This window comes from Micromonospora phaseoli (genome assembly GCF_900109115.1).
In the GTDB taxonomy this organism is placed as follows: Bacteria; Actinomycetota; Actinomycetes; order Mycobacteriales; family Micromonosporaceae; genus Micromonospora; species Micromonospora phaseoli.
In genome coordinates this window covers 848,781-1,036,202 of sequence record NZ_FNYV01000001.1, presented here as the reverse complement: position 1 = coordinate 1,036,202, position 187,422 = coordinate 848,781, and the positions used below count along the sequence as shown (strand labels likewise).

The window sequence follows — 187,422 nt, the reverse complement described above, 5'->3', positions numbered from 1 at the left end:
TCACGTGTTACTCACCCGTTCGCCGCTCGAGTACCCCGAAGGGCCTTTCCGCTCGACTTGCATGTGTTAAGCACGCCGCCAGCGTTCGTCCTGAGCCAGGATCAAACTCTCCAACAAAAACTGTCGAAAAATCATCCCAGCAACAAAAAATGTTGCCAAAGGAAACCCCACACCAAACAGACCAAAGCCTGCCCAGCACAAGGCATCAAAACAATTGGCACTGGCTTATCAAGCACCCTGTTGAGTTCTCAAAGAACAACCACACACCATCAGGAAACCCACCCAAGCAGGCAACCCTCCGGGGCCCAACCCGCACCCACCTCGCAGCGGGCACTTTTACTACGTTACCGGATGGTTTCTAGCGTGTCAAACCGGCTTGTGCCACTTTGCCGCGCTTCATACCATTACTCCGGGCACCACGAAGTCGACCGACATTGCCGTTCGTTTCGTGATTTTGGCAGGCCAGCCGCTGCGGTCTCCCGCGAGCGCGCCTGGGGCCCCACCAGCGGCCAACCATACCCGGTCGGTTCCGCCTCGCCAAATCCGCCTCGCGGCGAACGTGGGGGCACCACCCGGTCTCGGCCTTGATGGGCGTACCCATCCGGCCTGAGAAGGTCGACCTACGCTCCGGCCTAAGGTCTTTCGACCTGTTTCGTCCGTTCCGCGCTGGCAGAGAGAAAGTTACGCGCCCAGCGGATGGGTCGTCAAATCCGCCGGGCGCGTCCCGCGTCACACCAACCGACCGAGGACTATCCGTCCAGTTCCACGCCGGCGAAGGAGCGCTTTCCGCGCCGCAGCACGAGGTAGCGCCCGTGCAGCAGATCCTCCGGATTCACCACGGCGTCCGCCTCGGTCACCCGCTGGTTGTTGACGTACGCGCCGCCCTCGGCGATCACCCGCCGGGCCTCCTTCATGCTCGGCACCAGACCCGACTCCCTGAGCAGGGCGGCGACCTCCGGGAGCTGGCCGAGACGGACCAGGCCGGCTTCGGTGAGGGCGGCGCGGAGCGTCACCGCGGACAGCTCCTCCAGCGAACCTCGACCGAAGAGTGCCTGGCTGGCGGCGACCACCTGGGCCATCTCGCGCTCACCGTGTACGAGGGTGGTCAACTCCTCGGCGAGAGCGCGCTGGGCCGCGCGCGAAGCCGGGCGCTCGGCGGTCTCCTTCTCCAGTGCCTCCAGCTCCTCCCGGGAACGGAAGCTGAAGTAGCGCAGGTAGCGGCCCACGTCTCGATCATCGGCGTTGATCCAGAACTGGTAGAAGGCGTACGGGCTGGTCATCTCGGGATCCAGCCAGATCGCGCCGCCCTCGGTCTTGCCGAACTTCGAGCCGTCGGACTTGGTCACCAGCGGCGTGGTGAACGCCTGCACCGGCCCGAGGCCACGGCGCCGGACGTAGTCGACGCCGGCGGTGATGTTGCCCCACTGGTCGGAGCCGCCGAACTGGAGCTGGCAGCCGTATCGACGGTGCAGCTCGAAGAAGTCGTGGGCCTGCAGCAGCTGGTAGCTGAACTCGGTGAAGCTGATGCCGCTCTCCAGCCGGGCCCGGACCACCTCCCGGGCCAGCATCCGGTTGACTGGGAAGTGCTTGCCGACGTCACGGAGGAACTCGACCACCGACATCTCGGCGGTCCACTCCAGGTTGTTGACCAGCTGGGCGGCGTTCTCCCCGGTGTACGAGACGAAGGGCGCCAGCTGGTCACGGATCCGTTGCACCCAGGTCGCCACGACCTCCGGCGGGTTCAGGGTCCGCTCCGCGCTCTCCTTCGGGTCACCGATCTGCCCCGTCGCCCCACCGACCAGCAGCAGCGGTCGGTGCCCGGCGAGTTGAAGGCGGCGAGCGGTGGTGACCTGCATCAGATGACCGACGTGCAGGCTCGGCGCGGTCGGGTCGAAGCCCACATAGAAGGCGGCGCCGGTGCCGTCGAGCAGCACGCGCAGCTCGTCGAGGTCGGTGGAGTCCTGGATCAGGCCGCGCCACCGCAGGTCGTCGGTGAGGGAGTCCCGCCCGGTCGGCGGGAGGTTGCTGTCGGTCACGGTCACCGATTCTCCCCCATGAGCCCGCTCCCGCCCTACCGGGTTGTCCTCGCCGTGCCCCGGCTAGGCTGGCAACCGCCAAGATCGAGGAGGCTGCCGTGGAGATGTCCACGATGTCGGGCGGTTTCTTCGCCCTGCTCGGGCTGAAGTTCGACGAGGCCAGCGGTGACCGGGTGACGATCCGCTGGGAGGTCCGCCCCGAACTGCATCAGCCCTACGGCATCCAGCACGGCGGGGTGTACTGCGCGGTGGTGGAGACAGCGGCCAGCGTGGGTGGAGGGCTGTGGCTGGGTGACCGCGGCCAGGTGGTCGGCGTGTCCAACCAGACCGACTTTCTGCGGGCGGTCCGTACCGGCGAACTCACCGCGGTCGGCACTCCGGTGCACCGGGGGCGCAGCCAACAGCTGTGGCAGGTGGAGATCACCGACGCGGAAGCCCGGCTGGTGGCCCGCGGTCAGGTCCGTCTCCAGAACCTCTATCCGAACGCCAGCTGACCACGCCGCAGATTCCGGGTGCCCTTCCACCGTGCGGCGCTGCCGTCCGGCTGGTGAACGGCGCTCCCCTGGTCGACATGGCGAGGTGCGCCAGCCGACGCAGCGGACGGTATGGGCCACCCGGGGGCGGCGGACAACCGAATGGCTTCCTCGCCCCGGCGGCATTGTTGGAATTCCGTCACTGCCCTGGCGTCGCCGACGGCAGTCTCGATAGCTTCCCGGGCGGACCATCCTGACCCACCCCTCAGCGAATCCCCGTCCTGCTAGCGAACGGATGTCCGTGAACTCAACGCACGATGCCGCCGACGAACCGATCGGCGTGGCCGTCGTCGGCGCCGGCTACTGGGGTCCGAATCTCGTCCGCAACTTCCAGGCCTCCGCCGACTTCCGACTGCGCTGGCTCTGCGACCTCGACGTGGGCCGCGCCGAGCGGGTACTCGGCGGCTACTCGACGGTCCAGGCCACCAATGATCTGGCCGCGGTCCTCGCCGACGAGACGGTGCGGGCGGTGGCCATCGCCACCCCGGCGGCCAGTCACCTCGAGGTGGCGATGTCGGCGCTGCGGGCCGGCAAGCACGTGCTGGTGGAGAAGCCGCTCGCGGCCAGTTCCACCCAGGGACGGGCGCTGGTCGCCGAGGCGGAGCACCGGGGTCTGTCGCTGATGTGCGACCACACCTACTGCTACACGCCGGCGGTGCTGCGCATCCGTGACCTGTTGCACCACGGTGAGCTGGGCGAACTGCAGTACCTCGACTCGGTACGGATCAATCTTGGGCTGGTGCAGCGCGACATAGACGTGATGTGGGACCTGGCCCCGCACGACCTGTCGATCCTCGACTTCGTCCTGCCGCCCGGCGTGGCTCCGGTCGCCGTGGCCGCCCACGGCGCGGACCGGATCGGCGCGGGGCGGGCCTGCGTCGCCTACCTGACGTTGCGCCTGAACACCGGCGCGATAGCGCACATCCACGTCAACTGGCTCTCGCCGGTGAAGATCCGTACCACCATCATCGGCGGCTCCAAGCGCACCCTGGTCTGGGACGACCTCAACCCCAGCCAGCGGCTCTCCATCTTCGATCGAGGGGTGGACGTGGCCTCGACGGAGGAGCTCGGCGACGAGCAGCGGCGGGACATGCTGGTGTCCTACCGCTCAGGGGACATGGTCGCGCCGGCGCTGACCGAACGGGAGGCGCTGCGGACCATGGTCGAGGAGTACGCCCGGTCCATCCGCAGCGGCACCCCGGCGCTCACCGACGGCCGGTCCGGGCTGCGGGTGATCGCGATCCTCGAGGCCGCCTCCCGAAGCCTCGCCGACGGCGGACGGCTGGTCGAGCTCAGCGAGTGGGCAGCGCAGTGACCGGACGCGATATGAGACCTCGCTTGGCACAGCCGCAGGGTGGCCTGGATTGGAGCGGAACACTGTCATGAGCGCGGTCGAAATCGCCGGGGCGCGCGCCCTGGTCACGGGCGGGGCGGGCACGATCGGCTCCCATGTCGTGGACGAGCTGGTCGCCGGCGGTGCCGCCGAGGTGGTTGTCCTCGACAACTTCGTCCGCGGGCGGCGGGACAACCTCGCCAAGGCCCTGCCGCACGGCACCGTGCGACTCGTCGAGGGCGACATCCGGGACGTCGCCCTCGTGCACGAGTTGACCCGGGACAAGGACCTGGTCTTCCATCTCGCCGCCATCCGGATCACCCAGTGTGCCGAGGAGCCCCGGCTCGCCAACGAGGTTCTGGTCGACGGCACGTTCAACGTGCTGGAGGCGGCGGCCGCGGCCAAGGTACGCAAGGTCGTCCTGTCGTCGTCGGCCTCGGTGTACGGCCTCGCCGACGACTTCCCGACCGACGAGTCGCACCACCCGTACCACAACGACACGTTCTACGGCGCGGCGAAGGCGTTCAACGAGGGCATGCTGCGCAGCTTCCACAGCATGTACGGGCTGGACTACGTCGCCCTGCGCTACTTCAACGTGTACGGCCCCCGGATGGACATCCACGGGCTCTACACCGAGGTGTTGATCCGCTGGATGGAGCGGATCGAGTCGGGTCAGCCTCCGCTGATCCTCGGCGACGGCCTGCAGACGATGGACTTCGTGCACGTCGCCGACATCGCCAGGGCCAATGTCCTGGCCGCCCGGGCCGACGTCACCGACGAGGTGTTCAACGTCGCCAGCGGCACCGAGACCAGCCTGCGGGAGTTGGCCCAGGCGCTCAGCGACGTGATGAAGTCCGACCTGGCGCCGGAGCACGGGCCGGCTCGCGCGGTCAACGGGGTGACGCGCCGCCTGGCGGACACCACCGCCGCCGCCACCCGGCTGGGATTCCGCGCCGAGATCGGCCTGCACGAGGGGCTGCAGGGCCTGGTCGACTGGTGGCGGGGCGAGAAGTGAGCGCGAGGAGTGAGCCGGGCCTGCGAGCCCCGCAGCCGCGAACAGACGACGACCCAGTGAGCGCGAGGAGTGAGCCGGGCCTGCGAGCCCCGCAGCCGCGAACGAAAGACGATTCAGTGACTCCGCGGATTCCGGTCATGATTCCTCGGCTCGGCGAGGAGGAGGCGCAGGCCGCCGCCGACGCGGTCCGGTCGGGCTGGGTGGCCCAGGGGCCGCGGGTGGCCCGCTTCGAGCAGGAGTTCGCCGCCCTGGTCGGCGCCGGACACGGGGTGGCCGTCAGTTCCTGTACCACCGCCCTGCACCTGGCTCTGGTGGTGCTCGACGTCGGCCCCGGCGACGAGGTGATCGTCCCGTCGTTCTCCTTCATCGCCACCGCGAACGCGGTGCGGTACGTCGGAGCGACCCCGGTTTTCGCAGATGTCGACCTCGGCACGGGGAACCTGACGGTGGACACTGTCGACGCGGTGCGTACCCCCAGGACCCGGGCGGTCATCGGCGTCCACCAGGGCGGTGTGCCGTTCGACGTCGCCGCGCTGCGCGAGGCGGCCGGTCGGTGGGGAGTGGCGCTGGTGGAGGACGCGGCCTGCGCTGCGGGCTCCACGGCGTACGGCCGGCCGGCCGGTGCCGGCGCCGCGCTCGCCGCCTGGTCGTTCCATCCCCGCAAGCTGCTCACCACCGGTGAGGGCGGGATGGTCACCACCGACGATCCGGCGTGGGCGGCCCGGCTGCGGCGGTTGCGGGAGCACGGCATGAACGTCTCCGCGGCCGAGCGGCACGCCAGTGCCCAGCCGGTGCTGGAGTCGTATCTGGAGACCGCCTTCAACTACCGGATGACGGACATCCAGGCGGCGGTCGGGTTGGTGCAGCTCGGTCGGCTCGCGGAGCTGGTCGCGCAGCGGCGGGCCCTGGCGGCGCGCTACCACGACCTGCTCGCCACGATCGAGGGTCTGGTGCCGGTCCGCGACCCGGAGTACGGCGAGACCAACTTCCAGTCGTTCTGGGTGCTGATCGATCCGGAGTACGGGGTCAGCCGCGACGAGGTGCTCGCGGAGTTGGCTGTGGCCGGGGTGTCGGCCCGGCGCGGCATCATGGCCGCCCACCTGGAGCCGGCGTACGCCGACCTGGCACCCGGGCCGCTGCCGGTGACCGAGCGGCTGACCCGTGACTCGCTGATCCTGCCGCTGCACCACGCGCTGACCGAGGACGACCAGGACCGCGTCGTCGGCGTACTGCGCAAGCTGGCGGGCTGATGCGCGAGCTGGTCATCGTCGGGGCGGGCGGGTTCGCGCGGGAGACCGCGGCGGCGGTACGGGCGATCAACGACGTCCGGCCGACGTGGCGGCTGCGCGGCTTCCTCGACGACGATCCGGCGCTGCGCGGCACCGAACGGGCCGGCCTGCCGATCCTCGGCGCGATCGACCGGCTGGCCGACCTGCCCGACGCGGCCGTGGTGGTCTGTGTCGGCAATCCGCGTGACTACGCGGCCCGGCAGCGGATCGTGCACCGGCTGGGGCTGCCCGCCGAGCGGTATCCGACGATCGTCCATCCGGCGGCCCACGTCGGCGCGGGCAGCTCACTCGGCCCTGGCACGGTACTGCTGGCCGGGGTGGTGCTGACCGCGGACGTCACGGTGGGCGCGCACGTGGCGGTGATGCCGCAGGTGGTCCTCACCCATGACGACCGGGTCGCCGATCATGTCACCCTCGCCTCCGGGGTGCGGCTCGGCGGCGGGGTTGCGCTGCGTACCGGTGCGTATCTCGGCGCGGCGGCGCTGATCCGTGAGTCCGTGACGGTCGGCGAGTGGTCCCTGGTCGGGATGGGTTCGGTGGTGTTGCGCGACGTGCCGTCGGGCGAGGTCTGGTTGGGCAGCCCGGCGCGCCGGCTGCGCGCCGCACGGCCGGGCCGACTGGCACCGCAGGCCGAGCCGGCCGTGGCGAGCCAGGCCGCGCCGGCCGTGGGGGAACTGACAGTGTCGAGGGTTGTGGGGAACTGACATGCCGAAGATTCCGCTCGTCGATCTCGCCGCCGCGCACCTTGAGGTGGCGGAGGAGGTGGAGTCCGGGTTCAAACGGATCGTCGCGGAAACCGCGTTCATCGGTGGGGCCGAGGTCGCCGCGTTCGAGCGGGAGTACGCCGCGTTCAGCGGTGTCCCGCACTGTGTCGGCGTCGCCAACGGCACCGATGCGCTCGAACTCGCCCTGCGCGCCGTCGGAGTCGGTCCGGGTGCCGAGGTGATCCTTCCGGCGAACACCTTCATCGCCACGGCCGAGGCGGTCGCCCGGGCCGGCGGACAGCCGGTTCTGGTCGACTGTGACCCGGGGTCCTACCTGATCGACGTCGACGCGGCGCTGGCCGCCGTCACACCGGCGACCCGGGCCGTGGTCCCGGTGCACCTGTACGGGCAGCTCGCCGACGTCGAGCGGCTGCGCGCCGGGTTGACCGGGCGGGACGTGGCGGTCGTCGAGGACGCGGCCCAGTGCCAGGGCGCGACCCGGCACGGCCACCAGGCCGGCACCGGTGGCATCGCCGCCACCAGCTTCTACCCGGGCAAGAACCTCGGCGCGTACGGCGACGCCGGTGCGGTGGTGAGCGCCGACGCCGATCTCGCCACCACGGTACGCACCCTGGGCAGTCACGGCGGTCTGACCCGGTACGCGCACGACATCGTCGGGATGAACAGCCGCCTCGACGGCCTCCAGGCGGTGGTGCTGCGGGCCAAGCTCGCCCGGCTCGCGGGCTGGAACGCGCGCCGCCGCGCGGCCGCGGCCCGCTACCACGAGCTGCTCGCGCCGTTGGACGTGGTCCGCCCGGTCACGCTGGACGGCAACGAGCACGTCTGGCACATCTACTGCGTCCGGGTTCCGGGTGACGGCACCCCGGCCCGCCGCGACGAGGTGCTGTCCCGGCTGAACGCGGCGGGGGTGGGCGCCGCCATCCACTACCCGGTTCCGGTGCACCGCACCGGCGCCTTCGCGCACCTCGGTCACCCGGCGGGCGCGTTCCCACACGCCGAGCGTGCCGCGACCGAACTGCTCTCGCTGCCGATCTACCCGCAGATCACCCCCGCACAGCAGGCTCACGTCGTCGAGACGCTGGCCACCGCGCTGTCCGGCTGAGCGACGAGGGCAAGGCCGGATCGTGTACGTGTCAGTGCGGAACCGACCCCACTCCGACGGAACGGGCAACCGGGGCGTAGGTCGCCGGGTCTCCAGCACCGTGCTCCTGCTGGGCGTCGTCAGCCTGCTGACCGACGTCTCCTCGGAGATGGTGGCCTCGATCCTGCCCCTCTACCTCACCGCCGTGGTCGGGCTCAGCCCGATCGCGTACGGCTTTCTGGACGGGATCTACCAGGGGGTCAGCGCGTTCGTCCGGCTCGCCGGCGGCTACGCCGGTGACCGGGGCGGGCAGCCGAAGTGGGTGGCGGTGCTCGGCTACGGGACCTCGGCGTTGAGCCGGATCGCGTTGCTGCCGGCCGCCGGCTTCGCCGCGATCACCGCGGTCATCACCGCCGACCGGCTCGGCAAGGGGCTACGCACCGCGCCCCGGGACGCGTTGATCGCCGAGGCATCCGAGCCGAGCATGCTCGGCCGCTCGTTCGGGGTGCACCGGGCGCTCGACACGTTCGGGGCGGCACTCGGACCGCTGGTCGCCTTCGCCCTGCTGGCCACCGTGCCGGGCAGCTACGACTCGGTCTTCGTGGTCTCGTTCGCCGTCGCCGTGCTGGGCCTGGCGGTGCTGGTCCTCTTCGTGCCCAACCTGCGTACCGCGAGCCGGGGTGCCCGGTTGGGTCTGCGGCGGGTGGCCGCCGAGGTCGGCGGCCGACGGTTGCGTCGCCCGCTGCTCGCGGCCGGTCTGCTCGGTCTGGTCACCGTCGGCGACGGCTTTCTCTACCTGGCGCTGCAGGACCGCGACGACTTCGCGGCCACCTGGTTCCCGCTGTTGTACGTCGGCACCAGCGTCGCCTACCTCGGGCTGGCCGTGCCGCTGGGCAGGCTCGCCGACCGCTTCGGACGGGGCCGCGTCCTGGTCGCCGGGCACGGCGCGCTGCTCGCCTGTTACCTGCTGGCGGCGTTGCCGTCGGGCGGCCTGAGCCTCACCCTCGCCGTGCTGCTCTGCCTCGGCGTCTACTACGCGGCCACCGACGGGGTGCTGCCCGCGCTGGTCAGCCGGCTGGTCTCGGCGCAGACCCGGGGCAGCGGCATCGCCGCCGCGCAGACCGTGGTGGTGCTCGCCCGGTTCGGCTCCTCGCTGCTGTTCGGCCTGCTCTGGAGCCTGCAGGGGCCGCAGTGGTCGCTGCTGCTGTTCGCGGGGCTGCTCGCCGTCGCGGTGCCGGTGGCCGCCCGGCTGTTGCGCGACGTCGAGCGGGACGAGGCCACGGCATGAGCGATGAGCAACGAGGTGGCGCGATGAGCCTGCGGGTCCGACTGGCGGTGCTCGGCACCGTCGCGCTGCTCGCGGTCGTCGGGGCCGCCGGCTACGTGTGGCGGGTACGGCACACCCAGGTCAGCGTTGAGGCGGCGGCCACACCGGTGGCCACCGGGGGCGCGCTCGAACCGTTACGCGGGCAACCGCACCTGGTGTTCCGCAGCACCGCCCTCGGCGCGCAGTACGGACGTGTCGCGGTGGTGCCGCTTAGCGCACCCGGCGGGCCCCGGACGTTCACCCCGGTCTCCTGCGAGCGGGTGTACGCCACCGCTGACCGTGCCGTCTGCCTCTCCGCCGAACGCGGCATCCTCACGACGTACTCCGCCCGGCTGCTCGACGCCGACTGGCGGCCGACCCAGGACCTGCCGCTGACCGGGGTACCGAGCCGCACCCGGCTGTCTGCCGACGGTTCGCTGGTCGCCACCACCAGCTTCGTCTCCGGTGACTCGTACGCAAACCCGGGCCAGTTCTCCACCCGCACCGTGGTCACCCGAGCCGGCGGTGCGGTGGTGGGCGACATCGAGCAGTTCAAACTCGTCGTCGACGGCCGGACGGTCACCGCGATCGACAAGAACCTGTGGGGCGTCACCTTCGCCGACGATGACCGCTTCTACGCCACCGCCGCCTCGGGTGGTCGGACCTGGCTGGTCGAGGGCAGCCTGGCTCGCCGGACGGTGACGGCGCTGCACTCCGACGTGGAGTGCCCGTCGCTGTCGCCGGACGGCACCCGGGTGGCCTTCAAGAAGCGCGGCGATCTGCCGCCGGGCCGCTGGCGGCTGGCGGTGTACGACCTGACGACCGGCGTCCAGACCCTGCTCAGCGAGGTCCGCAGCGTGGACGACCAGGTCGAGTGGCTCGATGACGACACGGTGCTGTACGGGCTGCCGCGAGCCGACGCGGCCTCGGCCTCCAGCGACGTCTGGGCCGTGCCGGCCGATGGCAGCGGGGAGCCGCGCCTGCTGGTGGCCGACGCCTGGTCGCCGGCGGTGGTGCGCTGAGGCGGTGGTGCCGGGCCTGCCCGGCGGGTCATGCCGGACAGGCCCGTGATCCCGGGAGGGCTCAGCGCTTGAGCGTGAAGGTGAAGTCGCCGGAGAGCCTGCCGCTCAGCCGGACTGCCGAAACGAGTTTCCCCTCCGTGATCAGTCTCTCGACCTCGGCCCGTGAAAGAGCGCAACCTTCAGCGATCAGTCGCACCGGCCGGACAGGGATCCGCGCCGCGAAGTAGACCGAGACGTCGATCACCTCGCGGTCCAGGTGATCCGATCCGCCGGTGTCCAGGTGCCAGGCGCCGTCCCAGTCGAGGGCGATGCGATTTCGGCGCCGCACGGCCGGGTCCTGGAGCAGCTCGGTTGTCAGGCCAGGGTCGTTGTCATGCAGCCGGTCCAGCAGATCGGGTCGTACGGAGCGGACGGTCGTTCGCTCCAGGACCGTGAGCTTTGCTGTTTCCCCGCAGGCGGTGCAGAGCGCGAGGAGCCAGGCGTCGATGAGTTTGTGGTTTGCGTTGACGCGAAATTTGCCGCTTGCCCGGAAACGCTCGGATGCGCACGCGTGGCAACGGCGGCGAACGAGCGGCAGGCAGGTGGGCACGACTATCCAGTTTTCGAGCACAGAAGTACACCGGTTTCAGTGAGAAGTCCGCAGCAAGAAGGAGCGCGGCGCACAGGCGCGACGCGCGACAAATCAGCGCTCGGGAGGTCTCACAGGGTGTACAACGGCTCGTCCTTCACTAGACGACCTGGTTCGGCAGCACGGTAATGGCGCACGGCGGCGCGGTGCCACTGGTTTCGAGCAACGCCCCGGACAGGGTCTAGTCCGGTGGCAGTGGCTTGCCGTCGCTCCACACGTTGCCCCGCCAGACGTTGCCCGGCGCCGAGCGGGCCCAGGACGTCGCCGGCCCGTACCCGCCGCACTTGCCGTTCTTGCCGCGCTGGAAGACGTTGCCGGTGACCACGATCCCGCTGACCTGCGTGCCGTAGTCCTTGTGCTCGTCGAAGCCGCCGTAGAAGCAGTACGACATCTGCGCGGAGGCGACGAAGAGGTTGTCCTGGATGGTGTAGTTCGTGTTGGGTCCGAAGTCGCCGAAGATGGACGCGTTGGCCGTGCAGCCGCCGCCGGCTGCGTTGTTGGGCTGGTCGCAGGAGAGGGTGTTGTGCACCAGCCGGATATCGCTGCCGCCGTTGGACAGGAAGGCGTTGAGGTGCCAGTCCCCGCCGTCGGGCAGGTGCTGGCTGTGCAGCCAGGAGTCCTGCACGTGGCAGTTGCGGTAGCAGTTGACGCTGGCCTGGCCGCCCCGGAGTTCGGAGCGCAGCACGGTGACGTTCTCGAAGCCGACGGCGGGTACCTGATCCTGCCCTCCGTCAATCTCGGCGTCCTCGATGCGCACCGAGTAGCTGCCGCCCTCCAGCCGGATGGCGCCGTCGACCCGACTGGATCTGATCACCACGTCCTTCGCCTTGATCAGCAGCGAGCAGCTGACGTGCCGCTTGTCGATCACGGTGCCGGCCTTGGTGATCGTGCAGGGCCCCGAGTACCGGGCGAGCTGGACGCCGGCGGGCACTCCGGTGTTGCCGGCCCCCGGGAAGCCCGTCAGGGCGGCGCTGGCCGACGATGCGGCGGCCGACGCCTTGGCGCTGGCCGTGACGCTGGCCGACGGGTTGGGGCGGGTACCGAGTCCGGCGCTGGCGCCGGGCGCCGGTGACGACGGCTCCGGCAACGACGCGCTCGGCACCGCCGGGTCGGGGGTTCCGCCGGTCGCGGCGGCCGGATCGGCGTCGCGGTCGGCCATCCGGGATGCCGCGACCGCGCCGCCGACGGCGATGGCGACCAGCGCGGTGAGGGCGGCGCCGAGCGCCACCGGTGCGCGTCGACGGTGACGCGGGGCGGCCGGGGGGCCACCGCGACTCGGTTCCGTTGGTTGCGGCACGTCTGGCCCGGCCGCTACGGGCGGCGGTCGGCGACGAAGGCGGCCAGGCTGCCGAGCGTCTCGAAGAGCTCGGTGGTCAGGTCACCGTCGTCGAGGGTGAACCCGAACCGCTCCTCCAGCGCCGCGACCAGTTCGACGACGGCCATCGAGTCCAGCTCCGGCAGGCTGTCCAGCAGCGGCGTCGACGCGTCCAGCGTGGCGGCCCGATCCTCGATGCCGAGCACCGAGACCACGACCTCCCGGACCTCGTCGAGGGTTTCCGCGTAGGTGACGTCCACAATCTCTCCTTGTTCTGCGGCGATCAGACCAGCACCTCGGCCGGAGCCGGGTGACTGAGGAAGGCGGTCGGGCTGGCGGTGAGGCCGTAGGCGCCGGCCTGGAACAGGACGATCAGGTCGCCGACGTCCGCCCTCGGCAACGTCACCGCGTCACCGAGCAGGTCCAGTGGGGTGCAGAGGCAACCGACGACGGTCACCGTCTCGGTCGGCTCGGCGTCGATCCGCTCGGCCACCGCGATCGGGTAGTTGCGGCGGATCGCCTGGCCGAAATTGCCGGAGGCGGCGAGTTGGTGGTGCAGCCCGCCGTCCACCACCAGGTACGTGCGTCCCCGGGAGATCTTGCGGTCGACCACCCGGGTGACGTAGACGCCGCACTCGCCGACGAGGTAGCGGCCGAGTTCGATGACGACCCGGGCGTCGGGCAGCGCCTGCCGGATCGGCCCGCGAACCAGGTCGGCGAGGTTCGTCCCGATGGTGTCGAGGTCCAACGGCTGGTCCCGGTCGGTGTACGGGATGCCGAAGCCGCCGCCCAGGTTGAGGTAGCGCACCGGCAGCGGGGACTCCTCGGCCAACCGGATCGACAGCTCGACGATGCGGCGCTGTGCCTCACAGATGCTGTCGGCGCGCAGGTTCTGTGAACCGGCGAAGACATGGAAGCCGAGGAGCTCGACGTCGGCGTTCGCCAGTTCCTTCAGCAACGCCGGTACCCGCTCGGAGTCCACCCCGAACTGTTGTGGCCCGCCACCGAGGCGCATGCCGGAACCCTTGACCGAGAAGTCCGGGTTGATCCGCACCGCGACCCGCGGCCGGATCCCGAGCAGCCGGCCCAGGGCGGTGACCCGGTCGGCCTCGTTCTCGGATTCCATCTCGATGGTCACGCCGGCCGCGATGGCCTGGCGAAGCTCCGCGTCGGTCTTGCCGGGGCCGGCGAAACTCACCCGGTCAGCCGGCATCGGGGTGTCGAGGGCGGTCCGCATCTCCAGGGCGGAGGCGACGTCGAAGGAGTCCACCAGCCCGGCGAGGTGCTGCACCACGGCGGGCATCGGGTTCGCCTTCACCGCATAGCTGAGCTGCACCTCGCTGGGCAGCACCGTGCGCAGGAGCTGCACCCGCCCGGTGAGCAGACCCCGGTCGTACGCGAAGAAGGGCGTGCCGCCGACGCGGTCGGCGAGGCGGTCGACCGGCACGCCGCCCACGGCGAGGCGGCCGGCGTCGCGGGCGAAGGCCGCGGCGGGGTGGTTGGTCACGAGGTCAACTCCTGGCGTAGCAGGTTGCGGTCGAACTTGCCGTTGGGCGATCGGGGCAGCGCGGGCCGCACCACGACCTCGCGGGGCAGCAGGTACGGAGGCAGCTCCCGTTTGAGGGCGGCGAGCAGCGTGGCCGGGTCGAGGTCGCCGCCCTCGGGTGGGCTCGCCACCAGCACCACCCGCTGGCCGAGCGACTGATCGGGCAGGCCGAGGGCCACCGCGTCCCCGACGAGGCCGCTGTCGTAGGCGACCTCCTCGATCTCGGTGGGGCTGACCCGGTACCCGGACGTTTTGATCATTTCGTCGGCCCGACCGACGAAGTAGAGGAACCCCTCCTCGTCACGCACGACGGTGTCGCCGGACCAGACCGCCGGTTCCGGCAGCAGCTCACCGGGCCGGCCGGGCACCGGGCGGAACCGCTGCGCGGTGCGGGCCGGATCGTTCCAGTAGCCGAGGGCCACCAGTGCCCCCCGGTGTACCAGCTCGCCCTGCTCCCCCGGTGCGCAGCAGGTGCCGTCGGGGCGGAGCACGAGAATCTCCGCGTTGGGGATCGCCCGGCCGATCGAGTCCGGCCTGCGGTCGACCTCGGACGGGTCGAGGTAGGTGGAACGGAACGCCTCGGTCAGCCCGTACATCAGGTACGGCAGGGCGGTCGGGAAGATCGCGCGCAGCCTGTCCAGGGTGGCCTTCGGCATCCGCCCACCGGTGCTGGCGAAGTACCGCAGGCCGGCTGTGGCATCCGCCGGCCAGCGCTGACCGGCCAGCTGCAACCACAGGGGCGGTACGCAGGTCAGCCCGGTGACGCGGTGTCGGGCGCAGAGCCGCACCACCTCCGCCGGCAGCAGGTAGTTCATCAGCACCACGTGGGCCCCGACGGTGAAGGCCGTGGTGAGCTGGCTGAACCCGGCGTCGAAGCTGAGCGGCAACGCCGCCAGGATCACGTCGTCGGCGGAGTTGTCCAGGTAGTGGCTGACACTCTCCGCCCCGGCGAGCAGGTTGCGGTGCGAGAGCACGACGCCCTTCGGCTTGCCGGTGCTGCCGGAGGTGTAGAGGATGGCCGCCACGTCGACGTCGACACCGGAGCGCTGCGGCGGGAGCGGATCGGCATCCCGCAGCGCCGCCCAGGTGGTGACCGCCGGCCGGCCGGCCGGCGGACTGCCCGCAGCACCGACCAGCACCACGTGCTCGACCGACTTGGCCTGCTCCAGCTCGTCGCGCAGCAGCGCGTACCGTTCCGGGGTGGTGACCAGCACCCGCACCGCGCAGTCGGCCAGGATGTGGCCGACCTGCCGGGGCCGCAGCAGCGGGTTGACCGGCACGAAGACGGCGCCGGCGGCGGCGGTCCCGAAGATCGCCTCGACCGCCTCGATCCGCTTCTCCGTCCAGACCGCCACCCGGTCGCCGTGCGTGACGCCGAGCCGGCCCAGGCCCGCGCCCACCGCGGCCACCCCCTGCCACAGCTGCGCGTAGCTGACCGTCTCCTGCTTGTAGGTCAGCGCCGGCGCGTCGCCGCGCCGGGTGGCCGCGTCGGCGACGAGCTGGTGAAGTGAAGTACGCATCTCGGGGGTTGGTCCCTCTCGTCGGGGCATCGGTCACCAGCTGAGGCAGACCAGCTCGCTGTAGAGGTAGTCGACGTCGTCGGGGTCGAGGCTGTCGCTGCGGAACATCTTGCGCCGGGTGTCGGGCAGCAGCACCGACAGCGGTGGGCGGTCACCGACCACCCGCAGTTCCGCCAGGGTCGCGAGCGCGCCGTGCCGCACCAGCAGGTGGCGGAGCACCATCCGGTGCATCCGGCGGAACAGGGCGGGGTTGCTGACGTACAGGATCGACGCGAACAGCGGCAACCGCTTGCGGCGGTCCCGACGGAACACCAGGTAGCACCGTTCGTCGCCGTCGACCAGCACGACGTGTCGGGCCGCCGGGGCCTGGGCGTGGTCCAGGTAGTGCGCCAGCTCGGGCCCGGTCAGGGTCCGCCGGATCACCTCCGGGTCGGCGCTGACCCGACGGCGGCCGGGCAGCGACGGCCAGGGCAGGTTCGGCGTCAGCGTGGTGGTGGTGTCCAGGAAACGGAATCCGTGCCGTTCGTTGATCGGCACCACGTTGCTGCTCGGCGAGAGGTCGGTGAAGTGGTAGCCGGGCTGGGCCAGCAGCGCCCGCAGCAGCTTGAGGCTGTGAAATCGAAACTCCGGCAGCACGCACCAGGCACCGAGGTTGCAGAAGCGCTCCGTACGCCCGGCCACCATCCGTTCGGAGTAGAAGGCGAGCAGCACGCCGACCACCTGCCCGTCGTCGGTGCGTAGCAGCATGCCGTGGTTCGGGGCGTCGACCTTCCACGGCACATCGGCCGCGCGTACCCAGGCCTGGACGGCGACTCGGCCGTTGAGGTGGCTATGGAGGAACTGTCCTGCCGCCCTCACCCACGACTCGGTGATGGGCTCAACCCGGACTCCCATTCAGGTCGTCCGGCCCGGAGCAGGATTCCGGTCCACCACCGCAGACTCCCTCGAACGTCCGACATGCACGGCCCCGACCTGCCGTGGCTGGTTCCGGCCGGACAGCCGGCCCGGCGGAGGGCTGCGCAGAAGATACCTCGCGTACGGGTGACCGGACCGCCGGTGCGCCGGATATCCGTCAGTCGTCGCCCGTAACCGGACCGGCCGGCCGGCCGTTTTCCGACGGACGCGGGATCAACCCGTCCCAACCGGGTCATGTTCTCGACCGTCCCGTCCTTGCCCGCTGCCCCGCCCGGCCCCGCCGGGACGACACACCGGTCCGGACCGCGCCCTCAGGCGCGCGGAGCCCGAACCGCGAGGAGTGCACCATGAAGCCCAGACATGGGAACCGCCGCAACCGCAGGCTCACCGTCGTCGGCGCCCTCGCGGTGCTGCTCGCGACGTCCGGGGCACTGGCGGTCAACTCGTACGCCGCGAGCCGCCAGCCGCCACCGCCGAGCGCGTCCACACCGGTGCCGACACCCATCCCGTCACCCCGTCCCACCTCGTCGCCGAGCCTCACTTCGGCGCCGAGCCCCACCTCACCCCCGAGCCCCACCCCGCCGCCGAGTGCCAGCCGGGGCTGCGCGTTGCCGGGCTATCCCACCGCCGCCTGCACGGGGGTGCCGGCCGGCTGGACACCCAAGGTGCGGCACCAGGGCGACCTGGTCATCACCCGGGCCGGCACCGTGCTGGCGGATCACCTGGTCACCGGGAGCATCCTGGTAAAGGCGGAGAACGTGGTCATCCGCCGCACGCGGCTGTACGGCACCGTCGACAACTTCGTCGGCGACCGCATCTACGGCCGGATGCTGATCGAGGACTCCGAGGTGGTCAATCCGCCCGGACAGCAGTACTCCACCAACCAGCTCTACGCGTTCGGGGTGGCCAACTACACCTGCCGCCGGTGCAAGGTGGTCAACCGGATGGAAGGCTGGCGGGTCGGGGCGAAGGTGTACGCCGGCGCCGGGCCGGTGACGATCGAGGACTCGTACGCCCGCCTGGCCGTGCCGCCCGGCATGTGTCGGAGTGTGGATCCGCACGGTGACGGTGTCCAGGGCTACGGCGGCCCGACCGTCGTGCTCCGGCACAACACCATCGACCAGCGCCTCGACGACTGTCCCACCGCGCCCATCTTCGTCCCGGACCAGGACAACGACGGCGGGACGATCCGCGACAACCTGCTGGCCGGCGGCAGCTACTCGCTGCGCGCCAGTGGCGGCTGGTTCCCGGCTATCACCGGCAACAAGATCGTGCACGACTCGTACGCCTACGGACCGGTCGACATCGACTGTCGGAAAGTCGGCACCTGGAGCGGAAACGCCACGGTCCGGTACGACTGGACCGCCGGCCGAGTACTAAGCGAGGTCAAACCCCTGGTCCGCTGCGGCTGACCGGGCGGCGGCGTTCGTGCACTCATCCACCCGGGCGGCAGCCGCAACACGACCGGGTGGGCGACCCACCACAGCGGTGGGTGCTGAGAGATCAGCCGTGGCGGTAATCTCGCCGCCATGCCCCGACTCCGAAGCCTTCTCGTGGACACGGATCAATCCTGGGGCGGACGCCGCCGTGCCAGACGCGCCCGCTGGCTGGCCGACACATTTCCCGACCTGGCCGACATGACCGTCGTCGACCTCGGCGGCAGGATCGACACCTGGCAGCACACTTCAGTACGGCCTGCCCACGTGCACGTCGTCAACCTGGAGACAGCGCCCGCCGACCTACCCGACTGGGCCGAAGTCGACCACGGCGACGCCTGCCAGTTGCCCGACCGGATCGCTGCCCGCCGCTACGACCTCGTGTTCAGCAACTCCGTGCTCGAACACGTGGGCGGCCACGAGCGACGCGAGAGGTTCGCCGAAGCGGTACACCAACTCGCCGACCGGCACTGGATTCAGACCCCGTACCGGCATTTTCCAATCGAGCCCCACTGGATCGCCCCCGGCATGCAGTACCTGCCGGTGTCGGCCCGCGCCCGCCTGGCCCGGCGGTGGCCCCTCGCGCACACCCGCCCCAGGACGCGGGACGAGGCGGTGCGGGAGGTGTTGTGGACGGATCTGGTGGACTACACCCAGATGCGGCTGCTGTTCCCCGCTTCGCGGATCCTGACCGAACGGCTGGCGGGGCTGCCGAAGTCGCTGATCGCCGTCGCCGGGGCCGTCGGAGGGCGGTGAACAGCCGACAGGGATGGGCCACGGACCGAGCCGGACCGAAACGGTCAAGCACTGCCCAGCACCGGCTCTACAGACCCAGCTGAGCTAACTGACGGCGACGCGACTCATGAGCTAACCGGCGCCGCGCGATCCGGACGTAGGCGTTGGGCAGGAAGGGTGCCATAGTGGCACCGACTCGCCGCCGTAACGTCATCGCCCGCCACTCCGGCAACTGCGAGGCGTCCGGGAATGTCTCCTTCGCGAAGTGCACAAAGTCGTCCACGTCGACGGTCTTGAGTCGGCCGCGGTCATAGGCGCGGCACACCTCTTCGAGCGCCTCTGCTGCCAGCGCACGCTTGGCAGCGTCATGCATCCGCCGGCCGTCCGGGAGCCGTCCACCTGGACCGTCGAAGAGGGTCTCGAAAACCAGGCGACGTTCGTGAAGGTCGAGCAGCTTTCCGTGCCCCGCGTTCTCGCTCATGCTGTTCGCGTGGTCCCGGTGCAACGCCTGGTCTGGTCCGTTGATCCGACCGACATCGGCCACCGCGGCCACCCGCAGCCACATCTCCATGTCCTGAGCGAACCTGAGCCGGAGGCTCAGCGGGCCGATCTCCTTCATCACGCTCGCCCGGACAACCGCCTCAGGCGTCGTGATGGCGTTGTAACCGCGGCGGCAACGCTCCCCGAGCCAGGCCGCCCCGTCCCAGACCGTCCAGCTCGCATCTCCACTCGTCGGGGCCGGCGGGTCGGCCGTAGCGAAATGCCGGGGATGTCCGTAGACGAGCCCCACCGACTGGAAACGGTCGAACAGCGCGACCGCGCGGGCCAGGGACCCGGGTGCGAGCAGATCGTCGGCGTCGAGCCGCACGATGAACTCACCGGACGCTACCGCGTAGCCGTCGTTGAACGCGACGACGTGGTTAGTGTTCGTTTTGTGTTGGATCAGGGTGATCCGCGAATCCGTCTCAGCGAACGCTCGCGCCACCGCGGCTGAGTCATCTGTCGATGCGTCGTCGACTACGATCACCTCAGGCTCGACACCCTGCTGCGAGAGAGTGCTGCCGATACTGTCCGGCAGGAACCGAGCGTAGTTGTAGCACGGGATGATGATCGATACTTTGGCCATCCGTCCAGGGGCGAGCTCCGGCACCGGATGACTCACGAATGCCTTCGCTGGCAGCAACTGCCGGGTCCGCCCGCGGCGTCGATCAGTTGCATTCACCGGCTCGGTCACGCTCGCTCCCTTACTGTCTGCATCGGTTCTGTCAGAACAACGGTTGCCGTTTCCTGCCGGGCGCCTCCTTGCGCCTGAGCTGGCTCCGGGACGGGCCCCGACCGTCGCCGGTCGAGTGCGCCGAACTTTCGGCGTAACCAGAGGCCCAGAACAAGCAGATAGGTAGCCGTGGCACCGAAGCCAGCGGCAGGCAGGGCCACGATCGGCTCTGGCAACACCCCGTAGACATACCACCCGACAAGCGCCGCTGGAACCGCGCCGAGCAGAGGCACGGTGAGACCAGACAGCATTGGTTCCCACAGCACGCCGGCCCGGCGAAGCGCGACGAGATAGGCGGGCAGCAGCACGATCAGGGAGACAACGGTCTGTGCCCAGCCGGCACCGGCAAGACCGTGTCGGCTGACGCCGACTGCCAGGGCCGGGAGCAGGGCGACCAACCACAGCACCTGTAGCACCAGCACCGACCTCGTCGCCCCCTCGGCGATCAGGTACGTTGCGAAAACGTCGAATACTATCCGCAACGCGCCAAAGAGCGCCAGGCCGGCCAACGCCGTCGACGCCGCCATCCACCGATCCCCGTAGACGACAGACACGACACCGGTCGCCAGCACAGCAAGCAACACGCCAATGAGCAGCGAAACCGCCCAGGTCAGTGCGACGGCGTTGGCGAGGACGCGAGAACGGTCGTGGCCTTTGCCCAGGTGCGAGAACCCCGGCAGGGCCACCGCCCGGATGGCCTGCCCCAAGGCACTCATCGGCCATGAGGAGATATTGAACGCCAGCACATAAAAACCGAGCATCAACGCGCCGGACAGCCTGCCCACCACCAGGTGGCCCGCATTCATGACGAGCCAGGACAACACGTTGGCGAGAGCGATTGGGGTACCGAAGCCCAACATGGCACGGGCAACGGCGGGCTCGAAGGCGAGGGTGGGTCGCATCCGGGTCAGCCCGTACTGCATGACGCAGACGACTGCCTGCGCGATAACCCGAGACAGGGCCAGCGCCATCGCACCAAGCCCGAGCCAGACGAAGCCCACGGTCACCAGCAGGCCCACCACCAGGCTGATGCCGTCGATCGCGAGCATCGCACGTTGCCGAAAGTCGCGCTGCAGGCGCGCGTACGGCACCACGGACAGTCCACTGATGAGCAATGTCATCGACATGACCTGAAGCACCGGTCGCGCCTCAACCGCGCCCATCGACGCCGACACTGGTCCGGCGGTCAGGATCATGCACATGGTGAGCAGACCACTGACGGCGAGTGCCACGATTGTCGCCGTCCCCGCCCTTTCCCGGATGCGGCCGTTTCGCACCAGGTCGGAACTGAGGCCCATCTCCGCGAGCGCAATTAGGATCGCCTGCACCGTGATCGCCACTGCGAATGCGCCGAACTCCTCGGGTGCGACAATTCGGGCAATCATAATACCGATAGCGAAATTGCCGAGCCGAATGAGAAGGTTGTTCAGCAGACTCCACGCCAGGGCCTTCTTGACCTTGGCCCCGATGCCTTCCGGCACCGGCATGACAGCCCCCGCTGCCATCAGGTGCCGCTTACGGGACGCCCGCGTCGGAAGCGTCCCGCGACCTGCCGCAACCACCTCGCCCGAAACCAGGCATAGTGCACCGAAGTCTCACACATTGCCATGAATCGCCGCGAGGCAGATTGTCTGGTCCGCAGCGCACCTTCGTAGATCTCGACCTGCCGTTTCGCCGCCTGCTCAAGACTGAAGTAGGTGGTAACCACCTCCCGGCCGAACTCGCCCAGCGCCCTCCGCCGCTCAGGTGCCGCGGCGAGGTCAGCCAGGATGCTGGCCAGTCGCGGAGCGCCGTCGGAGCCGTCGCCGATGCCGTACCAACCCTGACGAAGGAAAATGTCGAGGCTCTGCGGCGTCGCCAACTCCCAGAAACCCCGCTCGCCCTGCACCACGACAGGCTTGGCGAAAGCCAACGCGCGCAGCGCTGAGCCGCCCATGCCGAGCACGATGTCGGCAGCCGCGTAGGCAGCGCGTGGGTCGAACATCTGGCCAGCCAGAGTCACAGCCTGTCGACCGAGGATCGCGTTGGTCTGCACCGCGGCCCGCCGGATGCTCTCGCGAGACGGCCCGTCTCCGACAACGACCAGACGCACGTCAGGATGCTCTCCACCGATCATGCGCACGGCCGCTACCGCTGCGAGGATCCCCTCCTGCTTGAGTGACGGGACGAGGCGGGAAACCACCACCACGGCAATGTCGGAGTCTGCGATGTCGAGTTGCGCCCGCGCCGCCGTACTGTCCGCGGCAGGAGCGTTGGCCTTGGTGTCGACCGGTGGTTCGAGGAGGTCGACCGAACGCCTCCTCGGCCGCTCGCCCTCGGCGATCTCGGCGGTACCGACGATCAGTGGCAGGTGGGTGGGGAGATACTTGGAGACGCTCATGGACATGACGGTCCCCACCAGTGGAGTCGCCCGCCACAGGTGCGTTCCGTAGGCGGCATCCAGGATCGGCGCCGCCTCGTACGCGTGGACAAGATCCACACGACGGCACCGAACAGTGTCGGCCAATGCCCTCATATGCCTGATCGACAGCCGGGGCGAATCCCTGGATGGGGCCTGCACGAACTCCAGGTCGAGTTCGCGAACCATGTCCCGCAACTCGCCGTCGGGGCCATAGATTATTACCTCATGGCCCCGTTTAGACACGGCGGCACCAATTTCGATGGCGTTGATCTGACTGCCGCCGATCTCCATCGTGTACAGGCAGACGAGAACTCGCACTTAGCCCTCCGGCGAGAACACGATATCGACCCAGTAGTTGTGGCTGGACGTGGACGAAGGACGTAGGTCACCAGCACCATACCGGTAGGTGCCACCAGAATTCGGCACGGTCAACTGTCCGACAGTGAACTCGTCGGCCAGGCCATCGCCGGTCACCGCGTACTGTCCGACCGTCGTGTGGTAGGAGATCGTGTACTCGGTACCCGCACTCACCGGCACTACTTCGGGGAAGTACGCGGTCTGCCACCCCGACGCCGTCTCATTGTCGAACGTCACCGTGCCCAGCCGACTGCCCCCGGGCGACCAGAGCGACCCGGTGTGGATGCCGGTATTGCTCGGTCCCTTGTAGAACCGGACGCCGTAGACCTCACCGTCAACGCTCGGGGTGAACCGCATCCCAACCTCGACGGCGTCGTTGTCGTTCCAACTCGCGACCGACGGCACGTCGGTGGGGGCAAAGATCCCGTACGACCCCGGCGGCGGTGAACCGGGCTGCCCCACCGGGGGCAACTCCTCCTCGGTCAGGAAGAGCGGGTCCACCCAGTAGTTCGTCGACGCATGTGACTGGTTGGGGAAGCCACTGGAGCCGTATCGGAAGACGCCGTTGTCGCCGCCGGGAGCGACGAGCGGCCCGACCGTCAGAGCGCTGTCGAAGTACCCGTTGTCACCCGGATAGAAGCCGTTGGGCGCGAAGTAGGAGGCCACGTAGTCGGTGCCTGCCGCTACCTCAACCGGGGAGGCGAAGTAGGCGGTGCGCCAACCCACCGTGGTCGTACTCGGCAGGATGGCGGTGCGCAACGGCGTGCCAGCAGCGGACCAGAGCGTCACCGGGTGGTTTCCGGTGTTGCCCGCGCCTTGGTAGAAGCGGACGCCCACCACCCGGCCGTCGACCCGGGGCCGGAACGTCACACCCAACTCGACCGCCTCGGGATCGCTGTGCGCTGCGGTAGCCGGGACGTCGTCGGTGGCGAAAAGGGTATGCAGGTCGCTGTCGATCGTGGTGAAGAACGACCAGGTGACGCTGCCGGGCCGACCTTCGGTGTCCTCGGCCATGACGGTCGCGGTGTAGCTCGTCGCGGGATCCAGTGGCGTCGTCGGGTTGAAGGTCACCTTGTTCAGGCCGGCGTTGTACGCGGTGGTCCCGCTGACGACAGTGCTGCTGCTGTTGACGGTGAAGGAGATGCTGTCGGGGTCGAGGGTCTTGGAGAAGACGGCCGACAGGATGGCGTCCACCTCCACGTCACCGGAGCTGTCGGCCGGTGTGGTGGATGTGGCCGAAGGCGGAAGGTCCTCGCTGACCGCGAAGGTGACGTCCACGTAGTAGTTCGACGCGCCCCACGACTCACTCGGGAAGCCGCCCGAAGAGCCGTACCGGAACAGACCATTGCCGGCACCGGCGGCCGAGAGCGGCGCGACGAGCGGGCCGCTGGTCCAGTCGCGGGTGAAGAACCAGTCCTCGGAGGCGTAGTTGCCGGTGGGCGTGAAGTACGACGCCACGTAGCTCTGCTCCGCGCTGACCGGCACTGGCTCGGCGAAGGTGAGGGTCTGCCAGCCGGTGGCGGTCTCGCCCGCGAAGGTGCCGTCGGCCAGGAGTTGCCCGGAGGCGGTCCAGAGCCGACCAAGGTGGGTGCCGTTGTTGCCCTCCGCCTTGTAGAACCGCACACCCGTGACAAATCCGTCGGCCTGTGGCGTGAACCGCACGCCCAGCTCGACCGCGCCAGCGTCGTCCACCGCGGGATGCTTCGGCACCCGCTGACCGAACAAAGTGTTCGGACCGGTGAGCTGAAACTCCCGGGTCGCCGGGGTGCCGGTGTTCACGCTGTCGTCGATCGCGCGGACCCACACCACCTGCGTGGTCAGGCCGGCGGCATGGAAGCTGTACGACCAGGCGGTGGTGCCCGTCGCCGGGTGCCAGCTCGCCCCGTCGTTGGTGGAGACCTCCACTGCGGCGACCCGGCCGCCGACGTCGCTGGCGGTGCCGGTGATCGTCACCTCGGCGCCGCGGGCCACGGTCGCCCCCGCGGTGGGTGTGGAGATCGTCACGGTGGGCGCCGTGGTGTCCGTCGACGCCGTGGTCGCTTCCAGCGCGCTCATCCGGGTGGCCGGCTGCACGCCCATGTCGGCGAAGAGGTTGAGCACCGCCTGTTGCATCCGGCTGTCCGTCGGGGTGGCCTGCCCGTCGTGCATCTCGTCCAGTCCCCAGGTGTACTGGATGGTGCCGGCGCCGAAGACCAGTGCGCCGCTGTCCGCGCGGTACAGGGTCAGGTGGTGGGTGGTGACGCCCGGCGCGACCTGGTTGCCGAAGTCCTGCAGCCGCTGCGGCACCTCGCCGGTGGTGGTGGAGAGCCGGATCAGACCCGGCGGCCGGAAGCCGTTGTCCAGGTCCTCGTCGGACTCGTAGCCCACGGTGTGCGGCGCGAGGGCGGCGGACGTGCCGGCCGGCAGCGAGGTGAGATCGGTGTGGCGCCAGAGGCGGTACTTGCCCTCCTCGGCCCGCACGGTCAGCGCGAGGTCGCCGTCGTTGACCATGAACATGGTGCCCATCAGCTCGTTCTCCGGCCGGCCGCCGTTCGACGGCGGGCTGAACCGCGGGTCACGCCAGGTGCCGGTCCACTCGTCCGATGGGTCGATCTTCGCGTTGGCCCAGGTCTCCTTGTAGGTGACCAGGGTGCGGTACGCGGTGTCGGTGCCGTCCTTGCTGCTCTCGTACCGGGTCTTCCAGTACACCGAGTTGCCGCTGAAGAAGGCGAGATGGGTGCCGGCGTCGCGGGCCGCCTCGACGTTCTCCCGCTGGGCGTCTGACCAGTACTCGTCGTGCCCGACGGAGAGGAACACCTGATGGTTCTGGATCAGCTCACCGCGCCGGTCGCTGTCGATGTTGGTGGTGTAGCTGACGTCGTACCCGTTGCGCTCCAGGAACCGGATCATCGGGTACTCGGCGCCGAAGAGGAAGTCCCGTCGCTCGACGCTGTTGCGGGTGGCGAAGGGCCGGTTGTAGCTGACCTTGTACGCGCGGCCGACCGAGCCGCCGCCGGAGTAGAAGTCCGAGCCTCCGTACTTGTTGTAGGCGTGCCAGGTCGCGTCGGAGGTCTGGAAGAAGAGGTCCGAGGTGCTGCTGTCCTGCCGGACGACGAAGGTGATGTGGCTGTCCCCGCCGGTGTCGGGGCGCAGCAGCCGGGCAATGTGGACACCCGAGACCGCCGTCGACGGCACGGTCCAGGACGCGGAGACGGCCCAGTTGCCGCAGTCAAAGAGCGCGGTGGCGACGTCGGTGATGCACTCGGGCTGGTTCTGGGGCAACGACGCCGAGGGGCTGACCTCGGCGACCTTGCGGGCACCGTCACCGCCGTACCAGCCGAGCCGGTAGATCTCGACGATGTACGCCGCCGCATCGGTCTTGATCTTGAAATCGATCTGCTGGCCCACGTTGACGCTGATGTCGGTCGCGAAGCCCTGGATCGACGGGTCACCACTCCCGTCGATGTCCCACACCGAAGCGGGGGTCCCCGGCTTGCTGTTCTCACAGACGACCGGATTGACCATCGGGTTGCAGGGATCGGCGGAGGCGGCGGAGGGCAGCACGAAGGCACCCACCGTGGCTGCCACGACCAGCGCCACCGCGCCCGCCAACCGGCGTCGCGTCCGACGACCGGTCACTGTGGACACCAACGACGCGATACGACGGTCGCTCCACCGCCCCTGCTCTGTGTTCACGACGTTGCTCCCTCGGACGCATCCCCACACCGACCTGTACGCAACGCCGTCAGGCTGCTACCGTCGGCACTGATCAATCGACCGACCTCGACGGCCGACGACGGTCGGCACTGCTGGTGTGAAACAGTTTCGGCGGAGCCTAACGCCGCGCGGCCGGCCGGCACCCTGCGGCATCGGCCAGTTCTGCCGTACGACCGGTCAGGCTTTTTCACCGGGGGCTCGACTCGTTCGGTCATGGCCCCAGGCGACCTGGCCGGCGCGCCGTGCTCGACGGGCACCCCGGGCAGCCAGGAGGGTGATCGCGACGTAGCAGACGGCCGCCGGCGCCAACCACGGGGCACGGAGAACCACATCGGTCAGCCACGCGCGCCTGTTCGAACGGCGGACCCCGGGCAGCGCGTCGCGCAGGTCGGCATTGCCGGCGCGGACCCGCACCAGACGCCGGATCAGGTCCTCGGCGCGGATCGGCGCCTCCACCCGTACCGACGTCGAGGTCACGACGAGCCGTTCCCGCTCGGTGAAGAGGGAATCGAGGAAGAGGTCGTCGGCGGTCTCCGCGGGAAACTGCCCGAATCTCTCCCGCCCCGTCCGGGACAACGCGATCACCCCACGGCCGTACAGACCGCCGACGACGGCGGGCAGCCGGGAGTGGATGGCGTAGTAGGCGCGCACCGCCGGTGAGCGCCCGGACAGTTCCATCCGCCGGGCCGGCACGGCCGCCAACGCGCCGGAGCGGTCCAGCTCCCGGGTGAGCACGTCGAGGGCGCCCTCGTCGAGGAGCACGTCGGCGTCGAGGTAGACCCGCGGGAAGCTGTCGGCCACGGCGTCACCGACATTCAGGGCGGCCGCCTTCCCGGGCTCGGCCAGTTCGACGACGGTGACGCCGCGACGGCGGGCCACCGCCGCGGTCTCGTCCGAGCAGCCGTTCGGTACGACGATCACCTGCGCCGGATCCACCACGGCGGCGTTGCGCAGCACGCTGTCGAGGCAGCGGTCGAGGACCGTGGCCTCGTTGTGCGCGGCGATGACGATGCTGGTCAATCGAGTCCCTGAACGGTCGAGGTGCGGATGATGCGGGCAGGGTGGGTCAGTCGCCAGACCGCGCCGCTGAGCCCCACGAAGAGGGCGACGCTGATGGCGAAGGTCGTGTAGTAGAGCGAGTCAAAGGTCCCCCCGACGACCACGGCGACCACCTGGGCCGAGATGAGGGCCACGCAGAGGTGGCGATCCTCCTCCCGGGTCGCTCGACGGAACGCGATCACCGCGAGCGCGATGCTGACCACGTGCACGGCGAGCAGGGCGAGCACGCCGATGACACCGCCGGTCACCAGGGTGTAGAGCCACTGATTGTCCAGAATGGTGTCGCGCACCGGGTCGGCCAACAACGTCCGGGGCCCCCGACCCAACCACGGGCGCTGGTCGAAGAAGTGCCCCACCAGCTCGTAGTCGTTGGTCCGGCCCTCGATGCTCGGGTCGACCCCCACGTTCAGGAACATCGACTTGAGCGTGCCCAGCACCCCTGGCTTGAGGAACATGATCGCCATCACCGCGCCAGCGCCCAGGAACAGGAACGTGTACCGCAGCCGCCACGACCAGACGGGCAGCATCACGAGCAGGGCGAGCCCGAGCGCCACGATGCCGGTGCGGGAGATGGACATCGGATTGGCCACGGCCGCGAGCATCGCGCTCACGGCCGCCAACTGCCGGTGGCCCCGTCGCGGGGCGAACCGGGCCACGTGGATGGCGAAGGGCACCATCATCGCCATGACCGCGCTGTACTCGATGTAGTGGACCGTGGTGCCGGCCACCCGGAACTGGCCCTCGTCGCCGCGCTGCCCGAAGCCCGCCAGACCGCCCTTGACCTCCAGGCCCGGGATCACCAGGTGCGTCGAGACGTCGTACTTGAAGACGGCCTGGATGATGCCCACGATCGCCATGAACCCGGTACACCAGACGGCCACCTGGAGCACGCGGTTGAGCCGGTCCCAGTTGCGGATCCCGTCGGCGGCGATGAGCGCGACGCCCAGGAACTCGAGCAGTTGCAGCGTCGCGAAGTCCTGCGCGTTCGCCTCCTGGGTGGGCAGGCCACGCAGCAGGCCGGCCAGGTACGACATCAGATGCGCGATGAGGTAGATGCCGAGCACCCAGCGGATGGGCTGCGGCCCGACGAGCAGCAGCCTCGGATTGAGCCGGACCAGGCACCACCACGCGAAGAGCAGCAGCGCCAGCAGCAGCGCCGGGCGGCCGGCGTAGGTCAGGTTGGGCACGATCAGGGTGCCGGGCAGCACGTAGAGCAGGACGATGGTGATGCCGAGCAGTACCGACACGTCCAACCGGGAACGGGAACGGCGGATGCCGTACGTGCCCTGCGACAGGAGCATCGGCTCAAGGTCGACAGGGTGGTACTCGGTTGCCGTCACTGCCGGTCGGCGCCGCTCCTACGCGGCCAGTTGGCGGAGTGGGAGAGCGGCAGCACGACCGTCGCGTCGCCGTCGGCCGGCGCCGGTGCGGGTGCCGGTGCCGGTGCCGGACGACGCGGATCGGCGTCACCGCGCTGGGTGAGGTGTTCCCCGACGGAGTGCTCCCGTCGGACCGGCTGAGGTCCGGTCGTGCCGCCCGCCGGCTGGTTCGCGCCAGGTCCCGGCTGCGGCCGGACCTGGCGCGGCGTAGCCGCCCCCGTGGCCGGTGCCGGCGCCCGGCCCGCCGCCCCGATCACCTGGGTGGCCTCACCGTCGAAGGACGCGGCCGACGGACGCGTTGCGGTTGCGGGCTGGGCACCGGCCTCGTCAGGCGCCGCCGACCCGCTCGGGGCGCCGGCCCGTCGGCGGGCCCGCCGGCGCAGCAGCGCGTCCGCGGCGACCGTGACCCCCGCGGCGATCAACAGCCCGCCGCCGAGCGTCACCACCATTACCCGCATGATCTTCGAATTCTGTACCTCGACCTCGGTGCCGTCGTCGAGCGCAAGCGTGGTGATCAGGTCACTCTCCCCCACCTGCAACGAGCTCTGCCGTTCGGCGACCGCGTCCGCGATCAGCCGGAGCATCCGCTGGGCGGTGGCGGTGGCCTGCTCCGGGGAGCTGCCCACCGCCTCGATCTCGAAGAGCGGCACCCGGTCCATGACGACGGTGACGTTGTCGGAGAGGCCGTCCGCCACCATCTGCTTGAGCACGGCCTGTCGCGTCACGTCGATCATCGCGGCGTTGCCCAGGGCGATGTAGCCGAGGTCGAACCAGGGATTCTTGATCGGCTTCTGCCGACCGTCCGCCCCGGTGACGACCGGTGGCGGGATCAACTGGATGTGCGCCCTCGCGCTGTAGTCCGGCTTCACCACCTGGCTCGCCACACCGCCCAGCAGAACGACGACCAGCATGAGGGGCAGGGAGATATACCAACGCCGAAAGAGCAGCTTGGTCATGTCCCACAGGTCCACTAGATCCCCTTGCTGAAGTCCAGGTGAAGACGAGGGGCGTGCCGCAGCACGGAACGCCGGGACCAGCCGCGGACTCGATGCTACGGGGCCCAGGCAAGTGTCTCCGCGCCAGCAATACCTTGGCAAGAAAGAGCGAACACTCGGACGAAACTTAGATCTGGGGCGAGCAACACAATGCCGACTTATTGATCAATCAGTCGGCGGGTTGACAGATGGCACAGTACCAACGGGGGATGTCCCGAAGCCCCGATTCCACGATCGTGGCACCTGCGACCACGGTCCTCGCCGCCGACCCGATGACGGCACGACCGGCCCTCACTGCGGGCGGCGACCGACATGTCGCCGGAGGGGGCATCCATGACCGCAGGACGGCCGCGGGCAGACGCGCGCGCGGAAACCACCACCAGCCCGTCGGCGCGGCGGCCACACGTCGCCATCGCCGTCGTCAACCTGCCGGCCGAGCGGGACCGGCGGGTGATCCGGGAATGCCTCGCGCTGGAGAGTGCGGGGTACCGCGTCACCGTCATCTGCCCACGTGGCCGGGAGCGGCTCCGCCAGCTGCCCGGCAGCCGGGACACCACGATCCGCTCCTTTGCCCAACCCTTCGCCGGCACCGGGCTGCTCTCCTTCGCCGCGGAGTTCGCCTGGGCGTTCCTCTGCGTCGCCTGGCACCTCGCCGTGCTGGTCACCCGGCACCGGGTGGTGGCCGCGCAGGTCTGCAACCCGCCGGACGTCTTCTGGCCGCTGGCCCTGGCGATGCGGGCCACCGGCCGGAGCTGGATCTTCGACCACCACGATCTCAGCCCCGAGTTGTACGCCTGCAAGACCGCCGCACCACGGCCCACCGTCAGCCGGCTGCTCATCTGGTTCGAACGGCTCTCCATGCGGTTCGCCAACGAGGTGGTCGCCACCAACGAGTCCTACCGTCAGATCGCGCTCACCCGGGGCGGATGCAAGCCCGAACGGGTGACGATCGTGCGCAACGGCCCGGCCGCCGGCGAGATCTCCGCTCCGGCAGCGACAGAACCGGGCGGCGACAAGCAGATCGTCTACATCGGAGTGATCAACGAACAGGATCACGTGGACCGCGCCGTCCTGGCGGCCGAACGGCTCGTCGGCCTGCGGGGCCGGGACGGCTGGGAGATGGTCATCGCCGGGGACGGCGAGTGCCTGCCCGCACTGCGGGGCATGGTCGACGAGCGGGGGCTCGGCGATGTGGTCCGCTTCACCGGATGGCTCCAGGCCCCGGAGGTCGACGCGCTGCTGCGCGGCGCCACCCTCGGCATCCAGCCGGACATCTTCAGCGACATGACCAATTTGTCGACGATGGCCAAGACGGTGGAGTACCTGGCCCGAGGGCTGCCCGTGGTCGCGGTCGACCTGCTGGAGACCCGCCGCACGGCCGGTGCGGCCGGGCGGTACGTCGCCACCGGCACCGGGGACGAGTTCGGCAAGGCGCTGGACGAGCTGCTCGACGACGAGACCCAGTTGGCGCAGATGAGAGTGATCGCCCAGGAACGGTTCACCTCCGTGCTCGCCTGGGAACACCAGGCCGCCGCGTACCTGGGTGTCTGGCGCCGGCTGGTGCCCACCTCCCCCGACGGGTCGTCGTGATCGGCGCCACGAGGCGGGCGGGGCGTGCCTGGCTGGGGCGGCTGGGCCACGCTCGGGAGCTGCGGCGACGCACTCCCCCGTCGCCGCGGTACGACGCGAACCGCTCCGGTCCGGGCGTCATCTACTACCTCAGCCCCGACGACAACAAGCCCAGCGGCGGCATCCGCAACCTCTACCGCCACGTCGACCTGCTCAACTCCTCGGGGACTGCCGCCGCGGTGCTGCACTCCCGGCCGGGTTTCCGCGCCGACTGGTTCGCCAACGACACCCGGGTCACCGCCGCCGGGCAGATCACCGTCGGCCCGGCGGATCTCCTGGTGGTGCCCGAGTACTACGGTCCGGCGCTGCACCGGTTGCCCGCGCCCGCCCGGAAGCTGATCTTCAATCAGAACGCGTACCACACGTTCGCCGAGGTGCCGTTCGCCGGCACCTCGGCCGGCGCGCCCTATCGGGACTGTCCCGGCATCGAGGCGCTGCTCACGGTCTCCAGGGACAACGCCGCGCTGCTGCGCCACGCCTTCGCCGACCTCGACGTACGGCTGGCCCGGGTGGTGGTCGACCCGGAGGTCTTCCACCCTCCGGCGCGCCCGGCCGCTCGGCGGATCGGCCACATGCCCCGCCGCCGCGCCGCCGAGCAGGAGCAACTGCTGCACATCCTGCGGGCCCGGGGCGCGCTCGACGGTTGGGAACTCGTGCCGATCGACGGGCTGACCGAGGCGGAGACCGCCGAGACGTTGCGCGGCTGCGCGATCTTTCTCAGCTTCAGCGAGCGGGAGGGATTCGGCCTCCCACCGGCCGAGGCGATGGCCAGCGGCGCGTACGTGGTCGGCTTCACCGGCCTCGGTGGACGGGACTTCTTCGACCCCCGGTACTGCGCACCGGTCGCCGAGGGTGACCTGCTGAGCTACGCGGTCACGGTCGAACGGGCGTTGCGCCGTTACGAGCAGGAGCCGGCCGCCCTGGTGTCGGCCGGACACGCGGCCGCCGAACGGATCCGTGCCGAGTACCACCCGGACGGCCTGCGCGCCGATCTCGCCGACGTCTACCGGACCTACCGCGACCGCGCGGTGCCCGCCTGACCCCGCCGACCCCTACGAGGAGCGCACCCGCGTGAGCACCGCCCCGACACCCGAATCCGGCGACGTGGTCGCCGTCATCGTGGTCACCTACAACAGCGCCGCCGTCGTGCCGGGACTGCTGGAATCCCTGGGCCCGGGGCTCGCTGGTCTGCGCTGGCACCTCACGGTCGCCGACAACGCCTCGTCGGACGGCACGGCGGAGACGGTCCGACGGCTCATGCCGGCCGCACGCGTGGTGGAGACCGGCCGCAACGGCGGCTACTCGGCGGGCATCAACGCCGCCGCGGCCGCCGCCGCGCCGTTCACCTCGGTGCTCATCCTCAACCCGGACGTCCGGCTCACGCCGGGCTGCGGCCAACTCCTGCTCGACCTGCTGCGCCGGGGCGACGACGGCATCGTGGTGCCCCTGGTCACCATGGCCGACGGCAGCCCCGAACACACCCTGCGGCGGGAGCCGACCGTGCTGCGCGCGCTCGGTGACGCACTTCTCGGCGCCGAACGGGCGGGCCGCTTTCCCGTGCTCGGCGAGGTGGTCACCGATCCCGCCGCCTACCGCCGGGAGTCCAGATCGGACTGGGCCGTCGGCTCCGCCCTGCTCGTCAGCGGACGCTGCTGGTCGGCGTGCGCGCCGTGGGACGAGTCGTTCTTCCTCTACTCCGAGGAGACGGACTTCGCCCTGCGGGCACGCGACGCCGGTTTCCCGACCCGGTTGGCCCCCGCCGCCCGAGCCACCCACATCGGCGGCGATTCCCGCGCGGCGCCCTGGTTGTGGCGGTTGCTGACCCTCAACAAGGTGCGCCTGTACCGACGCCGGAACGGCCGGGCGGCGACGGCCGCGTACTGGGCGGCGGTGCTGCTGCGCGAAGTGAGCCGCGCCGCCCTCGGCAGCCCGACCAGCCGGGCCGCGGCGGCGGCGCTGCTGCGCCCGGCGGCCCTGCGGGAGACGCCCGGTCCGCCCGCCGACCAACGGGCCACGATCGGCACCGGCCTCAACGCCAGCGCTTGACCAGTCCGGCGGCGTGCGACCGGGCCCGACCGAGCAGCCCCTGCCCGAAGACGATGTCGCGCAGCCCTTCGGCGGTGTCCTCGGCCCGGACGCTGTAGCGCGGCTGCAACCACGCGCCGGCCCGTGCCGGCCGCCGGTCGCTGGTGAACACCCGCCGGTACCCGGCCGCCTTCAGCCGTGCCAGCACGGCCCGGTCGTACCGACCGAGCGGGCAGGCGGCCTGATCCACCGGTGCACCGGTGAGCTCCGCGAGCCGGTCACGGGCCGTGTGGAACTCCTCGGTCGCCTGCTCGGCGGTGAGGCGACGCCACGGACGGTGCCACATGCCGTGGCTACCCACCGGCATCCCGTGCCGCCGCAGCTCCCGGACGCCGTCGGCGTCCACGCTCCCGGACGAACCGAGCCGGCCCGCGATGATGAAGAAGGTGGCGCTCACCTGCCGATCGAGCAGCGCGGGCAGCCCCACGTCGAGGTCCGAGGCGTTGCCGTCGTCGAAGCTGAGGCGCGCCTGCGGCCAGGCCACCACCTCGTCGAGGAGTTCGTGGAACCGGTCGACGCTGACCCAGTAGCGTTCCTCGCCCGGCTCCATCTCCCGACGTGGCGTACCGATTCCGTGGAACAGGATGTTGATCACGCGGTGGTCGGTCATGACTCTCCTGTGCTCAGGGACGACGGGACCGAGGTCCTTGCGCCGGTCGGGGCCGTTCGCTCAGCAATGTACGGACCGATCGCGAGGGCGGAGGTGGCGGCGGGGCAGCTCAGTACGCACCGGAGCTGCGCACGACGGCGCCGACCGTACGCAGCAGGATGGTCAGGTCCATCGTCAGCGACCAGTTCTCCACGTACGACAGGTCCAGGCGGATCGACTCCTCCCACGAGAGATCGGACCGGCCGGAGACCTGCCACAGCCCGGTCAGCCCGGGCTTGACCACCAGCCGCCGACGCATGTCCGGCGGATAGTTGGCGACCTCGCGGGCCAGCGGGGGCCGGGGTCCGACCAGCGACATGTCGCCCTTGACCACGTTGACCAGCTGAGGAAGCTCGTCGAGGGAGAAGCGGCGCAGCCGGTGCCCGAACCGGGTCACCCGCGGGTCGTCGCGAATCTTGAACAGTTCACCGTCGTGCTCGTTGCGATGCAGCAGCTGCGCGAGGCGCTCCTCGGCGTCGGTGTACATGGTGCGGAACTTGTAGATGACGAAGAGGCGGCCGTTGCGTCCCACCCGCTCCTGCCGAAAGATCACCGGGCCACGGGCGCCCGGCGCCAACCGCACCAGCAGGGCGATGACCAGCATCAACGGACTCGCGAGGAGCAACAGCAGCAGCGCCGACACCCGGTCGAAGACCGCTTTGACGAACCGCCGGCCGCCCTTGAGACGAGGGTGTTCGACGTGCAGCATCGGCAGTCCGTCCACCGGTCGGATGGTGGTGCGGTCACCGGCCACGTCGACGAGCGTGCTGGCGACGATGAGGTCGACGTCGTCGCGTTCCAGTTGCCAGCCCAGCCGCCGCAGGGTGGCTCCGGCGATCTCCGGGCAGGAGAGCACGACGACCGTGTCCGCACCCGCGTGGCTGACCGCCGTCGCCACGTCCTCGAAGGTGCCGAGGACCGGCGGCAGGGGCGGGCCGGTGTGCCACGTACCGGCTGCGGCCTCCTGGTACGGCAGGCAGGCGCCGACCACTCCCAGCCCGTGGTAGCGCTCACGGCGCAGTCTCCTGGTCATCTCACCGACGGCGTGGGCGTGGCCGACCAGGATGACCCGGTGCAGCCGGTCACCGCACGCCCACGAGCGGTGCAGTCGCTGGCGGACCAGGTACCGCATCCCGACGCCGATCACGATCATCATCGGCATCGCGATGATCATGTAGCCTCTGGCGAGCCGGAAGTCGAAGGCCAGTGCCACGACGGCCAGCGTGGTGAGAAGGGCGAGACCGGACCGGACCACGCGGGCGTACTCGTCGTTGCCCACGAACAGGTAGCGTGTTTCATACGCACGGTTGAGAGTGAGCGCGGCCAGCCAGGCGAACGGTAGCGCAATGGTGAGCCATAAGTGACCGCGGTTGTACGGTTCGGTGGTCTGCGACCCGAATCGAAGGCCGAGCGCCACGAAAGCCGACACCAAACCGACTGTCAGGTCCACCGCGCAGAGCGTGCCGACATATCGCGAACGCCATGCCCGCCGTCGCGGCCGGAGAGGTTCCACGGATTGCGGCGTTGCGTCGGTCCCGACGGGCGCCGTTTCGATTGGTGGCGCCAGCTCCACCGAATTCACCCAGCCTCCATCGCTCGTCCATCGGCCATTCGCCGTACGGTGGATCATCCGGCCCGAACTCGCGTGGTAATAGCGACCAACTGCGCCTCCGGGAGCTGGTTCACCTGGAGACGCGGGCGAGACCGCCGAGCGCGGTGGCGCTCGGCCCCGGTGCACGTCGCGAGAGTGGTTCCACGTTTCCCCGACCCAGAGTCAACATGGCGAGAACCGTTCTAGACAGAACCGGACAGGTGCGTTGCGATAATCGCCGGGCGAGCACGCCTCAACCTTTTAGCGGCTGACCGTACGACTTCTGGATCATGCGCAAATCCAAATCAGTACGGGCCGGACAAGTACCCCGTAGGCGAACTCGGCTACCTCCTCGACGAGGGCCTCACCGACCCGTCCGCCGTTATCACGACAACCGCATCTGGCGGCGGAGAAGCCGGCCCAGGTCCACCTCGGGGCACGGTCGGTGCGCTACCGGCCCGCCGGCGTTGATGACAGAAGATGTGGTTTCTGCCTAGATCACACGCTTGACGGCGATATCGTCGCGTCGATGACCGAGCCCGCGCCGCCGACGTGAAGAAGCTCCTCGCCGCCACGCTCGGCATCCTGTCCGCGGTGGGTGGCTTCGTCGACATCGGGGATCTCGTCGCCGCCGGTCAGGCCGGCGCCCGGTTCGGCATGGCCCACACCTGGGTGCTGCTGCTCGGCGTGGTCGCGATCTGCGCGTACGCCGACATGGCCGGACGGATCGCGGCGATCACCGGTCGGGCGGTGTTCGACCTGATCCGGGAACGGCTCGGCGCGCGGGTGGCGCTGGTCAACCTGGCGGCCTCCTACCTGGTCACCGTGATCACCCTCTCCGCCGAGCTGGGCGGGGTGGCGCTGGCACTGCGGTTGGCCACCGGCGTGCCCTACCTGCTCTGGGTGCCCCTTGCCGGGGCGGCGGTCTGGCTGGTGCTGTGGCGGATGCGGTTCCCGCTGATGGAGCGGGTGTTCGGCCTGGCCGGGCTGGCCCTGGTGATCTTCGCCGTCGCGCTGTTCTGGCTACCGACCGACTGGGCGGCACTCGGTCGCAGCGCCGTGGCACCCAGCGAAGCCGGTCAGGGCTGGGGGGCGTACTGGTTCATCGCGGTGGCGCTGTTCGCCTCCACGGTGAGCCCGTACGAGATCTTCTTCTTCTCCTCCGGCGGGGTCGAGGAACGCTGGAGCCCCGCCGACCTGGCCGACGCCCGGTTCAGCGTGCTGGTCGGCTTCCCGATCGGCGGGTTCCTCGCGCTGTCGCTGATCGCCACCGCAGCCGTGGTGCTGCGCCCCGCCGGCCTGTCGGTGGAGAGCCTCGACGAGGTCGCGCAGCCGGTGGTGCTGGCCTTCGGCGCGGTCGGCCTGGCGGTGGCAGCACTGGCGTTCTTCGCGGTCACCTTCGGCGCCGCGCTGGAGACCGGCCTGTCCGCGGCGTACGCCGCCGCACAGTACTTCGGCTGGCAGTGGGGCAAGCGGGTCAGCCCGCGCGAGGCGGCCCGGTTCCACACCGTGCTGCTGGTCAGCGTGCTGCTCGGCGTGCTCCTGCTGTTCACCACGGTCGACCCGGTGGCGCTCACCGAGTACATGCTGATCATCAGCGCGGTGGCGTTGCCGCTGACCTATCTGCCGATCCTGATCGTCGCGAACGACCGCACCTACCTCGGCGACCGGGTCAACGGCCGGGCCCTCAACCTGTTGGGGGCGGTGCTGCTGCTGGTCATCCTCGCCGCCTCGATCGCCGCCGTACCGCTGGCCATCGGCACCAGAATGGGACAGTGAGGATCCAGGTCAGCCGGGAGCTGCTCGACCGCCAGCTCGTCGACGCCGACGGACGGTTGGTCGGCAAGGTCGACGACGTTGAGTTCGCGCTCGGCCCGGACGGCGTTCCGTACCTGCGTGCGCTGCTCAGCGGGCCGGGCGCGCTCGGGCTGCGGGTCGGCGGCCGGCTCGGCCGGATGATGGTGCTGACCGCCGAGCGGTTCGTCACCGATCGACCGATGGCCCCCCTACGCATCCCGTACGCGCTCGTCGAGCGGGTCGGCAGCGCGGTGCGGCTGCGGATCCGGGCCGAGGAGCTGGCCACCCCGCCGGTGGAGGCGTGGCTGCGCCGCAACCTGATCGGCCGGATTCCCGGAGCCGACCGTGCGAGCGGGTGAGCTGCTGGGCCGGACCGCCTACGACGAGCGGGGACGGCGGCTGGGGCGGGTGGTGGAACTGGTGGTGCGCGGCTGTCCCGGCGGGCCGCTGCGACTGACCGACCTGGTCGTCACCCGGCACTGGTACGGCCGGATGAGCGGACGGCTGATCGGAGGAGAGCGGCACCCGTCCGGCCCGTGGGCGATCCGGGCGATGGCCCGGCTGCTCAGCCGCAGCACCGTGCAGGTGCCACTGCACCGGGTCCGGCTGGACCCGCCGCTACCGGAGCCTCCCGGAGCTGACCAGCCGGCCGAGGGCTGACTCAGCCGCGGCTGCCGTCCAGCACGGCGGGTACGTCGGTCGGCTGCTCGTCCGGCTGGTCATCGGTCGCGGCGGAGGTCTCTTCCTCGGCCGGACGACGCAGCCGGACCCCGGAGACGGCCCGGTCGTCGGCGAGCGTGACCTCCAGTCGCCAGCCGTCGACGGTGAGGTGCTCGCCGGGCGCGGGAATCCGACCCAGGCCGGCCAGCACCAGGCCCGCGACGGTGGTGTAGTCGCCGTCCGGACGTCCGGGCAGGTCCACGCCGATGTCTGACAGGTCGTGCACCGGGAAGGTGCCGGGCAGCACCAACGCGCCGTCCGCCTCGGTGATCACCTGACGGATGTCCCGGTCGGTCTCGTCGTAGATCTCCCCGACGATCTCCTCCAGGATGTCCTCCAGGGTGACGATGCCCTCGACGGCGCCGCGCTCGTCCACGACCAGGGCCATGTGCTGCCGCTCGGCCTTGAACTGCCGCAGCGCGTCGACCACCAGCACCGAGTCCGGCAACAGCATCGGTGCCCGGGCGTGGTCGTCGACGGGCTGGTCGTCCCGCACGCCGACCAGGTCCCGCAGATGGATGACGCCGACCGTCTCGTCCAGGCCACCGTGGCGTACCACCGGCGCGCGGGAGTGCCCGGAGGCGGCCAGCACGAGCCGGGCGTCCTCGGCGGTGGTCCCGCTGTCCAGACAGAAGACCTGCAGCCGCGGCACCAGCACCGCCCGCAGCTTGCGCTCGGCGATCTCGACCGCGCCGGCGATGATGGTCTGCTGCTCCTTGGTGAAGCCGTGGTGGCCGGAGACGATGTCCCGCAACTCGTCCGGGCTGATCTCGTCCCGCTCGGGCTTCGGGTCCAGCCCGAAGAGCCGCACCACCAGGTCACTGGTGGCGCCGAGCACCCAGACCGCCGGTCGGGTGAGGGTGGCGATCAGGTCCAATGGGCGGGCCACCAGCAGCGCCCACCGCTCCGGTATCTGCATGGCGATCCGCTTCGGGGCCAGCTCGCCGAAGACCAGGGTGACGAAGGTCAGCACCAGCGTGACCAGCACGACGGAGACCGGTCCGGCGGCCCGGCCGAACACGCCGTCCAGCAGCGGGACCAGCGGCCGGGCCAGCGACACCGCGGCGGCCGCCGAGGCGAGGAAGCCGGCCAGGGTGATGCCGATCTGGATGGTGGCCAGGAAACGGTTGGGGTCCCGGGCCAGCCGGGCCAGCACCCGGCCCGCGCGACCGGTCCGTTCCAGTCGCTGGACCTGGCTGTCCCGCAGCGACACCAACGCGAGTTCGCTACCCGCGAAGATCGCGTTCACCACGATCAGGACTCCGACCAGGGCCAGCTGGCTCCAGTAGCTCTGCACGCCCGGCTCTCCCTCGGTGGACCGCGCCTGGTGGCGCCGCCGACGGAGGTCCCGTCGGCGTAGCGGAGCCTATGCCCACTGGCCCCGACGGCGAATCATCGCCTGCTCGGCACCCGCCGCGAGGCTACCCGCGGGTCCCCGTCGATGTGGGCAGGTCCAGCACGAACGAGGTGCCCTCCCGCCGGAAGCCGAGCCGGTGGTAGTAGGGGGCGATCATGCCCGGCGGGCTGACCACCTGGCGGAAACCCCGGTCGGTGAACAGGCTGCTGCGTCGGTAGACGAACTCACCGGGAGTGAAGTCCCGAAACGGCGGGGTGACGTAGTCGAGGTCGACCTGGGCGACCCCGTCGCCGGCGTCGCGGACCAGGACCACCCCGACCACCTCGTCGGCGCGTACGACGAGGAAGGCCGAGTGGTCGGCCAGCCGGCCCGGTTGGAAGCCGGGGTTGAACCGGGCGATGTCGGCGGCGTGCACCCGCAGCGTGTGGGCCAGGAACGCGTCGTCGGCGCCCACCTCGACCACCTGGTAGGTCTGCTCGTCGTGGCGGGTGGCGAGCAGCCGCCGCAGGTACCAGATGTTGATCACGGCCAGCACCACGTTGAGCCCCACCATGGGCCACACCTGCACGGCTGCGTTGTAGCCGATCAGGACGACACAGCCGACCAGGTTGACGGCGCGCAACCGCAGGATGCGCGTCTGCAGCAGCGACCACACCAGGATCGCCGAGCCGGTCCAGCCGGCCAGTTCCAGCCAGTTCACCCCGCGAGGGTAGTCGCCGCCCTGGTCAGCCCCGCTGTCAGGGCCCCGGTGAGGCCGGCAGTTCCAGGACGTACTCGTCGATCTCGTGGCCGCGGCTCGGAGCGTACCCCCGGTCGGTGCCCCTGACGACGAAGCCGCAGCGGCGCAGCACGGCCAGCGACGCGGCGTTGTCGGTCGCCGTTCGCGCGTGCAGCGGCCGGCGCGAAACCTCCCGCAGCAGCGCGGTCAGGGCGCGGGTGGCGTACCCGTGACCCCAGCGTGCCCGGTCGATCCAGTAGCTGACCTCGGTGCGATCGCCGACCGGGAAGGCCAGCACGTGGCCGACCACCGTGCCGTCGACGGTCACCGTGCGGGCCAGGTTCTCCGGACCGGTCAGGATGCGTACCCAGCGCGCGGCGAACGCCCGCCGGTCGGTCGGATCCTCGCTGCCGAAGGCGGCCATCTTGTTGGCCTCGGGGTCGAGCTGGTGGACGAAGAACTCGACCAGGTCGTCCTCGGTGACCGGGCGCAGCCGCAGGTCGTCGGTCATCGGCCGATGGTACCTGCCGGGGTTGGGGACCTGCGGCCCGTGCCGGGTCGGCTTTCGGCCCTGCCCCGAGGAGTACCCGCACTGTTACCAACAGGTCAGAGGCATCGACGACGAGGTGGAGGCCCAGCCATGACGAGGTATGTGTACGACTTCCGCGAGGGTGATCGAGGCAAGGCCGACCTGCTCGGCGGCAAGGGCGCCAACCTCGCCGAGATGACCCGGCTCGGACTGCCGGTGCCGCCCGGCTTCACCGTCGGCACCGACGCCTGTCGGGCGTACCTCGCCGACGGATCGGTGCCGGCCGGGCTGTTCGACGAGGTCAACGACCATCTGCGGGAGATCGAGGCGCGGCTGGATCGGCGGCTCGGCGATCGGTTCGAGCCGCTGCTGCTGGCCGTGCGATCCGGCGGGCGGTACTCGATGCCCGGGATGATGGAGACGATCCTGGACATCGGGCTCAACGACTCGACGGTGACGGGCCTGGCCCGGATCAGCGGCGACGAGCGGTTCGCCTGGGACTCGTACCGACGGCTGATCCAGATGTTCGGCCGCACGGTGCACGGGGTGCCCGCCGAGGAGTTCGACCGGGAACTGGACGCACTGCGGGCCACCGCCGGAGCGGACGGTCCGACCGCGGAGCAGTTGCGCGGGCTGGTCGAGACGTACAAGAAGGTCTTCGCCGACCGGGTCGGCCACGACTTCCCGCAGGCCCCGCACGAGCAGCTCTACCTGGCGATCCGGGCGGTCTTCGAGTCGTGGAACGCCGCTCGGGCGGTGCTCTACCGGCGCCGCGAGCACATCCCCGACGACCTCGGCACCGCCGTCAACGTGATGGCGATGGTCTTCGGCAACCGAGGCCCGGACTCGGGCACCGGCGTGGCGTTCACCCGTGACCCGGCGACCGGTGCGCCCGGCGTGTACGGCGACTACCTGGCCGACGCTCAGGGCGAGGACGTGGTGGCCGGGGTCCGCAACACGGTGGGGCTGGACGACCTGGCCCGGATCGACCCGGCCAGCTACCGCCGGCTCACCGGGATCATGGCCACCCTGGAGCGGCACTACCGGGATCTGTGCGACGTGGAGTTCACCATCGAGCAGGGCCGGCTGTGGATGCTGCAGACCCGGGTCGGCAAGCGCACCCCGGCGGCGGCGTTCGTGATCGCCGCGCAGTTGGCCGACGAGGGTCTGATCAGCTGGGACGAGGCGCTGACCCGGGTCACCGGGGCGCAGCTGGCCCAGCTGATGTTCCCCGCCTTCGACTCGGACGCCGTCGGCGAACCGTTGGCCGTCGGAGTCGGCGCCTCGCCGGGTGCCGCCGCCGGTCGGGTCGTCTTCGACAGCGCCGCCGCGACGGCGGCGGACGGGCCCGTCATCCTGGTCCGCCGGGAGACCAGCCCGGACGATCTGCCGGGCATGATCGCCGCAGCCGGGATCCTCACCGCCCGGGGCGGCAAGACCTCGCACGCCGCGGTGGTCGCCCGGGGTATGGGTCGGACCTGCGTGTGCGGGGCGGAGGCGCTGGAGGTCGACGCGGAGCGCGGCGAACTCCGCGTCGGCGGCGCAACGGTCCGGGCCGGTGATGTGATCTCCATCGACGGCACCACCGGTCGGGTCTACCTCGGCGAGGTGCCGGTGCGCCCCTCCCCCGTGACCCGCTACCTCGCCGGTGAGCTGGCGCCGGAGTCCGACCGCCTGGTCGCCGCCGTGGACCGGCTGCTGCGCCACGCCGACGCGGTACGGCGGCTCGGCGTACGCGCCAACGCCGACACCGCGGCCGACGCGGCGCGGGCCCGGGCGCTCGGCGCCGCCGGCGTCGGGCTGTGCCGCACCGAGCACATGTTCCTCGGCGCACGCCGGGCCCTGGTGGAGCGGCTGATCCTGGCCGACGGGCCGGACGAGGTGGCCGCCGCGCTGGCGGAGCTGCTGCCGTTGCAGCGGGAGGACTTCGTGACGATCCTGGCCGCGATGGACGGCCTCCCGGTCACCATCCGACTGCTCGACCCGCCGTTGCACGAGTTCCTGCCCCCGCTGCCCGAGTTGTCCGCGCGGGTGGCCCGGGCCGAGGCGCTCGGGCAGGACCCGGGACGGGACGCCGTGCTGCTGGCCGCCGTACGCCGGATGCAGGAGAGCAACCCGATGCTGGGCCTGCGCGGGGTGCGACTCGGTCTGGTGGTGCCCGGTCTGTTCGCGATGCAGGTCCGGGCCGTCGCGGAGGCGGCGGCGTGCCGGGTGGCCGAGGGCGGCGACCCGCGCCCAGAGATCATGGTGCCGCTGGTCGTGGACGTCCGGGAGTTGGCCGCCGTGCGGGCCGAGGTGGCGACCGTGCTGGCCGGCGTGCCCGGTGCGCCGTCGATCCCGGTCGGCACGATGGTCGAGACGCCGCGGGCGGCGCTGACCGCCGGCCCGATCGCGGGCCAGGCCGAGTTCTTCTCCCTCGGCACCAACGACCTGACCCAGACCACCTGGGCGTTCTCCCGGGACGACGGGGAGGGCTCGTTCCTCGGCGAGTACCTGGACCGGGGCATCGTCGAGACGTCACCGTTCGAGACCCTCGACGCCGCCGGGGTGGGCCGGCTGGTCCGGCTGGCCGTGACCGAGGGCCGGGCCGCCCGACCGGAGCTGACCGTGGGCGTCTGCGGCGAACACGGCGGTGACCCGGAGTCGGTGGAGTTCTTCGCCGGGGCCGGGCTCGACTACGTCTCCTGCTCGCCGTACCGGGTGCCGATCGCCCGGCTGGCCGCCGGCCGGGCCGCCGTGGCCCGTGCCTGCGCCGATTCCGACGCTCGATAGGAGGTACCCGAGATGACCGCGATCTTCAACGCCACCGGGCCGATGCCGCTGGTGCCGCCCCGGCCGGCTCCCGAGGCGGCGCCTCAACCGGCACCGGTGCCGGCGGTCGGACCGGTGCTGGAGCTGCCCGGTACGCCACCGACCGCACTGGTGCCGGTGATCCGCGACGGACGTCCGGTCGGGGTGTTCGTGGCCCACGGCGGGCGCCTCCGGTACCGTCCGCTGCCCGATCCGGACCGGCTGCTGGCCGCCACGGCCGGCGTGCTGGCGGTCGGGCTGGTCAGCGCCGGCGTGGTGGTGCTGGGCCGGAAGCGGCCGCCCGCGGTCTCCAGCCTGACCATGGGTCCGGGCGGCTGGGTCAGCTTCCGTGGCCCGCGCGCACCGGGTCCCCGGGCGGCGCGCCCCTGGTGGGCCCGGCTGCTACGGGCCCACCGGCTGGTCGTCGAGCGCTGATCCGGTACGCCACGTCGCCGTCGGTGGCCGGATCGGCCGCCGGCGGCGCCGGCGCGGGGACGACGACGGCACGAGTCGGCCGGCAGGGCCGTTGGTCCCGGGCCGCGGGCGGATCGCCCCTGCCGGGGATCACCGCAAGGGGCGAGGCTGGAACCGGACGGGCCGCAGGAGGCGGGCCCGCAGGGTAGGGCGGGGGCGAACGGTGGCCGGACAGGTCCAGGTCGCGGGCGGGACCACACCCACGGAGGTCACGCTGACAGCGGGACCGAGCGGCGGGCTCAGCTCGACCGAGGCCGCCCACCGGCTGCGGGTCGACGGGCCGAACGCCACCGCGCCGCCACCGCGCCGGCACCTGGCCACCCGGGTGCTGCGCCAGCTCACCGATCCGCTGGTCGCCCTGCTGCTGGCCGCGGCCGTGGTCACCACGGCGTTGCGGGACTACCCGGACACGGCGGTGATCCTGCTCGTCGTCGCGGTCAACACCGCGATCGGCGTGGTGCAGGAGGTACGGGCCGACCGGGCCATCGCCGCGCTCGACCAGCTCGCCGCGCCGACCGCGCGGGTGGTCCGCGACGACCGTGACGTGGTGCTGCCCGCCGCCGACCTGGTCCGTGGCGACCTGGTCCGGGTGGAGGCCGGCGACGTGGTCCCGGCCGACCTGCTGCTGCACGACGCGAACCGGCTGCACCTGGACGAGTCGGCGCTGACCGGCGAGTCGGTGCCGGTGACCCGCGCCGCCGGTGAGGAGGCCAGCGCCGGCACCGTGGTGACCACCGGTCGGGCCGCCGGCACGGTGGTCCGCACCGGCACGGCGAGCGCGCTCGGCCGGATCGCCACCCTGGCCGCCACCACCAGACCGACGGCCACCCCGCTGCAACGCCGGCTCGCCGGGCTCGGCCGGGTCCTCGGGCTCGCCGCCGTGCTCCTGTCCGGGCTGGTCTTCGTCGTCGGGGTGCTCAGCGGCCGGCCGCTGGTCGACATGGCGGTCACCGCGGTGAGCCTGGTGGTGGCCGCGGTGCCCGAGTCGCTGCCGGCGGTGGTGACGTTGGCTCTCGCCCTGGGCGCCCGCCGGATGGCCGCGGCCCGGGCGATCCCCCGCCGGTTGCACGCGGTGGAGACGCTCGGCTCGGTCACCGTGATCGCCTCCGACAAGACCGGTACCCTCACCGAGGGCCGGATGGCCGTGCAGCACGCGGTCACCGCCGACGGCGGGAGCTTCGGAGTCACCGGCACCGGTTACGCACCACACGGCGACGTGCACCGCGACGGCACCCCGATCGCCGTGCCGGACGAGCTGCGCCGGCTGGCCCGAGCCGGGCTGCTCTGCAACGACGCGACGCTCGCCCCGCCGACCGACGAACGGCCCCGGTGGAGTGCCGTGGGTGACCCGCTGGAGGCAGCGCTGGTGGCCTTCGCCGCCCGGTGCGGCCTGGACCCCCAGACCACCCGCAGCGCCTGGCCCCGGATGACGGAGCACCCCTTCGACCAGCAGCTGCGCCGGATGACCACCGTGCACCGCTCCTGCGACCGCCGCTACCTCGTGGTGTGCAAGGGCGCCCCGGAAAGTGTGCTCACCGCACCACTGCTCGACGCCGACGCCGACGAGCTGGCCGCCCTGAGCGCCGCCGCGCACCGGATGGCCGGCGACGGTCTACGGGTGCTGGCACTGGCGGCGGCCCTGGTGGACAGCCCGCCGACCGATCCCGCCCACCCCGAGGGACTGCGCCCGTTGGGCCTGATCGCCGTCGGCGACCCGCTGCGTGCCGGAGCACGGGACATCGCCGAGGGCTTCGCCGACGCCGGCGTCCGGCTGGTGCTGATCACCGGGGACCATCCGGCGACCGCAGCGGCCATCGGCGAGCAGTTGGGCATCTGGCAGCCCGGCGATCCGGTGGTGCGCGGCGACGACGGCGATCCCGCCGACGCGCCCCCGGCGGCGCGGGTGTTCGCGCGTACCCAGCCGGAGCAGAAGCTCGACATCATCGCCGGGATGCAGGCCCAGGGGCACGTGGTGGCGATGACCGGCGACGGCGTCAACGACGCGCCGGCGCTGCGCCGGGCGGACATCGGCGTGGCCATGGGCGGCGGCACCGAGGTGGCCCGGCAGGCGGCGGACCTGGTACTGGTCGACGATGATCTGTCCACCGTGGCCACCGCGATCGGCGAGGGCCGGCGGATCTACGACAACATCCGCCGTTTCCTGCGCTACGCCCTCTCCGGTGGCGTGGCCGAGATCGCGGTGATGCTGCTCGGCCCACTGTTCGGGATGGCCGTGCCGCTGTTGCCGGCGCAGATCCTCTGGATCAACCTGCTCACCCACGGCGTGCCGGGGGTCGCCCTGGGCGCCGAGCCGGCCGAGCCGGGCACCCTGCGCCGGGTGCCACGCTCACCGCAGGAGTCGGTGCTCGGCGCCGGGCTCGGCTGGCACATCCTGATCGGCGGCGCGCTCATCTCGGCGGTGACGCTCGGCGCGGGTGTGCTCGCCGTCGCGTGGGACCGACCCTGGCAGTCGGTGGTCTTCATCGTGCTGGGCCTGGCCCAGCTCGGGGTGGCCCTGGCGGTTCGCGCGCCCAGACCGCCGGGTGCGCGGCGGGGCAACCTGGCGCTGCCCCTCGCGGTGGTCGTCTCCGCGCTGCTGCAGGTCGCCGGGGTGCTGCTGGCGCCGCTACGGGACCTGCTCGGCACCGAGCCGCTGAGCGTCCGGGACCTGCTCGCCTGCGCCATGATCAGTGTGCTGCCCGGACTGATCCTGCGGGCGACCCGCCGCCCGCAGCGGCACGCGATAGGCCAGGCTGGTAGTGGACCCGAGGAGGAGATGTGATGGCCAGCAACACCGGTGCCCCCGTCGTGGTGGGTGTGGACGGCTCCGAGATCGCCCTGCACGCGGTGCGTGCCGCCGCGCGGGAGGCGGCGTACCGACACCGCCCGCTGCGGATCGTGCACGCGTTCATCTGGCCGCTGATGGGCGTACCGCTGGGCCCCGCGCCGGGTGCGCCCGCCGAGGGCGGGCTGCGCAACCAGGCGGAGCGGTGCGTGACGGAGGCCGTCGCCGAGGCCGGCAAGGTGGCCCCGGAGGTGCCCGTCACCGGCGTGGTGGTCGACGGCGCGGCCACGGCCGTGCTGCTCGCCGAAGCCCGCGACGCCGCACTGATCGTGCTCGGCAACCGTGGCCTTGGCGGCTTCGCCGGCCTGCTGCTCGGCTCGGTGGCCGTGCAGGTCAGCGCCCACGCCGACAGCCCGGTGCTGGTGGTCCGCGACGAGTCGCGGGCGGACGGGCCGGTGGTGGTCGGTGTCGACGGCTCGGAGCTGTCCCGGGAGGCCGTCGGGTTCGCCTTCGAGCAGGCGGCCTGGCGCGGCGCCGAACTGGTCGCGGTGCACGCCTGGCTCTACCCGACCCCAGTCGGCCCCGGGGACATCCTGCCCCTGGTCTACGACCTGGACGCCTTCCGTGAGGAGGAGGAACGCACGCTCGCCGAGTCGGTGGCCGGCTGGTCGGAGCGGTACCCGGAGGTGACGGTGCGGCGGCGGCTGGTCCGGGGTTCCCCGGCCCGGGCGTTGGTGGAGGAGTCCCGCAACGCCCAGCTGGTGGTCCTCGGCGCACGGGGGCGGGGTGCGCTGGGCGGGCTGCTGCTCGGCTCGGTCAGCCACGCGGTGCTGCACCACGCCCACTCCCCGCTGGCGATCGTCCGGAAGGTGGGTACGGTCACCAGAAGCTGACCGACCGTCGCGCCGACGTCGGCTCCTTCGGTGGTGTGTCGGGGCCGCCCGCAGGCGGGGCCGCGTCGACAATGACCCGACCGACTCATGGAGGACCTTTGCTGATGAACCGACCTGTCGTGGTGGGGGTGGACGGCTCACCGCCGAGCCTGGTCGCCGCGGAACACGCGGCACAGGCGGCGGTGTGGCGGTCGCGCCCACTGCACCTGGTACACGGCTACCTGCACCCGCTCGGCTACGGCGTGCCGATCAACCCGTACGAGGTGGGAGTCCCGGCGGCGTCGGAGGACGGCCGGAAGATGCTCGAACAGACCGCCGCCGAGCTGGTCGACCGGTGGCCGGGCCTGACGGTCGAGGTGCGTCAGGTGGCCGGCGGGCCGGGCGCGACGCTCGTCGAGGAGTCCCGCCGGGCGGAGCTGGTCGTGGTGGGCAGCCGTGGCCTGGGCGGCTTCGCCGGGCTGCTGCTCGGCTCGGTCGGCACCCAGGTCGCCGCGCACGGACACTGCCCGGTGCTGGTGATCCGGCCGCCCGATCGACCGATCCCGACCGACGGGCCGGTGCTGGTCGGCGTGGACGGCTCGGAGTCGGCCGAACTCGCCGTCGGGTTCGGCGCCGAGGAGGCCATGCGGCGCGGTGGCACGCTGGTGCTGCTGCACGTCACCGACGAGTCCGACGCGGCCGAGGACGGGCCGGCGGCGACGCTGCTCGCCACGGCCGGCGCGGCGGCGCGGGGCAGCAATCCCGGCCTGACCGTGGAGGAACGACTGGTCACCGCGCCAAAGCCCGACCAGGCGCTGATCGAGGCGACCGGGGATGCCGCGTTGGTGGTGGCCGGATCGCGCGGCCGGGGCGGCTTCGCCGGCCTACTGCTCGGCTCGGTCAGCCAGGGGCTGGTGCAGCACGCCCGCTGCCCGGTGCTCGTCGCCCACCCGCACCAGCCGGAGCTCTGACCCACCGCTACCCCCGCCGCGTCGATCTAGGGGTTATCGTCGCTAGTCGATCTCCAGCGACGACGACAGTCCCTAGATCGACGCGGTGCGGGGTGGTGGGTGTCAGGTGTCCCGACCGCCCAGCAGCTGCTCGAAGCTGGTGGTGAGCGCGAACGGGTCGGTCGGCCCGTCCGAGGGTGCCGTGCGGTGGACCTGCTCGGCCAGTTCCCGGCCGGCCCGGACGATCCGCGCGCGCAACGCGCCGTCCGCGGCACCGCCGGACCAGTCCTCGGGTGCGGCGAAGACCGCCGTCGGCACCGTCACCGCCCGCAGGTAGGTGAACATCGGGCGGACCGCGTGTTCCAGAGCCAGCGAGTGCCGGGCGGTGCCACCGGTGGCACCGACCAGCACCGGCCGGCCGCCCACCGCCTCGGCGTCGACCAGGTCGAAGAACGACTTGAACAGCCCGTTGTACGAGGCGTTGAAGATCGGCGTTACCGCGATCAACCCGTCGGCCCCGGTGACCTGGTCCAGCACCTGCCGCAACGACTCCGACGGGAAACCGGTGAGCAGGTGGTTGACGATGTCGTGGGCGTGCTCGCGCAGCTCGACCGGTCGCAGCTCCACCTCCTCGCCACGCCGGACCAGCTCGTCACGGGTGGCCGCGGCGAGCTGGTCGGCGAGCAGCCGGGTCGACGAAGGCTGGCTGAGACCGGCCGACACCACCGCCAGGCTGCGCACGGTCACCGCTCGATCTCCGCGCCGGCCCCGGCCAGGTCACCGGTCGAGGTCCCGCCGGTCTGCGGCGCGCGTTGCGCGGCGGCCCGCAGCGAGGCGTGCGTCGGCGCCAGCGGCACGTGCGCCGGCCGCAGCGAGTCGAACTCCTTGCGCAGCACCGGCACGACCTCCTCGCCGAGGAGATCGAGCTGCTCGAGCACGGTCTTCAGCGGCAGCCCCGCGTGGTCGAGGAGGAAGAGCTGCCGCTGGTAGTCGCCCACGTAGTCGCGGAAGCCGAGCGTACGGTCGATGACCTGCTGCGGGCTGCCCACGGTCAGCGGGGTCTGCGCGGTGAACTCCTCCAGCGACGGGCCGTGCCCGTAGACCGGCGCGTTGTCGAAGTACGGCCGGAACTCGCGTACCGCGTCCTGGGAGTTGCGTCGCATGAACACCTGGCCGCCGAGGCCGACGATGGCCTGGTCGGCGGTGCCGTGGCCGTAGTGCTCGAAGCGCTGCCGGTACAGACCGACCATCCGCCGGGTGTGCTCGGCGGGCCAGAAGATGTGGTTGGCGAAGAATCCGTCGCCGTAGTAGGCGGCCTGCTCGGCGATCTCCGGGCTGCGGATCGAGCCGTGCCAGACGAACGGGGGTACGTCGTCGAGCGGGCGCGGGGTCGAGGTGAACGACTGCAGCGGGGTGCGGAACTTGCCCTGCCAGTCGACCACGTCCTCGCGCCAGAGCCGGCGCAGCAGGTCGTAGTTCTCGATCGCGAGCGGGATGCCGTTGCGGATGTCCTGGCCGAACCAGGGGTAGACCGGGCCGGTGTTGCCCCGGCCCATCATCAGGTCGACCCGGCCGTCGGCCAGGTGCTGGAGCATCGCGTAGTCCTCGGCGATCTTCACCGGGTCGTTGGTGGTGATCAGCGTGGTGGCGGTGGAGAGCAGCAGCCGTTCGGTGCGGGCGGCGATGTAGCCCAGCATCGTGGTGGGCGACGAGGGCACGAACGGCGGGTTGTGGTGCTCACCGGTGGCGAAGACGTCGAGGCCGACCTCCTCGGCCTTGAGCGCGATGGCCACCATCGCCTTGATCCGCTCGGCCTCGGTCGGCTCACGGCCGTTGGTCGGGTCGACCGTGACGTCGCCGACGGTGAAGACTCCGAACTGCATCACAGCTCCTCGTGTCGTCCGACCGGGCGGGTGGTGCCCGGCGCACTCGACAACATATTTGACGAGTCAACTATTCCACGAACCGGGCCGCCTCGCGTATCCGGCAGGCCGTCGCGGGATGCCGCACGTCGCGAGCCGGGCTCGTCACGTTCGTCGCCGTGGCACGTGGCGGCGGTACGGGCTGACCGTCGGGTCGCCGGTGATCCAGAAGCGCCAGGGCACCTCGTGGGCGGCGGCCACGCCGACGCGCGGGCCGGCGGAGACCTCGGACGGCACGACCGGGCGGGTCGGCGGGGTCAGCAGCAGTGGCCCGGTCCCGTCGACGACGCTGGTGCCGTTCGCCGCCGCGTCGACGCCGAGCGCGACCACCAGTCGGGCAGGACCACGGGCCAGGTCGCGGTCGGCCACCTCCCCGCGCCGCTTGCGGGCCAGGTCCAGGCCGTCCACCACCTCACCGGCGCGCAGCAGCACCGCCGCCGCCTCCCCCTCGCCGCCGCAGACGAGATTCAGACACCAGTGCACTCCGAAGACGAAGTACGTGTAGGCATGCCCCGCCGGGCCGAACATGACCTTCGTACGGGGAGTCGGCCCACGGTGGGCGTGCGAGGCCGGATCCGCGCCGGTGCCGGCGTACGCCTCGACCTCGGTCAGCCGGATCCGGACCCCGTTTGCCGACACCTCCCAGCCCAGCAGCGTCTGTGCGGTCTGCGCGACGTGTGCGGCGGGAGCCCGCAGCCAGGAGTGGTCCACGAATCCAGGTAACCGCAGCCCACGCCCGACCGGCAAACTGCGGCCTACCCGCGCTGGCACAAACGCCGGTGCCGCTGCGGAGGTCGAACCCCGCGTCGACCAGGCCCCGGTGACCGGATCGCGGCGGCGCGCGTGGGGTGTGCGCGTCCTGTCGAGCTGACAGCGCGAACGGATCGCGGTGACTCGCCACCGGTGCATGCCGCCTGACAGCGTGAACGGTTCAACTCGACAGGGACCGCAGAAGAGGAGACATCCCCGAAGCCGGAGGGCGGCTCGGGCCACGACGAAGATCCCTCGATCGCCGGGGAGTCAGGTCGGGCAAGGACATGCGCGGCACGTGGTGGGACCACGTACCGCGCACTGTCGGACGTCAGCGGGGTACGACGCTCTCGGCGGTCCACTCCCGCCAGCCGGCCAGCTGGTCGGCGGCGGCGGCGAGCTGGTCGGCGACCGGACCGGGGCCGGTCGAGCCGGGGGTGATCCGAGCGGCGAGGGCCGAGCGGACCGACAGCACGTCGCGTACGGCCGGGTCGAGGTGCTCGCTGACCGCGGCCAGATCCTCGTCGGAGACCTCGTCGAGGGCACAGTCCCGGGCCGCGCAGAGCGCCACCAGCTTGCCGGTGATCTCGTGCGCGTCGCGGAACGCCACACCCCGGCGCACCAGCCAGTCGGCCACCTCGGTGGCCAGCGAGAAGCCCACCGGCGCGGCGGCGACCAGGCGGTCGACGCGTACCGTCATCGTGGAGATCATCCCGGCGAGGGCCGGCAGCAGCAGTTCCAGGGTGTCGACCGCGTCGAAGGCCGGCTCCTTGTCCTCCTGCATGTCCCGGTCGTACGTCATCGGCAGGCCCTTGAGCATGGTCAGCACGCTGACCAGCCCGCCCACGAGCCGACCGGACTTGCCCCTGGCCAGCTCGGCGATGTCCGCGTTCTTCTTCTGCGGCATGATCGACGACCCGGTGGCGAAGGCGTCGTCCAACTCGACCCAACCGAACTCCTGCGACGTCCAGAGCACCACCTCCTCGCCGAGGCGCGACAGGTGCACCCCGATCAGCGCGGTGGTGAAGAGGAACTCGGCGACGAAGTCCCGGTCGGCGACCGCGTCCATCGAGTTGGCGAAGGACGTCCGGAAGCCCAACTCCTTCGAGACCGCCACCGGGTCCAGCGGCAGCCCCGAACCGGCCAGCGCCCCCGCGCCGAGCGGGCTGACCGCAGCCCGGTGGTCCCAGTCCCGCAGCCGCTCCAGGTCCCGCAGCAGCGGCTGCACGTGGGCCAGCAGCCAGTGGCCGAAGGTGACCGGCTGGGCGTGCTGGAGGTGGGTCATGCCCGGCGCGGCCGTCTCCACGTGCCGCGCGGCCTGCTCTACCAGCGCCTCGGCCAGCTCCACCAGCCGTGCGGCCACGCCCCGGGCGTGATCACGCAGGTAGAGCCGCAGATCGGTGGCGACCTGGTCGTTCCGGGACCGGCCGGCGCGCAGCTTGCCGCCGAGGCTGCCGAGCCGCTCCAACAGCCCGCGCTCCAGCGCGGTGTGCACGTCCTCGTCGTCGACGGTCGGGCGGAACGCGCCGGAGGCACAGGCGGCCTCCAGGTCGTCCAGGGCGGCGAGGATGCGGCCCAGTTCGTCCGGGTCGAGCAGGCCGGCGCCGGCCAGCACCCGGGCGTGCGCCCGGGAACCGGCGATGTCGTACGGGGCCAGCCGCCAGTCGAACTGCACGCTCACCGACAGCCGGGCCAGCGCCTCTGAGGGGCCGCCGGCGAACCGGCCTCCCCACAGGCTCGTCCGGTTGGCCGCTGCGCTGTTCTCGGTCAGGCTCTTGTCGTCCACCCCGCCCATTGTTGCAGCGCTCACCTTCCGCTCCCGACTGCGGGGCTCACTCGCCGCGCTCGTTCCCTGCCCGCGCTCGCGACAACGGTCATGGCGTGATGTTCCCTTCGACGTTCTCGTCGCGGCGGGCCCAGCCGGCGAGCCGCTCGCCGAGCGCAGCTCCGCCGTCGGCCTCGCGGGCCACGACGAGAATGGTGTCGTCCCCGGCGATGGTGCCGACGACCTCCGACAGTCCGGCCCGGTCCAGCGCGCTGGCCAGGTACTGGGCCGCGCCGGGCGGGGTGCGCAGTACCGCGATGTTGCCGCTGGAGTCGACCTCGTTGAGCAGTTCACGTAGCAGCCGCACGAGGCGGGCCGGCGCCGCCTCGGCATCACGCAGCGGCCGGTGACCGTCCTCCGGGATGACGTAGACGGCCCGGCCGTCCCCGCCCCGGGCGGTGACCGCGCCGAGTTCCTTCAGATCCCGGGAAAGGGTGGCCTGGGTGACCTGGACGCCCTCGTCGCCGAGCAGCTCGGCCAGCTCGGTCTGGGACCGGACCGCCGTGTCGCGGATCAACTCGACGATGCGGGCATGCCGGGCGGCACGGGTCAGCGGCGCACTCATGTCTGCTCCCCGAGCAGGAAGGTCAGCAGCGCCTTCTGGGCGTGCAGCCGATTCTCCGCCTGGTCGAAGACGGCGCTGCGGGGGCCGTCGAGGACGTCGTCGGTGATCTCCTCACCACGGTGCGCCGGCAGGCAGTGCAGCACGATCGCCTCCGGTGCGGCGTACCCGAGCAGGGCCTTGTTGACCTGGTACGGCAGGAACGGCGTGATCCGGTCCAGCCCGTCGTCCTCCTGACCCATCGAGGTCCAGGTGTCGGTGGCGACCACGTCGGCGGACTCGACGGCCGCGACCGCATCGGTCAGCAGCCGGACCGAGCCGCCGGTGCCGGCCGCGATCGCCGCGGCGCGGGTCACCACGTCGGCGTCGGGTGCGAAACCGGGCGGACCGGCCACCCGCACGTGCATCCCGGCGGTCGCCCCGGCCAACAGGTACGAATGCGCCATGTTGTTCCCCGCGTCACCGACGTACGCCAGGGTCCGGCCGGCGGTGCCGCCACACCACTGGCGAACGGTGAGCAGGTCCGCCAGCAGCTGGCACGGGTGGAACCCGTCGGTCAGCGCGTTGACCACCGGCACGGTGGACCCGGCGGCCACCTCGGAGATCCGGTCGTCGCCGTGGGTACGCAGCACGATCGCGGCCACGTAGCGGGACAGCACCCGACCGGCGTCGCCGAGACTCTCGCCCCGCCCGAAGTGGGTGACCTGCGTGTCCACCACGAGCGGATGGCCACCGAGTTCGGCGATGCCGGCGTCGAACGAGATCCGGGTACGCAGGCTCTGCTTGTCGAAGAGCACGGCCACCGAGCGGGGACCGGCAAGCGGCGTGTACCCGTACCGGTCGGCCTTCATCCGGGCGGCCAGGTCGAGCACGGCGGCCTGCTCGTCGGGCGACAGATCATCGTCCCGCAAGAAGTGCCGGGTCATCCGGAAACCTCCGTTGTCGTCGCGTCGGTCGAGAGCACCGCGGAGAGGGCGGCGGGAAGGGCGGCCAGGAAGGTGTCGGCCTGCGCGGCGGTGAGGATCAGTGGTGGGGCCAGGCGGAGCACGTCCGGTTGGATCGGATTGACCAGGAACCCGGCCCCGCGCAGCGCCTCGGCGACGGCCACCGACACCGGTGCGGTCAGCGTGATGCCGAGCAGCAGCCCGGCTCCCCGGACCCCGCCGACCAGCGGGTGGTCCAGCCCCTCCACGCCCCGCCGCAGCCGTTCGCCGACCCGCTTGACATGGTCCAGCAGCCCCTCATGGGCGATCGTGGAAATCACCGCCAGCGCCGCGGCGCAGCTGACCGGGTTGCCGCCGAAGGTGCTGCCGTGCGAGCCGGGACCGAGCAGGTCGGCGGCCCGACCGAAGGCGAGAGTGGCGCCGATCGGCAACCCGCCGCCGAGGCCCTTGGCCAGGGTCACCACGTCGGGCTCGACGCCGTCGGCCTGGTGGGCGAACCAGTGCCCGGTGCGACCGACCCCGGTCTGCACCTCGTCGAGCACCAGCAGCGCGCCGTGCCGGGCGGTGATCCGCCGCGCCGCGGCGAGGTACCCGGCCGGCGGGACCACGACGCCGTTCTCGCCCTGGATCGGCTCCAGGATCACCATGGCGGTCGCCTCGGTCACCGTCGCCTCCAGGGCGGCGACATCACCGTACGGGATGTGCGTGACCTCGCCCGGCAGCGGACGGAACGGGTCGGCCTTGGTGGGCTGGCCGGTCAGCGCGAGCGCACCCATGGTGCGCCCGTGAAAGCCGCCGACGGTGGCGACCACATGGGTGCGACCAGTACGCCGGGACAGCTTGAACGCCGCCTCGTTGGCCTCGGCGCCCGAGTTGGCGAGGAAGACCCGCCCCGGCCGGCCAGCCAGTGCCAGCAGCAGTTCAGCCAGCGCCACCGGCGGTTCGGCGATGAACAGGTTGGACACGTGGCCGAGGGTGGCGACCTGCTTCGACACGGCGGCCACCACGGCCGGGTGGGCGTGACCGAGGGAGTTGACAGCTATCCCGCCGAGCAGGTCGATGTACTCCCGGCCGGCCTCGTCGACCACGACGGCGCCGGAACCGGAGACCAGCGCCAGCGGCGGCGTGCCGTAGTTGTCCATCATCGACTGCCGCCAGCGCTGCACGAGGGCGCTCGTACCGGGCTGACTCATGACGGGATCACCATGGTTCCGAAGCCTTCCGACGTGAACACTTCCAACAGGGTGGAGTGGGCGACCCGGCCGTCGACGACGTGCGCGGCGGGCACTCCACCGCTGACGGCCCGCAGGCAGGCCTCCATCTTGGGCACCATGCCCGACTCCAGCGACGGCAGGAGCTTCGCCAACTCGTCGGCGGTGATCTCGCTGATCAGGCTGGACGTGTCGGGCCAGTTCGCGTAGAGACCGGAGACGTCGGTGAGCACGACCAGCTTGCGCGCCCGCAGGGCCACGGCCAGCGCGGCGGCGGCGGTGTCGGCGTTCAGATTGTGCAGTACCCCGTCGGCGTCCGGGGCCACCGTGGAGATCACCGGGATGCGGCCGGCACCGATCAGGTCGGCCACGGCCGAGGTGTTCACCGACTCCACGTCGCCGACCTGGCCGATGTCGACCGGCTGCCCGTCGACGTACGCCGGCCGCCGCACGGCGGTGAACAGCCCGGCGTCCTCACCGGAGAGGCCGACCGCGAACGGGCCGTGCGCGTTGATCAGACCGACCAGTTCCCGGCCGACCTGCCCGAACAGCACCATCCGGACGACATCCATCGCCTCCGGGGTGGTCACCCGCAGGCCGCCCCGGAACTCGCTGTCGATGCCCAGCCGGCCGAGCATGGCCGAGATCTGCGGCCCACCGCCGTGCACCACGACCGGCTTGAGGCCGACATAGCGCAGAAACACCATGTCGGCGGCGAAGGCCCGCTGCAACTCCGGGTCGACCATCGCGTTACCGCCGTACTTGATCACGACGGTCGAGCCGGAGAGGCGGACCAGCCAGGGCAGCGCCTCGATCAGGGTGGCGGCCTTGGCCTGGGCGCGGGCGAGGTCGGAGGTCAGGTTCATGTCGAGTACGCCGAGTTCTCGTGCACGTAGGCGTGCGACAGGTCGTTGGTCCACACCGTCGCCTCGGCGGTGCCGGCGTGCAGGTCGATCCGGATGGTGACGTCCCGGCCGGTGAGGTCGACCTTCGACCGGTCCTCGGCCGCCGCACCCGACCGGCAGACCCAGATGCCGTTGACCGCCACGTCGACGCTGTCCGGATCGAACGCGGCGGCGGTAGTGCCGACGGCGGCGAGGATCCGCCCCCAGTTCGGGTCGTTGCCGAACAGCGCGGTCTTCACCAGGTTGTTGCGGGCCACCGCCCGGCCCACCTCGACCGCCTCGTCCTCGGCGGCAGCACCGACGACGTCGATGGTGACCTGCTTGGTGGCGCCCTCGGCGTCGGCGAGCAACTGCTGGGCCAGGTCGTGGCAGGTGGCGGTGACCGCGGCGGTCAGCTCGGCCTCGCTCGGCGCGACGCCGGAGGCGCCGCTGGACAGCAGCAGCACCGTGTCGTTTGTCGACATGCAGCCGTCGGAGTCGACCCGGTCGAGGGTGACCCGGGTGGCGGCGCGCAGCGCGGCGTCGAGCAGGTCCGGACCGGCCACCGCATCGGTGGTGAGCACGCAGAGCATGGTGGCCATGGCCGGGGCCAACATCCCGGCGCCCTTGGCCATGCCGCCGACGGTCCAGCCGTCGCCGCGCGCCACGGTGGTCTTCGGCCGGGTGTCGGTGGTCATGATCGCTTCGGCGGCGGCTGGCCCGCCGTCGGACGAGAGCCCACGTACGGCGGCGTCCACGCCGGCAAGCAGCGCGGGCATCGGCAGCCGCTCACCGATCAGACCAGTGGAGCAGACCGCCACCTCGCCCGCGCCGAGCATCCGGCGCGGGCTGCTGGAGGTCAGCGTCGCGGCGGTGTGCTCGGCGGTGGCGTGGGTGTCCTGGAAGCCGGCCGGGCCGGTGCAGGCGTTCGCCCCACCGGAGTTGAGCACCACGGCCCGGACCACGCCACCCCGGACGACCTGCTGGCTCCAGAGCACCGGCGCGGCCTTGACCCGGTTGCCGGTGAAGACCGCGGCGACCCCGGCGTCGGGGCCGTCGTTGACCACCAACGCCACGTCGGGCGCGCCGCTGCTCTTGAGGCCGGCGGCCACCCCGGCCGCCCGGAAGCCCCGTGGCGTGGTGACGGTCACCGAGCCGACCTTTCGTTCGCGACTGCGGGACTCCGCTGCGCTGCGCTCCTCGCGCTCACGGTGCCATCCTTTCGTTCGCGACTGCGGGACTCCGCTGCGCTGCGCTCCTGGCGCTCACGGTGCGACCCCCAGACTGGACAGGCCCGTGGTTTCGGGCAGACCGAACATCAGATTGGCGTTCTGCACCGCCTGACCTGCGGCGCCCTTGCCGAGGTTGTCCAGGGCGGAGACCACGATCAGCCGGCCGGAGTCGACGTCGACGCCCGCCTGTAGGTGGCACGAGTTGCTCCCCAGCGTCGCGGCGGTGTGCGGCCAACGGCCCTCGGGCAGCAGATGCACGAACGGGGCGTCCGCGTACGCCTCGGCCAACACCGCGCGCGGGTCGGCCCCGTCGACCGGCAGCGCGGTCACGGTGGCCAGGATGCCGCGCGGAATCGGCGCGAGCACCGGGGTGAAGGACAGCCCGGTCGCGCCGGTGGCCTGCTTGATCTCGGGTACGTGCTGGTGCGCGCCGACCTTGTAGGGCGACAGGTCCCCCATCACCTCGCTGGCGAGCAGGTGCGATTTGGCAGCCCGGCCGGCGCCGGAGGTCCCCGAGGCGGCGACGACCACCACATCGGCAGGCTGGGCGACGCCGGCGGCGATCAGTGGGGCGAGCGCCAGGATGATCGTCGCGGCGTAGCAGCCGGTACTGGCGACCCGGGCCGATCCCGCGATCAACTCCCGCTGACCGGGCAGTTCGGGCAGGCCGTAGGTCCACGCATCGGCGTGCGGGCCGCCGTAGTAGCGGTCCCAGCTGCCGCTGTCGATGAGCCGGTGGTCCGCGCCGAGGTCCACGACCCGGACGCCGTCGGGCAACTGTGCCGCGATCGCGGCGGACTGGCCGTGCGGCAGGGCGAGAAACACCAGGTCGGCATCGGCCAGCCGGCCCGGTGTCGTCTCGGCGAAGGTCAGGTCCAGGCCGGTAAGGTGGGGGTGAATCGCGTCGACCCGCTGACCGGCCTGGCTGTGCGCGGTGGCGGCCACCAGGTCGAACTCGGGATGCCCGGCGAGCAGACGCAGCAGTTCGCCGCCGGCGTACCCACTCGCCCCGGCCACCGAAACCCGGATCCCCATACCCACCTCCGCATGACTATGCGGACAAGAATAAGGGGACTCAGCGAGTTTTGCAAGATCATACGTAATGCTGCATGAAAATGTGGTTGTCGGGCTTCGGGGCGTGGTGGTCCTCCGGTGCCTGGGAGGACCACCACGCGGTCAGTTGATCCGCTCCGTCAATCCGTGCTGGCGTTCATACGTCCGCAGCGCGACGTCCCATGCCTGGGTGTACTCCGACGGGCCGAGACCGAGATCGCCGTGCCCCTTGACCGCCTCCCTGAGGAGGTTCACCAGGTCCGGCACGCTCTCCCGGCGCTCCTCGACATAGCGGTGGAAGATCTCGGCGAACCGCTCGCCGGCCAGCCGGGCCGCGTGCGCGGTGACCGGGTCGTCCTCAAGGCTGCGCAGCACCGCGCCCCATTGGCGGGTTAGGTCGTCGGCCTGCCGAGCGCGGATCTTATGCAGTTCGTGGTCGCATTCGAGCTTGATCCGCTCTTCCCAGTACGGTCGGAGCCGCTCCCGCACCCGCTCGTCAGGTCTCACCCGCAGGTGAACCCCGAACTGCGGCAGGTTTGCGTCCTGCGGCCAACGTTGGTGCATCAACAGGTTGTTCAGCGCCCTTTCTAGGTCGTAGGCCCGGTGCGGCTCGTGCTCGCGGGCAAGGTCGACCGCTCGCTCCCGAACGATCCCACCCGCCCACGGCAGCAGCGCCTCGGCACGCAGCCGCAGATCCTCGAAGGACATGTTCGGTGCCGTCCAGAGGTAGACGGTATGCAGGCTGAAGTCGAAGGCGTCGCCCTTCGCGGGCACCAGGAGAGGTTGCGGTACGTCCTGCCGGAAGGTCACCCGCACGGGTGCCGCCACCGGCGGAGCGGGCGCCGGCGGAAAGACCGAGTGCCACCATCGGCGCTCCTCCTGCCTCGGTACGGAGGTGCGGAGGTGCGGGTTACCGGGGGATTGAGTGGTCATCGACTGTCCTCACAGATCAGGTGTCCGACATCGTCCAGGAGGGCGTTCCGGGGCATGACCGGGCGCCACACATGCCGCAGTTGGTGGTCGAGCCGCCGGCGCAGCGGGGGCCGCCCGGCCACCACGAGCCGCAGTAGCGCCAGGACGTACCCGGCGATCTCCGGCTGGCCGTCGGCCCGGTCGAGCCAAAAGCCGAGCGTCCGCCAGGCGCGGTACGCCGTCTCCGGCAGGCTCAGCGCGGTCGCCCAGAGAGTTGCCAGGTCATCGGGGGAAATGACCTCCGTCCGGGCGAGGTCCACCAGCTCGGGCCACTGCTCCCGGGGTGGCCGTGCCCAACGATCGGCAAGGACCCGGAGAGTCCGCGCGGCATGCAGCCGCACCTCGCGATCGCTCGACCTGGTCCACTCGACCAACGCGGGCACCAATGCCGCGGCGTGGCCGCCCTGGTAGACCTCGACCAGGCCGCGCGCCACCGAATTGTTCCAGCGTTGCATCCGCGCCGACGCGACGAGGCGAAGCTGGACCAGCGCCGCGTCCGGCCAGAGGCGGGCCAGCCCGAGTTCGTGGGCGCGGGCCACCGTGTCCCTCAGATGCGCCGCCGGCCCGGCGGCCCAGCGGTCCAGCTCGACGCGGACGCGCTGCCTGAGGCGAGGCTGCATTGCCATCGCGACAAGGACGATCGCGGCGGCCTGACGTACCCCGGCCCGGCGTTCTCGAGCCAACTCCCGCACTGTGTCCAGGCCCGCCTGCACGTCCCTGCCGGCCGACCAGCCGATGGCCCCCGCCGCCGCCTGCCGCATGTCCGAAAGGTCGGCGCGGACCAGGTCCGCGAGCCAGCCGAGCAGCACCCGGGGCGGCCACCACTCGGACCACGCCACATCGAGTACGGCTGCTCGCAGTTCTTCGCTGCCCGGCGCGAACTGGATCCGCACCCCGCCGGTCGCCCATCCGTCACCAGGGACGATCACCGCGGCCCGCAAGGTAGGTCCAAGCAGCTCGTCGAGCGTGGCACCGTGAAGACGCACCGGGGCGGTCGCCGGCCGCTCCGCCGCCTCGGCCGCTACCAGGCGCTCGGCGGCGAGCCGGATCTCGGGCGTCGACAATCCCGCCAGAACCGCACAGGAGAGCCGGAAAGCTCGCACCTGTTCCCTAGACCAGCCGACCGAGGCACCAACCCCGGCATCGGGGTCCAGGATGCTGGCGGCGCGTTCGCGGAGCTGTCGGGGCAGTAGCTGTGCCAGCCGGTCGGTCAGCAGCCCGGCGCGTGGCACAGTACGGGAGATCGCCTCCACCACCGGTACCACCTCACGCGGGCGGGGTTCGCCGGCGAGGTAGGCCGAGAGCAGCGGGTGCCGGCCGCACTCCTCGTCGGCATACCTCTCCACGCACTCGGCGTCACAGCCACCCGAACAGAAGCCCACGCACCGGCCGGCCAGTTCGCGTCGTAGGCGGGTGCGGAACACCTCGCCCGCCGGTGCCGGCCGGTGCTCGATCACATGCCCGCCGAAATCCCGGAGCCGTCGGGAGAAGTCGCCGACCAGCAGCAGCGTCACTTCGTTGGCCTCGGCGCGCGACGCCAGCGCCACGAGCGTGAAGCCGTCCACCGCAGAGACCGCGTCATCGGTCAGCCGCAGCACGTACCCGCAGCCGCGAGGCGGGCCCGGATCCACACCGAGCAGGTCGGCGAGATGTTCGACACCGAGAACGCCCACCCGGTCGAGACCGTGCCTGCGGGCCGAGGCCACCAGCGCCGAGGTGAATCGTCCGCTGCCTGGCGGACCGGACAGGCACACCAGGTGGCGCTGCTTCAGAAACCGGTCGAGCTGTTGGTCACTAACTGCGGAGGCGTACCCGTCAGCCACCCCCCGTACAGTCGTCTCGCTGAGCGTCTCCGACCAGACCCGACCGCCTTGGGCCGCCGCGGACGCCGCGGTGACGTTGACCGTGCCGATCGCCAGGGCTCCATGACCTGTCGCGTTCTGGCCCCGTACGAGCATGTCGCCGACGTCGATCCGGGCACTGCCGCCGAGCAGACCGGCGAGTCTGCGCAGCACGTCGCCGGAGTCGAGTGGCTCCTCGACGTCCTCCGTGTCATCTGCTTCAGCCGCAGGATCCGCCCCGGCCGGATCCTGCGCCGTCGAGCTGGCCTCCCGCACCGGCCCGCTGTGCTCCCCATCCTGCGCGTCGCCCACGGAACCCGGCCTGGCACCGGCAGGTGTCGGAGGGTCCCGGTCGGTGCTGTCCGCGGAATCGTGCGCCGCCGACTCCGCGTAAAGGTCGCTCACCGGTCCGTGCCCGGACGAAGGATCGCGTCGCGACCGACGGAGCCGATCGCCATGGCGCCGGGACCGATAGCGTTCTGGCCCTCGACGGTGATGTCCCCGGTGCGGATCCCGCCCGAGACGGGGGGCGCGCCGCCGGGCTCCGAGCCAGCGCGCACCGAGCCGCCGCGTTCTGGATCGGTAGACCGGGTGGGCTCCGGCGTGGGGTCCCCCGGAGGGAGGGTCGGCACCAGCGATCCGTCGTCCACCCACGAGGTGATGTCCTCGTCAACAACGCAGAGCCAGGCCTGCTCCTGAAATCCCTTGTCCGCGTGGACCACATCGATCCGCCGGAACCGTTCCGGGCGGATCTCCTCGGGATACTCGGTGACCACGTCGCGGTAGATGTCGGAGGAGACGACCAGGGCGATTCCCCCATCAGGAAAGGCGGCCAGCGCCCGGCGTACGACGGCCGCGTCACACAGCCGACTCACCAGCACCACCGCCTGGCCGGGAAAACCCTTGGCACCGTCTAGGTGCACCATGCCTTGGTGCACCGCGACCCTGAGTCGGATGCGGGCCACCGGAAGGCGACTGGCGTTGTAGCGTCGCAGCCGCCGGTTCAGCTCCGGTACGAAGCGGCCGATGATTCGCGCCTCGGGAAGGTCTCGGGGCAGGATCGCCAGTTCCCCGTCGCCGGCCTGCTGCGTCGTCCAACCGACCCGGTCCAACCCCACGTCGCTGGCCGCTTCCTCCAGCAACTGGTGGAAGTCCCGCTGCGCCTCGTACTGCTGGACGTTGCTGCGCCGGCTGTAGCGTTCCATGTCAACACAGATCAGCAGCCGCCGCTCCGGATGTCGCATGTCGTCACCCCTCACCAAGGCCCGACGGAGCCGGGCATCAGGGGACATCCAAGTCTCGGCCGCCGGCGGAGACCCCGTAGAAGTACGGCATCACACCGGCTGTCCACCAATTGTCATCCCTTCCTGTCCGGGCATCCGGCCGGCGGATCAGCGGTGAGCTGGTGGCATGTGGACCATACCGATCGACGTACTTCTCGACCTGGGGTTGGAGCCGCTGCTGACCCTCGGCCTGCTGGTTGCCTACCTGGTCGCGACGACTCTGCTGAGCCATGCCTCGCGCACCCGACGTGACCGGGTACGCTTCGCCCGCTGTCGATGGATGAGAGGAGTGGGAGCCTTGATGCGGCGAGAATCGTCCCCGATCCCGCAGTGGCCCTACGGAACGTTCCTACAGCGGCTCTCCCCCGCCGTACGCACCGCGCTCCTGGCTCTCGGTGTCCGCCGTCGAGTGCCGGCCGGCCAGATCCTGATCCACGAGGGGCGTCGGGAGTCGCACCTCGTCCTGATCGAGGACGGGCTTACAAAGGTCACCGCCGCACTACCCGACGGCCGTGCCGCGCTGTTGTCTCTGCGCGTCGGCGGCGATCTGGTGGGCGAGATGTCAGCGCTCAACGACCAACCACGGTCGGCGACGGTCACCGCATGCGGAGCCGCCCGGTACAGCGTGATCACGTCCGAACGGTTCCGCGGCTTCCTCAGAAGCAACCCCGATGCGGCACTCGAACTCGCCGCCATGGTTTCGGACCGGTTGCGTTGGTCGAACCGGCGACGGATCGACTTCACCTCGTACCCGGTCAAGATCAGGGTTGCCCGGGTCGTGGCAGAGATGTCTCGCACTCACGGCCAACAGGCGCCGGACGGGATTGTCATCGACGTCCGGCTCACCCAACCCGAACTCGCCACGATCTGCGGTGCCTCCGAGACCTCTATTCAGAAGAGCCTGCGGGAGTTGCGTACCGAGGGACTCGTCGAAACCGACTATCGCCGGATGAAGGTCCGCGACCTGCCGCGTCTGCGGGCCCTGGGCCGTCTCGACGACTGTTGACCGGGTCCCTTCGTGTGTGCAAAGCGTCAGGAAGGGACCCTTGCACGCACGTTCGCCGGATCAGAGGCGGCCCTCGGTCACCGCCCGGGTCACCCAGGGGATGACCTCGTCGAGCATCTCGTCCAACGAGGTGGTGGCGGTGAAACCCAGCACCTCGCCGGCCTTGGTGGTGTCCGGGACGCGCTTGCGCACGTCGTACCGGAAAGGCTCGTCACTGACGTGCCGGAACGGCACGTCCGGCCCCTTGATCTTGCGCCAGATCAGCTCGGCCAGCTCCAGCACGGTGGTCGACTCGGCGGTGGAGAGGTTGAAGTCCTCGTTGCGGGCCGCCGGGTGCTCGACGGCGAGCGCGATGCCGCGCGCCAGGTCCCCGCCGTAGGTGTAGTGCCGCACCTGGTCGCCCTCGCCGAGGATGTGCAACGGGTCCTGGCCCTTGACGATCTTCTGCACCAGGTCGGGCACCACGTGCGACATGGCCAGCTTCACGTTGCCGGAGAGCACCTCGGCCTGACCCAGCGCCCGCCCCTCCCCCACCCCGACACAGTTGAACGGACGCACGATCGTGTACGGCACCTGGTACTGGTCCCAGGCCGCCCGGGCGTAGTACTCCACGGCCAGCTTCTGGAAGCCGTACGAGGACAGCGGCGGCGGGATACGCCGCTCGTCGCCCTCCCGGCTCGGCCAGTGTTCGGTGGACTCGAACACCATCGATGAGGAGAGGTAGGTGACCTTGGCAAGCCGGCCGCCCTGGTGCGCCCGGATCGCCGCGTCGCAGGTCGCCGCCATGATCCGCTCGTTGGTGGCGAGCAGGTCGTAGGCGTACGCGTGGAAGTAGGAGATCCCGCCGATCATCGCCGCACCGGCGACCAGGTGGTCGCAGCCATCGAGCAGCTCGGTCAGCAGGTCGGTGTCCCGGGCGTCCCCCTCGACGAACCGGAACCGGGGATGGCGATCGTAGCTGTGGGTGACCGGACCGTACTTCGAGAAGTTGTCCACGCCGACCACCTCGTGACCCCGGTCCAGCAGCTCCGAGACGAGGTAGCCACCGATGAAGCCGGCCGAACCAGTTACCAGGACCTTCGCCACGTACGCTCCTATGCCGTCTTCTCGTACTCGGTGCCGTGCGCGGTCGGCGCGACCACCGGCGCGACCCGGGCGGTCAGCTTCTCCCGGCTCAACCGTCGACCGTAGGCGAACAGGTACCAGCGCAGGTAGCCGGGGAGGAAGCGACCCAGGTCGAAGTGGGACTCGCCGAGCGGCCGGTCCAGCCAGATGGTCGGTATCTCGGCCACCGGCAGCCGCAGCCGGGTCGCCTTCGCCGTCAACTCCAGCCCGATCTCGAAACCGGTCCGCGACTCGATGCCGACCTCGCGGACGAACGCCGTGTCGTACGCCTTGAAGCTGTTGGTGGCGTCCCGGGTACCCACCCGGGCGAGCCAGTACAGGCTACGCCCCGCCCACCGGGACATCGCCCGCTTCAGCCTCGGCCCGCCGACCTGCTGGCCGCCCGGCATGTACCGGGAAGCGGCGGCGACCACCACACCCCGGTCCACCAGCCGGGCCAACTCGTCGATCTGCCGTGGATCATCACAGCCGTCGGCCATCGTCACCACCGTGACCGGCGCCAGCGCCGCGTCGATGCCGAACCGGATCGCGTTGGCCGGGCCCCGGCCGTACGTGTTGAGCACCGCCCGCACCCGCGGATCGCTGCGGGCGATCTGCGCGACGTACGGAACCGTGGTGTCCTCGGGCATGTCGTGCACGATGAGCACCTCGGCGGGGAGCAGCATCTCCCGCAGCATCCGCTCCAGGCAGCGGACGATCGCCTCGCCCTCGTTGTAGACCGGCACGATCACCGAGACCCGTGGGATCACACCCGCACCCCCTGCCCGGTCAGGCCCCACATGTCGATCACCGGCTTGTCGGTGTCGAGGCGGGCGTACTGCTCGTGCGGCGCGGCGATGACCAGCAGGTCCGCCCGGCGCAGCACCTCGTCCAGGTCGACGAACCGTTCGTCGGCCACGTACGGGTCGGTGCACAACGTTTCCCGGGTCTTGAGCGCCAGGATCTTGCGCAGCTTGTACGCCAGGCTCTCCCGGGGGTCGTCGCTGCCGCCCTTGAAGGCCATGCCGAGAATGCCCACCGTCGAGCTGGCCAGGTCGAACCGGTCCTCCAGCCGGGACACCAGGTACAGCGGCAGCCCCTCGTTGATCAGCATCGCCGAGTGGCCGAGCACGAAGTTGTTCCGGTTGAAGGCCGCCAGCTGCATGGTGTCCTTGAACAGGCACGGCCCGGCGGCGAACCCGGGCATCGGCAGATCCGCCGCGCGCGGATAGTCGTACGCCACCGCGTGCCGGATCCGGGCGAAGTCCAGCCCGAAGTCGTTGGCCATCATCCAGAACTGGTTGGCGGTGGCGAACTTGATGTACCGCCAGGTGTTGGTGAACAGCTTCGCCAGCTCCGCCTCCTCGGGCAGCAGCGGCACGATCCGGTCGGTCAGGTGCCGGAACAGCTTCTCCGCCCGCGCCAGTGCCTCCGGCGTGCGCGCCGCCACGATCTGCGGCAGGGCGAACAGCTCGGTCATCGCGTGCCCCTCGGCGATGCGTTCGGGGCAGAAGGCGACGTCCGCGTGCACCCCCTTGCCGGTCAGCAGCTTCTCGGTCAGCGCGGTCACGCCCGGGTAGACGGTGCTCCGCAACACGATCAGCTGCCCGTCCCGCAGGTGCTCGGCGCAGCGCTCCAGGGCCCGGGGCACGGCACCGAGATCCGGGTTCAGGTGCTCGTCGACCGGGGTACCCACCACGACCACCAGATGCTCGGAGACACCGACCGACGCCGGGTCGGTGGTGGCTCGCAGCCGACCGGCGGCGACCGCCTCGGCGAGCGGCTCGGCGGCGCCCGCCTCGGCGAAGGGCAGCGTGGCGGCGTTGACGGTGGCAACCGCGTCGGCGTTGATGTCGTACAGCACGACGGAGAGCCCACGGGCGGCGAAGGCGATGCCCAGTGGCAGGCCCACCCGGCCACAACCACCGACTATGCAGACGTCGACCGTGGCGGGTCGATCAACGGACATGAGGGGACTCCCGTGGGGGTGGCGGGGTGTGGTCGTCGACGGGTACTCGGAATCCAAGCAGGCTAACCGCTCGGACATAACTCGCGGGTAACCAAACAGCCACCGGTGTTGACCTTTCGGCCAACCCGTCACCCTGCGCGTCCCCGCCATCACCAACGGCACGCGCCGACCCGTACCCGCCGACGAGTGCCGAGCGCCGACGGGTGTTAAGAAGGGGCCCCTCCTCTACGCGAGGCGTTAAGAAGGGGCCCTTCCTTACATCTCAGGCGCCTCGGAGGGTGGCGCCGAAGAGTTCGGCGGCGCGGGCCACGGCGGCGTCGCGGGCGGCGACCGCCTCGTCGACGGTCAGCGTCCGGTCCGGTGCGCGGAAGGCGAGCTTGTAGGCCAGCGACTTGCGCCCGGCACCGAGCTGCTCCGAGGCGTACACGTCGAACAGTCGCACCGACTCCAGCAGCTCACCGGCGCCCTCGGCGAGGGCCTGCCGGACCGCCTCGGCGGGGACCTGGTCGTCCACCACGAGCGCCACGTCGATGAGCGCCGGCGGAAAACCGGAGACCGTGGGCGCGGACGCCACCGGCGGCACCGGCAGCGCGTCCAGGTCCAGCTCCATCGCGCAGGTACGCCGCGGCAGCTCCAGCGTCGCCACGACCGCCGGGTGCAGCTCGCCGGCGTGCCCGACGACCACCCCGTCGACCAGCAGCTCGGCGCAGCGGCCGGGATGCCAGGGGGCGTACTCGGTGGCCCGCACCTCGACCCGCCAGTCGGGCACCCCGGCGGCGGCGAGGACCGCGCGGCCCGCCTCGACCGCGTCGGCCCAGTTGGCCGCCCGGCCGCCGCCCCACCAGCCGGCCGGCTCGACGTCGCCGGTCAGCACGACGGCGACGTGCCGGGGCTGGTGCGGCACGACCGCGTCGGCGACGGCGAACTCCGCGTCGGTGGGTCGCCGGTCGACACCCATCGCCGGTGGGCTGCCGGCGTCCGGACGCGGGTGGAAGACCGTGCCGATCTCGTAGAGGGACAGGTCACGCAGACCACGGCCGAGGTTGCGCTTGACGATGCCGAGCAGCGGGCCGAGCAGCATGGTGCGCAGCAGCGGCTCCTCCTCCGACAGCGGGTTGGCCAGCCGCACCGCCTGGCGGCGGGGGTCGCCCTCGGGCAGGCCGAGCTGGTCGGCGAAGCCGGGCGAGACGAACGGATGCGCGAGCACCTCGACGTGCCCCCGCTCGGCCAGCGAGCGGGACACCGACCGGTTACGTCGCTGCTGCCAGGTCAGCCCCCGACCGGGCGGGGCGGTCGGTAGCAGCGAGGGCACGTTGGCGTACCCGTCGAGGCGGGCCACCTCCTCGACCAGGTCGGCCGGGTCGGTGAGGTCGAGCCGCCAGGTCGGCGGGGTGACGCTGAGCGCCTCGCCGTCCACAGTGGCGACACCCGCGTCGCCCGGGTCCTCGGCCAACCGGTCGGCGCCCCGGGCGACGGTGCAGCCGACCTGCTCCAACAGGGCGATCACCCGGGCCGGCGGGTAGTCCACGCCGACCCGCCGGCTGGGCAGGTCGACCGGCAGGACGATCGGGGTACGCGGCCGGACGTGGTCGAGGTCCAGCACCTCCGCGCCGGCGTCGCCGCCCGCGTGCCGGGTGAGCAGTGCGACCGCCCGGTCGAGGGCGACCAGGGGCAGGGCCGGGTCGACGCCCCGCTCCCAGCGCTTCGCGGCCTCGCTGAACAGCTTGTGCCGGCGGGCGGTTCGCCCGACCATCACCGGGTCCCAGTGCGCGGCCTCGAAGAGCACGTTCACGGTGCTCGCCACCACCTCGCTGGTCTCGCCGCCCATCACGGCAGCGAGCGAGATCGGTACACCGGCGCCCTCGCCGGCGAGCGGGTTCGGCAGCCCGGCGTCGCAGATGACCATGTCCTCCGGCGCGAGCGCGCGGGTCACCCCGTCGAGCGTGGTCAGCTTCTCGCCCGGCTCGGCCCGCCGGACCACGAGCGGGCCGGCGATCCGGTCGGCGTCGTAGGCGTGCATCGGCTGGCCGAGTTCGAGCATCACGTAGTTGGTGATGTCGACGGGCAGCGAGATGCTGCGGATGCCGGCGACGGTGAGCCGCTGCTGCATCCAGTTCGGCGTCTGCGCCGTCGGGTCGACGCCGCGCACCAGTCGGGCCGCGAACCGGTCGCAGCCGACCGTGTCGCGCACCTGCACCGGGTACGCCGGCTCGGTCGTGCCGGCCGTCGCGGGGACGCGGCCCGGGTCCCGGAAGCCGACCCCGAGGGCCTGGGCCAGTTCGCGGGCCAGCCCGCGCAGCGACATCTGGTAGCCCCGATCCGGGGTGATCTCCACCTCGACGACTATGTCGTCGAGCCCGACCACCGGCCGGGCGTCGTCGCCGGGCTTGGCCGGGGTGTCCGCCGGCAGCACGACGATGCCGTCGTGGTCGTCGCCCAGACCCAGTTCCCTGGCGGAGCAGATCATGCCGTTGGAGTTGCGCCCGTACGTCTTGCGCGCGCCGATGGCGAAGCCACCCGGCAGCACGCCACCGGGCAGGATCACCGCGACCCGGTCACCAGGGGCGAAGTTGCGTGCCCCGCAGACGATCTCCTGCGGCTCGCCGGTGCCGTTTGCGGCGCCGACGTCCACCCGGCAGAACCGGATCGGCTTCTTGAAGCCGGTCAGCTCCTCGATCTCCAGGACCTCGCCGACCACCAACTGCCCGGTCACCGTGGCGGACAGGTCCACGATGGACTCGACCTCGATACCGAGGTCGATCAGGGCCTGCTCCAACTCACCGACGGGCAGGTCGGCCGGGATGTCGACGTACTCCCGCAGCCAACTGACAGAAACTCGCATGACTCGTAACCACCGTCTCCGTGACTCGTACCCGTCGCCTAAACCCCGGCCCCGAACGCGCGGGTGAACCGCACGTCGCCCTCGGCCATGTCCCGCATGTCGCTGACCCCGTGCCGGAACATCACCGTCCGGTCGATGCCCATGCCGAACGCGAAGCCGGAGTAGACCTCCGGGTCGATGCCGCAGGCGCGCAGCACCCGGGGGTTGACCATGCCGCAGCCGCCCCACTCCACCCAGCGCGGGCCGTCACGGTGCTCGGGGAACCAGATGTCGAACTCGGCCGACGGCTCGGTGAACGGGAAGTAGTGCGGCCGGAAACGGGTCTTCGCGTCCGGCCCGAACATCGCCCGGGCGAAGTGGTCCAGCGTGCCCCGCAGGTGGGCCATCGTGATGCCGCGATCCACCACCAGACCCTCGACCTGGTGGAAGACCGGCGCGTGGGTGGCGTCCAGTTCGTCGGTGCGGTAGACGCGCCCCGGGGCGATCACGTAGATCGGCGGCTGCCGGCTCAGCATCGTGCGCGCCTGCACCGGCGAGGTGTGGGTACGCAGCACCAGGCCCGACGCCTCGGCGGGTGCGATGTGGAAGGTGTCCATCAGCCCGCGGGCCGGGTGGTCGGCGGGAATGTTCAGCGCGTCGAAGTTGGTCCACTCCAGCTCGACCTCGGGCCCCTCGGCCACCTCGTAGCCCATGCCGACGAAGAGGTCGCTGACCTGCTCCATCAGCACGGTGATCGGGTGCCGCGAGCCGCGTGGCCGACGGTCGTACGGCAGCGTCACGTCGACGCCCTCACTGGCCAGCACCCGCTCGGCCTGCTCCCGCTCCAGCACCTCGGCACGGGCGGCGTACGCCTGCTCGATGGCGCGGCGGGCCTCGTTGACCCGCTTGCCGGCGTCGGCCTTCGCGGCCGGCGGCAGCGCGCCGATCTCCCGGCGGGCCAACGCGACCGGGGCCCGGTCGCCGAGGTGCGCCGGGCGCACCGCGGCCAACACGTCGGGATCACCGGCGGCGGCGAACGCCTTCTCGGCCTCGGTCACGGCCTGCCCCAGGGCGGCCGGGTCGAGCAGGGCGACCTGCTTCGGGTCGTACGGATCGTTGCGGTAACTCATGGCTTACGGGCACTCCTCACGGCGGCGCCGGCCTCAGGGGCGGCGAAGCGAGTCTACGGACGCGCGGCTGTGCCGCAGCCCGCCGGTAGAAGTCGCGTGGGGAGCAGGTCAGACCCGCCGCCCGCCGACACCGGCGGGCTGGCTAAACGAACGCCGTGGCGCGTTCACCATGGGGGCTGCTCTCCTAGTCGCGGTGCGCGTGACCTCCGGTCAGCGCTGTGCTCTCGCTGAAGCGTACAGGCAGACCGCCGCTGCCGCAGCCAGGTTGAGGCTCTCGGCCCGCCCGTGCAGCGGCACCCGGACCCGGGCGTCGGCGTCCCCGGCCAGCTCCTCGGGAAGGCCGTGCGCCTCGGAACCGAACAGCCAGGCGGTGGGTGTCCGGAGCCGGCCGTCGTCGGCCAGATCGTCCAGGTTCTCCTCGCCGTGACCGGTGGCGGCGAACACGGCGAGCCCGGCGGCCCGCGCCGCGGCGAGCACCCCGGCCGGGTCGCGCTCACGCACCACGTCGACGTGGAAGAGACTGCCGGCGGAGGAGCGGACGCACTTGCCGTTGTACGGGTCGACCGCCTCCCCGGCGAAGATCACGGCACCCGCGCCGGCCGCGTCGGCGGTGCGCAACACCGTGCCGGCGTTGCCCGGATCACGGATGCCGGCCAGCACGGCGACCAGCCGTGGGCGGCTCGCCAGCGCGGCCTCCAGGGACACGTCGAGGTGTCGGCAGACGGCGACCAGGCCCTGCGGAGCGACGGTCTCAGCGAGCGCCGCGAGGGCGTCGTCGGTCACCTCGGAGACGGGTACGTCGGCACCGGCGGCGGCTGCCGCGAGGTCGGCGTACCCGTCGAGAGCGGCGGGGGTGCCGAACAGCTCCACGACGGTACGCGGCCGACTCAGTGCCTCCCGGACCGCCTGCGGCCCTTCGGCCAGGAAGCGGCCGGTGGCGTCGCGCTCGCGGCGTCGCTGGAGTCGACGCGCGGCGACCACCCTCGGCGTACGTGGTGTGAAGGGCATGATGTCCTCACCACACACGCGCGAGGCGTCCCTCGTCGCCGAGGGACGCCTCGCTGCGCTGTGCGGGGATCAGGCGGCCTGGGCCGCCGCGCCGCCGGTGCCCTCGGCCGTGACCGCGGCCCGGGCCAGCTCGACGATCGCCGCGAACGCGGCGGCGTCGTGGACAGCCAGGTCGGCCAGGATCTTGCGGTCGACCTCGATGCCGGCCAGACGCAGGCCCTGGATCAGGCGGTTGTAGGTCATCCCGTTGGCACGGGCACCCGCGTTGATCCGCTGGATCCACAGCTGCCGGAAGTCGCCCTTGCGGTCGCGACGGTCCCGGTAGGCGTACTGCATCGAGTGCAGCACCTGCTCCTTGGCCTTGCGGTACAGCCGGGAGCGCTGACCGCGGTATCCACTCGCGGTCTCCAGCAGGGTACGGCGCTTCTTCTGGGCGTTCACAGCCCGCTTGACGCGTGCCATCTCAACTCCTTCTTGGGCTCAGGTGGCGCGCGTCAGCGGCCGAGCAGCTTCTTGAGGCGCTTGACGTCGGACTTGGCGGCCTCGACCACGCCCGTCAGCCGGCGGGTACGGGTGGACGGCTTCTTTTCCAGGTTGTGCCGCAGACCGGCCTGCTGCTTCATGATCTTGCCTTTACCGGTCACGCGGACCCGCTTGCCCGTCCCCGTGTGGCTCTTCATCTTCGGCATGTGGAACGTCTTCTCCCCTGTTACCCGTCGCTTTTGTCGGCGACGGTGCCGGTATCACCGGCTGCTGCGGTCTCGCCGGTCGCCGCGGACTCGGCGTCCACCGCGGTGGCGGGCTCCTCCGCGGTCCGCTCCCGGGGTCCACCACGAGACGCCGTGGCGGCGACCGCGGAGGCCTTGACGGCCCGGTGCGGGGCGAGAACCATGATCATGTTTCGACCGTCCTGCTTCGGGGCGGCCTCGACATATCCCAGTTCCGTGATCTCGGACTCGAGCCGACGCAGGAGCCGGTAGCCCAGCTCCGGGCGGCTCTGCTCGCGACCGCGGAACATGATCGTCACCTTGACCTTGTCGCCGGCCTTGAGGAACCGCACCACGTGACCCTTTTTGGTCTCGTAGTCGTGCGGATCGATCTTCGGCCGGAGCTTCATCTCCTTGATGACGGTCTGCTGCTGGTTACGCCGCGCTTCGCGCGCCTTCAGTGCGCTCTCGTACTTGAACTTGCCGAAGTCCATGAGCTTGCACACCGGCGGGCGCGCCATCGGCGCAACCTCGACCAGGTCCAGATCGACGTCCGCGGCCAGCTGAAGGGCGCGCTCCAGCGGGACGATGCCCACCTGCTCACCCTCGGGGCCGACCAGTCGGACCTCACGTGCCCGGATCTGCTCGTTCACGCGTGGTTCGACGCTGATGGGGCCTCCTCGAGTCGGATCTTCATACGTGGCCGACCCGCGGCTCCCCGGTGGGAACCGATCCGGAAAGCAGAAGGCCCCGGCGCATGCCAGGGCCCGCTCGACCGGTCAGCACGATCACAGGATCGCGCATCCGGGACCGGGACATGCCCGGAACCGGGGACCGGACCCGGCCACCGAAGGGGGCGACTCGGGTGGGAGCAGGCGCTCCACTTTCATGGCCGTCCGCAGATGCGGACAGCCTGGTCGACTTCACAACACTACACCGCCAACGACCGACCTCTCAAACCGGGCACCCTCAGCCTCGCTACCCGCCCCCGCACCACCGCACACAAGCCCGCAGCCCAACGAAGATCAGGATGCACGCCCACACCTGACGGCAGGCCGACGTTCGCCCGGCGTACGGAGATCTTGGAGAGTTTCCGTTCGTAGCGAACGGAAACTCTCCAAGATCTCGGGAAACCCGACCAGGAAGCGACGCAGGTCGGCGCGGACGGAAATCAGCGGCCGGCGAGCGCGGCGAGGTGAGCCTGGTGCAGCCGGCGTAGGGCGCGCACCCCGTCGACAGCGAGTTGCTTGTCGGCGGCCTGGAGCGCGACCACCGGCAGCAGGTCGTCGTCGTACAGCTCCAGGGCTGCCCACGGAGCACCCCGGTCGAACCGGATCCCCCGGACCACCTCCCAGGGCAGCTCGTACGACCCGACGATGTTGCGGACCCGGACACCCCGTGCGTCCGCCTCCACCCGGGGACGGGTGAAGAGCAGGGCGGCAAGGGCGAAGAGCACCCCGAGCCCGATCATGGCGACCTGGTCGCCGCGTTGGAAGGTGCCGTAACCGTTGCCGGTGGGACCGGTCAGCGTGGTGGCGATCACGGTGAACAGGACCACCACCACGACCGCCGAAACCCAGCAGACCAGCCGGATGCGCCGCGGGCGCAGGCGGACCGGTTCGGTGCCGATCGCTCGCGCACGCTCGCTCGTGCCGGCACCCGGCTGCACTGCGTCCCGCCGCTCACTCATCGCACCAGTTTGCCATCCGGTGCGGGCGGGCCGCCCGGTGCCACCCCGACGTCGGCGGTGGCGGGCGATCGTGGGCTCCGGCCGGCGACCAGCACCGCGAGCAGGGTGAGCAGCGCGCCGACCAGCACCGGCAAGCGGGCGGTGGGGGCGTGCGGCAGCAGCACGTCCAGTAGCAGGGCGCCGGCGAGTTGCCCACCGACGAGGGCAAGGCCGGTGCGCAGCACCCCGGCCGCGCGTACCCCCACCACCAGACTGGCCACGATGCCGACGCCGAGCAGCCCGCCGGTGTAGAGGTGCCAGCCGGCCGGCCAGCTCACCGGCGGACCACTGAACGCGCCGGCCAGCGCCGCGACGAGCAGCACCAGCGGCGTACTCACGGCGAAGTTGACCGCGACGCCGGCGGCGGCCGAGCCGGCGGCGGAGATCCGGCCGTTGAGCGCGGCCTGCAACGCGACCCCGACGCCACCGGCCACCGCCAGCAGCAGCACGCCGACGGCCAGGTCACCGACGGGCCGGCCGGCCTGGGCGAGGGCCACTGCGGCCACCCCGAGCAGCGCACCGGCGACCCTGGGCGCGGTGAGCGGCAGGCGGCCCACCGGGGCGAGGCCGGCCCGGTCCGACGCCAGCCCGCCGAGGCTTCCGCCGGCGACCTGGGCGATGGTGAACACCGCGACCCCGAGCACCGGGACGGCGTACGCGGCGAGCACCACGATGGCGGCGCCGCCCGCCCCGCCCAGGTATGACCACCAGGGCAGCCGGGCCCGGCGCAGCGCGCCGAGTCCGGACCGCATCGACGGCAGCACCAGCAGCCCGACCAGGATCAGCAGGGTTCCGCCGAGGTTGTTCACCACCGCGCCCAGGGTGGCGTTGCCGACCCGCTGCCCGAGCTCGGCGTTGACCGCGCCCTGCGCCGCCGAGGCGGTGCCGCCGGCGGTGACCAGGGCGAGTGCCACGGCTGCCGGCGGTGGCCTCACAACCGGCAGGCGTGGATGTTGGTGACCAGGATCGCCCGCGCGCCGAGTTCGTAGAGTTCGTCCATGATCCGGTGCACGTCGTCGCGGAGCACCATGGCCTGCACCGCCACCCAGCCCTCGCGGTGCAGCGGGGAGACGGTGGGTGACTCGATGCCCGGGGAGAGCGAGCTGGCCTGGTCCAGCAGCCCGGCCGGCACGTCGTAGGCGAGCATCACGTAGCGGCGGGCCACCAGCACCCCGTGCAGCCGGCGCAGCAGCTGCTCGGCCTGGGGGTGGGACGCCGCCCCGGCGCGGCGCACCAGCACCGCCGAGGAGCGCAGCAGCGGCTCGCCGAAGACCACCAGACCGGCCTGGCGCAGGGTGGCCCCGGTCTCGACCACGTCGGCGACCACGTCGGCGACGCCGAGCCGGATGGCGTTCTCCACCGCGCCGTCGAGGCGGATCACGTCCGCCTTGACGCCCAGCTCGCCGAGGTGGCGCTCGACCAGCCCCGGGTACGCCGTGGCGATCCGGTGCCCGCCCAACTCCCGGACGTCGTCGACGTCGGCGGGCCGGGCGGCGAAGCGGAAGGTGGCCCGCCCGAAGTTCAGGTCGACGACCTCCTCGGCCGGTGCACCGGAGTCGATCAGCAGGTCCCGGCCGGTGATGCCGACGTCCAGGTCACCGGAGCCGACATAGGTGGCGATGTCCTTCGGCCGTAGGTAGAAGAACTCGATGTCGTTGGGCTCGTCCCGGCAGACCAGGTCCTTGGGGTCGGTGCGCTGGCGGTAGCCCGCCTCGCGCAGCATCTCGGCGGCCGAGGAGGCCAGGGCGCCCTTGTTGGGTACGGCGACACGCAGCATGACGGAGTGCTCCTTCGATCGGGATCGGGTCGACGGCAGGGCACTCACAGATGTCGGTAGACGTCCTTCAGTTCGAGACCGCTGGCCAGCATCAGCACCTGGACCTGGTAGAGCAGCTGGGAGATCTCCTCGGCGGTGCGTTCCGGCCCCTCGTGCTCGGCGGCCATCCACGACTCGGCCGCCTCCTCGACGACCTTCTTGCCGATGAAGTGCACGCCCTTCTCCAGTGCGGCGACCGTGCCCGAGCCGGGGGTGCCGGCGGCGGCCTTGGCCTGCAGCTCCGCGAACAACTCCTCGAACGTCTTCACGGAGACGGATTCTCGCAGTCGCCCTCGGTCGCCACGTGCACCGGGTCGGTGGTGACCGGTGGACGGGACCGGCATTCCCTACCGAGATGGTGGGACAACTCTTCGATCCTCGCCTATCTTGGTCGTACGCTGTCCGCCATGGTCAGCACCCCACGCACCCTCACGCTCGCCACCGCCGGCACCGTCCTGCTCGCGGTCACCGCCTGCACACCGCAGGCCGAGCCCGCGCCCATGCCCACCGTGTCGGCGGCATGCGCCAAGGAGAGCCTGCCCACCCAGACGCCGGGCAAGCTCACCATCGCCACCGACGAGCCGGCCTACCAGCCGTGGTTCGTCGACGACAAGCCCGACAGCGGTGAGGGCTTCGAGTCCGCCGTGGCCTACGCCGTGGCCGAGAAGCTCGGCTACGCCCGCGACGACGTCACCTGGACACGGGTGAGGTTCGACGCCGCCATCGCGCCCGGGCCGAAGAACTTCGACTTCGACATCAACCAGTTCTCCATCACCGAGGAGCGCAAGCAGGCGGTGGACTTCTCCGCCCCGTACTACCTGGTGCGGCAATCGGTGATCGCGCTGAAGTCCTCCAAGATCGCCGGCAGGACCTCGCTGGCCGACCTACGCGACGCCAAGCTCGGCGCCCAGGTCGGCACGACCAGCTACCAGGCGATCACCGCCCTGGTGCAGCCGACGGCCGAGCCCCAGGTCTACAACAGCAACGACGACGCCAAGAAGGCGCTGCAGAACGGGCAGATCGACGGGCTGGTCGTCGACCTGCCCACCGCGTTCTACATCACCGGCGCGGAGATCGACGACGCGGTGATCGTCGGGCAGCTGCCCCAGGTGGGCACGCCGGAGGCGTTCGGGTTACTGCTGGACAAGGACTCCCCGCTCACCGGCTGTGTCAGCACCGCCGTCGGCCAGCTCGCCACCGACGGCGTACTCAAGCAGTTGGAGCAGCAGTGGCTCGCCCAGGTCGCGGGAGCACCCGAACTGACGTGAGCACCGTGCTGCACGACCCCTCACCGGCCCAGCAGGCGCGGACCGCGTACCGCCGCCGACAGACCGTACTCAGCGTGCTGATCGCCGCCGCCTCCACAGCGGCGGTCGGCACGCTGCTGGCGGTCACGGTGACCGGGGCACCCGGCTGGGACCGGGTCCAGCAGACGTTCCTCGACCCGCAGCTCGCCCGGGACGCGCTGCCGCAGGTGTTGACCGGGCTCTGGCTCAACGTCCGGCTGCTGGTCTGCTGCGCGATCGGCGCCCTGCTGCTCGGGCTGCTGATCGCGGTCCTGCGGACCCTGCGCGGGCCGGTCTTCTTCCCGATCCGGGCCCTGGCGGCCGGCTACACGTACGCCTTCCGTGGCCTGCCACTGATCATCGTGCTCTACCTGCTCACCTTCGGCGTCCCCGGGCTGCGGCTGCAGGGCACCCCGTCGGTGCTGGTGCTGGGCGGGCTGGCGCTGATCCTCACCTACGCCGGCTACCTGGCCGAGGTGTTCCGCGCCGGCATCGAGTCGGTGCACCCGAGCCAGCTCGCGGCGGCCCGGTCGCTGGGGCTCACCCACCGGCAGACGATGCGGCACGTGGTGCTGCCGCAGGCCCTGCGCCGGGTGGCGCCACCGCTGCTCAACGACGTGGTGGCGTTGCAGAAGGACGTCGGCCTGGTGTCGCTGGCCGGTCCGATCGACGCGGTGCGGGCCGCGCAGATCGCCAGCGCCCAGACGTTCAACTACACGCCGTACATCGTGGCCGGGGTGCTCTTCGTGCTGCTCGCCATCCCGTTGATCGCCGTCACCGACCAGGTCACCCTGCGGGCGGCCCGCCGCCAGTCCGGAGGCTGACATGGACCCGAAGCCGACCCCGACCGCGGGGCCGGGACCGAACGTGGGGCCGGGACCGAACGCGGGGCCGGGACCGAACGCGGGGCCGGGTCCGGAGGTGCTGCGGTGTCGGGGGCTGCGCAAGGAGTTCGGCGGGCAGGTCGTCCTCGACGGGCTCGACCTGACCGTGGCCGAGCACCAGGTGGTGGCGCTGATCGGTGCGTCCGGGTCCGGCAAGTCGACCCTGCTGCGCTGCGTCAACCTCCTGGAGGAGCTGCACGACGGGACGATCGAGCTGGACGGCGAGGAGATCTCCGCCCCGGGCATCGACCCCGACAAGGTACGCCGCCGCATCGGGATGGTCTTCCAGTCGTACAACCTCTTCCCGCACCTGAGCGTGCTGGACAACGTGACCCTCGCGCCGCGCCGGGTGCACCGCCGCTCCCGCGCCGAGGCCGAGACCCGGGCCCGGGAACTGCTGGACCGGGTGGGGCTGGCGGCGAAGGCCGACGCCTACCCGGACCGGCTCTCCGGCGGCCAGCAGCAGCGGGTGGCGATCGTCCGGGCGCTGGCCAACTCGCCCCGGCTGCTGCTGCTCGACGAGGTCACCTCAGCGCTGGACCCGGAGCTGGTCGGCGAGGTGCTGACCATGATCCGCGATCTCAAGGCGGAGGGGATGACGATGGTCCTGGCCACCCACGAGATGGGCTTCGCCCGCGAGGTCGCCGACCAGGTCTGCTTCCTCGACGCCGGCCGGGTCGTCGAGTCCGGCCCGCCGGAGCAGGTTCTCGCTCATCCCACCCAGCCCCGCACCCGCCAGTTCCTCGCCCGCATCATCGAAGCCAACCGCCTCTGACCCCACCCCACCCCCACCACCCCCACCAACCCCGGCACCGGATGTGTTGATCAAGAAGTTTTCGTCGCGAAGCCAGCGGATCCCGGACGCAAACTTCTTGATCAACTGGGTAGGTCGGTCCGGTCCGGTCAGTGGCCGAAGCCGACGCGCTGGTTGGCGGACGCCGCCACCTGGCGGATCGCCAGGGCCGCGTCGAGAGCGGCGAGCGTGGCCGACCAGCCCTTGTCCTCGGCGGAGTCGGGCAGGCCGGCACGGTCGCGGGCCTGCTCGATGGTGTCCACGGTGAGCACGCCGTGCGCGACCGGCTTGCCCTCGTCCAGCGCGATGCGGGTCAGCCCGTCGGTCACCGAACGGCAGACGTAGTCGAAGTGCGCGGTGGCGCCGCGTACCACCACACCGAGGGCGACCACCACGTCGCAGCGCCGGGCCAGGGCCTGGGCCACCACCGGCAGCTCCACCGAGCCGGCCACCCGAGCCACCACCGCCCGCGCGCCGGACGCCTGGGCGGCGGCCACCGCCCGGTCCAGCATGTGGTCGGTCAGCTCACCGTGCCACCGCGCGGCGACCACGCCCACGGTCATCCCGGATGCGTCGACCGGGGTCGAACCCGGCTCACCGAAACCCGCCATTTTCCTACGCTCCGATCTCTGCGCCGGGGACCGTGCGGCCCATCGGGGCCTCGGCCACCTCGTCCAACTGGTCGAGCAGGTGTCCCATCCGGTCCCGCTTGGTTCGCAGGTAACGGACGTTCTCCGGGTGCGGACGCACCGGCATGCCCTCCCGCCCGGTGACGGTCAGCCCGTAGCCCTCCAGCCCGGCCCGCTTGGCCGGGTTGTTGGTCAACAGCCGCATCGAGCGCACCCCGAGGTCGTAGAGGATCTGGGCGCCGGTGCCGTAGTCGCGCGCGTCGGCCGGCAGGCCGAGGTCGAGGTTCGCGTCGACCGTGTCGCGGCCCTGGTCCTGCAACTGGTACGCCTGGAGCTTGTGCAGCAGCCCGATGCCGCGCCCCTCGTGGCCGCGCACGTAGAGCACCACGCCCCGGCCCTCCCGCGCCACCCGGTCCAGCGCCGCGTTGAGCTGCGGGCCGCAGTCGCAGCGCACCGAGGCGAAGACGTCGCCGGTCAGGCACTCGGAGTGCACCCGTACCAGCACGTCCCGGCCGTCGCCGATCTCGCCCATCACCAGGGCGACGTGCTCTGCCGAGTCGTACTCGCTGCGGTAGCCCAGCGCCCGGAACACCCCGTGCTCGGTGGGCATCCGGGCGTCGGCGACCAGCTCGACCTGCTTCTCGGTACGCCGCCGGTACGCGATCAGGTCGGCGATGGTGACCAGGGTCAGCGAGTGCTCGACGCAGAACTTCTCCAGGTCCGGCAGCCGCATCATGGTGCCGTCGTCGTTGACCAGCTCGCAGAGCACCCCGGCCGGACGCAGGCCGGCCAGTCGGGTCAGGTCGACGGCGGCCTCGGTGTGCCCGGGTCGCCGCAGCACGCCACCCGGGCGGGCCCGCAGCGGCACGACGTGCCCGGGGCGGGCGAGGTCGGCCGGTCCGGTCCTCGGGTCGGCGAGCAGCCGGATGGTGTGCGCCCGGTCGGCCGCGGAGATGCCGGTACTCACCCCTTCCCGGGCGTCGACGGTCACCGTGTACGCGGTCTGCCGCCGGTCCTGGTTGGTGTGGTGCATGGGCGGCAGGTCGAGCCGGTCGCACTCGCTCTCGGTGAGCGGGACGCAGATGAAGCCCGAGGTGTGCCGCACGGTGAAGGCCAGCAGCTGCGGGGTGGCCAGCTCGGCGGCGAAGATCAGGTCGCCCTCGTTCTCCCGGTTGGCGTCGTCCACCACGACCACCGGCCGGCCTGCGGCGATGTCCGCCAGGGCCTGCTCGATGTCGGCGAAGACGACCGGCCCGCGCTGCTCGTTGTGCTCGCTGTGCTCGGTCATGCGGTGGCCTCCGAGTAGGTCGACGGAATCGGGGCCGGGTCCGATCGGATGGCCCGCGAGGCGCGCCACCAGCTGGCGAGACCCCAGACGCAGAACGCGCCGTACAGGAGGTACATGGCCGCCGACGGGTAGAAGCCGCCGCGCAGCAGGAGCGGCACGCCGACGGCGTCGACCGCGATCCAGATCAGCCAGAAGTCCACCCAGCCACGAGCCATCCCGTACGTTGCCAGCAGGCTGCCGACGAGGATCCAGGCGTCGGGCAGCGGCCCCCAGGAACCGAGCGCGGCCAGCACCGGGTACGCCAGGGCGGTACCCACCACCGCGGCGGCGAGCAGCCCGAGCCGCTCGGCGCCGGTGGCCCACCGGGGTACGACCGCCGACCCGTCGGCGGCGGTGCCGAGCCGGCGGGTGCGCGTCCAGCGCCACCATCCGTAGAGGCTGACGCCGAAGAAGAACACCTGCCGGCCGGCCTGGCCGTACAGGTCGTGCGCCTGCGGGGTGGCGAACGCCCCGCCGAGGAAGACGGTGAACAGCAGTGCGTTGCCGACCATGCCGACCGGCCAGGCCCAGACCAACCGGCGCAGGCCGAGCAGCGCCGAACCGAGTCCGAAGACGTTGCCGACGACCTCCCGGACCAGCACCGGCGAGCCGGCCACCTGGATCTCGGCGGTGAGCAGCCAACCGAGCGCGCCGGTCACGACACCACCGTCCCGGGCACGGTGACGCCGGGCAGGTCGACCGGCGGCCCGGCGGCGTCGGCCGCCCGGACGCCGAGCAGCCGCTCGACGTACTTGGCCAGCACGTCCACCTCCAGATTGACCGGGTCGCCCACCGATCGGGCGCCGAGCGTGGTCAGCGTCAGGGTGGTGGGGATCAGGCCGACGGCGAACCAGTCGGCACCGACCTCCGCCACGGTCAGTGAGACCCCGTCGACGGTGATCGAGCCCTTCTCCACCACGTACCGGGACAGGGCGGCGGGCAGCCGGAACCGGACCGTCTCCCACCGCTGCGCCGGCTCGCGGGAGAGCACCTCGCCCACGCCGTCGACGTGCCCCTGCACCAGGTGCCCACCGAGGCGGCTGCCCAGCGCGGCGGCGCGCTCCAGGTTGACCGGGTCGCCAGTGTGCAGCGCGCCCAGCGCCGAGCGGCGCAGCGTCTCGCCCATCACGTCGGCGGTGAACACCCCGCCGTCGACCTCGACGACGGTCAGGCAGACCCCGTTGACCGCGATCGAGTCGCCGTGCCGCGCGTCGGAGGCGACCAGTGGGCCGCGGACCGCCACCAGGGCGGAGTCCTGCGCCGTCGGGGTCACCTCGACGACCTCGCCCATCTCCTCGACGATGCCGGTGAACATGCCTAGCCCTCCCTCTTTCGGGGCAGCGCGGTGATCCGCAGGTCGGGACCGACCTGCGTAACGTCGGTGATCTCCAGATCGATGGCCTCGGCGATGGTGGTCACACCGGCGTCGGCCAGCGCCGCCGGCCCGGCGCCGAGCAGCCGGGGGGCGAGGTAGCCGACGACCCGGTCGACCAGGCCGGCCGCGAGGAACGCGCCGGCCAGCTGCGGGCCGCCTTCCAGCAGCACGGCCCGGACGCCCCGGCCGTGCAGGGCCGCCAGCAGCGCGGGCAGGTCGACGCCGCCGCCCGGGGCGGTGCCCACCTCGGCGGCGGTGGCCACCCAGGTGGGGGCGGCGCCGTCGCGGACCCGGGCATCGGCCGGGGTACGACCCGCCGAGTCGACCACCACCCGTAGCGGCTGCCGGATGGCCAGGCTGCCGTCGCGCAGGTTGCGCACGGTGAGCCGGGGGTCGTCGGCGAGCACGGTACCCACGCCGACGACGACCGCGTCGACGGTCGCCCGCAGCGCGTGCACGTCCATCCGGGCGGCCTCGGAGGTGATCCACATGCTGGTGCCGTCGGCTGCCGCGGAGCGGCCGTCCAGGGTCGCCGCGTACTTCCAGACGACGTACGGCCAGCCCCGGCGCATGGCGGTCAGCCAGGCCACGTTGCCGCTCTCCGCCTCGGTGCCGCGTACCCCCAGGTCGACCCGGACGCCGGCGGCCCGCAACGTCGCGGCGCCACCGCTGGCGACCGGGTTGGGGTCCGGCACCGCGATGACGACCCGTACCACCCCGGCCTGCACCAGCGCGCTGCTGCAGGGGCCGGTGCGGCCGGTGTGGTTGCAGGGTTCCAGGGTGACGACCGCGGTGCCGCCCTTCGCCCGCTGGCCGGCCTGGGCCAGCGCGACGATCTCGGCGTGCGGTCCGCCGGCGTACGCGTGGAAGCCCTCGCCGACCACCTCGCCGTCGATGTCCAGCAGCACACAGCCGACGACCGGGTTGGGGCTGGTCGTGCCGAGTCCACGCGCCGCGAGCTCGATCGCGCGACGCATCGCCTCGTCCACGGAGACGCTCGCCATCGCCTGCCCCTGCCCTCTCGCTCGTACGCGCAGGCGGAGAGATCGGCCTGGTGGCCGCGGGCAGGCAGCGGAAACCCGGGGACGGCACAGCCGCCCCGGATGGGATCGAGCGCACGCCGGAAGCCCGACGAGCACACGAACCCTTCCGTCCCGCGCGCTGTCTCCCATCCGGACTGTCTGGGCGCGGACGAGCCGCCCCCAACCGTCGGCCCCGGATTCTCACCAGGTCCACCGGGCGGACGAACCGCTCCCGGGTCGCGGGCTTACCACGGTCGGACCGTGGATCACCGCCGGTTCGGAATTTCACCGAGTCCCGCCAGCGCGTGGTGGGTACTGAGCAAAGTCTTACACGGTCGGCGGGGTCTCGGGCTACCGCGCGAGCTACTTCACATGTCGGTGACCGTGGTCACCGACCCCGCGCCGGCGATCCATCGCCACGTACGAGCCGGGTTGGCTCTTGGCCACGGTCTTCATCTCGGAGGCGACGGTCATCGCCGCCAGCGGGTTGGTGATGCGCTTCTCCGCGTCGGAGACGGTGACCCCGATGGAGAGGGTGACCAGCGCGGCCCGACGCACGTTGCCCCGCCGGTCCTTCAACTCCACGTAGCCGCGTTCCCGGTCGGTGGGGTCGTAGAGCGCGTCCGCGGCCCTCTCGAAGTCCGCCGACACCCGGGAGGTGAGCGGCACGACCTGCTCGGGCGTACACACGAAGACGAAGTCGTCGCCACCGACGTGACCGAGGAACGCCGGCGGCAGCGCCACCGCGATCACCGCCCGGTGCAGGCAGCGGGCCAGCGCGGAGATGAAGTCGTCGCCCCGGGAGAACCCGTACCGGTCGTTGACGCTCTTGAACCGGTCGATGTCGATGTAACCGACGGCGTAGTCGGCGCCGCCCCGGACCCGGTCGGCGATCTCCCGACGGATCCGGCTGTTGCCCGGCAGGCCGGTCAGCGGGGAGACCTCGCGGAACTCCTTGTTACGCCGCAGCGTGGAGCTGACCCGGGCGACCAGCTCGGCGTTGTCGAAGGGCTTGACCAGGTAGTCGTCGGCACCGGCGTTGAGCCCGTGGACCTTGTCCTGGGTCATCCCCTTGGCGGTCAGCATGATCACCGGCAGGGCCGCGGTCATCGGGTCGGCGCGCAGCCGCCGGGTCAGTTCCAGCCCGTCCACCCGCGGCATCATCAGGTCGACCACGGCCAGGTCGGGCCGCTCCCGCTCGATCAGTTCGAGGGCCTCCTGGCCGTCGGCGGCGAGAATCACGTCGAACCCCTGCAGCCGCAGGTTGAACTCGACGAACCGGGCGATGTCCTCGTCGTCGTCGACGACGAGGATCACGTCCTTACGATCGTCGGCGGGCTCCACCTCAGGCACCGGGAGCCGCGCGCTCCGCCAAACCCCGGAGCCGGCGTACCGCCTCGGCCGGATCGTCGGCGCCGTAGACGGCGGTGCCGGCGACGAACGCGTCGGCACCCGCCGCGGCGGCCTGCTCGATGGTGTCGGCGGCGATCCCGCCGTCGACCTCGATCCGCAGGTCCAGGTGGCCGGCGTCGACATGCCGTCGCACGGTGCGGACCTTGTCCAGCAACTGCGGGATGAACCGCTGCCCGCCGAACCCGGCCTTGATGGTCATGATCAGCAGCGTGTCGAAGCTCGGCAGCAGGTCGAGGTACGGCTCGATCGGAGTGTCCCGGTCGATCGCCAGCCCCGCCTTGGCGCCCGCCGCCCGCAGGTCCTTGGCCAGCGCCACCGGATCGTCGCAGGCCTCGGCGTGGAAGGTGACGTTGTACGCCCCCGCGTCCGCGTAGCCGGGTGCCCAGCGACGGGGATCAGTGATCATGAGATGTACGTCGAAGGGTAGTTTGGTGGCGGCTCGCAGGCTCTGCACCACGGGCAGCCCGATGGTCAGGTTCGGCACGAAGTGGTTGTCCATGACGTCGACGTGCAACCAGTCCGCGGCGTCCTCGACGGCACGAACTTCTTCGGCAAGACGGGAGAAATCGGCGGCGAGGATGCTGGGCGCGATGATCGGCGGCGGTACGGTCACAGGGCCAGTGTACGAACGCGGCCACCAGCTGCGGCAAGGCGCCGCCAACCGGACACCCCGTGACCCGGAGGTGACCAATGGTGCAGAATCAGCCCGCTCGGATCGGTGGAACGGGACGAAGCGGGGCCCTGACTGGCCAGCCGGCCAGATCGCGGTAACACTCCATCGGGGACGGTGGCGGTAACGTGCAGGCCGGTGGGTGCGGGAACCGGCAGCCGGACGGCCGTTCCCGGGAAGGGCGAACAATGCGACGGTGGCTCGCGGCGCTGGCGCTGGCCAGCGCGGCTGCGGTGGTGCTCAGCGGCTGCGTGCAGCCGGGCGGGACAGACGGGGATCTCACCAACGACTGGCCGGCACTGCGTCCACCGACGATGTTCGTGCCGGTCACCGACGCCTGCCTGCCCCGGGTCACGGCGGTCGTCCAGGCGAGCACCTACGAGACCGTGGACTGCGCCCGCAACCACCTCGCCGAGGCGGTCCACGTCGGCACGTTCACCGCCGCAGCCGCCGAGGGTGCGCGGCCGGAGCCGGGATCGGCGGCACTGCGCACGGCCCGGGCCGAGTGCGACCAGCGGGCCCGGTTGGTACTCGGCGGCGACTGGCACACCGCCCGACTGACCCTCAACATCGCCCTGCCGTCCGCGTCGGCCTGGAACAGCGGTGCCCGTTGGTTCCGCTGCGACCTGAGCGAGACCGACAGCATCGACAACACCCGGCCGGTCAACCGCACCGGCAGCCTCCGCGGAGCGCTGATCGGTGATTCGCCGCTGGTGCACCGCTGCTTCGATCCGAAGCTCATCGGCGACAGCCTGAACTACATGGCCCCGGTGCTCTGCACCGAGCCGCACGGCGCCGAGTTCGTCGGGGTGTACATCGAACAGGACCTGAGCTGGGAGCAGTTCGTCGGCTCGGCCGGCCAGGCCCACAAGCGGTGCATGGAACTGATCGCCGCGTTCGCCGACGTACCCAACAACGCCGACCTGCCCTACCGCGCCGGATCCATCTTCTACCCGCCCTCGCAGCGGGAGTGGGAGGAGGGCGACCGGGGGGTGCGCTGCCTCCTGTGGAGCGACGACCGCAAGCTGACCGGTTCGATGCGCGGAGTCGGCCCGCGGGGACTGCCGGTCACCTGAGCCCGGTGCCGTATGCTCGCGCTCCGTGGCGTGCCGCGACCGGCGGACGCGGGGGCCGGCGGCGCTTCGACGGCAGGGTGTGCTGGCTCTCCCTGCCCTCGCCGGCGGCGTGAGCAGGAGGTCGACGGGTATGCGACGGTGGCTGACCGGAGTCGCGCTGGGTGCCGTGGTGACGACGACGCTGCTCGGCTGCACGAAACCGGCCGGAACCGACGGTGACCTGGTCGACGGCTGGGCGCCGATGGCCGCACCGACGGTGTTCACCCCCGAAGCCGGAACGTGCCACGCCCGGCCGCAGGACGTCGGCTACCTCAGCGCGTACGCGCCGGTGGACTGCGCGCAGCCGCATCGGGCCGAGACCCTGCACGTCGGGACGCTCGACGACGTGGCGGGCACGAGCCCACCGAAGACCGGCAGCGCGGGAATGCGCACCGCGTTCGGCGAGTGCGACCGCCGGGCACGCGCGGCGCTGGGCGGCGACTGGCGTGGCGCACGGATCGGGATCAGCGTCGTCCTCCCGTCGCCGCAGGCATGGACCGGTGGGGCGCGCTGGTTCCGCTGCGACGCCCACGAGCTGCAGGGGCTCGACACCCCGATCCCCGTACGGCGCACGGACAGCCTCTCCGGCTCGCTGGACGGGTCGTCGAAGTTGCGGCACGGCTGCTTCGACGCGAAGACCGAGGGCGACGACGTGACCGAGATGGTGGCCGTGAAGTGCAGCGCCGGCCACCGGTCCGAGTTCGCCGGCATCTGGCGGGCCCCCGACACCAGCTGGTCCGCCTTTCTCAAGGACACCGGACGGGCGCACCGGGGTTGCCGAAGCACGATCGCCCGGTTCGCCAAGGTGCCGGACGACGGCAACCTCCAGTACCGCGTGGGCACGATCTTCTATCACCCGTCGGAAGACGAGTGGCGCAGCGGCAACCGGGGAGTGCAGTGCTTCCTGTGGATCAGCGACCGCACTCTCACCCGATCGATGAAGGGTGCCGGGCCGCAGGCCCTGCCGATCACCTGAGGCGTCCCCTGGCAGCGGATCACCTCAGGTGCGGGCGGTCTCAGACGGTGCGGTCAGGTGCGGCGCAGCAGGGCGAGAAACATCGCGTCGGTGCCGTGCCGGTGCGGCCACAGCTGCACCGTCGGTCCGTCGCCGAGCCCCGGCATCCCGGCCGGCAGCAGCGGCCGGGCGTCGAGGAAATCCACCGGCGCGCCGCAGCGGCGGGCCGCCTCGGTCACCGTCACGTGGGTCTCCACCGTGTGCGGCGAACAGGTCACGTAGGCCACCACCCCGCCGGGGCGGACCGCCCGCAGCCCGGCCACGAGCAGCTCGCGCTGCAACCGGGTCAGCGCGGACAGGTCCGAGGGCTTGCGTCGCCAGCGCGACTCCGGTCGACGGCGCAGCGAACCCAGCCCGGTGCACGGCGCGTCGACCAGCACCCGGTCGAAGTGTTCCGCCGGCAGCTTCGCCTCGGCACCCACCAGCCGGCCGTCGGTGTGCAACACGGTCACCGGCAGCCCCCGGGTCGCGCTCGCGACCAGCCGGGCCCGGTGCTCGGCGACCTCCACCGCGGTCAGCCGCGCGTCACGTTGCGCCGCCAGTGCCCCGAGCAGCGCCGACTTGCCGCCAGGCCCGGCACACAGGTCGAGCCATCGGCCGTCCGCGCCGTCCACCGGCGCCTCGGCGAGGGCGCTGGCCACCAGTTGGGAGCCCTCGTCCTGGACGTGGGCGCGGCCGTCGGCCACCGCGGCCAGTTCACCGGGCGCACCGCCGCCGAGATAGACGGCGTACGGCGAGAAGGCACCCGGCGCGCCATTGACCTCGTCGGCGAGTTCCACCGGGTCGGCCAGGCCGGGCCGGGCGCACAGGTGCACGGCCGGACGCACATTGTCCTCGATCAGCAGTCGGGTGGTCTCGCCGAGATCTCCGCCGAGCGCCTCGCTGAACGCCCGGACGATCCACTGCGGATGGCTGTAGGCCAGCGCCAGATGACCGATCGGGTCGGTCTCGATCGGCGGCGCCAGTCGGGTCACCCACTCGTCGATGTCGCTTCCGGCGACCTCACGCAGCACCGCGTTGGCGAAGCCGGTGGCGCCCTGGCCGACCGCACGGACGAGGTCCACGGTCGACGAGACCGCCGCGTGCGCCGGTACCCGGGTGTGCAGCAACTGGTACGCGCCGATCCGCAGCGCGTCGCGCACCGGCGGGTCGATCCGCTGCACGTCCCGGCCGGCGGCGGTGGTGAGGATCGCGTCGAGGGTGCCGAGATGACGCAGCGTGCCGTAGGTCAGCTCGGTGGCGAAGGCGGCGTCGCGACCGGTCAGCCCCGCGTCGCGCAGCACCGCCGGCAGCACCAGGTTGGCGTACGCGTCGTCGCGGTGCACCGCCTCGATCGCCTCGTACGCGGCGTACCGTGGCCGGTCCATCACCGGCCGTCCGGCGCGCGGCTCCCGGCGCTCCGTGCCCCGGCGGGGTGCGGTGTCTCTCACGCGAACTCCTCCCCACCACTGACCCGGACGCCGCGCGCCCAGTCGGTCGCGGGCATGGGCCGCTTGCCCGCCGCGCGCACCTCGCCGAGCCGGACCGGGCTGGTCGCCGTGCCGGCCACCACCTCGTTCTTGGCGACCAACAACTCGCCGGGCTTGAGGCCGGGCGCGTCGGGCGCCGGGGTCACCGGTCCCAGCTTGATCCGCTCGCCCCGGAACGTCGTCCACGGGCCGGGCGCGGGGGTGCAGGCGCGGATCCGCCGGTCCACCGCGAAGGCGGGATCGGACCAGCGCACCCGGGCGTCCTCCACGGTCAGCTTCGGTGCCAGCGAGACCCCGTCGGCGGGCTGCGGCTCCGCCCGCGCGGTGCCGTCCGCCAACGCGTCGAGCACCGCTACCAGCAGCCCGGCACCGCTGTGGGCCAACCGCTCCAGCAGGTCGCCGGAGGTGTCGGCGGGCTTGATCTCGTCGGTGAGCGTGCCGTAGACGGGCCCGGTGTCCAGCCCCTCCTCGAGCTGGAACACGCTGGCCCCGGTCAGCTCGTCGCCGTGCAGCACGGCGTGCTGCACGGGTGCGGCCCCCCGCCAGGCGGGCAGCAGCGAGAAGTGCAGGTTGACCCAGCCGTGCCGGGGGATGTCCAACGCGACCGGCGGCACCAGCGCGCCGTAGGCGACCACCGGCACGCAGTCGGGCGCCAGCTCCCGCAGCCGGTCCAGGAACTCCGGTTCGCGGGGACGGGCCGGGGTGAGCACCTCGATGCCGTGCTCGTCGGCCCAGGCACCGACCGGGGAGCGGTGCAGGCCCCGACCGCGCCCGGCGGGAGCGTCCGGTCGGGTGAGCACGGCGACCAGTTCGTGCCGGGAGTCGGCCACGGCCCTCAGTGCGGGAACGGCGACGGCCGGCGTACCGGCGAAGATCACACGCACTGGTTCACCGCTCCAGGCCGAAGGGGCTGCCGACGGTGTGCGGGCTCAGCTTGACCGTGGGCGGGGCGGCGACGTCGTACCACTCGGCCTGGCGGATCGCCTTCATCGCCTCCTTGCGGCCGGCCGGATCCAGCCGGTCGACGAAGAGCACCCCGTCGAGGTGATCGGTCTCGTGCTGCACGCAGCGCGCCATCAGCCCCGTGCCGACGATCTGCAACGGGTCCCCGTAGCCGTTGAAGCCCTTGGCGATCACATTCTGGCGGCGTTTGGTGTCGAAGTAGAGCCCGGGAATGGAGAGGCAGCCCTCCGGGCCGTCCTGCTCCTCGACGTCCGGGAACTCCAGCACCGGGTTCACCAGGTGGCCGAGCACGTCGTCGACGTCGAAGGTGAACACCCGCAGGCCCACGCCGAGCTGCGGCGCGGCGAGGCCGGCACCGCTGCTCTCCAGCATGGTGTCGGTCAGGTCAGCGATGAGCTTGCGCAGCTCGACGTCGAAATCGACCACCGGATCGGCCGGCGTGCGCAGCACCGGATCCCCGAACAGACGGATGGGCTGGACGGTCACGCGGGTTGGCTCCTTAGCGGCGGACGGCAGTGCCGTACCAGTCTACGGAGTGCCCGGCGCCGTCCCGGCCGGCGCATCACGATCGGTGGCCGGGGCGAGTGCACCCAGAGCCACCGGAAGGTTGTCGTAGCCACGCAGTGTCAGCCGGTCCCGACGCCGTGGCATGCCAGCCGCAGCGAGCTCCGGCAACCGGCGCAGCAGTGTGACGAACGCGATCTGCGCCTCCAGCCGGGCCAGCCCGGCGCCAAGGCAGTAGTGCGGCCCGGCGCCGAAGGCGAGCGGGTTCAGCTGGGCTCGCCAGGGGTCGAACCGCTCGGGGTGCGGGTACCGCCGGGGGTCCCGGTTGGCCGCGCCGAGCAGCAGCACGATCCAGCTGCCGGCCGGTAGCTGGATCCCACCGACCACGAGCGCCGCACCGCTGGCACGGGTGGTCAGCTGCACCGGTGAGTCGTAGCGCAACAGCTCGTCCACGTACGCCGGGGCGTGCTCCGGATACCGACGTAGCGCGTCGGCCGCCTGGGGATGGGCCAGCAGCACCGTCAGGCCGTTGCCGAGCAGGTTGGTGGTGGTCTCGAAGCCCGCGACGAGCAGGATCACCAGGTTGCTCAGCAGCTCCTCGCCGGAGAGCCGTTCACCGGCGTCGTGCGCCTGTACCAGGGCGGTGATCAGGTCGTCGCCCGGCTCGCGGCGACGGGCGGCCACCAACTCGGTGAAGTAGCCGCGCAGCTCGGTGGCGCCGGCGTCGGCCACGGCCAGCTCCGCCTCGGTGATCTCGGGCTCCAGGACGCCGGTCAGGTCGGCCGCCCAGCGCCGGAACAGCGGGCGGTCGACGGCGGGCACCCCGAGCAACTCGCAGATCACCCTGAGCGGCAGCGGGTAGGCGAACTCGGCCATGAAGTCGACCGGGGTGCCGTCCCGGCTGGCCGCCGCCATGGCGTCGATCAGCAGGTCAGCCTCAGCCGCCACCACCTCTCGGAGGTCCGCGATCCGGCGCGGAGTGAAGGCTCCGGCGGCCAGTCGGCGCATCCGGCCGTGGTCGGGCGCGTTGGTCCGCAGCATCGACCGTGCGATCGACGACAGGGCCGGACTGTTCCGCCAGTCCGGCATGACGGCATCCCGCACGTCCCCCTCCAAGACCCGGACGTGCGGATCCCGGAGCAGCTCGGCGGCCTCGGCATGGCCGGTGACGGCGTACGTGCCCGGACCGACCTGGACGACCGGCCCGTAGGCGCGCAACCGTTCGTACGTCGGGTACGGGTCGACGCGCCCTTCGGGCGACATGAGCGACGCGAACGTCTCAGCCACGTCCATCCGGGCCTCCTCGGTCTCCCAGGGCCCCCAATCATGCCCGGGCGACACCAGCGAGGCGGCTCGTCCGGAGTTCAGCCGGCGGCGCCGGACTCCCCCGCCAGCACCGCGTCGCCGGCGAGCAGTGCGTGCTCCGGCAGCGGCAGGTGGATGTCGTGAGCCGCCTCCCAGTCGTGGATCAGGCTGGGGTGGGCCTGCTCGGCGAAGTAGTCGATCGCGCTGCGGCCACCCACCACGGGCTCCTCGACCTCGGCGACCAGCCGGCCGGGGACCAGCCGGAACCCGTTGCGCACTGCGGCGCTGAGCCGCCGGTGCCCGTTGACCACGAAGAAGTACTCACCGGTGTAGCCGATCTCGATCGGCTCCAGACCAGTCTCGCCGGCGGCGGCGACGTCGGCGACGAACGTCGAGTCCCAGAGGCCGCGCAGGCCAGTGGCGTCCTCGGTCGGGTAGACGCGGCTCGGGTCGAGCAGCAGCAGCGGCGGGGCGCCGCGCAGCACGTCGGGAGCGAGCCGCCCCTCGTACGCGTCGACGATGCGCTCGATCACCTCTCCGGCGGGGGCCCGGGTGGTGTCGCAGATCAGGTCGTAGTTGCGCAGCCGGGCCTTGTCCACGCCGTACCGGACGAGGAACCGCCCCCGCTCGCTCTCGCTGCGCTCCCGGAGCCGGGCCTTGGCCTCCTCCAGCGAGGTGTAGCTCTCCGCCGGTCCGGAGGGACGCAGCAGCACCCGCCGGGCGGCCTCACCCGGCTCGGTGATCATGTGCACCTTGAGCGCATGGGTGAAGAAGTGCCAGGCCAGCCGGGAGTCCATGACGAGACTCTCACCGGAGGCCGCGATGTCCCGTTGGAGCTGGTCGACGTAGCCGTCGACCGCCTGGTCCAACTCCGCGTGCAGGTTCAGCTGGAGCGCGGTCATCTGCCGGTCCTGGGCCATCTGCCGGTAGAGGTCACCGACGCTGACCCGGCGCAGGCCGAGCCGTTTGGCGATCTCGACCGAGACGGTGCTCTTGCCGCTGCCGAGGTCACCGTTGAAGACGATCGACTGACGAACGGTCACGACTGGTCCACCCCTGATCACGGCTGGTCTAGCTCATCGATGTCCGCGCCGCACAGACGCGGTTCCGCCGTCGTCGGGCCGCCCTCCGACGTCTCCAGTTCGACTGGATTCGCCGCACACCCCGGCATGACGGGCGATGCTACCACCTCCACCGGGGCAGACCCGAGGACGCGGCGACGAGCGGGCGCGCCAACACACAGCGCCATGATCGGGTAACATATCGCAACGATTGGGACATCCGCCGGTACCCACCGTCACCGACGCGGTCAGAACAGCGCGAGCGGATCGACCTGGAGACGTACCGGGTCCGCCGCCTTACGCGCGCTACGTACGCCGGCCGCCACGTGCAACGCCTCGGCCAGGGCCGACGCGCGCGCCCGGGGCACCCGCACCAGCATCCGTTCCCGCTCGCCCTCGGCCGGCACCGGGCCGAGCAACTCCGCCCCGTCGGGCAGCCGCGCCTGCGCCAACAGGTCGGCCACCGCGGCGGGCAGGCCGGTCACACTGGCCATCCGCATGGCCGGCGGGAAGCCCAGCTCCCGCCGCTCGGCCAGTTCCCGGGCGGCGAACCAGCCGGCGTCCCAGCGCAACAGCGCCTGCACCGGGGCGAGGGCGCCGTCGGCGACCACCACGACCCGGCCACCCGTGGCCGCTGGCCGGGCCAACGCGGCCGCCGCTGTCCAGCGGCGCAGGGCCTCCTCCCCCGCGCGCAGGTCGGCGCGGGTGAGCAGCGCCCAGCTGTCCAACAGGAGCACCGCGCCGTAACCGCCGGCCGCGACCGGCTCGGCCCCCGGGGTCGCGATCACCAACCCGGCGCCACCGGGGACCTCGGCCAGCACCTCCTCCCGCCCGGAGGTGCGTACCGGCACCCCGGGGAAGGCCCGGCCCAACTCCTCCGCCGTCCGGCGGGCACCGGTGACCGAGGCCCGCAGCCGCCGCCCCCCACAGTGCGGACAGGCGTACGCGGCGGCGACCCGGCCACACCAGCGGCAGGCCGGCGTGCCACCGGCCGACGGCAGGCCGAGCGGCCCGGCACAGTGCGGGCAGCGGGCCGGGGTACGGCAGTCGGCGCAGGCCACCGACGGCAGGTAGCCGCGGCGGGGCACCTGGACCAGAACCGGAAGCTCCACCCGCAGCGCCTCCCGGGCGGCGGTCCAGGCCAGGCTCGGCAGCCGGGCGGTCGCCGCGCCCGGATCGCGGGCCAGTTGCGGATCGTCGCCGGTCGGCGCGATCGCCGGGGTACGCGCCCGCAGCACCGCCCGGTCGGCGACCACCTCGCGGGCCCAGCCGGTCTCCACCAGCAGCTGCGCCTCGGCGGTGCGGGCGTAGCCACCGAGCAGCGCACCGGCGCCTTCGAGCTGGGCGCGGGTGAGCAGCACCTCGCGGGCGTGCGGGTACGGCGCCCGTGGCTCGGCGTGCAGGTCGTCGCCGTCGTCCCAGATGGCCACCAGCCCCAGCCGGGCGACGGGGGCGAACATGGCCGCCCGGGTGCCGATCACCACCGGCGCGGCGGCCAGGCGGGCGGCGAGGAAGGCGCGGTAGCGCCGCGCGGGACCGAGCGCGGCGGAGAGGCAGACATGCCGGCCCGGGCCGAGCTGTGCGGCCAGCGCGGCATCGAGTCGGTCCAGGTCCCGTCCGTCGGCGACCACCACCAGGGCGCCGCGGCCGGCGGCCACGGTGGCGGCGATCACGGTGGCGTAGCGGGCGGCCCAGTCCTCCCCGGGCAGCGCCGACCACACGGCCCGGGGTGCGCGCCCGTCGGCCAGTGCCCGCAGCAGCGCCGGCCCGGCCGGGTAGTCGCGCCATCCGTCGGTCTCCGGCGGCGCCACGCCGCCCCCCGGCTCGGCCGACGGGACCGGCTCGGCCGACGGGACCGGCTCGGCCGACGGGACCGGCTCGGCCGACGGGACCGGCTCGGCCGACGGGACCGGCTCGGCCGACGGGACCGGCTCGGCCGACGGGACCGGCTCGGCCGACGGGACCGGCTCGGCCCTGGGCTCGCCGGCCGGGGCCGGAGCCTGGGCGAGGATCTCCTTCTCCACCCGGGCGTGCCGCGGCGGGACCGCGAGGCGCAGCACGTCGGCGAGGCTGCCGGCGTACCGGTCGGCGACCACCCGGGCGAGCCGGGCCACCTCGGGGGCCAGCACGGGCACCGGGGAGACCACCTTCTCCAGGTACGCCAGCCGGGGATGGTCGGACCGCTCGACCCGCTCCAGCAACCAGCCGTCGACGAGCTGGCCGGCGAAGCGCACCTTCACCCGCACGCCGGGCACCGCGTCGGCGGCCAGCGCCTGCGGCACCAGGTAGTCGAAGGGACGGTCCAGGTGAGCCAGCGGCACATCGACGCAGACACGGGCGACCGGCGACCCGTCAGCGGGCCGCCGGTCGTCACGCCTGGTGGTTGTCAGGCTCCCGCGGCCGACTTGAGGTCGGCGGCCCGGTCGGTGTTCTCCCAGGTCAGGTCCGGCAACTCGCGGCCGAAGTGGCCGTAGGCGGCGGTCTGCCCGTAGATCGGGCGCAGCAGGTGCAGGTCCCGGATGATGGCGGCCGGACGCAGGTCGAAGATCTCGGTGACCGCCTTCTCGATCGAGGCGACCGGCACCGTCTCGGTGCCGAACGTCTCGACGAACAGGCTCACCGGGTGCGCCTTGCCGATCGCGTACGCGACCTGCACCTCGCAGCGCTCGGCCAGGCCGGCGGCGACCACGTTCTTGGCCACCCATCGCATGGCGTACGCGGCCGAGCGGTCGACCTTCGACGGGTCCTTGCCGGAGAAGGCGCCGCCACCGTGCCGGGCGTAGCCACCGTAGGTGTCCACGATGATCTTCCGCCCGGTCAGGCCGGCGTCACCCATCGGGCCACCGATCTCGAACCGGCCGGTCGGGTTGACCAGCAGCCGGTAGCCCTCGGTGTCGAGCCCGAGGCTCTCCAGCTCGGGGGCGATGACGTGGTCGCGCACGTCCGGGGTGAGCAGCGAGTCCAGCGAGATGTCCGCGGCGTGCTGGCTGGAGACGACAACGGTGTTCAGCCGCACCGGACGCAGTCCGTCGTACTCGATGGTGACCTGGGTCTTGCCGTCGGGGCGCAGGTACGGCACCGTGCCGTCCTTGCGGACCGCGGAGAGCCGCCGGGCCAGTCGGTGCGCGAGCGCGATGGGCAGCGGCATCAGCTCGGGCGTCTCCGAGCAGGCAAAGCCGAACATCATGCCCTGGTCGCCCGCGCCCTGCGCGTCCAAGGCGCTCTCGGAGGCACCGGTACGCAGCTCGAAGGCGTTGTCGACACCCTGGGCGATGTCCGGCGACTGGGAGCCGATGGAGACGCTGACGCCGCAGGACGCGCCGTCAAAGCCCTTCTTGGACGAGTCGTAGCCGATGTCGAGAATGGTCTCCCGCACGATCGTCGGGATGTCGGCGTACGCCTTGGTGGTCACCTCACCCGCGACGTGGACCTGGCCGGTGGTGATGAGGGTCTCCACGGCGACCCGGCTGTGCGGATCCTGGGTTAGCAGGGCGTCGAGGATGCCGTCGCTGATCTGGTCGGCGATCTTGTCCGGGTGGCCCTCCGTGACCGATTCGGACGTGAAAAGGCGGCGTGTCACGGCACTCCTAGGTTATTTGACGTCGTTCCGCGGCAGTGTAGTCACCTACCGTCCCCGGCGGCGTCAGATGGTCGTGTTGTCGTCCAACGAGTCAGGATGAGCCACCGGCCTGGAGGAGACGCCGGCCAGCCGGGGGACCACCAGGTCCCACACGCCGTCGGCGAGATCCTCCTTGGACTGCTCGGGCATCCGGGTGACCGAACCGTCCACGCCGACGACGGTGGCCGCGTTGGTCTCGGCGCCGAAGACCTTGTCCGGCCCGACCTCGTTGATGACGATGAGGTCGGCCCGTTTGCGGGCCAGTTTGGCGCGCCCGTTGGCCTCGGCGTCGCCGGTCTCGGCGGCGAACACCACCAGCACCTGCTGCGGTCGACGGCGCCGGCCCAGCTCGGCGGCGATGTCCGGGTTGGTGACGAGCTCGATGGCGGGTGCCGCGCCGTCGTCCGACTTCTTGATTTTGTCAGGCGCGTACGTCGCCGGTCGGAAATCGGCCGGAGCCGCCGCCATCACGACCACGTCGGCCTCGGCCGCCGCCTTCAGCGTCGCCTCCCGCAGCTCGCCGGTGGTGCCGACCCGGACCAGGTCCGCCCCGGCCGGATCGCCCAGCGACACGTTGGCCGAGATCAGCGTGACCCGGGCACCCCGGGCGAGGGCGGAGCGGGCGAACGCGTAGCCCTGCTTGCCGGAGGAGCGGTTACCGAGGAAGCGCACCGGGTCCAGTGGTTCCCGGGTGCCGCCGGCGGTGACCACCACGTGCCGGCCGGTCAGGTCGGCCGGGGCGTCGACGCCCCGGGCCAGGATGCGGCGGGACACCGCGAAGATCTCGGCCGGGTCGGGTAACCGCCCCTTGCCGGTGTCGGCGCCGGTGAGCCGCCCGACGGCCGGCTCGATGACGCGTACGCCCCGGGCGCGCAGCGTCGCGACGTTGGCGACGGTGGCCGGATGCTCCCACATCTCGGTGTGCATGGCCGGTGCCAGCACCACCGGGCAGCGGGCGGTGAGCAGGGTGTTGGTCAGCAGGTCGTCGGCGAGCCCGTGGGCCGCCCTGGCCAGCAGGTCCGCGGTGGCCGGCGCGACCACTACCAGATCGGCCTGCTGACCGAGGCGTACGTGCGGCACCTCGTGCACGTCGGACCAGACGTCCTCGGCCACCGGCTGCCCGGAGAGCGCCGCCCAGGTGGGCGCGCCGACGAAGCGCAGCGCGGCGGCGGTCGGCACGACCCGGACCTGGTGACCCGACTCGGTGAACAGGCGTAGCAGTTCACACGCCTTGTAGGCGGCGATGCCACCGCCTACACCGAGGACGACCCGGGCGCTCATCGCCGCGTGGAGGCTACGGCTGGTCGGTCGGCTCGGCGGTGAGCAGGCCGGCGTTGATCTCGCGCATGGCGATGGAGAGCGGCTTCTCCTGGGGGGTGGTCTCGACCAGCGGGCCGACGTACTCCAGCAGGCCCTCGCCGAGCTGGCTGTAGTAGGCGTTGACCTGGCGCGCGCGCTTGGCCGCGAAGATGACCAGCGCGTACTTGGACGTCGTCTTCTCCAGGAGCTCGTCGATCGGCGGGTTGGTGATGCCTTCGGGGTTGGCGATGGATCCCACGGATGAACCTCTGCGTCTTTCGCACGGACCGCGCGAGCGCGGTGCCGGCGCTCAACCGCGCGGACGCGGCCGGGCCGGAGCCAGGAAGGAAGAACCGGTGAATCCTACCAGTTCGTCCACGACCCGTTCGGTACGGTCATGCGCAACGCAGTGGTCGAAGGCCGCGACCACCGCCGGCGCCGGTAGCCGGCCGGGCGGATGGAGTAGGACGAGTCGTGCCTGGGGCCACTCGGCCCGGACCAGCAGCGCCCCGTCGAGGTCGAGCGGGAGCAGGACCGGCTGCCCGGCGGCGAGCCGACCGCGCAGCGGCCCGGATTCCGTGCCGCGCCGGTAGGCCCCGAGCCGACTCCACTCCAGCAGCTCACCGGCGGCGAGCCGCCGATCGAACTCCGCCGGCGTGAGGAAGTGCCGGTGGACGCCGTCAAGCTCGCTGCGCCGGCGGGGCCGGGTGGTGACCGCGACAGGCGTCCACACAGACGGAGAACGCGCCCGGATCAGCTCGACGACACTCTCCCTGCCGGCACCGGATGGGCCGGCCAGGACAGTGAGCCGAGCCGCCGGGCGCGCCTCGTCATCCAAGCTCACTGCTTGTTTCTACACGCAGTCGTGCTCAGTTTGCGGCGAACTCCCCAAGCAGGGCCTTGCGCTGCTGCTCGCCGAGGCCACGCAGGCGACGGCTGTCGGCGATCTTGAGCTTCTCCATGATCTGGGTGGCCCGGATCTTGCCGATGCCCGGCATGGCCTGCAGCACGGCCGACACCTTGAGCTTGCCGACGACATCGTCGGACTCGGCCCGCTCGAGGACGGCACCGAGGGTGGTCTTGCCCTGCTTGAGCTGCTCCTTCAGCTCGGCACGGGCTTTGCGGATCTCCGCAGCCTTTTCCAGCGCGGCTGCGCGCTGCTCGGGGGTCAGTGACGGGAGCGGCACCAGTTCTCCTCAGGTCCCTATCGCGACGGGCGGGACGCGCCGCCGCATCTGTGAAACGTGGTGTCGCTGTGAACCGAGGGGTTCCCAGCGCGGGGAAAACTAGCGGTCAACGGAGCTTTCGGCAACGTGGGCGCGCGATGATCACCACAAAGTGACCGAGCCGTCAGTCAGTCAGGACGTCGCCAGGACGGCTCGACAGTCGGCCACCGCCCGGTCCGCGGCAGCCCGCAACGCCTCCGGATCCGGCCCGGCGCCCAACACCTCCCGCGAGTACGCGGGCAGCACGGCAGGCAGCGCGGAGCCGAAGACGACCCGCAGATCCGCCGCTGTGGCGCCCTGTGCGCCGAGGCCCGGCGCGAGCAGTGGACCGTTCACCGCGGAGAGGTCGCAGCCGGTCTCCCCGACCGTCGCCCCGATCACCAGGCCGATGCTGCCGAGCGGCTCGACACCCGCGTTGAGCTGGGAAATCTCGTCGATCACCAGCTGTGCGACGGTGCGTCCGTCGGCTCCGGTGGCCCGCTGCACCGAGGCGCCCTCCGGATTGGAGGTGAGCGCCAGGACAAACACTCCGCCGCCGTGTTCGGCAGCCAGTTCGAACATCGGGGCAAGGGAGCCGACCCCCAGGAAGGGGCTCGCGGTCACCGCGTCGACATACACAGGGCTGGATGGATCCAGGTACGCCGACGCGTAGGCCCGAACCGTCGAGCCGATGTCGCCGCGCTTGACGTCGAGCAGAACGAGCGAGCCGCGTTCGCGTAACTGTCGGATAGTTGACTCAAGTACCGCCACGCCTTGGGACCCGAATCGCTCGAAGAACGCCGACTGGGGCTTGACCACCGCAACCCGGTCACCGAGGGCGTCAACGACGGTCCGGGCGAACCGCTCGACACCGTTCACATCGTCGCTAAGGCCCCAACTGGCCAGCAATGCCGGATGTGGGTCGATTCCCACGCAGAGCGGCCCACGCTCGCTGACCGCTCGCTGCAACCGGACGCCGAAACTCTCCATCTCGCCAGTGCCTTTCTCTCGTCCCTCGTCGACCGACGCCGCCGCGGCCGCCCTGCCGGAAGTACTCAATCTCGTCCGATACATCGGCGTCCGGCTACTCAACCTGGATCGCCGGCCGGATGCGCCTACTCAACTCCGGTGGCCTCCAGACATCCGTCTACTCAGCCTCAGCCCGCCTCGACCGCTGCCGCGACGCCCGCAACGATCAGCGTCAATTCGTCGTCGGTGGTGACGTACGGCGGCATCGTGTAGACCAGATCGCGGAACGGACGCAGCCACACCCCCCGCGCCACCGCCGCCGCGGTGGCCGCGGCGAGGTCCACCTCGTGGTCCAGCTGCACCACGCCGATCCCGCCGAGCACCCGCACGTCCGCCACGCCGGGTGCGTCGCGCAGCGGCTCCAGTCCGGCGCGCAGACCCCGCTGGAGCATCGACACCTGCCCGGCCCAGTCGCCGGCCCGCAACAGGCCGAGGGAGGCGTTGGCGACCGCGCAGGCAAGTGGATTACCCATGAACGTCGGGCCGTGCGCCAACACACCGCCGGCCCGGATGCCCCGCGCGATCTCCGCCGTGCAGAGCGCCGCCGCCAGCGTGAGGTAGCCGCCGGTGAGGGCCTTGCCCACACACATCACGTCCGGAGCGACCCCGGCGTGCTCGGCGGCGAACATCGTGCCGGTGCGGCCGAAGCCGGTGGCGATCTCGTCGAAGATGAGCAGGACCCCGTGCGCGCGGGTCACCTCCCGCAGCACCCGCAGATAGCGCGGATGGTGGAAGCGCATCCCGCCGGCCCCCTGCACCACCGGCTCGACGATCACCGCGGCCAACTCGTGGGCGTGCCGTTCGACCGCGTCGACCAGCGCTGCCTCGTACGCCGGGTCGGGCGCGGTCTCGAAGCCGCCCGGTGGCGCCGGGGCGAAGACCTGCCGGGGCAGTACGTCGCCCCAGAGGTGGTGCATGCCGCCCTCGGGATCGCAGACGCTCATCGGGTGGAAGGTGTCGCCGTGGTACCCGCCGCGCCAGGTACCCAGTCGGCGGCGCTGCGGCCGGCCGATGGCCCGCTGATACTGCAGGCACATCTTCACCGCGACCTCGACGCTGACCGAGCCGGAGTCGGCGAGGAACACGTGCTCCAGCCCCTCCGGCGCCAGCTCGACCAGGCTGCGGGCCAGCTCGACAGCCGGGGCGTGGGTGAGCCCGCCGAACATCACGTGACTCATCCGGCCCAGCTGGTCGGTCACCGCCGCGTCCAGCACCGGATGCCGGTAGCCGTGGATCGCCGCCCACCAGGACGACATCCCGTCGACCAGTTCACGGCCGTCGGCCAGCCGTAGCCGCACCCCCTCGGCACCGTCCACCAGGTACGGCGACACGGCCGGCGGCAGCGCGGCGTACGGATGCCAGACGTGCGCGGCGTCGGCGGCGAGGAGCTCCTCCGGCGTCACGACCCGGCCGCGGCGCGCACCGGTGTGGCCCTCGCCGCGCGGGCCACCGCGCGGGGCAGCGCCGGGCCGCGGTAGATGAAGCCGGTGTAGAGCTGCACCAGGCTCGCGCCCGCGTCGAACATCCGGGTGGCGGCGTCGGGGTCGACGATGCCGCCCACCCCGATGATCGGCAGCTGTCCGCTCGTCTCGGCGTGGACGAAGGCGACCACCTGCCGTGCCCGGTCGGCCAGTGGCCGTCCGGAGAGTCCCCCGGTCTCGCCGGAGCGTCCCTGGTCGGCCGGGGCCAACCCGTCCCGTCCGAGAGTGGTGTTCGTGGCGATCACCCCGGCGGCGCCCCGGGCCAGGCACACCTCCAGCAGGTCGGCGATGGCCGACTCGGTCAGGTCAGGGGCGATCTTCACCAGCACCGGCTTCTCCCCCACCAGCGCGGTCAGCAACGCGTCCAGGTGGCCACGGTCCTGCAGCGCACGCAGCCCGGGAGTGTTCGGGGAGGAGACGTTGACCGCGAAGTAGTCGCCGTGGCCGCGCAACGCGCGGTACGACGCCTGGTAGTCCGCCACCGCGTCGTCCAGCGCCGTCACCTTCGACTTGCCCAGCGAGATCCCCAGCGGCACACCGATCGGGCGGGGCAGCGCCGCGAGCCGGTCCGCCAGCGCCTGCGCCCCGGCGTTGTTGAAGCCCATCCGGTTGATCACGGCCTCGCTGGCGGGCAACCGGAACAGCCGTGGCCGGGGGTTGCCCGGCTGCGGGTGCGCCGTCACCGTGCCGACCTCGACGAAGCCGAAGCCCAGCGCCGGCCACGCCGGCAGCGCCGCCCCGTCCTTGTCCATCCCGGCGGCCAGCCCGACCGGGTTGGGAAACCGCACCCCGAACACGGTGCGGGGCGCCGCCACGGCGTACCGGGCCCGGGCCGCCGCCAGCGCCACCGGCATCCGCGACAGCGCGGCCAGCCTCCGCAGGGTGAACTCGTGCGCCGCCTCGGCGTCGCCGCCGCCGAGGCGGAACAACCCGGGCCGTACGGTCCGCTCGAAGATCACCGTTGCGCCCGCAGGTTGGCGTGCAGGTCCTGCAGTGGGCGTACCTGCATGTCACCGCGGATGCGGGCCTCGATGCCCATGACCGCAGCCGCGGCCCCGGGCACCGTGGTGACGCACGGGATGTCCGCGGTGACGGCCGCGCTTCGGATCTCGTACCCGTCGGAGCGGGCACTCGCGCCGGAACCCTGCGGCGTGTTGATCACCAGCGCGACGTGGCCGCCGAGGATCAGCGACACCGCGTCGTCGTCGGCACCGGCCTCGTAGTGCTTGGGCACCTGCTCGCAGGCGATGCCGTGCCGACGAAGCACCTCGGCGGTGCCGCTGGTGGCGACGATCTCGAAGCCCAGGTCGGCGAGACGTTTGATCGGGAAGATCATCCCGCGCTTGTCCCGGTTCGCCACCGAGACGAAGATCCGTCCCTCGGTCGGCAGCGACCCGTACGCCGCCGACTGTGACTTGGCGAAGGCGTGCCCGAAGGCGGTGTCGATGCCCATCACCTCACCGGTCGACTTCATCTCCGGGCCGAGCAGCGAGTCCACGCCCTTGCCGGCCGGCGTGCGGAACCGCTTGAACGGCAGCACCGCCTCCTTGACCGCGATCGGCGCGTCCGGCGGCAGCGAGCCACCGTCCCCCGTCGCCGGCAGCATCCCCTCGGCACGCAGCTCGGCGACGGTCGCGCCGAGCGCGATCCGGGCCGCCGCCTTGGCCAGCGGCACCGCCGTGGCCTTGGAGACGAACGGCACGGTACGCGAGGCGCGTGGGTTGGCCTCCAGCACGTAGAGCGTGTCGTCCTTCAACGCGTACTGCACGTTGAGCAGGCCGCGTACCCCGACGCCCCGCGCGATCGCCTCGGTGTACCGACGGACCTGGGCCACGTGCGAACCGGCGAGCGTTATCGGCGGCAGCGCGCAGGAGGAGTCGCCGGAGTGGATCCCCGCCTCCTCGATGTGCTCCATCACCCCACCGAGGTACACCTCGCCGTCGGCGTCGCAGAGCGCGTCCACGTCGATCTCGATGGCATCGTCGAGGAACCGGTCCACCAGGACCGGATGGTCCGGGGAGATGTCGGTGGCCCGCCCGATGTAGGCGCGCAGCGTGACATCGTCGTAGACGATCTCCATCCCGCGCCCGCCCAGCACGTACGAGGGACGGACCAGCACGGGATAGCCGATCTCGTCGGCGATCTCCTTCGCCTCCTCGTACGAGGTGGCGGTGCCGTGCGCCGGGGCACGCAGCCCGGCCCGGGTCAGCAGCGACCCGAAGGCACCCCGCTCCTCGGCCAGGTGGATCGACTCCGGGGAGGTGCCGACCACCGGCACCCCGGCGTTCTTGAGCCGCTGGGCCAGCCCGAGCGGGGTCTGCCCGCCGAGCTGCACGATCACCCCGACGACACCCGGCCCACCGGCCGCTCGGCCGGAGGAGTGCTCGGCGTGCCAGACCTCCAGCACGTCCTCGAAGGTCAGCGGCTCGAAGTAGAGCCGGTCGGCGGTGTCGTAGTCGGTGGAGACGGTCTCCGGGTTGCAGTTGACCATGACAGTCTCGAATCCGCCCCCCGGCGCGCTTCGTAGCGCCTGGACGGCGTGCACGCAGGAGTAGTCGAACTCGATGCCCTGGCCGATCCGGTTCGGCCCGGAACCGAGGATCAACACCTTCGGCCGCGCCGAGCCGACCACCTCGGTCTCCGCGTCGTACGAGGAGTAGTAGTACGGGGTGCTGGCCTCGAACTCGGCGGCACAGGTGTCCACCGTCTTGTAGATCGGCCGGATGTCGAGCCGGTGCCGCAGCGTCCGCACACCGTCCTCGGCGGCCAACTCGGGCCGCAGCGCGGCGAGTTGCCGGTCGGACAGGCCAGCCCGCTTCGCCTGCCGCAGCAGCCCCGCGTCCAGCACCGGCGCGGCGACGATCTCGGCACGCAGCTCCACCAGCGCGGCGATCTGGTCCAGGAACCACGGGTCGATCCCGCCGGAGGCCGCGCTGACCTCGGCGATCGAGGCACCCAACCGCAGCGCCCGCTCGACCGTGTAGAGCCGCCCGTCGTGCGGCGTCCCCAGGGCGGCGAGGGTGTTCTCCCGGGTCGCCCCCGACGGATCCGGCACACTCCAGAAGCCGGCTGACTTGGTTTCCATCGAGCGCATCGCCTTGTTCAGCGCCTCGGTGAAGTTACGCCCGAGGCTCATCGCCTCGCCGACGGACTTCATCGTGGTGGTCAGCTCCGGATCCGCGCCGGGGAACTTCTCGAAGGCGAACCGGGGGATCTTCACCACCACGTAGTCCAGCGTCGGCTCGAACGCCGCCGGCGTCTTGCGGGTGATGTCGTTGGGGATCTCGTCGAGGGTGTATCCGATGGCCAGCTTCGCGGCGATCTTCGCGATCGGGAAGCCGGTCGCCTTCGACGCCAGCGCCGAGGAGCGGGACACCCGCGGGTTCATCTCGATGACCACGATGCGGCCGTCGGCCGGGTTCACGGCGAACTGGATGTTGCAGCCGCCGGTGTCCACCCCCACCTCGCGCAGCACCGCGATGCCAAGATCGCGCAGGCGCTGGTACTCCCGGTCGGTCAGCGTCATCGCCGGCGCCACGGTCACGCTGTCGCCGGTGTGCACGCCCATCGGGTCGACGTTCTCGATCGAGCAGACCACCACCACGTTGTCGTGCCGGTCCCGCATCAGTTCGAGTTCGTACTCCTTCCAGCCGAGCACGCTCTCCTCGATCAGCACCTCGTGCACCGGGCTCGCGGCCAGGCCCGCACCGGCGATGCGCTCCAGGTCGGCGTCGTTGTGCGCCATGCCGGAACCGAGGCCACCCATGGTGAACGACGGCCGGATCACCACCGGCATGCCCAGCTCGGCCACCGTCTCGCGGACCTCGTCCATCGAGTGGCAGACCCGTGAGCGGGGCACCAGGGCCGACGGGTCCTCGATGCCGAGCCGTACCCCGGCCTTGGCGACGACCTCCTTGAACAGTTGCCGGTCCTCACCCCGCCGGATCGCCTCGATGTCGGCGCCGATCAGCTCGACGCCGTACTTCTCCAGCACCCCGGCCTCGTGCAGCGCCACGGCGGTGTTCAGCGCGGTCTGCCCGCCGAGGGTGGGCAGCACCGCGTCCGGCCGCTCCTTGGCGATCACCAGCTCGACGAATTCGGGGGTGATCGGCTCGACGTAGGTGGCGTCGGCGAACTCCGGGTCGGTCATGATGGTCGCCGGGTTCGAGTTGACCAGGCTGACCCGGATCCCCTCGCTGCGCAGCACCCGGCACGCCTGGGTGCCGGAGTAGTCGAACTCGCAGGCCTGCCCGATGACGATCGGCCCCGAGCCGATCACCAGGATGTGCTTGAGATCGGTCCGTCTAGGCATTGGTGCGCCCCTCGCTGTGGGTCCGGCCCTCGATCAGCTCGACGAAGCGGTCGAAGAGGTAGTCCGCGTCGTGCGGGCCGGCCGCCGCCTCCGGGTGGTACTGAACGGTGAAGGCGGGCACGTCGCGCGCCCGCAGCCCCTCGACCACGTTGTCGTTGAGGCAGATGTGCGAGACCTCGACGCCGCCGAACTCTGTCTCGATCACCTGGTCGGGCACGACCGCCCCGGCGCCGACACCCGGCATCTCCACCGCGAACCCGTGGTTGTGGCTGGTCACCTCCACCTTGCCGGTGGCCCGGTCGAGGACCGGCTGGTTGATACCCCGGTGGCCGTAGCCGAGCTTGTACGTGCCGAAACCGAGCGCCCGGCCGAGGATCTGACTGCCGAAGCAGATACCGAACAGCGGCACCTCGCGGCGCAGCACCTCGCGGGCCAGCGCGACCGGAGCGTCGGCGGTGGCCGGATCACCGGGACCCGGTGAGAAGAAGACCGCGTCGGCGCCGGTGGCCAGCAGCTCCTCGATTGTCGAACTGGCCGGCAGCACGTGGGTCGTCACGCCGCGAGCGGCGAGCCGGCGCGGCACGTTGCGTTTGATCCCCAGATCCAGCGCCGCGACCGTGAACCGGTGCTCGCCCTCGGCGGCGACCACGTAGCGCTCCGCCGTGGTCACCTCGGCGGAGAGGTCCGCGCCGACCATCTGCGGCGCCTGGCGTACCCGGACCAACAACGCCTGCGGGTCGTGCTCGACGCTGGAGATGCCGACCCGCATCGCGCCCCGTTCGCGCAGGTGGCGGGTCAACGCCCGGGTGTCGACCCCGCTGATGCCGACCACGCCCTCGGTCGCGAGCCGGTCCTCCAGTCCACCCGTGGCCCGCCAGTTCGAGCTGACCCGGGCCGGGTCGCGTACCACATAGCCGGCCACCCAGATCCGCCACGACTCGTCGTCATCGGCGTTGACGCCGGTGTTGCCGATGTGCGGCGCGGTCTGCACCACCACCTGACGGTGGTACGAAGGGTCGGTCAGCGTCTCCTGGTAACCGGTCATCCCGGTGTTGAAGACCGCCTCGCCGAAGGTCTCCCCGACGCTGCCGTACGCCTCGCCGTGGAACGTGCGCCCGTCCTCAAGGACCAGGATCGCTGGACGCCGACGACTCATGCCGCGCCTCCGATCCGGACTGCGGTGCCCCGCTGCGCTGCGCTCCTCGCTCGGATCACTTGATTGCCTTTCCGTCCAGGACCGTCGCCTCGCCACGCAGGAAGGTCGCCACGATGCGACCCGGCAGCGTCATCCGGGCGTACGGGGTGTTGCGGCTGCGACTGGCCAGCTCCGCCGGTTCGATCACCCGGCGGGCCGCCGGGTCGACCAGGGTGAGGTTCGCCGGCGCGCCCGGCGCCGGGTCGTGGCCGTGCTCGGTCAGCCCGGCGATCCGGGCCGGGGCACGCGACATCCGCTCGGCGATCAGATCCCACTCGGGGCCGAGCACGTCGAGCGCGATCGACAGCGCCGTCTCCAGCCCGAGCATGCCCGGCCGGGCGTACGCCCACTCGCACTCCTTGTCCTCCACCGCGTGCGGGGCGTGGTCGGTGGCGATGATGTCGATCACTCCGTCGACCAGCGCGGCGCGCAGGGCGGCGATGTCGGTGGCGGTACGCAACGGCGGGTTGACCTTGAACACCGGGTCGTAGGTCTCGGCGCGAACGTCGGTGAGCAGCAGGTGGTGCGGGGTCACCTCGGCGGTGACGCGTACCCCCCGGGCCTTGGCCTGACGCAGCACCTCGACGCTGCCGGCGGTGGAGACGTGGCAGACGTGCAGCCGGCTGCCGACGTGCTCGGCCAGCAGCACGTCCCGGGCGATGATCGCCTCCTCGGCGACCGCCGGCCAGCCGGTCAGGCCCAGCCGGGTGGAGACCTCACCCTCGTGCATCTGCGCGCCCTCGGTGAGCCGCGGCTCCTCGGCGTGCTGGGCGATGATCCCGTCGAAAGCCTTCACGTACTCCAGCGCGCGGCGCATCAGCCGTGGGTCGGCGACGCAGTGCCCGTCGTCGGAGAAGATCCGCACCCGGGCCGCGGAGTCGGCCATCGCGCCCAACTCGGCGAGGCGCTCGCCGGCCAGGCCGACGGTGACCGCGCCGATCGGCTGCACGTCGACCAGCCCGGCCTCGCGGCCGAGTCGCCAGACCTGCTCGACCACACCGGCGGTGTCGGCCACCGGAGAGGTGTTCGCCATCGCGCAGACCGCGGTGTAACCGCCCAGCGCCGCCGCCCGGGAACCGGTCTCGACGGTCTCGGCGTCCTCCCGGCCGGGCTCGCGCAGGTGGGTGTGCAGGTCGACCAGGCCGGGCAGGGCGACCAGCCCGTCGGCGTCCACGACGCCCGCATCCGGCGCGGACAGCCCCGGGCCGGTCTCGGCGACGACGCCGTCGCGGATCAGCACGTCGGTCGGCGCGGCGCCGAGCACACTGACATTCCTGATCAGGTACGCGTTCAACGGTTGTTCCCCCCGAGCAGCAGGTAGAGGACGGCCATCCGGACGGAGACCCCGTTGGTGACCTGTTCGACGATGGTGGAGCGGGACGAGTCGGCGACCTCCGGCGTGATCTCCATGCCCCGGTTCATCGGGCCGGGATGCATCACGATCGCGTGCTCGGGGAGCCGGCGCATCCGTGGGCCGTCCAGGCCGTACCGGCGGGCGTACTCGCGGGCGGACGGGAAGTACGAGTCGTTCATCCGTTCCCGCTGCACCCGCAGCATCATCACCACGTCCGACGACGGCAGCACCGCGTCGAGGTCGTAGCAGACGTCGGTGCCCGGCGCGATGTCGACGGGAATGAGAGTGGGTGGCCCGACCAGCGTGACCTTGGCGCCGAGGGTGGCCAGCAGCAGCACGTTGGAGCGGGCCACCCGGGAGTGCAGCACGTCACCCACCACCGCCACCGACAGGCCGGCCAGCCGTCCCAGCCGGGAACGCATCGTGTACGCGTCGAGCAGCGCCTGGGTGGGGTGCTCGTGGGTACCGTCGCCGGCGTTGACCACCGAACCGTCGACCCAGTCGGCGAGCCGGTGCGGTGCGCCGGAGGCGGGGTGTCGGACGACCACCGCGTCGGCCCCCATCGCCTGCAGGGTCAGCGCGGTGTCCTTGAGACTCTCGCCCTTGGTGACGCTGGAACCTTTCGCCGAGAAGTTGATCACATCGGCGCTGAGTCGCTTGGCCGCCGCCTCGAAGGAGATCCGGGTGCGGGTGGAGTCCTCGTAGAAGAGGTTGACCACGGTCCGGCCACGCAACGCGGGCAGCTTCTTCACCTCGCGGCCGGACACGGCGGCCATCTCGGCCGCGGTGTCCAGGATCTGGGTCGCGGTGTCGGCATCGAGGTCGGCGCCGGAAAGCAGATGCCTGATCACGAGTTGTGGCCTTCTCCATAGAGGCGGACCTCGTCGGCGCCGTCGGTCTCGGCCAGCGTCACCTTCACGCTCTCGGCGAGCGCGGTCGGGATGTTCTTGCCGACGTAGTCGGCGCGGATCGGCAACTGTCGGTGCCCACGGTCGACCAGCACCGCGAGCTGCACCGACGCCGGCCGCCCGAGGTCACCGAGCGCATCGAGGGCAGCGCGGACGGTCCGGCCGGAGAAGAGGACATCGTCGACGAGGACCACCCGCATGCCGTCGATTCCGCCGCTGGGCAACTGGGTCGGGCCGACCGCCCTGGTGGCGTTGCGGCGCAGATCGTCGCGGTAGAGAGTGATGTCGAGCACGCCGACCGGCACGGAGATGCCCTCGAAGGCGCTGATCCGGTCGGCGAGCCGGCGGGCCAGCGGGGTACCGCGGGTGGGGATGCCGAGCAGCACCGTGTCGGCCGCGCCCTGGGTCTTCTCGAGAATCTGGTGTGCGATCCGGTCGACGACGCGATGCACGTCGGCACTGGTCAGGATCACCTTCACCGAGGGTTGTCGCGGTGGCGATGACTGGGCAGCCGAGGGGTAGGCCACGGCGGACCTCCTTCCCCGCCTCACGGGACGGGTCGTTAAAGGATGTCGAGTCCTCCGAGCCGGCCACGGGCGGCCGGCGGAGGGGCTGCGGCCACGTTACCAGTGGTCGGCGCGCCGACCGCGCTCGGGCACAGGTGTCTCAAGCCACGCGGGGCCGTCAGCCCCGCACATCGGTTCAGCAGACGAAACGGGACAACTTACCCAGGGTGCCCAACGGGAAGGTCACCACCACTTGACCAGATTTCCGAATCCCCGTACCGTCACGCTCCGTAGCGATCGCTGGGAGAACCCCGAGCAGCACTGGGAGTGTCCGAATGCCCTCTGAATACGCCAAGTCTCTGGGCGCCCGTCTGCGCTCCATCCGCCAGCAGCAGGGCCTGTCCCTGCAGGGGGTGGAGGAGAAGTCGAACGGGCGCTGGAAGGCGGTGGTGGTCGGCTCGTACGAGCGCGGCGACCGCGCCGTCACGGTGTCCCGCCTGGCCGAGCTGGCCGAGTTCTACCGCGTACCGGTCTCGGAGCTCCTGCCCGACGGCAGCGGGGTGCGGCACGAGCCGACCAGCAAGATCGTCCTGGACCTGGAGCGCCTCTACGACGAGGCCAGCGAGGACCTCGCCTACGTCGCCCGGTACGCGCGCGCCATCCAGCAGCAGCGCGGTGACTACAACGGCCGGGTGTTGTCGATCCGCGCCGACGACCTGCGCGCCCTCGCCATCGTCTACGACGCCTCGCCGTCCGGCCTGATCGAGCGGCTCACCGAGCACGGCGTGCTGGTCGCCGACCCCCGGGCGTTCTTCGCCTCCTGAGCGCTGACAACGAAAGGCCCGTGCCGGACGGCACGGGCCTTTTCGTCGTGGGATCCCGGTCAGTCGCGGACCCCGGTCAGTCGTGGTGACCCGGTCAGCGGGTGGCGTACTCGGCGATGCGACCGAGCAGACCGTTGAGGAAGCGGGGCGAGTCGTCGGTCGACATCTGCCGGGCCAGCTCGACCGCCTCGCTGATCGCCACCGCGTCGTCGATCTCGTCGACGTAGAGCAACTCGTAGACCGCGATCCGGGCAAGATTGCGGTCGACCACCGGCATCCGGTCCAGCGTCCACCCCTCGGCGTAGCTGGAGATCAGCTCGTCGATCCGGTCCAGGTGCCCGGCCACGCCCTCGACCAGACCGACCGCGTAGTCGAGGTGGTCGGGGCGCGGCTTGGCGATCCGGTCGAGGTAGCCGGCAAGCACCTCGATCGGGGGACGATCACGCAGGTCGGCCTCGAAGAGCACGTCAAGTGCCCGCTTACGCGCCTTGCGGCGCGCCGGCATCTGCTGCTTCGGACCCTCGGCCATCAGGAGCGGCCGAGGTAACGGCCGTCGCGGGTGTCAACCTTGATCTTCTCGCCGGTGGTGATGAAGAGCGGCACCTGCACGGTCGCTCCGGTCTCCACGGTCGCCGGCTTGTTGCCGCCGGTGGAGCGGTCGCCCTGCAGGCCCGGCTCGGTGTAGGTGACCTCCAGCACGACGGAGGTCGGCAGCTCGACGTAGAGCGGCACCTCCTCGTGGGTGGCCACGGTCGCCTCGGCCTCGGGCAGCAGGTAGTTGGCTGCCTCACCGACCGTCCCGCCCGGCACGGTGATCTGGTCGAACGTCTCCAGATCCATGAAGACGTAGTCCTCGCCGTCGGCGTAGAGGTACTGCATGGTGCGCTTGTCCACGGTCGCGGTCTCGACCTTGGTGCCCGCGTTGAAGGTCTTGTCGACGACCTTGCCGGAGAGCACATTCTTCAGCGTGGTGCGCACGAACGCACCACCCTTACCGGGCTTGACGTGCTGGAACTCGACGACGGACCAGAGCTCCCCGTCGAGGTTGAGTACCAGGCCGTTCTTCAGCTCGTTGGTGGTGGCCATTTCCTGCCTTGATCATCAATTGGTGGACAGACCTGGCAAGTCTACTAGCCACCCGGTAACCCGCCGCTTGCCGCCGACCGGGGACTCGGACAGCCCCCAATCGTCACGCAGTGACACGTTGCCTGCCCACCGCCGCCGCTGCTCTGCTCCACCCCACGCGACGGTGACCTTCCGTGGCGGCCGGGGCCGAAGATCTTGACAGGGTCCGGACCGGCGGGCAGCCTCAGTCGGCCTGGTCCTGGCGGGCGGCCAGGTGATGCAGGGCGAGGCGGTACCCGTCGACGCCGAGCCCGCAGATCACCCCGGTCGCCACCGCCGAGACGACCGAGTGGCGCCGGAACTCCTCCCGGGCATGAATGTTGGAGATGTGCACCTCCACCAACGGTCCGCGCAGCATCGCGCAGGCGTCCCGGACCGCCACCGAATAGTGCGACCAGGCCGCCGGGTTGAGCACCACGGCCGCCCCGTCGTCCGCCGCCGCGTGCAACCAGCCGAGCAACTCGTGCTCGGCGTCGGTCTGCCGGACGGTCACGCTCAGCCCGAGCTCCCGCCCGGTCGACTCGCATAGTTCGACCAGGTCGGCGTAGCTGGTCACCCCGTAGACGTCGACCTGACGAGTGCCGAGGCGGCCGAGATTCGGCCCGTTGAGCACGTAGACCTTCATCGGGACACCGCGCCGTACGCCTCGTACAGCAGCTCGTCGTCGGGGCCCTCCAGGATCGCCGGCCGGGCCAGCCCGTCGAGCACCACGAAGCGCAGCAGGTTACCCCGAGCCTTCTTGTCCACCCGCATGGTCGCCAGCAGCCGCGGCCACGCCTGGGCCGGGTAGCTGGTGGGCAGACCGAGCGCGGTCACCGCGTCACGATGCCGCCGGGCGGTGTCGTCGTCGAGGCGGCCGGCGAGGCGGGCCAGTTCGGCCGCGTACACCAGGCCGACCGAGACCGCGTGGCCGTGCCGCCAGCGATAACCCTCCACCTTCTCGATCGCGTGGGCGAGGGTGTGCCCGTAGTTGAGTACCTCCCGCACGCCCGACTCGCGCAGGTCTCCGGAGACCACGTCGGCCTTGACGCGGATCGCCCGCTCGACCAGTTCCCGGGCGACCGGCCCGGCCGGATCGGTCGCCGCGGCCGGGTCCCGCTCGACCAGGTCGAGGATGACCGGATCGGCGATGAAGCCACACTTGACCACCTCCGCCAGCCCGGCAGCCAGGTCGGCCGGTGGCAGGCTGTCCAGCATGGCGAGGTCGGCCAGCACCCCGACCGGCGGGTGGAAGGCACCGACCAGATTCTTACCGGCCGCCGTGTTGATCCCGGTCTTGCCGCCCACCGCCGCGTCGACCATGCCCAGCAACGAGGTGGCCACCGGCACCCAACGCACGCCACGCAGCCAGCACGCCGCCACGAACCCGGCAAGATCGGTGACCGCGCCACCGCCCAACCCGACCACCGCGTCGGTACGGGTGAAACCCGCCTCGCCGAGCCGGTCCCAGCACTGCGCGGCCACGTCGACGTGCTTGGCGGCCTCGGCGTCGGGCACCTCGATCGCCAGCGGTGTCATGCCGGCCGCTGCCAGCCGGGCACCGACAGCGTCGGCCACCTCCTTCAACGGCGGCGCGTGCAGCACCGCCACCCGGGCGGCGTCGGGCAGCAGGCCGGGAAGGGCGTCGAGCAGGTCGCGCCCGACCAGCACGTCGTACGGCCGGTCACCGCCGACCGGGATCCGGGTCACCTCGTCCATCGCCCGGCAGCCTAGCCCACCAGCCGGCACCCGAACCGTCTCCGGCACCTGGTGCCCGATGGATGGAACGAGAGGTTTACCGCCCTGTCGGCCGGGCACCGGCAGCCACGATGACAGTCGGGCGAGGGGGTCGACATGACGGGACGGACGATCGACGGGGCGGACATCCGACTGCCGGCCGCCGTCCTCGGCGTCGGTCTCGGCGGCTTCGTCGACGGCATCCTGCTGCACCAGGTGCTCCAGTGGCACCATCTGCTCAGCAACACCGGCGACGACAACATCGGCGTCCGTGAGTACCCGGTGGACACCGTCGCGGGGCTACAGATGAACACGTTGTGGGACGGCCTCTTCCACGTGGTCACCTGGGTGGCGGTGCTGACCGGTCTGGCGATGCTCTACGCCCGGGTGACCCGGTCCCGGGGCCGGCTGTGGCGTTCGCCGATGCTGTGGGGCTGGGCGTTGATCGGGTGGGGTCTGTTCAACCTGGTCGAGGGCATCGTCGATCACCACATCCTGGCCATCCACCACGTCCGCGAGGGCCCGCACCAGCTCTGGTGGGACCTCGGCTTCCTTGCCCTGGGCGTGGTGCTGATCGCCGCAGGCTGGCTCGTGCAGCGCCGCGCCGACGCCGTGGACGTCTGCGCCGGCGACCGGCAGAAGCCGACACCGAGTCGACGCGGGTGAACGCCGCCCTGTTCTCGGCGCACGGCCCCGAGCACGGCGCGTCCGTCGGCCCGGCGCTGCTGGTACCCCTGCTGGCCGGCTGGCTCTACCTGGCCGCCGCGCTGCGCCAACGCGCCCCGGAGGGCGCCGGCTGGAGCCACTGGCGGACGGCCGCCTTCGCCGTCGGGTGCGCCCTGCTCGCCACGGCCCTGCTGCTGCCTGCGGACGGGTTCACCGCACACATGTGGCAGCACCTGCTGCTCGGCATGCTGGCACCGTTGGGACTGGTGCTCGGCGCGCCGGGCATTCTCGCGTTGCGCACCGTCGACCGCCGGGCCGGCCGGGCGGCGCTACGCGTACTGCGCCATCCGGCGACACGATGGCTGACCCATCCGATCACCGGGCTCCTGCTCACCGCCGGCGGACTGTGGTTGCTGTACCTCACACCGCTGTACCGGGCCACCCTCAGCAGTCCGGCGCTGCACGACCTGGTAAACCTGCATTTCCTGCTCAGCGGGCTGCTGTTCACCTGGTCGATCGCCGGTCCGGAGCCCACCGGGCACCGGCCCCGTGTCCCGGTACGGCTGGTGGTGCTGGGGGCAGCCGTGGTCGCGCACGCCGCCCTGGCCCAACTCATGTACGCGGGCCTGTTCGTCGACGTGCCGGCACCGCCGGAGCAGCTCCGCGCCGGCGCCACGGTGATGTACTACGGCGGCGACCTCGCCGAGATCCTGCTCGCCCTCACGCTGCTGACCACCTGGCGCCCGCAGCCACGCCAACGCCCCACGCCGGTCCTGCGGTCGTCGGCAGGCGTGCAGCCAGGTGTTAAGAGGGGACCCCTGCTCTACCTCAGGCGTTAAGAAGGGGCCCTTCCTTACTGCTTGAGCAGGGTGACGATCTCGGCGACGATCTCCGCCGGCGGGCGGCCGTCGGTGATCACCGTGGCGGTGGCGACCTCGGCGTACAGCGGCCGGCGCTGGTCCATGAGGTATTTGAGAGTAGCCCGGGGGTTGATCGTCAGCAGCGGCCGACCGACACCGAGGCCGACCCGCTTGACGGCGTCGGGCAGCTCGACGTGCAGGTGCACCACCCGGTGTCCCACCAGCGCCGCCCGGTTCTCCTCGGCGAGCACCGCGCCGCCGCCGAGGGCGAGCACCCCGGAGCAGGAGGCCAGCGCCGCGGCCAGCGCCGCCCGTTCGAGGGTACGGAAGTGCTCCTCCCCCTCGTCGACGAAGATCTCCGAGATCGGCTTGCCGGCGAGGCGTTCGATGTCGGCGTCGGTGTCGCGGAACTCGACGCCGAGCGCGGCGGCCAGGCCCTGCCCGACGGTGGTCTTGCCCGAACCGGGCGCGCCGACCAGCACGCAGAGCGGACGCGGGGAACCGGTCACCGGATCACCAACGCGTCGAGGTAGCCGGCCAGGTTGCGGCGCATCTCGGCGACCGAGTCACCGCCGAACTTCTCCACCGCCGCCTCGGCCAGCACCAGCGCGACCATCGCTTCGGCGACGACCGCGGCGGCCGGCACCGCGCAGACGTCCGAACGCTGGTTGATCGCGGTGGCCGGCTCACCGGTGGTGACGTCCACCGTGGCCAGGGCGCGGTTCAGTGAGGAGATCGGCTTCATCGCGGCCTTCACCCGCAGCGGTTCACCGGTGGTGATGCCGCCCTCCAGGCCGCCGGCCCGGTCGGTGATCCGACGTACGCCGGTCGCAGTGGGCATGATCTCGTCGTGTGCCTCGGAGCCCCGGGACCGGGCCTGCTGCCAGCCGTCGCCGATCTCCACACCCTTGATCGCCTGGATCGACATCAACGCGGTGGCCAGCCGGGCGTCGAGCTTGCGGTCCCACTGCACATGGCTGCCCAGGCCCGGCGGCACGCCGTACGCCAGCACCTCGACCACGCCGCCCAGGGTGTCGGCGGCCTTCTTCGCGGCGTCGACCTCGGCGACCATCCGGGCGCTGGCCTCGGGGTCGAGGCAGCGCAGCGGGTCGGCGTCGATCCGCTCGGCGTCCTCCGGCCGGGGCCGCAGCCCGGGCTTGACGGCGACCGGGCCCAACTCCACCACGTGCGAGACGATCTCGACGTCGAGCGCCTGCCGCAGCAGCGCCTTGGCCACCGTGCCGACGGCCACCCGGGCGGCGGTCTCCCGCGCGCTGGCCCGCTCCAGGATCGGCCGGGCGTCGGTGTGGCCGTACTTCTGCATGCCGGCCAGGTCGGCGTGGCCGGGCCGAGGGCGGGTGAGCGGGGCGTTGCGGGCCTGGCTGGCCAGTTCGTCGGCGTCGACTGGGTCGGCGGCCATCACGGTGCGCCACTTGGGCCACTCGGAGTTGCCGACCCGGACCGCGAACGGGCTGCCCAGCGTCACGCCGTGCCGCAGGCCGCCGATGACCTCGATCTCGTCCTGCTCGAAGGCCATTCGGGCACCCCGGCCGTAGCCGAGCCGGCGACGGGCCAACTCCCCGGCGATCTCGGTGGAGGTCACCTCGATCCCGGCCGGCACCCCCTCCAGCAACGCGACGAGAGCGGGTCCGTGCGATTCCCCTGCGGTCAACCAGCGCAACACAGCGGCCAGTCTGTCACGCCCGGTGCCCGCAGCCCCGCACCGCCCACCGCGTCCCGCCCTGCGGACGCGGCGCACGGCGCGGCTGCTCAGATGCCTCGGCCCCGCCCGTGCAGGGCACGCAGCACCGTGTCGGCCCGGACCACCCGCCCGGCCACCGCCAGGGCCAGATACGCGCGAGGTTCCCGCGGGTTGCCGAGGATGGTCCGGCCGGCCCAGCGCAGCGCGCCTCGGGGGTCGCCCGAAGCGGCCCGGGCGAAGGCGATCTGCCCGGTGACCCGCGCCCGTCCCACCGGCTGGCTGTCGAATTCGGGATAGCGGTCCAGCAGCCACCGCAACGCCACGGCGATGGTGTCCCACCGCTTCGCGAAGTAGGAGCGCTGGTGCCAGCGCACCAGCACGTACGGGGTGGGCAGGTTGACCAGCGGCGCGCTGCGGGCGGCCCGGAGCAGGAACTCGTAGTCCTCGGCGTAGCTGCCCGGGATCTCCTCGTCGACGAGTCCGAACCCGTCGCGCAGTGCCGTGGCCCGGATGAGGAAGGTCGACGGGTGCAGCTCGGTCATCCGGTCCCGCAGCAGGTCGGTCAGGCTGATCGAGTCGCGGGCCAGCACCCGCTCGACGGAGCGCCCGGCGTAGCTGATCCGGATGCCGCAGCTGACGAAGTCGGCGCCGGGCACGCCGGCCAGCGCGTCGGCCTGGGCCCGCAGCTTGCCGGGCAGCCACTCGTCGTCGTCGTCGCAGAAGGCGACCAGTGCGCCGGTGGCGGCCAGGATGCCCGAGTTGCGGGCACCGGCCAGGCCCGGGGTACGGGTGTTGGTGACCACCCCTACCGGCCGGCCGGGGCCGGCGAGTCCGGCCAGCGACGGTTCCGGTTCGCACTGGTCGTACACCACGACCACCTCGACCGGCCCGGGGTAGTCCTGCCCGACGATGGCGCGCACCGCGGCCCGCAGCAGCTCCGGACGATTCCGGGTGGGCACCACCGCGCTCACGCTCGGGTACGTGGTCACCGGTTCCGCCTCTCCTCGGGGCCGGGCCCACGCCACGGCCGCCACCAGGCTCGGTGAGGCCGCTGCGCGGCGGCGGCCACCAGGTCCTCGACGATCACCGCCACCCGCCGCACCGCGGCGCGCTGCCCGCTGACCGCGGCGGTGTCCACCGGCACGGTGAAGCGCGAGCGGTCGGCCAGACCGGCGGCGAGCGCGTCGAGCAGTTCCCGCCGGGACTCGCAGAGCGCGATCAGGCCGGCCGCGCCGAGCCGGCGGGCGAACAGCAGCTGGTGGTCGTCGACGTGTTCGCCCTGGGCCGGATCCCGGGGCACCACGATCGGCAGATGCCCGTGCCGGCGGGCCTCCAGGATGGTGGCCGGGCCACCGTGGCAGACCACCAGGTCGGCGGCGGCCATCGCGGCCTGCAGCTCGGCGTGACCGAGGAACGGCACCGCGTCGGGCAGTCCGGTGACCCGGGTGTGCCCGTGCTGCACGGTCAGGACGACCGCGCCGGCCACCTCGGCGTGCCACTCCCGCAGCCACTCGACCAGCCGGTCGAAGGGATGTTTGTCGGTGCCGACGGCCACCAGCAGCCGGGGCCGGGTCACAGCAGTGTCCCCACGACGGTGGCCTCAGGGTACTGGCGGCGCTGCTCCTCCCACTGCACCAGCATCGCGGACAGGAACGGGCGGCACAGCCGGGCGGTCAGCGTCGGCGTGTCGATCCGGTCGTAGACCTCGATGTAGATGGTCGGGATACGCCGTAGCCGGGCGAGCACGACGAACGGCACCGCCACGCCCGCACCGGTGGTGACCACCGCGGCGACCCGCCGCCGGCGCAGCAGCCGGGCGGCCAGCACCGCGTTGCGCAGCAGGTTGCGCAGGTCGCGGGTGGTCGGATGGTACGCCGGGACGACCTCCTCCCCGGCGAGCAGCGACCGCGCCTCGGGGGTGTCGAAGGTGACCCAGCACCGTCGCCAGGTCTCGTACCAGGGTCGCAGGGCGAGCAGTTGGGCCAGGTGCCCACCGCTGGAGCAGACCAGCAGCAGTACCGGCTGTGTCCCGGGCTCAGTCGTGGTGCTCACGTGACGCCATCTCTGCCAGCTCGCTCGTCGAGCAGGTCCAGCAACGCGGGATGCAGCGCCGGGTTCCAACCGGCGCCGGCGGCGGCCAGCCGCCAGGTCCGCAGCCACATCTCGACCAGGTAGGCATCGACCACCAGGCGGCGACGTCGGGCGTCCAGTCCCAGCCGGTCGCCGTAGCGGTCCAGCCACCGCCCGGCCGCGTCGGCGGCCGAGCCGGCCGACTCGCCCCGCAGCACCACGGCACGTTGGAAGGCGTCGTGGGCCAGGTCGAAACCGACGGGTACGTCGGGGCCGCTGTGCTCCCAGTCCCAGGCCACCAGTTCGCCGCCGTGCCGGCCCAGGTTCCACGGCACCCAGTCACCGTGCCAGTGCCCGAACTCGACAGTGACCTCGCCGTGCCGCCGGGCCAGCGCGGTGACCGCCGTGACGGCCCGGCGCCCGGTGGGGCCCGCGGCGGCGGCTCGCTGTGCCGCAGTCGCCAGCCGGGCCAGGAACGGCGAGCCGGCCAAGGGTCGAGGCGGGGCCGGCGGGCGGCCCCGGCGAGCCACCGCGAGCAACGCCTGCACCTCGGGCGCGGCGGCGGTCGGTATCCCACGGACCCGGGAGGGCAGTGGCTCGACCACCGCGACCACCTGGCCGGCCCAGCTGGCCTCGGTGAGCAGCCGGGGTGTCTCGGGATGTCCCGCGCGGCCCGCCAGCCCGGACAACTCGCGCAGCGCCGTCGCCTCGGCGCTGACCAGCGTCCGGGTGGCGTCGTTCCAGCCGATCTTCGCGTACCCGCGTGGCGTCCCGGTGCGATCGAAGAGTTGCAGCGTGGGCTTGTGGTTCGGATCCGGCGGGCGGATGCCGCAGGCCGCGTACATCGGCGCGCCGAGGGCGGCGGCGAGCCGGTCGGCGAGCAGCACCGCCGCCGGGTCGAGCCGGGTGGGCAGGGCCACGGTCAGCACCGGGAACGGTGCCCGGTCGACCACGCCGACCCGGGCCGCCGCACCGAGCAGGGCCCGCGCCGCCCGTACCTTCGCCGGCCGCAGGCCGTTGTACGCCAGCAGCGCCGCCGCGGCGACCCGGGGCGAGCCCAGCGGCAGCAGGAACCGCGCCCCGGTGACCGACGGTACGACCGCGTAGCGGGCCACCACGGTGTGCCCGGCCGGCGGGCCGGCGTCCACGCTCAGCGCGATCCGTTCGTCGGCGAAGACCGCCCGGCTGACCCAGCCCAACCCGTCGTCACGCCGGCGCGGGTCGGTCGCGGCCATGGCCGGCGCGGTCACGTCGGCCGGTCCGGCCAGTCGAGCGGCAACCCGAGCCGCTGTCGCAGCGCCTCGTTGTACGGGCGGTAGTACTCGGCCAGCTCGGCGCGCAGCGGCGGCGGCAGCGGCACCGACCGTCGGCCGTTGTAGACCTTGAAGTCCGGCGGGTCGACGACCGGCAGGCCGAGGAAGTCCAGGGTGCGCCGGTAGGCGGCAGGCGCGTCGCGGTACAGCTCCTCGCTGGGCAGGACGAGCAGCTGCCCCCGGTCGAAGCGTTCCAGCCACGGTTCGAGCTGCTCCAGGTACCGGCCGCGGGCCCGGTAGGCATACCAGTCGAACCGCCGGCTGCAGTGATCCGGCTCGGCGATCAGCCGTTCCCGCTCGCCCGCCGTGCGCTGCGGCTCGGCGGCCAACGCGGCGACGAAGTCCAACGGCTCCACGCCGTTGGCCCGCCGCTCCTTCCAGTGCGAGTACGCCCGATCCACCGGATCGCGCAGCAACACGATCAGCCGAACGGCGGGCATCAGCGCGGCGACCCGCGCGGCGACCAGGGGATGGAACATGTACAGCGGGGCCGCTTCGCCGGCGCGTACCGGGCCGCCGTGGCGGCTCTCCAGCATCTCCCGTTGCCGCACGGTCGGGAAGTGCGATCGGTACCACGCCTCGCCGCGACTCCAGTGCTCCTCGAAGTAGTGGGTGGACTTCGTGTTCCAGGCGGGGAAGAGCCGGGGCACCAGCGGGTGTGCGATGAGGTAGTTCCACAGGGAGGTGGTCCCGCCTCGCTTGGTGCCGATGATCAGGAAGTCCGGCAGTGGGCGGCGGTCGCTGGTACGGATCCCGTAGTCGACGAGGCTGACCCGCACCCGGTTCGTCACCTGGGCCGGCACCAGTTGCTTCACCCGGTCCCGAATGGACGACACGCCGTTCTCACCTGCCCTCCGACAGCCGTGGCGGGTCCTCGGCCGGCGACCTGCCACGGACCTGCAACATGGTCGCCCGGATGCCACCCCGAACCCCGGATAAAGTCAGCAAACCGACGCAAATGGCGCTTAACGCGGCCAGCGCCAGCGCCAGTCCCGGCAGGCCCCGGCCGGCCACCGCCAGACCGAGCACCGAGGCCAGGCCGAGCCCGCCCACGGTGGCCGCCGCCGCGACCAGCATCCGGGCGTCGACCAGCCGCTGACCGACCACCAGCCGAGCGCAGGTGGCCGCCGTGAGGTTCTCGGTGACGATGCCGGCGGCCCAGGCCACCGCCGCGCCGGTCGCGCCGTGGGCCGGGATCAGCACCAGTCCGAGGCCGACGGTGACCAGCAGACCGGCCAGCGCCCCGGCCAGGTGCAGGCCGCTGCGCCCGCCCATCAGCAGCATGCTCTGCACGTTGCCGACGCCGGTGTTGACCAGCATGGCGAGCGCGAGCACGGTCAGCGCGGCGGCGCCGTCGGCGAAGTCGGCGCCGAACAGCGCCAGGAAGGCCGGCCCGAAGACGGCCAGCAGCAGGTACACCGGCCACGAGAGCACCACTCCCCAGGTGGTCAACTGCCGGTGCACCGCCGCGGCCGCCGCCCGCTCCCCCCGGCCGAGCAGCCGGGACAGCTGCGGGGAGACCGCCACCCGCAGCCCCTGCATCGCCAGTTGACCGGCGAGCACGTAGCGACCGACCGCTCCGAAGACACCGGCCTCGGCGGAGCTGGCCAACGCCGAGGTGAGCAGCACACCGATCCACATGCTGCCGGCGTCGATCGCCGCGGACGCGGCGCGCGGCAGCGCGAAACGCCAGAACGTGGACCAGTCACCGCGCGGCGCACACAGCCGCGCGCCGGCACCCACGCCGAGCGGGCCGGCGACCAGGACCAGGCACACCAGCAGGGCGAGAGCGGCGGGCACCAGCCAGCCGGTCAGGCCGACCAGCAGCCCGCCGCCGGCGAGCACGGCCGCGCCGACCAGCAACGGTCGGGCCACCGGCAGTAGGAGGAACTGCACCGCGACGTAGGCCCGCATCGGGCGTACGCAGCGCAGCACGGCCAGCAGCAGGTTCATCGCGACCACCACGGGCACCGCCGCGAAGGTCACGACCAGCAGCGATCCGCCCGCCGGTCCCAGGAGCCGACCGGCGAGCGGCCCGGCGACCAGCACCCCGCCCACGGCGACCAGCACGGCGACCAGCATCGGCGGCACCATGGCCACCGGGAGCATCCGGGCGGCGTCGCCGGTCGCGCCGGCCCGACGCCGGGGCAGGGCCCACATCAGCCCCGTCTCCGCGCCGAGGGTGCAGACCGCGGCGGCGACGGTCACCACGCCGATCGCGGCGAAGAACGCGCCGGCCCCGGCGGGGCCGTAGCCACGGGTGATGACGACCACGAGCACGAATCCGAACAGGCCGCTGGCCGCCGCGCCGAGCAGCCCGGCGAGCCCGCTGCGGGCGCTGCGCCGGGTCTCGGCAGCACCGTCCACCGTGGCCCGGGTAATGGCCGTGGTCATGCCGGCAGCACCGCCGCCCGGCGCCGGGTGAGTCGCTCCCGCTCGGTGAGCGCCGTCGCGAAGGCGACCGCGAAGAAGGCGACCGCGAGGTTCTGGTTGGCCATCCCGTAGAAGGGCGCCTGCACCAGGCAGACCACCGGGACGACCGCCAGCCACTGTCCGGCCGCCGAGATGGCCCGGGCGCAGTTCAGCGCGGCGGCGACGAACCAGGCGAGGAAACAGAGCAGCGCGGGCACGCCGTGGCTGAACAGCACCAACCAGAGCTGCCCCTGGGTGCCGATCGGCGCGTCGGCCGAGACGGTGTCCACGTCCAGCGGTGCGCCGTACCCCAGCCACGGCGAGTCCCCCACCCGGCGCAGCACCTCGGCGTAGAGCGACAGCCGATCGCTGTTGGTGTCGCTGGACCGGACCCGGTTGCCGATCAGCTCGGTGATCGGGATGAACAGCATCACGATCGCGCCGAGCACCAGTACTGCGACGATCGAGGCGGCCACCCGCGTGTTGCCGCGCAGCACCGCCCGCACCCCGAGCACGGCCAGGCCGACACCGAGGCTGAGGAACATCGCCCGGTTGAGCGTGAGGAACGCCGGCACCAGCGACAGCGGCAGCGACACCAGCAGCGCCCACCGCAGCAGGCCACGACGGCAGAGCATGGCGTACGCGACCACGCACGGCAGCGTCATCGCGTACGCGCTGCCGTAGGTGTTGGTGTACGCGTAGGGCGCCGCCGGCCGGTAGATCGGGTTGAGTGACCGGACGCTGTACTCGGCGGTGCCGAGATGGACCATGTCGTTGACGAACGGCACGTCCGCCACGCCGCCGGGCAGCAGCACCTCCACCGGGGTGGTCAACTCGAAGCGTGGCACCAGCACGCCCAGCCAGCCCAGCGCGACCAGCCCGAACCAGAACGCGCAGAGCGGCACCAGGACCCTCGCCTGGTCGGGGCGTTCCCGGGCGACCGTGTAGACGTAGACCGCGACGATCAGCGCGGTCAGGTAGAAGCTCAGCCGCAGCGCGAAGGTCAGCAGCGACACCGGGGACTGGAGTCGGGTGGCGCTGGCCACCACGATGGCCAGGAACAGCAGCCAGATCCTGGTGGCGGGCGGCAGCGTCACCCGGCCCCGGGTCGCCAGCAGCGTGAACAGCAGGGCACCCAGCAGTGGCCAGCCGAGGTAGAAACCACCCGCCAGCCACCAGAGCGGGACCAGCCCGAACATCGCGGCCAGCGGCCACATCGGCAGTCGCGCTGGCGGGGAGGGTACGGCTCGCGGTGTGGGCTGGGCGGGCCGGGGTGGCTCGGTGGTCGCCGGGGCACGGGTGAGCGGCACGCCTCAGCTCCGCCCGCTGCGGCAGAGCACGAAACCCAGCGGGTTGACTCCGGCCGCCCGCAGCCGATCGGCGAGCCGGCGAAGGTCCGCCTGGCGGGTCCGGTCGCGCTCGACCACGACCACCGCGGTGCCCTGCCGGGCCACCACCACCCCCCGCTCGTCGGCCTCGGCCGGCGGCGCGTTGTACAGCACGAGGCGGTGGTCGGCGCCCTGCCGCCAGGTGCCGAACCGCACGCTGCCCGCACCCACCGGCACCTGCTCGTTGCCGGTCGCCCGGCCGTTGCCGGCGTGCCCGACGGTGTGGGCGACCCGGGGCAGGGTGAGGGTGGCCTCCGGATCGGTCGAGGGCCGGGCCCCTCGCGGATGCGGGGAGGGCCGCCGGGTGATCACCTCGGTGGGACCGTCGTCGGTGTCCGTCGGGGCCGCCCGGGGCTTGGGCACGGCGGGTCGGGTCGGGTCGATGCCCGCCGGCAACCGGTCCCGGTCCGCGAGCACCATCGCCCGGAGCCGGTCGGCACGGCCACTGTCGTCGGCCACGAACACCTCCCGTCCGGCCACGGCGAGGGCGACCGCGAGCCCGGCGGTGATCGCGGTGGCGTCCTCGCGGGCGGTCACCACGGCGACCCGGGCGGGCTGACGGACCCGCTCGGCGACGGCCATCGCGACGTAGCGGATGTCGGCGTCGACCGCCCGGCCACGCAGCCCCTTGCGTCGGACGGTGCCCAGCAGCGGCAGGCCGGTGCTGTCCCCGGCGTCGGCCACGCTGCGGATCCGCCGGTCCACGGATTCCCAGCCGAAGGCGAGCACCAGCCCGACCACGGCGCCGCCGAGCAGCCCACCGGCCAGCAGCAGCGGGTCGCCGGCCGACGCGGTCAGGGCCGGATCGGCGTTGCGGGTGACCCAACCGGGATTCACGTCGACCGCGGCGATCTCGGTCCGCGCGGAGTTGAGCTGGGTGAGCTGGTTGTTGATCCCGCCGAGTTCGGCGACGGCGGCGTTGGCGGCGGCCTGGTCCCGGGCGCTGGTGATCCGCCGCTGCACCGCGCTCTGCTGCTCGACGACCTTGCTGATGCTGGCGTCGTAGGAACGCAGCATCTCCTCGCGCTGCTTCTCGTACATCGCACGCCGGACGTCCAGGTAGCTTCGCGCGGCCAGGTTGGCGCCCTCGACCGCCTGGTCGCCGCTGCCGGACCGGTAGCCGAAGCGCAGGATCTGCCCACCGGCGGGCACCTCGACCTCAAGCGCCTCGCGTACCGCGCGCTGGTCAGTGCCGAACGTCTCGGCCAGCTTGCCGACCACCTCGGTGCCGGTGGCGATGCCACTCTCCACGTTCATGTTCACCGCCCGGTCGGCGGCGGCACCGCTGGGCGTGAACGCGTCGGTGACCACCGGCCGGACCGCGACCACCGCGCTCGCCGTCACGGCGGCCGGTGCCAGCAACAGGTAGCCGGCCACACCGAGCAGCCCGGCCGCGGCCACCGCCGCGACCAGCCGGATCCGGTGCAGTGGTACGCGCAGCACATCGGTGATCGTGACGGTGCGGGACGGCGCGGTGGTGCGCTCGCCGCTCCAGGCGCTGGGCACGGCATCAGTCATGGAACTTCTTCGCTATCTGTTGTGGATTGCCGATGACCACGACCCCGGGCGGCACGTCCGTCCGCACCACCGTCGCGGCACCCACCACGCTGTCCCGGCCGATCCGGACGCCCTTCATGACCAACGCGTGCGCCCCGATCCACACGTTGTCCTCGACGGCGATCGGCGCCCGGCTGGCCGCCGTCGGCGGGTCGTGCCGCCGGGCCGGTGCGAGGTTGTGGAAGTCGTTGTCGAACAGTTCGCAGTCCGACAGCAGGCAGCGGTCCCCGATGGTCACCGAGGTCCAGGCACCTATCCAGGTCGCGTTGAGCAGGCAGTGCGCGCCGACCCGCACCTCGCCGGAGCCGGCGAAGCGGACCAGCTTGTTCAGCCGGGTGTGGTCTCCGATGCTCACCCGCACACCACGACGCAGCCGGAGCCGGCCCCGGATCTGCACACCCGCACCCAGTCGCAGGCGCGGATAACGCAGCCGGTACCAGCCACGCTTGACCGCGAAGACGGTACGCACCGCGAGTCCGTGCCGGATGGCGGTCAACGAGCCTCCCACATTACGAACGGTGAACGTCAGTGCACGGAAAAGAACATCGAAGGACGCGACCACGTCAGCGCCGGCGTGCCGGTCGCGATCACGACCGCCTCGCCACCCCTGACCACCGCCGCCGGCGCGGACGTCGGGTCGAACGGCACGCTGCGCAGGGTGCCGTCGGTTCCGCCGTACACGATCCGCCCCTTCACCCAGGCCATGCCGCGCACCGTCGACCAGCTGAGACCTGTGGTCGGCAGGGCGAACTCGGTGGCGCCCAGATAGTTGCCGTCGATCTCGAAGTAGCGGTAGTAGAGGCCGTTGGCGCCGCTACGCGTGTAGTAGAGCCGACCGTTCAGAAAGAACGCCCCGGTCAGCACGGCCGGCTTGAACCAGTCGTTGTAGCCGGACGCTTCCCAGGGCGCGCCGACGGTCGAGCCGCCGAACAGCGAGATGTCGATGCGACTGCCGGTCGGGGTACCCGGGACCAGGCGCGACCAGTAGATCCGGTCGTCCACCCGCCACGTCGCACCGGCACCGGTGTAGTTCGGCTGACTGACGGTCCTGGCCACGCCGAGGGCGGTGCCGCTGAACGGCACCTTGGCAAGCTGCGCACCGCCCGCGCCGAGGTACAGGTTTCCGCTGCCGGCCGTGGGCGGGTTCTTCGGCGTGATGTCGCGCCCGCCACTGACCGGGAACACGCCGAGCCGCCCGTGGTACTCGTTGCCCATGCCGTCGGAGTTGTGCCCGAAGTAGAGGCCGTCGCTGCCGCGCCAGAGCACCGGCACCGACGAGCCCCAGGAGGTGGCGCCGGTGGGCAGCGCGGACCCGCCGCTGCGGCGCGGATTCCAGTTCACCGGCATGCCGGTCGCCGGGGTGACCGCACCGATGCCGAGCCGGTCGACCGCGCCGTTGCCGGGCTTGTCGGTGGCGTTCGGGTTGTTCAGCCAGCGGAAGTGCCCGCCGAGGTAGATGACGTTGTCGGCCACCTCGACCGAGGTGATGGTGTCGTTGCCGGTGAAGTTGACCCAGGTGGCGAGCTGGCCCGCGCCCCGGGATGCGGTCTCGAAGCGGACCAGGGCGTCGCAGTACGCGGCCGGCCAGCCCAGGCCGCCGTTCGTGCCGACCACGAACCAGCGGCCGTCGCCGCCGAACCGCACGTCCTGCACGTAGTGCACGAACGATTCCGGCGCGACGCACGGCGGCGCGAACTTCTCGGTGCTCCAGTCGAGCACGCTCGGCGTGCCGGCCAGGTTCACCAACGCCAACTGCTCGCGCGGCAGACCGTTGACGAAACGGAAGTTGCCGCCGACGACGAGCGTACGACCGTCGGGAGAGACGTCGATGGTCCAGACGTACCTGCTGGTGCCGTGCCGGCCGACGGTGGTGTCGATGGTGAAGGTCGGGTCGATCGCGCCGGTGGTCGCGTTCAGCCGGCCCAGGCCGCTGTGCGCGGTGCCGTTGAGCCAGTTGAACGCACCGGCCACGTAGAGCCAGTTGCCGTGCAGCGCCAGGTCACGGACCGTGCCGCCGTCGGAGCGGCCGACCCAACTTCCCATGATCATGCCGGTGGACGGATCGAGCGCCACCAGGTTCCGGCGCTGGACCCCGTTGACGTTCTTGAACGCGCCGCCGACGATCAGCGTCCCGCCCGGCCCGGCGACGAGGGAATTGACCGCCCCGTCGAGCACCGGCAGGAACGCCGTGGCGAGCGCACCGGTGCTCCGGTCGTACGCGAACAGGTAGTGCCGGCTCACCCACGGCGCGCTCACCGTCTGGCGGATCTGGGTGAAGCTTCCCCCCACGAACACCCTGCCACCCACCTGCGCGAAGGCGCGGACCTCACCGTCGCGGGCGTGCGGGGTGTGGTCAGCGGGGTTCGCCGTCACCAGCGTCGCCGGTTCGGGTACCGGCACCACGGCTGCAGGCACCCCGGCGGGCCCGGCCGACGCGGCCGTAGGCGCCGGGACGGACACCGCCAGCAAGGCCGCGACGCTGACCACCGCGCCGACGCCGACCCGCAGTCGGTGTCGACCGGCCGGCCGCCCCAACAGGGAGAATCTGGGCACGCTGCGCCTCCAGAACGGGTGAAGATGCACGTAGCGTGCCCACCTCACCCCGGAGGGCGACATCCACCGATTGGCCGGACGGGTAATCCGGAAACGGACAAAGGCGGCAGCCGTCAGATGGCCGACAGCGGCCCCGGCTGCACCGTCGGGGCGGCCCTCAGCCCACCTGGGGACGACCGGCAACAGGCGGCCCGCGATGAGCCCCCTTGACATGCCGCTCGACGTGGCCGACCATCCCCATCATGTTAGGGAAGGCAAACATCGATAGGAAATCCGAACGTCGTTCGGTGGTGATCGCCGAGATCATCGAGGCGGCATGGCGGGTCGCCAGCGTCGAGGGGCTCTCCAACATCACGTTGCGGGACGTTGCCTGGACCGTCGGCATGCAAGCGCCGTCGCTGTACTCGTACTTCGACTCCAAGCACGCCATCTACGACGCGATGTTCGCCCAGGGCTGCCGGGAGTACCTCGCCCAGGCCGAGGAGCTGGCGCTCACCGGCGAACCGGTGTCCGACCTCAAGATCGGGATGCGGTTCTTCATGCGCTTCTGCACGGAGAATCCGGTCCGTTACGAGCTGTTGTTCCAACGCACGATCCCCGGCTTCGAGCCCACCCCCGAGTCGTACGCCCTCGCCGTGCAGATCCTGGCCGACCTGCGGGACCGGCTGCACCGGATCGGCGTCACCGACCCCGCCGACCTCGACCTGTTCACCGCGATCGGCACCGGTCTGACCGACCAGCAGATCTCCAACGATCCCGGTGGTGACCGCTGGGCACGGCTCACCGACAACGCCGCGGAGATGTACTACGCCTACGTGACGCGTCAGAGCGAAGGGAAACAGTCGTGATGGCAGCATCGACCGTGGTGATCGACCAGGTGCCACCGCTACGCCGCCAGGAGGCCGCGACCCGCGCAGCGGAGGAGAACCAGCGCTTCGTGAACTGTGTGCGGGCGCTGGACCGCGCCGACTGGGACCGGCCCACCGACTGCCCGTCCTGGCCGGTCCGCGACGTGGCCGCGCACGTGCTCGGCATGTGGGAGCTCACCTCGTCGGTCCGGGAGTTCGTGCACGTGCAGCGCGGCGGACACAGGGCTGCCCGCGGTCGGCCGCTCATCGACGGCATGACCGAGGTGCAGGTAACCGACCGCGCCCATCTCACGCCGGCGCAACTGGTCGAGCGGCTGGCCACCATGGCACCGCGCAGTGCCCGATCCCGTCACCGCCTGCCCGCGCCGCTGCGCCGGCTGCCGGTGAAGCAGGAGTTCGACGGCACGACGGAGACCTGGCGGCTGGGCTACCTCTTCGACGTCATCCACACCCGCGACGCCTGGATGCACCGAGTGGACATCGCCCGGGCGAGCGGGCAGCCACTGGTGCTCACCGCCGATCACGACGGACGCATCGTCGCGGACGTCGCCGCGGAATGGGCTCGCCGGCACGGCCAACCGTTCCGGCTCCAGCTGGACGGTCCCGCCGGCGGCCGGTACGCCGCCGGTGACGGCGGCGAGGAGATCTCGCTCGACGCCGTCGAGTTCTGCCGGATCCTGTCCGGCCGTGGCGCCGGGACCGGGCTGCTCACCCAGCAGGTGCCGTTCTGACCCCGTGCACCACCTGCACGACGTCCCGGAGCCCGCCGCGCTGTTCACCCGATTCCTGGCCCGGTCCCGCCGTACCCGATAGGACGTGGCCCGCCAAGATCTGCGCCGGCTTTCGGGGGGTCACCCGATGCGGGCGGCGGCGAGGGCGGCGGCCATCGCCGACCGTGGCGCGGGTACGCCGGTGAACTGCTCGAACTGGCCGATCGCCTGGGCCAGCAGCAGGTCCAGGCCGGAGACCACCCGGCAGCCGGCCGAGGCGGCCGAGGCGGCCAGCGGGGTCGGCCAGGGATCGTAGATCGCGTCGAAGAGCACCGTGCCCGGCCGCCAGCGCACCGCGCCGGCCAGCTCGTCGGCGGCCCCCTTCGGCACGGTGGAGATCAGCACGTCGGCGCCGGCCAGCAGCGACACCTCAGACCGCAGCGACACCTCGGACCGCAGCGCCTCGGGCCATGGTGCGGCGGTCATGGCCACTCCGAGCGCCGCCGCGACCGGCGCCAACTCGGCGACCGCCGCCGGGCGGCGGGCCGCCACGCTCACCCCGGCCGCGTCCAGTTGGGCCGCCGCGGCCAGCACCGCCCGGGCGGTGCCGCCCGCACCCAGCACGGCCACCGTGGCACCGGGGCGTACGCCCGCCTCGGTCAGCACCTCGACCATGCCGGTGACGTCGGTGTTGTCGGCGTACCAGGAGCCGTCGGGGCGGCGTACCAACGTGTTGGCCGCACCGACGGCGGCGGCGACCGGCGAGACCTCGGCGGCCACCGCGAGCGCCGCCTCCTTGCCCGGCATGGTCACCGAGAGTCCGGCCCACTCCGGGCCCAGGCCGGCAACGAGGTCGGCCAGCTCCGTCGCCGCGCACTCGATTCGGGTGTACGACCACCCGGTGAGCCCGGCGGCGGCGTAACCGGCGTTGTGGATCACCGGGGAGAGCGAGTGCGCGATCGGCTTACCCAGCACCGCCGCCCTGTGCACCGACACGGTCACTGACGCTCCTCAACCAGCGGGATCCGACGACTACCCGTCCATTCAACAGCCCCGTGCCAGCGGCCGTCCGGCCGCGGCCGGCGAGCGTCCACCCGGTGGACGATGCCCGGGGCGGCGGCACCGGTTACGGCGGTTGCCGACTGTGCGCGATCATGGGACGGCACGGTCAACGTCCGGCAGAGGAGAAGCGTCATGTCCGACGGCAGCCTGCGGCACCGCATGGGAGAGATCACGCTCACCGTCCGGGGCCCGGATCGACGACCACTCGCCGACCAGGTGGTGACGGTCGCGCAGCAGCGGCACGCCTTCGCCTTCGGAAACACCGGCTTCGACTTCGTCGACCTGGTGGGCGGCCCCGGCCCCGAGGGGTCCACGGAGGTCGAGAGCTTCGGCGGGACCAACCACCTGGACCTGGATCGGCTGGGCGATCTCTGGCTGAACCTGTTCAACACCGCGACCCTGCCCTTCTACTGGGGCCGCTACGAGCCGCGGCGCGGCGCCCCCGACACCGAACGACTCACCGAGACGGCACGGTGGCTGGCCGAGCGTGGCGTCGCCGTCAAGGGCCACCCGCTGGTGTGGCACACCGTGCAACCGCCGTGGCTGCTCCAGATCGACCTCGACGAGGTCGAGCGCCTGCTGCGCGCCCGGATCCGCGACCTGGTCGGCGGGTTCGCCGGCCTCATCGACACCTGGGACGCGATCAACGAGGCGGTCATCATGCCCGTCTTCGACAACGGGGACAACGCGATCACCCGTCTCGCCCGGGCCCGGGGCCGCATCCACATGGTGCGGCTGGCGTTCGAGGAGGCCCGCGCGGCCAACCCGGCAGCCACCCTGGTGCTCAACGACTTCGACCTCGGCTCGGCCTACGAGTGCCTCATCGAGGGGGTGCTCGCGGCCGGCGTCCGCATCGACGCGATCGGGTTGCAGACCCACATGCACCAGGGTTACCGGGGCGAGGAGTACATGCGGCACACCCTCGACCGGTTCGCGCGCTACGGCCTGCCGCTACACCTGACCGAGACCACGCTGGTCTCCGGCCACCTGATGCCACCCGAGATCGAGGATCTCAACGACTACCAGATCCCGCAGTGGCCGACGACCGTCGACGGCGAGGCCCGGCAGGCTGACGACCTGGTGCGGCACTACCGCTCCCTGCTCGCGCACCCGGCGGTCCAGTCCATCAACTACTGGGGTATCACCGACCACGGCGCGTGGCTCGGTGCCCCCGCCGGCCTGATCCGCGCCGACGGCAGCCGCAAGCCGTCGTACGACGCCCTCGAAGCACTCGTCAAGGGCGAGTGGTGGCTGCCGCCGACCGTCATGCGAACCGACACCGACGGCAGCCTCCGCGTCGAGGGATTCCTCGGCGACTACACGGTGTCCGCCGGCGACCGCACAGGGCGGTTCACCCTCGACTCCACCAGCACGACGGCAACGATCGACCTCCGATGACCCGACCGCCGATCGACCGGCCGGACGTCACAGGACGCCGGCCTCCTTGGCCTTCTCGATGTTGCTCAGGTGCTGGTTGTAATCCTTGGTGAAGGCGGAGTTGCCCTCCTTGTCGATCGCCACGAAGAAGAGCCAGTCCCCGGTCGGCGGATCCATCGCACCTTCCAGCGCGTCCTTGCCCGGATTGTTGATCGGGGTGGGGATCATGCCCCGCAGCTTGCGGTTGTACGGGTTCTTCGGGTTGTCGAGATCTTCCGGCGTCATCTGGCCGGAGGTCTTCCCCTCCTGGCCGGTCATCTCGAAGTAGTAGTTGACCGTGACGTCCATCTCGAGGCAACCGCAGTCGAAGGTCTGCGAGTAGACCCGGTTGTAGGCGACCCGGGCGACCTTGCCGAGATCCTTCTTGGTGCCGGCCTCGGCCTGGGCGAGCGACGCGACGATCAACGCCTCGTACGGGCTGATCCCGCCGCGCTCCTTCTGCACCCGGTCGGCGAACTCCAGCTCCCCGGTGACAGTGAGGAAGTGGTCGACCATCTGCCCGAGGATGGCCTCGGCGGTGGCGTCCGGCGGGATCTCGTAGGTGTCCGGGTAGAGGAAGCCCTCGATCGACTTCTTGACCTTCTTGCCGTCCTCCCGGGTGAACCACCAGTCCGGTACGCCGAGCTTCTCCGGGTCCTTCGCGGCGGCCTCGAACTCCTTGACCGGGATATCGGTATGTTCGCTGAGCAGCTTGTAGACGCCCTTGGCGGTGCGCCCCTCGGGGATGGTCACCCCGTTGACGATCCGGCTCTGCGGGTCGAGCATCGCGTTGAGAGCGTTCTCGCCGCTCATCTCCTTGCGCAGCTTGTACGTGCCGGGCTGGATGTTACGGCTGCGGGAGTTGTCCTCCGCCGCCTCCAGGAACGCCTTGGTGCTCTTGATCACGCCGGCGTCGCGCAGCACCACGGCCATGTCGGCCAGGAACGCGCCCTGCGGGATCTGCACCGTCACGTCCTCGGTGCCCGCGCCGTCGAAGTCCGGTGTGATGAAGTAGTTCTGAATGCGGTCGAAGCCGTAGAAGGCACCGCCACCGATGCTGCCGAGCAGCACCACCGCCAGCAGCAGGGCAAGCACCGTCTTGCCCCGCCCACCGGAACGGCCGCCCTTGAGGCGGCCCCGGCGGTGCTTGCCCTTGTCCCCCCGGTCCTGCTCGTCGAACCCGAGGTCCAGTTCGTTCATCATTGCGTCCGCCTCCGCTGCGCATCCAGCCAGCTCTGCAGAATCTCCACCGCGGCGGCCTGGTCGACCACCGCCCGTTGTCTCTTCCCCCGGACACCGCGCTCGGCAAGCCTACGGCTCGCCACGACCGTGGACATCCTCTCGTCGGTGAGCGTCACCGGAACAGGCGCTATCACATCGGCCAGTTGTTGAGCGTACGCCTTCGTGTGCTCCGCTGCGGGGCCGTGTTTGCCGGCAAGGTTGATCGGGAGGCCCACCACCACCTCGACCGCCTCGTGCTCGGCGACCAGCGCGGCGAGCTCCGTCAGGTCCGACGGAACCGCGTCTGACCTGGGCTTCTGTTCCCTGGCGAGGGTAACCAGCGGGGTGGCGAGGACCCCGTGCGGATCGGACCGGGACACCCCGATCCGCACCTGACCGACGTCGACGCCCAACCGCACACCCCGGAGCATCTCGGTCACGTCGCGTCACCTTCCGTGACAAACGCGTCAGGGCGGACCGACCCGGCCCGCCCTGACCCGCCCAGCTGGTAACTCACGCCGCCGTCCCGCTCCGCTCCCTGGCGACGCGAGGCGCCGGGCTGCTGTGCCGATTGGTTCGCTCGCTCCGCTCGCTCACGCCTCGGCGATCGCCTTCTCGACCGTGAGCAGAAGCTTCGGCAGCTCCGACTCGGGCAGTCCACCACCCTGTGCCAGATCGGGACTGCCTCCGCCGCGCCCGGAGAACGCCGCCTTGACCAGATCGTTCGCGGCGAGGCCCCGGCTGCGGGCAGCGGTGTTCACCGCCACCACCAGGGACGCCTTGCCGTTGGCGCGGGCGGCCACCGCGACCACGCCCGGCCGGGACGAATCGATCCGGCCCCGGATCTCCTGGGCCAGGGTGCGCACGTCGTTGCCGGCCGCGCCCTCGGGCGCCTCGATGCCGACGTAGGCGACCCCGCGCACGTCCTTGGCCTGGGCGGCGAAGGCCGCCGCGCCACCGAGCACGAGCTGGGCGCGCAGCTTCTCCAGCTCCTTCTCCGCGTCGCGCAACTGGGTGACCGTCTGCTCGACCCGGTCGGCGACCTGCTCGGAAGGGACGCGGTACAGCTCGGCGAGCCGGGACACCAGCAGGTGCTCGCGGGCCAGGAAGTTGAACGCGTCCATGCCCACCAGCGCCTCGACCCGTCGTACGCCGGAGCCGATGGAGGACTCGGAGAGGATCTTGACAAGGCCGAGCTGGCCGGAGCGGGCCACGTGGGTACCGCCGCACAGCTCGCGGGCGTAGTCCCCGACCTCGACCACCCGGACCTGGTCGCCGTACTTCTCGCCGAACAGCGCCATGGCGCCGATGCGGCGCGCCTCGTCCAGTGAGGTGATGAAGGCGTGCACCTCCAGGTCGGCCAGCAGCACCTCGTTGACCTGCTGCTCCACGTCGCGCAGCACGCTCGGCGCCACCCCGGTGGCGGTGTTGAAGTCGAACCGGAGCCGGCCGGGGGCGTTCAGCGAACCGGCCTGGGTGGCGGATTCGCCGAGGAAGTTGCGCATGGTCTGGTGCACCAGGTGGGTGGCGGTGTGCGACCGGGAGATGGCCCGTCGGCGGCTGGCGTCGATCTCGGCGTACCCGGTCTCTCCCGCGCGAACCTCACCCCGGAGCACCCGGGCCCGGTGCACGATCAGGCCCGGCACCGGCTGCTGCACGTCGAGGACCTCGACCTGGCCGCCGCCCACCGTGATCATGCCGAGGTCGGGCTGCTGGCCACCGCCTTCGGCGTAGAACGGGGTGGTGTCGAGGACCAACTCGACCAGGTCGCCCTCGACCGCCGCCGACCGCGGACCGTCGGTGCCGAGCACCGCGCGGACCGTCGACTCGCGGGCCACCTCGGTGTAGCCGGTGAAGGTCACCGGCCCGCCCGCGTCGAGCACCGACCGGTACGCCGACAGGTCGGTATGGCCGGTCTTGCGGGCCTGCGCGTCGGCCTTGGCCCGGGATCGCTGGTCGGCCATCAACCGGCGGAAGCCGTCCTGGTCCACGTCGAGGCCCTGCTCGGCCGCGATCTCCAGGGTCAGGTCGATCGGGAAGCCGTACGTGTCGTGCAGCTGGAACGCCTTCTCCCCCGACAACGCCTGCCCACCGGCGCTGCGGGTCTGCGTGATCGCGGTGTCCAGGATCGTGGTACCCGCCCGCAGCGTGGCCAGGAACGCGTCCTCCTCCGCGTACGCGTACGCGGAGATCCGGTCGAAGTCGGCCGCCAGCTCCGGATACGACGGGGCCATGCAGTCCCGCGCCACCGGCAGCAACTCCGGCAGCGCCCGCTCCTGCCAGCCGAGCAGCCGCACCGAGCGGATCGCCCGACGCATGATCCGCCGCAGCACGTAGCCACGGCCCTCGTTGCCGGGGGCCACCCCGTCGCCGATCAGCATCAACGCGGTCCGGACATGATCCGCGATCACCCGCAGCCGCACGTCGTCCGGGTGCGACTGGTTGGCCGCGTGACCCGAGTGCGCCCCGTACCGCTTGCCGGTCAGCTCCGCCGCCCGCTCCAGGATCGGCCGGACCTCGTCGATCTCGTACAGGTTGTCCACGCCCTGCAGGATCGAAGCCATCCGCTCCAGCCCCATGCCGGTGTCGATGTTCTTCCTCGGCAGCTCACCGACGATCCGGAAGTGTTCCTTGCTGGTCACATCCGCGATCTCGTACTGCATGAAGACCAGATTCCAGAACTCCAGGTACCGGTCCTCGTCGACCTCCGGGCCGCCCTCCGCGCCGTATTCCGGGCCCCGGTCGTAGTACAACTCCGAACACGGGCCCGCCGGACCCGGGATGCCCATCGACCAGAAGTTGTCCTTCTTACCCCGACGCACGATCCGCGCCTCCGGCACCCCGGTACGCCGCCAGATCCCGTACGCCTCGTCGTCGTCCAGGTAGACCGTCGCCCAGATCCGCTCCGGATCCAGCCCGAAGCCACCCGCCTCGACCGACCTGGTGGCCAGGTCCCACGCGAACGGGATCGCCCCGTCCTTGAAGTACTCGCCGAACGAGAAGTTCCCGTTCATCTGGAAGAACGTGCCGTGCCGGCTGGTCTTACCGACCTCGTCGATGTCCGGCGTCCGGATGCACTTCTGCACACTGACCGCCCGCGCGAACGGCGGCGCCTGCTGACCGAGGAAGTACGGAACGAACTGCACCATGCCGGCGTTGACGAACAACAGATTCGGATCACTGATGGCGGGCAGCGGAGCGGACGGCACCACCGTGTGCCCGTTCGCCTCGAAATGGGCGAGGAACCGCCGCTTGATCTCCGCCGTCTTCATCGCTGGTGGTCCTCCGGAAAGATCTCTCTGTCACCGATGCGCGGGTCCTCCCGCAGCTCGGCGAACTGGTCGTCGAACGCCTCACCCTGGGCGAACGCCTCGTGGATCTCCTGCTCCCGCTCGGCCATCCCGAAGCGCACGTCCGCCACGAAGCTACGCAACTCCTCGACCAGGCCGCCAGCGGATTGTGACAGGTTGTCGGCGATACCGGCCGGGGTGTAGGCGTGCGCGGCGCGGGTCGCCTTACGGACCACCACCACACCGACGGCCAGGCCGATGCCCAGCCAGAACAGGCGCCTCATGCTCGTACCTCCGCGTGCTGGCCGGGTCAGCGGTTCCCGCGCCGGGCGGCGCGCCGCTGGGACTTGATGGTGTCGCGGACCTCGCGCTCGGTCTCGGCATGCCGGCGGGCGCTGGCGGCCTTGCGCACCCCGTAGCCGAACGCGGCCACCTTGACCAACGGGTTGGCCGCGGCGGCGGAGACGACGGTGACCAGGTTGGCGACGTTGGCGCTGATGTTCTGCGCGTGGCTGGTCATGGTGTCGACCTTGGCCAGTTGGAGGTTCACCCCGTCGAGCGAGGTCTGCACCTGCTCCAGCGTCACGTTGACGTTACGAACCGTCGTGTTGACGTCGCCGAGCAGCGGCGCGGTCCGGTCGTTGAGGTCGTTGATCATCCGGGTGGTGGCGTCCACGGTGTGCCGCAGCCGAAGGATAGGCAGCGTCAGGATCAGCACCAGCATCGCGAACGCGATCGCCGCGATCAACGCCGCGACCTCCAAAAAACCCACGCCTGTCCTCCTCATACAGTGCCTCGGGGCGCAAGATCCCCAAGACGCACGACCGTCTCACCACGTCAACACCTGGGCCACCCGCCAGAGACGGCGGCTACCAGAAGCAGACCCTACCGTCCGTGACGACGTTCGGCTCAGGACGGTGGTGACGGCGTCAACTCGCCCAACGGGTCCTCGGACAGTGTCGGGAAGGGATCCTCACCGGTCAGGGACGGATCGGTGCTCGGCTGAGGCCGGGTCCGCTCGTCGTCGATCGCGTTGCGTACCTTCACCGACACCAACGATCCGGGGCACTCCTGCGCTGCGGTGGACGGGTCGGGCGACGGCACCACCGCCGGCTCGCCGTCCACCGGCGGCGGTACGCAGGTCCGTTCCCGTACCCAGAGGTCGAGGGTCAACTCGTCCCGCCGCCAGCAGGTGTAGCTGCCCTTCTCCTGCTGCTCGGGGCAGTAGTTCGGGGTCCACGGCTGCCAACCGTCCTGGGCCAGTGCGGCCTCGTACGCCTGAGCCGTCTCCTGCGGCGATCGCTCCGAGTTGGTGGTGCGCTCGCGCAACCGGCAGTCGAGCAGACACCACTGGCTACCGCTGACGTCGTCGACCGGATTCGCCGCCGCCCAGACCGGCACGTCCAGTTCGTCGAGCGAGGTGAAGGCCGGATCCCGATTCTGTGTCTGGATGCCGAAGTACGCCGGCACGCCGCCGAGCAGGAACACGCTGACCAGCACCAGGATGGCCACCCGAAGCCGGGTGGGCCCGTGCGCCTGGCGACGCGGCTCGCCGCGACCGTCGGACAGGTCCTCGGGCCGGTCGGGATCGGTGATCTCCGGCTCGCTGGGACGCCGGTCCGCCGGCTCCGCACCCGATCGAGGTCCGGCCGGGTCGACCGGCGCGACGGCAGCCGCGGCCCGGGCCACCGTCGGTCCCTCGCCGGTACTCACCGGCGCGACGGCCGACGGCTCCAGGCGGACCGGGTTGCGGTGGGGTGGGGTGGCCCGGCCGGCCGGCCGGTCGTCGGGACGAGCCGGGGTCACGGTGGCGCGAGCCGCAGCCGGAGGTCCGGGAAGGTCGGGACGTTCCTCGGCGGTGCGGGGGCGGTCGCCCGGGGCGGGACCACCGGCCGGGCCGGCGTCGGGCCGGGCGGCACCGCGAGCCGGGCCCGGCGGCGGGCCGCCGGGACGGCCCGGGCCGCCGGTCACCCCGTCAGGCCGCGTCGCACCGCGCGCTGGACCGATGGGTACGCCGTCAGGCCGGGCGGCACCGCGCGGTGGGCCGATGGGTACGCCGTCAGGCCGGGCGGCACCGCGCGGTGGGCCGATGGGTACGCCATCCGGACGAGCCGCTCCCCTCGATGCGGGCGGCGTCGTCCCGCCCACAGCAGCCCCGCGCGGTGGCCCCGGTGGTGCACCGTCCGGGCGAACCGGCGGCCGAGTGGCGCCACTCGGTGGTTCGGAGCCGGCCCGGGGGGCCGGCGGTTCGTTCGCACTCCCGCCGGGTGGGTTGGCCGCGTGGGTCGGGCGCCCACCTCCCGGCGGCGGACCGTCGGGGCGGCGCGGCGCTCCAGCGCCTGGACGCTCCGGCCCGACCTCCGCGCCACGGCGCCCGTCGGCGGGCGGGCGCGTCGGGGTGTCCGTCGGCCCTGGCCGGCCGGCACCGCCGTCCCCGCCGCGGCGGTCACCGACCGTCGGCGAGCCACCGGCCGGTGTGCCACCCACGCGTCCCACCATGGGGGCACCGGACGGCGTGGCGGGTCGCTTGTTGATGGTCGGCAGCGCCGGATCGGTGTGGTGGGCACGGCCGGCCTGCCGCAGCCAGTCGGCGGGTCGCTCAGGGCGACCAGTCCGGCCGTCGCCGGGCCGTGCGGCCGGCGGCGGTTCGACGCTGGTGCCGCTCGTGGCGCCGTGCCGTCCGGAAGGCTCCTCCTCGTCGGCCGCTCGTCGGCCCCGGGCTGGCGCGTCCTCCAGACCGGCCGGGCGGTGGGCCCGCACCGGCGTGTCCGGTCCGCCAGCCGGGCGGCGGTCGGCCGGCGGCCGCTCCGCCTCGGGTGTCGCGCGACGGCCACGAGCCGCAGCGGCCGCGTCGTCCTCGACGGCCCGGCGTCCCCGAGGGTCGTTCCCGCCGCGAACCGGCGCGACCGGGTTGCCGGACGGCACGCCGGGGACCTGGGGCGCGTTGCCGGACAGCGGCACCACCGGGGGGCCTTCCTCGGTCTCGACGGCACGCCGGCGACCTACCCGCCGGCCACCGGCCGGCGCACCGACCGGCCCGCCGGCGGCCGGGGTGGTGCCCGGCGGACCGGCGGCCGGCGGGCCGGCAGCGGAATCGGCCGGACGGGGACCGACCGGCCCGGCGAAGCGTCCGGCACGGCCGTCCGGATTTCGCGCCGCATCGCCGCGGTCCGGCGGGAGCCGCCCAGCGGTCACATCCGGCGGAACCGGGCCCTGGGTCGGTTCGGCCGCCCGGGGTCCCCGGCGGGGACCAGCGGGTGCGCCGTTGGGCCGGCCGCCAGGCATTCGGCGCTGCCCGGGCGGACCCGACACCGGGCCGACGGGGGCACCAGGCATCGGACCGGCCGGCGCACCGGAAGTCGGACCGGCAGTCGGCACCGGCCGAGGGCCGGGCGGTGCGGGCGGAACCGGCTCGCCGGGGCGCGTCTGCCGGCCGGACGGACCGGCGGCATGGGGCTGCTGCGGCCAGCCGGCCGGCGGCGTGTTCGGCGCACCGGGCTCACGGCGGACGACGGGCGGCGGGCCGGCCGGTGGCCGCTCCCGGGGACCCACGGGCGGCGGGCCGGCCGGTGGCCGCGCGGACGGGTTTCCCGGCCAGGGACCGTCGACCGGGCGTGCGCGTGGCGGTTCGGCAGCTCCCCGACGCGGCGGGGGGCCAGCGGGCGAGTCCGGTGGTGCGGGATGACCGGGCGGCACCTGCCCGCGTCCGCCGGGCGGCGGTGGGACAGATCCGCCCGGTCCCCGACTGCCGGGCGGGGGTGGCACGGGTCCGCCCGGTCCCGGGCGGCCGGCCGGCGCCGGAACGGGACGGGTGGGCGGAGCCTGACCTGGTCGCTCCGACCCGCTCCGGGGTGGAGCGGTCGCGCCCGGTGCCGGCGCGCCACCCTCGGGACCCAGCTCTGCGCGCTGCTGCTTGGCAGAGCGGAGGTCGTCGATCCAACCGAAGTCCTCGCCGCCGCCCGACTCCTCCGGGGCCGGCTCTGCTTTGCCCCGGCCCCAGCGGCGAACCTTGCCCCGCCGCTCGTCCGGGCCGTCGTCCGGTCGCTCCGACGATCTCACTGTTGACCCCTCCCGTCGGCGCTGGCGCCGACCTGATCCGCCGCGTCGGCGTCGGTAGCCGTCAAGCGGTCGCCGTCGACCTCGGACGGCGTCGGCGTCTCCGCCCGGCCGCCCACCGTCGACGCAGCCGTGCCGGCCGGGGTCGGCAACCCACGGACGATGCGGCGCAGCAACGGCAGCCGGGTGGCCACCGATCGCTCCGCGCCGTGCTGGCTCGGTCGGTAGTAGTCGGTGCCGACCAGGTCGTCCGGCACGTACTGCTGGGCCACCACCCCCCGGTGGTCGTCATGCGGGTAGCGGTAGCCGGTGCCGTGCCCGAGACCCCGGGCACCGGCGTAGTGCGCGTCCCGCAGGCCCCGGGGAACCGGGCCGCCCCGGCCCGACCGCACGTCGGCGATCGCCGCGCCGATCGCGGTGGTGGCCGAGTTGGACTTGGGCGCGGTGGCCAGGTGGATCACCGCCTGGGCCAGGTTGAGCTGCGCCTCCGGCAGTCCCACGTACTCCACCGCGTGTGCGGCCGCGGCGGCCACACCGAGAGCGCCGGGGTCGGCCATGCCCACGTCCTCGCTGGCGAAGATGACCAGCCGCCGCGCGATGAACCTCGCGTCCTCCCCCGCGACCAGCATCCGGGCCAGCCAGTGCAGCGCGGCGTCCACGTCGGAACCCCGCAGGCTCTTGATGAAGGCGCTGGTCACGTCGTAATGTGCGTCACCCGCCCGGTCGTAGCGGACGGCCGCCGTGTCCACCGCCCGCTCGGCGGTGGACAGGTCGATCAGCCCACCACCCAACGCGGTCGCCGAGGCGGCCGCCGCCTCCAGCGCCGTGAGCGCCTTGCGGACGTCCCCGCCGGCCAGCCGGACCAGGTGGTCCTCGGCCTCCGGCGCGAGGGTGAACGCGCCGGCCAGACCACGCTCGTCGACCATCGCCCGGCGCAACAGCCGGCGTACGGCCGTGTCGTCGAGCGGCTGGAGGGTGAGCAGTACGCAGCGGGACAGCAGCGGGGAGATGACCGAGAAGTACGGGTTTTCCGTGGTGGCCGCCAGCAGCGTGACGGTCCGGTCCTCGACCGCGGCGAGCAGCGAATCCTGCTGGGTCTTACTGAACCGATGCACCTCGTCGATGAAGAGCACCGTCTGCGGGCCGCCCGAACGCCGCTGCCGCCGAGCCGTGTCGATCACCGCCCGGACGTCCTTCACCCCGGCCGAGAGCGCCGACATGGCCACGAAGCGCCGGTCGGTGGCCCCGGCCACCAGGTGGGCGATGGTGGTCTTGCCGCTGCCCGGCGGGCCCCACAGGATGACCGACATCGGCGCGTTGCCGCCGACCAGTTGCCGCAGCGGCGCACCAGGGGTGAGCAGGTGATCCTGACCGACGAGTTCGTCCAGGTTGGCCGGGCGCATCCGGACGGGCAACGGCGAGTCCGGACCCACCGCGCCGAAGCCGCCGAAGCCGCCGACGCCACCGGAACCCGCGAGCGCACTGGGTGCTGCTGCGGGTTCACCGAGGGTGAACAGGGCGTCGGACTCCATCACGAGAACAGTACCGGGCTCGGCCGACAACGCCGGAATCGCGCCGCCGACCGAGCCCGTGACGATCGTTTCCGGTCAGCCACGCCCCGGGCGACGGCCCCGGTACCAGCGGCCACCGCCACCGCCGCCGCCACCCGGCCCCCGGCCGACACCGGCCAGGTAGAGCGAGAGCAGCAACAGACCGATCAGCACCAGGGTGTTCCAGTTGAACAGGTCCGGCGCGCCGAGGTTGGTGTCGAGCAGGTCGAGCAGCAGGGCGAAGCCAAAAACGGCGGCTGCGGCGATGGCGAGCATGGCGTTCCTCCGGTGGGGGTTCCAGTAGGTCGGCCCCGATGTACCCGATCGGTCGGCTCGCCAATCTCCACGGTGGATCACCTCGCCCTGCCGCCGCCACGACGACAGCCACGCCTACGCTGAAGCCATGATCATCGCCGACGAGGTACTCGACGGGCGGGACGCCGTCCTGACCGCCGCGGACCGTCACCCGTTCGTCCGGCATTCGCTGCCGCGCCGCGAACCGGTACGGGGCTGGCGGCGCGCCGACACCGTGTGCTGGCTGCTCTCCGTCGAGCAGGGCCCGATCGGTGGCGTGATCGGGACGCCGCCCACGGCGGTCGAGCTGGCCGGCGCGCTGGCCGCCGAACGGCTGGTCGACGCCGGGCGCTGGGTGCACCTGCCCCGGACGGATCCGGCGGCGCTCGGTGCTGCCGTGGCCGGGTACGAGAACTGGGATTTTCTCTGGACGAGCACGGCGTCGCCCACGTCGCAGCCCGGACAGGAGCGGGTGGTCCGGTTGACCGAGGCGGACCACCCCGCCCTGACCGCGCTCATCGACGAGGCGTTCCCCACCAGCACGGCGCGCCCCGGCGATCCCCGGGTGCTCGACTGGTACGGCATCCGCGAGGGTGACCGGCTGGTCGCCTGCGGCGCCGATCGCACCCGGGGTGAGGTCGGTTTCCTCGCCGGGCTGACCGTGGCGCCGGCGCACCGGGGTCGCGGGCTGGGCGCGGCGCTCACCGCCGGCATGACCCGGGCGTTGGCGGCCCGGTACGACGTGGTGGCGCTGGGCGTCTACCCGAGCAACGTGGGGGCGGTCCGGCTCTACCGGCGGCTCGGCTACACCGGCACCTTCCCACTCACCTCGGTCCGCTTCGGCTGACCGGCAGCCAACCGCCCGGCCCGCCAGGCCGGCAGGTACAGCGGCGCGGCGACCGCCAGCACCACCGCGCCGATCAGCATCGCCGTGCTCACCCCGGCCCGGTCGCCGACGAAGCCGAGCACCACCCCACCGAGGGCACCGGCGGGCAGCGCCACCATCGAGTTCACCGAGACCACGCTGGTCCGGTACGGGCCGTCGACCTGTCGGTGCAGCAGCCCCATGTGCAGCGGGTTGGACGCGCCGTGCACGGCGTAACAGGCGACGAAGGCGATCAGCACCCCGACCGGGCCGGCGAACAGGGCCATGCCGACCACGGTGGCCCCTTGCGCGATCCGCAGCAGCGCCGCGCCGGGCGCGGCACCGAGCCAGCGGAGGAGCAGCGGGGTGAGCGCCGCACCGCCGGCCGAGGCGAGCCAGGCAACCGTGCTGGCCGGGCCGAGCAGGGCGGCGGCCCGGTCGGCGTCGCCCAGCACCTCGGCCAGCCGCACCGGCAGCAGCCCCTCGAAGGTGACCATCCCGAAGCCCCAGAACAGCTCGACCGCGACCAGGGCGAGCAGCACCCGGGAGCGACGGAGCAGGCCGAACGCCTCGCCGACCATCCTCGGCGCGGACCGGATCGACGCCCGTAGCGCACCCGGGCCAGTCGCCGGACGCTGCTCCACCAGCAGCGTCAACAGCGCGACCAGGGCGACCGCCTGAAGCCCGACCGCGGCAACGATCGGTGTGGTCAGCGCGCTGACCGGACCGATCGGGCCGAGGGCCACCAGGCCGCCGCTGAGCAGGGCACCGGCCGCGATGCTCAGGCCGAGCACCGTGCCGCCCTGGCCGAGCCCCTTCTCGTACTTGGCGTCCGGGTCGGCGGCGAGGGTGCTGTCGACGTACCAGGACTCCAGGGGGCCGCTGTCCAGCGCGCGGAACACCCCTTGCAACGCCCAGACGGTGGCCAGCAGGACGAACGAATCCGCCACCACCAACAGGCTCATCGAAACGAGGCCCACCACGCTCGCCGTCACCAGCACCGGCTTGCGGCCCAGGGCGTCGGCGAACCCGCCGGTGGGCAGCTCCAGGGCGAGCACCACCAATCCCTGGGCGGCGGCGGCCATGCCGATCTGGGTCAGCGTCAGGCCCCGTTCCTGCATCAGCAGGATGATCACCGGAATCATCAGACCGGTCGGCAGCCAGCGCAGGCCGTGCAGGACCAGGTAACGACGCCGGACCTGGCGTACCGATATCGCGCTCATCGCTTGCCTCCGAGCAGCAGTGGAAGGGAGGCGAGGAAGATCTGCACCTGCTCGGCCCCGGGCTCGTCCGGATCGGCCTCGGCGCGGTAGCGCTCAAGGATGCGCCACAGCTCCGCCTGGAGTTCCTTGAGCCGGTCGGCCGGGATGGTCATGAAGGAGTCGCTCATGCCGAAGGCGTCGCGCCAGGCCGGCGGCCACTCGTCGCGGACGGCGGACCAGCGCTCGGTGTGCTCGACGAACTGGCGTACCTGCTCGGCCTGGATCCACTCCACCGCGGCCCTGGCGTCCGGATCATCGTCGAAGTCGGTGTTCTCCCAGCTGGTGATGTCGTGCGCGGCTCGCCACCAGCGCTGCCGGGCGGTGCCCCGGTCGGGTTCCTCGACGACCAGCCCAACGTCGGCCAACTGACGCAGGTGGTAACTGGTGGCGCCGGTGTTGGTGTCGAGCAGCCCGGCGAGGGTGGTGGCCGTCGACGGACCCTGCACGCGTAACGCGCCGAGCAGCCGCGCCCGCAGGGGGTGCGCCAGGACGCGGACCTGCCGGTGGTCGATCCGGACCCGGCGCGGCGCGGGTCGCTTCCCTTCATCTCCCATGGATGCACAATATCTCTGCACAATCTCTATGCACAATAGTTGTGCATAGAGATTGTGCATGATGGCACAGCCGGATCAGCTCGACAGGCGGCGCGGCAGATACAGCGGGCGGGGCGGAAGGTCTCGGCAGGCGGCGCGGAAGGCACGGCAGCCAGGCCGGCAGGACTCGGCAGGCGGCGCGGAAGGCACGGCAGGCGGAGCGCGGCAGGTCTCGGCAGCCAGGCCGGCAGTTGGTCGCCTGCGGATCAGGCGGCGAGCAGTTCGGTGACGCCGCGCAGTCGGGTGCCCAGCAGGCCGGCGGCGCGGGCGGAATCGAGACGCACCTCGGTGGGGCGGACCAGTCCGGCGGCGGCACCGGTGGTGGTCTTCAGGCCACCCGGGTCGATGCCCTCCCGACGGGCCACCAGCAGGCCCAGCTCGGCCCGGCTGACCGCGTCCGGGCCGGCGACGTTGAGCGGTCCGGCGTAACCGGAGGGCACCAGTTCCAGTACGGCGGCGGCGAGGTCACCCACGTCGATCGGGCAGCGCAGCTCGTCGGTGAACAGGGCCGCCCGCCCGGCCAGCGCGTCCCGGCAGAGCTGGATCTGCTTGCTCCCCTCCCCGACGATCAGCGAGGTACGCACCAGCACGGCGGCCGGATCGATCGCCCGCACCGCCGTCTCCGCCGCCGCCTTCGCCGCACCGTACGGGAAGATCGGAGTGGGCGGGTCGTCATCGCCGTACGCGTCGGGGCGCCCGGCGTGCAGCGCGTCGCTGGAGATGTGCACCAGCCGCGCGCCCACCTGCCCGGCGGCGTACGCGACGTGCGCCGCTCCGTCGGCGGTGACCGCCCAGTCGCCGTACCGGTAGGGGGTGCCGATCACGGCATTGGGGCGTACCGCCGCGACCAGCGCGGCCACCGCGGCCCGGTCGGTCACGTCCAGCCGGCGGACCGCCACCCCCGGCACCCCGACCGCACCCGAGTGGTACGTCCCCACCACCGACCACCCCCGCGACACCGCTCCGCGGCACACCTCCCGCCCGAGAAACCCGCTACCACCCACCACCAGCACCCGCACCCCGCACCCCACTCCTCTGGTTGATCAAGAAGTTTCGTCACCGGAACAGCCGAATCATGACGCAAACTTCTTGGTCAACAACCCGGAGGGGTGCGGTCAGGTGGGGGTGGCGACCGGGGCGGCGGGGCCGGCGGTGCCGGTGTGCGGGGCCTGCTGGGGCTTGGGTTTGGCGTCGACGCCGGCCTCGGTGCGCTGCTGGGCGGTGATGGGGGTGGGTGCGCCGGTGAGCGGGTCGAAGCCGCCCCGGGTCTTCGGGAAAGCGATCACCTCGCGGATCGAGTCGGCACCGGCGAGCAGCATGCAGGTCCGGTCCCAGCCGAACGCGATGCCGCCGTGCGGCGGCGGCCCGTAACTGAACGCCTCCAGCAGGAAGCCGAACTTGTCCTGCGCCTCCTCGGGCGTGATGCCGAGCAGGGCGAAAACCCGCTGCTGCACGTCGCGACGGTGGATACGGATCGAGCCGCCGCCGATCTCGTTGCCGTTGCAGACGATGTCGTACGCGTAGGCGAGTGCCCGGTCCGGCGCCTCCTCGAACCGGTCGACCCACTCGGCGTTCGGCGAGGTGAACGGGTGGTGCACGGCCGTCCAGCCGCCCGCTCCGCCGTTCTCCTGGTCGGAGACCCGCTCGAACATCGGGGCGTCGACCACCCAGCAGAACGCCCAGGCGCTGTCGTCGACCAGGCCGGCGCGCTTGGCGATCTCGATCCGGGCCGCGCCGAGCAGCTCCTGCGCCTCCCGGGTCTCCGCACTCGCGGCGAAGAAGATCGCGTCACCCGGCTTGGCACCGACCGCGTCGGCCAACCCGGCCAGGTGCTCCGCCGACAGGTTCTTCGCCACCGGCCCGCGCGCCTCACCGGTCTCGGCGTCGAGCACCACGTACGCCAGGCCCTTCGCGCCGCGCGCCTTGGCCCAGTCCTGCCAGCCGTCCAGCTCCTTGCGGGACTGCGCGGCACCGCCGGGCATCACCACCGCGCCGACGTAGCCGCCCGCGTCGATCGCCCCGGCGAAGACCCGGAACTGGGTACCGCGCAGGTAGTCGGTCAGCTCCGTCAACTCGACGCCGTAGCGCAGGTCCGGCTTGTCCGAGCCGTACCGCGCCATGGCGTCGTGCCAGGTGATCCGCGGGATCGGTCGGGGGATCTCGTACCCGGCCAGCTCCGACCAGAGTGCGGCGATGATCGCCTCGCCGAGGTCGATCACGTCGTCCTGGGTGACGAAGGACATCTCGATGTCGAGCTGGGTGAACTCCGGTTGCCGGTCGGCCCGGAAGTCCTCGTCGCGGTAGCAGCGGGCGATCTGGTAGTAGCGCTCCATGCCGCCGACCATCAGCAGCTGCTTGAACAACTGCGGCGACTGCGGCAGCGCGTACCAGCTGCCGGGCTGCAACCGGACCGGGACCAGGAAGTCGCGGGCGCCCTCGGGCGTGGAGCGGGTCAGCGTCGGCGTCTCGATCTCCAGGAAGTCCCGCTCGTGCAGCACCGTGCGGGCCAACTGGTTGGCCCGCGAGCGCAGCCGCATGGCCCGGGCCGGGCCGCTGCGCCGCAGGTCGAGGTAGCGGTACTTGAGCCGGATGTCGTCGCCGGCCACCACCTGGTCGTCCACCGGCAGCGGCAGCGGCGCGGACTCGGAGAGCACCTCCAGCTCGGTCGCGGTCACCTCGATCTCGCCGGTGGGCAGCTCCGGGTTCTCGTTGCCCTCGGGCCGCCGGGTGACCTCGCCGACGACCTTGACGCAGTACTCGTTGCGCAGGGCGTGGGCGTCCTCCTCGCGAAGGACCACCTGAACCACGCCGGAGCCGTCCCGCAGGTCGACGAAGATGACCCCGCCGTGGTCGCGCCGGCGGGCCACCCAGCCGGCGAGCGTCACCGTGGTGCCGGCGTCCGTCGCGCGCAGGCTGCCGGCGTCATGGGTACGGATCACGGCGTACGTCTCCCTCGTCTGCTTTACATCTCTGCTCCCGGCATTCTGTCAGCACCCACCCGCCCCCGTTCCCGGGGTGCAAGGAAGGGCCCCCTGTTAACGCCTGGTGTATAGGAAGGGCCCCCTGTTAACACCCGCCCCGCCCGGCACACGGGCAGGGCGGCAGACGACGGCACACGGGCGGGCCGCCGGAGGAGGAATCCGGCGGCCCGCTGGTGGAGGAGAAGATCTGCGTAAGACGGAGGTCAGTAGACGCTGACGCCGTAGCGGCTCAGCACCGGCCCGACCGGCTGGAAGTAGGTCGTGCCGCCGGTGGAGCAGTTGCCGCTGCCGCCGGAGGTCAGGCCGAGCGCCGTGCCGCCGCTGAACAGCGAGCCGCCGCTGTCGCCGGGCTGGGCGCAGATGTTGGTGCGGATCAGGCCCCGGACCTGGCCCTCGGCGTAGTTGACCGTGGCGTTGAGCGCCTGCACCGAGCCGCTGCGCAGGCCGGTGGTGCTGCCGGAACGCTGCGCGGATTGGCCGACGTAGGCGTTGCCGGAGCCGGTGATGTCCCGGAAGCTGCCGTTGTAGAGCGAGACGTTGCCCGGCTGCACGGTGCTCTGGTTGCTGTACCGGACGATGCCGTAGTCGCTGCCCGGGAAGACGCTGCCGGCACGGGAGCCGAGCAGCGAGGTCTGGCCCGAGTTGCTGTACCAGTTCGCGGCGATGTTGGTGCAGTGCCCGGCGGTGATGAAGTAGTAGGTGCTGCCGGCACGCACGTTGAAGCCGAGCGAGCAGCGTCCGCCGCCCTGGGCGTAGATGGCCTGGCCACCGGAGATGCGGGTGCTCAGCACGCCGGCCTCGGCCTCGATGCGCACCGCGCCGTTGGTCCGTGCGGCGGCGGCCTTGACCCGCTCCAGCTTCGCGCCGGTCACCGTGCTGTCCACGGAGACGACGACCTGGTTGGTGGCCGGGTCGGTCCACCAGGCGGTGCCGGGGATCGCGGCGGAGCGGTCCAGCTCGGCGGCGGCCCGGTTCAGCTCGGCGGCGCCGCGCTTGACGAGCTTCGGGACGGCGCCGGCGGCGGCCACCTGGCGGGCCGCGACGGCGTCGGTCACCGTGACGACCATCTTGCCGCTGGCGTCGGAGTACGCGCCGGCGGCGCGGTCACCGAGCCGCTCCGCGACGGCGGTCGCGGTGTCGGGCGAGGCGGACGCGGGCGCCGCATGGGCCGGCACGCCGGCCAGCACGCCGGTCACCAGGGTTCCGGCCGCGGCGACGGTGACGACGCGGCGCAGCATTGACCTTGTGGGTCGCATGTAACAGCCTCCCGGATGGGGGTTAGGGGCCCTGTCATGGCGACAGAGGCGGGGGCAACTCGACCACCTGGGGAAATGGCCAAGCGAGGGAAAGTATTCACATATTTAAGATCGTAAGCAAGACCCCCCTTTGCCCGAATTCACCCATCGCCCCCAGGTAACCCCTGCGCAACATTGTGGACACAGAAAGTCATCTATACGCTCCGGTAACCGCCACCATCCGGCAACCGTGAACCGGAGGCCACCATGACCCTCGTCCGACGCACGCTGGCCACCCTCGCCGGCGTCACCGCTCTCGTCCTGCTCGTCACCAGTCCGGCCGCGGCCGACCCCGGCCCGCCGCCGACCTCGATGGCGAGTCTCGGTGACTCCATCACCCGCGGCTTCAACGCCTGCGGGTGGTACGTCGACTGCACCGCCCGCTCGTTCAGCACCGGCAGCTACTCCACGGTGAACAGTCACTACCTGCGCATCCGTGCGGTCAGCCCGGGCATCAACGGCCGCAACCACAACGCCGCCAGCACCGGGGCGAAGTCCGCCGACCTGTACGGCCAGGCCGGCACCGCGGTCAACCAGGGGGTCGGTTACGTGACCATCCTGATCGGCGCCAACGACGCCTGCACCAGCTCGGAGTCGACGATGACCTCGCCGGCCACCTTCCGGGCCAACATCGACGCCGGCCTGAACCGGCTCAAGACCGGTCTACCGAACGCGAAGGTCTACGTGATCAGCATCCCGGACGTGCACCGACTCTGGTCGGTCGGCAGGGGCAGCAGCAGCGCCCGCACCGCCTGGTCGCTCTTCGGCATCTGCCAGTCCATCCTGGCCAACCCGACCTCCACCGCTCAGGCCGACGTCGACCGGCGCAACCGGGTGCGGCAGCGGGTGATCGACTTCAACGGCCAGCTCGCCGCGGCCTGCGCCGCGTACGGATCGAACTGCAAGTACGACGGAAACGCCGTCTTCGGCTATCCGTTCACCCTCGCCCAGCTCTCCGGCTGGGACTACTTCCACCCCAACACCACCGGCCAGCAGGTCCTGGCCACCGTCTCCTACCCCGCCGGCTTCGCCTGGTAGCCCCGCACCCCCGTAGCGCCGATCTTGCACTTGTGGTCGCTCTGAACCAGGGCACAAGCCCGATAGCGGCGACCACAAGTGCAAGATCGCGCGCGTGGAGAGCGGGCGGGGAGGGAGGGGAGGGCGGGAGGGGGTGGGCGGCTAGCGGGGGTGGGCGGCTAGCGGGGGTGGGCGCCGGGGCCGGGGCGGGGTAGCACGTCGCGGGGCTCGGTAACGTGGTGCCCGGCCGCGCAGTGCAGCTCGACGCTGATCTCGGCACCGCAGTCGCGGTGCCCGACACTGAGCGGCGGCCCCTCCGGATCGGCGAGGTACCGGTCGCCCCAGGCGAGCACCGCGACCAGCACCGGCCACAGGTTCAGCCCCTTGGCGGTGAGCCGGTACTCGTGACGTAGCCGGCTACCCGGCTCACGGTACGGCTCACGGCGCAGCACCTCCTGCTCGACCAGGCCGGCCAGCCGGTTGGTCAGCACCTGCCGGGGAATACCGGTACGCAGCCGCATGTCGTCGAAGCGGCGCACCCCGCTGAACACCTCGCGCAGCACGACCAGGGTCCACTTCTCGCCGAGGATCTCCATCGCGCGGGCAACCGTGCAGTTGTCGACCGACCAGTCCAGGGCCGCGGGTCTCATGCTCGCCAGGCTAGTGCGGTGTCCAGGAGCGCTGCCAGTGGCGGGCGGCGAGCGGCGGTTGGCGTGGCTGATGCTGCTGGCCGCTGCGCCGCTTCCACCGCGTCAGGGTCTGTTTGACAGGTCCAACGACCACTGCCAGGCTGAGTCCATGACGCAGACGCAGGATGCGACGCGCAGCCGCACCTTCTCCTGGTCCGATCCGAGCATCAACGCCACGCAGGTCGGTCGGCGCAGCGGACTGGAACTGCTCCGCGCGATGATCGCCGGCGAGCTGGCCGCGCCGCCGGTGATGCACCTGATCGACATGACGCGGATGGCGGCCGACGAGGGGCGCGTCGTGGTCGAACTGGAGCCGCAGGAGTTCCACTACAACCCGCTCGGCACGGTCCACGGTGGGGTGCTGTCCACCCTCCTGGACACCGCCGCGGCCTGCGCCGTGCACACCACCCTGCCGGCCGGCGTCGGGTACACCTCACTGGACCTGAACGTGAAGTTCCTCCGCCCGGTCACCGTGGATTCGGGAACACTGCGCTGCGAGGGGACTGTGCTGCAAAGCGGTCGCCGTACCGCCCTCGCGCAGGCCCGGCTGACCGACGGACGCTCCCGTCTCGTCGCGCACGCCACCTCCACCTGCCTCCTGATGCCCCTGGCGCCCCCCACCGACTGACCGGCAGCCTCGGCGGCCACCCGCCGACCGGCCACCGCACCGCGCCGTGCGCCACGGACCGCATGCGGACCACGCGCAGACAGCGGACCGATGCCGGATGTCGGGCCATCGCCGCAACCGCACCGCCGAGAACACCCCTTGAGCGGCCCCGGGCGCGGTCGGCGTCGAGAGAGCCAGCGACGACCGTACCCGGAGCGCCGACCCGGCTCAGCTCACCAGCGGCTTGAGGTCCGCCCGGGGCGGGGTCCACTCCCCCGCCGCCGCGACGGCCTGCTCGCCCGAACGGATGTCCTTCACCTCGTCGGCCGCGCCTTCGGAGCCCGGGAACCAGACGTACGGGATGCCGCGCCGCTCGGCGTACCGGATCTGCTTGCCGAACTTCGCCGCGCTCGGTGACACCTCGGTAGGGATGCCCCGCGAGCGCAACGCCTCCGCGACGGAGTTGCTGGCCCCCCGCAGCTCCTCGTTGGTCACCGCCACCAGCACGCAGGTCGGCACGTCCCGGGAGACCGACAGCGCGCCCGCGCCGAACAGCAGGCCGAGCAGCCGGGTCACCCCGATCGAGATGCCCACCCCGGGGAAGCTGGCGGCCCCGGCGCTGGCCAGGTTGTCGTACCGGCCGCCGGAGCACACGGAGCCGAACCGCTCGTACCCGACCAGCTGGGTCTCGTAGACGGTGCCGGTGTAGTAGTCCAGGCCACGGGCGATCCGCAGGTCGGCCACGCAGAGGCCCGGCGAGTGCGCGGCGGCGGTCTGCACCACCCGGACCAGCTCCTCGACGCCCTCGTCGAGCAACGGGTCGCTGACCCCCAGCGCGTGTACCGCGTCGGCGAACGAGGGGTCCGCCGCGGAGATCTCGGCCAGCGCCAGGCATGCCTTGGCCTGCGCCTCGCTCGCCCCGGCCGTGGCGGCCAGCAGCTCCGCCACGCCGGCCGGGCCGATCTTGTCGAGCTTGTCCACCGCGCGCAGCGCCGCCTCCGGATCGGTCAATCCGATGCCCCGGTAGAAGCCCTCACAGATCTTGCGGTTGTTCACCTGGATGCGTACCGGCGGGATCGGCAGCGAGCGCAGCGCGTCGCCGATGACCAGCGGCATCTCCGCCTCGTGGTGCGGTGCCAGGGTGTCCCGGTCGACGATGTCGATGTCGGCCTGGAGGAACTCCCGGTACCGCCCCTCCTGTGGGCGCTCGCCACGCCAGACCTTCTGGATCTGGTAGCGGCGGAACGGGAACTGGAGCCGGCCCGCGTTCTCCAGCACGTACCGGGCGAACGGCACGGTCAGGTCGAAGTGCAGGCCGAGGGCGTCGTCACCGGCCGAACCGTCCGGATCGCCGTGCAGGCGCCGGATCACGTAGACCTCCTTCGAGGTCTCCCCCTTGCGCAGCAACTGGTCCAGCGGCTCGACCGCTCGGGTCTCCAGGGGCGCGAAGCCGTACAGCTCGAAGGTGGACCGGATCCGGTCCAGGACGAACTGCTCGATCATCCGCTGGGCGGGCGTCCACTCCGGGAAGCCGGAGATGGGCGTGGGCTTGCTCATGACGTACTCCTTGATCCCGCGCGGGCCGCGCGGTGCGGTCTCGACGCGGCCGTTACAGGCCGCGGGTGGGGGCCGCCGGTCGCGCGCCGCTCATCCCCGCCACCTCGGCGAGGTACGGGTTGGCGGCGCGCTCGCGGCCGATGGTGGTCGCGGGCCCATGGCCGGGCAGTACGACGGTGTCGTCGGCCAGCGGAAGGATCTTGTCCCGCAGGCTGGTGAGCATCGTCGGCATGCTGCCGCCCGGCAGGTCGGTGCGGCCGATCGAGCCGGCGAAGAGCACGTCACCGGAGAGGCAGATCTGCTCCGCCTCCCAGGGCGAGCCGACGCCGGGCAGCCGGAACAGCACCGACCCGCCGGTATGGCCGGGGGCGTGGTCGACGGTGATCTCCAGCCCGGCGAGGGCGAGCGTCATACCGTCGGCCAGCTCGGCCACGTCCTCCGGCTCGGCGTACGGCAGCCGGCCACCGAAGAGCTGCGTGAGGTCCATCGACAGCGCCTTCGCCGGGTCGGCCAGCATCTCCCGGTCGTCCGGATGCACGTACGCGGTGATCCCGCGCGCGCCGCAGACGGGCGCCACGGAGAAGGTGTGATCGAGGTGCCCGTGGGTGAGCAGCACCGCGGCCGGGTGCAGGCGATGCTCGGCGAGCAGCGCGTCGAGCCGGTCGATCACCCCGATGCCGGGGTCGACCACCACGCACTGCTCCCCCGGTCCGGCGGCGACCACGTAGCAGTTGGTGCCGAAGGCGTCCGCGGGAAAGCCGGCCACGAGCACGTCCGCTCCCCTCTCCGTCGAGCCGTCCTCTGCGGGAAGCCTAACCGGCCGCCCCGGTACCGCTCACGCCCATTCGCCCCACCGGCACCATTGCGCACTGACCAATCCCGATGAAGGCGGGTACCGACCTCGTACACCACTTTCACAGCCGCTACCCGTACACTCTGGCGGGCGTGTGGCGTGGCGCACCTGCCGCCCGACGGGTACGCGACCACCAAGTGACGACCAGGGTAGATGAAAGGGGAGCACGGGTGGCTTCCAGCAGGGACCGGCAGCGCAAACTGGCGCGGGCCAAGCTCGACCGGCAACTGGCTCGCCGGGCCTCCGCCGCCAGGCGCCGCCGACGGATCCAGGCCGGTGTCGGTACCGCCCTGATCCTCGTTCTGGTCGTCGCCGGCTCGGCGTGGGCGCTGGGCGCCTTCGACCGGGAGCCGACCGAGGACACCGCCGCCGACGAGGTCTGCCTCTGGACCCCGCAGAACACCGAGGGCAACAGCAACCTCAAAGACGTGGGCGAGCCGGCCACCACCGGCCTGCCGGTGACCGGTACCCGGCCGATGACGATCGTCACCAACCAGGGCGAGCCGGTCTCCGTCGAGCTTGACCTGGCGACCGCGCCATGTGCGGCCGCGAGCATCGCCCACCTGGCGAGCCAGTCGTTCTACGACAACACCAAGTGTCACGAGATCACCGCCGACGGCGCGGTGCGCTGCGGCGACCCGAGCGGCAGCGGTCTGGGTGGACCGGCCTACTCGTTCTACGACGAGAACGTGCCCGACGCCCCGGAGGCGTCGCCGGCGCCCAGCCCGTCCCCGGACGACCCGCCGACGTACCCGAAGGGCACGGTTGCGATGATCGCGAACCCGCCGGGTGCCAACGGCAGCCAGTTCCTGATCTTCTTCAAGGACTTCACCACCACCGAGCCGCGGTTCCCGATCATCGGCAAGGTCACCGCCGGTCTCGACGTCGTCGAGAAGATCGGCGCCCTGCCGACGGTGGACAATGGTGCCGGGGAGAAGGTCAAGCCGGAGAACGACGACGTGGTCATCCAGAGCCTGACCGTCGGCGAACCCGTGCTGGATCCGGCGTCGCCCGCCGATCCCGCCCCCACGGGTACGCCGACCCCGGAGGCCTCAGCGGCCCCTGAGGCCAGCGCGAGCGCCGGCTGACCCAACCGGGAGACCGGCGCTGTACCGATCGCATCACGGGGGCAACCCACCGCAGCGGCATACACACATAGTCCCAGGAGGATCGAGGCGTGACGTCCACCAGAGAGCGGCAGCGCGCGGCGGCCCGCGCCCGGCTCGAGAAGGAGATGGCCGAGCGGGCCACCCGGGCCCGTAAGCGCCGCCAGACCCAGGCGGTCGTCGCGGCCGGCGCGGTCCTGCTGCTGGTGGTCGCCGGCACGGCCTGGCTGGCCAGCAACCTGATCGGCGACGACGGCGGCACCGACAGCACCGCCCAGGACGGGATCCAGGCGCAGTGCGACTGGGTCGACATCCCGGCCGGGGAGAGGACCCCGACGACCAAGGACGTCGGGCTGCCGGACGCCCAGCAGAGCCGGACCGGCACCCAGACCATGACGATCACCACCAACCTCGGCCCGATCACCGCCCGGATCGACCGGGCAGCGGTGCCGTGCACCGCGGGGAGCTTCACCCACCTGGCCGAGCAGAACTTCTTCGACAACACGAAGTGCCACCGACTGGTGACCGAGGGCATCAAGGTGCTGCAGTGCGGCGACCCGAGCGCCACCGGCGACGGCTGGCGGGAGTCCGACGGCACCGGCGGCCCGAGCTACCGCATGGCCGAGGAGAACCTGCCCACCGACAAGCGTCCGCCGTACCCGCAGGGCGTGATCGCGATGGCCAACTCCGGCCAGCCGGCGAGCACCGGCAGCCAGTTCTTCATCGTCTACGGCGACTCGCCGCTGGACCCGAACTACACCGTGCTCGGCACCATCACCAGCGGAATGGAGATCGTCAACGACGTCGCCGCCGCCGGTGACGACGGCGCGTTCGCCCAGCAGGCCGGTGGCGGCCACCCCAAGAAGGAGGTCGTCATCACCGACCTCACCATGACCGACGCCTGACCCACCACCGCCTCCCAGAAGCGCCCGTCGGCCCAAGCCGGCGGGCGCTTCACCCACCCACCCACCCACCCACCCACCACCCTGGTTGATCAAGAAGTTTGCGTCTCGATCTGGCGGGATTCTGACCAGAACTTCTTGATCAACCCAGGCGGGGGCGGGGTCCGGCGCGGGGAGGGTGGGGGGGTGGGGGGGGTTAGGCGCCGGAGGTTACGCGGTAGGCGTCGAAGACGCCGTCGACCTTGCGGACCGTGGCGAGCAGGTGCCCGAGGTGCTTCGGGTCGGCCATCTCGAAGCTGAACCGGCTCACCGCCACCCGGTCGCGGGTGGTGGTGACGGTGGCGGAGAGGATGTTGACCCGTTCCTCGGAGAGCACCCGGGTGACGTCGGCGAGGAGCTTGTGCCGGTCCAGGGCCTCCACCTGGATGGCCACCAGGAACGTGGAGGCGGAGGTGAGTTTCCAGCTCACCTCGACCACCCGCTCGCCCTGGGCGCGCAGGTCCTCGGCGTTGGCACAGTCGTCCCGGTGCACGCTGACCCCGCCGGAGCGGGTCACGAAGCCGAACACCGAGTCCGGTGGTACCGGCGTGCAGCAGCGGGCCAGCTTGATCCACACGTCGCTGACGCCGCGTACCACCACGCCGGGGTCGTGGCTGGAGGCCCGGCTGCGCGGCGGCCGGGTGGCCACGGCGGTCTCGGCGATGTCCTCGGCCGCGCCCTCCTCGCCGCCGTAGGAGGCCATCAGCTTCTGCACCACCGACTGGGCGGAGACCTGGCTGTCGCCGACGGCCGCGTACAACGAGGCGACGTCGGCCAGGTGCAGGTCCCGGGCGATCGCCATCAGGTTGTCGGAGGTGAGCATCCGCTGCAACGGCATGCCCTGCTTACGCATCGCCTTGACGATCGCGTCCTTGCCCTCCTCGATCGCCTCCTCGCGGCGCTCCTTGTTGAAGTACTGCCGGATCTTCGTCCGCGCCCGCGGGCTCTTGACGAAGCCCAACCAGTCCTGCGTCGGGCCGGCCGTGTCCGACTTCGAGGTGAAGATCTCGATCACGTCGCCGTTGGACAGCGTCGACTCCAACGGCACCAGCTTGCCGTTGACCCGCGCCCCGATGCACTTGTGCCCCACCTCGGTGTGCACCGCGTACGCGAAGTCCACCGGCGTGGACCCCGTCGGCAACGGGATCACGTCGCCCTTCGGGGTGAAGACGTACACCTCCTGGCTGGACAGGTCGAACCGCAACGCGTCCAGGAACTCGCTCGGGTCCGCCGCCTCCCGCTGCCAGTCCAGCAGCTGCCGCAGCCAGGTCATCTCGTCGATGTGCGCCGGCGGGCCGACGATCTGGGTGCCCTTGTGCTCCTTGTACTTCCAGTGCGCCGCGATACCGAACTCCGCCGTACGGTGCATCGCGTACGTCCGGATCTGCATCTCCACCGGCTTGCCGGTCGGCCCGATCACGGTGGTGTGCAACGACTGGTACATGTTGAACTTGGGCATCGCGATGTAGTCCTTGAACCGGCCCGGCACCGGCTGCCAGTTCGCGTGGATGACCCCCAACGCCGCGTAGCAGTCCCGCACCGTGTCGACCAGGATCCGCACACCCACCAGGTCGTAGATGTCGTTGAAGTCCCGACCCCGCACGATCATCTTCTGGTAGATCGAGTACAGGTGCTTCGGCCGCCCGGTGGTCTCCGCCTTGATCTTGGCGGCCTTCAGGTCGGTCTGCACCTTCTGCGTCACCTGCCGCAGCAGCGCCTCACGCTGCGGCTGGTGCTCCCCGATCAGCCGGTTGATCTCCTCGAACCGCTTCGGAAACAGCGTCCCGAAGGCCAGGTCCTCCAACTCCCACTTGATCGTGTTCATACCGAGCCGGTGGGCCAGCGGGGCGAGGATCTCCAGCGTCTCCTTCGCCTTCTGCTCCTGCTTCGGGCGGGGCAGGAAGGTCAGCGTCCGCATGTTGTGCAGGCGGTCGGCCAGCTTGATCACCAGGACCCGCGGGTCCTTGGCCATGGCGACGACCATCTTGCGGATCGTCTCGGCCTTGGCCGCGTCGCCGAGCTTCACCTTGTCGAGCTTGGTGACCCCGTCGACCAGCAGGGCGACCTCGCCGCCGAAGTCCGCGCGCATCTGGTCCAGGGAGTATTCCGTGTCCTCGATGGTGTCGTGCAGCAGCGCGGCGACCAGGGTGGTGGTGTCCATGCCCAGGTTGGCCAGGATGGTCGCCACCGCGAGCGGGTGGGTGATGTACGGGTCGCCGGACTTGCGGTACTGACCCGAGTGCCAGCGCGCCGCCGTGTCGAAGGCCCGCTGCAACAGCCGAGCGTCCGCTTTCGGGTGGTTCTCCCGGTGTGACGAGATCAGCGGCTCCAGCACCTCGCTGACCTGCGAGGACTGCCACGGCGCGTTGAACCGTGCCAGCCGTGCCCGGACCCGGCGCCCGGTGGGCGCGTGGGAGAACCCGAAGCCACTGCTCGGCGACGGATCGGCGGCCTCGGTCGAGGCGACCTCCGCGCCGACGCCCGGACGGTCCCCGTCGCCGGTCGGCGCCGCCACTCCGGATCCGCCGCCCGACGCCGGAACAACGGCACCGTTGCGGTCAGTCAGCGAGCCGTCCGCGTCACCTGTCGGGTGCACCGTGCCCTCCACCGGAGGAACGACATCGTGGGACACCGGCCTCCTCACCGCTCGCCGGGAATACACCGACCGTGCGCCGGCCGATGTGGTCTAGCGCCGCTCAGACGGGTCACCGTCCGGTCAGCAATGGGCAATGCTACCCGCACCCGGGGTGCCCTGCCGCTCCGCCGGACGGACGGTGCCGAGTCCTCCGGCGGCGACAGCGCCTCAAACGGTCAACAGCGCATGCACGGGACGCGGCGCCAACCGTTCCCGGCCGCCGAGGAAGGCCAGCTCCAGCAGCACGGTGAAGCCGGCGACCGTGCCGCCGGCCCGCTCCACCAGGTCCAGCGTCGCCGCGGCAGTGCCGCCGGTGGCGAGCACGTCGTCGACCACCAGCACCCGGTGACCGGCCGTGAAGGCGTCCTGGTGCACCTCCAGCGTGGCCTCGCCGTACTCCAGCTGGTAAGAGGCGGCGTAGGCGGGTCGGGGCAGCTTGCCGGCCTTGCGGACCGGCACCACGCCGACCCCCGTCGCGTACGCGATGGCCGCGGCGACCACGAAGCCGCGCGCCTCGATACCGACCACGGTGTCGAAGGACTCCCGTCCGTGGTACGCGACGATCCCGTCGATCACCTCGCGGAAGGCGTCACCGTCGGCGAACAGCGGCATCAGGTCCTTGAACATGACGCCGGGTTTGGGGAAGTCGGGCACGTCGAGCACTCGGCTGGCCACCAACCGGGCCGCCTGCGGCCCGCTGTCTCCGCGTACCCCGGCGCTGTGCGTCTCCGTCACGGCTGTTCCGCTCCCCTTCACATGGCGGCGGCGTCCCGCACGCTGCTCGCACAGCATGCCGGACGCCGCCGGTTCCGTCTCCTACCGGGTGGTTCCCGGCGTACTCAGCGTCGCTTCGCGCCGCCCGGGCGGTTGCCGCCCCCACCACCGGGACGCCCACCGCGGGCACCGCCGGAGCGCTTGCCGGAGGGCCGAGCGCCCACCTTGGGCGCGGCGGCGGCCAGGGCGCCGGCCTCCGCGGTGACCGGCTCCTCCTCCTGCTCCGGCTCGGCCGCAGGGGCCGCGCCGGCCTTGGCAGCGAGAGCCTCGTTCCGGCTGCCCGCCCCCCGGCGGGCCAGCACCCGCTTGTTGTGTGCCTGGATCCGCGGGTCGCGGTTCTTGAGCACCACCAGCAGCGGGGTGGCCAGCATGATCGAGGTGACGAAGGCCATCGCCATACCGACGAACAGCACCAGGCCGAGGTCCTTCAGGGTGCCCGCACCGAGCAGCCCGGCACCGATGAACAGGATGCCGCCGACCGGCAGCAGCGCCACCACCGAGGTGTTGATGGACCGCATCAGGCTCTGGTTGACGGCGAGGTTCGCCGCGTCGCCGTACGTCTGGTTGTTGTTCGCGGTGATCCCTCTGGTGTTCTCCTGCACCTTGTCGAAGACCACCACCACGTCGTACAGGGCGAAGCCCAGGATGGTGAGGAAACCGATGATCGTCGACGGGGTCACCTCGAACCCGACGATCGAGTAGATGCCGGCGGTGAGGGCCAGGTTCGACACCAGCGAGAAGATCGCCGCCGCCGCCATCTGCCACTCGAAGCGCAGCACCAGGTAGACCGTCACCAGCGCGAGGAAGACCAGCAGACCGAGCAGGGCCCGGTTGGTCACCTGGCTGCCCCACGCCTCGCTGACCCGGTTGCTGGCGATCTCCGCCGGGTCGATGCCGAAGACCTGGCCCAACTCGAGCCGGACCGCCTCGGCCTGCTCGGCGTCGAGCTGGGTGGTTCGCAGCTCGTAGAACTCGCCGCCGCCCCCGCCGACCTGCTGGGTGGTGACCACCTGGGCGCCGTCACCCGCGCTGGTCAGCACCTCACGGGCGCGGTCCTCCACCTGCTCCAGGCTGCCGACGCTGGTCGGGACCTGGAACGAGTTGCCACCGGCGAACTCGATGCCGAGGCTGAAGCCGCGGAAGATGATGCTGCCGAGCGCGATCAGCACCAGCAGGGCGGCGACCGTGAACCACGTCTTGCGTCGACCGACGATGTTAAGGCCGGCCTCACCTTTGTAGAGGCGGGCTGCCAGACCAGTCTCAGCCATCTCAGGCCTCCTTGACGCGCTGCTTGCGGGGCGGGGCGGCCTGCTCCGACCGGGCCGGTAGCACCCGGCCGAGCCCGCTGACCCGTGGGGACAGGAACGCCGGGGTGCGGGCGAACAACGTCATGATCGGGTGCCGGAAGAGGAAGACCACCAGCAGGTCGAGCACCGTGGCCAGGCCGAGGGCGAAGGCGAAGCCCTTCACCGTGCCGACCGAGACGATGTAGAGCACCAGTGCCGACAGGATCGTGATCGCGTTCGCCGAGATGATCGTCCGGCGGGCCCGGATCCAGGCGCGCGGCACCGCGCTGCGCGGGCTGCGGCCCTCCCGGATCTCGTCTTTCAGTCGTTCGAAGTAGATGACGAACGAGTCCGCCGCCACACCGAGCGAGACGATGATGCCGGCGATGCCGGCGAGGGTGAGCGTGAAGCCGATCTGCCGGCCGAGGAACACCAGGGCACCGAAGAGCAGCAGGGCCGACAGGACCAGGCTCAGGAAGATCACCGAGCCGAGCAGGCGGTAGTAGAAGAACGAGTAGATGACGACCAGCAGCATGCCGATGCCGGCCGCGAGCAGACCGGCCCGCAGGTGGCTGGCGCCCAGGGTGGCGGTGACGTTCTGCTGCTCCTGCGCCTCGAAGGTGACCGGCAGGGCACCGTAGCTGAGGTAGCCGGCCAGCTCGCTGGCCTCGGCGTTGCTGAAGTTGCCGGTGATCTGCGAGTTGCCGGTGAGCACGCCCTGGATCTGCGGCGATGAGATGATCTCGTTGTCCAGCACCACGGCGACCCGGCACTTGCCCTCGTCGCCGAGCGCGGAGGCGTCGCACGCCTGGCCCTCGTTGTTGAACGCCTCGCGGGTCAGGGCGGTCCACTTGTCCTGGCCGGAGCTGGTGAAGTTCAGGCTGACCACCCACTGGCTGGTCTCGTCGCGCACCGCGTTGGCGTCGGAGACGTCGGTGCCGAGCACCTTCGCCACGTCCAGCAGGTTCTTGGCGTAGCCGCCCTCACAGGCGACGGCCTGCTGCTCCGGGTCGGAGATGGACGCCGGGGGCCGGTCGTCGAGCTGCGGGCAACCGATCGTCGGCACGTTGAACTGCATCTGCGCCGGCAGCACCGCGACCTCACGACCGTCGAGGTCGGCGAAGGGCTTGAGCCTGTCGGCCAGCGACGGGTCGGCGCTCAGGTCCGCCGGCGCCTGCAACCCGCTCGCAGCGGCCCACGCCTCGGCGCCGACCTTCTGCTCGACGGCACGGCGCTGCTCCTCGATGCTCTGCGTCACCTCTTCGGTCGCCTCCGGCGACGGGGTGGCGGCAGGGCTCTCGGACGGCGTCGGGGTCGGCGCCCCGCCGCCCTGACCACCCGGGGTCGGCGACGAGTTGGCGTCGGCGTCGGGCGTGGGACTCACACTGCCGGACGGGGTCGCCTCGGGGCTCGCGCTCCCGGACGGCGTGGCCTCGGGGCTCTCGGTCGGTGCCGGCGCCGGGATCGTCCCGCTGCCGTCGGCGATCTTCAGCACCTTGCGGAAGCGCAGCTCGGCGGCGCTGCCGACCTCGTTGATGTCGCGGTTCTCGCCGGGCAGGGAGATGACGATGTTGCGGTCGCCCTCGGTGACCACCTCGGCCTCGGCGACGCCGTACGCGTTGACCCGGCTCTCGATGATCTGCCGGGCGCGCTCCAGATTGTCCGCCGTCGGGGCCCGACCGTCGAGGGTGTTGGTCGCCTCGAGCGTAAGCCGTGTGCCGCCGACCAGGTCAAGACCGAGCCGAGGTTCGAGCCGGTCCTTCCAGCCGCCGCTGGCACCGCTCGAGAAGAACACCAAAAGATAGAGGACGACGAAGATGCCGGCGAGTACGGCCAACTGCCGTCCCGGGCGCATCTGTCCCTGAGGTGGTGCCACGGCTGTCCTGTCTCCCTGTGGTCACGCCACCGCGGCGCGGCGGCGGGTCGGCCGGGTACCCGGCCGACGGTCTGCCTTCCGACGGCGCCCGGGCTGACGCCGTCGCCCCGGGTGGTCAACGCGAGGCGCGTGGACCGGGCGGACCGGCGCACCGACGCCCGGCGTCGGCCATCTATCCAGTTGTCTCACCGCGCACGGCGGCCCCCGCTCGGGGACGCGTGCGGGCACCTGCACCCGGGCGGCCGGAGGCCGGCGACCCGGGTGGGCGCGGTGTTCAGTCCTTGACGGCGCCGGGTTCCTCGGCCGTGGCCTCGGAGGGGAGCTCCGCCCTGGTGACCACCCGGGCGATTGCCGGACGGGCGTAACGGGTCTGCACTCCGGGAGCGACCTCGAGCAGGACGCTGTCGTCCTCGACACCGGTGACCGTGCCGTAGAGCCCGCCGATGGTGACCACCTCGTCGCCCGGGGAGAGCTGCGACTGCATCGCCTCGGCCTCGCGGCGGCGCTTCTGCTGCGGACGGATCATCATGAAGTACATGACGCCGAAGAGCAGCGCGATCATGAGGATCGGCGTGAAGCCGCCCGCTCCGCCGCCTTCTGCTGCGTAGTGCACGGTTGTCGACCTTCCCATTGGCCTCCAGCCCGGCGCGTGAGCACCAGAGCGGAGGCGGATTTTCACATCCTGTACAGACCGCGGCGAGTCTAGTCGGTCAATCTGGGAACGCCGAATGCGGCACAGATCACGAACAGATCACGCCTCGTCGGTGTCCACCGAGAACAGATCGGGCGACGGAGCAACATCCGCCGCAAATGTACCATTCGGTGGCGTACGCCCCAGATGGTGCCAGGCGGCACCGGTGGCCACCCGCCCCCGGGGCGTACGCGCCAGCAGCCCGGCCCGCACCAGAAACGGCTCGCAGACCTCCTCCACCGTGTCCGGCTGCTCCCCCACCGCCACGGCCAGGGTCGACAGCCCGACCGGGCCGCCCCGGAACGAGTCGACCAGCGCGGTCAGCACCGCCCGGTCGAGCCGGTCCAGTCCGAGCGCGTCCACGTCGTACACGGTCAGGGCCAACCGGGCGGTCTCGACGGTGACCACGCCGTCGGCGCGCACCTCGGCGAAGTCCCGCACCCGACGCAGCAGGCGGTTGGCGATCCGCGGCGTGCCCCGCGAGCGCCCGGCGATCTCCGCCGCCCCGTCCTCGGTGATCGGCACCCCGAGGATGCGTGCCGAGCGGTGCAGCAGCGTCTCCAGGTCGGCCGGGGCGTAGAAGTCGAGGTGCGCGACGAAACCGAAGCGGTCCCGCATCGGGCCGGTGAGCAGGCCCGAGCGGGTGGTCGCGCCGACCAGCGTGAACGGCTCCACGTCCAGCGGGATGGCGGTGGCACCCGGCCCCTTGCCGACCACCACGTCGACCCGGAAGTCCTCCATCGCGCTGTAGAGCAACTCCTCGGCCGGCCTGGCGATGCGGTGGATCTCGTCGATGAAGAGCACGTCGCCCTCGGCCAGGCTGGTCAGGATCGCCGCCAGGTCGCCGGAACGCTCGATCGCCGGCCCGCTGGTCACCCGGATGCCGGCGCCCAGCTCGGCGGCCACGATGTTGGCCAGGGTGGTCTTACCCAAGCCAGGTGGCCCGGACAGAAGGATGTGGTCGGGTGGGGAGCCGCGCCGCATCGCGCCCTGCAGCAGCAGGTCGAGCTGGTCCCGGACGCGGTGCTGGGCGATGAACTCGTCCAGCCGCTTCGGCCGGACGCTGACCTCCGCGTCCAGCTCCGCCTCGTTGACGTACGCCGAGACCAGTCCGCCGTCGGGCGCGGTCACGAGATCTCCTTCATTCGCGACTGCGGGGCTCGCAGGCCCGGCTCACTCCTCGCGCTCATCGGGTGCGGCCCAGCAGGCGGATGGCCTGCTTCAACAGCACCGGTACCGCCGGGGTGGGACCGTCGATGGTCTCGGCGACGGCCGCCACCGCCTGGTCGGCCTGGCCCGCCGTCCAGCCGAGCCCGACCAGCGCCTGGCGGACCTGCTCGGGCCACCCGCCACCGGTGACGCCGGCCGCGCCGTCGGCGCCCACCACGACCGGCCCGATCCGGTCGCGCAGCTCCAGCACCAGGCGTTCGGCGCCCTTCTTACCGATGCCGGGCACCCGGGTCAACGCCGCCGTGTCGGCGTTGGCGATCGCCTTGCGCACCGCGTCCGGGGTGTGCACCGCGAGCACCGCCTGCGCCAGTCGCGGACCGACCCCGCTGGCCGTCTGCAGCAGCTCGAACAGCGACTTGGCGTCGTCGTCGGCGAAGCCGTAGAGGGTGAGCGAGTCCTCCCGGACCACCAGGCTGGTGGCCAGCCGGGCCGGCTGGCCGACCCGCAGGTCGGCGAGCGTGCCGGGGGCGCACTGCACGGCCAGGCCGACCCCGCCGACCTCGATCACCGCGTGGTCTGATCCGGTGGCGGTCACCACGCCGCGGACACTGGCGATCATCTCGCTCCTCCTCGTCTGACCCGGTCCGCGGCGGCGGCCAGTTTCGACCGCGTGCCGCCGCGCCACACGTGGCAGATCGCCAGCGCGAGGGCGTCCGCGGCGTCGGCGGGCCGGGGTGGCTCGGACAGCCGCAGCAGCCGGGTGACCATCGCGGTCATCTGCGCCTTGTCCGCCTGACCGGAACCGGTCACCGCCGCCTTCACCTCGCTCGGGGTGTACGTCTGCACCGGCAGCCCGGCCCGCGCGCCGGCGAGCACCGCGATCCCGCTGGCCTGGGCGGTGCCCATCACCGTACGGACGTTGTGCTGGCTGAACACCCGCTCCACGGCGACGCTGTCCGGCCGGTGCTCGGCGACCAGCTCGGTGAGGGAGCGGTCCAGGTGCAGCAGCCGGGTGGGCAGTTCGTCGGCCGGATCGGTGTAGACGACGTAGTAGGCGACCAGCGTGCAGGGTCGTCCGGGCACCCCCTCGACCACTCCCACCCCGCACCGGGTCAAGCCGGGGTCGACGCCGAGTACCCGCACGCCGCCTCCTCCCAGCCGCCGGGCAGTACGTGTGTTCGACACCCTACCGAGGCCGCCGACACGCCGTGCCGCGGGACACGCCCACCAACGGCGACCCCGTGCCCATGCCGTCAGGTGGCGCGGACCGTGATGTCGTGGCAACCCACACAGCGCGGCGGGAGTATGTGCCACGACGCCATGTGCGCCCGGCCACACAGCTCGTAACTTCATGCGCCATGACGGCAGAACCCGTGGCGGTCCCCCACGTCGTGAACGTCGACCTCGCCGGTCGTACCGCCCTCGTGACGGGCGGGGGCGGCGGCATCGGCCGGGCCTGCGCGCTACGGCTGGCCGCCGCCGGCGCCACCGTCCTGGTGGTCGACCGCAACGTCGAGGCGGCAAAGCTGGTGGCCGCCGAGGCAGGCGGGCGGGCCGAGGAGGTGGACCTCGCCGACCCCGAGGCGGTGGACCGGCTCGACGCGGACGTGGACATCGTGGTCAACAACGCCGGCCTGCAACACGTCGCCCCGCTGCAGGACTTTCCCGTCGAACGCTTCGAGTACATCCAGCGGGTGATGGTGGAGGCGCCCTTCCTGGTGATCCGGCGGGCGCTGCCGCACATGTACGCCCGCGGCTGGGGCCGGATCGTCAACATCTCCTCGGTACACGGACTGCGCGCCTCGCCGTACAAGGCGGCGTACGTGTCGGCGAAACACGCCCTGGAGGGGCTGTCCAAGGTGGTGGCGCTGGAGGGGGCGGCACACGGGGTCACCGCCAACTGCATCAACCCGGCGTACGTGCGTACCGCGCTGGTGGAGAGCCAGATCGCCGACCAGGCGGCCACCCACGGCATCCCGGAGACCGAGGTGATCGAGAAGATCATGCTGGCCCGGGCGGCGATCAAGCGACTGATCGAGCCCGAGGAGGTCGCGGAGCTGCTGGCCTACCTCTGCTCACCGCCGGCGGCCTTCCTCACCGGCGCCTCGATAGCACTCGACGGGGGCTGGACGGCGAACTAGTGTCCACCCGCATGTCGTCGCCGGTGGAGTTCCTGGAACTGCTCGCCCGGGAGGCTGCCGCGGTCGAGTTCGAGGGCCCGCTGGTCGCCGCCCGCTCGGCCGGGCTGCCCGCCGACCGGATCGCCGAACTGGAGCAGGCCAAGACGGTGGCGCTGCGGGTCCGCGCGCTGCTGGAGCGCCGCCGCCGCCGGGAGAGCGAGCTGTCCGGCCTGTACGACACGGTCAGTGACCTGGCCGGGCTGCGCGACCTGGACGACGTGCTGCGGGCGATCGTGCACCGGGCCCGACACCTGCTCGGCGCCGACGTCGCCTACATGACGCTCGACGACGCCGAGCGCGGCGACACCTACATGCGGGTGACCGACGGCTCGGTCTCCGCCCGGTTCCAGCGGCTGCGGCTGCCGATGGGTGCCGGCCTCGGCGGCCTGGTGGCCCAGTCGGGCGCCCCGTACGTCACCGCGAACTATCCGCAGGACGAGCGCTTCCACCACACCCGGGAGATCGACGCCGGGGTGGGCGAGGAGGGTCTGGTGGCCATCCTCGGGGTGCCGCTGCGGCTCGGCTCCACCAGCATCGGCGTGCTCTACGCGGCGAACCGCTCGGCCCGGCCGTTCGCCCGCGAGGAGGTGGCGCTGCTGCTCTCGCTGGCCGCGCACGCCGCGGTGGCGATCGACACCGCACGGCTGCTGGCCGAGACCCGCTCGGCGCTGGAGGAGCTGTCGTCGGCCAACACCACCATCCGCGCGCACAGCAGCTCGGTGGAGCGCGCCGCGGCGGCCCACGACCGGATGACCGCGCTGGTGCTGCGCGGCGGTGGGGTGGAGGACGTGGCGGCGGCGGTCACCGAGGTGCTCGGCGGCGCGCTGCTGGCGCTCGACGCCGACGGTCGGCGGCTGGCCCGGGTCGGCGAGATCGACGAGCCGCTCCGGACGGACATCGTCGAGGCGGTGGCGGCGTCGCGGACCGAGGGACGAAGCGTGCGCCGGGGCGCGCTGTGGTACGCCGCCGTGGTGGCCGGGGCGGAGAACCTGGGCGTACTGGTGCTGCGTCCCGAGGAGGAGCTGGCCGACGCCGACCAGCGGATCCTGGAGCGGGCCGCGCTGGTGACCGCGTTGCTGCTGTTGTTCCGGCGTACCGTCGCCGAGGCGGAGGGCCGGGTCCGGGGCGAGTTGCTCGACGACCTCATCGCCCGGCCGCTGCGCGACATCGACGCGCTGCGCAGCCGGGCCCGTCGCCTCGGTGTGGACCTGGACGCACCGCACGTGCTGGTGACCGTCGGCGACGACGCCATCGCGGCGACCGGCTCGGCTCGGCAGCGGGTGCTCTCCTGGGCCACCACGTACGCCTCGACCAGGGGCGGGCTGGCCGCGGCGCGCGACGGTCGGGTGGCGCTGATGCTGCCCGGCCAGGATGCCGGCGGCAGTGCCCGCGCGGTGGCCCGTGACCTGTCCCGGATCACCGGCAAGCCGGTGACCGCGGGAGCGAGCGGTCCGTCCGCCGGCCCGGCGTCGCTGGCCACCGCCTTCCGGGAGGCCGACCGCTGCCTGACCGCGCTCGGCGCGCTGGGCCGGGCCGGGCAGGGGGCGAGCGCCGCCGAGCTGGGCTTCGTCGGACTGCTGCTGGGGGCCGTCGACAACGGCGGTGACGCCGACGTCAGCCGGTTCCTCACCGCGACCGTCGGCCCGGTGATCGACTACGACGCCCGGCGGGGCACCGCGCTGGTGCGGACGCTGGAGGCGTACTTCGGGGTGGGCGGCAGCCTGGCCCGCGCCGCCGAGCAGCTGCACGTGCACGTCAACACGGTGACCCAGCGACTGGAGCGGGTCGGTCAGCTGCTCGGCGGCGACTGGCAGCAGCCCGAGCGGGCCCTGGAGGTGCAGCTCGCGTTGCGGCTGCACCGCCTGCGTGACCCCGACTGAACCGCCCGCACGACGGTGAGCGCCCGGACGACGGTGAGCGCTCCGACGGCGGTCAGTCGGCGCGGATACCGCCGAGCACACCGTCCACGATCTTCTCGGCGAGCGTGGTCTCGTCGAGGTCGGGATGCCAGCGCATCACCCGCTGGATGAGCATCGGACCGGTGAGCATCGCCATGGTCACGTCGATGTCGAGGTCCGCGCGGAGTTCGCCGTCGCGTACGCCGCGTTGCAGGACCTCCCGCATCACCGTCCGGCGCGGCTCGATGATGTTCTGGTAGAGCGCGTGGTGCTCGGGACTGCGGTTCACCTCGGGCACCAGGCAGGGCATGATCCGTTCTGCCCGGGGGTCGATGGCGTGCCCGACCGCGCCGACCAGCGTGATCAGGTCGTCGCGGACGGATCGCCCGGCCGGCTGTGGCACGTTGCCCTTGAGCGTGCGCAGCGCGTCGCGCAGCAGCACGTCCTTGCCCGACCAGCGGCGGTAGATCGTGGCCTTGCCGACCCCGGCCCGCGCGGCGATCGCCTCGACCGAGATCGCCTCGATGGTGCTGCCCTCCGCGAGGAGATCCAGGGTGGCCTCGATGATCGCCTCGTCCGCGCGGACGCTCCGTGGCCGCCCGGGCGGTCGTGGAGCGTCCGCCGTGCTACTCATGTCCTCATTGTCCCTGACCCGGCGCGGCACCGGCCAACTCGGGTTCGCCGATCGGTGCCGGCGCCCCGGCCCCGGACCGGCCCGGCATCCAGCGCAGGGCCACCAGAATGCCGGCCGCGGCGACCAGCGCGGCCAGCGTCGCCGCCAGGTGCATGGCCGAGACGAAGGACTCGTTGGCCGCCGCGACCAGTTGCGGGCCCGCCGGACCGAGCTGACCGGCTGCGGCGTACGCGCCCGCGATGGACTCACCGGCCGCCTCGCCGGCCGCCGGCGGCAGCTCCGCCAGGGCCGGTTCGATCCCACTGCGGTAGCCCGCGGCCAGCACCGAGCCGATCACCGCGACGCCGAGCGCGGCGGCCACCTGCCGGATGGTGTTGCTGACCGCGGAGCCCACGCCGGCCTTCTCCCGCGGCAACGCCGACATGATCGATTCGGTGGCCGGCGGCATGATGTTGGCCATCCCGACGCCCTGCAGGAAGAAGGCGACCAGCACCACCCAGATGGGCGTGGCGGCGTCGACGAAGGCGAACGCGCCCAGCGCCAGCGAGGTCAGCACCAAACCCACCGCCGACACCGCCCGGGCGCCGTACCGGCGGACCATGGTGGCGCTGCGCGGGGCGAAGACGAGTTGGGCGACCGCGAAGGGCAGGAAGAGCAGGCCGGTCTCGAGCGGGCTGTAGCCGCGCACCAGTTGCAGGTAGAACGAGCTGAAGAACATCACGCCCATCGCGGCGAAGAAGACCAGCCCGATCATCGCCACCGGGGCGGCGAAGCGGGGCACCCGGAACAGCCGGACGTCCAGCGACGGGTGGCTGCTGCGCCGCTCGTGCACGACGAACCAGGCCAGCACCGCGACGCCGCCGACGATCGAGGCCCAGACCAGGGGCCGACCGAAGCCGTGCTCGCCGCCGTCGATGATGCCGTAGGTGAGGGCGACCAGACCGACCACCGAGAGCAGCACACCGAACGCGTCGATGCGGCCCGGTTCGGGGTCCCGCGACTCGGGCACCAGCAGCGCCACCAGGGCCACGCCGAGCGCCACGACCGGCACGTTGATCAGGAAGACCGAGCCCCACCAGTAGTGCTCCAGCAGCAGACCACCGAGGACCGGCCCGATCGCCACCGCCAGGCCCACCGCGCCGGCCCAGATCCCGATGGCCCGCGCTCGCTCGCGAGGGTCGAAGACCGTGGAGATGATCGACAGGGTCGCCGGCATGATGGCCGCACCGCCGATGCCCATCAGCGCGCGGGCCGCGATCAGCTGGCCGGGAGTCTGCGCGTACGCCGACAGCAGCGATGCCAGGCCGAAGAGCGCGAGCCCGATCAGCAGCATCCGACGTCGGCCGGCCCGGTCCCCCAGTACGCCGAAGGTGAACAGCAGCCCGGCGAAGACCAGCGTGTAGGAGTTGATCGACCACTCCAGCTCGCCCTGGCTCGCCCCGAGCCCGTGCACCGGGTCGGCGAGCGTACGCAGCGCGACGTTGAGGATGGTGTTGTCGAGGACGACCACGAGCAGGCTGATCACCAGCACCCCGAGGATCGCCCACCTCCTCGGATGTCCGGTGTTCTCGTTCGGTTGCATCTCCGGCCCCCCGGGTTTCGATACGGTCCCGTCCGCATCGCCCCTGAGCCTAGGGCATTTACGATACGGTACCGATCCGTATCGAGTGTGACCCCCGCCACTCGTGCGCGGCGGCGACCGGCGCGGCCTTCCTTACATCACGGCGACGGCGGCGGAGAGGGAGTTGAGACGCCTTGCCGGCGGGGTGAGCGGGTCGACCCAGCCGGGCCCGGCGCCGTACACCCGGACCGCCGGGAAGTCCCGGGCGAAGCGCCCGATGCGGTACGACCGGCCGGTCACCGGCGACTGGGACCAGACCGCGACGGTGTGCGGACGCGCCCGGTGGACGGCGCGCGCCAGCGCCGGCCACGGCAGCGCCGGCCCGAACAGCAGGCAGCCGCGGCGTCGTTCCCGCAACGCGGCGGCGAGCGCGTGCAGGCCGAGACAGTGTTCCTCCTGCTCCGCCCCGGCCAGCAGCACGCCGTCGGCGACAAGGTTGCCGGCGGGCTCGCGGCGGAACACGTCGAGTCCGGCTCGGACGCCTTCGGACAGGACGCGTTCGACGGCGATCCCGGCGGCGGTCCGCCCGGTCAGCGCGGCGAGCACCGGTACGCAGACGCCGTCCCACAGCCGCACGACTCCCCAGTCCTCGGCCATCTCGACGACCAGCGCGGCGACCCGGCCGCCGTCGAACTCCTCGGCGGCGGTCGCGAGGCGCTTGCGCGCGATCTGTACGACCTCCGCCGGCATCGGTTCCCCGGACACCAGACCTCCTCCCGGATGGATGGCTCTCCACCGAGGGATTCGTCGGGACGCCGCGTCTCGGATGCGCTCGCCGACCGGCCTTGACCCGGGCGGCTAGGTTGATGATCAACTCAGCACGGCAGCCCCGGAAAGGTCCCCGTCATGCCCTTCGGCTTCATCCTGGCGATCGTCACCGCCGTCATCGCGGCGATCGCCCTCGCCGTCACCCTGCTCAGCTCGCAACGTCAGGTGCGGCAGATCGGCGTCCTGACGGCGATCGGCGCCCTGGCCGGTACGGTCGTCCTCGCCATCGCGTCGAGCGCGCACTCGGTACCGATCCGCTCGGTCGGCATCGTCACCAGCTTCGGCAAGCCGACGGGTGAGGTCACCGGTTCCGGCCTGAAGTGGGTCACGCCGTGGCAGCGGGTCGGCGAGTGGGACGCCGGGCGGCAGAAGTACGACCACATCGGCAGCGAGCATTGCGTGCGGGTGCGTACCGGCACCCTGGCCGACGCGTGCGTGGAGGTGCTGGTCGAGTGGCAGGTCCAGCCCGAGAACGCCCCGAAGCAGTTCATGGACTACAAGGGCGACTTCGAGAGCTTCCGGGGACAGCGGGTCGGCGTCCAGCTCGACAGCGCGGTGAACGACGCCTTCGCCGCCTACAACCCGTTGGAGCGCATCGACTCGAAGACCGGCAACCTGAACGTCGACCTCAAGCCTTTCGCAGAGAGCATCAAGTCCAACGCCGAGGGCCGGCTGGCCGACGACGTCCAGATCCTGTCGGTCACGATCACCCGGGTCAACCACGACGACAAGACCGAGGGCAACATCAAGGCGTTCCAGGACAAGCTCGCCCAGACCCGCAACCTCGAACAGGACCGCCTCAACGCCGAGATCCAGAAGCAGATCACCGAGACCAACGCCACGGTGGACAAGGTGACCCGCTGCCTGGAGATCGCCGACAAGCACGGTGCCACCCCGGGCCTGTGCATCAACCCGGGCATCGTCACCGGCAAGTGAGTGCCGCCGGCACCACGGCCCGCGTCGCGCCCACCCCCGCCCGCGTCGATCTAGGGAAAAGAGCTGTCAGTCGATCTCCAGCAACGACGATGGGCCCTAGATCGACGGTCACGGAAGCGCCGCCCGCCCCGCACCGGCGAGCCGTCCGGTGCGGGGCGGGCAGCGCGGTCAGGGGGTTAGCGCGTCGAGGGCCAGGTCGACGTCCTCGGTGGTGGAGTAGAGATGGAAGGAAGCACGGACCCGGCCGGCCCGCACCGCCGCGCGGATCCCGGCCCGTTCCAGCTTCTCCTGCGCGTCGGGTACCTCGACGGTGACGATCGCGCTGTCTCCGGGTGGCTGCCCCAACCCGGTGAGGAACCGGTTGGCCAGCGCAACGTCGTACGCACGCACCGCGGGCACGCCGATCTCCAGCAGCAGCTCCAGCGCCGGGGCGGCGCCGACCCAGCTGAACCAGGCCGGTGAGATGTCGAACCGTCGGGCGTCCTCGGCGAGCCGCAGCGGCGGGCCGTAGTAGGAGGAGTGCGGGTCGTGGCCCGCGTACCAGCCGGCGGCGTCCGGCCGCAGCCGGTCCCGCAGCGTGGGGGCGAGGTAGGCGAATCCGGTACCCCGGGGGCCCATCAGCCACTTGTATCCGCCGGCCACGACCACGTCGGCGCGGGCCGCCTCGAACGGCAGCCAGCCGCACGCCTGGGTGGCGTCGACCGCGACGAGCGCGTCGTGGGCCCGGGCCGCCGCGACGATGTCGTCGTACGCGGCCACCGCGCCGTCGGCGGACTGCACCAGGCTGAACGCCACCAGGTCGGTGTCGGCGTCGACCGAGGCGGCCAGTTCGGCCAGCGGCACGGTACGCACCTGGACTCCCCGAGCCTCCTGCACGAGCCAGGGAAAGAGGTTGGAGGTGAACTCGACCTCGGGCACGACCACTCGCGCACCGGCGGGCAGCGCGGCGGCTACCGGTGCCAGCAGCTGCGAGACGGTACCGCCGACCGCGACGTCGGCCACCGGCACCCCGACCAGTTGAGCGAACGCCGTCCGACACCGGTCGGTCGCCGCACCCCAGCTCTCCCACGACCCCTGGCCCGCCCGCCAGTCGGCCAGCGCCTCCTGCAGCGCGTCCCAGCCTGGGTCCGGCGGCAGCCCGTAGCTGGCGGTGTTCAGCCACCCCGGCTGCGGTTGCCACAGCTTCTGCGCCTGTTCCAGTTCCACGCCCCGACGCTAGCCGTCCCCACGGCAACCCCTAAGCGCCAATCCCGCCCCTCTGGCCCCCACCCCATGTTCCACCCCACCCCACCCGCCCCGCCCCGCGCCCTCGTCCCGTCGATCATGCAGCTATGGCACCTGACAAAGCGAACTTATCTGGCATAGCGACAACCACAACTGCATGATCGCGTACGGCGGGGGTGGGGGTCGTGCGGCGGGGGTGGGGGTGGGGTGGGGGGGGTCAGGTGACGTTGGTTGGGCCTAGGACGCTTTTCAGGTCGGCCATCAGGGCGGTGGTGGCCGCCACCCGGACCGGGCTGAGCCGCCAGGTGGCGCTCCGGCCGCCGTTGAGCAGCTTGACGTGCACCTCGGCGTCGCCGGGGTGCAGCACCAGGGTCTCCTTGAGCCTGGCCACCAGCGGTGGGGTGCAGCGGGTCACCGGGATGGTGAGGGTCACCGGCTTGTTCGTCGTGCTGGTGCTGACATCCGGCAGGGACATGTCCATCGCCATGATGCGTGGGGTGTCGTCGCGGCGGTCGACCCGGCCCTTGACCACGACGATCGCGTCCTCGGCGATGTACTGGCCGATCACCTCGTAGGTGTTCGGGAAGAACAGCGTCTCCACCCCGCCGGCGAGGTCCTCCAGGGTCGCCGAGGCCCACGCCCGGCCCTGTTTGGTGACCCGCCGCTGCACGCCGGAGAGGATGCCGGCGAGGGTGACCACCGCGCCGTCGGGCACGGTGCCCTCCTCGGAGAGAGCGGCGATGGTGGTGTCGGCCGCCGCGCCGAGGATGTGCTCCAGGCCGAACAGCGGATGGTCGGAGACGTACAGGCCGAGCATCTCTCGTTCGAAGGCGAGCTTGTCGCGCTTGTCCCACTCGCCGTCGACGATGGTCGGCATGACGGTGGTGCTGGTCGCCGTCTCGGTGTCACCGAAGCCCGCCCCGAACAGGTCGTACTGCCCGACGGCCTCCTTGCGCTTGACGTCGGCGTACGCGTCGATGGCGTCGGCGTGCACGGTGAGCAGGCCCTTACGGGGATGCTTGAGCGAGTCGAAGGCCCCGGCCTTGATCAGCGATTCGATGGTCTTCTTGTTGCAGACCACCGCGTCCACCTTGGACAGGAAGTCGTAGAAGTCGGCGTACTCGCCCTTCTCCTCGCGGCAGCGCATGATCGACGCGACCACGTTCGCGCCGACGTTGCGGATCGCGCCGAGACCGAAGCGGATCTCCTTGCCGACCGGGGTGAACGGCCCGGCCGAGGTGTTCACGTCCGGCGGCAGCACCTGGATGCCCATCCGCCGGCACTCCGACAGGTACATGGCCATCTTGTCCTTGTCGTCACCGACGGAGGTGAGCAGCGCCGCCATGTACTCGGCCGGGTAGTGCGCCTTCAGGTAGGCCGTCCAGTACGACACCAGCCCGTACGCCGCGGAGTGCGCCTTGTTGAAGGCGTACCCGGCGAACGGGACCAGCACGTCCCAGACCGCCTGGATCGCGTCGTCCGGGTAGCCGCGCTCGCGACAGCCGTCCCGGAACGGGATGAACTCCTTGTCCAGGATCTCCTTCTTCTTCTTGCCCATCGCCCGGCGCAGCAGGTCGGCCTGGCCGAGGGTGTACCCGGCGAGGATCTGCGCGGCGCGCTGCACCTGCTCCTGGTAGACGATCAGGCCGTAGGTGGGGGCGAGGATCTCCTGGAGCGGCTCCTCCAACTTCGGGTGGATCGGGGTGATCTCCTGGAGCCCGTTCTTGCGCAGCGCGTAGTTGGTGTGCGAATCCACACCCATCGGACCGGGGCGGTACAGCGCCAGGACGGCGGAGATGTCCTCGAAGTTGTCCGGCTTCATCATTCGCAGCAGCGACCGCATCGGCCCGCCGTCGAGCTGGAAGACGCCCAGGGTGTCGCCCCGGGACAGCAGCTCGTACGCGGGCTTGTCGTCCAGCGGCAAGCCCAGCAGGTCCAGCTGCTTGCCGTGGTTGAGCTGGATGTTCTTCACCGCGTCGTCGATGATGGTCAGGTTGCGCAGGCCGAGGAAGTCCATCTTCAACAGCCCGAGCGACTCGCACGTCGGGTAGTCGAACTGGGTGATGATCACCCCGTCGGAGTCTCGCCGCATCAGCGGGATGTGCTCGATGATCGGCTCGGCGGACATGATGACCCCGGCGGCGTGCACGCCGGTCTGCCGGATCAGCCCCTCGATGCCGCGGGCGGTGTCGATGACCTTCTTGACGTCGGCCTCCGCCTCGTACATGCCCCGGATCTCGCCGGCCTCGGCGTACCGGGGATGCTTCGGGTCGAAGATGCCTTCGAGGGGGATGTCCTTGCCCATCACCGCCGGCGGCATGGCCTTGGTGATCCGGTCACCCACCGCGTACGGGTAGCCGAGCACCCGGGCCGAGTCCTTGATCGCGGCCTTGGCCTTGATGGTGCCGAAGGTGGCGATCTGCGCGACCTTGTCCTCGCCCCACTTGTCGGTGACGTACTTGATCACCTCACCGCGTCGGCGCTCGTCGAAGTCGATGTCGACATCCGGCATCGAGACCCGCTCGGGGTTGAGGAACCGTTCGAAGATCAGCCCGTGCGGGATCGGGTCCAGGTCGGTGATGCCCAACGCGTACGCGACAAGTGAGCCGGCGGCCGAGCCACGGCCGGGACCGACCGCGATGCCCTGGTTCTTGGCCCACTGGATGAAGTCGGCGACCACGAGGAAGTACGACGGGAAGCCCATCTGGATGATGACGCCCAGCTCGTACTCGGCCTGCACCACGTGGCCCTCGGGGATGCCCTGCGGGTAGCGGCGGCCCAGCCCGGCGAAGGTCTCCTTACGGAACCAGGACTCCTCGGTCTCCCCGTCGGGGACCGGGAACCGCGGCATCAGGTTGTGGAACTCGAACATCCCGGCCGGGTCGACCCGCTCGGCCACCAGCAGGGTGTTGCGGCAGCCCTCCAGCCAGGCGTCGGAGCGGTCCACGCCGCGCATCTCGTCGGCGGACTTGATGTAGTAGCCGCTGCCGCCGAACTTGAAGCGGTTCGGGTCGGCCACATTGCTGCCGGTCTGCACGCAGAGCAGCACGTCGTGCGCCTCGGACTGCGCCTCGTGGGTGTAGTGCGAGTCGTTGGTCACCACCGGCGGGATGGCCAGCTTGCGGCCGATCTCCAGCAGCCCGTCCCGGACCCGCTTCTCGATGTCCAGGCCGTGGTCCATCAACTCCAGGAAGTAGTTCTCCTTGCCGAAGATGTCCTGGTACTTCGCCGCGGCTTCGAGCGCCTGCGCGTCGTGGCCGAGCCGCAGCCGGGTCTGCACCTCGCCGGAGGGGCAGCCGGTGGTCGCCATCAGGCCGTCGGCGTACTCGGCGAGCAGCTCGGCGTCCATCCGGGGCCACTTGACGAAATAACCCTCGGTGTACGCCTTCGAGGTCAGCGTGAAGAGGTTGTGCAGGCCGGTCTTGTTGCGCGCCCAGATCGTCTTGTGGGTGTAGCCGCCGCTGCCGGAGACGTCGTCGCTCTTCTGTTCCGGCCGACCCCAGCGCACCCGCTGCTTGTGGAACCGTGACTCCGGCGCCACGTACGCCTCGATGCCCAGGATCGGGGTGACCCCGGCGGCCATCGCCTGCTTGTAGAAGTCGTTCGCGCCGTGCATGTTGCCGTGGTCGGTCATCGCCACGGCCGGCATCCCCTGCCGCTTGACCTCGGCGAACAGATCCTTGAGCCGGGCTGCTCCGTCGAGCATCGAGTACTCCGTGTGCACGTGCAGATGCGCGAACGAATCGCCCATGCTCCAGGCCCCCCGGGTCAGCTGATCGAATCGGTCGGGCTAACCCTAACCCCGCCGCCGAGAGGGCTCCAGCGTGCCGCGCGGCGGTGCCGGCGAGGTGGTCTGGATCATGTCGGTCGTGTCCGCTCACGGACTCGGGCCGGACAGCGCCGGCCGGGCCGGCGTAGCCTGAACGCGCACCGCAACACCGGCGAGCACGGGACGGCGCGATGACCCTCGCGGACGGAATCGAGGACCTGGCCGGCGCGGCGGCGCGTGGCGACGCGGATGCTCTCGGTGCGTTGCTGGCGGCGATCCGCCCGGAGGTGCTGCGGCTGTGCGGCCGGCTGCTACCCAACCGGGAGGACGCGGAGGAGGCCTGCCAGGACGCGTTGCTCGCGGTCGCCCGGGGCATCCACCGGTTCCAGGGCCGCTCGTCGTTCCACACCTGGCTCTACCGGATCACCGCCAACCGGGCCCGATCGACGTACCGGGTGCTGCGGCGGCGGTGGCTGGTGGAGGCCGGCGGGGTGCCGCTGCCGGACCGGCCCGATCCGCGTCGTACCAGCGTGGTCGCCGGCACCCGGCTGGACCTGCTGGAGGCGCTCGACGCGATCCGTCCCGAGTTGGCCGAGGCGCTCGCCCTGCGCGACGTGCTCGACCTGGGCTACCGCGAGATCGCCGAACTGCTCGACCTGCCGGAGGGCACGGTGAAGTCCCGGATCCATGAGGCCCGCCGGCAGGTCCGGCACCGGCTAACCGGTGACGGCTGACCCGGTCGGCCGGCGCCGTCCGGCGACGCTGGCGCTGGCCGTCGTGCTCGTGGCGGGTGCCGCCGGTTGCGCCCAGGATCCCGTCGCGCCGCTGCCGGTACGCCCGCCCGCCCCCTCCACCGCGCCGCCGGTCCCGCCCTCCTCGGTCCCGCCCTCCTCGGTCCTGCCCTCCTCCGTGTCGCCCCCCTCGGCGACGGCCGAACCGAGCAGACCACCGCCCGCTCCGCCGCCGGCGCCTCGGACCCCGGCCACCCGCCGGAGCACCCCTACCCCCGTGCCCACCACCTCGTCCGAGGTCTGCCTCGGGGCGGTCCGGTACGAGTTGGTGTTGACCGACCCCGGCCCGATGCCGTCGTCGCTCTGCTTCGCCACCGGCGGGGTGCTGCGGATCCGGAACATCGGTCCGGGTGAGGTGACCGTCGACCGGGAGGAACTGGTGGACAGCCACTACGAGGCCGGCGTGGTCGATCTGCGGTTCGTCCGTACCGGCACGGTGGACGTGTTCATCCCACGTGAGCCGGACACCCATGTGATCACGGTGGTGGTGCGGTGACCGGCTATCCCACCCGCACCCCGTCGAGCAGCCGGTCGACGAACTCGTCGCCTGCCCCGCGTGGGGGCACGACCTGCGCGTAGAGCAGGCCGCCGGCGGCCAGGGCGGCGGCCTCGACCAGCACCGGGCGCCCCTGCGGGCAGTCGAAGCGGGCGATGACCCAGTCCAGGCCGCCCCGCCGCGCCCGCCGCACCGGTGCGGGAGTGCAGTCGGCGTGCGGCTGCTCGGCGACGAACCCCTCCGGGTCGATGTGGCGTGCGGTCGAGGCCGACAACCCGAGGAAGGCACCCGGCACACCCGGGTCGGTGGCCCACCGACGCGGCTCCGGCGAGATCACCAGAGCCGGTTCGAGCCGACCGGATGCGTCGTACCGCCCAGCCCAGCCGGTGCCGGCCGCCCGCCAACCGGCCGGCAGCACGACGCCGACCGGGCCGCTGGTCGCCGTACCGCTCGGCGTTGCCGTGTCCGCCGCCACGACGCCGGCCACCGCCACCAGGACCACCGTCAGCACGGCCACACGTAGCCACGGCCGACGCCGCCCAGCCGGCTGGGACCGCCCGGTACCCACCACCACCGAACCCCGGGCCTGCTCAGCTGCTCTCAACAGGGCCGTGCGGAAGGCGGCGGCGTCGGGGTAGCGGTCGTCTGGCCGGGTCGCGGTGGCCCGATGCAGCACCGCGGCCACGGTCGACGGGACGCCGGCCCGCAGCGCGGACGCCCTTCCTGCCCGGGAACCGCCAGCGGCCCGGCGTACGGAATCGGCGACCGGCTCCGCGAGCAGCCGCAGGCCGAGCCGGCCGAGTGCGTACACGTCGGCTCGCTCGGTCACGATCGCGAGTGGGTCGTCCTGCTCGGGCGCCATGTAGCCGGGGGTGCCGGCGCGCATGGTCAGCCCCGAGGCGACGGCGAGCGCCTTGGCCAGACCGAGGTCGGCGATGAGTACCCGCTCGCCGTCGGGAGTGGAGCGGAACAGGATGTTGCCGGGCGTCAGGTCACGGTGCACCACCCGGTGCCGGTGCAGCACGGCCACCCCGGCGGCGATCTCGGCAAGCAGGATCAGGGCAGCCCGCACCGGTAGCGGCCCGGCCGCCAACCGCTCCCGCAGGCTGCCCCCGTCGGCCCAGTCCAGCACCGTGTACGGCCGGCCGTCGGCCAACTCCCCCACCAGGCGTACCCGGACCAGCCGCTCGTCCTCCATCCGACGCAGCAGCCGGGCCTCGTCCAGGAAACGTTCCCGGACCCGTACGTCGTGGTGCCAGTTCTCCGCCAACACCTTGATCGCGACTCGGGTGTCCAGCACCTGGTCGTACGCCAGCCAGACGGTCGCGAACGACCCCACACCGAGCAATCGCTCCACCCGGTGCACCCCGATCCACTCCGGCCCACCCACCCGCCCCACCCCTCCCTCCCCGCCCCGTCCCCACCCCCCACCCCGCCACCCCTCCCTCCCTCCGCCACCCTCCCTCTCCCCCACCCCCACAGCAACCCCACCCCACCTCGTCGATCATGCAGTTTTGGTCCTTCCATAAAGGACATTTCTGCACAGTTCGGCGACCACAACTGCATGATCGACGCTGACAGGGAGTGGGGGTGGGGGCGGGGGTGGGGTGGGGAAGTGGTGAACCGGAGGGGTGGGTGCGGAGACGAATGGAGTAGGAACTCGATGCCGAGGAGGCGATTTCTGTGCACCGTCTCGCGTACGTCGCTGTCGCGACTGTCCTGGCCCTCGTTGAGGCCGCCCCGGCCAACGCTGCGCCCGTAGCGTTGCCGATCCCGTCGGTGGTGGTCGGACACCCGCCCGCCGGCACCGCCGACGTCAAAGCCGACGCCGTCGGCACCACCGGCGCCGCGCACCCTGGTCGGTTCGGTGGCCGATCGGCCGGCCCGGTCGGCGTGACATCGGCTGACACCCAGTTGTTGAGCGTGCTGGGTGCCGGTCCGTTCCGGATCGGTGCCCGCCTCGACCGGCTCACCGCGGCCGGACTGATCGACTGGTCCGTGGCAACCTGCGACGGGGTGGTCCGGACCGGCGTGACCGGCCCCTGGGCGGGCGTCATCCTGCTGGCCTTCCGGCACGGCCGGCTGGTCGAGGTCTCCACCGCCACCGCGCCGCCCTACTCCCCCGCCGGTGCGGGCGTCGGGATGAACTTCACCGAGTTGGAGACGATCTACGGACCGCGCGGCGAGTTGATCCGGAACGACACGGGCACCGCCAGCGGGTACCTGGTGCGGGTGGGACCGCGGGTGGAGCTGTTCACCGGGCACCCGATCCGGCCCGGGGTCGGTGCCTTCCAGGTCGGCACGGCGGCCTTCGTGGAACGCGGATTCCGCCACGGCGGCAGCTGCTGAACAGGAGCGCGGCCGGGTGAGCCACCGGCCGCGCCGAAACGACGACGCGGGGCGCCCGGAGAGCCGGACGCCCCGCCATCGGATCTGTCAGTGGGCGGTCGGCAGGGTCGCCTCCTGGCGGGCCCGCTCGTCGCCGCTGACGGTGTGCAGCGGCTTCTCCCGGATGAACAGCACCGCGACCAGAGCGAGGAAGGCGATCGGCGCGCCGATCAGGAACAGCTCAGAGGTTGCGGTGGCGTACGCGTCCTGCACGACGCGCAGCACCGGCTCGGGCAACGCGGCCAGGTCGGGTACCTCGGTGGTGCCGCCGCCGGTGGCTCCGGCGGCCGGCCCGAGCCGCTCGGTCATCAGGCTGGTCACCCGGTTGGCCAGCACCGCGCCCAGGACGCTCACCCCGACCGCGCCACCCATGCTGCGGAAGAAGGTCAGCACGGAGGTGGCGGCCCCCAACTCGTGGGCGGGCACGTCGTTCTGCGCCGCCAGCACCAGGTTCTGCATGAGCATGCCGACGCCGGTGCCGAGCACCGCCATGTAGGTGAAGAGCAGCGGCAGCGGGGTGCCGGCGTCGATGGTCGCCAGCAGCAGCATGCCGACGGTCATCACGGCGGCCCCGGCCACCAGGTACACCTTCCAGCGGCCGTACTTCGTGATGAGCTGCCCGGCGACCGTGGAGGAGACCAGCAGGCCGAGGATCATCGGCAGGCTCATCAGGCCGGCGACGGTCGGCGACTTGCCCAGCGAGGTCTGGAAGTACTGGGACAGGAACACCGTGCCGCCGAACAGGGCGACGCCCACCAGCATGCTGGCCACGGTGGTCAACGCCACGGTACGGCTGCGGAAGATCTGCAGCGGGATGATCGGCTCGGGCACCCGCGCCTCGACCCAGACGGCCGCCACCAGCAGCGCCAGTCCGCCGACGACCATCAGCACGGTCCAGCCGGAGGCCCAGGCGAACCGGTGACCGGCCAGCGACGACCAGACCAGCAGGGTGGAGACCCCGGCGGTGATCAGCGCCGCGCCGAGCCAGTCGATGCGTACCCTGCGGCGGATGACCGGCAGGTGCAGGGTGCGCTGGAGCAGCACGATGGACAGGATGCTGAACGGCACCCCGATCAGGAAGCACCAGCGCCAGCCCAACCAGGAGGTGTCGACCAGGACACCGCCGATGAGCGGACCGGCGATGGTGCCGACCCCGAAGACGGCGCCGAAGATGCCGGCGTAGCGGCCCAGCTCTCGCGGCGGGATCATCGCCGCCATCACGATCATCGCCAGGGCGGTCATGCCGCCGGCGCCGATGCCCTGCACCACCCGGCTGACCAGCAGCACCTCGACGTTCGGGGTGAGGCCGGCGATCAGCGAGCCGATCACGAACAGGCCGAGGGAGAGCTGGATCAGCAGCTTCTTGCTGTAGAGGTCGGCCATCTTGCCCCACAGCGGCACGGTGGCGGTCATCGCCAGCAGTTCGGTGGTGACGATCCAGGTGTAGACGGTCTGGCTGCCGTTGAGGTCGGCGATGATGCGGGGCAGCGCGTTCGCCACCACCGTCGAGGCGAGAATCGCCACGAACATGCCCACCATCAGCCCCGACAGGGCTTGGAGGATCTCCCGGCGGGACATCCGGTCGGTCGCCGCCGCGGGCGGGTCGAGCGGCTCGGTCGAAGTGGTCATGAAACGCTTCCTCACGCGTGGTGCTGCCCTCGGCGCGGTCGCGCCAGGGTGGGTGGTCAGCTCGTGCGGGGGTCGGGCAGGCCGGCGGCGACGGCGGCGAACGCCTCGTCGAGCAGCGCGGCCAGGGAGCCGGCGCCGTCGCAGGTCGCCCACCGGATCATCGAGGTACGCAGGGCTGCGCCGGCGACCGCCACGACGAGAGCGGGGTACGCGTCGTCGGGTGGCAGCCCGGTACGCGCGGCGACGGCGGAGACCAGGGCCTGTTCGGTGACCGCGTTGCCGGAGACCAGCCGAGCCAGCAGCACGGGGTGCTGCACCACCACCCGCATCCGCAGCAGCCACAGCTCGGCGTCGCCCTGCACCTCGTCGACGACCTCGGTGAAGGCACGCCGGAGCGCCTCCAGCGCGGGTTGTTCCGGGGGTACGGCGGCGAGGGCCCGCAGCGCTCTGTCCCGGTCGGCCTCGGGGTCGCCGACCAGGGCGTCGTCCTTGGTCGGGAAGTAGTTGAAGAACGTGCGCGCGGAGACGTCGGCCGCTTCGCTGATCTCCTCGACGGTCACCTGGTCGAGTCCGCGTTCGGCGACCAGTCGCAGGGCGGCGGTGGCGAGCGCGGCGCGGGTCTGCCGCTTCTTGCGGTCCCGCCGGCCCAGCGGTGTCGGATCGTCCCTGGTCACGGCAGAACTGTAGAGCTAAAGATGCAGCCTCTGCAAAGTTTTATTTTGTGACACGAAACGCTCCGGTCGACACGACGTCGGGCAATGAACACTATTGGGCTGTGGACAATGGTGTGTGATACACACTATGGTGTGAAGCATGGTCAGCGACGACGTCCTACGGACACACCTCCAGGAGCTACGCCGGGGCACGGTGGTGATGGCCAGCCTGGTCGCCCTGCGCCAACCCGGCTACGGCTACGCGCTGCTGCAACGGCTCAGCGGACACGGCTTCCCGGTCGACGCCAACACCCTCTATCCCCTGCTGCGCCGGCTTGAGGAGCAGGGGCTCCTGACCAGCGAGTGGAACACCGAGGAGAGCCGGCCCCGCAAGTTCTACCGCACCAGCGACGCCGGCGAGCAGGTGCTGCGCCGGCTGCTCGACGACCTGGCCACGGTGCAGCACTCCCTGGCCACCATGATCGAAGGAGACCCCCAGTGACCTCTCTGACCGACCGCTACCTCGCCGCGACGCTGCGCTCCGTGCCGACCGGGCGGCGCGAGGAGATCGCCACCGAGCTGCGTGCCTCGATCGAGGACATGGTCGACGGCCGGACCGCCGAGGGGATCGACGCCGCGACGGCCGAACGTGCGGTGCTCACCGAGCTGGGCAACCCTGCGAAGTTGGCGGCCCGATACACCGACCGGCGGCTCCAGCTCATCGGCCCGCAGTACTACCTGGCCTGGCAACGGCTGCTGATCGTGCTGCTCAGCACCGTCCCGGCAATCGTCGGGGTGCTGGTGGCCGTGATTCAGGCCACCGTGGTCGACAACCCGGCCGGCGCCATCGGCGACGGTGTCGTCGCGACGTTCAACGTCGCGGTGCAGATCGGCTTCTGGGTGACGTTCGTCTTCGCGGTGATGGAACGGCTGGGCACCCCGCTGAACCTGCCGGAGTGGAGCGTCGACCAACTTCCCGAAGGGCCCGTCGAGCGGGATGTCAGCCTCACCGACGTGTGCGCCTCGATCGTCTTCCTGGGCCTGTTCATCGTCTTCCTGCCGTGGCAGCAGTTCCAGTCCGTGGTCGGGCCGGATGGTGGGCGTCTGCCGATCCTCGACCCGGCGCTCTGGACCTTCTGGCTGCCGCTGCTGCTCGTCGTCCTGGTCGCCAGCATCGGGCTGGAGATCGCCAAGTACCGCGCCCGGCGGTGGACCTGGTGGCTGGTCGGCGTCAACGCCGTACTCAACCTGGCGTACGCGGTGCCGGTGGTCTGGCTGCTGATCAACGACCGGCTGCTCAACCCGGAGTTCGTCGGCCAGTTCGCCTGGCTGCGCGAGGGCGGCCTCGACACGATCACCCGGATCAGCGTCGTGGTGATCGTCGCCATCGCGATCTGGGACGTCGTCGACAGCGCGGTCAAGGCGCACCGGGCCGCTCGCTGAGCCTCGCAGATGGCGTGGGCGGGACGCACCGGCGTCCCGCCCGCGACGTCTGTCCATGCCCTTCGACGGCGGTCCACCACCGAGCAGCGGTAGCCCTGGACCAGCGAACGTACGATGATCAGTGGCAGAACCGACGCGTACCGAGGGAGCGCCCGTGGAACTGATCATCGGATTGGCATGTCTGGCGTTGATCGTCGTGGCGGTGCTCGGCTTCGGCGTCTCGATCTACAACGGGCTGGTCCGGGCCCGCAACGCCTTCCGCAACGCCTTCGCCCAGATCGACGTGCAGCTCGTCCGGCGGCACGACCTCATCCCCAACCTGGTCGAGACCGCCAAGGGCTACCTCAAGCACGAGCGGGAGACGCTGGAGGCGGTGATCAACGCCCGCAACGCCGCCGTCAACGCGCAGGCCACCGCCGCGGCGACTCCCGGCGACCCGGCCGCGATGCAGCAGCTCAGCGGCGCGGAGAACATGCTCACCGCCAGCCTGGGCCGGCTCTTCGCACTCTCCGAGGCGTACCCGGACCTCAAGGCCAACCAGAACATGATGCAGCTGTCGGAGGAGCTGACCTCGACGGAGAACCGGGTCGCCTTCGCCCGGCAGGCGTACAACGACGCGGTGATGGCCTACAACAACAAGCGCGAGGTGTTCCCGTCCAGCGCGGTGGCGAAGATGTTCTCCTTCGGGCCGGCGGAGCTGTTCCAGCCGGACGACCCGCAGCAGCGTCAGGCCCCGCAGGTCTCGTTCTGATCGGGTACCGATGAACTTCTTCGAACGCCAGCGCCAGGTGCGCCGGCTGTCGACCCGGCTGGTGCTGCTGTTCGTGCTGGCCGTGGTCGGCATCGTGGTGGTGGTGAACCTCGCGGCGGTGTTCGCGTTCAACGCCACCTCCGCCGATCCCGGACAACTCGCCGGGTTCGTCGTCATGGTCACCATCGCCACGGTCGCCGCGATCGGGCTGGCCGCCCTGGTGCGTACGCTCGCGTTGCGCGGCGGCGGTGGGAAGGTGGCCCGCGAGCTGGGCGGGGTGCCGGTGCCGACAGACACCACCGACCCAGAGCTGCGCCGGTTGCGCAACGTCGTCGAGGAGATGGCGCTGGCCTCCGGCGTACCCGTCCCGGAGGTCTACATCCTGCCGGAGGAGACGGCGATCAACGCCTTCGCCGCCGGTTGGAGCACGTCGGACGCCGCCGTCGCGGTCACCCGGGGCGCGTTGCAGCGGCTCAACCGCGACGAACTCCAGGGGGTCATCGCCCACGAGTTCAGCCACGTCGTCAACGGCGACATGCGGCTCAACATCCGACTGATGGGCCTGCTGTTCGGCATCCTGTTCCTGACCGTGATCGGCCGAGGGCTGGCCCGTGCCGGCGTCATCGGCGGCGGCCGGTCGCGCGACAACAGCAGCAGCGCCGCCCCGCTGGCGTTGGTGGGCCTGGCCCTGCTGGTGGCCGGTTACGTGGGCGTCCTCGCCGGGCGGCTCATCCAGGCGTCGGTGTCCCGGCAGCGGGAGTACCTCGCTGACGCCTCGGCCGTGCAGTACACCCGCCAGACCAGCGGCATCGCCGGGGCGCTGAAGAAGATCGGCGGCCTGACCGACGGGTCCGAGCTGAAGTCGCCGAAGCGCGACGAGGTGGGGCACATGCTCTTCGGCGAGGCGGCCCGGACGTCGTGGTTCGCCACCCACCCCCCGCTGACCGACCGGATCCGGGCGCTGGAGCCGTCCTTCGACCCAGCCGAGCTGCGGCAACTGGCCCAGCGTTGGTCGGCCGCACCGCCCTCGGGTAGGCAGGAGGACGTCGCGCTCGGCCTGGCACCGGCCGGGCCGGCGGCCGGTCAGGATCGCGGGGCCGCGCCGCAGTTGCCGGTGGAGGGCACCCGGGTACGCGTCGCGCCGACCGAGGTGCTGGGTCGGGTGGCCGCACCGACCGAGACCGCGTACACCCACGCGGCGGCCATCATCGACCGGATCCCGGACCCGCTGCTCGACCGGGCCCGCCGCCGGGACTCGGCCGGGCCGCTCCTGCTCGGCCTGCTGCTCAGCGCCGAACCACCGGTCCGCCAGCAGCAGTACGCCGCCCTGACGGAGCGGC

Annotated in this window: 169 protein-coding genes, 1 rRNA gene and 1 riboswitch (1 of these 171 cut by a window edge); of the genes, 48 read left to right on the top strand and 122 right to left on the bottom strand. The window is 71.7% G+C overall.

What is annotated here, in order from left to right; genetic code table 11:
- Both BMY89_RS04785 and tyrS read right to left on the bottom strand, forming a co-directional pair.
- Positions 1-117, bottom strand: a 16S ribosomal RNA gene (locus BMY89_RS04785); the annotation flags it as partial.
- A 632-nt stretch (positions 118-749) separates the two neighbouring features.
- Positions 750-2,036 carry a tyrosine--tRNA ligase gene (gene tyrS / locus BMY89_RS04780; RefSeq protein ID WP_092375626.1) on the bottom strand — a complete coding sequence of 429 codons (1,287 nt, stop codon included), beginning with the start codon at positions 2,034-2,036 and terminating at the stop codon, positions 750-752.
- A gap of 104 nt (positions 2,037-2,140) precedes the next feature.
- Between tyrS and BMY89_RS04775 the strand changes: the two genes are divergently transcribed.
- The 8 genes from BMY89_RS04775 to BMY89_RS04740 all read left to right on the top strand — a co-directional run bounded on the left by BMY89_RS04775 (position 2,141) and on the right by BMY89_RS04740 (position 10,340).
- Positions 2,141-2,530: a PaaI family thioesterase gene (locus BMY89_RS04775; protein ID WP_372433320.1), complete on the top strand. Its 390-nt coding sequence runs from the start codon at positions 2,141-2,143 to the stop codon at positions 2,528-2,530.
- Positions 2,531-2,810: 280 nt separating this feature from the next.
- Entirely contained in the window at positions 2,811-3,884 is a 1,074-nt protein-coding gene (locus BMY89_RS04770; protein WP_232521048.1) for a Gfo/Idh/MocA family protein, read from the top strand.
- Positions 3,885-3,951: 67 nt separating this feature from the next.
- Positions 3,952-4,917, top strand: a complete 966-nt coding sequence (locus BMY89_RS04765) for an NAD-dependent epimerase/dehydratase family protein (protein ID WP_175510277.1) — start codon at positions 3,952-3,954, stop codon at positions 4,915-4,917.
- Positions 4,918-5,054: 137 nt separating this feature from the next.
- Positions 5,055-6,167: a DegT/DnrJ/EryC1/StrS family aminotransferase gene (locus tag BMY89_RS04760; protein ID WP_092375202.1), complete on the top strand. Its 1,113-nt coding sequence runs from the start codon at positions 5,055-5,057 to the stop codon at positions 6,165-6,167.
- Positions 6,167-6,910 (top strand): acetyltransferase, encoded by a 744-nt coding sequence (locus tag BMY89_RS04755; protein ID WP_092375199.1) that lies wholly within the window; start codon positions 6,167-6,169, stop codon positions 6,908-6,910. Before BMY89_RS04760 ends, BMY89_RS04755 begins: the two co-directional genes overlap by 1 nt.
- A gap of 1 nt (position 6,911) precedes the next feature.
- Complete coding sequence (locus tag BMY89_RS04750) at positions 6,912-8,033, top strand: DegT/DnrJ/EryC1/StrS family aminotransferase (protein ID WP_092375196.1); 1,122 nt, start codon at positions 6,912-6,914, stop codon at positions 8,031-8,033.
- Between the two features lie 34 nt (positions 8,034-8,067).
- On the top strand, positions 8,068-9,300 hold the full coding sequence (locus tag BMY89_RS04745) for an MFS transporter (protein ID WP_232521047.1): 1,233 nt from the start codon (positions 8,068-8,070) through the stop codon (positions 9,298-9,300).
- Positions 9,297-10,340: a TolB family protein gene (locus BMY89_RS04740; RefSeq protein WP_198413955.1), complete on the top strand. Its 1,044-nt coding sequence runs from the start codon at positions 9,297-9,299 to the stop codon at positions 10,338-10,340. Before BMY89_RS04745 ends, BMY89_RS04740 begins: the two co-directional genes overlap by 4 nt.
- A 61-nt stretch (positions 10,341-10,401) precedes the next feature.
- On the opposite strand, the gene BMY89_RS04735 is transcribed toward BMY89_RS04740, so the two are convergent.
- From BMY89_RS04735 to BMY89_RS04710, 6 genes are all read right to left on the bottom strand, one after another.
- Positions 10,402-10,950, bottom strand: a complete 549-nt coding sequence (locus BMY89_RS04735) for a DUF1062 domain-containing protein (RefSeq protein ID WP_092375185.1) — start codon at positions 10,948-10,950, stop codon at positions 10,402-10,404.
- Between the two features lie 199 nt (positions 10,951-11,149).
- Complete coding sequence (locus tag BMY89_RS04730; protein WP_092375182.1) at positions 11,150-12,196, bottom strand: hypothetical protein; 1,047 nt, start codon at positions 12,194-12,196, stop codon at positions 11,150-11,152.
- An 83-nt stretch (positions 12,197-12,279) separates the two neighbouring features.
- The gene (locus tag BMY89_RS04725) at positions 12,280-12,543 is read right to left on the bottom strand and encodes an acyl carrier protein (RefSeq protein WP_092375179.1); all 264 of its coding nucleotides are present in this window, start codon (positions 12,541-12,543) and stop codon (positions 12,280-12,282) included.
- A 23-nt stretch (positions 12,544-12,566) separates the two neighbouring features.
- Positions 12,567-13,790, bottom strand: coding sequence for a pyridoxal-dependent decarboxylase, exosortase A system-associated (locus tag BMY89_RS04720; protein ID WP_092375176.1), 1,224 nt, complete (start codon positions 13,788-13,790; stop codon positions 12,567-12,569).
- On the bottom strand, positions 13,787-15,349 hold the full coding sequence (locus tag BMY89_RS04715) for an acyl-CoA ligase (AMP-forming), exosortase A system-associated (protein WP_092375173.1): 1,563 nt from the start codon (positions 15,347-15,349) through the stop codon (positions 13,787-13,789). Before BMY89_RS04715 ends, BMY89_RS04720 begins: the two co-directional genes overlap by 4 nt.
- A 33-nt stretch (positions 15,350-15,382) precedes the next feature.
- On the bottom strand, positions 15,383-16,207 hold the full coding sequence (locus BMY89_RS04710; protein WP_198413954.1) for a hypothetical protein: 825 nt from the start codon (positions 16,205-16,207) through the stop codon (positions 15,383-15,385).
- Positions 16,208-16,611: 404 nt separating this feature from the next.
- Between BMY89_RS04710 and BMY89_RS04700 the strand changes: the two genes are divergently transcribed.
- Both BMY89_RS04700 and BMY89_RS04695 read left to right on the top strand, forming a co-directional pair.
- Positions 16,612-17,676: a hypothetical protein gene (locus tag BMY89_RS04700; protein WP_139217898.1), complete on the top strand. Its 1,065-nt coding sequence runs from the start codon at positions 16,612-16,614 to the stop codon at positions 17,674-17,676.
- A 117-nt stretch (positions 17,677-17,793) separates the two neighbouring features.
- On the top strand, positions 17,794-18,456 hold the full coding sequence (locus BMY89_RS04695; RefSeq protein ID WP_092375164.1) for a class I SAM-dependent methyltransferase: 663 nt from the start codon (positions 17,794-17,796) through the stop codon (positions 18,454-18,456).
- A 67-nt stretch (positions 18,457-18,523) separates the two neighbouring features.
- Here the strand turns inward: BMY89_RS04695 and BMY89_RS04690 are convergent, their stop codons facing one another.
- From BMY89_RS04690 to BMY89_RS04660, 7 genes are all read right to left on the bottom strand, one after another.
- Positions 18,524-19,669, bottom strand: a complete 1,146-nt coding sequence (locus tag BMY89_RS04690; RefSeq protein WP_139217897.1) for a glycosyltransferase family 2 protein — start codon at positions 19,667-19,669, stop codon at positions 18,524-18,526.
- A complete protein-coding gene (locus BMY89_RS04685) occupies positions 19,666-21,213 on the bottom strand; it encodes an oligosaccharide flippase family protein (protein ID WP_092375158.1) in 1,548 nt (515 codons plus the stop codon). The genes BMY89_RS04690 and BMY89_RS04685 overlap by 4 nt, the downstream gene beginning before the upstream one ends.
- Positions 21,213-22,427 (bottom strand): glycosyltransferase family 4 protein, encoded by a 1,215-nt coding sequence (locus BMY89_RS04680; protein ID WP_092375155.1) that lies wholly within the window; start codon positions 22,425-22,427, stop codon positions 21,213-21,215. The genes BMY89_RS04685 and BMY89_RS04680 overlap by 1 nt, the downstream gene beginning before the upstream one ends.
- Positions 22,428-26,141 (bottom strand): DUF4082 domain-containing protein, encoded by a 3,714-nt coding sequence (locus tag BMY89_RS04675; RefSeq protein ID WP_170147602.1) that lies wholly within the window; start codon positions 26,139-26,141, stop codon positions 22,428-22,430. It abuts the gene before it with no gap.
- Between the two features lie 198 nt (positions 26,142-26,339).
- Complete coding sequence (locus BMY89_RS04670; protein WP_092375152.1) at positions 26,340-27,182, bottom strand: glycosyltransferase family 2 protein; 843 nt, start codon at positions 27,180-27,182, stop codon at positions 26,340-26,342.
- Complete coding sequence (locus BMY89_RS04665; protein WP_092375149.1) at positions 27,179-28,522, bottom strand: O-antigen ligase family protein; 1,344 nt, start codon at positions 28,520-28,522, stop codon at positions 27,179-27,181. The genes BMY89_RS04670 and BMY89_RS04665 overlap by 4 nt, the downstream gene beginning before the upstream one ends.
- 35 nt (positions 28,523-28,557) lie before the next feature.
- Positions 28,558-29,511, bottom strand: a complete 954-nt coding sequence (locus BMY89_RS04660; RefSeq protein WP_139217896.1) for a hypothetical protein — start codon at positions 29,509-29,511, stop codon at positions 28,558-28,560.
- A gap of 417 nt (positions 29,512-29,928) precedes the next feature.
- On the opposite strand from BMY89_RS04660, the gene BMY89_RS04655 reads away from it, so the two are divergent.
- Genes BMY89_RS04655 through BMY89_RS04645 form a run of 3 tightly spaced genes read left to right on the top strand, consistent with a single transcriptional unit; the run spans position 29,929 to position 33,270 of the window.
- Entirely contained in the window at positions 29,929-31,185 is a 1,257-nt protein-coding gene (locus tag BMY89_RS04655) for a glycosyltransferase (RefSeq protein ID WP_170147601.1), read from the top strand.
- A complete protein-coding gene (locus tag BMY89_RS04650; protein WP_092375141.1) occupies positions 31,182-32,264 on the top strand; it encodes a glycosyltransferase family protein in 1,083 nt (360 codons plus the stop codon). Before BMY89_RS04655 ends, BMY89_RS04650 begins: the two co-directional genes overlap by 4 nt.
- A gap of 31 nt (positions 32,265-32,295) precedes the next feature.
- Positions 32,296-33,270: a glycosyltransferase family 2 protein gene (locus BMY89_RS04645; protein WP_232521046.1), complete on the top strand. Its 975-nt coding sequence runs from the start codon at positions 32,296-32,298 to the stop codon at positions 33,268-33,270.
- On the opposite strand, the gene BMY89_RS04640 is transcribed toward BMY89_RS04645, so the two are convergent.
- Together BMY89_RS04640 and BMY89_RS04635 are read right to left on the bottom strand one after the other, a co-directional pair.
- Positions 33,254-33,919 (bottom strand): polysaccharide deacetylase family protein, encoded by a 666-nt coding sequence (locus BMY89_RS04640; RefSeq protein WP_092375138.1) that lies wholly within the window; start codon positions 33,917-33,919, stop codon positions 33,254-33,256. The two genes, BMY89_RS04645 and BMY89_RS04640, sit on opposite strands and share 17 nt — an antisense overlap.
- A gap of 109 nt (positions 33,920-34,028) precedes the next feature.
- Positions 34,029-35,408, bottom strand: a complete 1,380-nt coding sequence (locus BMY89_RS04635) for a sugar transferase (RefSeq protein WP_232521045.1) — start codon at positions 35,406-35,408, stop codon at positions 34,029-34,031.
- Positions 35,409-36,101: 693 nt separating this feature from the next.
- Here BMY89_RS04635 and BMY89_RS04630 point away from each other — a divergent pair.
- The 3 genes from BMY89_RS04630 to BMY89_RS04620 are packed head-to-tail and all read left to right on the top strand — an operon-like array spanning position 36,102 to position 38,006.
- Positions 36,102-37,328, top strand: coding sequence for an NRAMP family divalent metal transporter (locus BMY89_RS04630; RefSeq protein WP_092375133.1), 1,227 nt, complete (start codon positions 36,102-36,104; stop codon positions 37,326-37,328).
- Positions 37,325-37,705 carry a hypothetical protein gene (locus BMY89_RS04625; protein ID WP_092375130.1) on the top strand — a complete coding sequence of 127 codons (381 nt, stop codon included), beginning with the start codon at positions 37,325-37,327 and terminating at the stop codon, positions 37,703-37,705. The genes BMY89_RS04630 and BMY89_RS04625 overlap by 4 nt, the downstream gene beginning before the upstream one ends.
- The gene (locus BMY89_RS04620; RefSeq protein WP_092375127.1) at positions 37,692-38,006 is read left to right on the top strand and encodes a PRC-barrel domain-containing protein; all 315 of its coding nucleotides are present in this window, start codon (positions 37,692-37,694) and stop codon (positions 38,004-38,006) included. Before BMY89_RS04625 ends, BMY89_RS04620 begins: the two co-directional genes overlap by 14 nt.
- Position 38,007: 1 nt before the next feature.
- On the opposite strand, the gene BMY89_RS04615 is transcribed toward BMY89_RS04620, so the two are convergent.
- The 3 genes from BMY89_RS04615 to BMY89_RS04605 all read right to left on the bottom strand — a co-directional run bounded on the left by BMY89_RS04615 (position 38,008) and on the right by BMY89_RS04605 (position 40,652).
- On the bottom strand, positions 38,008-39,363 hold the full coding sequence (locus BMY89_RS04615) for a hemolysin family protein (RefSeq protein ID WP_092375124.1): 1,356 nt from the start codon (positions 39,361-39,363) through the stop codon (positions 38,008-38,010).
- A gap of 124 nt (positions 39,364-39,487) precedes the next feature.
- A complete protein-coding gene (locus tag BMY89_RS04610; RefSeq protein ID WP_092375121.1) occupies positions 39,488-40,123 on the bottom strand; it encodes a YgjV family protein in 636 nt (211 codons plus the stop codon).
- A gap of 37 nt (positions 40,124-40,160) precedes the next feature.
- Positions 40,161-40,652, bottom strand: coding sequence for a GNAT family N-acetyltransferase (locus BMY89_RS04605; RefSeq protein WP_092375118.1), 492 nt, complete (start codon positions 40,650-40,652; stop codon positions 40,161-40,163).
- Positions 40,653-40,781: 129 nt separating this feature from the next.
- Here BMY89_RS04605 and ppdK point away from each other — a divergent pair, with 129 nt between their 5' ends.
- The 5 genes from ppdK (at position 40,782) to BMY89_RS04580 (ending at position 48,562) form a co-directional block, all read left to right on the top strand.
- Complete coding sequence (ppdK, locus tag BMY89_RS04600) at positions 40,782-43,442, top strand: pyruvate, phosphate dikinase (RefSeq protein ID WP_092375115.1); 2,661 nt, start codon at positions 40,782-40,784, stop codon at positions 43,440-43,442.
- A 12-nt stretch (positions 43,443-43,454) separates the two neighbouring features.
- Positions 43,455-43,895 (top strand): hypothetical protein, encoded by a 441-nt coding sequence (locus tag BMY89_RS04595; RefSeq protein WP_092375112.1) that lies wholly within the window; start codon positions 43,455-43,457, stop codon positions 43,893-43,895.
- 202 nt (positions 43,896-44,097) lie between these two features.
- The gene (locus BMY89_RS04590; RefSeq protein ID WP_092375109.1) at positions 44,098-46,716 is read left to right on the top strand and encodes a cation-translocating P-type ATPase; all 2,619 of its coding nucleotides are present in this window, start codon (positions 44,098-44,100) and stop codon (positions 46,714-46,716) included.
- Positions 46,716-47,612 (top strand): universal stress protein, encoded by an 897-nt coding sequence (locus tag BMY89_RS04585; protein WP_092375103.1) that lies wholly within the window; start codon positions 46,716-46,718, stop codon positions 47,610-47,612. Before BMY89_RS04590 ends, BMY89_RS04585 begins: the two co-directional genes overlap by 1 nt.
- Before the next feature lie 98 nt (positions 47,613-47,710).
- Positions 47,711-48,562: a universal stress protein gene (locus BMY89_RS04580; RefSeq protein WP_092375099.1), complete on the top strand. Its 852-nt coding sequence runs from the start codon at positions 47,711-47,713 to the stop codon at positions 48,560-48,562.
- Between the two features lie 102 nt (positions 48,563-48,664).
- On the opposite strand, the gene BMY89_RS04575 is transcribed toward BMY89_RS04580, so the two are convergent.
- From BMY89_RS04575 to BMY89_RS04515, 13 genes are all read right to left on the bottom strand, one after another.
- The gene (locus BMY89_RS04575) at positions 48,665-49,288 is read right to left on the bottom strand and encodes an FMN reductase (protein ID WP_092375096.1); all 624 of its coding nucleotides are present in this window, start codon (positions 49,286-49,288) and stop codon (positions 48,665-48,667) included.
- Entirely contained in the window at positions 49,285-50,424 is a 1,140-nt protein-coding gene (locus BMY89_RS04570; RefSeq protein WP_232521044.1) for an LLM class flavin-dependent oxidoreductase, read from the bottom strand. Before BMY89_RS04570 ends, BMY89_RS04575 begins: the two co-directional genes overlap by 4 nt.
- Positions 50,425-50,568: 144 nt before the next feature.
- Positions 50,569-51,174 carry a DNA-3-methyladenine glycosylase gene (locus BMY89_RS04565; RefSeq protein ID WP_092375093.1) on the bottom strand — a complete coding sequence of 202 codons (606 nt, stop codon included), beginning with the start codon at positions 51,172-51,174 and terminating at the stop codon, positions 50,569-50,571.
- Positions 51,175-51,544: 370 nt separating this feature from the next.
- Complete coding sequence (gene argH / locus BMY89_RS04560; protein WP_092375090.1) at positions 51,545-53,008, bottom strand: argininosuccinate lyase; 1,464 nt, start codon at positions 53,006-53,008, stop codon at positions 51,545-51,547.
- Positions 53,009-53,087: 79 nt separating this feature from the next.
- Positions 53,088-53,603 carry an arginine repressor gene (locus BMY89_RS04555; RefSeq protein WP_092375087.1) on the bottom strand — a complete coding sequence of 172 codons (516 nt, stop codon included), beginning with the start codon at positions 53,601-53,603 and terminating at the stop codon, positions 53,088-53,090.
- Positions 53,600-54,526 (bottom strand): ornithine carbamoyltransferase, encoded by a 927-nt coding sequence (gene argF / locus BMY89_RS04550; protein ID WP_092375085.1) that lies wholly within the window; start codon positions 54,524-54,526, stop codon positions 53,600-53,602. Before argF ends, BMY89_RS04555 begins: the two co-directional genes overlap by 4 nt.
- A complete protein-coding gene (locus BMY89_RS04545; RefSeq protein ID WP_092375082.1) occupies positions 54,523-55,737 on the bottom strand; it encodes an acetylornithine transaminase in 1,215 nt (404 codons plus the stop codon). Before BMY89_RS04545 ends, argF begins: the two co-directional genes overlap by 4 nt.
- Positions 55,734-56,621, bottom strand: coding sequence for an acetylglutamate kinase (gene argB / locus BMY89_RS04540; protein ID WP_092375078.1), 888 nt, complete (start codon positions 56,619-56,621; stop codon positions 55,734-55,736). Before argB ends, BMY89_RS04545 begins: the two co-directional genes overlap by 4 nt.
- The gene (gene argJ / locus BMY89_RS04535; protein ID WP_092375075.1) at positions 56,618-57,790 is read right to left on the bottom strand and encodes a bifunctional glutamate N-acetyltransferase/amino-acid acetyltransferase ArgJ; all 1,173 of its coding nucleotides are present in this window, start codon (positions 57,788-57,790) and stop codon (positions 56,618-56,620) included. Before argJ ends, argB begins: the two co-directional genes overlap by 4 nt.
- Positions 57,791-57,904: 114 nt before the next feature.
- Positions 57,905-58,906, bottom strand: coding sequence for an N-acetyl-gamma-glutamyl-phosphate reductase (gene argC, locus BMY89_RS04530; RefSeq protein WP_092375072.1), 1,002 nt, complete (start codon positions 58,904-58,906; stop codon positions 57,905-57,907).
- Positions 58,907-59,047: 141 nt separating this feature from the next.
- On the bottom strand, positions 59,048-59,857 hold the full coding sequence (locus BMY89_RS04525) for a hypothetical protein (RefSeq protein ID WP_232521043.1): 810 nt from the start codon (positions 59,855-59,857) through the stop codon (positions 59,048-59,050).
- Positions 59,854-62,049 (bottom strand): hypothetical protein, encoded by a 2,196-nt coding sequence (locus tag BMY89_RS04520; protein ID WP_139217895.1) that lies wholly within the window; start codon positions 62,047-62,049, stop codon positions 59,854-59,856. Before BMY89_RS04520 ends, BMY89_RS04525 begins: the two co-directional genes overlap by 4 nt.
- Before the next feature lie 89 nt (positions 62,050-62,138).
- Positions 62,139-62,981, bottom strand: a complete 843-nt coding sequence (locus BMY89_RS04515; protein WP_092375066.1) for a hypothetical protein — start codon at positions 62,979-62,981, stop codon at positions 62,139-62,141.
- A gap of 166 nt (positions 62,982-63,147) precedes the next feature.
- On the opposite strand from BMY89_RS04515, the gene BMY89_RS04510 reads away from it, so the two are divergent.
- A complete protein-coding gene (locus tag BMY89_RS04510; protein ID WP_092375063.1) occupies positions 63,148-64,026 on the top strand; it encodes a Crp/Fnr family transcriptional regulator in 879 nt (292 codons plus the stop codon).
- 60 nt (positions 64,027-64,086) lie between these two features.
- Here BMY89_RS04510 and BMY89_RS04505 read toward each other — a convergent pair whose 3' ends face one another.
- The 13 genes from BMY89_RS04505 to BMY89_RS04445 form a co-directional block, all read right to left on the bottom strand.
- On the bottom strand, positions 64,087-65,112 hold the full coding sequence (locus BMY89_RS04505; RefSeq protein ID WP_092375058.1) for an NAD-dependent epimerase/dehydratase family protein: 1,026 nt from the start codon (positions 65,110-65,112) through the stop codon (positions 64,087-64,089).
- An 8-nt stretch (positions 65,113-65,120) separates the two neighbouring features.
- Positions 65,121-65,900, bottom strand: a complete 780-nt coding sequence (locus tag BMY89_RS04500; protein ID WP_092375055.1) for a glycosyltransferase family 2 protein — start codon at positions 65,898-65,900, stop codon at positions 65,121-65,123.
- Positions 65,897-67,099 (bottom strand): nucleotide sugar dehydrogenase, encoded by a 1,203-nt coding sequence (locus BMY89_RS04495; protein ID WP_092375053.1) that lies wholly within the window; start codon positions 67,097-67,099, stop codon positions 65,897-65,899. The genes BMY89_RS04500 and BMY89_RS04495 overlap by 4 nt, the downstream gene beginning before the upstream one ends.
- A 262-nt stretch (positions 67,100-67,361) precedes the next feature.
- Positions 67,362-69,941: a phenylalanine--tRNA ligase subunit beta gene (pheT, locus tag BMY89_RS04490; protein WP_092375049.1), complete on the bottom strand. Its 2,580-nt coding sequence runs from the start codon at positions 69,939-69,941 to the stop codon at positions 67,362-67,364.
- A gap of 38 nt (positions 69,942-69,979) precedes the next feature.
- Positions 69,980-71,050: a phenylalanine--tRNA ligase subunit alpha gene (gene pheS, locus BMY89_RS04485; RefSeq protein ID WP_092375045.1), complete on the bottom strand. Its 1,071-nt coding sequence runs from the start codon at positions 71,048-71,050 to the stop codon at positions 69,980-69,982.
- A 210-nt stretch (positions 71,051-71,260) separates the two neighbouring features.
- Positions 71,261-72,058, bottom strand: coding sequence for a TrmH family RNA methyltransferase (locus BMY89_RS04480; protein WP_092375611.1), 798 nt, complete (start codon positions 72,056-72,058; stop codon positions 71,261-71,263).
- Between the two features lie 69 nt (positions 72,059-72,127).
- Complete coding sequence (rplT, locus tag BMY89_RS04475; RefSeq protein WP_067305147.1) at positions 72,128-72,520, bottom strand: 50S ribosomal protein L20; 393 nt, start codon at positions 72,518-72,520, stop codon at positions 72,128-72,130.
- A gap of 32 nt (positions 72,521-72,552) precedes the next feature.
- Positions 72,553-72,747 (bottom strand): 50S ribosomal protein L35, encoded by a 195-nt coding sequence (rpmI, locus tag BMY89_RS04470; RefSeq protein WP_013732809.1) that lies wholly within the window; start codon positions 72,745-72,747, stop codon positions 72,553-72,555.
- Between the two features lie 20 nt (positions 72,748-72,767).
- On the bottom strand, positions 72,768-73,418 hold the full coding sequence (infC, locus tag BMY89_RS04465) for a translation initiation factor IF-3 (RefSeq protein WP_092375042.1): 651 nt from the start codon (positions 73,416-73,418) through the stop codon (positions 72,768-72,770).
- Between the two features lie 518 nt (positions 73,419-73,936).
- Positions 73,937-74,455, bottom strand: coding sequence for a PH domain-containing protein (locus tag BMY89_RS04460; RefSeq protein WP_232521042.1), 519 nt, complete (start codon positions 74,453-74,455; stop codon positions 73,937-73,939).
- Complete coding sequence (locus BMY89_RS04455; RefSeq protein ID WP_232521041.1) at positions 74,452-75,408, bottom strand: DMT family transporter; 957 nt, start codon at positions 75,406-75,408, stop codon at positions 74,452-74,454. Before BMY89_RS04455 ends, BMY89_RS04460 begins: the two co-directional genes overlap by 4 nt.
- A gap of 17 nt (positions 75,409-75,425) precedes the next feature.
- Positions 75,426-76,271, bottom strand: a complete 846-nt coding sequence (hisG, locus tag BMY89_RS04450) for an ATP phosphoribosyltransferase (RefSeq protein ID WP_092375606.1) — start codon at positions 76,269-76,271, stop codon at positions 75,426-75,428.
- A 44-nt stretch (positions 76,272-76,315) separates the two neighbouring features.
- Positions 76,316-76,579, bottom strand: a complete 264-nt coding sequence (locus tag BMY89_RS04445; protein ID WP_013732805.1) for a phosphoribosyl-ATP diphosphatase — start codon at positions 76,577-76,579, stop codon at positions 76,316-76,318.
- Positions 76,580-76,717: 138 nt separating this feature from the next.
- Here BMY89_RS04445 and BMY89_RS04440 point away from each other — a divergent pair, with 138 nt between their 5' ends.
- From BMY89_RS04440 to BMY89_RS04430, 3 genes are read left to right on the top strand one after another with little or no spacing between them, the layout of a single operon-like run.
- On the top strand, positions 76,718-77,578 hold the full coding sequence (locus tag BMY89_RS04440; protein WP_092375037.1) for an ABC transporter substrate-binding protein: 861 nt from the start codon (positions 76,718-76,720) through the stop codon (positions 77,576-77,578).
- Positions 77,575-78,420, top strand: a complete 846-nt coding sequence (locus tag BMY89_RS04435; RefSeq protein ID WP_092375033.1) for an amino acid ABC transporter permease — start codon at positions 77,575-77,577, stop codon at positions 78,418-78,420. The genes BMY89_RS04440 and BMY89_RS04435 overlap by 4 nt, the downstream gene beginning before the upstream one ends.
- A 1-nt stretch (position 78,421) precedes the next feature.
- Positions 78,422-79,255: an amino acid ABC transporter ATP-binding protein gene (locus BMY89_RS04430; protein ID WP_269766843.1), complete on the top strand. Its 834-nt coding sequence runs from the start codon at positions 78,422-78,424 to the stop codon at positions 79,253-79,255.
- 128 nt (positions 79,256-79,383) lie between these two features.
- Here BMY89_RS04430 and ribH read toward each other — a convergent pair whose 3' ends face one another.
- From ribH to rpe, 7 genes are all read right to left on the bottom strand, one after another.
- Positions 79,384-79,884 carry a 6,7-dimethyl-8-ribityllumazine synthase gene (gene ribH, locus BMY89_RS04425; protein ID WP_092375029.1) on the bottom strand — a complete coding sequence of 167 codons (501 nt, stop codon included), beginning with the start codon at positions 79,882-79,884 and terminating at the stop codon, positions 79,384-79,386.
- A gap of 4 nt (positions 79,885-79,888) precedes the next feature.
- The gene (locus BMY89_RS04420) at positions 79,889-81,190 is read right to left on the bottom strand and encodes a bifunctional 3,4-dihydroxy-2-butanone-4-phosphate synthase/GTP cyclohydrolase II (RefSeq protein ID WP_092375026.1); all 1,302 of its coding nucleotides are present in this window, start codon (positions 81,188-81,190) and stop codon (positions 79,889-79,891) included.
- Entirely contained in the window at positions 81,187-81,888 is a 702-nt protein-coding gene (gene pnuC, locus BMY89_RS04415) for a nicotinamide riboside transporter PnuC (protein WP_092375022.1), read from the bottom strand. Before pnuC ends, BMY89_RS04420 begins: the two co-directional genes overlap by 4 nt.
- Positions 81,885-82,544: a riboflavin synthase gene (locus tag BMY89_RS04410; RefSeq protein WP_092375019.1), complete on the bottom strand. Its 660-nt coding sequence runs from the start codon at positions 82,542-82,544 to the stop codon at positions 81,885-81,887. Before BMY89_RS04410 ends, pnuC begins: the two co-directional genes overlap by 4 nt.
- A gap of 2 nt (positions 82,545-82,546) precedes the next feature.
- Positions 82,547-83,608, bottom strand: coding sequence for a bifunctional diaminohydroxyphosphoribosylaminopyrimidine deaminase/5-amino-6-(5-phosphoribosylamino)uracil reductase RibD (ribD, locus tag BMY89_RS04405; RefSeq protein WP_092375017.1), 1,062 nt, complete (start codon positions 83,606-83,608; stop codon positions 82,547-82,549).
- A gap of 152 nt (positions 83,609-83,760) precedes the next feature.
- A riboswitch (FMN riboswitch) is annotated at positions 83,761-83,933 on the bottom strand.
- A gap of 56 nt (positions 83,934-83,989) precedes the next feature.
- Complete coding sequence (locus BMY89_RS04400) at positions 83,990-84,970, bottom strand: GGDEF domain-containing response regulator (protein WP_092375014.1); 981 nt, start codon at positions 84,968-84,970, stop codon at positions 83,990-83,992.
- Position 84,971: 1 nt separating this feature from the next.
- Positions 84,972-85,652: a ribulose-phosphate 3-epimerase gene (rpe, locus tag BMY89_RS04395; protein ID WP_092375011.1), complete on the bottom strand. Its 681-nt coding sequence runs from the start codon at positions 85,650-85,652 to the stop codon at positions 84,972-84,974.
- Positions 85,653-85,897: 245 nt separating this feature from the next.
- On the opposite strand from rpe, the gene BMY89_RS04390 reads away from it, so the two are divergent.
- Positions 85,898-86,785 (top strand): septum formation family protein, encoded by an 888-nt coding sequence (locus BMY89_RS04390; RefSeq protein WP_092375009.1) that lies wholly within the window; start codon positions 85,898-85,900, stop codon positions 86,783-86,785.
- Between the two features lie 130 nt (positions 86,786-86,915).
- Positions 86,916-87,800, top strand: coding sequence for a septum formation family protein (locus BMY89_RS04385; RefSeq protein ID WP_092375006.1), 885 nt, complete (start codon positions 86,916-86,918; stop codon positions 87,798-87,800).
- A gap of 53 nt (positions 87,801-87,853) precedes the next feature.
- Here the strand turns inward: BMY89_RS04385 and BMY89_RS04380 are convergent, their stop codons facing one another.
- The 19 genes from BMY89_RS04380 to pyrR all read right to left on the bottom strand — a co-directional run bounded on the left by BMY89_RS04380 (position 87,854) and on the right by pyrR (position 110,070).
- Positions 87,854-89,206, bottom strand: coding sequence for an RsmB/NOP family class I SAM-dependent RNA methyltransferase (locus BMY89_RS04380; protein ID WP_372433319.1), 1,353 nt, complete (start codon positions 89,204-89,206; stop codon positions 87,854-87,856).
- 59 nt (positions 89,207-89,265) lie between these two features.
- Complete coding sequence (gene fmt / locus BMY89_RS04375) at positions 89,266-90,192, bottom strand: methionyl-tRNA formyltransferase (protein ID WP_092375003.1); 927 nt, start codon at positions 90,190-90,192, stop codon at positions 89,266-89,268.
- A gap of 4 nt (positions 90,193-90,196) precedes the next feature.
- Positions 90,197-90,757 (bottom strand): peptide deformylase, encoded by a 561-nt coding sequence (def, locus tag BMY89_RS04370; protein WP_092375000.1) that lies wholly within the window; start codon positions 90,755-90,757, stop codon positions 90,197-90,199.
- 42 nt (positions 90,758-90,799) lie between these two features.
- Complete coding sequence (locus BMY89_RS04365) at positions 90,800-92,068, bottom strand: cytochrome P450 (protein ID WP_092374997.1); 1,269 nt, start codon at positions 92,066-92,068, stop codon at positions 90,800-90,802.
- 71 nt (positions 92,069-92,139) lie between these two features.
- Entirely contained in the window at positions 92,140-93,123 is a 984-nt protein-coding gene (locus BMY89_RS04360) for an AAA family ATPase (protein ID WP_092375600.1), read from the bottom strand.
- Between the two features lie 266 nt (positions 93,124-93,389).
- On the bottom strand, positions 93,390-95,462 hold the full coding sequence (locus BMY89_RS04355; protein ID WP_092374994.1) for a primosomal protein N' family DNA-binding protein: 2,073 nt from the start codon (positions 95,460-95,462) through the stop codon (positions 93,390-93,392).
- A 65-nt stretch (positions 95,463-95,527) separates the two neighbouring features.
- Positions 95,528-96,721 (bottom strand): methionine adenosyltransferase, encoded by a 1,194-nt coding sequence (gene metK, locus BMY89_RS04350; protein WP_092374991.1) that lies wholly within the window; start codon positions 96,719-96,721, stop codon positions 95,528-95,530.
- Positions 96,722-96,784: 63 nt separating this feature from the next.
- Positions 96,785-98,041 carry a bifunctional phosphopantothenoylcysteine decarboxylase/phosphopantothenate--cysteine ligase CoaBC gene (gene coaBC / locus BMY89_RS04345; RefSeq protein ID WP_092374989.1) on the bottom strand — a complete coding sequence of 419 codons (1,257 nt, stop codon included), beginning with the start codon at positions 98,039-98,041 and terminating at the stop codon, positions 96,785-96,787.
- 13 nt (positions 98,042-98,054) lie between these two features.
- Positions 98,055-98,318, bottom strand: coding sequence for a DNA-directed RNA polymerase subunit omega (rpoZ, locus tag BMY89_RS04340; RefSeq protein WP_007075826.1), 264 nt, complete (start codon positions 98,316-98,318; stop codon positions 98,055-98,057).
- Between the two features lie 51 nt (positions 98,319-98,369).
- Positions 98,370-98,903 carry a nucleoside/nucleotide kinase family protein gene (locus BMY89_RS04335; protein ID WP_092374986.1) on the bottom strand — a complete coding sequence of 178 codons (534 nt, stop codon included), beginning with the start codon at positions 98,901-98,903 and terminating at the stop codon, positions 98,370-98,372.
- Between the two features lie 25 nt (positions 98,904-98,928).
- Positions 98,929-99,246 (bottom strand): integration host factor, actinobacterial type, encoded by a 318-nt coding sequence (gene mihF / locus BMY89_RS04330; RefSeq protein WP_007458370.1) that lies wholly within the window; start codon positions 99,244-99,246, stop codon positions 98,929-98,931.
- 171 nt (positions 99,247-99,417) lie between these two features.
- Entirely contained in the window at positions 99,418-100,254 is an 837-nt protein-coding gene (gene pyrF / locus BMY89_RS04325; RefSeq protein ID WP_092374983.1) for an orotidine-5'-phosphate decarboxylase, read from the bottom strand.
- A 167-nt stretch (positions 100,255-100,421) separates the two neighbouring features.
- Positions 100,422-101,696 (bottom strand): adenosylmethionine--8-amino-7-oxononanoate transaminase, encoded by a 1,275-nt coding sequence (locus BMY89_RS04320; protein ID WP_092374980.1) that lies wholly within the window; start codon positions 101,694-101,696, stop codon positions 100,422-100,424.
- Positions 101,693-102,733, bottom strand: a complete 1,041-nt coding sequence (locus BMY89_RS04315; RefSeq protein WP_092374977.1) for a quinone-dependent dihydroorotate dehydrogenase — start codon at positions 102,731-102,733, stop codon at positions 101,693-101,695. The genes BMY89_RS04320 and BMY89_RS04315 overlap by 4 nt, the downstream gene beginning before the upstream one ends.
- Positions 102,730-106,086: a carbamoyl-phosphate synthase large subunit gene (gene carB, locus BMY89_RS04310; protein ID WP_092374974.1), complete on the bottom strand. Its 3,357-nt coding sequence runs from the start codon at positions 106,084-106,086 to the stop codon at positions 102,730-102,732. The genes BMY89_RS04315 and carB overlap by 4 nt, the downstream gene beginning before the upstream one ends.
- Complete coding sequence (gene carA, locus BMY89_RS04305) at positions 106,079-107,242, bottom strand: glutamine-hydrolyzing carbamoyl-phosphate synthase small subunit (protein WP_092374971.1); 1,164 nt, start codon at positions 107,240-107,242, stop codon at positions 106,079-106,081. Before carA ends, carB begins: the two co-directional genes overlap by 8 nt.
- Positions 107,243-107,297: 55 nt before the next feature.
- Positions 107,298-108,575 (bottom strand): dihydroorotase, encoded by a 1,278-nt coding sequence (locus BMY89_RS04300; protein ID WP_092374967.1) that lies wholly within the window; start codon positions 108,573-108,575, stop codon positions 107,298-107,300.
- Positions 108,572-109,486: an aspartate carbamoyltransferase catalytic subunit gene (locus BMY89_RS04295; protein WP_092374964.1), complete on the bottom strand. Its 915-nt coding sequence runs from the start codon at positions 109,484-109,486 to the stop codon at positions 108,572-108,574. The genes BMY89_RS04300 and BMY89_RS04295 overlap by 4 nt, the downstream gene beginning before the upstream one ends.
- Positions 109,483-110,070: a bifunctional pyr operon transcriptional regulator/uracil phosphoribosyltransferase PyrR gene (gene pyrR, locus BMY89_RS04290; RefSeq protein WP_092374960.1), complete on the bottom strand. Its 588-nt coding sequence runs from the start codon at positions 110,068-110,070 to the stop codon at positions 109,483-109,485. The genes BMY89_RS04295 and pyrR overlap by 4 nt, the downstream gene beginning before the upstream one ends.
- 314 nt (positions 110,071-110,384) lie before the next feature.
- Between pyrR and bldD the strand changes: the two genes are divergently transcribed.
- Complete coding sequence (bldD, locus tag BMY89_RS04285; RefSeq protein ID WP_007458348.1) at positions 110,385-110,873, top strand: transcriptional regulator BldD; 489 nt, start codon at positions 110,385-110,387, stop codon at positions 110,871-110,873.
- A 94-nt stretch (positions 110,874-110,967) separates the two neighbouring features.
- On the opposite strand, the gene nusB is transcribed toward bldD, so the two are convergent.
- The 4 genes from nusB to aroB all read right to left on the bottom strand — a co-directional run bounded on the left by nusB (position 110,968) and on the right by aroB (position 113,696).
- Entirely contained in the window at positions 110,968-111,378 is a 411-nt protein-coding gene (gene nusB / locus BMY89_RS04280) for a transcription antitermination factor NusB (RefSeq protein ID WP_175510297.1), read from the bottom strand.
- Positions 111,379-111,401: 23 nt separating this feature from the next.
- Entirely contained in the window at positions 111,402-111,959 is a 558-nt protein-coding gene (efp, locus tag BMY89_RS04275; protein ID WP_092374954.1) for an elongation factor P, read from the bottom strand.
- A 223-nt stretch (positions 111,960-112,182) separates the two neighbouring features.
- A complete protein-coding gene (gene aroQ / locus BMY89_RS04270) occupies positions 112,183-112,623 on the bottom strand; it encodes a type II 3-dehydroquinate dehydratase (RefSeq protein WP_092374951.1) in 441 nt (146 codons plus the stop codon).
- Positions 112,620-113,696, bottom strand: a complete 1,077-nt coding sequence (gene aroB, locus BMY89_RS04265; RefSeq protein ID WP_092374948.1) for a 3-dehydroquinate synthase — start codon at positions 113,694-113,696, stop codon at positions 112,620-112,622. The genes aroQ and aroB overlap by 4 nt, the downstream gene beginning before the upstream one ends.
- A gap of 135 nt (positions 113,697-113,831) precedes the next feature.
- Here aroB and BMY89_RS04260 point away from each other — a divergent pair, with 135 nt between their 5' ends.
- Together BMY89_RS04260 and BMY89_RS04255 are read left to right on the top strand one after the other, a co-directional pair.
- Positions 113,832-114,380 (top strand): DUF2243 domain-containing protein, encoded by a 549-nt coding sequence (locus BMY89_RS04260; protein ID WP_092374946.1) that lies wholly within the window; start codon positions 113,832-113,834, stop codon positions 114,378-114,380.
- Positions 114,377-115,219: a cytochrome c oxidase assembly protein gene (locus tag BMY89_RS04255; RefSeq protein ID WP_232521040.1), complete on the top strand. Its 843-nt coding sequence runs from the start codon at positions 114,377-114,379 to the stop codon at positions 115,217-115,219. Before BMY89_RS04260 ends, BMY89_RS04255 begins: the two co-directional genes overlap by 4 nt.
- A gap of 14 nt (positions 115,220-115,233) precedes the next feature.
- Here BMY89_RS04255 and BMY89_RS04250 read toward each other — a convergent pair whose 3' ends face one another.
- From BMY89_RS04250 to BMY89_RS04195, 12 genes are all read right to left on the bottom strand, one after another.
- Positions 115,234-115,749, bottom strand: coding sequence for a shikimate kinase (locus tag BMY89_RS04250; protein ID WP_092374944.1), 516 nt, complete (start codon positions 115,747-115,749; stop codon positions 115,234-115,236).
- Positions 115,746-116,924, bottom strand: a complete 1,179-nt coding sequence (gene aroC, locus BMY89_RS04245; RefSeq protein WP_092374942.1) for a chorismate synthase — start codon at positions 116,922-116,924, stop codon at positions 115,746-115,748. Before aroC ends, BMY89_RS04250 begins: the two co-directional genes overlap by 4 nt.
- Positions 116,925-117,010: 86 nt before the next feature.
- Positions 117,011-117,931 (bottom strand): glycosyltransferase family 2 protein, encoded by a 921-nt coding sequence (locus tag BMY89_RS04240; RefSeq protein WP_092375595.1) that lies wholly within the window; start codon positions 117,929-117,931, stop codon positions 117,011-117,013.
- Positions 117,928-118,518 carry a glycosyltransferase gene (locus tag BMY89_RS04235; protein WP_092374940.1) on the bottom strand — a complete coding sequence of 197 codons (591 nt, stop codon included), beginning with the start codon at positions 118,516-118,518 and terminating at the stop codon, positions 117,928-117,930. The genes BMY89_RS04240 and BMY89_RS04235 overlap by 4 nt, the downstream gene beginning before the upstream one ends.
- On the bottom strand, positions 118,515-118,994 hold the full coding sequence (locus BMY89_RS04230) for a glycosyltransferase family protein (protein ID WP_092374938.1): 480 nt from the start codon (positions 118,992-118,994) through the stop codon (positions 118,515-118,517). Before BMY89_RS04230 ends, BMY89_RS04235 begins: the two co-directional genes overlap by 4 nt.
- A complete protein-coding gene (locus BMY89_RS04225) occupies positions 118,991-120,247 on the bottom strand; it encodes a hypothetical protein (RefSeq protein WP_092375592.1) in 1,257 nt (418 codons plus the stop codon). Before BMY89_RS04225 ends, BMY89_RS04230 begins: the two co-directional genes overlap by 4 nt.
- Positions 120,248-120,258: 11 nt before the next feature.
- The gene (locus tag BMY89_RS04220) at positions 120,259-121,161 is read right to left on the bottom strand and encodes a sulfotransferase domain-containing protein (protein ID WP_092374936.1); all 903 of its coding nucleotides are present in this window, start codon (positions 121,159-121,161) and stop codon (positions 120,259-120,261) included.
- A gap of 7 nt (positions 121,162-121,168) precedes the next feature.
- Positions 121,169-122,719: a lipopolysaccharide biosynthesis protein gene (locus BMY89_RS04215; protein WP_092374933.1), complete on the bottom strand. Its 1,551-nt coding sequence runs from the start codon at positions 122,717-122,719 to the stop codon at positions 121,169-121,171.
- Positions 122,716-123,954 (bottom strand): O-antigen ligase family protein, encoded by a 1,239-nt coding sequence (locus tag BMY89_RS04210; protein WP_092374931.1) that lies wholly within the window; start codon positions 123,952-123,954, stop codon positions 122,716-122,718. The genes BMY89_RS04215 and BMY89_RS04210 overlap by 4 nt, the downstream gene beginning before the upstream one ends.
- A gap of 96 nt (positions 123,955-124,050) precedes the next feature.
- A complete protein-coding gene (locus BMY89_RS04205; RefSeq protein WP_092374929.1) occupies positions 124,051-125,643 on the bottom strand; it encodes a P-loop NTPase family protein in 1,593 nt (530 codons plus the stop codon).
- Positions 125,636-126,178: an acyltransferase gene (locus BMY89_RS04200; RefSeq protein ID WP_092375589.1), complete on the bottom strand. Its 543-nt coding sequence runs from the start codon at positions 126,176-126,178 to the stop codon at positions 125,636-125,638. Before BMY89_RS04200 ends, BMY89_RS04205 begins: the two co-directional genes overlap by 8 nt.
- A 29-nt stretch (positions 126,179-126,207) precedes the next feature.
- Positions 126,208-128,190 (bottom strand): hypothetical protein, encoded by a 1,983-nt coding sequence (locus BMY89_RS04195; protein ID WP_092375586.1) that lies wholly within the window; start codon positions 128,188-128,190, stop codon positions 126,208-126,210.
- A gap of 332 nt (positions 128,191-128,522) precedes the next feature.
- Here BMY89_RS04195 and BMY89_RS04190 point away from each other — a divergent pair, with 332 nt between their 5' ends.
- Positions 128,523-129,083, top strand: coding sequence for a TetR/AcrR family transcriptional regulator (locus BMY89_RS04190; RefSeq protein ID WP_198413953.1), 561 nt, complete (start codon positions 128,523-128,525; stop codon positions 129,081-129,083).
- Positions 129,083-129,835, top strand: coding sequence for a maleylpyruvate isomerase family mycothiol-dependent enzyme (locus tag BMY89_RS04185; protein WP_092374925.1), 753 nt, complete (start codon positions 129,083-129,085; stop codon positions 129,833-129,835). The genes BMY89_RS04190 and BMY89_RS04185 overlap by 1 nt, the downstream gene beginning before the upstream one ends.
- Before the next feature lie 120 nt (positions 129,836-129,955).
- Here BMY89_RS04185 and BMY89_RS04180 read toward each other — a convergent pair whose 3' ends face one another.
- Entirely contained in the window at positions 129,956-130,816 is an 861-nt protein-coding gene (locus BMY89_RS04180) for a shikimate dehydrogenase (RefSeq protein WP_092374923.1), read from the bottom strand.
- Between the two features lie 192 nt (positions 130,817-131,008).
- Between BMY89_RS04180 and BMY89_RS04175 the strand changes: the two genes are divergently transcribed.
- Complete coding sequence (locus tag BMY89_RS04175; RefSeq protein WP_092374921.1) at positions 131,009-132,274, top strand: endo-1,4-beta-xylanase; 1,266 nt, start codon at positions 131,009-131,011, stop codon at positions 132,272-132,274.
- Between the two features lie 27 nt (positions 132,275-132,301).
- Here the strand turns inward: BMY89_RS04175 and mltG are convergent, their stop codons facing one another.
- The 8 genes from mltG to BMY89_RS04135 all read right to left on the bottom strand — a co-directional run bounded on the left by mltG (position 132,302) and on the right by BMY89_RS04135 (position 142,685).
- Positions 132,302-133,495 carry an endolytic transglycosylase MltG gene (gene mltG, locus BMY89_RS04170; RefSeq protein WP_092374919.1) on the bottom strand — a complete coding sequence of 398 codons (1,194 nt, stop codon included), beginning with the start codon at positions 133,493-133,495 and terminating at the stop codon, positions 132,302-132,304.
- Entirely contained in the window at positions 133,492-133,953 is a 462-nt protein-coding gene (gene ruvX / locus BMY89_RS04165; protein WP_092374917.1) for a Holliday junction resolvase RuvX, read from the bottom strand. Before ruvX ends, mltG begins: the two co-directional genes overlap by 4 nt.
- Before the next feature lie 153 nt (positions 133,954-134,106).
- Complete coding sequence (gene alaS, locus BMY89_RS04160) at positions 134,107-136,785, bottom strand: alanine--tRNA ligase (RefSeq protein WP_092374915.1); 2,679 nt, start codon at positions 136,783-136,785, stop codon at positions 134,107-134,109.
- Positions 136,782-137,087 (bottom strand): hypothetical protein, encoded by a 306-nt coding sequence (locus tag BMY89_RS04155; RefSeq protein ID WP_092374913.1) that lies wholly within the window; start codon positions 137,085-137,087, stop codon positions 136,782-136,784. Before BMY89_RS04155 ends, alaS begins: the two co-directional genes overlap by 4 nt.
- A 26-nt stretch (positions 137,088-137,113) precedes the next feature.
- Positions 137,114-137,590: a DUF948 domain-containing protein gene (locus tag BMY89_RS04150; RefSeq protein ID WP_372433325.1), complete on the bottom strand. Its 477-nt coding sequence runs from the start codon at positions 137,588-137,590 to the stop codon at positions 137,114-137,116.
- Positions 137,591-137,712: 122 nt separating this feature from the next.
- On the bottom strand, positions 137,713-138,372 hold the full coding sequence (locus tag BMY89_RS04145) for a hypothetical protein (RefSeq protein WP_092375583.1): 660 nt from the start codon (positions 138,370-138,372) through the stop codon (positions 137,713-137,715).
- Positions 138,373-140,858: 2,486 nt separating this feature from the next.
- Positions 140,859-142,391 carry a replication-associated recombination protein A gene (locus BMY89_RS04140; protein ID WP_092374909.1) on the bottom strand — a complete coding sequence of 511 codons (1,533 nt, stop codon included), beginning with the start codon at positions 142,389-142,391 and terminating at the stop codon, positions 140,859-140,861.
- 75 nt (positions 142,392-142,466) lie between these two features.
- Positions 142,467-142,685 (bottom strand): hypothetical protein, encoded by a 219-nt coding sequence (locus BMY89_RS04135; RefSeq protein WP_092374907.1) that lies wholly within the window; start codon positions 142,683-142,685, stop codon positions 142,467-142,469.
- Positions 142,686-142,812: 127 nt separating this feature from the next.
- Here BMY89_RS04135 and BMY89_RS04130 point away from each other — a divergent pair, with 127 nt between their 5' ends.
- The gene (locus BMY89_RS04130; protein WP_092374905.1) at positions 142,813-143,550 is read left to right on the top strand and encodes a GNAT family N-acetyltransferase; all 738 of its coding nucleotides are present in this window, start codon (positions 142,813-142,815) and stop codon (positions 143,548-143,550) included.
- On the opposite strand, the gene BMY89_RS04125 is transcribed toward BMY89_RS04130, so the two are convergent.
- The 5 genes from BMY89_RS04125 to BMY89_RS04105 form a co-directional block, all read right to left on the bottom strand.
- Complete coding sequence (locus BMY89_RS04125; RefSeq protein ID WP_092374903.1) at positions 143,508-144,791, bottom strand: MFS transporter; 1,284 nt, start codon at positions 144,789-144,791, stop codon at positions 143,508-143,510. The genes BMY89_RS04130 and BMY89_RS04125 overlap by 43 nt on opposite strands.
- A complete protein-coding gene (locus tag BMY89_RS04120; protein ID WP_092374901.1) occupies positions 144,788-145,384 on the bottom strand; it encodes an ArsR/SmtB family transcription factor in 597 nt (198 codons plus the stop codon). Before BMY89_RS04120 ends, BMY89_RS04125 begins: the two co-directional genes overlap by 4 nt.
- 245 nt (positions 145,385-145,629) lie before the next feature.
- Positions 145,630-146,442: an SDR family oxidoreductase gene (locus BMY89_RS04115; RefSeq protein ID WP_092374899.1), complete on the bottom strand. Its 813-nt coding sequence runs from the start codon at positions 146,440-146,442 to the stop codon at positions 145,630-145,632.
- A 96-nt stretch (positions 146,443-146,538) separates the two neighbouring features.
- Positions 146,539-148,362, bottom strand: a complete 1,824-nt coding sequence (gene aspS, locus BMY89_RS04110; RefSeq protein WP_092374897.1) for an aspartate--tRNA ligase — start codon at positions 148,360-148,362, stop codon at positions 146,539-146,541.
- 245 nt (positions 148,363-148,607) lie between these two features.
- Positions 148,608-149,660, bottom strand: coding sequence for a S1 family peptidase (locus tag BMY89_RS04105; protein WP_092374895.1), 1,053 nt, complete (start codon positions 149,658-149,660; stop codon positions 148,608-148,610).
- Positions 149,661-149,906: 246 nt separating this feature from the next.
- Between BMY89_RS04105 and BMY89_RS04100 the strand changes: the two genes are divergently transcribed.
- A complete protein-coding gene (locus BMY89_RS04100; protein WP_092374893.1) occupies positions 149,907-150,737 on the top strand; it encodes an SGNH/GDSL hydrolase family protein in 831 nt (276 codons plus the stop codon).
- 158 nt (positions 150,738-150,895) lie between these two features.
- Here BMY89_RS04100 and BMY89_RS04095 read toward each other — a convergent pair whose 3' ends face one another.
- Positions 150,896-151,366 carry a winged helix-turn-helix transcriptional regulator gene (locus BMY89_RS04095; protein ID WP_092374891.1) on the bottom strand — a complete coding sequence of 157 codons (471 nt, stop codon included), beginning with the start codon at positions 151,364-151,366 and terminating at the stop codon, positions 150,896-150,898.
- 148 nt (positions 151,367-151,514) lie between these two features.
- Between BMY89_RS04095 and BMY89_RS04090 the strand changes: the two genes are divergently transcribed.
- Complete coding sequence (locus BMY89_RS04090; RefSeq protein WP_092374889.1) at positions 151,515-152,033, top strand: PaaI family thioesterase; 519 nt, start codon at positions 151,515-151,517, stop codon at positions 152,031-152,033.
- A gap of 207 nt (positions 152,034-152,240) precedes the next feature.
- Here BMY89_RS04090 and hisS read toward each other — a convergent pair whose 3' ends face one another.
- Both hisS and BMY89_RS04080 read right to left on the bottom strand, forming a co-directional pair.
- Positions 152,241-153,569: a histidine--tRNA ligase gene (hisS, locus tag BMY89_RS04085; RefSeq protein ID WP_092374887.1), complete on the bottom strand. Its 1,329-nt coding sequence runs from the start codon at positions 153,567-153,569 to the stop codon at positions 152,241-152,243.
- A gap of 52 nt (positions 153,570-153,621) precedes the next feature.
- Entirely contained in the window at positions 153,622-154,341 is a 720-nt protein-coding gene (locus BMY89_RS04080) for an MBL fold metallo-hydrolase (RefSeq protein WP_092374885.1), read from the bottom strand.
- Between the two features lie 251 nt (positions 154,342-154,592).
- Between BMY89_RS04080 and BMY89_RS04075 the strand changes: the two genes are divergently transcribed.
- Complete coding sequence (locus tag BMY89_RS04075; protein ID WP_092374883.1) at positions 154,593-155,510, top strand: peptidylprolyl isomerase; 918 nt, start codon at positions 154,593-154,595, stop codon at positions 155,508-155,510.
- An 89-nt stretch (positions 155,511-155,599) separates the two neighbouring features.
- Positions 155,600-156,433 carry a peptidylprolyl isomerase gene (locus tag BMY89_RS04070; RefSeq protein ID WP_092374881.1) on the top strand — a complete coding sequence of 278 codons (834 nt, stop codon included), beginning with the start codon at positions 155,600-155,602 and terminating at the stop codon, positions 156,431-156,433.
- 193 nt (positions 156,434-156,626) lie between these two features.
- Here BMY89_RS04070 and BMY89_RS04065 read toward each other — a convergent pair whose 3' ends face one another.
- The 8 genes from BMY89_RS04065 to ruvC form a co-directional block, all read right to left on the bottom strand.
- Entirely contained in the window at positions 156,627-159,101 is a 2,475-nt protein-coding gene (locus BMY89_RS04065; protein WP_092374879.1) for a RelA/SpoT family protein, read from the bottom strand.
- Positions 159,102-159,272: 171 nt separating this feature from the next.
- On the bottom strand, positions 159,273-159,839 hold the full coding sequence (locus BMY89_RS04060) for an adenine phosphoribosyltransferase (protein ID WP_092374877.1): 567 nt from the start codon (positions 159,837-159,839) through the stop codon (positions 159,273-159,275).
- A 104-nt stretch (positions 159,840-159,943) separates the two neighbouring features.
- Positions 159,944-161,146 carry a protein translocase subunit SecF gene (gene secF / locus BMY89_RS04055; protein WP_092374875.1) on the bottom strand — a complete coding sequence of 401 codons (1,203 nt, stop codon included), beginning with the start codon at positions 161,144-161,146 and terminating at the stop codon, positions 159,944-159,946.
- 1 nt (position 161,147) lies between these two features.
- Positions 161,148-163,040: a protein translocase subunit SecD gene (secD, locus tag BMY89_RS04050; RefSeq protein WP_175510276.1), complete on the bottom strand. Its 1,893-nt coding sequence runs from the start codon at positions 163,038-163,040 to the stop codon at positions 161,148-161,150.
- A gap of 274 nt (positions 163,041-163,314) precedes the next feature.
- The gene (gene yajC, locus BMY89_RS04045; protein WP_092374871.1) at positions 163,315-163,653 is read right to left on the bottom strand and encodes a preprotein translocase subunit YajC; all 339 of its coding nucleotides are present in this window, start codon (positions 163,651-163,653) and stop codon (positions 163,315-163,317) included.
- A 138-nt stretch (positions 163,654-163,791) separates the two neighbouring features.
- Positions 163,792-164,862 carry a Holliday junction branch migration DNA helicase RuvB gene (gene ruvB, locus BMY89_RS04040; protein WP_175510275.1) on the bottom strand — a complete coding sequence of 357 codons (1,071 nt, stop codon included), beginning with the start codon at positions 164,860-164,862 and terminating at the stop codon, positions 163,792-163,794.
- 55 nt (positions 164,863-164,917) lie between these two features.
- Positions 164,918-165,520, bottom strand: coding sequence for a Holliday junction branch migration protein RuvA (gene ruvA, locus BMY89_RS04035; RefSeq protein WP_092374869.1), 603 nt, complete (start codon positions 165,518-165,520; stop codon positions 164,918-164,920).
- Complete coding sequence (ruvC, locus tag BMY89_RS04030) at positions 165,517-166,044, bottom strand: crossover junction endodeoxyribonuclease RuvC (protein WP_092374867.1); 528 nt, start codon at positions 166,042-166,044, stop codon at positions 165,517-165,519. The genes ruvA and ruvC overlap by 4 nt, the downstream gene beginning before the upstream one ends.
- Positions 166,045-166,259: 215 nt before the next feature.
- Here ruvC and BMY89_RS04025 point away from each other — a divergent pair, with 215 nt between their 5' ends.
- Together BMY89_RS04025 and BMY89_RS04020 are read left to right on the top strand one after the other, a co-directional pair.
- A complete protein-coding gene (locus BMY89_RS04025; RefSeq protein WP_092374865.1) occupies positions 166,260-167,042 on the top strand; it encodes a 3-hydroxybutyrate dehydrogenase in 783 nt (260 codons plus the stop codon).
- 11 nt (positions 167,043-167,053) lie between these two features.
- Positions 167,054-168,961: a helix-turn-helix domain-containing protein gene (locus BMY89_RS04020; protein WP_092375575.1), complete on the top strand. Its 1,908-nt coding sequence runs from the start codon at positions 167,054-167,056 to the stop codon at positions 168,959-168,961.
- A 52-nt stretch (positions 168,962-169,013) separates the two neighbouring features.
- Here BMY89_RS04020 and BMY89_RS04015 read toward each other — a convergent pair whose 3' ends face one another.
- The 3 genes from BMY89_RS04015 to BMY89_RS04005 all read right to left on the bottom strand — a co-directional run bounded on the left by BMY89_RS04015 (position 169,014) and on the right by BMY89_RS04005 (position 171,939).
- Positions 169,014-169,613 carry a TetR/AcrR family transcriptional regulator gene (locus BMY89_RS04015; RefSeq protein ID WP_092375578.1) on the bottom strand — a complete coding sequence of 200 codons (600 nt, stop codon included), beginning with the start codon at positions 169,611-169,613 and terminating at the stop codon, positions 169,014-169,016.
- A gap of 4 nt (positions 169,614-169,617) precedes the next feature.
- Positions 169,618-171,195, bottom strand: a complete 1,578-nt coding sequence (locus BMY89_RS04010) for an MFS transporter (protein WP_092374863.1) — start codon at positions 171,193-171,195, stop codon at positions 169,618-169,620.
- 132 nt (positions 171,196-171,327) lie between these two features.
- Positions 171,328-171,939, bottom strand: coding sequence for a transcriptional regulator (locus tag BMY89_RS04005; RefSeq protein WP_232521039.1), 612 nt, complete (start codon positions 171,937-171,939; stop codon positions 171,328-171,330).
- A gap of 141 nt (positions 171,940-172,080) precedes the next feature.
- Between BMY89_RS04005 and BMY89_RS04000 the strand changes: the two genes are divergently transcribed.
- On the top strand, positions 172,081-172,938 hold the full coding sequence (locus BMY89_RS04000) for an SPFH domain-containing protein (protein WP_092374861.1): 858 nt from the start codon (positions 172,081-172,083) through the stop codon (positions 172,936-172,938).
- A gap of 168 nt (positions 172,939-173,106) precedes the next feature.
- Here the strand turns inward: BMY89_RS04000 and BMY89_RS03995 are convergent, their stop codons facing one another.
- Positions 173,107-174,144, bottom strand: coding sequence for an aminotransferase class V-fold PLP-dependent enzyme (locus tag BMY89_RS03995; protein WP_092374859.1), 1,038 nt, complete (start codon positions 174,142-174,144; stop codon positions 173,107-173,109).
- Positions 174,145-174,379: 235 nt separating this feature from the next.
- Positions 174,380-177,913 carry a DNA polymerase III subunit alpha gene (gene dnaE, locus BMY89_RS03990; RefSeq protein WP_092374857.1) on the bottom strand — a complete coding sequence of 1,178 codons (3,534 nt, stop codon included), beginning with the start codon at positions 177,911-177,913 and terminating at the stop codon, positions 174,380-174,382.
- A gap of 209 nt (positions 177,914-178,122) precedes the next feature.
- On the opposite strand from dnaE, the gene BMY89_RS03985 reads away from it, so the two are divergent.
- Positions 178,123-178,665 (top strand): RNA polymerase sigma factor, encoded by a 543-nt coding sequence (locus BMY89_RS03985; RefSeq protein WP_092374855.1) that lies wholly within the window; start codon positions 178,123-178,125, stop codon positions 178,663-178,665.
- Here the strand turns inward: BMY89_RS03985 and BMY89_RS30795 are convergent.
- On the bottom strand, positions 178,648-178,947 hold the full coding sequence (locus BMY89_RS30795; protein WP_232521038.1) for a hypothetical protein: 300 nt from the start codon (positions 178,945-178,947) through the stop codon (positions 178,648-178,650). The genes BMY89_RS03985 and BMY89_RS30795 overlap by 18 nt on opposite strands.
- On the opposite strand from BMY89_RS30795, the gene BMY89_RS30790 reads away from it, so the two are divergent.
- A complete protein-coding gene (locus BMY89_RS30790) occupies positions 178,940-179,218 on the top strand; it encodes a hypothetical protein (protein WP_232521037.1) in 279 nt (92 codons plus the stop codon). The two genes, BMY89_RS30795 and BMY89_RS30790, sit on opposite strands and share 8 nt — an antisense overlap.
- 4 nt (positions 179,219-179,222) lie before the next feature.
- Here the strand turns inward: BMY89_RS30790 and BMY89_RS03975 are convergent, their stop codons facing one another.
- Entirely contained in the window at positions 179,223-180,608 is a 1,386-nt protein-coding gene (locus BMY89_RS03975) for a serine/threonine-protein kinase (protein ID WP_092374853.1), read from the bottom strand.
- Between the two features lie 293 nt (positions 180,609-180,901).
- On the opposite strand from BMY89_RS03975, the gene BMY89_RS03970 reads away from it, so the two are divergent.
- Positions 180,902-181,567: a hypothetical protein gene (locus tag BMY89_RS03970; protein ID WP_092374851.1), complete on the top strand. Its 666-nt coding sequence runs from the start codon at positions 180,902-180,904 to the stop codon at positions 181,565-181,567.
- Between the two features lie 87 nt (positions 181,568-181,654).
- Here the strand turns inward: BMY89_RS03970 and BMY89_RS03965 are convergent, their stop codons facing one another.
- Entirely contained in the window at positions 181,655-183,235 is a 1,581-nt protein-coding gene (locus BMY89_RS03965; RefSeq protein WP_092374849.1) for an MDR family MFS transporter, read from the bottom strand.
- Positions 183,236-183,291: 56 nt separating this feature from the next.
- Entirely contained in the window at positions 183,292-183,909 is a 618-nt protein-coding gene (locus BMY89_RS03960; protein ID WP_092374847.1) for an acyl-CoA-like ligand-binding transcription factor, read from the bottom strand.
- A 139-nt stretch (positions 183,910-184,048) separates the two neighbouring features.
- Here BMY89_RS03960 and BMY89_RS03955 point away from each other — a divergent pair, with 139 nt between their 5' ends.
- The 4 genes from BMY89_RS03955 to BMY89_RS03940 all read left to right on the top strand — a co-directional run.
- Entirely contained in the window at positions 184,049-184,390 is a 342-nt protein-coding gene (locus BMY89_RS03955) for a PadR family transcriptional regulator (RefSeq protein WP_092374845.1), read from the top strand.
- Positions 184,387-185,331: a permease prefix domain 1-containing protein gene (locus BMY89_RS03950; protein ID WP_092374842.1), complete on the top strand. Its 945-nt coding sequence runs from the start codon at positions 184,387-184,389 to the stop codon at positions 185,329-185,331. Before BMY89_RS03955 ends, BMY89_RS03950 begins: the two co-directional genes overlap by 4 nt.
- A gap of 154 nt (positions 185,332-185,485) precedes the next feature.
- Positions 185,486-186,082, top strand: coding sequence for a LemA family protein (locus BMY89_RS03945; protein WP_198413952.1), 597 nt, complete (start codon positions 185,486-185,488; stop codon positions 186,080-186,082).
- Between the two features lie 10 nt (positions 186,083-186,092).
- Positions 186,093-187,422: the 5' portion of a M48 family metallopeptidase gene (locus BMY89_RS03940; RefSeq protein WP_092374839.1), read on the top strand. 620 nt of this gene lie beyond the right edge of the window; the window shows 1,330 of its 1,950 coding nt (coding positions 1-1,330); it begins with the start codon at positions 186,093-186,095; its stop codon lies beyond the right edge, outside the window.

Excerpts from the sequence above, each read along its gene's own strand:
- secF (WP_092374875.1), bottom strand. The coding sequence starts at position 161,146 with ATGGCTGAGACTGGTCTGGCAGCCCGCCTCTACAAAGGTGAGGCCGGC.
- alaS (WP_092374915.1), bottom strand. The coding sequence starts at position 136,785 with ATGAAGACGGCGGAGATCAAGCGGCGGTTCCTCGCCCATTTCGAGGCG.
- argB (WP_092375078.1), bottom strand. The coding sequence starts at position 56,621 with ATGAACCTGACCTCCGACCTCGCCCGCGCCCAGGCCAAGGCCGCCACC.
- BMY89_RS04775 (WP_372433320.1), top strand. The coding sequence starts at position 2,141 with ATGTCCACGATGTCGGGCGGTTTCTTCGCCCTGCTCGGGCTGAAGTTC.
- BMY89_RS04210 (WP_092374931.1), bottom strand. The coding sequence starts at position 123,954 with ATGTGGCCGCTGGCCGCGATGTTCGGGCTGGTCCCGCTCTGGTGGCTG.
- BMY89_RS04700 (WP_139217898.1), top strand. The coding sequence starts at position 16,612 with ATGAAGCCCAGACATGGGAACCGCCGCAACCGCAGGCTCACCGTCGTC.
- BMY89_RS04365 (WP_092374997.1), bottom strand. The coding sequence starts at position 92,068 with ATGGACGTGGCTGAGACGTTCGCGTCGCTCATGTCGCCCGAAGGGCGC.
- BMY89_RS04090 (WP_092374889.1), top strand. The coding sequence starts at position 151,515 with ATGACGCAGACGCAGGATGCGACGCGCAGCCGCACCTTCTCCTGGTCC.
- BMY89_RS04545 (WP_092375082.1), bottom strand. The coding sequence starts at position 55,737 with ATGAGTCAGCCCGGTACGAGCGCCCTCGTGCAGCGCTGGCGGCAGTCG.
- carA (WP_092374971.1), bottom strand. The coding sequence starts at position 107,242 with ATGAGTCGTCGGCGTCCAGCGATCCTGGTCCTTGAGGACGGGCGCACG.
- BMY89_RS04640 (WP_092375138.1), bottom strand. The coding sequence starts at position 33,919 with ATGACCGACCACCGCGTGATCAACATCCTGTTCCACGGAATCGGTACG.
- BMY89_RS04185 (WP_092374925.1), top strand. The coding sequence starts at position 129,083 with ATGGCAGCATCGACCGTGGTGATCGACCAGGTGCCACCGCTACGCCGC.
- coaBC (WP_092374989.1), bottom strand. The coding sequence starts at position 98,041 with ATGAGCGCCCGGGTCGTCCTCGGTGTAGGCGGTGGCATCGCCGCCTAC.
- BMY89_RS04385 (WP_092375006.1), top strand. The coding sequence starts at position 86,916 with ATGCGACGGTGGCTGACCGGAGTCGCGCTGGGTGCCGTGGTGACGACG.
- BMY89_RS04175 (WP_092374921.1), top strand. The coding sequence starts at position 131,009 with ATGTCCGACGGCAGCCTGCGGCACCGCATGGGAGAGATCACGCTCACC.
- ruvA (WP_092374869.1), bottom strand. The coding sequence starts at position 165,520 with ATGATCGCCAGTGTCCGCGGCGTGGTGACCGCCACCGGATCAGACCAC.
- ribH (WP_092375029.1), bottom strand. The coding sequence starts at position 79,884 with ATGGCGGGTTTCGGTGAGCCGGGTTCGACCCCGGTCGACGCATCCGGG.
- BMY89_RS04585 (WP_092375103.1), top strand. The coding sequence starts at position 46,716 with ATGGCCAGCAACACCGGTGCCCCCGTCGTGGTGGGTGTGGACGGCTCC.
- bldD (WP_007458348.1), top strand. The coding sequence starts at position 110,385 with ATGCCCTCTGAATACGCCAAGTCTCTGGGCGCCCGTCTGCGCTCCATC.
- BMY89_RS04260 (WP_092374946.1), top strand. The coding sequence starts at position 113,832 with ATGACGGGACGGACGATCGACGGGGCGGACATCCGACTGCCGGCCGCC.
- BMY89_RS04380 (WP_372433319.1), bottom strand. The coding sequence starts at position 89,206 with ATGGACCGGCCACGGTACGCCGCGTACGAGGCGATCGAGGCGGTGCAC.
- aroB (WP_092374948.1), bottom strand. The coding sequence starts at position 113,696 with ATGGACGAGGTGACCCGGATCCCGGTCGGCGGTGACCGGCCGTACGAC.
- BMY89_RS04685 (WP_092375158.1), bottom strand. The coding sequence starts at position 21,213 with ATGGCAGCGGGGGCTGTCATGCCGGTGCCGGAAGGCATCGGGGCCAAG.
- BMY89_RS03965 (WP_092374849.1), bottom strand. The coding sequence starts at position 183,235 with ATGACCACTTCGACCGAGCCGCTCGACCCGCCCGCGGCGGCGACCGAC.
- efp (WP_092374954.1), bottom strand. The coding sequence starts at position 111,959 with ATGGCCACCACCAACGAGCTGAAGAACGGCCTGGTACTCAACCTCGAC.
- BMY89_RS04095 (WP_092374891.1), bottom strand. The coding sequence starts at position 151,366 with ATGAGACCCGCGGCCCTGGACTGGTCGGTCGACAACTGCACGGTTGCC.
- pheS (WP_092375045.1), bottom strand. The coding sequence starts at position 71,050 with ATGAGTTACCGCAACGATCCGTACGACCCGAAGCAGGTCGCCCTGCTC.
- carB (WP_092374974.1), bottom strand. The coding sequence starts at position 106,086 with ATGCCTAGACGGACCGATCTCAAGCACATCCTGGTGATCGGCTCGGGG.
- BMY89_RS04010 (WP_092374863.1), bottom strand. The coding sequence starts at position 171,195 with ATGCAACCGAACGAGAACACCGGACATCCGAGGAGGTGGGCGATCCTC.
- pheT (WP_092375049.1), bottom strand. The coding sequence starts at position 69,941 with ATGCGAGTTTCTGTCAGTTGGCTGCGGGAGTACGTCGACATCCCGGCC.
- BMY89_RS04430 (WP_269766843.1), top strand. The coding sequence starts at position 78,422 with ATGGACCCGAAGCCGACCCCGACCGCGGGGCCGGGACCGAACGTGGGG.
- BMY89_RS04440 (WP_092375037.1), top strand. The coding sequence starts at position 76,718 with ATGGTCAGCACCCCACGCACCCTCACGCTCGCCACCGCCGGCACCGTC.
- rplT (WP_067305147.1), bottom strand. The coding sequence starts at position 72,520 with ATGGCACGCGTCAAGCGGGCTGTGAACGCCCAGAAGAAGCGCCGTACC.
- BMY89_RS04595 (WP_092375112.1), top strand. The coding sequence starts at position 43,455 with ATGACCGCGATCTTCAACGCCACCGGGCCGATGCCGCTGGTGCCGCCC.
- BMY89_RS04755 (WP_092375199.1), top strand. The coding sequence starts at position 6,167 with ATGCGCGAGCTGGTCATCGTCGGGGCGGGCGGGTTCGCGCGGGAGACC.
- BMY89_RS04660 (WP_139217896.1), bottom strand. The coding sequence starts at position 29,511 with ATGCTGGTCGTCGTTCTGCTGGGCGGTGTGGCGAGCCAGGTGGTGAAG.
- BMY89_RS04525 (WP_232521043.1), bottom strand. The coding sequence starts at position 59,857 with ATGACCACTCAATCCCCCGGTAACCCGCACCTCCGCACCTCCGTACCG.
- BMY89_RS04480 (WP_092375611.1), bottom strand. The coding sequence starts at position 72,058 with ATGCCCTTCACACCACGTACGCCGAGGGTGGTCGCCGCGCGTCGACTC.
- BMY89_RS04750 (WP_092375196.1), top strand. The coding sequence starts at position 6,912 with ATGCCGAAGATTCCGCTCGTCGATCTCGCCGCCGCGCACCTTGAGGTG.
- BMY89_RS04015 (WP_092375578.1), bottom strand. The coding sequence starts at position 169,613 with ATGAGTAGCACGGCGGACGCTCCACGACCGCCCGGGCGGCCACGGAGC.
- BMY89_RS04135 (WP_092374907.1), bottom strand. The coding sequence starts at position 142,685 with ATGCTCGCCATCGCCGCAGCCGCCGTTTTTGGCTTCGCCCTGCTGCTC.
- BMY89_RS04000 (WP_092374861.1), top strand. The coding sequence starts at position 172,081 with ATGCCCTTCGGCTTCATCCTGGCGATCGTCACCGCCGTCATCGCGGCG.
- BMY89_RS04695 (WP_092375164.1), top strand. The coding sequence starts at position 17,794 with ATGCCCCGACTCCGAAGCCTTCTCGTGGACACGGATCAATCCTGGGGC.
- BMY89_RS04140 (WP_092374909.1), bottom strand. The coding sequence starts at position 142,391 with ATGGAGTCCGACGCCCTGTTCACCCTCGGTGAACCCGCAGCAGCACCC.
- argC (WP_092375072.1), bottom strand. The coding sequence starts at position 58,906 with ATGGGGATCCGGGTTTCGGTGGCCGGGGCGAGTGGGTACGCCGGCGGC.
- BMY89_RS04665 (WP_092375149.1), bottom strand. The coding sequence starts at position 28,522 with ATGCTCCTGTCGCAGGGCACGTACGGCATCCGCCGTTCCCGTTCCCGG.
- BMY89_RS04215 (WP_092374933.1), bottom strand. The coding sequence starts at position 122,719 with ATGACCACGGCCATTACCCGGGCCACGGTGGACGGTGCTGCCGAGACC.
- ribD (WP_092375017.1), bottom strand. The coding sequence starts at position 83,608 with ATGGCGAGCGTCTCCGTGGACGAGGCGATGCGTCGCGCGATCGAGCTC.
- BMY89_RS04555 (WP_092375087.1), bottom strand. The coding sequence starts at position 53,603 with ATGAGTGCGCCGCTGACCCGTGCCGCCCGGCATGCCCGCATCGTCGAG.
- BMY89_RS03955 (WP_092374845.1), top strand. The coding sequence starts at position 184,049 with ATGGTCAGCGACGACGTCCTACGGACACACCTCCAGGAGCTACGCCGG.
- ppdK (WP_092375115.1), top strand. The coding sequence starts at position 40,782 with ATGACGAGGTATGTGTACGACTTCCGCGAGGGTGATCGAGGCAAGGCC.
- argH (WP_092375090.1), bottom strand. The coding sequence starts at position 53,008 with ATGGGCGGGGTGGACGACAAGAGCCTGACCGAGAACAGCGCAGCGGCC.
- BMY89_RS03985 (WP_092374855.1), top strand. The coding sequence starts at position 178,123 with ATGACCCTCGCGGACGGAATCGAGGACCTGGCCGGCGCGGCGGCGCGT.
- hisS (WP_092374887.1), bottom strand. The coding sequence starts at position 153,569 with ATGAGCAAGCCCACGCCCATCTCCGGCTTCCCGGAGTGGACGCCCGCC.
- BMY89_RS04390 (WP_092375009.1), top strand. The coding sequence starts at position 85,898 with ATGCGACGGTGGCTCGCGGCGCTGGCGCTGGCCAGCGCGGCTGCGGTG.
- BMY89_RS04410 (WP_092375019.1), bottom strand. The coding sequence starts at position 82,544 with ATGTTCACCGGCATCGTCGAGGAGATGGGCGAGGTCGTCGAGGTGACC.
- BMY89_RS04225 (WP_092375592.1), bottom strand. The coding sequence starts at position 120,247 with ATGGCCGCGACCGACCCGCGCCGGCGTGACGACGGGTTGGGCTGGGTC.
- pyrF (WP_092374983.1), bottom strand. The coding sequence starts at position 100,254 with ATGGAGAGTTTCGGCGTCCGGTTGCAGCGAGCGGTCAGCGAGCGTGGG.
- BMY89_RS04495 (WP_092375053.1), bottom strand. The coding sequence starts at position 67,099 with ATGTCCGTTGATCGACCCGCCACGGTCGACGTCTGCATAGTCGGTGGT.
- BMY89_RS04155 (WP_092374913.1), bottom strand. The coding sequence starts at position 137,087 with ATGAGGCGCCTGTTCTGGCTGGGCATCGGCCTGGCCGTCGGTGTGGTG.
- dnaE (WP_092374857.1), bottom strand. The coding sequence starts at position 177,913 with ATGGGCGATTCGTTCGCGCATCTGCACGTGCACACGGAGTACTCGATG.
- argF (WP_092375085.1), bottom strand. The coding sequence starts at position 54,526 with ATGACCCGGCACTTCTTGCGGGACGATGATCTGTCGCCCGACGAGCAG.
- BMY89_RS04760 (WP_092375202.1), top strand. The coding sequence starts at position 5,055 with ATGATTCCTCGGCTCGGCGAGGAGGAGGCGCAGGCCGCCGCCGACGCG.
- BMY89_RS04205 (WP_092374929.1), bottom strand. The coding sequence starts at position 125,643 with ATGACTGATGCCGTGCCCAGCGCCTGGAGCGGCGAGCGCACCACCGCG.
- BMY89_RS04765 (WP_175510277.1), top strand. The coding sequence starts at position 3,952 with ATGAGCGCGGTCGAAATCGCCGGGGCGCGCGCCCTGGTCACGGGCGGG.
- BMY89_RS04715 (WP_092375173.1), bottom strand. The coding sequence starts at position 15,349 with ATGCGTACTTCACTTCACCAGCTCGTCGCCGACGCGGCCACCCGGCGC.
- BMY89_RS04025 (WP_092374865.1), top strand. The coding sequence starts at position 166,260 with ATGACGGCAGAACCCGTGGCGGTCCCCCACGTCGTGAACGTCGACCTC.
- BMY89_RS04605 (WP_092375118.1), bottom strand. The coding sequence starts at position 40,652 with ATGACCGACGACCTGCGGCTGCGCCCGGTCACCGAGGACGACCTGGTC.
- BMY89_RS04515 (WP_092375066.1), bottom strand. The coding sequence starts at position 62,981 with ATGCGACATCCGGAGCGGCGGCTGCTGATCTGTGTTGACATGGAACGC.
- BMY89_RS04150 (WP_372433325.1), bottom strand. The coding sequence starts at position 137,590 with ATGAGGAGGACAGGCGTGGGTTTTTTGGAGGTCGCGGCGTTGATCGCG.
- rpmI (WP_013732809.1), bottom strand. The coding sequence starts at position 72,747 with ATGCCGAAGATGAAGAGCCACACGGGGACGGGCAAGCGGGTCCGCGTG.
- BMY89_RS04655 (WP_170147601.1), top strand. The coding sequence starts at position 29,929 with ATGACCGCAGGACGGCCGCGGGCAGACGCGCGCGCGGAAACCACCACC.
- nusB (WP_175510297.1), bottom strand. The coding sequence starts at position 111,378 with ATGCCGGCGCGCCGCAAGGCGCGTAAGCGGGCACTTGACGTGCTCTTC.
- BMY89_RS04130 (WP_092374905.1), top strand. The coding sequence starts at position 142,813 with ATGATCATCGCCGACGAGGTACTCGACGGGCGGGACGCCGTCCTGACC.
- mltG (WP_092374919.1), bottom strand. The coding sequence starts at position 133,495 with ATGATGAACGAACTGGACCTCGGGTTCGACGAGCAGGACCGGGGGGAC.
- BMY89_RS04100 (WP_092374893.1), top strand. The coding sequence starts at position 149,907 with ATGACCCTCGTCCGACGCACGCTGGCCACCCTCGCCGGCGTCACCGCT.
- BMY89_RS04420 (WP_092375026.1), bottom strand. The coding sequence starts at position 81,190 with ATGACCGAGCACAGCGAGCACAACGAGCAGCGCGGGCCGGTCGTCTTC.
- BMY89_RS04460 (WP_232521042.1), bottom strand. The coding sequence starts at position 74,455 with ATGAGTGAGCGGCGGGACGCAGTGCAGCCGGGTGCCGGCACGAGCGAG.
- BMY89_RS04740 (WP_198413955.1), top strand. The coding sequence starts at position 9,297 with ATGAGCGATGAGCAACGAGGTGGCGCGATGAGCCTGCGGGTCCGACTG.
- hisG (WP_092375606.1), bottom strand. The coding sequence starts at position 76,271 with ATGCTGCGTGTCGCCGTACCCAACAAGGGCGCCCTGGCCTCCTCGGCC.
- BMY89_RS04510 (WP_092375063.1), top strand. The coding sequence starts at position 63,148 with ATGTGGACCATACCGATCGACGTACTTCTCGACCTGGGGTTGGAGCCG.
- BMY89_RS04020 (WP_092375575.1), top strand. The coding sequence starts at position 167,054 with ATGTCGTCGCCGGTGGAGTTCCTGGAACTGCTCGCCCGGGAGGCTGCC.
- BMY89_RS04105 (WP_092374895.1), bottom strand. The coding sequence starts at position 149,660 with ATGCGACCCACAAGGTCAATGCTGCGCCGCGTCGTCACCGTCGCCGCG.
- BMY89_RS04125 (WP_092374903.1), bottom strand. The coding sequence starts at position 144,791 with ATGAGCGCGATATCGGTACGCCAGGTCCGGCGTCGTTACCTGGTCCTG.
- aroQ (WP_092374951.1), bottom strand. The coding sequence starts at position 112,623 with ATGAAGGTCTACGTGCTCAACGGGCCGAATCTCGGCCGCCTCGGCACT.
- BMY89_RS04120 (WP_092374901.1), bottom strand. The coding sequence starts at position 145,384 with ATGGGAGATGAAGGGAAGCGACCCGCGCCGCGCCGGGTCCGGATCGAC.
- BMY89_RS04570 (WP_232521044.1), bottom strand. The coding sequence starts at position 50,424 with ATGCAGTTCGGAGTCTTCACCGTCGGCGACGTCACGGTCGACCCGACC.